The 230,686-nt window shown below is 58.5% G+C and carries 212 protein-coding genes, 1 tRNA gene, 6 pseudogenes and 1 riboswitch (2 of these 220 cut by a window edge); of the genes and pseudogenes, 134 read left to right on the plus strand and 85 right to left on the minus strand.

Going from position 1 to position 230,686, the window contains the following annotated elements; genetic code table 11:
- The 15 genes from N7U68_RS11275 to N7U68_RS11345 form a co-directional block, all read left to right on the plus strand.
- Positions 1 to 1,016: the 3' portion of an aldehyde dehydrogenase family protein gene (locus tag N7U68_RS11275; protein WP_263046858.1), read on the plus strand. Its footprint begins 526 nt before the window's first position; the window shows 1,016 of its 1,542 coding nt (coding positions 527-1,542); its start codon lies beyond the left edge, outside the window; the stop codon is at positions 1,014 to 1,016.
- Positions 1,013 to 1,624, plus strand: coding sequence for a BMC domain-containing protein (locus N7U68_RS11280; protein ID WP_165195459.1), 612 nt, complete (start codon positions 1,013 to 1,015; stop codon positions 1,622 to 1,624). Before N7U68_RS11275 ends, N7U68_RS11280 begins: the two co-directional genes overlap by 4 nt.
- Positions 1,624 to 2,055 (plus strand): hypothetical protein, encoded by a 432-nt coding sequence (locus N7U68_RS11285; RefSeq protein WP_263046859.1) that lies wholly within the window; start codon positions 1,624 to 1,626, stop codon positions 2,053 to 2,055. The genes N7U68_RS11280 and N7U68_RS11285 overlap by 1 nt, the downstream gene beginning before the upstream one ends.
- A complete protein-coding gene (locus N7U68_RS11290; protein ID WP_165195455.1) occupies positions 2,052 to 2,300 on the plus strand; it encodes a EutN/CcmL family microcompartment protein in 249 nt (82 codons plus the stop codon). Before N7U68_RS11285 ends, N7U68_RS11290 begins: the two co-directional genes overlap by 4 nt.
- A 17-nt stretch (positions 2,301 to 2,317) precedes the next feature.
- The gene (locus N7U68_RS11295) at positions 2,318 to 2,602 is read left to right on the plus strand and encodes a BMC domain-containing protein (protein WP_165195453.1); all 285 of its coding nucleotides are present in this window, start codon (positions 2,318 to 2,320) and stop codon (positions 2,600 to 2,602) included.
- Between the two features lie 30 nt (positions 2,603 to 2,632).
- On the plus strand, positions 2,633 to 3,262 hold the full coding sequence (locus N7U68_RS11300; protein ID WP_165195451.1) for a microcompartment protein: 630 nt from the start codon (positions 2,633 to 2,635) through the stop codon (positions 3,260 to 3,262).
- 62 nt (positions 3,263 to 3,324) lie between these two features.
- Complete coding sequence (locus N7U68_RS11305) at positions 3,325 to 4,467, plus strand: ABC transporter substrate-binding protein (RefSeq protein ID WP_165195449.1); 1,143 nt, start codon at positions 3,325 to 3,327, stop codon at positions 4,465 to 4,467.
- A gap of 63 nt (positions 4,468 to 4,530) precedes the next feature.
- Positions 4,531 to 5,604, plus strand: a complete 1,074-nt coding sequence (locus N7U68_RS11310) for an ABC transporter ATP-binding protein (protein ID WP_263046860.1) — start codon at positions 4,531 to 4,533, stop codon at positions 5,602 to 5,604.
- Entirely contained in the window at positions 5,604 to 6,458 is an 855-nt protein-coding gene (locus N7U68_RS11315; RefSeq protein WP_165197880.1) for an ABC transporter permease, read from the plus strand. The genes N7U68_RS11310 and N7U68_RS11315 overlap by 1 nt, the downstream gene beginning before the upstream one ends.
- On the plus strand, positions 6,458 to 7,270 hold the full coding sequence (locus N7U68_RS11320) for an ABC transporter permease (protein ID WP_165195445.1): 813 nt from the start codon (positions 6,458 to 6,460) through the stop codon (positions 7,268 to 7,270). The genes N7U68_RS11315 and N7U68_RS11320 overlap by 1 nt, the downstream gene beginning before the upstream one ends.
- Before the next feature lie 26 nt (positions 7,271 to 7,296).
- Entirely contained in the window at positions 7,297 to 8,067 is a 771-nt protein-coding gene (gene fabG / locus N7U68_RS11325; protein ID WP_165195443.1) for a 3-oxoacyl-ACP reductase FabG, read from the plus strand.
- A gap of 20 nt (positions 8,068 to 8,087) precedes the next feature.
- Positions 8,088 to 9,092, plus strand: coding sequence for a phosphotransferase enzyme family protein (locus tag N7U68_RS11330; RefSeq protein WP_263046861.1), 1,005 nt, complete (start codon positions 8,088 to 8,090; stop codon positions 9,090 to 9,092).
- A gap of 19 nt (positions 9,093 to 9,111) precedes the next feature.
- A complete protein-coding gene (locus N7U68_RS11335) occupies positions 9,112 to 9,783 on the plus strand; it encodes a cysteine hydrolase family protein (protein WP_263046862.1) in 672 nt (223 codons plus the stop codon).
- 28 nt (positions 9,784 to 9,811) lie between these two features.
- Positions 9,812 to 12,076 (plus strand): propanediol/glycerol family dehydratase large subunit, encoded by a 2,265-nt coding sequence (locus N7U68_RS11340; protein ID WP_263046863.1) that lies wholly within the window; start codon positions 9,812 to 9,814, stop codon positions 12,074 to 12,076.
- A gap of 4 nt (positions 12,077 to 12,080) precedes the next feature.
- Positions 12,081 to 12,494 carry a diol dehydratase small subunit gene (locus N7U68_RS11345; protein WP_263046864.1) on the plus strand — a complete coding sequence of 138 codons (414 nt, stop codon included), beginning with the start codon at positions 12,081 to 12,083 and terminating at the stop codon, positions 12,492 to 12,494.
- A gap of 39 nt (positions 12,495 to 12,533) precedes the next feature.
- On the opposite strand, the gene N7U68_RS11350 is transcribed toward N7U68_RS11345, so the two are convergent.
- Complete coding sequence (locus tag N7U68_RS11350) at positions 12,534 to 13,424, minus strand: LysR family transcriptional regulator (protein WP_263046865.1); 891 nt, start codon at positions 13,422 to 13,424, stop codon at positions 12,534 to 12,536.
- Between the two features lie 65 nt (positions 13,425 to 13,489).
- The gene (locus N7U68_RS11355) at positions 13,490 to 15,562 is read right to left on the minus strand and encodes an acetate--CoA ligase family protein (protein ID WP_263046866.1); all 2,073 of its coding nucleotides are present in this window, start codon (positions 15,560 to 15,562) and stop codon (positions 13,490 to 13,492) included.
- Positions 15,563 to 15,725: 163 nt separating this feature from the next.
- Here N7U68_RS11355 and N7U68_RS11360 point away from each other — a divergent pair, with 163 nt between their 5' ends.
- Positions 15,726 to 16,535, plus strand: coding sequence for an enoyl-CoA hydratase/isomerase family protein (locus tag N7U68_RS11360; RefSeq protein ID WP_263046867.1), 810 nt, complete (start codon positions 15,726 to 15,728; stop codon positions 16,533 to 16,535).
- A gap of 10 nt (positions 16,536 to 16,545) precedes the next feature.
- On the opposite strand, the gene N7U68_RS11365 is transcribed toward N7U68_RS11360, so the two are convergent.
- A complete protein-coding gene (locus tag N7U68_RS11365) occupies positions 16,546 to 17,751 on the minus strand; it encodes a mandelate racemase/muconate lactonizing enzyme family protein (RefSeq protein WP_263046868.1) in 1,206 nt (401 codons plus the stop codon).
- Positions 17,748 to 19,346 carry a GMC family oxidoreductase gene (locus N7U68_RS11370; RefSeq protein ID WP_263046869.1) on the minus strand — a complete coding sequence of 533 codons (1,599 nt, stop codon included), beginning with the start codon at positions 19,344 to 19,346 and terminating at the stop codon, positions 17,748 to 17,750. The genes N7U68_RS11365 and N7U68_RS11370 overlap by 4 nt, the downstream gene beginning before the upstream one ends.
- A 231-nt stretch (positions 19,347 to 19,577) precedes the next feature.
- Here N7U68_RS11370 and N7U68_RS11375 point away from each other — a divergent pair, with 231 nt between their 5' ends.
- The 6 genes and pseudogenes from N7U68_RS11375 to N7U68_RS11400 all read left to right on the plus strand — a co-directional run bounded on the left by N7U68_RS11375 (position 19,578) and on the right by N7U68_RS11400 (position 25,564).
- Complete coding sequence (locus tag N7U68_RS11375; RefSeq protein WP_263046870.1) at positions 19,578 to 20,537, plus strand: NAD(P)-dependent oxidoreductase; 960 nt, start codon at positions 19,578 to 19,580, stop codon at positions 20,535 to 20,537.
- A 40-nt stretch (positions 20,538 to 20,577) separates the two neighbouring features.
- Positions 20,578 to 20,793 (plus strand): twin-arginine translocation signal domain-containing protein, encoded by a 216-nt coding sequence (locus N7U68_RS11380; protein WP_263049148.1) that lies wholly within the window; start codon positions 20,578 to 20,580, stop codon positions 20,791 to 20,793.
- The gene (locus N7U68_RS11385; protein WP_263046871.1) at positions 20,754 to 22,109 is read left to right on the plus strand and encodes an ABC transporter substrate-binding protein; all 1,356 of its coding nucleotides are present in this window, start codon (positions 20,754 to 20,756) and stop codon (positions 22,107 to 22,109) included. The genes N7U68_RS11380 and N7U68_RS11385 overlap by 40 nt, the downstream gene beginning before the upstream one ends.
- A 45-nt stretch (positions 22,110 to 22,154) precedes the next feature.
- Positions 22,155 to 23,108, plus strand: coding sequence for an ABC transporter permease (locus N7U68_RS11390; protein WP_263046872.1), 954 nt, complete (start codon positions 22,155 to 22,157; stop codon positions 23,106 to 23,108).
- An 11-nt stretch (positions 23,109 to 23,119) separates the two neighbouring features.
- Positions 23,120 to 23,944 (plus strand): ABC transporter permease, encoded by an 825-nt coding sequence (locus N7U68_RS11395; protein ID WP_241188093.1) that lies wholly within the window; start codon positions 23,120 to 23,122, stop codon positions 23,942 to 23,944.
- A gap of 5 nt (positions 23,945 to 23,949) precedes the next feature.
- Positions 23,950 to 25,564 (plus strand): annotated as a pseudogene (locus N7U68_RS11400) (ABC transporter ATP-binding protein).
- 69 nt (positions 25,565 to 25,633) lie between these two features.
- Here N7U68_RS11400 and N7U68_RS11405 read toward each other — a convergent pair.
- Positions 25,634 to 26,494: a LysR family transcriptional regulator gene (locus tag N7U68_RS11405; RefSeq protein ID WP_263046873.1), complete on the minus strand. Its 861-nt coding sequence runs from the start codon at positions 26,492 to 26,494 to the stop codon at positions 25,634 to 25,636.
- A 105-nt stretch (positions 26,495 to 26,599) separates the two neighbouring features.
- Here N7U68_RS11405 and tmpA point away from each other — a divergent pair, with 105 nt between their 5' ends.
- The 9 genes from tmpA (at position 26,600) to N7U68_RS11450 (ending at position 34,355) form a co-directional block, all read left to right on the plus strand.
- Complete coding sequence (gene tmpA / locus N7U68_RS11410) at positions 26,600 to 27,742, plus strand: 2-trimethylaminoethylphosphonate dioxygenase (protein ID WP_263046874.1); 1,143 nt, start codon at positions 26,600 to 26,602, stop codon at positions 27,740 to 27,742.
- Positions 27,739 to 28,326, plus strand: a complete 588-nt coding sequence (gene tmpB, locus N7U68_RS11415) for a (R)-1-hydroxy-2-trimethylaminoethylphosphonate oxygenase (RefSeq protein ID WP_165195405.1) — start codon at positions 27,739 to 27,741, stop codon at positions 28,324 to 28,326. The genes tmpA and tmpB overlap by 4 nt, the downstream gene beginning before the upstream one ends.
- A gap of 482 nt (positions 28,327 to 28,808) precedes the next feature.
- The gene (locus N7U68_RS11420) at positions 28,809 to 28,985 is read left to right on the plus strand and encodes a hypothetical protein (RefSeq protein ID WP_263046875.1); all 177 of its coding nucleotides are present in this window, start codon (positions 28,809 to 28,811) and stop codon (positions 28,983 to 28,985) included.
- Positions 28,986 to 29,173: 188 nt separating this feature from the next.
- Positions 29,174 to 30,205, plus strand: a complete 1,032-nt coding sequence (locus N7U68_RS11425) for an ABC transporter substrate-binding protein (RefSeq protein ID WP_165195401.1) — start codon at positions 29,174 to 29,176, stop codon at positions 30,203 to 30,205.
- Between the two features lie 105 nt (positions 30,206 to 30,310).
- Positions 30,311 to 31,099 carry an ABC transporter permease gene (locus N7U68_RS11430; protein WP_206295689.1) on the plus strand — a complete coding sequence of 263 codons (789 nt, stop codon included), beginning with the start codon at positions 30,311 to 30,313 and terminating at the stop codon, positions 31,097 to 31,099.
- Positions 31,100 to 31,102: 3 nt separating this feature from the next.
- On the plus strand, positions 31,103 to 31,903 hold the full coding sequence (locus N7U68_RS11435; RefSeq protein ID WP_165195399.1) for an ABC transporter ATP-binding protein: 801 nt from the start codon (positions 31,103 to 31,105) through the stop codon (positions 31,901 to 31,903).
- Between the two features lie 2 nt (positions 31,904 to 31,905).
- Positions 31,906 to 32,679: an SDR family NAD(P)-dependent oxidoreductase gene (locus N7U68_RS11440; RefSeq protein WP_206295688.1), complete on the plus strand. Its 774-nt coding sequence runs from the start codon at positions 31,906 to 31,908 to the stop codon at positions 32,677 to 32,679.
- On the plus strand, positions 32,676 to 33,416 hold the full coding sequence (locus tag N7U68_RS11445; protein ID WP_165195395.1) for an SDR family NAD(P)-dependent oxidoreductase: 741 nt from the start codon (positions 32,676 to 32,678) through the stop codon (positions 33,414 to 33,416). The genes N7U68_RS11440 and N7U68_RS11445 overlap by 4 nt, the downstream gene beginning before the upstream one ends.
- Before the next feature lie 27 nt (positions 33,417 to 33,443).
- A complete protein-coding gene (locus N7U68_RS11450; protein ID WP_165195394.1) occupies positions 33,444 to 34,355 on the plus strand; it encodes a polysaccharide deacetylase family protein in 912 nt (303 codons plus the stop codon).
- Positions 34,356 to 34,688: 333 nt separating this feature from the next.
- On the opposite strand, the gene N7U68_RS11455 is transcribed toward N7U68_RS11450, so the two are convergent.
- The 3 genes and pseudogenes from N7U68_RS11455 to speB all read right to left on the minus strand — a co-directional run bounded on the left by N7U68_RS11455 (position 34,689) and on the right by speB (position 38,008).
- Positions 34,689 to 36,041, minus strand: a complete 1,353-nt coding sequence (locus N7U68_RS11455; protein WP_263046876.1) for an aspartate aminotransferase family protein — start codon at positions 36,039 to 36,041, stop codon at positions 34,689 to 34,691.
- A 4-nt stretch (positions 36,042 to 36,045) separates the two neighbouring features.
- The gene (locus tag N7U68_RS11460; protein WP_263046877.1) at positions 36,046 to 37,116 is read right to left on the minus strand and encodes a phosphotransferase; all 1,071 of its coding nucleotides are present in this window, start codon (positions 37,114 to 37,116) and stop codon (positions 36,046 to 36,048) included.
- A pseudogene (gene speB / locus N7U68_RS21000) lies at positions 37,113 to 38,008 on the minus strand (agmatinase). The gene N7U68_RS11460 and the pseudogene speB overlap by 4 nt, the downstream one beginning before the upstream one ends.
- Before the next feature lie 182 nt (positions 38,009 to 38,190).
- Between speB and N7U68_RS11470 the strand changes: the two are divergent.
- The 3 genes and pseudogenes from N7U68_RS11470 to N7U68_RS21135 all read left to right on the plus strand — a co-directional run.
- Positions 38,191 to 39,108, plus strand: a complete 918-nt coding sequence (locus tag N7U68_RS11470; RefSeq protein ID WP_165195391.1) for a LysR family transcriptional regulator — start codon at positions 38,191 to 38,193, stop codon at positions 39,106 to 39,108.
- Between the two features lie 73 nt (positions 39,109 to 39,181).
- Positions 39,182 to 39,303 (plus strand): annotated as a pseudogene (locus N7U68_RS11475) (transposase); the annotation flags it as partial.
- Positions 39,304 to 39,336: 33 nt separating this feature from the next.
- Positions 39,337 to 39,531, plus strand: a pseudogene (locus N7U68_RS21135) (hypothetical protein); the annotation flags it as partial.
- Positions 39,532 to 39,834: 303 nt separating this feature from the next.
- Here the strand turns inward: N7U68_RS21135 and N7U68_RS11480 are convergent.
- From N7U68_RS11480 to N7U68_RS11495, 4 genes are read right to left on the minus strand one after another with little or no spacing between them, the layout of a single operon-like run.
- Positions 39,835 to 40,629: an alpha/beta fold hydrolase gene (locus N7U68_RS11480; protein ID WP_263046878.1), complete on the minus strand. Its 795-nt coding sequence runs from the start codon at positions 40,627 to 40,629 to the stop codon at positions 39,835 to 39,837.
- A 2-nt stretch (positions 40,630 to 40,631) separates the two neighbouring features.
- Entirely contained in the window at positions 40,632 to 40,829 is a 198-nt protein-coding gene (locus N7U68_RS11485; protein ID WP_165195389.1) for a 4-oxalocrotonate tautomerase, read from the minus strand.
- 54 nt (positions 40,830 to 40,883) lie between these two features.
- Positions 40,884 to 42,032 (minus strand): FAD-dependent oxidoreductase, encoded by a 1,149-nt coding sequence (locus tag N7U68_RS11490; RefSeq protein ID WP_165195388.1) that lies wholly within the window; start codon positions 42,030 to 42,032, stop codon positions 40,884 to 40,886.
- Between the two features lie 40 nt (positions 42,033 to 42,072).
- Entirely contained in the window at positions 42,073 to 42,864 is a 792-nt protein-coding gene (locus tag N7U68_RS11495; protein WP_263046879.1) for an alpha/beta fold hydrolase, read from the minus strand.
- A gap of 418 nt (positions 42,865 to 43,282) precedes the next feature.
- Here N7U68_RS11495 and N7U68_RS11500 point away from each other — a divergent pair, with 418 nt between their 5' ends.
- The 5 genes and pseudogenes from N7U68_RS11500 to N7U68_RS11520 all read left to right on the plus strand — a co-directional run.
- On the plus strand, positions 43,283 to 44,470 hold the full coding sequence (locus tag N7U68_RS11500) for a quaternary amine ABC transporter ATP-binding protein (RefSeq protein WP_263046880.1): 1,188 nt from the start codon (positions 43,283 to 43,285) through the stop codon (positions 44,468 to 44,470).
- Positions 44,467 to 45,366, plus strand: a complete 900-nt coding sequence (locus N7U68_RS11505; RefSeq protein ID WP_165195385.1) for an ABC transporter permease — start codon at positions 44,467 to 44,469, stop codon at positions 45,364 to 45,366. Before N7U68_RS11500 ends, N7U68_RS11505 begins: the two co-directional genes overlap by 4 nt.
- 50 nt (positions 45,367 to 45,416) lie before the next feature.
- Positions 45,417 to 46,457 carry a glycine betaine/L-proline ABC transporter substrate-binding protein ProX gene (proX, locus tag N7U68_RS11510; protein WP_263046881.1) on the plus strand — a complete coding sequence of 347 codons (1,041 nt, stop codon included), beginning with the start codon at positions 45,417 to 45,419 and terminating at the stop codon, positions 46,455 to 46,457.
- A 137-nt stretch (positions 46,458 to 46,594) separates the two neighbouring features.
- Complete coding sequence (locus N7U68_RS11515; protein ID WP_263046882.1) at positions 46,595 to 47,560, plus strand: LysR family transcriptional regulator; 966 nt, start codon at positions 46,595 to 46,597, stop codon at positions 47,558 to 47,560.
- 6 nt (positions 47,561 to 47,566) lie between these two features.
- Positions 47,567 to 47,674: pseudogene (locus N7U68_RS11520) on the plus strand (IS5/IS1182 family transposase); the annotation flags it as partial.
- 454 nt (positions 47,675 to 48,128) lie between these two features.
- On the opposite strand, the gene N7U68_RS11525 reads toward N7U68_RS11520, so the two are convergent.
- Positions 48,129 to 48,962, minus strand: a complete 834-nt coding sequence (locus tag N7U68_RS11525) for a 3-oxoadipate:acetyl-CoA acetyltransferase (protein WP_263046883.1) — start codon at positions 48,960 to 48,962, stop codon at positions 48,129 to 48,131.
- A 500-nt stretch (positions 48,963 to 49,462) separates the two neighbouring features.
- The gene (locus tag N7U68_RS11530; protein WP_263046884.1) at positions 49,463 to 50,368 is read right to left on the minus strand and encodes a LysR substrate-binding domain-containing protein; all 906 of its coding nucleotides are present in this window, start codon (positions 50,366 to 50,368) and stop codon (positions 49,463 to 49,465) included.
- A 96-nt stretch (positions 50,369 to 50,464) separates the two neighbouring features.
- Between N7U68_RS11530 and N7U68_RS11535 the strand changes: the two genes are divergently transcribed.
- Together N7U68_RS11535 and N7U68_RS11540 are read left to right on the plus strand one after the other, a co-directional pair.
- Complete coding sequence (locus tag N7U68_RS11535) at positions 50,465 to 51,823, plus strand: aminotransferase (protein ID WP_263046885.1); 1,359 nt, start codon at positions 50,465 to 50,467, stop codon at positions 51,821 to 51,823.
- Between the two features lie 148 nt (positions 51,824 to 51,971).
- Positions 51,972 to 52,538: a MarR family winged helix-turn-helix transcriptional regulator gene (locus N7U68_RS11540; RefSeq protein ID WP_165195378.1), complete on the plus strand. Its 567-nt coding sequence runs from the start codon at positions 51,972 to 51,974 to the stop codon at positions 52,536 to 52,538.
- Here the strand turns inward: N7U68_RS11540 and N7U68_RS11545 are convergent.
- The 13 genes from N7U68_RS11545 to N7U68_RS11605 form a co-directional block, all read right to left on the minus strand.
- On the minus strand, positions 52,535 to 53,551 hold the full coding sequence (locus N7U68_RS11545; protein WP_263046886.1) for a histone deacetylase family protein: 1,017 nt from the start codon (positions 53,549 to 53,551) through the stop codon (positions 52,535 to 52,537). The genes N7U68_RS11540 and N7U68_RS11545 overlap by 4 nt on opposite strands.
- Positions 53,551 to 54,513 (minus strand): NAD(P)H-dependent flavin oxidoreductase, encoded by a 963-nt coding sequence (locus N7U68_RS11550; RefSeq protein ID WP_263046887.1) that lies wholly within the window; start codon positions 54,511 to 54,513, stop codon positions 53,551 to 53,553. Before N7U68_RS11550 ends, N7U68_RS11545 begins: the two co-directional genes overlap by 1 nt.
- A complete protein-coding gene (locus N7U68_RS11555; protein WP_263046888.1) occupies positions 54,513 to 56,132 on the minus strand; it encodes an AMP-binding protein in 1,620 nt (539 codons plus the stop codon). Before N7U68_RS11555 ends, N7U68_RS11550 begins: the two co-directional genes overlap by 1 nt.
- 8 nt (positions 56,133 to 56,140) lie before the next feature.
- Positions 56,141 to 56,890 carry an enoyl-CoA hydratase/isomerase family protein gene (locus N7U68_RS11560; RefSeq protein WP_263046889.1) on the minus strand — a complete coding sequence of 250 codons (750 nt, stop codon included), beginning with the start codon at positions 56,888 to 56,890 and terminating at the stop codon, positions 56,141 to 56,143.
- Complete coding sequence (locus N7U68_RS11565; protein ID WP_263046890.1) at positions 56,887 to 58,065, minus strand: CaiB/BaiF CoA transferase family protein; 1,179 nt, start codon at positions 58,063 to 58,065, stop codon at positions 56,887 to 56,889. Before N7U68_RS11565 ends, N7U68_RS11560 begins: the two co-directional genes overlap by 4 nt.
- A complete protein-coding gene (locus N7U68_RS11570) occupies positions 58,065 to 58,796 on the minus strand; it encodes an enoyl-CoA hydratase/isomerase family protein (protein WP_263046891.1) in 732 nt (243 codons plus the stop codon). The genes N7U68_RS11565 and N7U68_RS11570 overlap by 1 nt, the downstream gene beginning before the upstream one ends.
- Positions 58,797 to 58,827: 31 nt before the next feature.
- Positions 58,828 to 59,757 (minus strand): hydroxymethylglutaryl-CoA lyase, encoded by a 930-nt coding sequence (locus N7U68_RS11575; RefSeq protein WP_263046892.1) that lies wholly within the window; start codon positions 59,755 to 59,757, stop codon positions 58,828 to 58,830.
- Positions 59,758 to 59,759: 2 nt separating this feature from the next.
- Positions 59,760 to 60,578 carry an ABC transporter permease gene (locus N7U68_RS11580; protein ID WP_263046893.1) on the minus strand — a complete coding sequence of 273 codons (819 nt, stop codon included), beginning with the start codon at positions 60,576 to 60,578 and terminating at the stop codon, positions 59,760 to 59,762.
- Positions 60,578 to 61,477, minus strand: coding sequence for an ABC transporter permease (locus tag N7U68_RS11585; protein WP_165195365.1), 900 nt, complete (start codon positions 61,475 to 61,477; stop codon positions 60,578 to 60,580). Before N7U68_RS11585 ends, N7U68_RS11580 begins: the two co-directional genes overlap by 1 nt.
- Entirely contained in the window at positions 61,474 to 62,472 is a 999-nt protein-coding gene (locus N7U68_RS11590; protein ID WP_373323003.1) for an ABC transporter ATP-binding protein, read from the minus strand. Before N7U68_RS11590 ends, N7U68_RS11585 begins: the two co-directional genes overlap by 4 nt.
- A 167-nt stretch (positions 62,473 to 62,639) precedes the next feature.
- Positions 62,640 to 63,662 carry an ABC transporter substrate-binding protein gene (locus N7U68_RS11595; RefSeq protein ID WP_263046895.1) on the minus strand — a complete coding sequence of 341 codons (1,023 nt, stop codon included), beginning with the start codon at positions 63,660 to 63,662 and terminating at the stop codon, positions 62,640 to 62,642.
- Between the two features lie 29 nt (positions 63,663 to 63,691).
- A complete protein-coding gene (locus N7U68_RS11600) occupies positions 63,692 to 64,825 on the minus strand; it encodes a zinc-binding dehydrogenase (protein ID WP_165195359.1) in 1,134 nt (377 codons plus the stop codon).
- 13 nt (positions 64,826 to 64,838) lie between these two features.
- A complete protein-coding gene (locus tag N7U68_RS11605) occupies positions 64,839 to 66,266 on the minus strand; it encodes an NAD-dependent succinate-semialdehyde dehydrogenase (RefSeq protein WP_263046896.1) in 1,428 nt (475 codons plus the stop codon).
- A 1,309-nt stretch (positions 66,267 to 67,575) separates the two neighbouring features.
- On the opposite strand from N7U68_RS11605, the gene N7U68_RS11615 reads away from it, so the two are divergent.
- The 4 genes from N7U68_RS11615 (at position 67,576) to N7U68_RS11630 (ending at position 70,996) form a co-directional block, all read left to right on the plus strand.
- Complete coding sequence (locus tag N7U68_RS11615) at positions 67,576 to 67,752, plus strand: helix-turn-helix transcriptional regulator (protein ID WP_263046897.1); 177 nt, start codon at positions 67,576 to 67,578, stop codon at positions 67,750 to 67,752.
- 219 nt (positions 67,753 to 67,971) lie between these two features.
- Positions 67,972 to 69,177 (plus strand): DNA adenine methylase, encoded by a 1,206-nt coding sequence (locus N7U68_RS11620; protein ID WP_263046898.1) that lies wholly within the window; start codon positions 67,972 to 67,974, stop codon positions 69,175 to 69,177.
- Positions 69,177 to 70,142, plus strand: a complete 966-nt coding sequence (locus N7U68_RS11625) for a ParB/RepB/Spo0J family partition protein (protein WP_263046899.1) — start codon at positions 69,177 to 69,179, stop codon at positions 70,140 to 70,142. The genes N7U68_RS11620 and N7U68_RS11625 overlap by 1 nt, the downstream gene beginning before the upstream one ends.
- Positions 70,143 to 70,144: 2 nt before the next feature.
- Positions 70,145 to 70,996, plus strand: a complete 852-nt coding sequence (locus N7U68_RS11630; protein ID WP_263046900.1) for a hypothetical protein — start codon at positions 70,145 to 70,147, stop codon at positions 70,994 to 70,996.
- Positions 70,997 to 71,423: 427 nt separating this feature from the next.
- On the opposite strand, the gene istB is transcribed toward N7U68_RS11630, so the two are convergent.
- A complete protein-coding gene (gene istB, locus N7U68_RS11635) occupies positions 71,424 to 72,215 on the minus strand; it encodes an IS21-like element helper ATPase IstB (protein WP_263046774.1) in 792 nt (263 codons plus the stop codon).
- Positions 72,205 to 73,734: an IS21 family transposase gene (gene istA / locus N7U68_RS11640; RefSeq protein ID WP_263046779.1), complete on the minus strand. Its 1,530-nt coding sequence runs from the start codon at positions 73,732 to 73,734 to the stop codon at positions 72,205 to 72,207. Before istA ends, istB begins: the two co-directional genes overlap by 11 nt.
- Before the next feature lie 248 nt (positions 73,735 to 73,982).
- On the opposite strand from istA, the gene N7U68_RS11645 reads away from it, so the two are divergent.
- Positions 73,983 to 74,207: a hypothetical protein gene (locus N7U68_RS11645; RefSeq protein ID WP_308446138.1), complete on the plus strand. Its 225-nt coding sequence runs from the start codon at positions 73,983 to 73,985 to the stop codon at positions 74,205 to 74,207.
- A complete protein-coding gene (locus tag N7U68_RS11650; protein WP_263046901.1) occupies positions 74,200 to 75,435 on the plus strand; it encodes a glycosyltransferase family 2 protein in 1,236 nt (411 codons plus the stop codon). Before N7U68_RS11645 ends, N7U68_RS11650 begins: the two co-directional genes overlap by 8 nt.
- A 290-nt stretch (positions 75,436 to 75,725) precedes the next feature.
- Here N7U68_RS11650 and N7U68_RS11655 read toward each other — a convergent pair whose 3' ends face one another.
- Together N7U68_RS11655 and N7U68_RS11660 are read right to left on the minus strand one after the other, a co-directional pair.
- Positions 75,726 to 76,910: a tyrosine-type recombinase/integrase gene (locus tag N7U68_RS11655; RefSeq protein ID WP_263046902.1), complete on the minus strand. Its 1,185-nt coding sequence runs from the start codon at positions 76,908 to 76,910 to the stop codon at positions 75,726 to 75,728.
- Between the two features lie 165 nt (positions 76,911 to 77,075).
- Positions 77,076 to 77,161: transfer RNA gene (locus tag N7U68_RS11660), tRNA-Leu, on the minus strand.
- A 154-nt stretch (positions 77,162 to 77,315) separates the two neighbouring features.
- Here N7U68_RS11660 and N7U68_RS11665 point away from each other — a divergent pair.
- The 7 genes from N7U68_RS11665 to gltB all read left to right on the plus strand — a co-directional run bounded on the left by N7U68_RS11665 (position 77,316) and on the right by gltB (position 86,881).
- Positions 77,316 to 78,296 (plus strand): complex I NDUFA9 subunit family protein, encoded by a 981-nt coding sequence (locus N7U68_RS11665; RefSeq protein WP_263046903.1) that lies wholly within the window; start codon positions 77,316 to 77,318, stop codon positions 78,294 to 78,296.
- 126 nt (positions 78,297 to 78,422) lie between these two features.
- Positions 78,423 to 79,229 carry an undecaprenyl-diphosphate phosphatase gene (locus tag N7U68_RS11670; protein WP_206295778.1) on the plus strand — a complete coding sequence of 269 codons (807 nt, stop codon included), beginning with the start codon at positions 78,423 to 78,425 and terminating at the stop codon, positions 79,227 to 79,229.
- A 146-nt stretch (positions 79,230 to 79,375) separates the two neighbouring features.
- Positions 79,376 to 80,809, plus strand: a complete 1,434-nt coding sequence (locus tag N7U68_RS11675; protein WP_263046904.1) for an NAD(P)-dependent oxidoreductase — start codon at positions 79,376 to 79,378, stop codon at positions 80,807 to 80,809.
- A 114-nt stretch (positions 80,810 to 80,923) separates the two neighbouring features.
- Positions 80,924 to 81,349 carry a GFA family protein gene (locus N7U68_RS11680; protein WP_165195353.1) on the plus strand — a complete coding sequence of 142 codons (426 nt, stop codon included), beginning with the start codon at positions 80,924 to 80,926 and terminating at the stop codon, positions 81,347 to 81,349.
- Positions 81,349 to 81,924, plus strand: coding sequence for a DUF3916 domain-containing protein (locus tag N7U68_RS11685; protein ID WP_165195351.1), 576 nt, complete (start codon positions 81,349 to 81,351; stop codon positions 81,922 to 81,924). Before N7U68_RS11680 ends, N7U68_RS11685 begins: the two co-directional genes overlap by 1 nt.
- Complete coding sequence (locus N7U68_RS11690) at positions 81,921 to 82,352, plus strand: GFA family protein (RefSeq protein WP_263046905.1); 432 nt, start codon at positions 81,921 to 81,923, stop codon at positions 82,350 to 82,352. Before N7U68_RS11685 ends, N7U68_RS11690 begins: the two co-directional genes overlap by 4 nt.
- Positions 82,349 to 86,881 carry a glutamate synthase large subunit gene (gene gltB, locus N7U68_RS11695; protein WP_263046906.1) on the plus strand — a complete coding sequence of 1,511 codons (4,533 nt, stop codon included), beginning with the start codon at positions 82,349 to 82,351 and terminating at the stop codon, positions 86,879 to 86,881. The genes N7U68_RS11690 and gltB overlap by 4 nt, the downstream gene beginning before the upstream one ends.
- Before the next feature lie 106 nt (positions 86,882 to 86,987).
- Here the strand turns inward: gltB and N7U68_RS11700 are convergent, their stop codons facing one another.
- The 7 genes from N7U68_RS11700 to N7U68_RS11730 all read right to left on the minus strand — a co-directional run bounded on the left by N7U68_RS11700 (position 86,988) and on the right by N7U68_RS11730 (position 94,825).
- Positions 86,988 to 88,133, minus strand: coding sequence for an iron-containing alcohol dehydrogenase (locus N7U68_RS11700; RefSeq protein ID WP_263046907.1), 1,146 nt, complete (start codon positions 88,131 to 88,133; stop codon positions 86,988 to 86,990).
- Positions 88,130 to 89,512, minus strand: coding sequence for an aldehyde dehydrogenase family protein (locus N7U68_RS11705; protein WP_263046908.1), 1,383 nt, complete (start codon positions 89,510 to 89,512; stop codon positions 88,130 to 88,132). Before N7U68_RS11705 ends, N7U68_RS11700 begins: the two co-directional genes overlap by 4 nt.
- Before the next feature lie 62 nt (positions 89,513 to 89,574).
- Positions 89,575 to 90,930 (minus strand): glutamine synthetase family protein, encoded by a 1,356-nt coding sequence (locus tag N7U68_RS11710; RefSeq protein WP_263046909.1) that lies wholly within the window; start codon positions 90,928 to 90,930, stop codon positions 89,575 to 89,577.
- A 110-nt stretch (positions 90,931 to 91,040) separates the two neighbouring features.
- Complete coding sequence (locus tag N7U68_RS11715; protein WP_165195339.1) at positions 91,041 to 92,075, minus strand: TRAP transporter substrate-binding protein; 1,035 nt, start codon at positions 92,073 to 92,075, stop codon at positions 91,041 to 91,043.
- Between the two features lie 50 nt (positions 92,076 to 92,125).
- Positions 92,126 to 93,448: a TRAP transporter large permease gene (locus tag N7U68_RS11720; RefSeq protein ID WP_263046910.1), complete on the minus strand. Its 1,323-nt coding sequence runs from the start codon at positions 93,446 to 93,448 to the stop codon at positions 92,126 to 92,128.
- Positions 93,448 to 94,044 (minus strand): TRAP transporter small permease subunit, encoded by a 597-nt coding sequence (locus tag N7U68_RS11725; RefSeq protein WP_263046911.1) that lies wholly within the window; start codon positions 94,042 to 94,044, stop codon positions 93,448 to 93,450. The genes N7U68_RS11720 and N7U68_RS11725 overlap by 1 nt, the downstream gene beginning before the upstream one ends.
- Positions 94,037 to 94,825 (minus strand): N-formylglutamate amidohydrolase, encoded by a 789-nt coding sequence (locus N7U68_RS11730; RefSeq protein WP_263046912.1) that lies wholly within the window; start codon positions 94,823 to 94,825, stop codon positions 94,037 to 94,039. The genes N7U68_RS11725 and N7U68_RS11730 overlap by 8 nt, the downstream gene beginning before the upstream one ends.
- Positions 94,826 to 94,938: 113 nt before the next feature.
- Here N7U68_RS11730 and N7U68_RS11735 point away from each other — a divergent pair, with 113 nt between their 5' ends.
- Positions 94,939 to 95,859, plus strand: a complete 921-nt coding sequence (locus N7U68_RS11735; RefSeq protein WP_373323004.1) for a MurR/RpiR family transcriptional regulator — start codon at positions 94,939 to 94,941, stop codon at positions 95,857 to 95,859.
- Positions 95,860 to 95,874: 15 nt separating this feature from the next.
- Here N7U68_RS11735 and N7U68_RS11740 read toward each other — a convergent pair whose 3' ends face one another.
- Positions 95,875 to 96,663: an IclR family transcriptional regulator gene (locus tag N7U68_RS11740; RefSeq protein ID WP_165195331.1), complete on the minus strand. Its 789-nt coding sequence runs from the start codon at positions 96,661 to 96,663 to the stop codon at positions 95,875 to 95,877.
- Between the two features lie 363 nt (positions 96,664 to 97,026).
- Here N7U68_RS11740 and N7U68_RS11745 point away from each other — a divergent pair, with 363 nt between their 5' ends.
- Both N7U68_RS11745 and N7U68_RS11750 read left to right on the plus strand, forming a co-directional pair.
- Positions 97,027 to 98,079, plus strand: a complete 1,053-nt coding sequence (locus N7U68_RS11745) for an efflux RND transporter periplasmic adaptor subunit (RefSeq protein WP_263046913.1) — start codon at positions 97,027 to 97,029, stop codon at positions 98,077 to 98,079.
- Between the two features lie 10 nt (positions 98,080 to 98,089).
- Positions 98,090 to 101,131, plus strand: coding sequence for an efflux RND transporter permease subunit (locus N7U68_RS11750; RefSeq protein WP_263046914.1), 3,042 nt, complete (start codon positions 98,090 to 98,092; stop codon positions 101,129 to 101,131).
- A gap of 32 nt (positions 101,132 to 101,163) precedes the next feature.
- On the opposite strand, the gene N7U68_RS11755 is transcribed toward N7U68_RS11750, so the two are convergent.
- The 3 genes from N7U68_RS11755 to N7U68_RS11765 are packed head-to-tail and all read right to left on the minus strand — an operon-like array spanning position 101,164 to position 103,180.
- Positions 101,164 to 101,967 (minus strand): metal ABC transporter permease, encoded by an 804-nt coding sequence (locus N7U68_RS11755; protein WP_263046915.1) that lies wholly within the window; start codon positions 101,965 to 101,967, stop codon positions 101,164 to 101,166.
- Positions 101,964 to 102,701, minus strand: a complete 738-nt coding sequence (locus N7U68_RS11760; protein ID WP_263046916.1) for a metal ABC transporter ATP-binding protein — start codon at positions 102,699 to 102,701, stop codon at positions 101,964 to 101,966. Before N7U68_RS11760 ends, N7U68_RS11755 begins: the two co-directional genes overlap by 4 nt.
- On the minus strand, positions 102,698 to 103,180 hold the full coding sequence (locus N7U68_RS11765; protein WP_263046917.1) for a transcriptional repressor: 483 nt from the start codon (positions 103,178 to 103,180) through the stop codon (positions 102,698 to 102,700). Before N7U68_RS11765 ends, N7U68_RS11760 begins: the two co-directional genes overlap by 4 nt.
- Positions 103,181 to 103,269: 89 nt before the next feature.
- Here N7U68_RS11765 and N7U68_RS11770 point away from each other — a divergent pair, with 89 nt between their 5' ends.
- The 10 genes from N7U68_RS11770 (at position 103,270) to N7U68_RS11815 (ending at position 114,207) form a co-directional block, all read left to right on the plus strand.
- The gene (locus tag N7U68_RS11770) at positions 103,270 to 104,247 is read left to right on the plus strand and encodes a zinc ABC transporter substrate-binding protein (protein WP_263046918.1); all 978 of its coding nucleotides are present in this window, start codon (positions 103,270 to 103,272) and stop codon (positions 104,245 to 104,247) included.
- 110 nt (positions 104,248 to 104,357) lie between these two features.
- A complete protein-coding gene (locus N7U68_RS11775) occupies positions 104,358 to 105,284 on the plus strand; it encodes a branched-chain amino acid ABC transporter permease (RefSeq protein ID WP_165195317.1) in 927 nt (308 codons plus the stop codon).
- Positions 105,281 to 106,225 carry a branched-chain amino acid ABC transporter permease gene (locus N7U68_RS11780; RefSeq protein WP_263046919.1) on the plus strand — a complete coding sequence of 315 codons (945 nt, stop codon included), beginning with the start codon at positions 105,281 to 105,283 and terminating at the stop codon, positions 106,223 to 106,225. Before N7U68_RS11775 ends, N7U68_RS11780 begins: the two co-directional genes overlap by 4 nt.
- Positions 106,222 to 106,929, plus strand: a complete 708-nt coding sequence (locus tag N7U68_RS11785) for an ABC transporter ATP-binding protein (protein ID WP_165195313.1) — start codon at positions 106,222 to 106,224, stop codon at positions 106,927 to 106,929. Before N7U68_RS11780 ends, N7U68_RS11785 begins: the two co-directional genes overlap by 4 nt.
- On the plus strand, positions 106,929 to 107,624 hold the full coding sequence (locus N7U68_RS11790; protein ID WP_165197862.1) for an ABC transporter ATP-binding protein: 696 nt from the start codon (positions 106,929 to 106,931) through the stop codon (positions 107,622 to 107,624). Before N7U68_RS11785 ends, N7U68_RS11790 begins: the two co-directional genes overlap by 1 nt.
- Positions 107,625 to 107,819: 195 nt before the next feature.
- Entirely contained in the window at positions 107,820 to 108,671 is an 852-nt protein-coding gene (locus N7U68_RS11795; protein ID WP_263046920.1) for an FAD binding domain-containing protein, read from the plus strand.
- Positions 108,668 to 111,355 (plus strand): molybdopterin-dependent oxidoreductase, encoded by a 2,688-nt coding sequence (locus N7U68_RS11800; RefSeq protein WP_263046921.1) that lies wholly within the window; start codon positions 108,668 to 108,670, stop codon positions 111,353 to 111,355. The genes N7U68_RS11795 and N7U68_RS11800 overlap by 4 nt, the downstream gene beginning before the upstream one ends.
- Entirely contained in the window at positions 111,352 to 112,797 is a 1,446-nt protein-coding gene (locus N7U68_RS11805; RefSeq protein WP_263046922.1) for a 6-hydroxynicotinate reductase, read from the plus strand. The genes N7U68_RS11800 and N7U68_RS11805 overlap by 4 nt, the downstream gene beginning before the upstream one ends.
- Complete coding sequence (locus N7U68_RS11810) at positions 112,794 to 113,633, plus strand: UPF0280 family protein (RefSeq protein WP_263046923.1); 840 nt, start codon at positions 112,794 to 112,796, stop codon at positions 113,631 to 113,633. Before N7U68_RS11805 ends, N7U68_RS11810 begins: the two co-directional genes overlap by 4 nt.
- Positions 113,626 to 114,207, plus strand: coding sequence for an amino acid synthesis family protein (locus tag N7U68_RS11815; protein ID WP_263046924.1), 582 nt, complete (start codon positions 113,626 to 113,628; stop codon positions 114,205 to 114,207). The genes N7U68_RS11810 and N7U68_RS11815 overlap by 8 nt, the downstream gene beginning before the upstream one ends.
- Before the next feature lie 42 nt (positions 114,208 to 114,249).
- Here N7U68_RS11815 and N7U68_RS11820 read toward each other — a convergent pair whose 3' ends face one another.
- The 3 genes from N7U68_RS11820 to N7U68_RS11830 all read right to left on the minus strand — a co-directional run bounded on the left by N7U68_RS11820 (position 114,250) and on the right by N7U68_RS11830 (position 117,101).
- Entirely contained in the window at positions 114,250 to 115,122 is an 873-nt protein-coding gene (locus N7U68_RS11820) for a DMT family transporter (RefSeq protein ID WP_165195301.1), read from the minus strand.
- An 81-nt stretch (positions 115,123 to 115,203) separates the two neighbouring features.
- Complete coding sequence (locus tag N7U68_RS11825; protein ID WP_165195299.1) at positions 115,204 to 115,491, minus strand: HU family DNA-binding protein; 288 nt, start codon at positions 115,489 to 115,491, stop codon at positions 115,204 to 115,206.
- 131 nt (positions 115,492 to 115,622) lie between these two features.
- Positions 115,623 to 117,101 carry an AMP nucleosidase gene (locus N7U68_RS11830; protein WP_165195297.1) on the minus strand — a complete coding sequence of 493 codons (1,479 nt, stop codon included), beginning with the start codon at positions 117,099 to 117,101 and terminating at the stop codon, positions 115,623 to 115,625.
- 90 nt (positions 117,102 to 117,191) lie between these two features.
- On the opposite strand from N7U68_RS11830, the gene N7U68_RS11835 reads away from it, so the two are divergent.
- Both N7U68_RS11835 and N7U68_RS11840 read left to right on the plus strand, forming a co-directional pair.
- Positions 117,192 to 117,611, plus strand: a complete 420-nt coding sequence (locus N7U68_RS11835) for a VOC family protein (RefSeq protein ID WP_165195295.1) — start codon at positions 117,192 to 117,194, stop codon at positions 117,609 to 117,611.
- 67 nt (positions 117,612 to 117,678) lie between these two features.
- Positions 117,679 to 118,533 carry an SDR family oxidoreductase gene (locus tag N7U68_RS11840; RefSeq protein WP_263046925.1) on the plus strand — a complete coding sequence of 285 codons (855 nt, stop codon included), beginning with the start codon at positions 117,679 to 117,681 and terminating at the stop codon, positions 118,531 to 118,533.
- On the opposite strand, the gene N7U68_RS11845 is transcribed toward N7U68_RS11840, so the two are convergent.
- Complete coding sequence (locus tag N7U68_RS11845; protein ID WP_263046926.1) at positions 118,472 to 119,743, minus strand: glycosyltransferase; 1,272 nt, start codon at positions 119,741 to 119,743, stop codon at positions 118,472 to 118,474. The genes N7U68_RS11840 and N7U68_RS11845 overlap by 62 nt on opposite strands.
- Complete coding sequence (locus N7U68_RS11850; protein WP_263046927.1) at positions 119,740 to 121,044, minus strand: glycosyltransferase; 1,305 nt, start codon at positions 121,042 to 121,044, stop codon at positions 119,740 to 119,742. The genes N7U68_RS11845 and N7U68_RS11850 overlap by 4 nt, the downstream gene beginning before the upstream one ends.
- A gap of 120 nt (positions 121,045 to 121,164) precedes the next feature.
- Between N7U68_RS11850 and N7U68_RS11855 the strand changes: the two genes are divergently transcribed.
- Together N7U68_RS11855 and N7U68_RS11860 are read left to right on the plus strand one after the other, a co-directional pair.
- Positions 121,165 to 122,103: a glycosyltransferase gene (locus tag N7U68_RS11855; RefSeq protein WP_263046928.1), complete on the plus strand. Its 939-nt coding sequence runs from the start codon at positions 121,165 to 121,167 to the stop codon at positions 122,101 to 122,103.
- Between the two features lie 49 nt (positions 122,104 to 122,152).
- A complete protein-coding gene (locus tag N7U68_RS11860; RefSeq protein WP_263046929.1) occupies positions 122,153 to 123,280 on the plus strand; it encodes a glycosyltransferase family 4 protein in 1,128 nt (375 codons plus the stop codon).
- Here the strand turns inward: N7U68_RS11860 and N7U68_RS11865 are convergent.
- Together N7U68_RS11865 and N7U68_RS11870 are read right to left on the minus strand one after the other, a co-directional pair.
- Entirely contained in the window at positions 123,277 to 123,963 is a 687-nt protein-coding gene (locus N7U68_RS11865; RefSeq protein WP_263046930.1) for an ABC transporter ATP-binding protein, read from the minus strand. The two genes, N7U68_RS11860 and N7U68_RS11865, sit on opposite strands and share 4 nt — an antisense overlap.
- A gap of 11 nt (positions 123,964 to 123,974) precedes the next feature.
- Complete coding sequence (locus N7U68_RS11870; RefSeq protein ID WP_263046931.1) at positions 123,975 to 125,150, minus strand: KpsE/RkpR family capsule polysaccharide export protein; 1,176 nt, start codon at positions 125,148 to 125,150, stop codon at positions 123,975 to 123,977.
- 140 nt (positions 125,151 to 125,290) lie between these two features.
- Between N7U68_RS11870 and N7U68_RS11875 the strand changes: the two genes are divergently transcribed.
- Positions 125,291 to 126,085, plus strand: a complete 795-nt coding sequence (locus N7U68_RS11875) for an ABC transporter permease (protein ID WP_263046932.1) — start codon at positions 125,291 to 125,293, stop codon at positions 126,083 to 126,085.
- Between the two features lie 9 nt (positions 126,086 to 126,094).
- Here the strand turns inward: N7U68_RS11875 and N7U68_RS11880 are convergent, their stop codons facing one another.
- The 3 genes from N7U68_RS11880 to N7U68_RS11890 form a co-directional block, all read right to left on the minus strand.
- Positions 126,095 to 126,958, minus strand: a complete 864-nt coding sequence (locus N7U68_RS11880; protein WP_263046933.1) for a sulfotransferase — start codon at positions 126,956 to 126,958, stop codon at positions 126,095 to 126,097.
- Between the two features lie 83 nt (positions 126,959 to 127,041).
- Positions 127,042 to 129,630 carry a calcium-binding protein gene (locus tag N7U68_RS11885; protein ID WP_263046934.1) on the minus strand — a complete coding sequence of 863 codons (2,589 nt, stop codon included), beginning with the start codon at positions 129,628 to 129,630 and terminating at the stop codon, positions 127,042 to 127,044.
- Between the two features lie 157 nt (positions 129,631 to 129,787).
- Positions 129,788 to 131,932, minus strand: coding sequence for an oxidoreductase (locus N7U68_RS11890; protein ID WP_263046935.1), 2,145 nt, complete (start codon positions 131,930 to 131,932; stop codon positions 129,788 to 129,790).
- Positions 131,933 to 131,982: 50 nt separating this feature from the next.
- Between N7U68_RS11890 and pncB the strand changes: the two genes are divergently transcribed.
- Both pncB and N7U68_RS11900 read left to right on the plus strand, forming a co-directional pair.
- Positions 131,983 to 133,275, plus strand: coding sequence for a nicotinate phosphoribosyltransferase (gene pncB / locus N7U68_RS11895; protein ID WP_263046936.1), 1,293 nt, complete (start codon positions 131,983 to 131,985; stop codon positions 133,273 to 133,275).
- A gap of 122 nt (positions 133,276 to 133,397) precedes the next feature.
- Positions 133,398 to 133,631: a hypothetical protein gene (locus N7U68_RS11900; RefSeq protein ID WP_263046937.1), complete on the plus strand. Its 234-nt coding sequence runs from the start codon at positions 133,398 to 133,400 to the stop codon at positions 133,629 to 133,631.
- A 71-nt stretch (positions 133,632 to 133,702) separates the two neighbouring features.
- Here N7U68_RS11900 and N7U68_RS11905 read toward each other — a convergent pair whose 3' ends face one another.
- Positions 133,703 to 134,986 (minus strand): ABC transporter substrate-binding protein, encoded by a 1,284-nt coding sequence (locus tag N7U68_RS11905; protein ID WP_165195273.1) that lies wholly within the window; start codon positions 134,984 to 134,986, stop codon positions 133,703 to 133,705.
- 88 nt (positions 134,987 to 135,074) lie between these two features.
- Positions 135,075 to 136,463 carry a hypothetical protein gene (locus N7U68_RS11910; protein WP_263046938.1) on the minus strand — a complete coding sequence of 463 codons (1,389 nt, stop codon included), beginning with the start codon at positions 136,461 to 136,463 and terminating at the stop codon, positions 135,075 to 135,077.
- Between the two features lie 183 nt (positions 136,464 to 136,646).
- On the opposite strand from N7U68_RS11910, the gene N7U68_RS11915 reads away from it, so the two are divergent.
- Both N7U68_RS11915 and N7U68_RS11920 read left to right on the plus strand, forming a co-directional pair.
- Entirely contained in the window at positions 136,647 to 138,701 is a 2,055-nt protein-coding gene (locus tag N7U68_RS11915; RefSeq protein WP_263046939.1) for a hydantoinase/oxoprolinase family protein, read from the plus strand.
- Positions 138,698 to 140,431 carry a hydantoinase B/oxoprolinase family protein gene (locus tag N7U68_RS11920; protein ID WP_263046940.1) on the plus strand — a complete coding sequence of 578 codons (1,734 nt, stop codon included), beginning with the start codon at positions 138,698 to 138,700 and terminating at the stop codon, positions 140,429 to 140,431. The genes N7U68_RS11915 and N7U68_RS11920 overlap by 4 nt, the downstream gene beginning before the upstream one ends.
- On the opposite strand, the gene N7U68_RS11925 is transcribed toward N7U68_RS11920, so the two are convergent.
- On the minus strand, positions 140,428 to 140,754 hold the full coding sequence (locus tag N7U68_RS11925; RefSeq protein ID WP_165195265.1) for a DUF3775 domain-containing protein: 327 nt from the start codon (positions 140,752 to 140,754) through the stop codon (positions 140,428 to 140,430). The genes N7U68_RS11920 and N7U68_RS11925 overlap by 4 nt on opposite strands.
- Positions 140,755 to 140,945: 191 nt before the next feature.
- Here N7U68_RS11925 and N7U68_RS11930 point away from each other — a divergent pair, with 191 nt between their 5' ends.
- Positions 140,946 to 142,973 (plus strand): NADPH-dependent 2,4-dienoyl-CoA reductase, encoded by a 2,028-nt coding sequence (locus N7U68_RS11930; RefSeq protein WP_263046941.1) that lies wholly within the window; start codon positions 140,946 to 140,948, stop codon positions 142,971 to 142,973.
- Positions 142,974 to 143,102: 129 nt separating this feature from the next.
- On the opposite strand, the gene N7U68_RS11935 is transcribed toward N7U68_RS11930, so the two are convergent.
- Both N7U68_RS11935 and N7U68_RS11940 read right to left on the minus strand, forming a co-directional pair.
- On the minus strand, positions 143,103 to 143,501 hold the full coding sequence (locus N7U68_RS11935) for a hypothetical protein (RefSeq protein ID WP_263046942.1): 399 nt from the start codon (positions 143,499 to 143,501) through the stop codon (positions 143,103 to 143,105).
- 72 nt (positions 143,502 to 143,573) lie between these two features.
- Positions 143,574 to 144,590, minus strand: coding sequence for an alkane 1-monooxygenase (locus N7U68_RS11940; RefSeq protein ID WP_263046943.1), 1,017 nt, complete (start codon positions 144,588 to 144,590; stop codon positions 143,574 to 143,576).
- A 188-nt stretch (positions 144,591 to 144,778) separates the two neighbouring features.
- Between N7U68_RS11940 and N7U68_RS11945 the strand changes: the two genes are divergently transcribed.
- The 3 genes from N7U68_RS11945 to ftsY all read left to right on the plus strand — a co-directional run bounded on the left by N7U68_RS11945 (position 144,779) and on the right by ftsY (position 148,803).
- Positions 144,779 to 146,464, plus strand: coding sequence for an NAD(P)H-dependent oxidoreductase subunit E (locus N7U68_RS11945; protein WP_263046944.1), 1,686 nt, complete (start codon positions 144,779 to 144,781; stop codon positions 146,462 to 146,464).
- Positions 146,465 to 146,647: 183 nt separating this feature from the next.
- On the plus strand, positions 146,648 to 147,208 hold the full coding sequence (locus N7U68_RS11950) for a GNAT family N-acetyltransferase (RefSeq protein ID WP_263046945.1): 561 nt from the start codon (positions 146,648 to 146,650) through the stop codon (positions 147,206 to 147,208).
- 104 nt (positions 147,209 to 147,312) lie between these two features.
- Positions 147,313 to 148,803 (plus strand): signal recognition particle-docking protein FtsY, encoded by a 1,491-nt coding sequence (gene ftsY, locus N7U68_RS11955; protein WP_263046946.1) that lies wholly within the window; start codon positions 147,313 to 147,315, stop codon positions 148,801 to 148,803.
- Here ftsY and N7U68_RS11960 read toward each other — a convergent pair whose 3' ends face one another.
- Positions 148,804 to 149,292, minus strand: coding sequence for an MgtC/SapB family protein (locus N7U68_RS11960; protein WP_165195251.1), 489 nt, complete (start codon positions 149,290 to 149,292; stop codon positions 148,804 to 148,806).
- 89 nt (positions 149,293 to 149,381) lie between these two features.
- Here N7U68_RS11960 and N7U68_RS11965 point away from each other — a divergent pair, with 89 nt between their 5' ends.
- Entirely contained in the window at positions 149,382 to 150,284 is a 903-nt protein-coding gene (locus N7U68_RS11965) for an EamA family transporter (RefSeq protein WP_165195249.1), read from the plus strand.
- A gap of 21 nt (positions 150,285 to 150,305) precedes the next feature.
- The gene (locus tag N7U68_RS11970) at positions 150,306 to 150,923 is read left to right on the plus strand and encodes an inner membrane-spanning protein YciB (RefSeq protein WP_263046947.1); all 618 of its coding nucleotides are present in this window, start codon (positions 150,306 to 150,308) and stop codon (positions 150,921 to 150,923) included.
- 14 nt (positions 150,924 to 150,937) lie between these two features.
- On the opposite strand, the gene N7U68_RS11975 is transcribed toward N7U68_RS11970, so the two are convergent.
- Both N7U68_RS11975 and N7U68_RS11980 read right to left on the minus strand, forming a co-directional pair.
- Complete coding sequence (locus N7U68_RS11975; protein WP_165195245.1) at positions 150,938 to 151,642, minus strand: glutathione S-transferase N-terminal domain-containing protein; 705 nt, start codon at positions 151,640 to 151,642, stop codon at positions 150,938 to 150,940.
- A 29-nt stretch (positions 151,643 to 151,671) separates the two neighbouring features.
- The gene (locus tag N7U68_RS11980) at positions 151,672 to 152,619 is read right to left on the minus strand and encodes an alpha/beta hydrolase (RefSeq protein ID WP_263046948.1); all 948 of its coding nucleotides are present in this window, start codon (positions 152,617 to 152,619) and stop codon (positions 151,672 to 151,674) included.
- 133 nt (positions 152,620 to 152,752) lie between these two features.
- A riboswitch (SAM riboswitch) is annotated at positions 152,753 to 152,829 on the plus strand.
- Positions 152,830 to 152,885: 56 nt separating this feature from the next.
- Between N7U68_RS11980 and metZ the strand changes: the two genes are divergently transcribed.
- The 5 genes from metZ (at position 152,886) to N7U68_RS12005 (ending at position 158,758) form a co-directional block, all read left to right on the plus strand.
- Positions 152,886 to 154,067: an O-succinylhomoserine sulfhydrylase gene (gene metZ, locus N7U68_RS11985; protein WP_263046949.1), complete on the plus strand. Its 1,182-nt coding sequence runs from the start codon at positions 152,886 to 152,888 to the stop codon at positions 154,065 to 154,067.
- Between the two features lie 130 nt (positions 154,068 to 154,197).
- Positions 154,198 to 155,559 carry an MmgE/PrpD family protein gene (locus N7U68_RS11990; protein ID WP_263046950.1) on the plus strand — a complete coding sequence of 454 codons (1,362 nt, stop codon included), beginning with the start codon at positions 154,198 to 154,200 and terminating at the stop codon, positions 155,557 to 155,559.
- Positions 155,556 to 156,527 (plus strand): D-2-hydroxyacid dehydrogenase, encoded by a 972-nt coding sequence (locus tag N7U68_RS11995; protein WP_263046951.1) that lies wholly within the window; start codon positions 155,556 to 155,558, stop codon positions 156,525 to 156,527. The genes N7U68_RS11990 and N7U68_RS11995 overlap by 4 nt, the downstream gene beginning before the upstream one ends.
- A gap of 28 nt (positions 156,528 to 156,555) precedes the next feature.
- Positions 156,556 to 157,455 (plus strand): dihydrodipicolinate synthase family protein, encoded by a 900-nt coding sequence (locus N7U68_RS12000; protein WP_263046952.1) that lies wholly within the window; start codon positions 156,556 to 156,558, stop codon positions 157,453 to 157,455.
- Between the two features lie 136 nt (positions 157,456 to 157,591).
- The gene (locus N7U68_RS12005; RefSeq protein ID WP_263046953.1) at positions 157,592 to 158,758 is read left to right on the plus strand and encodes a GNAT family N-acetyltransferase; all 1,167 of its coding nucleotides are present in this window, start codon (positions 157,592 to 157,594) and stop codon (positions 158,756 to 158,758) included.
- On the opposite strand, the gene N7U68_RS12010 is transcribed toward N7U68_RS12005, so the two are convergent.
- The 3 genes from N7U68_RS12010 to N7U68_RS12020 form a co-directional block, all read right to left on the minus strand.
- Positions 158,755 to 159,123, minus strand: a complete 369-nt coding sequence (locus tag N7U68_RS12010) for a hypothetical protein (protein ID WP_263046954.1) — start codon at positions 159,121 to 159,123, stop codon at positions 158,755 to 158,757. The genes N7U68_RS12005 and N7U68_RS12010 overlap by 4 nt on opposite strands.
- A gap of 228 nt (positions 159,124 to 159,351) precedes the next feature.
- Entirely contained in the window at positions 159,352 to 160,452 is a 1,101-nt protein-coding gene (gene folE2 / locus N7U68_RS12015) for a GTP cyclohydrolase FolE2 (RefSeq protein WP_165195231.1), read from the minus strand.
- 357 nt (positions 160,453 to 160,809) lie between these two features.
- Positions 160,810 to 161,151 (minus strand): DUF2853 family protein, encoded by a 342-nt coding sequence (locus N7U68_RS12020; protein ID WP_263046955.1) that lies wholly within the window; start codon positions 161,149 to 161,151, stop codon positions 160,810 to 160,812.
- A 203-nt stretch (positions 161,152 to 161,354) separates the two neighbouring features.
- Here N7U68_RS12020 and N7U68_RS12025 point away from each other — a divergent pair, with 203 nt between their 5' ends.
- Positions 161,355 to 162,821 carry a hypothetical protein gene (locus tag N7U68_RS12025; RefSeq protein ID WP_263046956.1) on the plus strand — a complete coding sequence of 489 codons (1,467 nt, stop codon included), beginning with the start codon at positions 161,355 to 161,357 and terminating at the stop codon, positions 162,819 to 162,821.
- A gap of 54 nt (positions 162,822 to 162,875) precedes the next feature.
- On the opposite strand, the gene ahcY is transcribed toward N7U68_RS12025, so the two are convergent.
- The gene (gene ahcY, locus N7U68_RS12030; protein WP_165195225.1) at positions 162,876 to 164,267 is read right to left on the minus strand and encodes an adenosylhomocysteinase; all 1,392 of its coding nucleotides are present in this window, start codon (positions 164,265 to 164,267) and stop codon (positions 162,876 to 162,878) included.
- A 204-nt stretch (positions 164,268 to 164,471) separates the two neighbouring features.
- Between ahcY and N7U68_RS12035 the strand changes: the two genes are divergently transcribed.
- From N7U68_RS12035 to N7U68_RS12045, 3 genes are read left to right on the plus strand one after another with little or no spacing between them, the layout of a single operon-like run.
- Complete coding sequence (locus N7U68_RS12035) at positions 164,472 to 165,419, plus strand: FkbM family methyltransferase (protein ID WP_263046957.1); 948 nt, start codon at positions 164,472 to 164,474, stop codon at positions 165,417 to 165,419.
- Between the two features lie 9 nt (positions 165,420 to 165,428).
- Positions 165,429 to 166,022 (plus strand): HD domain-containing protein, encoded by a 594-nt coding sequence (locus N7U68_RS12040; protein ID WP_165195221.1) that lies wholly within the window; start codon positions 165,429 to 165,431, stop codon positions 166,020 to 166,022.
- A complete protein-coding gene (locus tag N7U68_RS12045) occupies positions 166,019 to 166,501 on the plus strand; it encodes a GNAT family N-acetyltransferase (RefSeq protein ID WP_263046958.1) in 483 nt (160 codons plus the stop codon). Before N7U68_RS12040 ends, N7U68_RS12045 begins: the two co-directional genes overlap by 4 nt.
- Before the next feature lie 59 nt (positions 166,502 to 166,560).
- On the opposite strand, the gene N7U68_RS12050 is transcribed toward N7U68_RS12045, so the two are convergent.
- Complete coding sequence (locus N7U68_RS12050) at positions 166,561 to 167,112, minus strand: ActR/PrrA/RegA family redox response regulator transcription factor (RefSeq protein ID WP_165195217.1); 552 nt, start codon at positions 167,110 to 167,112, stop codon at positions 166,561 to 166,563.
- 86 nt (positions 167,113 to 167,198) lie between these two features.
- Positions 167,199 to 167,829 (minus strand): annotated as a pseudogene (locus N7U68_RS12055) (SCO family protein).
- 90 nt (positions 167,830 to 167,919) lie between these two features.
- Here N7U68_RS12055 and regB point away from each other — a divergent pair.
- The 13 genes from regB (at position 167,920) to N7U68_RS12120 (ending at position 184,884) form a co-directional block, all read left to right on the plus strand.
- Positions 167,920 to 169,317 (plus strand): sensor histidine kinase RegB, encoded by a 1,398-nt coding sequence (gene regB, locus N7U68_RS12060; RefSeq protein ID WP_165195213.1) that lies wholly within the window; start codon positions 167,920 to 167,922, stop codon positions 169,315 to 169,317.
- 98 nt (positions 169,318 to 169,415) lie between these two features.
- Positions 169,416 to 170,930: a PAS-domain containing protein gene (locus N7U68_RS12065; RefSeq protein WP_263046959.1), complete on the plus strand. Its 1,515-nt coding sequence runs from the start codon at positions 169,416 to 169,418 to the stop codon at positions 170,928 to 170,930.
- 40 nt (positions 170,931 to 170,970) lie between these two features.
- Entirely contained in the window at positions 170,971 to 171,447 is a 477-nt protein-coding gene (gene tsaE, locus N7U68_RS12070; protein ID WP_165195209.1) for a tRNA (adenosine(37)-N6)-threonylcarbamoyltransferase complex ATPase subunit type 1 TsaE, read from the plus strand.
- Entirely contained in the window at positions 171,440 to 172,465 is a 1,026-nt protein-coding gene (locus N7U68_RS12075; RefSeq protein WP_165195207.1) for an aminoglycoside phosphotransferase family protein, read from the plus strand. Before tsaE ends, N7U68_RS12075 begins: the two co-directional genes overlap by 8 nt.
- Positions 172,441 to 173,133 (plus strand): nucleotidyltransferase family protein, encoded by a 693-nt coding sequence (locus N7U68_RS12080; RefSeq protein ID WP_165195205.1) that lies wholly within the window; start codon positions 172,441 to 172,443, stop codon positions 173,131 to 173,133. The genes N7U68_RS12075 and N7U68_RS12080 overlap by 25 nt, the downstream gene beginning before the upstream one ends.
- A complete protein-coding gene (addB, locus tag N7U68_RS12085) occupies positions 173,126 to 176,065 on the plus strand; it encodes a double-strand break repair protein AddB (RefSeq protein WP_263049150.1) in 2,940 nt (979 codons plus the stop codon). The genes N7U68_RS12080 and addB overlap by 8 nt, the downstream gene beginning before the upstream one ends.
- Positions 176,062 to 179,442: a double-strand break repair helicase AddA gene (gene addA / locus N7U68_RS12090; RefSeq protein WP_263046960.1), complete on the plus strand. Its 3,381-nt coding sequence runs from the start codon at positions 176,062 to 176,064 to the stop codon at positions 179,440 to 179,442. The genes addB and addA overlap by 4 nt, the downstream gene beginning before the upstream one ends.
- A gap of 61 nt (positions 179,443 to 179,503) precedes the next feature.
- Complete coding sequence (trxA, locus tag N7U68_RS12095; RefSeq protein WP_165195201.1) at positions 179,504 to 179,824, plus strand: thioredoxin; 321 nt, start codon at positions 179,504 to 179,506, stop codon at positions 179,822 to 179,824.
- A gap of 130 nt (positions 179,825 to 179,954) precedes the next feature.
- Positions 179,955 to 180,512 (plus strand): ATP-dependent protease subunit HslV, encoded by a 558-nt coding sequence (gene hslV / locus N7U68_RS12100; RefSeq protein WP_263046961.1) that lies wholly within the window; start codon positions 179,955 to 179,957, stop codon positions 180,510 to 180,512.
- Position 180,513: 1 nt separating this feature from the next.
- Complete coding sequence (locus N7U68_RS12105; RefSeq protein ID WP_263046962.1) at positions 180,514 to 180,951, plus strand: hypothetical protein; 438 nt, start codon at positions 180,514 to 180,516, stop codon at positions 180,949 to 180,951.
- Positions 180,952 to 181,023: 72 nt separating this feature from the next.
- Positions 181,024 to 182,085, plus strand: a complete 1,062-nt coding sequence (locus N7U68_RS12110) for a hypothetical protein (protein ID WP_263046963.1) — start codon at positions 181,024 to 181,026, stop codon at positions 182,083 to 182,085.
- A 73-nt stretch (positions 182,086 to 182,158) separates the two neighbouring features.
- Positions 182,159 to 183,466, plus strand: a complete 1,308-nt coding sequence (hslU, locus tag N7U68_RS12115; RefSeq protein WP_165195193.1) for an ATP-dependent protease ATPase subunit HslU — start codon at positions 182,159 to 182,161, stop codon at positions 183,464 to 183,466.
- A gap of 191 nt (positions 183,467 to 183,657) precedes the next feature.
- Complete coding sequence (locus N7U68_RS12120; RefSeq protein ID WP_263046964.1) at positions 183,658 to 184,884, plus strand: MFS transporter; 1,227 nt, start codon at positions 183,658 to 183,660, stop codon at positions 184,882 to 184,884.
- Here the strand turns inward: N7U68_RS12120 and N7U68_RS12125 are convergent.
- From N7U68_RS12125 to N7U68_RS12135, 3 genes are read right to left on the minus strand one after another with little or no spacing between them, the layout of a single operon-like run.
- The gene (locus tag N7U68_RS12125) at positions 184,864 to 185,454 is read right to left on the minus strand and encodes a Smr/MutS family protein (protein ID WP_263046965.1); all 591 of its coding nucleotides are present in this window, start codon (positions 185,452 to 185,454) and stop codon (positions 184,864 to 184,866) included. The two genes, N7U68_RS12120 and N7U68_RS12125, sit on opposite strands and share 21 nt — an antisense overlap.
- Positions 185,451 to 186,488, minus strand: a complete 1,038-nt coding sequence (gene mltA / locus N7U68_RS12130; protein WP_263046966.1) for a murein transglycosylase A — start codon at positions 186,486 to 186,488, stop codon at positions 185,451 to 185,453. The genes N7U68_RS12125 and mltA overlap by 4 nt, the downstream gene beginning before the upstream one ends.
- The gene (locus tag N7U68_RS12135) at positions 186,485 to 187,147 is read right to left on the minus strand and encodes a Tim44/TimA family putative adaptor protein (protein ID WP_165195185.1); all 663 of its coding nucleotides are present in this window, start codon (positions 187,145 to 187,147) and stop codon (positions 186,485 to 186,487) included. The genes mltA and N7U68_RS12135 overlap by 4 nt, the downstream gene beginning before the upstream one ends.
- A 108-nt stretch (positions 187,148 to 187,255) precedes the next feature.
- Between N7U68_RS12135 and N7U68_RS12140 the strand changes: the two genes are divergently transcribed.
- Complete coding sequence (locus N7U68_RS12140; protein ID WP_165195183.1) at positions 187,256 to 187,744, plus strand: FxsA family protein; 489 nt, start codon at positions 187,256 to 187,258, stop codon at positions 187,742 to 187,744.
- A gap of 59 nt (positions 187,745 to 187,803) precedes the next feature.
- The gene (gene secB / locus N7U68_RS12145) at positions 187,804 to 188,313 is read left to right on the plus strand and encodes a protein-export chaperone SecB (RefSeq protein WP_165195181.1); all 510 of its coding nucleotides are present in this window, start codon (positions 187,804 to 187,806) and stop codon (positions 188,311 to 188,313) included.
- Here secB and dnaQ read toward each other — a convergent pair whose 3' ends face one another.
- From dnaQ to N7U68_RS12165, 4 genes are read right to left on the minus strand one after another with little or no spacing between them, the layout of a single operon-like run.
- Positions 188,314 to 189,006 carry a DNA polymerase III subunit epsilon gene (dnaQ, locus tag N7U68_RS12150; protein ID WP_263046967.1) on the minus strand — a complete coding sequence of 231 codons (693 nt, stop codon included), beginning with the start codon at positions 189,004 to 189,006 and terminating at the stop codon, positions 188,314 to 188,316.
- Positions 188,999 to 189,592: a dephospho-CoA kinase gene (coaE, locus tag N7U68_RS12155; RefSeq protein ID WP_263046968.1), complete on the minus strand. Its 594-nt coding sequence runs from the start codon at positions 189,590 to 189,592 to the stop codon at positions 188,999 to 189,001. Before coaE ends, dnaQ begins: the two co-directional genes overlap by 8 nt.
- The gene (locus N7U68_RS12160; protein ID WP_165195175.1) at positions 189,589 to 190,422 is read right to left on the minus strand and encodes a shikimate dehydrogenase; all 834 of its coding nucleotides are present in this window, start codon (positions 190,420 to 190,422) and stop codon (positions 189,589 to 189,591) included. Before N7U68_RS12160 ends, coaE begins: the two co-directional genes overlap by 4 nt.
- Positions 190,419 to 191,018, minus strand: coding sequence for a Maf family protein (locus N7U68_RS12165; protein ID WP_263046969.1), 600 nt, complete (start codon positions 191,016 to 191,018; stop codon positions 190,419 to 190,421). The genes N7U68_RS12160 and N7U68_RS12165 overlap by 4 nt, the downstream gene beginning before the upstream one ends.
- Positions 191,019 to 191,434: 416 nt before the next feature.
- On the opposite strand from N7U68_RS12165, the gene N7U68_RS12170 reads away from it, so the two are divergent.
- The 7 genes from N7U68_RS12170 (at position 191,435) to N7U68_RS12200 (ending at position 198,794) form a co-directional block, all read left to right on the plus strand.
- Positions 191,435 to 191,884: a CopD family protein gene (locus tag N7U68_RS12170; RefSeq protein ID WP_165195171.1), complete on the plus strand. Its 450-nt coding sequence runs from the start codon at positions 191,435 to 191,437 to the stop codon at positions 191,882 to 191,884.
- 120 nt (positions 191,885 to 192,004) lie between these two features.
- On the plus strand, positions 192,005 to 193,276 hold the full coding sequence (gene rho / locus N7U68_RS12175; RefSeq protein ID WP_165195170.1) for a transcription termination factor Rho: 1,272 nt from the start codon (positions 192,005 to 192,007) through the stop codon (positions 193,274 to 193,276).
- A 22-nt stretch (positions 193,277 to 193,298) separates the two neighbouring features.
- Positions 193,299 to 194,585 carry a tRNA uridine-5-carboxymethylaminomethyl(34) synthesis GTPase MnmE gene (mnmE, locus tag N7U68_RS12180; protein ID WP_263046970.1) on the plus strand — a complete coding sequence of 429 codons (1,287 nt, stop codon included), beginning with the start codon at positions 193,299 to 193,301 and terminating at the stop codon, positions 194,583 to 194,585.
- Positions 194,586 to 194,597: 12 nt separating this feature from the next.
- Positions 194,598 to 196,466 (plus strand): tRNA uridine-5-carboxymethylaminomethyl(34) synthesis enzyme MnmG, encoded by a 1,869-nt coding sequence (gene mnmG / locus N7U68_RS12185; protein ID WP_263046971.1) that lies wholly within the window; start codon positions 194,598 to 194,600, stop codon positions 196,464 to 196,466.
- Complete coding sequence (rsmG, locus tag N7U68_RS12190; RefSeq protein WP_263046972.1) at positions 196,463 to 197,074, plus strand: 16S rRNA (guanine(527)-N(7))-methyltransferase RsmG; 612 nt, start codon at positions 196,463 to 196,465, stop codon at positions 197,072 to 197,074. The genes mnmG and rsmG overlap by 4 nt, the downstream gene beginning before the upstream one ends.
- On the plus strand, positions 197,067 to 197,876 hold the full coding sequence (locus N7U68_RS12195; protein ID WP_165195163.1) for a ParA family protein: 810 nt from the start codon (positions 197,067 to 197,069) through the stop codon (positions 197,874 to 197,876). The genes rsmG and N7U68_RS12195 overlap by 8 nt, the downstream gene beginning before the upstream one ends.
- Positions 197,877 to 197,888: 12 nt before the next feature.
- Positions 197,889 to 198,794: a ParB/RepB/Spo0J family partition protein gene (locus N7U68_RS12200; RefSeq protein WP_263046973.1), complete on the plus strand. Its 906-nt coding sequence runs from the start codon at positions 197,889 to 197,891 to the stop codon at positions 198,792 to 198,794.
- A gap of 6 nt (positions 198,795 to 198,800) precedes the next feature.
- Here N7U68_RS12200 and hemW read toward each other — a convergent pair whose 3' ends face one another.
- Genes hemW through rph form a run of 3 tightly spaced genes read right to left on the minus strand, consistent with a single transcriptional unit; the run spans position 198,801 to position 201,268 of the window.
- Positions 198,801 to 199,988, minus strand: a complete 1,188-nt coding sequence (hemW, locus tag N7U68_RS12205; protein WP_263046974.1) for a radical SAM family heme chaperone HemW — start codon at positions 199,986 to 199,988, stop codon at positions 198,801 to 198,803.
- Positions 199,951 to 200,559 (minus strand): RdgB/HAM1 family non-canonical purine NTP pyrophosphatase, encoded by a 609-nt coding sequence (gene rdgB, locus N7U68_RS12210; protein WP_263046975.1) that lies wholly within the window; start codon positions 200,557 to 200,559, stop codon positions 199,951 to 199,953. The genes hemW and rdgB overlap by 38 nt, the downstream gene beginning before the upstream one ends.
- On the minus strand, positions 200,552 to 201,268 hold the full coding sequence (gene rph / locus N7U68_RS12215) for a ribonuclease PH (RefSeq protein ID WP_263046976.1): 717 nt from the start codon (positions 201,266 to 201,268) through the stop codon (positions 200,552 to 200,554). The genes rdgB and rph overlap by 8 nt, the downstream gene beginning before the upstream one ends.
- A 148-nt stretch (positions 201,269 to 201,416) precedes the next feature.
- Between rph and hrcA the strand changes: the two genes are divergently transcribed.
- Both hrcA and N7U68_RS12225 read left to right on the plus strand, forming a co-directional pair.
- A complete protein-coding gene (hrcA, locus tag N7U68_RS12220) occupies positions 201,417 to 202,457 on the plus strand; it encodes a heat-inducible transcriptional repressor HrcA (protein ID WP_373323005.1) in 1,041 nt (346 codons plus the stop codon).
- Positions 202,458 to 202,469: 12 nt separating this feature from the next.
- Entirely contained in the window at positions 202,470 to 203,030 is a 561-nt protein-coding gene (locus N7U68_RS12225; protein ID WP_165195151.1) for a nucleotide exchange factor GrpE, read from the plus strand.
- Between the two features lie 14 nt (positions 203,031 to 203,044).
- Here the strand turns inward: N7U68_RS12225 and N7U68_RS12230 are convergent, their stop codons facing one another.
- Positions 203,045 to 204,976, minus strand: a complete 1,932-nt coding sequence (locus N7U68_RS12230) for a CocE/NonD family hydrolase (RefSeq protein WP_263046977.1) — start codon at positions 204,974 to 204,976, stop codon at positions 203,045 to 203,047.
- A 22-nt stretch (positions 204,977 to 204,998) separates the two neighbouring features.
- Positions 204,999 to 207,638: a DNA mismatch repair protein MutS gene (mutS, locus tag N7U68_RS12235; protein WP_263049151.1), complete on the minus strand. Its 2,640-nt coding sequence runs from the start codon at positions 207,636 to 207,638 to the stop codon at positions 204,999 to 205,001.
- A 164-nt stretch (positions 207,639 to 207,802) separates the two neighbouring features.
- On the opposite strand from mutS, the gene N7U68_RS12240 reads away from it, so the two are divergent.
- Together N7U68_RS12240 and N7U68_RS12245 are read left to right on the plus strand one after the other, a co-directional pair.
- Positions 207,803 to 210,058: an NADP-dependent malic enzyme gene (locus N7U68_RS12240; RefSeq protein ID WP_263046978.1), complete on the plus strand. Its 2,256-nt coding sequence runs from the start codon at positions 207,803 to 207,805 to the stop codon at positions 210,056 to 210,058.
- Entirely contained in the window at positions 210,055 to 210,915 is an 861-nt protein-coding gene (locus N7U68_RS12245; protein ID WP_263046979.1) for a ribokinase, read from the plus strand. Before N7U68_RS12240 ends, N7U68_RS12245 begins: the two co-directional genes overlap by 4 nt.
- On the opposite strand, the gene msrA is transcribed toward N7U68_RS12245, so the two are convergent.
- A complete protein-coding gene (msrA, locus tag N7U68_RS12250) occupies positions 210,909 to 211,565 on the minus strand; it encodes a peptide-methionine (S)-S-oxide reductase MsrA (RefSeq protein ID WP_263046980.1) in 657 nt (218 codons plus the stop codon). The genes N7U68_RS12245 and msrA overlap by 7 nt on opposite strands.
- Positions 211,566 to 211,914: 349 nt before the next feature.
- On the opposite strand from msrA, the gene N7U68_RS12255 reads away from it, so the two are divergent.
- Both N7U68_RS12255 and N7U68_RS12260 read left to right on the plus strand, forming a co-directional pair.
- Positions 211,915 to 212,328: a DUF7282 domain-containing protein gene (locus N7U68_RS12255; RefSeq protein WP_263046981.1), complete on the plus strand. Its 414-nt coding sequence runs from the start codon at positions 211,915 to 211,917 to the stop codon at positions 212,326 to 212,328.
- 184 nt (positions 212,329 to 212,512) lie between these two features.
- Positions 212,513 to 213,043 carry a hypothetical protein gene (locus tag N7U68_RS12260; protein WP_263046982.1) on the plus strand — a complete coding sequence of 177 codons (531 nt, stop codon included), beginning with the start codon at positions 212,513 to 212,515 and terminating at the stop codon, positions 213,041 to 213,043.
- Here N7U68_RS12260 and N7U68_RS12265 read toward each other — a convergent pair.
- Entirely contained in the window at positions 212,979 to 214,205 is a 1,227-nt protein-coding gene (locus tag N7U68_RS12265) for an argininosuccinate synthase (RefSeq protein ID WP_263046983.1), read from the minus strand. The two genes, N7U68_RS12260 and N7U68_RS12265, sit on opposite strands and share 65 nt — an antisense overlap.
- 132 nt (positions 214,206 to 214,337) lie before the next feature.
- Here N7U68_RS12265 and N7U68_RS12270 point away from each other — a divergent pair, with 132 nt between their 5' ends.
- On the plus strand, positions 214,338 to 215,087 hold the full coding sequence (locus N7U68_RS12270) for a hypothetical protein (protein WP_263046984.1): 750 nt from the start codon (positions 214,338 to 214,340) through the stop codon (positions 215,085 to 215,087).
- A gap of 68 nt (positions 215,088 to 215,155) precedes the next feature.
- Complete coding sequence (gene ilvA, locus N7U68_RS12275; RefSeq protein WP_263046985.1) at positions 215,156 to 216,403, plus strand: threonine ammonia-lyase IlvA; 1,248 nt, start codon at positions 215,156 to 215,158, stop codon at positions 216,401 to 216,403.
- Positions 216,404 to 216,412: 9 nt separating this feature from the next.
- On the opposite strand, the gene N7U68_RS12280 is transcribed toward ilvA, so the two are convergent.
- On the minus strand, positions 216,413 to 216,745 hold the full coding sequence (locus tag N7U68_RS12280) for an Hpt domain-containing protein (RefSeq protein ID WP_263046986.1): 333 nt from the start codon (positions 216,743 to 216,745) through the stop codon (positions 216,413 to 216,415).
- Between the two features lie 166 nt (positions 216,746 to 216,911).
- Here N7U68_RS12280 and N7U68_RS12285 point away from each other — a divergent pair, with 166 nt between their 5' ends.
- Positions 216,912 to 218,189, plus strand: a complete 1,278-nt coding sequence (locus N7U68_RS12285; protein ID WP_263046987.1) for a PP2C family protein-serine/threonine phosphatase — start codon at positions 216,912 to 216,914, stop codon at positions 218,187 to 218,189.
- 15 nt (positions 218,190 to 218,204) lie between these two features.
- Here N7U68_RS12285 and N7U68_RS12290 read toward each other — a convergent pair whose 3' ends face one another.
- Positions 218,205 to 218,642: an NUDIX hydrolase gene (locus tag N7U68_RS12290; protein WP_165195129.1), complete on the minus strand. Its 438-nt coding sequence runs from the start codon at positions 218,640 to 218,642 to the stop codon at positions 218,205 to 218,207.
- Between the two features lie 82 nt (positions 218,643 to 218,724).
- Between N7U68_RS12290 and hslO the strand changes: the two genes are divergently transcribed.
- The 5 genes from hslO (at position 218,725) to N7U68_RS12315 (ending at position 223,257) form a co-directional block, all read left to right on the plus strand.
- Positions 218,725 to 219,720 (plus strand): Hsp33 family molecular chaperone HslO, encoded by a 996-nt coding sequence (gene hslO / locus N7U68_RS12295; protein WP_165195127.1) that lies wholly within the window; start codon positions 218,725 to 218,727, stop codon positions 219,718 to 219,720.
- The gene (locus tag N7U68_RS12300; protein ID WP_165195125.1) at positions 219,710 to 220,312 is read left to right on the plus strand and encodes a CoA pyrophosphatase; all 603 of its coding nucleotides are present in this window, start codon (positions 219,710 to 219,712) and stop codon (positions 220,310 to 220,312) included. Before hslO ends, N7U68_RS12300 begins: the two co-directional genes overlap by 11 nt.
- Positions 220,309 to 221,466, plus strand: coding sequence for a CCA tRNA nucleotidyltransferase (locus tag N7U68_RS12305; protein WP_263046988.1), 1,158 nt, complete (start codon positions 220,309 to 220,311; stop codon positions 221,464 to 221,466). Before N7U68_RS12300 ends, N7U68_RS12305 begins: the two co-directional genes overlap by 4 nt.
- Positions 221,463 to 222,686, plus strand: coding sequence for a class I SAM-dependent RNA methyltransferase (locus N7U68_RS12310; RefSeq protein ID WP_263046989.1), 1,224 nt, complete (start codon positions 221,463 to 221,465; stop codon positions 222,684 to 222,686). The genes N7U68_RS12305 and N7U68_RS12310 overlap by 4 nt, the downstream gene beginning before the upstream one ends.
- A gap of 76 nt (positions 222,687 to 222,762) precedes the next feature.
- Positions 222,763 to 223,257 (plus strand): L,D-transpeptidase family protein, encoded by a 495-nt coding sequence (locus N7U68_RS12315; RefSeq protein WP_263046990.1) that lies wholly within the window; start codon positions 222,763 to 222,765, stop codon positions 223,255 to 223,257.
- Between the two features lie 98 nt (positions 223,258 to 223,355).
- Here N7U68_RS12315 and dalA read toward each other — a convergent pair whose 3' ends face one another.
- On the minus strand, positions 223,356 to 223,874 hold the full coding sequence (gene dalA, locus N7U68_RS12320) for a divisome-associated lipoprotein DalA (RefSeq protein ID WP_165195117.1): 519 nt from the start codon (positions 223,872 to 223,874) through the stop codon (positions 223,356 to 223,358).
- A 172-nt stretch (positions 223,875 to 224,046) separates the two neighbouring features.
- Between dalA and N7U68_RS12325 the strand changes: the two genes are divergently transcribed.
- On the plus strand, positions 224,047 to 224,649 hold the full coding sequence (locus N7U68_RS12325; RefSeq protein WP_263046991.1) for a L,D-transpeptidase: 603 nt from the start codon (positions 224,047 to 224,049) through the stop codon (positions 224,647 to 224,649).
- Positions 224,650 to 224,793: 144 nt separating this feature from the next.
- On the plus strand, positions 224,794 to 224,982 hold the full coding sequence (locus N7U68_RS12330; protein WP_165195113.1) for a hypothetical protein: 189 nt from the start codon (positions 224,794 to 224,796) through the stop codon (positions 224,980 to 224,982).
- Between the two features lie 111 nt (positions 224,983 to 225,093).
- On the opposite strand, the gene hemH is transcribed toward N7U68_RS12330, so the two are convergent.
- On the minus strand, positions 225,094 to 226,158 hold the full coding sequence (gene hemH / locus N7U68_RS12335) for a ferrochelatase (protein ID WP_263046992.1): 1,065 nt from the start codon (positions 226,156 to 226,158) through the stop codon (positions 225,094 to 225,096).
- Between the two features lie 66 nt (positions 226,159 to 226,224).
- Entirely contained in the window at positions 226,225 to 227,046 is an 822-nt protein-coding gene (locus tag N7U68_RS12340; RefSeq protein WP_263046993.1) for a class I SAM-dependent methyltransferase, read from the minus strand.
- Between the two features lie 17 nt (positions 227,047 to 227,063).
- Here N7U68_RS12340 and N7U68_RS12345 point away from each other — a divergent pair, with 17 nt between their 5' ends.
- The 5 genes from N7U68_RS12345 to N7U68_RS12365 all read left to right on the plus strand — a co-directional run.
- Positions 227,064 to 227,795 carry a ComF family protein gene (locus tag N7U68_RS12345; RefSeq protein WP_263049152.1) on the plus strand — a complete coding sequence of 244 codons (732 nt, stop codon included), beginning with the start codon at positions 227,064 to 227,066 and terminating at the stop codon, positions 227,793 to 227,795.
- A gap of 35 nt (positions 227,796 to 227,830) precedes the next feature.
- Positions 227,831 to 228,088: a glutaredoxin 3 gene (gene grxC, locus N7U68_RS12350; protein WP_165195105.1), complete on the plus strand. Its 258-nt coding sequence runs from the start codon at positions 227,831 to 227,833 to the stop codon at positions 228,086 to 228,088.
- Positions 228,085 to 228,918 carry a carbon-nitrogen hydrolase family protein gene (locus N7U68_RS12355; protein WP_263046994.1) on the plus strand — a complete coding sequence of 278 codons (834 nt, stop codon included), beginning with the start codon at positions 228,085 to 228,087 and terminating at the stop codon, positions 228,916 to 228,918. The genes grxC and N7U68_RS12355 overlap by 4 nt, the downstream gene beginning before the upstream one ends.
- Positions 228,915 to 229,361, plus strand: a complete 447-nt coding sequence (locus tag N7U68_RS12360; RefSeq protein ID WP_165195101.1) for a MarR family winged helix-turn-helix transcriptional regulator — start codon at positions 228,915 to 228,917, stop codon at positions 229,359 to 229,361. Before N7U68_RS12355 ends, N7U68_RS12360 begins: the two co-directional genes overlap by 4 nt.
- Before the next feature lie 123 nt (positions 229,362 to 229,484).
- Positions 229,485 to 230,686, plus strand: partial view of a SulP family inorganic anion transporter gene (locus N7U68_RS12365; protein ID WP_263046995.1) — the 5' portion only. It continues 61 nt past the right edge of the window; only the first 1,202 of its 1,263 coding nucleotides appear in the window; its start codon is at positions 229,485 to 229,487; its stop codon lies off the right edge, out of view.

A 230,686-nucleotide genomic window follows, 5' to 3' on the forward strand; every position in this document is an offset into this window, starting at 1 on the left:
CCGGACTGATCCAATGTGTCGAAGAACCATCCGTACCGTTGGTGCAGGACATCATGGCGTCGGACAAGATCAACGTCATCATGGCAACCGGCGGCAATGCGATGGTCCGTGCGGCATATTCATCCGGAAATCCGGCGCTGGGTGTCGGATCCGGTAATGCGGTCGCCTATGTGGACCCCAGTGCACGGGTCGATGCGGCAGCAAAATGTCTGGTCGACAGCAACAGTTTCGACAATGCGATCCTGTGCACGAACGAAAGCGTTGTTTTGTGCCTGCAAAGCAATCGCGGCAATCTGGAGCGTGCGCTGCGCAGTGCCGGGGCGCATATCTGCAATGAGCAGGACACTGACAAGCTGCGGGATTATCTATTTCACGATCACGGCTTTAACGTCGATGCCGTTGGCAAAAGCGCGCAGTGGATCGCGGAAAAAGCCGGTATTCGCGTCAGTCCGTCGGCCCGAATACTGGTGCCCGTCGTCGCTGAACCCGGGCAGGATGATCTGCTGTTCCGAGAGAAGCTATGCCCGGTTCTGACATTGACGGCGGCAATCGATTTCCAACAGGCCGTGACCTTTGCAAAACACACTGCCAAGCGCGGCGCAGGCCATTCGGCAGCGTTCCACGGCGAGGATTCGGGCCGCTTAGTCGCCTTTTCGCAGGCGATGCCGGTGTACCGGGTTGTCGTCAATGCCCCCTGCTCGCAAGGGGCCGCCGGATTTGCCACACATCTGCCGCCGTCCTTTATGATTGGCACCGGGTATGCCGGACGGTCCTCTGTCGGCGAAAATGTCGGTCCGCAGCATTTGGTGAACTGGACCCGCATCGCCTATGGCAAGGACGTCCCCGCAAACCTGCACGATCTGGATTTCGCCGCGCTGTCTGCTGATCCGGGGCCGGGTGCGCCCGCGCCTGCCGCAGCAGCGGCTGCCCCTGCCAACACCCGAGCAGTCGGGCGCGACGAATTGCGCCAGCTTATCCTTGAAGAACTCCGCAGCCTGACCGGAAACACACAATGACAGATCTGCGCGCCTCAATCTTTATCGACCAGCTACAGCCGCAAACGCTCGCCTATATCGCGACATGGATGCGTGGTACGCTGCCCCGCCTGCGAATGGCAGCGCAGATTGTCGAAATCGCGCCCGGTCTCGATATCGAGGTTCTGACCGATACCGTCCTGAAAAGCGCGGATGTACATGCTGGCCTGCTGGTGGTCGAACGCCAGTTCGGCACATTGCAGTTTCATTCGCGCTCCACCGCAGAAGTGCAATCTGGCGCTGCGGCGATCCTAGAGGCGCTGGGGCAGACCATGGATGACGTGGCACCGCCAAAAATTCTGGCGTCCAAGCTGGTGACGAATGTCGACGATCAGCACGCGTTCCTAATGAACCGGAACAAGCTGGGCTCGATGGTGATCGGCGGCGACAGCATCTACCTGCTGGAGTGCCAATCGGCCGCCTATGCCATTCTGGCCTGCAACGAGGCGGAAAAGGAGGCCGACGTAAAGGTGATCGACATGCGCATGATCGGCGCAAACGGCCGCCTCTACCTCGCCGGAACCGAGGCGGACGTGCGCAATGCCCGAAACGCTGCCGAAAGTGCCTTGCGTGATGCGGGTGCTGAATAATGTCGGCTCTTCGGGACGAAATTCGCGCCATACTGCGCGAGGAAATCGCTGCGCTGCGATCAGAAGCGGCCTCGCCACCGCCTGCGGTAGAAACCGTTCGGATCACCAGCGGCGCCGATCTGACGCGGTTTGCTCGCGACATCGCGGCGCGGGCGGCAGACCCGGATGTGGCCAACCGGATCGCGAGCGGCGCATTGCGGTTCGAGTTGAGCGGTGGGGCGGCCTATGCACCCACGACGGCAGCTTCGCATGCGGCCCCGGCCCGGAGCGCGGCAGCGCCAATCGACAAACCACTGATTACCGAGCGGGACATTGCAGCATTGGGCCGAGAAACCCGCGCACTGCAGTTAGGGAAACTTACACGGCTGACCCCGCTGGCGCGCGACGAAGCGCGGCGGCGTGGCATTCGGATCGAAAGGACTGAACGATGATCAAGGGAACCGTCAAAGGCAAGGTCTGGTCATCGCGCCGTGTTCCGTCGCTTCCGTCCGGTGCCCTGCTGGATGTCGAAACCGAAAGCGGCGCGAGAATGATCGCGTTTGATCCACTGGGCTGCAATACGGGCGAAACGGTTCTGATCACCCAAGGGTCGGTGGCCGCCGCCTATTTCAACGGCAGGAATGCACCGGTCGATGCGCTCATCATCGGCTCGATCGATGACGACACAAACACTTAACCTTGAAGGAAAATCAAATGGCAAATCATGCAATCGGAATGATCGAAACAAAGGGCTACGTGCCTGCGCTGTCCGCCGCTGACGCGATGGTGAAAGCAGCGAACGTCGAAATCGTGGCGCGTAACGAAGTGGGCGGCGGTCTGGTCTCGGTCGTGGTGCGCGGCGATGTGGGTGCGGTAAAGGCCGCGACAGAAGCCGGCGCAGAAGCCGCCAGCCAAGTGGGCGAAGTGACTGCCGTGCATGTCATTCCGCGTCCGCATGCCGATCTGGGCAAGCATTTTTCCGCCGCGAACGCGAAATAGGCGCGCAATGCGCGTGGAGGGTAACAGAGCATGACGGAACTTCGCGTTTATCTCCCGATCGAAGATCTGCAACCGCAATTTGCGGCGTATCTGTCGTCGCCTACACGCGCGCGCGCCTACCCGCCGTTCAGGGGTCAGCATTCGCTGATCATCGAGGTGGCTCCGGCACTCAGTATCCACAGGATCACCGATCTGGCGCTCAAGGTTGCGCCGGATCTGGAGCCCGGCATCCTGTTTACGGAACGGCAATTCGGCCTGTTGGAACTGCACGCCGACACGACCGAGGAACTGGACGCGGCCGGGCGCGCGATCCTGAAAGGGATCAAGGCCAAACCAACGGATCAACTTGCGCCAAAAGTGCTGTATCATGATATCATCGAGGATCTGTCAGACCAGCACGCGATCATTCTGAACCGGTCGCGTGACGGGTCGATCTTGGTGCCCGGTGTCGCGCTGTTGATTTACGAGATGACGCCCGCGTTGTTTGCATGCGTCGCCGCCAACGAGGCCGAAAAGGTCGCGCCAGCGGCGGTGATCAATGACGTGCAGATGATGGGCGCAACGGGCCGGATATTCATGTCCGGCAGCGTCGCAGACATGACCGCCGCGCGTGATCGCATCACCGAGGTTCTGACAAGCATAAAAGGGCGGACGGCCTGACCGGATCGCCGACAATAATGGGGAGCAACCCCAGTTTCATAACCGACCAGGAGGAACGTACTATGAAATCGACACTATCCAGACGCCAGTTTGTGAGCCGCACTGCGGCACTGACCGGGCTGGCAGCAGCGGGCCCTCTCAGCCCTGCATTTGCCGCACGCAACGATCAGATGAACATATTGTGCTGGGAAGGCTACAACTCTGACGAGGTGCTTGGCCCCTTCCGCGATGCGAACGCTGGTGCCACTGTGCGCGCCGAAAGCGGCACGTCGGACCCCGACATGATCAACAAGCTGCGCGCAGGCGAGACATCCGTATGGGATCTGATCAACGTGAACCAACCGTGGGCACGGGACCAGCTATACCCAGAAGGGCTGATCAAGCCACTGAACAAGGATCGCTTCCTGCCGCATTTCGAGAAGATGCTGCCCGAATTCGCAAATCCGCCCTATGATCTGGCCTTTGCCGAAGATGGCGAGCTGATCGGCATGCCCCAGCGGTATGGCCCGTTCAGCTTTGTTGTGAACACGGACGTCATCAGCCGCGAGATGGCCGAAGATCAGGGCTGGAACCTGTTCCTCGACCCCAAGATGAAGGATCGCTACGGCGTTCTGACCTATGACAACTGGAACGTCATGCACATGTGCCTGACGGCCGGTCTGAACCCGTTCGCACCCGTGGAGGGCGCGGACATCGAGAAGTTCCGCGAGACGGCGGATGCAATCTTTGGCGGCGCCAAGCTTCTGACGGATGATCTGGTGGCGATGAACACCGCACTGATCAATGGCGAAATCGACGCCTACTTTACCGGCGGCACCTACACGGCCTCGCCGGCGCGGTACGACGGTGCCACCCAAGTGCGCGCAATCACCCCGAACAGCGGCCCGGTGGACGGCAAGGGTGGTGTGGTCTGGATCGAACTGACATCCGCTGTCAGCAATCCAGACCCCAGCAATCTGGCCGAGGATTTCCTCGAATTCGTCCAAAAGCCCGAGATTTCCAAGGCTGTGGCGTTCACCGAGGGCACCTACAATCCGGTCAGCCAAATGGGCAACCCTGAGGTCATGGCGCTGTTTGATGCTGACGAACTGGATGCGATCCAGATGGACAGTCTGGCAGAAGAGATGGATCGGTCGCTGGATTACAGCGTGATCACCTCCTACGACACGCTGATTGATATCTATACTCAATCCCGCCGGTCCTGAGTCACATGCTCCGGGGGCGGTTGCCGTCCCCGGAACACTTCTACTATTTTCTGAGGATATATGATGGAATCCAACTCGCTTCTTCGTCTGCGAAACGTGGTCAAGCAATTCGGCTCTTTCACCGCGCTGCACGGTGTCGACCTCGATATCGAAGAAGGTGAGTTCTTTACCATCGTCGGTCCATCGGGCAGTGGCAAATCGACCCTGATCCGCCTGCTGGTGGGCATGGACGAGGTCACCTCCGGTGAAATCTGGCTACGAGACAAACGTATCGACCAGACGCCCGCCAACTTGCGTCCGACGTGCATGGTGTTCCAGTCACTGGCGTTGTTCCCGCATATGACTGTGGGGCAGAACATAGAATTCCCGCTGAAGCTGCGCAAAGAAGCGCCCGGCAAACGGCGCGCGCGCGCGCTGGAATTGCTGGACCTGCTGCGCCTGCCTCGCGACTATTATGACAAGCGCATCTCGCAATGCTCCGGTGGCGAAAGGCAACGTGTCGCGCTGGCTCGCGCGCTGGCCTTTGATCCCGAGATCTTGTTTTTTGACGAACCGCTCTCGGCGCTGGATTACCGGCTACGCAAAACGCTAGAAAAAGAGCTGAAAGATTTGCATGCCCGCACCGGCAAGACGTTCGTTTACATCACCCACAGCCTCGAAGAGGCGATGGTTATGTCGGATCGCATCGCGATTATGAATGCCGGTGTGTTCGAGCAAATCTCTGTCGCGGACGAGATCTACAGCGCGCCCGTCAGCCGCTTTGTGGCTGAGTTCATGGGCGAGGTGAACCTCTTTGACGTCACAGCAGACGCAAACGGCACCCTAAACGGATCGGGGTTGACGACCGGCACCGATACGCCGCCCTCTGATCTGAGTGCGGGGGAAACCGGCCTGCTGATGGTACGGCCAGAGGATGTGCAATTCGCCCGCGAGGATGGCCGCCATCACTATACCATCGCAGGACAGGTGGTCGCGGAATACGCACTGGGATCTCGAATACAATACGAGGTCGAAACCGAGACCGGACAAACCGTATCGGTTGAAAAGCTGCGCGAACACCGCCTGCCGGATGCCGAAGGTCAATCCGTGATACTGGGCTTCAGTTCCGATGCGACCCACATGATCCGGGGGGCATGATGGAACGGACCGACCGCAAACTGGGCCTGCTGTCCTCACTCCCGCTGACGATCGTCCTGCTGTTGGCGTTCCTCGCACCGCTGGTGGTGGTCGCCCTGTTTTCTATCATGCCGCAAAAGGTGTTCAGTCTGGCAAACGTCCCGGATTTTTCGGCCTATTCGGTGTTCTTCAGCCAAGGCTATTACAAATCCCTGTTGTGGTCGCTAGGCATGGCGCTGGCGTCGACTGCAATCCTGTTGGTCATAAGCTGGCCACTGGCCTACGGCATGGCCAAGGTGTTTGGCCGGTTCTCTCTGGTTTTGACCATTGCTGTGGTGATGAGCCTGTTTGTGTCAGAGAACATCCGCCTCTTTGGCTGGGTGCTGACCCTGATGAAGGGCGGGCTGATCGAAGGTCATTTGCGCGCGTGGACCGGCGTTGGGTTTGACAGCCCCCTCTACGGTGTGCCGATCATCATTTTCGGGCTGGTGTATGTCTATCTGCCCTTCATGCTGTTCCCGCTAGCGCAAGGGATCGCGATGGTCCCCGATGATACGCGGCAGGCCGCCGCCGATCTGGGCGCCACAAAATGGCAAATTCTGACCCAGATCGAAATCCCGCTCGCCGCGCCGGGTATTGTTGTCGGTTCACTCCTCAGCTTCGTGCTGGCAGCAGGCGCGTTGGCAGAATCCAAGATCTTGGGCGGGCAGACTGTGATTGCCATTGCCGATGATGTCGAAACCGCGTTCACCTTTGGCCAGAACTGGCCGCTGGGATCTGCGTTGTCGATGATCCTGATCGTGATTATCGGCGGGCTCGCTCTGTTTGGTGTGAGCCGGGTCGATCTGGATGCCATCATGGGAAGGAAACGCTGATGCCGACCAGCCGCTCAACCCGCATTGCCTTGTTCGTATACGGCATTTTCATCATAGCCTTTCTCTATCTGCCGTTGATTTCTGTCGGTTTCGCCTCGATTTCCAAGGCGCGCTACCTCAGCTTTCCGATCAAGCGGTATTCGACCAAATGGTATAGCGACGCAGTAGAGAGCAGCACCGTTCATGACCTTCTGACCACGTCATTGTCCGTGGCTCTGCTGGTCACGGTCATATCTGTGGTGATCGCATTTTTTGGCGCGCTGGCCTTTGCCCGCTACCAGTGGCGGTATCGGACCACGTTCCAGAAACTGATCCTGCTGCCCATCTTCTTTCCGCAGACGGTTCTGGGGCTGGCATTGTTGATGTGGTTCAATTCGATCGGAATCATTCCGTCGTGGAAAACCGCGGTTGTTGCACATCTTGTCTGGATCGCCCCGATTGCGACACTGATCGTTGCCATCCGTGCCTACAGTTTCGATCCCGCGCTGGAAGAGGCGGCGCGCGATATGGGCGCGAACACGTGGACCATCCTGCGAGAGATCACGTTGCCCCTGCTGATGCCGGGGCTGGTATCGGCTGCGCTCTTTGCGTTCCTGCTGAGTTGGGGCAATTTTCCGCTGTCGCTGTTCACGACAGGCGCGGATTCGACGCTGCCTGAATGGCTTTATGCAAAAATGGTCTCGGGCTATTCGCCGCTGGTGCCGACACTGGGGATCATGTCGGTCTGTGGCTCTTTCCTGATCATCATGGTCGCGCTGTCCATCGCTTGGCTCTACCGGACCAACAAGGAAGCGCGCGCCGCTAGAAACTGAACCAACATCAAACGGGAGGAATTTCAATGCTCACATCGCTAAAAGGCAAGAGCGTCATCGTCACAGGCGGATCAAAGGGAATTGGCCGCGGGATCGCCACCGTCTTTGCGCGGCAGGGCGCCAAGGTCACAATTGCTGCCCGCAACGAGGACGATTTGAAAGCCGCCGCAAAAGAGATGGGCGACAACGTGCGCTATGAACTGTGCGATGTATCGGATTGGGAGTCGGTACGTAACATGGTGGACAGCACGGCAGAAGCACAGGGTGGGCTGCATGTGCTATGCGCCAACGCGGGCGCATTTCCACAGACCAAAATGGTAGATATGGACCCGGCCGAGTGGGATCAGGTTATGGCTACCAACCTGAAATCGTCATTCCTGTGCGTCAAGGCCGCGATCCCGCATTTCGACAAGGCCGGAAAGGGCCGTGTCGTCCTGACGTCGTCAATCACCGGTCCGCATACCGGGTTCCCGGGGTGGTCGCATTACGGCGCGTCCAAAGCCGGGCAGCTCGGGTTCCTCAAGACAGCGGCGATGGAGCTGTCGCGCTATGGCACCACGATCAACGCGGTGATGCCCGGCAACATCTATACCGAAGGATTGCAGGATCTCGGCGAAGATTATCTGAAAACCATGGCCAACTCGATTCCGCTCAAGCGGCTGGGTGATGTAGAGGATATCGGCAATGCCGCGCTGTTTTTCGCATCCGACGAGGCAGGGTACATCACCGGCCAGCAAATTGTTGTCGATGGCGGGCAGATCATCCCGGAATCGCTCGAAGCACTCGAGGAAATCTGAGAACTGACGGGGAATAGATCATGTCAGGCACCGACATGCCGCTGGAGCAACTGCTCGGCTATCTTGAGACACTGGCGAACCAATCACTTGCCCTCTGGGATGTCCCGGAGGGCGCAACTGCGCGCCTGATCAACGTCTCGGAAAACGCGACCTATCTGGTACAAGCACCGAACGGGTACAAAGCCATCCTGCGCGTCCACCGCGAAAATTATCACTCGCATCGCGCGATCGAATGCGAGCTGGCGTGGCTAGAGGCATTGGACGAAGAAAAAGTCGTTACCACGCCCGGCTATTTCGTTGGCAAGAACGGGGATCCGATACAGGAGGGCCGCGTCAATGGCCTGGATGATCCGCGCTACATGGTGCTGTTTCATTTCGTCGAAGGGTCGGCCCCGGACGAAAGCGGCGACATGTCCGACGGGTACGAAGAACTGGGCGCCATTGCCGCGCGGTGTCACAACCACGTTCTGAACTGGCAGAAGCCGGATGATTTCGAACGTCTGACATGGGATTCCGATACCGTATTCGGTGCCGCGCCTACATGGGGAAACTGGCGCGACGCGCCCGAAGTGGACGCTACTGTAAAGCCCGTTCTGGAACAGGTGGAACAAACCATCCGTGAGCGGCTCGGCGCATTCGGAAAAGCGCCGGACAGATTCAACCTGATCCATGCCGACATGCGGTTGGCTAATTTGCTGACAGACGGGCATGGCACGCGGCTTATCGACTTTGACGACTGTGGCTGGGGGTGGTTCCTGTACGATTTTGCCGCCGCGATCAGCTTTATCGAGGACGATCCCCGCATTCCCGACCTCAAGGCCGCTTGGGTACGTGGCTATCGCAGCGTACGCACCATGAGCGACACCGAAGAGGCCGAGATCGACACGTTCGTCATGTTGCGCCGCATGGCGTTGCTGGCATGGATCGGCAGCCATATCGAGGCACCCGAACCACAGGAATTGGCCCCGGGTTTTGCCGCCACCACGGCGCGTCTGGGCCAGGCATGGATGGATCGGATCGGCTAATGAACGAGGCGCTTGCACAATGAGTAACTGGAAAACGGCCTATCGTAGCTTTTACTACGAGACCGCCGATGCGCCGGATGACATCGTGCTGGACGCGAAAAAGACGGCTCTGTTGGTGATCGACATCCAGAATACTTATCTGGAGCCCCCGGAGGACACAGGCGAGGCCGCCCGGTGGCAGCCTTTTTTCGATCGGATGAACGGTACAGTCATTCCCAATACCGCGCAGTTGCTAGACTGGGCACGCGGCAAGGGGATCGAGGTGATATTTGCCCGCATCGCGTGTCAGACAGAGGACGGGCGCGACAGATCACTCAGCCAAAAGAAGCCCGGCTTTAACTACCTGCTGCTGCCTAAGGATCGCGAGGACAGTCAGATCGTGCCAGAGCTGACACCTAAGGGCGATGAAATCGTCGTGACCAAAACCACCGATAGCGCGCTGACGGGTACCAACCTACGGCTAACGCTGCGCAATCTTGGGATTACAGATGTGGTCGTCGCGGGCATTTTCACCGATCAATGCGTCAGTTCCACGGTGCGTTCGCTGGCTGACGAAAGCTTTGGCGTGGTGGTGGTGCATGATGCCTGCGCGGCGGCGACAGATGACCTGCACGACCGCGAACTGGAGATCATCAACATGATCTATTGCCATGTCGCATCACTGGAAGAGGTCCAGAGTTTCGTAGCCTGACACGGGCAACCCGACCGGAGGAGTGGTGATGAGCAATGCAACCGATACCAACCGCTGGCGGCGCTTTGCGGAATGGGACGAGAGGATGTTGCGGCATGACCTCTTTGCCGCCGAAGACCCCGAGGCTGGCTTTTCCGTCTTTCGCAGTCCTTATGACCCTGAACCGTCTGTTGCCGCGACAGGTGGGCATATCACCGAAATGGACGGCACCCCCGAGGCCGAGTTCGATATTCTGGACGAATTCATCGCCCGCTATCACCTAGAACCGGATCTGGTGGACGAGGCAATGGCGCTGGAAGATGGTGCCATCGCGCGCATGCTGGTCGATATCAATGTGCCGCGCGCCGATCTGGAGCGACTGGCGCGCGGCATGACCCCGGCCAAACTGGCGCGTGTGGTCGGCCACCTGTCCTCCATCGAGATCGCGTTCGCCTACTACAAGATGCGCCAGCGCAAGACGCCGGGAAATCAGGCCCATGTGACCAATGCAAAGGACGACCCGTTGCAACTGGCCGCAGATGCCGCAACTGCAACCGAGTTGGGGTTTGACGAGATCGAGACGACAATGCGCGTTGCGTCAAATTCCTGGTCCAACGCGCTGGGATGCACGGTGGGGGCGGCTGTCGGGCGCGGCGAGGCCCTGTTTCAATGTTCGATTGAAGAGGCCGAGGAATTACAGATCGGCATGGCGGGCCTCGCCACATATGCCGAGACAATTTCCGTTTATGGAACCGAACGCGCATTTGTCGATGGTGACGATACCCCGTGGTCAAAGGCGTTCCTGACTGCCGCTTACGCCTCTCGTGGGATCAAGGCGCGCTGCACATCGGGGGCCGGGTCAGAACTGTTGATGGGGTTTCACGAAAAGAAATCCGTACTTTATCTAGAGGCGCGGTGTTTATGCCTGCAACGGGCGATGGGCATTCAGGGCACGCAAAATGGTGGTGTGGACGGTGCCGCGCTGACCGCGTCGATGGCTGGCGGTGTAAGAGAACTGATGGCCGAGAACCTGATTGCTGTCTGGCTGGGGCTGGAATGCGCCTCGGGTAATGATCAGCGCACCAGCGAATCCGAAATACGCGTAGGGGCCAAGATCACGCCCTTTTTGCTGACCGGATCAGACCTGATTACCAGCGGTATGGGGTCAATCAAAAAATACGACAATTCGTTCAACCCGTCGCTGTTCAACGGCGAGGAAATCGAAGACTGGATGGCGTTGCAGCGCGATTTCGAAGTCGATGGCGGACTAAGCCCGCTGGACGAAGATCGCACATTGGGCCTGCGTATCCGCGCCGTAGAGGCGATGGCGGCCGTGCTGGAAGAATTGGACCTTGCCCATGTCACCAGCGCGCAGGTGCAATCGGTGGTCTTTGCGTCGGGATCGAATGACACTGACAGCTTTACCGCCGGCACCGTGACGCCGGTCAGCGACGCGATCAAACAGCGCGGACTGACCGCCGTGGATGTGGTCCGCGCACTGGCCAAGCGAGGATTTGCCGAAGAGGCGGATAACCTGCTTTTCATGCTGAAACAGCGCGTGACCGGCGATTATCTGCAAACCTCCGCGATATTCCGCAACCGCCGGGTGATCAGCGCACTCAATGATCCCAATAACTATTCAGGCCCCGGCAGCGCCTATGCAATGAGCGAGGATCGCTGGGCTGCGGTGCAGAATGTGCGCGGAGTTCTGACCCGTGACCGGGTGCTCGCCGCAGAGGCATTGGTGGCCGCGAAGACGCCGCAATGGCTGTTCGACACCGGCCTAGCTGCTAAGGGATCGAACCCGCATGAAGTGGTGATCGGCGTCAGTCCGGCATTTGGTCAGGAAATACACCGCACCACGGCTGGCCATGCCCTGCCTGATGTCATCGCGGCGCTGATGAAGGGCATCGCATCAGGTGGCGGGACCGCCCGGCTGATCCGGGTCAGAAAATCGGCTGACACGTCCTTTATCGGGCTTTCCGCAGCCAAGCTTTCAGGTTCTGGTTATGGAATCGGGATTCAGGCCAAGGGCACCACGGTCCTGCATCATGCGGACCGAATGCCACACATGAACATCGAACTCTTCTCCAACGCGCCCATCGTCACACTGGAACACTACCGCGCATTGGGTCGAAACGCTGCACTGCACACCTTTGGGCAGAACATCGAACCGGTGGTCGTCCCCACAATGGGCGAGGCGATGGCCGCCCGGTTCCATGCGCGTGTGGCCATCCTCTTTGCCATCGAAACGGCATTGACAGATGAGAACGCGCCGCCGGTTGCATTGTCACTAAGCACGTCCGAGGAGTAAGCCCATGTCAGCCAAGGATCTCTATCCTCTTGCCGAGAACGCGCCGGACCTGATCAAGACACCGTCGGGAAAATCCCTGTCAGAATTGACTGTCGACGCCGTTATGAAGGACGAGGTGACGGCAGCCGATTTTGCTATTTCCGCAGAGGCGTTAGGGGTTCAGGCAGAGATCGCAGATGCCCACAACCGCCCCGCCCTGGCGGACAATTTTCGCCGCGCCGCTGAACTGGTCAGCGTTCCGCAGGATGTCCTGATGGAAACTTATGAAATGCTGCGTCCGGGCCGGTCTGATCATTCATCCCTGTGCGAACGCGCAGAAATGCTGCGCTGCAATTACGGTGCGGACCTGATGGCAAAGTTCATCGAAGAGGCCGCAGACGTGTATGAACGCCGGGGCATTTTCGCCAAGCGATACTGAGGCACATATAGCCCTAACATATAGCTCTAAGCGCCGCCCCTACCATCGTTGCGCCAACAGCCATTCCTTGAAAATCAAGACTTCGGTGCCGGGTCGTTTTTGCGACTTGGGCTGCAACAGGTAGTGCGCCCTTTCCATTTTCAGTTCGATATCGCCGGGCATGACCAATCGACCGCTCTCCAAATCGCTATGGGAAAACAGCTTGGACAAGAACGCAAAACCAGCCCCTGCCGCCACCAGTTCTGATGCGGCAATGGTGGTATCCACTCTGATCCCCTTGCCCAGCGCCGGACGTATGTCGGTCTGGACCAACGCACGCCGCCACAAATCATCATAGCCCGCGACATTGATCATCATGCGCTCTGGGATGTTTGCCAGATCTTCGCTTCGTTGCACCATGCTTGCATTTTCCGGACTAGAGACCAGAACAGCTGTGTCGTTCGCAAGCAACGTGGTATCGTAGCCTGTCCAGTCTCCTGCACCGAACCGGATATCAATGTCCGCCTCGTCCGCCTCATCGGAGTTGGCCCAGATTGAGGACCAGAAATTTACCCGGATCTCGGGATGCTGCCGATAGAAATCTTTCATCGCCGGGGCCAGACACCGGGTCATGAAAGAGATTGCCACGCGGACTGTGACGACCTTTTCACCGTGGTTACCGAAAAGACCGGCAGTCGAGGCGAACATTTCGTCAAAGGCACGCCGAATGGGCGGCAGGTAAGCCTGTCCCACCGCCGTCAGACGTAGATTACGCGGCTTGCGCTCGAACAACGGAGCCTTGATCATGCTTTCCAGACACTTGATCTGATAGCTGACCGCCGCCTGCGATAGGCCAAGTTCCTCGGCTGCGGCGGTAAAACTCATATGCCGCGCGGCTGCCTCAAACGACATCAGCCATTTCAGGGGCGGGAATTTGTAACTGTTGGACATCTGCTATGCATCAATGGATTGATCAATCACAGACGCTAGTATCAAATTTTCAGTTAAACAAGCCGCTAGTTGGTACGCCCTACAGCAAGACAATCCACCGCTACGGCACCGTTTTCGCCACAGATCATCGGATTGATATCAATCTCGGCACAGCTGTCGCCCAGCGCGGCAACCAATCGGGAAAAACAGGCGACTTGCCCGGCAAGATCAACCAAGTCAGCGGCAGGCTGCCCCCGCACTCCCTGCAATATTTGATATACGCGCAGGGATGTCAGCAGGCGCATCGCCTCTGCCTCGTCAAAGGGGGCAAGTGCCGCAATACGATCCTCCAAGAGTTCGATAAGCACGCCGCCTGCTGAAATCAGGACGACGGGGCCAAAATTGTCATCCCACATCGCCCCAAGCGCCAGTTCGGTACCCTTGGGTGCCATTTCCATAAAGAGTGCGCGCGACCCCAGCCTTGCGGCCATCTCGGAATAGGCAGCCGACGCTGCCTCCATGTCTGAAATGTTCAGCACGACGCCGCCGACATCGCTCTTGTGGGCGATATCCTCGGCTGATTTCAGCACAAGCGGAAAGCGCAGTTGGTCCAGTGCCGCAGGTAGATCAGTTGCGTCGGACACATGTGCCAGTCGCGGTGACGATATGCCGAACTCTGCCAGCATCGCCAGCCCGTCATGTTCCGACAACCTTGCGCCAGTGCCCAGTGCCTGCCGCCATTTCCCTACAGACGGCAGCGCACCTGACGTTTGTTCGGGTTGTCCCACAAAATCCCGGTACGCCATGACATGCCGCGCGGCGCGTAATGCGTTCTGCGTACCACGCAATAGTGGCACCCCCGCCGCCTTTAACTTTTGCGCCAGTTCTCTTTCATCGGTCATCGAATAATTCGTGACCAGCGCCAGCGGTTTGTCGGTCATGGCAGTGGCGTCAATGACAGCCCGAGTATAATCCTCGGCGTAGCCATATCCGTCACGCGGATCGGACATAAAGAAGCCTAGCGCAACATTCGGATCATTGGCCAGCGACGCCGTGAGATGAGCGAAACGATTGACCAGATCACTCTGAGTACCGAAGGCATCAAGCGGGTTTTCGGGATGCAACCCCGGCTCCAGATGCTGCACCAGGGCCGTGCAGGTCGATGGGTCCAATGCCGCAAACGGCACACCGATATCATCGGCCAGATCGACGATCATTTCGCGCTCGCCGCCGGAATCGCTCACGACGCCAAGCTGCCCTTCTGGCACTGCGCGTGACGTATCAAAGAGCGCCAGCGTTGCCGCCATTTCGTCCATGTCCGATACGCGCGTCACGCCATATTTGCGAAATACTGCTTCGTAGGCGGCGTCATTCCCGGCGATCGCCCCAGTGTGTGACACGGCCATCTGTGCGCTTTTCTCGGTGCGTCCGACTTTCAGTACGACAACGGGAATGCGGGAAGCACGGGCCTTCTCCAACGCTTTGACAAAGGCGGCAGGGTTTCGGACGCTTTCCAGAAACAACCCAATCACCCATGTTTCGGGCTGGCACAGCGCCCAATCCATATAATCCGCGACGGTTGTGACCAATTCCATCCCGGTAGAAACGCACAAGGTAAATCCCAACCGCCGGTCATTATGAGACAGGGCGCCAAAGGTAGAACCGGATTGCGCAATCCATGCAATTCCACCCTGACGCAGACCAGGCGCTGACGACATGCTGGCGATGCGAAGGCCCTGCCCCGGTGTATAAAAGCCCATGCAATTCGCGCCGCAGATCGCCATGCCCGCCGCATGCGCCTTGGCGGTGATCCGTTGTGGCAGAGCCGGTTGTGCGTCATCGCCCAGATAACATGATGCAAATATCGACGCGGATTTCACACCCAGCGCGATCGCCTGATCCAAGATCGCCTCGACAAACCGGCTGGCAACGCCGATCACCACATGTTCGGGCGTTTCCGGCAACGATGACAAATCAGGATAGCAGGGGTTTCCGCCCAACTGGGTCAGGCGCGGATTCACCAGATAGATCGCACCGGCATACCCGTCCAGCGCGCACATCGACGCCATCGCATGGCCGTTGCTGCCCGGCTTGTCCGACGCCCCGACAATCGCGACCGAGCGCGGCTTTAGCAAGGCATCCAATCTGTGGCTTGTCATCACTTTGATCCATCACGCTATCCGACTTCAATGAAGAGTTAATTCGCACCCGGCGTCCACATGAAACCATTCGAAAAACGGCGGGGCTGACTCTTGTTTTTTTGATGGGTCGGGGGCGTTGCGGATTGCTATGGTCTGATCGAGAAATCAAAGAGAGGCCGACATGACCGACGCACCAGTGACAACGCGCATCGAGGGGCGCACGGGCATTCTGACGTTCAATCGCCCTCGGGTTATGAACGCGTTCAATTCCGACCTGATCGACAGCACACACGCGGCAATCGATGCGTTTCAGGCAGATGACCGGGTATTGGCCATCGTCGTTCATGGCGAGGGGCGTTGCTTTTCCGCCGGTTTTGACATGAAGGAAAGCGCTGCCAAGGGCATTTCCGGCGAGGACCAGTGGCGCAAGGCACTGACCACCGATTTCGACTTTATCATGCAGTTCTGGAACAGCCCCAAACCGACAATTGCGGCAGCGCACGGGTTCTGTATCGCCGGCGCGATGGAGATCCTGATGGCCTGTGATCTGGCTGTGGCGGATGAGGGCACATTGTTCGGCGAACCTGAGGTCCGCTTTGGGTCCGGCATTGTGGCGTTGCTGGCGCCCTATGTGACTGGTCCCAAGCAGGCCAAGGAAATCCTGCTGACCGGAAATGACCGGATCACTGCGGCACGGTGTCACGAAATGGGGTTGCTCAACCGGGTGGTGCCTGACGGCAATGCGCTGGAGGCGGCGCTGGCATTGGCCCAGCAAATCACCAGCGCCTCGGCCAAATCGGTACAGATGACCAAGGCAGCGATCAATCGGACATACGCACTGGCCCGAATGCGAGAAGCACTTGCCGAGGCGCTGGAGGTTGGCATTGCGATCGAGGCTGATGAATCGCCGGAACGGATGGAATTCAACCGCATCCGAAAGGAACTCGGGCTGAAGGCCGCGCTTGAATGGCGCGACAGTCAGGTTGGCTGAAGCCCGGACATCAGGCCGGGTCAGGCGACATCTGCAGATGCAGCAATGTCCCGTCATAGGGGTGGGCGCGGGCGACTTCCTCGTTCAGTTCGACCCCTAGACCGGGGGCAGTAGGAGGGATCACATGCCCCTCTTCGAACGGCATTTTTGACGTCAGAATGTCGGCGTGGAAACCACCCCAGTCCTCAATACTCTCCAAGATCAGGAAATTTGGGGTGGCAGTGGCAACCTGAACGTTGGCGGCCCCCACAAGCGGACCACAATATAGGTGGGGCGCGATTTGCGCGTATTTCGTCTCTGCCATGGCTGCGATCTTGCGCGCCTCAAGGATACCGCCGACGCGACCCAGGTTCATTTGCAGGATCGTGGCTGCCTTGGCCTCCAGTACGCGGGCAAACTCGAATTTGGTGCAAAGACGCTCTCCGGTGGCGACCGGAACGGACGTAAACGCTGCCACTTCAGCCATGACTTCGGGCATATCAGGCGGCGTCGGTTCCTCGAACCAGAGCGGGTCATAACGTTCCAGCATGCGCGCTACGCGCTTGGCCCCGGACACGGTGTATTGTCCGTGTGTGCCAAACAACAAGTCCGCGCGACTGCCCACGGCTTCTCGGATCAATTTGCAGAACTGCTCTGACCGATCCAACGATGGCAGATCAGGCTGACGCCCATCGAATACGCTGTAGGGACCGACCGGGTCGAACTTAACCGCGGTGAATCCAGCATCGACATACTGCGCTGCGCGCTCGGCGGCGACATGCGGATCGGTATAAGCCTTGGCCCGTTGACCGGCAGGTGGGATGGCGTCCTGTGCATCGGGATAAATGTAGGTGTACGCACGCAGCCGGTCATGCACGCGCCCGCCGATCAACTCATAGACCGGTTTCCCTGCCGCTTTGCCGATGATGTCCCAACAGGCCATTTCCAGCCCGCTGAAAACCCCCATCATTGACACGTCGGGCCGATGGCTGAAGCCAGAACCATGCGCACGCCTCCAGAGGCGCTCGATATGATGCGGGTCGGTGCCTTCAAAGTAGCGCTGAAACGTATCGTGGATCATGTGTTTGACCACATGCGGGCCAAAGGTGGCCACGTAGCATTCTCCGTAGCCAACAATGCCACACCTGGTCGTCAGCTTGACAAAGATAAAGTAACGCCCGCCGAAATGCGGCGGAGGGTTGCCAACGACAAAGACTTCGAGATCGGTCAGTTTCATGGGCGGTTTCCTTTGGTGGCAGTCAGGATATGTGCGGCCCCCTTGCGGGCGACCATCAGTGTTGGAGCGTTGATGTTTCCCGATGGGATCGAGGGGAAAACCGATGCATCTGCAACGAACAGGCCGCGCATTCCGTGCACGGACATGTCGGAACCAACAACCGATTTTGCCGGATCGGTACCCATGGCGCAGCTGCCGCATGGGTGAAAGACTGATCCGGCGCGGGCACGAAAGTCAGCGATGATCTCATCATCAGTCATGGCGCTCGGACAGCAAGCGGTGGCGGATTCTGTCACTTTTCGCAGCGCATCGGTTCGGACAAACTGAGCGATCAGCCGCCCGCCGGCCCGAACTGCGGCCAGATCGGTGTCGCAACTCAACGCGCCTAGCGAAATCTCGGGCGCGGTGTCGATATTGGGTGCGGTTATACGAACATGACCTCGGCTTGCCGGTCGGGTCGGTTGAAAGGACAGCGTGTAGCCCGGAAAGGGGTCGGGTTGGATCACAGGCCCATTCCGGCCACGGGATTCGGTGTAGGTGGCAGGATTGAAATACAGCTGCTGGTCAGGGGTGGCACAGCTCGGTGTGCTCCGCAGGAAGCCGCCATATTGATTGACGCTGTTGGCCAGCGGGCCCTGTCGCGCCGCGAGATACCGAACCGCCTGCACGGCCTGCGCCATCCGGGAATACAGCTGACTGTTCAGCGTCTTTTCGGACGCACGGTAATAATAGCCTACTGCCAGATGGTCCTGCAAATGCGCACCAACATTGTCGTTGGCCAATTGCACGGGGATATCGAACTGTTGCAACAGCGTCGGATCACCAATCCCGGAAAGCTGCAATATTTGCGGCGTATGAATCGCCCCGGCGGCCATGACGACAGCGCGGCTTGCAGCAGCGTGAAACCTCTTACCATGGCGGACATAACTAACGCCGGTGGCGCGCCCCTCTTTCACCGTGATGCTGGCGACTTGGGCATGCGTCAGCAGCCGCACATTGCCCCGCGCCAGCGCGGGCCGTAGAAACGTATCAGCAGAGGAACGGCGTCGCCCATTGCGCGTGGTGATCCGATAGAACCCCGCCCCCTCGGGCGTGGTTCCGTTGAAATCGGCATCGTCGGGCAGACCCAACTCGCGCGCGGCGCTGGCGAAATGCCGGGTAAAAGGGTGGCGCAACCGCGTTGGATTGGTCACAGACATGCCGGTTGTGGCCTCTTCCAGCGCATCAAAAACAGGTCTAACGCCATCCCATCCCCAGCCCGCTAAACCCTGCGATTCCCAATCGTCGAAATCTGACGGCAGGCCGCGACAATAGACCATCGCATTGATGGACCCAGACCCACCGACAGCTTTGCCACGCGGATAATACAGCTGGCGCCCTCCCAGACCCGGCTCCGGGCAGGTTGCGAGGCGATAGTTACGCGCCGGATCATAAAACAGCAAACCATAGCCCAGCGGCACCTTGACGAATGGATGCCGGTCGGTCGGTCCGTTTTCCAGCACCAGAACACGGTTGCGGCCGCCCTCGCTCAGATCATGGGCCAGAACGCAGCCCGCCGATCCTGCTCCGACGATCACAAAGTCATACTGCTCCATCAGGTTGGCCTTGATGATGCAAAAATTCAGCGTCTTTCACCACGTCGCTGCCCCTTGTTTCCTTTGCTCATAGACGCCGCGCAAGGGCGCACTGTCCAGAACCTATGGATCAAAAAACTTTGGCTTTGAGGGGTAAAACCTTAGTTGGACTGATCCGTCAAACGCCACCTAAGTTCGTTGACGTGGCGATACCCTTGGGGGGTTTGCCCGCCTATCGTTAAAGGAAATTGCATGAAATACGGGGTTATCGGCCTGGGGAATCTGGGCGGAAAAATCGCTTCGAATCTGCTGGATGCCGGATTTGAACTGCAGGTAAATGACCTGAACCCAAAGGCGGCTGAGCAGCTGTTGAACCGTGGCGCGACATGGTGTGACGATCCTGCGGCAGCCGCCCGGAACGTGGACGGGCTGATCACCTGCCTGACCTCACCTAAGATCTCAACCATGGTGATGACCGGCCCGAACGGTGCGCTGTCTGCCATGTCGCCGGGGAGTGTCTGGATCGAGACAAGCACGACCGAAGTGCACGAGCTGATGCGCATTGCCGAGCTCGCCAAAACATGCGGTGTGGGCACCATCGAGGCCCCTGTCACCGGCGGTGTGCATCGCGCGGCACGTGGTGAAATCACGGTGTTGCTGGGCGGCAGTGACGAGGATATTGCACGCCACAAGGGGGCAATCGAAGCGTTTGGCGGAGCGAACTTTCATTTGGGCGGCATTGGGGCCGCATCCACGCTAAAGGTCATCACCAACATGCTGGCCTTTGTGAACCTGATCGGCCTCGGCGAGGGGCTAATGCTGGCCAAGCGGGCCGGGCTGGATCTTGGTGCGGCCTATCGTGGCATTCAGGCCAGCTCGGGCAACAGCGCAGAGTTCGAAAGCGTGGCGCCCGTGGTGCTGAATGGCAGCTTTGACACCTCCTTTACGTTGGGTCTGGCATGCAAGGATCTGGGATTGATGATGGAACTCGGACGCGAACATGACGTGCCACTGAAGTTCACCGGGCTGATGGATCAGATGTTTTTGGAAGCCAAGGCCAAATATGGCGCCGACGCATGGACGCCACATGTGGTCAAGATGATGGAGGATGCCACCGGGGTCGAACTGCGCTGTGGCGGCTTTCCCGACAAGATGATGGATGCGCGGGACGTACTGGATTTTTGCGATCAACAAACAACAGTAAATCAATAAAGCAACAACCAACTCGGAGGAAACACCCATGAACGGACAGATGAACAGACGTGGATTGCTGAAGACGACCGGCGCTGCCGCGCTGGCGCTTGCGGCAGGTCCTTTTGGCGGTTCCATGGCGCAGGCCACACCCCAGAAGGGGGGCACTTTCGTGCTGCGATCCCCGGCGGCCATACCGGAGACAGTTTCGACCCGATCAGCTTCAGCGATTTGTTCATGGCCATTTTGGGGTCAGGTGCCGTCTATAGCCGCCTGACCGAAGTGGATGCCGATGGCAATGTCACCGCCGGTCTGGCCGAAAGCTGGGAAGCCTCGCCAGATGCCGCAGTCTGGACGTTTCAGTTGCGCAAGGGTGTCGAGTTTCACAACGGCAAGCCCTTTACCGCAGAGGATGTGATCGCATCGATTGACCATCACCGCGGTGAAGATTCGAAATCACCGATCAAGCAGATCGTCGATCCGATCCTGACGATGGAAGCCCCCGACCCGCATACGGTCGTGATCACACTGGATGGCGGCAACGCCGATTTCGCGTTCCTGCTGTTTGATTATCACCTGTGCATGATGCCCTCGGATGCCATCGGTCAGGGGATCGGCACCGGTGGTTACATGGTTGACAGCTTCGAACCCGGCGTGCGGGCCGTGGCCAAGCGCAACCCGAACTATTTCAAGGGCGATAGCCGCGCGCATTTCGATTCAATCGAGCTGATCAACATGGTTGATCCGGCGGCGCGGTCGAATGCGTTGTTGTCGGGTGGGGTGGATTTCATCGCACAGGCCGATCTCAAAACGCTCAAGCGCCTATCCGCGGCTCCTGGCGTCGTCATCAACGAGCAGCCCGGCACCAAGCATTTCATGTTCCAGATGATCACCACGCAGGACCCGTTTACGGACAACCACGTGCGCGAGGCGCTGAAATACGCAGTCGACCGGCAGAGCATTCTGGACAAGGTACTGGTGGGTCACGGCCAGATTGGTAACGACCAGCCCATCGGTCCGGCCAATCGGTATCACGACCCCAATCTGGCCCAGCGCCCCTATGATCCCGACAAGGCACGATTCCACCTCAAAAAGGCCGGAATGGAGGATCTGTCAGTTGATCTGGCCACCTCTGATGGTGCCTTTGTCGGGGCCGTGGATATGGCGGTGCTGTTCCGCGAGAGCGCAGCGCCCGCTGGTATCAATGTCGAGGTGGACCGTGTGCCCGGCGATGGCTACTGGAGCGACATCTGGCGCAAGCGGGCATTCTGCGCGAGCTATTCGTCAGGCCGCGCGACCGAGGACTGGATCCTGTCGTCATCCTATCTGTCGGGTGTGCCGTGGAATGCGACCCAATGGGGCAACGAGGCATTCGACAAGCTGCTGGTTGCCGCCCGGACCGAACTGGACGATGCAAAACGGCGCGAAATGTACGGCGAAATGCAGCGCCTGATCAGTCAGGATGGTGGCGTAATCGCCCCGATCTTTACCAATCACGTCGAAGCGCATAACGAGAAACTGGCACATGATGACGTTGGCACTGTCATGGAAATGGACAGCGGCCTGCTGATTGAACGTTGGTGGTTCTCGTAACGCCTGCGATTTAGAAACTGACCAGAAAACCAGATAAGGCCCGGCATGACTCCAGCTGTTAAACTCATACTCCAACGGCTGTTGCTGGGCCTTGTGACTTTGATTGTCGTCTCGATGGTCATTTTTGCGGCTGTCGAGTTTCTGCCCGGCGATCTGGCCGAGGCCACATTGGGACAAGAAGCAACCGAAGAAACCGTAGCCGCCATCCGGCGCGAACTGGGCCTCGACCGCCCCCCGGTCGAACGGTACTTCGTCTGGCTGGGTAACATTCTGCAAGGCGATCTTGGCGTGTCTTACGCCAATGGCCGCGCGATCACCGAGATCATGGGCACACGCGCACAAAACACGCTGTTTCTGGCGGCGATGGTCGCGGTCATCGCGGTGCCCATCGCAGTGGGTCTTGGTATTGTCGCCGCGCTCTATCGCAATTCTTTTGTCGACCGATTCATCAACCTGATCTCCCTGTCCGCCATTTCGATACCGGAGTTCCTGATTGCCTATCTGCTGATCGTCACGCTCAGCCGCAGTGGGCTGTTCCCGTCGTTTGTGGTGATTGATGCAACGACGACGCTGGGAACTCGTATCTATCAAAGCATCCTGCCCGCGCTGGCGCTTACGTTTGTGGTGAGCGCGCACATGATGCGGATGACCCGTGCATCGATCATCAATGTGCTGTCCTCTGCCTATGTCGAGATGGCGCATATCAAGGGCGCCCCGCGTCCAAAGGTGATCATGGCACACGCCCTGCCCAATGCACTGGCACCGATCATCAATGTGATCGCCATCAATCTGGCGTGGCTGGTGGTGGGTGTCGTCGTGGTCGAGGTGATCTTTGTCTATCCCGGCCTCGGTCAATTGATGGTCGACAGCGTGGCCAAGCGCGACATCCCGGTGGTGCAAGCATGCAGCCTGTTCTTCGCCAGCGTTTATATCCTGCTCAACCTGGCCGCCGACATCGGGGCTACGCTCAGCAATCCGCGTCTGCGGCACGCGACATGATGGAGGCGAGCATGGAACGGTTGGCGGTTTTGCGCACAGCACCGGTTTCGGCATGGTTCGGGATCATCGTCATATTGGGCTATATCTTTGTGGCCCTGTTTGCACCTTGGATCGCACCCTTTGGCGAACATGAGATCGTCGGAGATCAGTATCAGCTATGGGATAGCACCCATTTGCTGGGCACGGATAATCTTGGTCGCGATATGCTTTCACGTATTCTGTTCGGCGCGCGCAATACGATTGGCATCGCACTGTCGGCGACAGTCATCACCTTTATCATCGGCGTCGTCTTTGGCCTTCTGGCGGCCACGTTGGGCGGTATTGTCGATCAGGTGCTCAGCCGGATCGTCGACGTGATGATGGCAATCCCACTCTTTATCGCAGCACTGCTGCTGCTGACTATCGTCGGCACGTCGATCTTTAACATGGTCGCGGTCATCGCCATCCTTGAGGCCACCCGCGTTTACCGCCTGACGCGTGCGGTGGCCAAGGATGTGGTCGTGTTGGATTTCATCGAATCCGCGCGCCTGAGGGGGGAGAAGCTACCCTATCTTTTACGCTCTGAGATCCTGCCCAACATCACCGCGCCACTGGCGGCAGAATTCGGACTGCGGTTCTGCTTTGTATTCCTGCTGATTGCGGCGCTTTCGTTCCTTGGGCTGGGCATTCAGCCGCCCACGGCAGATTGGGGATCCATGGTGCGCGAAAATTCATCGCTTATTACCTTTGGCGATATCACACCGCTCTTGCCTGCAGCAGCTATCGGCCTGCTGACGATTGCGGTCAATTTCGTGGTGGACTGGATGCTGTTTCGCGCCAGCGGATTGCAGGATTGAATGGCATGAGTGATCGACCTCTCCCCCTCTTGGATATCAAGGGCCTGACGCTGGAAGCCAAAGTAAACGGCGTCTGGTCGGACATCGTGCATGGCGTTGATCTAAGCCTGAACCGGGGCGAAGTTCTGGGCCTGATCGGCGAGTCCGGCGCCGGTAAATCCACCATAGGACTGGCCGCGATGGGATTCGCGCGAAACGGCTGCCGGATCAGCGGCGGCAGTGTTTTGTTCGATGGGCAGGATCTGGTCAGCATCAGCGACCGCAAACGCCGCCGCCTGCGTGGCAGCCGGATCGCCTATGTCGCCCAATCGGCCGCCGCCGCGTTCAACCCCGCCTATTCCCTGATGCGCCAATACTGCGAATCTCCGGTACGCTTTGGCCTGAGGGGTCGCGACGAGGCCGAAGCGGATGCCAAGGCACTCTATGAAAAAATGCAATTGCCGACGCCGCATGAGATAGGTTTTCGCTATCCGCATCAGGTCTCGGGCGGGCAACTGCAGCGCGCCATGACGGCGATGGCGATGTCGTGCCGACCTGACCTGATCATTTTTGATGAACCGACGACCGCGCTGGACGTGACAACGCAAATTCAGGTGCTTGGTACGATCCGCAACATTGTCCGAGAGTTCAACACCGCCGCGCTCTATATCACTCATGATCTGGCTGTCGTCGCGCAGATGGCCGACCGGATAAAGGTGTTACGTCATGGCAAGGAAGTGGAAGAGGCGGAAACGCACACCATGCTGGCCACCCCCCAAGCCGAATATACAAAGACCCTCTGGGCTGTCCGCGAGTTCCGCAAGGCCGCGCAGCCCGCCCCTGCGCGCGACGCGGTTCCGCTAGCGTCTCTGCGAAATGTGACTGCATCCTACGGGCCTATCGATGTTCTGAGCGACATTAGTTTCGACGTGCATCGCCGCCGAACACTGGCGGTTGTCGGAGAATCCGGTAGCGGAAAATCCACTGCCGCCCGCTGCCTGACAGGCCTGTTGCCACCAAAGCAGGGCGAGGTCTTGTTCGAGGGGCATCCGCTTGCCTCTGATTTCCGCAAACGCAGCCTGTCGGACCTACGGCGAATCCAGATGATCTATCAGATGGCCGAGACCGCGCTGAACCCGCGCAAGCGGATCGGTGACATTATTGGCCGCCCCGTTTCACAGTATCTGGGGCTGAATGCCAAAGCCCGCAAAGAACGGGTGCGTGAACTGTTACGCCTGATCGAAATGGAACCGGATGAGTTCATCAATCGCACGCCGCCCAGCCTGTCGGGGGGCCAGAAACAACGTATCGGTATTGCGCGCGCGCTGGCAGCAGAGCCGGACCTGATCATTTGCGATGAGGTCACATCAGCGCTGGATCAAGTGGTCGCGGAAGGGATGTTGAAACTGCTCGACCGGTTACAGGCCGAGTTAGGCGTTTCCTATATGTTCATCACACATGATATCCAGACCGTTCGCGCAATCGCAGATGATGTGATTGTCATGCAGCACGGGCGAGATCGTCGAAGCCAATGACGTCGACTCGATCCTGACGAACCCGCAGCAGGACTACACACGTAAGCTGCTGAAATCTGTTCCCGAAATGGATGCCGGCTGGTTGGAAAAGCAACTGGCGGACTAGCGGGTAACATCGCGCAATGCGAGGTAATCGCCGCCTCCGCCACCTACCCGTGGGCGACCCGATCTTCCGCTATGTGTCGAGGAAACAATTCGTGACGTTGCTCCACTCAGACTTGGTCAAGCCATCTTTGTTCGCGATCATCCAGTAGGACTCTTGCGGCTCCAGCATATGTTCCGACACGCGGATCAGTTTGCCTTGGTCTAACAACGGGGTGCAAAGCGGCAGAGAGGCAAGCAGCACGCCCGCACCAGATAGCGCCGCCGAAAGCGCGGCAGAGAAGCTGTCAAATCGCAATTTGGGCACAGGCGTTATCGGATCACCTGTATGGCGCGCCCACTCGTGCCAACCGAGCCGCGGCCCCGAGAGCGCAAGCCGCGGCAGTTCCAGCCATGAGCCGTGTCCAGCCATGAGTTCGGGCGCGACAACAGGGCTGATCTGTTCTGCAAAGAGTGGAACCTTGTGGTGATTTCGACCTTCACCAATGCCGTATTGCACACGGATTGTGGTATCCAGAAAATTGTCCTCTGCCTGTAGCACCATCGTGGATAACACGATTTGCGCGCTGTGTTTGCTCTGCCAGTTTCGAAGTCTTGGTGACAACCACAACTCGTTCACAGACGCGCTTGCAGAAATTGTGATCTTGTCGCGCTGAATACCAAACAGCTCTTCATAACTTTCGTCGAGACTACGAAACGCTGCGGTGACATAGGGCAGCCATGCCTCGCCCTCGACGCTGAGGGTGACGCCGCGCGCGTCGCGCACAAACAATCGCGACCCGATGCGTTTCTCTAGATTGGAAATCCGTTGGCTGATCGAGGCCTGAGTGACATTACATTCTTTCGCCGCTGCTGTGAAACTTCCGGTTCGGCCCGCGCGCTCAAACGCACGTACCCAGTCAAGCGGGACGTTGTTCAACGACATATCAGGCATAAGAAAATCCACATCTCAGATTAAAATTATATTGATTGTGTTTATACGTGATGCGTGAATAGTTGCAACGAACCAAGCCACACTGACGCAAAAGGCAGCGCGAAAATGTTAGACTGTATCCTGAACAAAGACGGCACGTATCTGACACTTGACGATGGTAAAACCAAAACCCGGTTTCATGCGATCTGGTTGCGCGACAATGCGTGGGATGCGGCGACACGATCCGCAGATAACGGTCAACGCCTGATCGCACTAGGTGACATCCCGGCAGAGACATCCGTCAGTGCCGCGACGCTCGTCGGAGACACTTTGCGCGTCACGTTTGCGCCCGAAGACAAATCCGTTGACTACGCGCTGAGCTGGTTGCTGGAAAACGCCTATGATCGCCCGGCGAACACGCAGGCCGGATGGACCAAGCCCAGTGTCGAAACTTGGGATAACGACCTGATGTCGCACCTGCCTGTTGCCAGTTTCGACGCTGTTTCCTCTGATCCGGCCGCATTACAACGCTGGCTGGGACAGATCGCGCGCTATGGGTTTGCTAAACTAACGAACGGCCCGATTGAGGAACTGGCGCTGATGCGGGTCGTCAAGCTGTTCGGTTATGTGCGCGAGACCAATTATGGACGCCATTTCGAGGTCCGCACCGAAGTAAACCCGACGAACCTGGCGTATACCGGGCTGGGGTTACAGGCGCATACGGACAATCCATACCGCGATCCTGTGCCGACGGTTCAGGTGCTTTATTGTCTCGAAAGCTCTGCTGCCGGTGGGGAAAATATGGTCGTGGACGGCTTTCGGGTGGCCGAGCGGCTGCGGGCAGAGAACGAAGAATGGTTTAACGTTCTGGCACGTTATTGTGCCAATTTCGAATATGCCGGATCGGATGATGTAATATTGCAGTCCCGACGTCCGATGATTGAACTCGCCCCCGATGGCGAGCTGATCGGAGTCCGGTTCAACAATCGGTCGACCGCGGCCATCACGGATGTGCCGTTCGATGAGATGGCGACCTACTACGCCGCTTACCGCCGGATGGGTGAAATCATTGATGACCCAGCGATGGAGGTCTCGTTTCGGTTGGAGCCCGGCGAATGTTTCTTGGTGGATAACCGACGCGTGCTGCACGCCCGCAAGGGATATTCAGGAGCGGGTAAGCGTTGGTTCCAAGGGTGCTATGCCGATATGGATTCGCTCAATTCGAAATTGGCGGTGTTGGAAACGGAACATCTGGCGGCGGCCGAATGAGCAAGCCAGATTTCAGCACATTGGACCGCAGCAACATTGTCGCGTTTCTGGAGGATATTTTCGAGCGGCGCGGCGGCGAGGAATATCTGGGCGAACCAGTCACTATGGCAGAGCACATGCTGCAAGGCGCAACAATCGCCGAACAAAACGGCCAGCCCGAGGTTATCATCGTGTCCGCCCTGCTGCACGATGTGGGTCATTTCACCAGTGAATTCGGCATGTTCAGCATGGATGACACCGAAGACAAGTTTCACGAGGATGCCGGCGCTGAGGTGCTGCAGGAATTTTTTCCCAGTTTGGTTACAGACTGTGTGCGGTATCACGTTGCCGCAAAAAGATACCTGTGCGCCACGCGACCCTCATATTTTGACCGACTGTCAGAGGCATCCATACATTCGCTCAATCTGCAAGGTGGGCCAATGAGCGCGGACGAAGTTCAGCAGTTCGAAAAGAATCCGAACCTGAAAGAAATCATCGCCGTACGCTTTCTGGATGAGGCGGGCAAACACCCGGATATGGAAACGCCGTCCTTTTCCCACTTCGCACCGATGGTCCAGCGGATTGTCGATCAGCACTGCGGCTGAAACATTGGCGATGTTGTACTTGGCAAACCTAGCCTTGAAAGCTGATCGGTAGATGCCTCTCTATCTATCTACTTGGCAGTCGCTGTTTCGATCCCCGTACGTTTCACCATCAATCTAAGGGGCGTTGGCTTGGCGGGAACGCAGCCACTTGAATCGGAAGCCCGGCGCCAGTCAGTGTCGGGCTTCCGATTCCGGAGCCGATACAAATATTTTGGGAAAAATTCCTAAGATATTGAATTTAAAACAATACTTTCTCCAGGGAGAGAATTATAGGTGGTGGAAGCCCGATTTCCGCCATCCTGAAACTGCTCCCAGTTTCTCGATACTTGGAGCCTGATCGGGTCAGAAGACTATGAAAGGCCCGTGACCCCAGTGATGGCTTTGTCTCTGGCTGCCTGTACTGGGGCGGTGATTTCATTCGCCGCACACAGTTGTTGGTGTGGTTCAATTATCTGTTCTACTTGTTGCCGGAGATAGGCGTCGTGCTCTCGCCGCTGACGGCCGAGGGGATCGGTCTGCACGAAAGCACCTATACCGCTGAGATCTATCGCGCCGGAATCGAAAATGTGGATCGCAGGACGCCATGGTTCGGCGAAAGGTCAGCAGCCTCGATCGAGACCCAATCAACAGACAGAAACATGACGGGGCTCTACACCTGAACCGTCCGTATCAGAGCGTAGGTTCGCTCACCAAAACGCCGATTCTCAAAAACATAAAGCCTCATTACATCTACGCTAGTCGCAGCAATCCTCACGTTTCTGATATTTTATCGGCGCCGACGCGATTTTAGCGTCACAGGTACAACAACGACCGAGCGCAGACTCGGAATCAACAAGGAGACAAGACTATGCTCTATACCTACTCCCAAATCGTCAGCCGTGCTTCGGGCGCTCTGACCGCAGCAGCTCTCGCCGCCGCGCTGAACGTGTTGCCCGATGTTGCGGCAGCGCAGGACAAAATCAACTGCATTTTCCCCTTCTGGTATGGCAACGCGCCGATCTTCGTGGCCCAGGAAGAAGGCTATTTTGAAAGCGAAGGGCTGAAGGTGACGACCTCGTTCGACAATGATCGGGCCAATGTGTTGCCCGCCATGGCAAACGGGTCAATCGATTGCACCATACGCACCATCGGTGAATCCATGTCACGCCCGCGTCAGTCCGACACTACAGGTAGAGTGATCGGTACGATCGACATTTCCGTGGGCGCTGATGGTGTGGTCGCGGCGGGCGACGTCCAGTCGGTGGCAGATCTGATCGGCAAAACGATGGCAGGGGAAATCAATCACCCCGGCACCACGCTGGTGCAACACGCGTTGTCACAGATCGGGCGCAGCATCGAGGATGTGAACATTCAGCTCGTTGCTACCGACGATTCCGCCGCGGTGTTTGAGGACTCCAGTGTATCCGCTGTTGCCACGTGGGAACCGATGATGAGTTCGATCGTGAAAGGCACGTCGCGCGAGGGCGCGCATATTCTGCTCAGCTCCGCTGATTACGAGGGGTTGATCACCGATGTGATCATCGTGCGCACCGAAGATTACGAGGAAAACCCACAGAAATACGCTAAGTTTCTGCGCGGCATTTATCGGGCGATTGATCTCTACGCCGAAGACCCCGACAAATTCATCTCTATTGCTGCACCGTTCTTCGACACGTCTGACGATGAGATGAAAGAGGCGCTTCAAGGGATGAAATACACGTCCTACGAGGAAAGCGTCGCCTACCTTCCCGGCCCCGATGGCGAGGGCAAGCTGAAAGACGTTCTGGAAGCGTTCAACGACATTAACGTGACGCTCGACTTGCAGGACGGCCCGCTACCCTATCAGCCCTATGTCGACGGCAGCCTGTTGCAGGGTCTGTTCGACGGCGCCGAGCGCTGATCCAAGTCAAACCGTTTGCCACTCCGGCGCTGGCTGACAGGCCGGGGTGGCAACCAGCCCAAATTTCTCTGGCCTAATCCGCCGATCCATCTGGGAGATCCCGCTTTGTCCGTTTCACTCTTTGCCTTTCGCAGCACGCTTGGCCGCCGTACTCAGCTTTTGCTTGGCATATTCGGTTTTGCTCTGTTCCTGCTTATCTGGCATCTGACCGCGATATCAGGGGTCATCCGCCCCGAGTTTTTGCCCACGCCCCTGTCGGTGGCCGAGGCCTTTGTCCGTCTGTTCACGGAACGGGATTTTGCCAGCGATGTGCTGATCAGCGTGGGTCGGGTCTGGTTCGCCTTTTTACTGTCGGTGGTGATCGCCTTGCCGCTGGGTCTGCTGATGAGCACCTATCGCGCCGTGGGAGCCGTGCTTGAGCCGTTCATCGACTTCGTGCGCTATCTGCCCGTGCCCGCCTTGGTGCCGCTACTGGTGATCTGGTTCGGCGTCGGAGAGGCGTCAAAGATCGCGGTACTCTGGATGGGAACGTTTTTTCAGCTGATCCTGCTGATTGCAGACGACACAAAGAGGGTCCCGGGCGAATATATCGAATCCGGCCATACGCTGGGCGCCAGCAACGGCCAGATCATGCGCCATATCATCATTCCCGCCGCGCTGCCCAATATGGTGGACAATCTGCGGATCACGTTGGGTTGGTGCTGGACATATCTGATCATCGCCGAAATCGTGGCAGCCAATTCCGGCATCGGCCATGTGATCTGGTCGCTGCGCCGTTTCGTCAAGACACCCGAGGTCATGGCTGGAATCATCGCCATCGGCATCATCGGCCTCCTGACCGATCAGGCCTTCCGATTGGCTCACAAGAAGCTCTTCCCCTTTCTGCGCAGGTGACACATGACCCATTTTCTGGAAATTGAAAACATCGCCAAGACCTATTGGTCCGATGATGGCAAGACCGAAACCAAGGTAGTCCTGCCCCTGACCATGGGCATCCGCGAAGGCGAGATGGTTATGTTCCTCGGGCCCTCAGGCTGTGGCAAAACCACCCTGATGCGGATCGTCGGGGGGCTGGAAACGCGCGATCATGGCATCATCCGGCTGGAGGGAGAGGAACTGGGAGGCCCCAACCGCCGTCGGGGCATGGTGTTTCAATCCTATTCGTCATTTCCATGGCTGAGCGTGCGCGAGAACATCAAGTTCGGCACACGCTACCGCAAGGATATCACTGCGACGGAAAAGAACGAGGTCACTGACCACTACATGCATATGGTTGGCCTGACGAAATACAGGGATTTCTACACCAACAAGATTTCGGGGGGCATGCGCCAACGGGTTGCGATCGCGCGCACACTGGCCTCGTCGCCGCAGGTTCTGCTGATGGATGAACCGTTCGGCGCGCTGGACGCCCAGACACGCGAACATCTTCAACTTCAGCTGATGGATATCAACACCGAGGAAAAGAAGACCACGATTTTCGTCACCCATGACGTCGAGGAGGCGATCCTTCTGGCCAACCGCATTGTCATCTTCTCGGCCCGGCCGGCCCGCGTGGTCAAGGAAATCGACGTCGATGCCATCATTCCCGTCGAAGATCGCCGCAACGGTACTGCCGATATGAAAACCTTTTTCGATCTGCGGTCCGACATTCACAAGATTATCCGCGATCAGTACGCGGAAACACTTCAGGAGGCATGAACATGACAGGTGTACTGGACGGCAAGCGTGCGGTCATAACAGGCGCGAACCGGGGTATTGGCCTTGGCGTGGCCGAAGGGTTTCTGGAGGCAGGCGCCGATCTGACCATCGTGGCACTGGAAGAGGACGTGACGAAGGTGGCTGCCGATCTGTCCGACCAATTCGGACGCGAAGTGCGTGGCCTGCAATGTGATATCTCGAATCTTGGCCAGGTCGACGCCTTGGCTGTTCAATTGGACGGGTTGGACATTCTGATCAACAATGCCGGGTTCGAGTACATCACTCCGATTCAGGATCCGTCGCAACGCGTGGACGACGTGTTCCGGCAAGTGGTGGAAACCAACGTAATCGGAACGTTTTCGGTGACCCGCAAACTGCTGCCCAAACTCGCCGATGGTGGGCGGATCGTGAACACCGCCTCCATGTGGGGCAAGACCGCAGTGGCAGAGTTTTCTGCCTATTGCGCCTCAAAGCACGCGGTGATCGGTCTAACCCGATCCCTGTCGCAGGAGCTGGCGCCGCGCGGAATTTCCGTGAATGCCGTTTGCCCCGGCTGGGTGCGGACCATGGCGTCGATGCGCTCACTCGCCTTCATGGCCGCGCGGCAGGAACGGACCGAAGCGGATCTGCTGGAGGAAATCGTGGCAGGACAGGCTCTGGACGGGCTGATGGAGCCGCGCGACATGGCCGCGATGTATGTGTTCTTGGCCGGTCCCGCAGCGGCCAATATCACCGGGCAATCCTTTACGGTGGATCGCGGGGAATTGATGCAATGAGCGATGAATTGCGCGGGCAGCGAGCGTTGGTGACCGGTGCGGCCCAAGGGATCGGCGCGGGGATCGCCCGGGCGCTGGCGGGGGCCGGGGCCGAGATAATCGCTGCCGACCAACGCGCACCCGACGACACTGTGGCCGCCATCGCCGACGCGGGCGGGCAGGCGATAGGCGTGACCTGTGATGTTTCCGACGCCACGTCGGTCGCCATGCTGTTCGATCAGATCGCAAGGCGCGGGCCGCTGAACGTGGCCGTGAATGCCGCCGGTATCCTGAGCGAAGCGCCGGTGACGGAAATGGATGTGGACGAGTTTGACCGGATCGTTGCGGTTAACCTGCGGGGTGCCTTCCTGATTGCGCAGGGCGCGGCGCGAACGATGCAGGTGGCCGGAACGGGGCGGATCATCCTGATTTCTTCGGAACTAGCTTATCTTGGTCGGGCTGAATTTTCCGCGTACTGCGCTTCAAAGGCGGGTGTTGTGGGGCTCACTCGGTCTTTGGCACGGGAACTGGCGCCCGACATCCTTGTCAACAGCGTGGCGCCGGGGCCAGTGGATACGCCGATGCTGGCGCTGGAAAACATGTCGCAGGCCTGGATCGATAAGGAACTGGACAATCCGCTCGGCCGGGTTGGCAAGGTCAGTGAAATCTCCGGAGTGGTGCGTTTTCTCTGCGGCCCCGAAGCCGGATTTTTCACCGGCCAGACACTCAGCCCCAATGGCGGCGCCGTGATGATCTGAGACACCACAAAGACAGGAGTTCGACCCATGCTGCAAAGACCCGTTCCATGGCCCAACGGCGCCAAGGTGGCTTGTGCCATCACTTTGGATATGGATGCTGACAGCCTTGTGCATATTCACCATGGTGCAGGGGCGGGCGACAAGCTTTCGGCCACCTCGATGCTGCGGTATGGGCCCGAGGTGGCGATTCCGCGTATCCTCGACACCTATCGCCGGTTCGGTCTGACCCAGAGCTTCTTCATGCCTGCCTGGTGCGTCGAGAACCACCCCAAGGCGGTAGAAGCCATCGTGAAGGATGGACACGAGATAGGTCATCACGGTTATATCCATGAGGCGCCCAACAGCCTGAGCGCGGCGCAGGAACATGACTGGATGTGTCGCAGTATCGAGATTATCGAACGTCACACCGGCCAGCGCCCGCGTGGCAACCGGTCACCACTCTATCACATGTCTTCGAAAACACCCGGTTTCTTGGCTCAGGAGGGGTTTGTCTATGACAGCTCGCTCATGGGGGACGAAGTGCCTTATGTGCTGGAGACCGGCAAAGGTCGTATCATGGAACTGCCGGTAAGCTGGGCCACGGATGACTGGCCGCCCTATGTGCATGCGCCGGATCTGGATTACATGTTCGCCGTGCAGGCACCGGAGCGCGCCATGGAGGTGTTCATGGCCGAATTCGAAGCTTTGCGCGCCTGTCCAGGCGGTCTGTGGGTGGGGGTATGGCACCCGTTCGTCAGTGGGCGCTTGTCGCGCTGGCAGCGGGTCGAGAAGATGATCGAATACATGCTGAACACAGGCGATGTGTGGTTCGCAACATTAGAAGAGATCGCAGCCCATGTGGCCATGGTGGAGAAATCGGGCGAGTATGCGCCACGGGTCGACCACCTGCCTTATCACGCCGAAAATCAGGTGCCTGCCGAACTTCAGGGCAAGGTCTGACCGAGCTTCGCGCAAGGGGCGGAGCCCAAACCGGCAAGCGATTGGTTTGGCTCCGCCTTAAAGATATGCGGTATCGGATATGACTGTAGGAGCATGCTCAATTCTGGCCCGAACCGAGGGATCGCCACCGCGCCAGCGCTGACGTGACAGGCGGGTGGCGTATCGCAGCTTCTCTCTTAGGGGCTGCCGCGGGACAGCTCGCTATTTAACGAGACACCCCTGAAGCCGGGAAACCGGGCCGCGTGATCTGAATATGCGTATCGGTGCTGCGGGGACATTAAGGCCCGACAATCCAACAGCCTCCAGCTACATGCTCGCTTCCTCGCCTTAGCATCAGGTTGTTACGCTGGCCAGCGCCCCTTTCAATTCAGTCAAGAACCGGTCGGCGTGATCCGTGCTGAAACATAGCTGTGGGCGGATCTTCAGAACATTCGCATTTGCCGCCGTGGCCGAGATCAATACCCGGCGTGCACGCATTTCGTTGACCAGCGCAAGGGCAAGCGCGCTGTCGGGGTCTCGCGTGGCGCGATCCTTGACCATCTCCACGCCCATATACAGCCCCGTGCCGCGCACGTCGCCGATCCGTGCATCAGCCTTTGCCAGATCGCGCAGCCCCTCCATCAGCACCGCGCCGGTCTTGCGCGCGTTTTCCATCAGGTTTTCATTCTGGATTACTTCGAGCGTGGCGCGTGCCGCAGCCATGGCCACGGTGTTGCCGCCGAAGGTGTTAAAGTAACGCATGTCATGCCCGAAAGCCTCACAAATATGCGACTGCACGGCGATGCCTGCCACTGGATAGCCATTGCCCATCGGCTTGCCCATGGTCACGATCTCGGGCACCACGCGGTGGCGTTGATAGCCCCACATATCACTGCCGGTCCGGGCGAACCCGCACTGTACCTCATCCGCGACAAAAATGCCGCCTGCGTCGCGCACGACCTTCAGGACTGGCGTCAGAAGTTCTGGGTCATTGGCGAATATGCCGTCGGAGGAAAACAGGGAATCTGCGACAAATGCCGCCAGCCCCTGACCGCGGCGTTGAAGATCATGAATTTGCTCGGCCACATGCGCGGCCAGCCATTCGCCCATGTTTTCCGCCGCTACCCGGTAAGTATCAGGCGCGGGTACGCGCCGAACCCAAGTGCCCAGCCGAGAATTCTCGCCCATGGAGGGCGAAAAGCCCGAGGTCAGCTCGGAATTGCCATGATATGCCTCAGAGGTGACGATGATCCCTTCGTTGCCGGTATGGTACTTGGCCATGCGCAGAGCCAGATCGTTCGCTTCCGAGCCGGTGCAGGTGAACATCACATGTGCGATGTCCTTCTCAAACGTATCGAGCAACATTTCGGCATAGTCCAAGATCCCGTCTTGCATATAGCGGGTATGGGTGCAGAGCTTGTCCATCTGAGCCTTGACGGCGGCATTCACATGCGGATGGCAATGGCCCACAGAGACCACGTTGTTATACGCATCCAGATATTCATTGCCGTCGCTGTCGTACATCATCACCCCCTCGGCGTGGGCGAATTCCACCGGGTTGGCGTAGAACAAGCGATAAGCAGGCCCAAGAAGCCGTGCCCGCCGGTCGACCATTTCGCGGGTGCGGGCATCCAGTGCGTCGGCCTGCGCGGGATCAAATCCGTTCACCATCTTGCCACGTTTGGGGCGTTGGAGATTGGTGGTCATATCGTTATCCTTTCGGAGCAGAATATTGGGTCAGCAAGGCGGATATCTCATCCGGGGTATGAGCCAGAAACCAGTCCAACTGGTGCCAGCCCTGCGCGGTGTTGCGCATGATATAGCGTTCATTTTCGGGAAATAGCTTGGCGCGCCACAGGGTCAGTAGGGCACGTACCACCACCCGGGCCATCACCAAGTGCGGGATGAGCGCCAGTTCCTCTTCGGTCAGGTCGGTTCGTTCCAGATAGCCCTCCAGCACATCGCGCCCGCGATAGAACAGATCGTCATGCGGCTGTTCGGGTAGCTGGTTCAGCAGAGCCGTCGCTACGTCGATGGCGATGGCTGTGTTAACGGAATCGCCGAAATCTATGATCCCTTTGACGAAAGCAGGGTCACCATGATCCACCACAATATTGGATTTGCTGAAATCATTGTGCAGAACCTGCCGGCGCAATCCCTTCACGCGCGGGGCGATCGCGCGGTAACGTTCCAGCCCCTGCGCAAGCGCGTCCCGCTGGGTGGGGTCCTCTACCTCATCCAGAAGATGTGCGAACTTTAGCAGATGCTGAACATCCCATGGATAAACGCGGTCCTGCCAAGGGTGGGTGAACCCGGTCATGGCCAGCCGCAGCCGTGCTAGAATGCGACCGATCTGGCGGCGCTGCGCCGGGTCCGAGTTGGTTTCACACAGCGGCGTACCCTCAAGGAAGGTCAGCACGCGCACGTGCCGTGTCTGACCATCCAGATCGGTGATAGTGGTGATGTCGCGCCCGTTGCCTGAGGACACGACGCGGGGCACCGGCAGGTTCTGGTCCCGAGCCTGAACGTGGCGCAGGATGGAGTTCTGAAAATCCAGCTCGGCGTGATCTTCATCCGGGTTGGCGATTTTGAGGACAAAGAGCGCACCCGAGCCGGTCTTCACGCGAAACGTGTCATCCTTTTCCGTATCGAACCGCTTCAGCGTTCCGGACAGGCCAAAATTCTGCTCCAGAACCTTGCGCGCACGGTCCGGCTCTATTGGCGTATAAGACCCGGCCAGTGCACCCTCGCCACCGCTGCAGCTGGGATCGGGTTGCATCATGAGGCTGCTCCGACCCGCGCTTCGGCCAGAAGACATAGCAGTTCGTACATTACCGTCGCGCCAGTCAGCGCCGTCAACCCGCTGGGATCGAGGGGGGGCGAAACCTCGACCATGTCGGCCCCCACATAGTTCAGCTTGCGCAAACCGCGGATCAGCGCCATCGCCTCGGGTGTGGTCAGCCCGGCAATTTCCGGTGTTCCGGTGCCGGGAGCAAAAGCCGGGTCTATACTGTCGATGTCAAAGCTTAGATAAACCGGCATGTCGCCAACGATATCGCGCGTTTCGGCAACCACCGCATCAATGCCACGGGCCTGGACCTCTTCCACGAACATAACCCGCATGCCGGCCTGTTCGGAATAGTCCCACCCTTCCGAGACATTCTGTGCCCCGCGAATGCCGATCTGCACCGTTTTCGTCGGGTCGATCAACCCCTCCTCATGAGCGCGGCGGAATGGGGCGCCGTGATTGAACTTCGATCCCTGAAAGCTGTCCCAGGTGTCGGTATGGGCATCCACATGGATCAGCGCCACGGGGCCTCCCGCAGCCTTGGATACCGAGCGCAGAAGCGGCAGGCTGACCGAATGATCCCCCCACAACTGAGCGGCAGAATGTTCCGCTCGGTCAACTGGCTGACGAACGCCTCAATGTCGCGATGCGTGGCCTCGATGTCAAAGACCCTCTGGAAAGGGACATCGCCCACATCTGCGACCCGGCATAGCTCGTACGGATTTACGCGAGTGGCATGGTTGATCGTTCGCATCAGACTGGATTGGTTGCGCACCTCGCGCGGACCGTGGCGCGCACCGGGGCGGTTGGTCAGAGCGCCATCATACGGGATGCCAAGCAGGCCAATGTCTATATCGTCAAGCGTTTGTGCCACCGGCGCACGCATGAACGTGGGTAGGCCGGTATAGCGCGGCGCAAGATTGTCGGGCTGAGACGGGGAAATGAATTGGGTCACGGCAGGCACACCATCGCTTTTTGATTACTGATTAATCCATACATTTATGCTTTTTTACCCCGAAACAATCTGTATTATCCCATCAATACATTCATGCTAATCGTTGAAAAGATATGCTGAGCGCCTTAACCAATCCTGATCTGCACCTCTTACGTGTATTTCTTGCTGTCGTGGATGCAGGCGGGTTTTCCCGCGCGCAACTGGCGTTGAACGTCAGTCAGTCCACCATCAGCACTCAGATGAACAATCTGGAGACTCGGCTGAGGTTACGCCTGTGTCGGCGGGGACGGGCGGGCTTCGCGCTGACCGAAGACGGCCACCAAGTGTACCGTCTGGCCAAGGAGTTGTTGCAGGATTGCGACCGCTTTGTCAGCCACGTCAGCGAATTGGGTGGTGAAATCACCGGTGAGTTACGGATCGCCACCGCGGATTCGTTGCTGGGCCACGCCGTTTTTCAGCTAGACAAGGTCATCACGGCCGCGCGCGATCAGCTACCTGCAGTGACCTTGCAGCTGAACGTGATGAATCCTTTGGAAATCGAACGGCTGGTGCTGGAGCAAAAGATTCATCTGGGCATTCATACTTTCCCCAACCACGCGCCGGGGCTGCGCTATCTGCCGCTGTTCAATGAAACTCAGGTCCTGTGCTGCGGACGGCAACACCCACTCTACTCCCCAAAGACACCACCAACACCACAGGAAATCGACAGGTTCGACTACGCGGCGCGATCCTATTACGGCGGTATGCTGAAGCCCGGATCAATGAAGCCCGCAATTGATGCAATAAAAAGCGGCAGCATGGAGGGGATCACTGCAGCAATCCTGTCGGGGCGTTTCATAGGCCATCTACCTGAACATTGCGCCCAACAGTGGATTGAGAGGGGCGAAATGAAGGCAGTGCTGCCCGAAAAGACCAATTACGACGCGTTATTCGAATGTGTGTTACCCGCTGGTTCGCGCAGTTCCCGAGCACAGGCTGTCATGGAAGACATCATCACTTCGTTCGCGCGACCGGATGCTATCGAGATCTGAAAAAGCAGAAGCTTGTTTTCTATATGCCTCAGGTGATTGATCGTCACGGTAACAAAACGGATGGGGAGAGGAACTGAGAACGGAGAAGACATCACGGTTTTCGGACCACAGAAGGCGTTCGTTTTAAAGCAGGGCGAGGAAGGCACGCAGGTTGCGGAGATTTGCCGCAAGGCAGGGATCAACCACTTGCCTTTCCGGGAATGAGAGCGAGTAATGTAGGGCTTCTGATCACAGAGTGGCTTGCGGCGCTTCGTCTCCATGCAGTCCGCAACCCGAAATTCCTTCTCCGCCCCAGCCCGCCGTCGTTCCGCTTTTTCCATCCACTACCATCGGCTCAGAGCTTTCGAGGTGTGGAAATCCGCGGCACATGCCGCTTGTTCAAAAATCGACATACCAGCTAGAAAAGTTGGCGAGTTAACTTGAAAATGCCGTCTCGAGGACCCGTCCAAGTTACAGATGGGCGCGTTCATTGTAACGAGACGTAAAGAGCTTCCACAGCCCAATTTTCGCGATTATCCCGAAAAATCTGGTTCCGATTTTTTCCCGACCGAGAGCAATTTGGTTCGCATTGCAACGATTTGAAAAATCGAAAGATTGATGGAAACTGCATTTAGTGCATGCTCCTGAGTAGATGGCCGTTAGGTTCGATCGTCAGCTGCATCCAAAGAATCTAACCTTCGCCTGAATGTGCGGGATCTGTATGGTCGTCCCCAAGTTTCACTGTGCTCAGATTTCCCTGATGCTGGCGGCAAACTCATGCAAACTCTGCGCCACCTTTTCAGGGATCTCAGTGAGGATGCCGTTCTTCATATCGGCGAACACGACCGTGGATGCATCGTGCATCAGTCCTGCCACGTTCGCAGCGACTTCAGCGCCGCAACCACGGGCATGTTCACCGGTCATAATCAACGCTGGCTTGGCGATGTGGGGCAGTGACGCGTCAACATCAACACAGCTGTAAAGCCCATAGAAGCGCAGGAATACCGCCTCATCGATCGCCAAAACCTGATCCAGCCGCTTCTGTAAAGCGCCGGGATGGGAGGCGGTGAAGCTTTCCGTGTACCAAGACGACGACAGTACAGGCATCGTTTGCGCCACACCCATCGTTTTCATCTTTTGCAGTAAATCTGCGGCACTTTCTTTATCGCCCTCTGTGCGCCCTGCAGGCATTGCCATCAAGCTGATCCAGTCAACTCGTCCCGGATGGCGTTCGGCGTAGCGAGCAACGATGAAGGCGCCGAGGGAATGCCCAACCAATGCCACTCGCTGGTGTCCCGTCGCTGCACGGACCTTCTCCAAATCCTCAACCAGTTGGTCTAGACTGAGGGTATCATCTGAGGGACAGCCATCCCCATGACCACGCAAGTCATAGGAAATACAGCAATGATCGTCCTTCAGATGCCCGACGACATCTGTCCAGACCTCTCGGGTCGAGGCATTGCCATGCACGAAGATAATCGGCTGCCCCGTCCCCGTGACGCTGGGGCGAGAGGGTATATTGGACAAGGGATCGTTGACCAAAGTCACGTTCCCTTGCTTCGGTCAACGATCAGTTGTCCCCCGACGCCCCAGTTTTCAGACGTGAAATCGGTGATGACCACCTGCACCGACGCAGGTGTGCCGCCACAGGTCTCGACGAACGCAGTGGTCAACTCTGATACCAGATTGCGTTTTTGCTCTGTCGAGCGGCCTTCGAACATTTCGACACGGATAATAGGCATATTGAACCCTTCATTGGGATGGAGAAACAGATGTAATGGAGGTGACGTAGGTATTCAGATGCTCGGCGTGTGGTCCACAGCGACGCGCAGGCTTCTTTGGAACCGCTTTGTCTTGGCCAAGTACGGCAAGACTAGGCTGCGTAGCCAAAGCAGTTTCCTAGGCCAGCGCGTCCCGACAGCCCCGTAGAGGAACGACATGCGCTGGGTTTTATCAATGTAGGGACGCTCTGCTTTTTCCCAACGTTGCAGGGCGTAGGGAATATCGGCTGCGCCAGTCACGGCCCGGGCCAGGACAACCGCATTGACGATTGCCACGCAGGCACCCTGACCCAGATTCGGTGCCATGCCATGCGCGGCATCGCCTACGATACAGACATTTCCACGCGACCAGGACGAACAGGTGATGTTGTAGAAGGGACGCCACCGCTCCTTTGGGTGGCGGGGCAAGCGTTCAAGATACTCCCGATAATTTGGATGGCTCTTCCTCCAAGCGTCTAGGTTGAAGGGTTTTTGCAGTCGACCTTGTATGTCGTTCTCCGCGCAACACAGGAAGACATAGTGGTAGTCCTTGCTGGCAGCCGCCATTCCGATGCGCCGTCCACCATTCCACATCTCAATGCGGCGATCATTCAGCTTGTCTTCGGGTTTGCGCTCTATCAGGTGTCGTCCGCAACCGTCCCTGAGCTCGATGATCTCGGTCGCCAGATTCAGCGAGTCGCGCACCTGCGAGAATACCCCATCGGCGCCAATCACCAGATCGGCCTTGGGGCCCCAGCCATCCTCAAATTCGAGGCGTCCATCGGGGTCAGCACTGATCACTTTTGACCCGGTCACAATCTCAACCCCGGCCGCCTTTGCGCACTCTGCGAGAATACGGTGCAGCTCGGTGCGCAACATCACGATCAGTTCCGGTGGTTCCTCATCATCCGAGGCCCGCAGATTCACCTCTTTTTGGTGATGATCCTGCAGCAGGCGCGGAACGGTCGACCGCACCCCGATTCTTTCGATCTCGTCGTACACACCCAAATCGCGCAGCGCGTCGAGCACATTTTTCCAAAGATAAAGCCCGGCGCCGATCTCACGCAATTCATTCGAGCGTTCATGTACGCGCACCTTCCAACCCCGCTGTCCCAGCGCGGCGGCGGCAGCCAAGCCCGCCAGACCTGCGCCCGCAATCTCTACCGTTTTCTGTCTCTCGCTCATCATCAAACTCCGTATTTATATGGGCAACCAATGCCGCGAGTTAGCTGCGTAATGTGATGAAGCGGCGCATGTGTTCCGCTACTTGATCAGGCGCTTCCATTAGGATCGAATGTTTCAGCCCTTCGAGAATGACCAATTCACAATCGTCTAGCTGACTTTCGATAAAACGGTTCAGGCGAGGGTTGCAGGCGCCATCATTCTCGCCGGTCAACACCAGCGACGGAGCCTTCACCTCGTTCAACCAAGGGGCCATTTCAGTCGTTGCGTATATGTGAAACACGTTCAGGAAGACGTCTGCGCTCATCCCAGTGATCTGCTTTAGCCGGGCCTGTACGATTTCCGGATTTTTCGCTGCAAAGTCATCGGTGTACCAGCGATCCACGAGAGTCGTCAGAATATTCTCTATGCCGTCCCGCTCCATAGCCGCGACCACACCTTGCACCTTGGCGCTGTCCTCTTCGGTGCGTCCAGCAGCCGTAGAAAGAAGGCCCAAGGTCTTGACCCGATCGGGGAAGTGGCGCGCATAAGCCGGGCCGATCATCCCACCCAGAGAATGCCCCGCAAAATGGGCCTTTTCGATCCCCAGTTTGGCGCGCACTGCTTCAAGGTCAGAAACCAGCGCCTCAAGATCGAACTGTCCATTCGGCAAGGGAGAAATGCCGTGTCCGCGCAAATCATAGGTGATGCAGCGGAAATCGGATTTGAGATTGGCTACGATCCCGTTCCATGTCGCGTGAGACGCTCCGATTCCGTGGATCAGAAACAAAGGTTCGCCTGTTCCTTCTTCCCAAATGGCGCAGTCAATGGCCGGTGGTAGCGATGGCAAACTCATGGTGGCTCCTGTCGTTGATTGATATTTGGGCGCAATCGATGCACCGCGACTCGGCCCTACAAGTGAGACAAATCAATCATCAGTCAAATCGATAATTTTCATCCTTAATTTGCTTTTATCGATAGTTCAGAAAATCGATACACATCAATTAAATCGATTAATGAATGAGTATTATCGATTTGATTTAGCTTTCGCTTTAGCCCTTTGTCGTGAAGAATTCATATCCCGTGCAGATCGATCCGCACCGGGGCACGCCACAAACTGGTCGCAGCCGTGACCACGACAAATGCTACGAGCACGCGCCCGTCAGGCCACGGGGTGCGCGTCGGCTCGCAAAGGGGAGATGCTTTAATTTATGACTTCAAAACTCGAAATAAGCCATCTGTACAAGGTGTACGGAAATCGGCCTGACGAGGCGATGGCCCTTATCGATCAAGACGTTCATCCGTCGGAGATATTGGCAAAGACAGAACAAGTGGCAGCAGTGCTGGACGTGTCCTTTAAGGTGAAGGAAGGCGAGATATTCACCATCATGGGTTTGTCCGGATCCGGTAAATCTACACTGGTGCGCTGCCTCAATAGATTGATCGAGCCAACGCGTGGCAACGTTTTTATTGATGGCGAGGATATCCTAAACAAATCCCGCGCAGAACTCCGCGAAGTTCGACGTACAAAGATATCAATGGTTTTCCAGAACTTTGCGCTCCTGCCCCACAAAACAGTGCTGGATAATGTGCAGTTTGGCCTCAGCGTGCGTGGCGAGAGTGTTGATATTTGCCGGTCAAAAGCACTTGAGGCGCTGGCACAGGTAGGACTGTCAGATTGGGCGGGGCATTACCCGGACAATCTTAGCGGCGGCATGAAGCAGCGCGTGGGCCTTGCCCGTGCTTTGGCCAGTGATCCCGACATCCTGCTTATGGACGAGCCATTTAGCGCGCTCGACCCGCTGATACGCGACGAGTTACAGCGGGAACTTCTGAAGCTGCAGCGCGACATCAAGAAGACGATCGTCTTTATCACTCATGATTTTCTCGAGGCGGTGAAGCTGAGCGATCATCTGGCGGTGATGCGGGATGGTCGTTTCGTGCAGGTAGGCACCCCGCAAGAGATCGTTTTGACGCCAGTCGACGATTATGTGCGCAACTTTGCCAAGGAAATGGACCGCTCACGGATCCTGACTGCGGGCATGCTGGCCGACACTATAGACACCGTGAAAATCCGGTCAGACAGTACAGTGAATCAAGCCGAAGAACTGATGCATATTGCCGGGCGCCGCCACGGCGCGCTGATCGACGACGCTGGACGGATGCAAGCCTTGATTTCGGCAGACGCGCTCTTTGGTGCGCCAAGAGACGACATGGCTGCAGACCATCGGTCTATGCCTTCCTGCGCAAGCCGCTCCATCGACTGTTTGCTGGCAGACCTTTATCCCCTCTTTGCGAATAGACAGCCGGTGGCTGTCTGCGCAGAGGACGGCACCCATATGGCGCTCCTCGAAGCTACCGATGTGCTGCAAATGCTCAGTGGGATTGACGGGGCTGAGGCCTCCGAAACATCGGTCGAAACGACCCTAAACGACATCGAAAAGAAAGCTTTGATCTCATGAACCGATTGCCTGATGAATATATCGTTCCATTGGATCGGTTAATCCAGAATGCAATCCACTGGTTAGTGGATGAGTGGCGCCCCCTTTTTCAGGCGCTGCGCTGGCCTATCGCAAAGGTGCTCGACGGAGTTTCAGACGGTTTTGAATTCCTGCCGTTCTGGTTGGTGATCCTCGGGTTCTTGGCCTTGGGCTGGGTGATCGTCAATTTTCGCACCGGTCTTTTGGCTTCAGGCTCCTTTGCCGCCATCGCATTTCTGGGTCTATGGGACGAAGCGATGATTTCGCTTTCGATCCTTGTAACGGCAGTCGTGTTCTGCGTGCTGATCGGCGTCCCATTGGGTATTCTGTCTGGCCGAAGCGACCGGTTTTGGGCCGTGCTGCGTCCAGTGCTGGACATCATGCAGACAACACCCTCCTTCGTCTATCTCGTGCCTGTGGTCATGCTGTTTGGTATCGGGACGGTGCCCGGCGTCATTGCCACCATTGTATTTTCAATGCCGCCCATCATTCGCCTGACAAATCTGGGGCTACGACAGGTACCTGCTGACGCAATCGAGGCGGGCGAAGCCTTTGGCTCGACCGAATGGCAGGCTCTGATGCGCATTCGCCTTCCACTGGCACTGCCTTCTGTGATGGCGGGTCTGAACCAGACCTTGCTGATGGCCATGGTGATGAGCGTCATCATCGCCATGATCGGTGCCGAAGGGCTGGGCCTGACCGTACTGCGTGGCATCGGGTCACTGGATGTCGGGCTGGCCGGGATCGGCGGAATCGCCATCGTACTGATGGCGATCACGCTGGACCGGATCACCCAAGGGCTAGGTCAACCCGGTCGAATCTCGACGGATTCCTCTTCCTCGCTATGGCGGCGTTTTCGGCAACGCCGACAACCATGACTTTTGCCGAAACGTCTACTCTCTATTCCAAAACCAACAGGAGATACCCAATGAAAATAACCATGAAATCCAGCTCGAAAACACTTGCTGCCTGTCTCGGCGTCCTGATTGCCACGACAGCGCCGAGTTTGGCAGATGAAGTCCTGCCCGGCGAAGGCAAGACAGTGCAGCCTGCGCGTCCAAACTGGGATTCGTTCTGGTTTGGTCAGAAGATCGTCGATATCGGCATGGAGCGGCTGGGATATGAGGTCAAGTCACCCATGACACTGACTTCTGCCGCGATCTTCACTTCAATCGCGCAAAACGACATCCAGTACACCGCCGACACGATCTTGCCGAACCACTCTGCCTACTACGATGAGACAAAGGGCGATGTTATCGCCGTTGGTCCGATCATGGATCCGGGCACTGTGCAGGGGTACATGGTGGATAAGGTAACGGCGGATAAATACAACATCCGCTATCTGGAAGATCTGAGAGATCCCGAAATCGCAAAGCTTTTCGATCAGGATGGCGACGGTATAGCTGACATGATCGGGCCCTCGGTCGGGTGGAAAGGGTCCAACGCTGTTGCCACAAAACACCTCAAGGACCTTGGCTTGGAAGACACGGTTCGCATGGTGCAGGGGGAATACAACACGTTGGCTGCGGACGCGGCTGGCCGGTATGCCTCAGGCGATCCGATCTTTATCTACACGTGGTATCCCAATTCCACCACTATGAAGCTGAAGCCAGGCGTCGATCTGGTGTGGTTGCAACTGCACGACGCAGCCCTGCCCGAGGACCAGATGGAACAATACAAACCCCTGCCAGATGTCGATGGCTGTGCCGACAACCCCTGTCACGTGGGCTGGTTGCCCACAGTCTATTACATTGGGGTAAACAAGGAATGGGCGGCCGAAAACCCTGCTGCCATGTCCTTTTTCAACAGTTTTGAAATGGTTCTGAACGATCGGGCCGAGCAGAACGTCAAGATGCAGAATGGAGAAGGGCGCGAGGAAGATATTGCGCGCCACGCTCAAGCGTGGATCGACGCGCATGAGGAGAAGTTCAACGCTTGGATCGAGACTGCCAAGGCGGCCGCCCAATAGGGGTACTTAACGAGTAACCACAGGCGCATTCCCGGTTTCCGGGATGCGCCTTTTTTCATGCCTGTCAGCAATTGACCCCTACACTCAAAAAGACTGATACTGCAGCCACTAGCATTGATTTTAATTGAGGTCGCGGCATGGCACTTTCGCAGAATATCAACTGGAACTTGCTCCACACCTTTGTCGTCATCGCCGAAAATCAAAGCCTGTCACGGGCATCTAAAATTCTGGGTCGTGGTCAGCCGGCAGTCAGTGCCGCGCTGAAGAATCTCGAAGATCAACTTGGCGTCCCGCTGGCTGAACGCAGTTCGCACACGTTTCGCCTGACGAGTTCTGGACGACTGCTCTATCGCGAGGCCGTCGAAATTTGCGGCTCCATCGACCGCATCACTATGTTTCTGGCCGAAACTGAGGAGACGTTGACCGGTAATCTGCGCATAACCACAGCAAGCCAGATGACCAGCCCCGTCATCGATGCGGCACTCAGCCACTTTCATCGCATGCACCCAAAGGCAACTTTGAGCAGCACTGTCATGAACGGGCCAGAACTCATCTTGTCACTCAGCAACAAAATCATTCACTTTGGGATTTGTCCGGCGGCGACCAAACGCGATGATTTTGACTATTTCCATCTATTCAAAGAGTACTGCGCTTTTTATTGCGGACCATCTCACCCTCTTTTTGGTAAAAAGGGGCTAAAGATTGACGACCTACGCGGACACACTGCCATCGCCTATCAAACCGCTGTACTGTCGGATTCACTGAAATCTATCACTGATCTGTCCGAAGAAGTGGGATTTGCGTCTCCCTTCGTTGGCGTAGCCAACACCCTTGATGAGTTGCGCCGCATGGTGGTGTCTGGCCTCGGAATCGGAGCAATTCCGGTACAGATCGCGGCTCGCGACGTGCGGGACGGTCGTCTGTGGCCGCTGCCTCCTTTCGAGGATGTGATGCCGATCGACGTCTATCTCATCACCAACACCAAGGTCCGGCCCAGCGCAACCGAACAGAGCTTTCTCAGTATAATGCGTGAAGAAGTGAACAAGCTTCCTGAATCTGAGCGGATATTTTCCTCGGCGAATGTTGCTGGCTTCATACCATGAGGTCAGATGTTTGGGCTCAGGGGCTGGCGACGCATTTTAGCGCACAATGACCGATGTCCCATAATATTTCTGTCAGCAATCGCTCGCGCTGCAACCGTCCTGTTCTGGCTTTGAAAATCAACGAGATCTGACTCTAAGGAACATCTGATCAACGCCTTCGGCTGCAACGACGTCACAACTTGAGGGCAGTCTGGGGTGTTATCGGGTCCGTTTCCAGCCAATTTCTCACCGTTTTGGCCGCCTCCTTTACGCCATCCGGTCGGTCAAGGGCATCATGCGAACCGTCGGTCTTCCCGCGCATCGCTGACCTTTATGCATAGTGCAGCATCAACGGAATGGTCAAAGGAGCGGTGAATTGCCGTTTGTTTCTCTCTGACATGAGCCTCTGACAGTTGCGACGAATGGCTGTATCCACCCCGGATTACTGACAGATCACGGCCGATCCGGAGCCGTCACTTGCACAATCCCTTTGGAGCGTCTGCCTCGACAGACAGCCGCTCCTTTGAGAATGGAAATCGAATCCGGGTGTCCGAGAAAGCGTATGGGCTTGAACTGGTGACTCCGGGTCTCACGTCGGCATCGGCAACCCCAGTATCTTGCGGGCCTCGGCGGGAGTGGCGACCGGGCGGTCGTATTTCTCGCAGATCTCGACAGTGCGCCGAACGAGGGCAGCGTTCGAGGGCGCCAGCGTATCGCGGTCGAGGCGCACGTTGTCCTCAAGCCCAGTGCGGGTATGGCCACCCGCCGCGATGGCCCATTCGTTCACGACGATCTGGTTTGGCCCGATCCCAGCGGCGCACCATTGCGCGTCGGGTGCGCGGCTCTTTATCGTTTCAACATAAAAATCAAAAACTTCCCTGTCGGCGGGCATGGCGTTCTTCACGCCCATCACGAACTGGACGTAGAGCGAACCGTAAAGCTTACCCTCGCTGTGGAGCCGGATCGCCTGAAGGATGTGGCTGAGGTCGAAGGCCTCGATTTCCGGGACAACCTCGTATTTGCGCATCTCACCCGCCAACCAGTTAACGAGGTCCGGCGGGTTTTCGTAGACGCGGGTAGGGAAGTTGTTAGAGCCCACCGAGAGCGAAGCCATATCCGGCTTCAGGTGCAGCATGCCGCCCCGCGCCTGCCCCGCGCCCGAACGACCACCGGTGGAGAGCTGGATGATCATGCCGGGGCATCGCTTTTCAATGCCCTCTTTCAGCAAGGCAAAACGTTCGGGGTCGGAGGTCGGCGTGCCGTCTTCCATGCGGACATGGCAATGGGCGATGGAGGCACCGGCCTCGAAGGCCTCGTGGGTCGACTCGACCTGTTCCTCGACGGTAATTGGCACGGCCGGGTTGTCGGATTTCTGCGGCACTGAGCCAGTGATCGCGACACAGATGATGCATGGGTTATTCATAGTCAGTTTCGTCCTCGTTTCTGCAATGTCTGTCGGCACTGGCACAGCCCGAAGCGTCATCCGCACGACGCCGTCATCTGGGCTGAACCGGTTGTCGGTCTCGTCACAATACCTGCGGGCCTGGCGTTCCGCTTTCCATTTCGCGGGCAGCGTGGCGTAATCGAAATACCCAAGGCACGTCTGCCACAAAGAGCACATCGATTCCCACGAAGTCCGCTTTGGTCAGCCAGCCCGGTTGGTATTCGTCGCCCCCTCTCATCCTCGTCCGAAAATGTCACGTTCATCGGCTGCGCGAGCGCCAAACTAAACAGGCAAAACGTAAAGCCCCCTACGCCTCGGGTTCCGATCCTCGCGATAGGGCGCTGGGTTGGAATGGCCGTGACCGGATCGTGATCATGCTCGGAAGCTAGAGTATCTCCAAAGCGCATTCAGTCCTCCTTTTGAGGGCAGAGACCTCAAAACCTAATTCGATATCTAAATCTACTATATCGTTGCTAACATCAACCTTGTTTCATCCGGCGCCGCAGAGTATCGACAAAAACTGATACCCGCCGAACGTTCTTCATGCCTGGGCTGTAATACGCGTAGATCTGGTCCGGCGGCGGCATGTAATCCGTCAGAACCTGTTCCACGGGTGTGACCGTGCGCGCGGCGCGAAACATGTCATCCGTGATATAGCACAGTCCGGCATCCCGCGTCAGAAGACCAATCGCCGTGGCAAAATCCGTCACTGTCAGACCCTCAGGCGGATCAATCCGTATAGACTGATCATTCTGAACGAACTCCCAACGATAATGCCGTTCGCTATCAATCCAGCTACGGCGTATGCAGCGGAAATTCAGAATGTCACGTGGCTCTTGCGGCCGTCCGTACCTTTCAAGGAACGCCGTCGATCCGGCAACCAGCCAAGGCGTCGGGCGCGAGACCGGTACCGCGACCATCTCAGGTGAAATATACTGGCCGATACGAATGCCGATATCCGCACCGTCGTGCATGATGTCGATGGTTCCTTCGCGGCTTTCGACCACAACCTGCACGTCCGGATAACGTTCTCTGAATTCCGCCAGCGCCGGAGCAAGAACCGGTTCCACGGCGAGGCTCTGCACGGAAATGCGCAGCACGCCGGACAACGACGTTTTCAGCGAAGACAGTTCCTGCACCGTATCTTCCAGAAGATCGAGCGATGGATTGAGCCTTCCGAAAAGCAAACGCCCTGCCGGTGTGAACTCCACACTGCGCGTCGTTCGGTGAAACAGTTGTTGATCCAACCGCGACTCGAGTTGTTTGACCGAAGCGCCCACGGCGGCGGGCGAAACCCCGATAATCTCTGCCGCTTTCCGGAAGTTCCGGGTCTGCCCGACCAGAAGGAACTCGTGCATTCCCTTGAAGATATCGCGCGCGCTCATTGTAAACTCCTGCTTTACTCTGAGGAAAAATAAAGTGGAATTGTTATTTAATCAACGCGATGGAATCCTCTGGGCAACTGCAAGGAGAACAGACGCATGCTGTCGAATTCGATCGCCACCCGTGACATTCAAAGTCAGATTCACCCTCAGACGAACCTAGACCAGCACGAAAAGTGCGGGCCCGTGGTCATGGCGTCGGGCGACGGTTCAATCGTCACCGATATCAACGGCAAGAGTTACATCGAGGGCATGTCCGGCCTGTGGTGCACCTCGCTCGGGCTGAAGGATGACCGACTGGCCAAGGCCGCCGCTAGGCAGTTCGATACTCTGCCCTATTATCAGAACTTCGCTCATCGCGGCACCGAGCCAGCGATTGATCTGGCCGCGAAACTGCTCGAGATTTCGCCGGTGCCCATGTCTAAGGTGCTGTTTCAAAGCTCTGGCTCAGAGGCCAACGATACGGCCGTGAAACTGATCTGGTATCACTTCGCGGCACAGGGCCGCCCGGAAAAGCGCAAGATCATCTCGCGCGAGCGTGGCTATCACGGCACCTCTATCGCCTCGGCCAGCATCACCGGCCTGCCCCATCTGCATACGGACTGGCGCCTGCCGCTTGACGGATTCCTGAAAGTTACCTGCCCTCATTTCTATCGCGAAGGGCGTCCGGGTGAGTCCGAGGAGGCATTCTCGACCCGGCTCGCGCAGGAGATCGAAGACCTGATCCTCGCCGAAGGTCCGGACACGGTTGCCGCCTTCTTTGCCGAACCGGCCATGGGAACAGGCGGAGTTGTGCTTCCGCCTGCGGGCTATTTCGAAAAGGTTCAGGCGGTGCTCGACAAGTACGATGTGCTCATGGTCGCCGACGAGGTGATCACCGCGTTCGGAAGAACCGGTGCGTGGTGGGGCAGTCAGACATTCGGGCTCAAACCCGACCTCATCACCTGCGCCAAAGCATTGACCGCGGCTTACGTGCCACTCTCTGCCGTTCTGATTTCGGAACCCATATACCAGACGATGCTAGCGCAAAGTCGCAAAATCGGCGTCTTCGGGCACGGCTACACTTATGGCGCCCATCCCGTTGCCTGTGCCGTGGCAAATGAAACCCTGCGCATCTACGACGAAGACGGCGTGATCGACGGCGTGGCTGCTCTTGGTGAGCGAATGGAGAGCGTGCTCGCCCCGCTTCGCGACCATCCGCTCGTAGGCGAGGTCCGGGGCGTCGGCCTCATGTGGGGGATCGAGATCGTGAGCGATAAAGACAGCCGGGCACCGTTTCTCGCGGAAGAGGGTGTTCCCGCGAAGATACAAGACGCTGCCTTCCGACTTGGCCTCGTCTGCCGCGCCTTGGGAAACGCCATCGCTCTGGCGCCACCCCTGATCGTCACCCCCGAACAAATCGACGAAATCGGGCGCATCATGAACGAGGCGATAAAGGAGGTAAAAGCCGGGCTCTGAAGCGGCAGGGTGAGAATCGCTGTCGGTCATTTCCACCGCCACATATAATACAACCTGCACCCATATAGTTGACAAAGTCTACCAATTGCGCACAATCAGTGTTGCATTCGCAACCCGCAGCCATTCGGCAAAGGACCACGTCATCGACATGAGCAGATCACCCGCCGCAGTAAAGGCCAAGCCTTCCCTTGATGGAATAGGTGACGAATCCTCGGACGTCCGGCACTTGTTTTCCTACAACCTGCAACGGCTGGCCTCTGTTTCATCACGCATCGCAACGCGTTACATGCTGGACGATTTCCAGCTGACCGTGCAGGAATGGCGCGCTTTGGCCGTGCTCGACTTTCTCGGCGACGCGCCGCTCTATATCCTCGCCCAACGGGCCGGGATCCAAAAGAGCCAGACCAGCCGTCTTATCGCGGACCTGTCGAAGCGCGGATACATTCAGAGAAAGCGCCATCCAAGCGACAAGCGAAGCACCCTGCTTTCTCTGACTGAGACGGGCGCAGATCTTGTCCAGCAGGTTCTGGCCCAGTCGCGCATCCGGAACCGAAAGATGCTGGAAGGGCTCACCGATGAGGAACGCGTCCAGCTGATGTCCCTTCTCGGAAAGGCAATCAATTCGTCGTTCCATTACCTCGAAGAACTCAAGCAGGACGTCACGGACACCTACGAGGAGACGACGGAACCAGCAAGTTTCTTCGAAGAGCCTTAACCGACAAGGCCCTCGAGAAAGCGGAGCAGGTTAGCGCCGAGTGCATCTGTTGGATATCCCCCCTCTTGGATGACGACTGTCGGGCAGGCGTACCGGCTCATCTCTCCCAGCCTCGCGAAATCATCTGTTTCAAGCGCCATGCACGCGAAAGGGTCGCCCACGAAAGCGTCCAGCCCGAGGGCAATGACCATCAGGTCCGGCTTGAATGTCCCGATCGCAGAACGCGCGCTGTTCATCGCCGCCTGCCAGACATCAATACCCGACATCAACGGAAGTGGAAGGTTGAGGTTCCTTCCCTCGCCAGCCCCTATACCAGTTTCATCCGCATACCCGCTGTAATACGGGTAGAGATCCTCGGGCGCGCCGTGCAGGGAGACCGTCAGCACGTTTTCGCGGTCATAGAACAAGGCCTGCGTGCCATTTCCGTGGTGCACATCCACGTCGAGTATCGCCACACGCAAACCCTGCGCCACGGCCATCTCTGCCGCAATCGCCGAATTGTTGAGATAGCAAAACCCACCAGCCAGATCACGCGCGGCGTGGTGCCCCGGAGGGCGGCAAAGTCCATAGGCAACCTCTCCTGACTGCATTACGTGTTCTACCGACGCGAGCGCCGTCATGGCCGACGCCCTCGCTGCCTGCCAGGTTCCGACCGTCACCACACAACTTGCATCGGCCTGAAAATACCCGGCCCGGCCAAGGATATCCCGTGGGATACGCGCCTGCGCCCGCACCGGATGCGCACTCGCGCGCATTTCCGGACCATTGCCAGAATGCTTCGACCACTCTTCGAACCCATTGCGTAAGAAGTCGAGATATTCCGCGCTGTGAACCCGCTCGAGGAGATCTTCCGGGTACATGCCCGGCGCGGCGATGTCGACATCAGCCGAGCGCAGCGCCGCGAGGAGGCGTTCCGCGCGTTCGGGCGTTTCGACGGTCGCTCTGAGTTCGCCACCCGCCAAACGCGTCAGGGGACGGTGCAGGAGCTGATCGTGATCAAAGAACGCGCGCATCAGACCACCGCCGACGGAAGCTCTTCCAAGGCCCGGGCATATTCCGACGCGATTTCCGCCACGACGTCTGCCGCCGGCATCACCCGCTCGACAAGGCCCGTGCTTTGGCCGGCTTCCAGCTTACCCTCCTCGACATCCCCGTCGAACGCGGCCATCTTGAGGCTCGATGCCATGAATACGTCTTTCCGGCTTTCTATGTCTGCCCCCTGCCTTTCAAGCTCCAGCATGCGGTCGGAGAACCTGTTTTCGATCACCCGGATCATCCCGAGCTCGCTGCCGACCGTACGCGTATCCGACACCCCGGCGCGCAGCACTGCCTGTTTGTAGCCGTCCGACACGTTCGCCTCGGGCGTTGCCATGAACCGTGTGCCAAAATTGGCAGCCCCTGCGCCCAACGATAGGGCCGCCAGAAGCCCGCGACCATCCGCTAAACCACCTGACGCAATCAAGGGGATACGCCCGCCCGTGACCTTGGAAATCGCACGCACCAAAACAAGGGTCGACACCAGCGACGGCGGCGGATGCCCGCCCGCTTCGCCACCGACAACCACCAAACCGTCGACACCCGCGTTCATGGCCTTGACGGCGTGTTCCTCGCCAGCAACGACATGAATGCATTTCGTGCCGATCGCCTTGAAACGGTCGAGATACTTCTTCGGCCCCCCCTGCGAGGCGATGATCGCCGGAATGCGCTTTGCTTCGAGCAGGTCCAGCACCTCTTCCGCACCCTTGCGGTAGAGCGGCATGTTAACGGCGAACGGCTTGTCGGTCCCGGCCCTGATCTCGTCGATGCACTGGTCGATTGCGTCGAGATACATGGGGCCAACAGCCAGCACGCCCAAGCCGCCTGCGCTGCTGACGGCAAGCGGCAGGGCGCTACAGGATGATGCCCACGACATACCGGCCTGAAGGATTGGCAGATCGATGCCAAAAAGGCGTGTGACGTCCGTCTGGATCTGCATCAGGCTTTCTCCGACAGCAGCCACCGGGCATGCGCGGCCAGCTTGCTTTTCTGGACCTTTGAACTCGCCGTCATGCCGATATCCTCGAAGCCCTCTACGAACCAGACATGGCGTGGGATCTTGAACCCGGCCATGTTCTGCTTTGCCCAGTCACCAAGGGTTTCGGCATCCATCGCGTGGCCCTCGTTGAGAACGATGAACGCCGCACAGACCTCGACGAGGCGCTCATCCGGCACGCCAACGATCTGGGCCAGCCGGATGGCCGGGTGGCGATGGAGAAGGTCCTCGACCTCTTCGGGCGAGACATTTTCGCCGCCCACCCTGACGATATTCTTCAGGCGCCCGAGAAACGCCAGCCGCCCATCGGCAGAGAGCGCCCCCAGATCGCCGGTCGACAACCAGCCCTCATCGCTGAGCGTTTCGGCCGTATTCTCCGGCATGTCAAAATAAGCTTCCATAACCGACCAGCCGCGCACCTGGATCTCTCCGCGTCCGCCAGCCTGCAGCACATCTCCGGTTTGCGGGTCGACGATCCGAACGTCAAGGCCGGGCTGCGGTCGCATCAACCCTGTCGTTCTGATATCCTCCGGTTCCCACCAGCAGGATTGCGCGATATTGGGCGACGCTTCCGACAACCCGTACCCGGAGACACATTGTGTGGCCCCGAGTTCGTGAACGACCCGCTTCAAAACGGCTTGCGAACCGGCGACCCAGCCGCCTCTCAGCGTAAGAGCCCGACATTGTCGATCCGGGTGGTTGAGAAGCATCAGCGCCATCGTGTCATTGCCGGAGAAATGCGTGCATCGCTCCGCTTCCATCAACTCGAGCGCCTCGGCCGCGTCAAACCGCGCCATGGTCACCAGCGTCACAGCATGTTGCAGGCACGCCATGATCGACAGCGAGGTTCCAGCCACGTGAAAGAACGGTCGGGCAGAATGAAACCGGTCGCCGGCCCGAAGTCCCATCCGCAGCGCCGATACGAACCCGTTCGTGAGAAGGCTGTGCTGGCGCAGCATGACCCCCTTCGGAAACCCGGTACTCCCCGAGGTGTACTGAATCAGGATGACGTCGTCCGACGCCGAGGCACCGGGCGGCTCGTCAGACACTTCATCCTCGAATGTCGCCCAGCTTCGCGCCCATGGCGCGTCGGCCGTCCCGTTAAGAACTACGGTTTCCAGATCCGGCAGGTCACTGCAAGGAAGCGGTTCGTTTCCCAGAATCTCGCGCAGTATGGCGGTGAAATCGCTGCTCAACAGGCGGTCCGCGGCAAATAGGAACTTCGCTCGCGACTGACGTAGGCAATACGCGATCTCGGCGGCGCGAAGACGTGTGTTGACCGGAATGGTCACGGCACCGATCGTGGCAAGCGCCAGAAAGATGCCGTGGAACTGAGCCCCGTTGCCGAGGCAGAGCGCCACGTGATCCCCGTGCCGGACACCAAGCGCGTGCAGTGACCGGCGAAGCCGGTCGACGTCTTCGGCCAGTTCGGCATATGTCCTGCGCCCGTCAGGCGCGACAATCGCTTCCACATCAGGGGCCAGGCTGCAGGCGCGCGCCAGTGCCCCGGCGGCTGTCACCGGGCAAAGCAACCCCGCTTGAATGGACGGCACGTCAGCCATTGCCCACCTCATTGTTGAACCGTTCGATCCCCGCACGCCAATTGCTGTTGCTCAGGACCTGACGAGATCGCGCCCAGTTCGATCTCGATGCCCGAAGCCAGATCTGTTTGTCCGCCCTCATCAACCGCCCGTTTCGTCAGTTGCATGGCAAGATGCGGCGCCTCGGCCACCTTGGCGGCAATATCACGGGCGGCATCAAGAAACCCATCCGCAGGTAGGACGCGCGCCACGAGGCCGCGCGCGTGGGCCTCGTTCACGCCCATTTTCCGACTGGTGAAGAGTAACTCCTTCGCGCTCGACACCCCGATCACACGCTGCAGCCTCTGAGTCGCGCCGACGGTGCCCCATTGCGGTTCGGGAAACAGGAAGGTCGCCTTGTCCGAGGCCACGATGAAATCGCTGGCCATGGCAATTTCGCCACCCGAACCCACCACGGGCCCCTGCACTGCGCAGAGCACGGGAAGCGGGCAGGTTTCGATAGACATGTACGCTCTGAACGCGGCTTGGCGACGGGCGATCACCCATGCCTCGTCACGGCCATTCCGCTCTTTCAGATCGGCGCCGGCGCAGAAAACCGGCCCCTCTGAGCGGAGCAGCACCGCGCGAATGTCTTCGCCCATTTCAAAGCCGGAAAAGACCTCGTGCAACTTGTGACAAAGTTCGAGGTTCACGGCATTCCGGGCGGCAACTCGGTCGATGACGACCTCACAGACGGCCCCTCGCCGTTCCACCTTCACGAGGTCGGACTTCTCTGTCATGCCACCACTCCCTTGTCTCTCAATTCCGTCAATCTCGTACCGTCGACGCCGAGCGAGCGCAAAACCGCGTCGGTATCCGCGCCCAGTTTTGGGGGCGCGAGAAATTCGATCGGATCGTAGCCCGAAAACCGGCCCGGCGTCGCAAGGCACTGTGTTTCGCCCCGGTCCGGGTCGTCGAACTCGGCGACCATGCCGCGGAACCGGGTGTGCGGATCGTCGAGGATCTCGGGCACCGTATTGACCTCTCCAGCGGGAACGCCGGCCGCCCGCAGCATATCGGCAAGCTCGCCGCGCGCCCAAGGCAGGATCGCGGCCCGCAGCATCGACATGACCTCGTCCCGGCGCTCCACGCGCATGGCGTTCTTGTCCATCCACTCGGGCGCATCGAGGTCCAGCACGTCACAGACGGCCGGCCAATGCTGGTCGCTCGCAGAAATGAAAACCCATTCTCCGTCGCGGCATTCGAAGGCCGCGCTTGGGACACGACCCAGATGTTCCGTACCAGTCCGGGTCGGCTCGCGCCGCTGTGCGAACCACCACATGGTCGGCAAGCTCAGAAGACTAACCTGAACGTCCATCATCGCCAGATCGACATGGCAGCCGCGCCCCGATGTAGCGCGCCCCAGAAGCCCGGTCATGGCGGCGATCACGATCCAGAGGCCTGAAGTCATGTCAGCAAACGGCACCCCAACTTTGGCAGGCGCGCCATCGGGATGCCCCGTCAGGTCGATGACCCCCGAAAGCGCCTGAAACACCGTGTCATAGCCCTTGCGGTCCTTGTACGGTCCGGTCTGCCCGAACCCGGTGTTCGAAATATAGATGACGGCGGGATTGCGCGCGCTGACGGTATCATAGCCCAACCCCAGCTTTTCCATGCCCCCCGGCAGGAAATTCTCTACGATGACATCGGCCTGAGCGGCAAGATCGAGGGCGATCTGCCGCCCTTCCTCACTCCTGAGGTCGATGGCGACGGATTTCTTGCCTCGGTTAAAGGCACAGAAATAGGCGCTCTGCCCACCGTCGAAGGCAGGCTCGAAGCTGCGGGATTCATCTCCCGTTCCGGGGCGCTCGACCTTTATGACCTCCGCGCCCTGATCGGACATGATCTGCGTTGCCATCGGCCCCGCCAGAACGCGCGAGAAGTCAACGACCTTAATTCCATCCAGCGGTTTCATCAGTTCTCCGTCCGGAATGAGCGCATCAACGCGTTCGTGTCTCGCCCAACGGCCATGGCCGCATCAAAAGGTATCTCTCCCACGCGATAGAAAAGCTGTTTCGTGGCGGCCATGGCCCGCGGGTTAACTTCCGCCCATGCGCTTGCGATCTGCAAGGCCGCGGGCAGCGGGTCGGCATCGACCACGCGGTTAACAAGACCCAACTCCTTCGCCTCGTCCGCGTCGATCAGGCGGCCAAGCGACACCATCTCGAAGGCCGCCTTCCGGCCCAGGGCGCGCTGCAGGCCCGTCATAACCAGCGCCGGAACGATGCCGTGCTTGGTTTCGGGATAGCCGAGTTTCAGACCGCGCGAAGCCACCACCATATCGCACCCGAGCGCGATACCGGCTCCGCCCCCGATAGTCGCGCCGTGCACCGCAGCGACGACCGGAACCGGTGACTGGCTGGCCACCGATTGCAACCGGCACGTCAGCTCCGCCCGCTCGAGAACCCGGTCGGACTGTTCTGGTGTCAGGTTCTTGAATTCGGACAGATCAGCGCCCGCACAGAACCCGCGGCCTTCTCCGCGGATGACGGCCGCGCGCACCGACGGCGCGGACGCAAGGTCTTCCAGCGACTTCAGCAATTGCTGGGTCAGCGCGGTGTTGAGCGCATTCAGCTTGTTAGGCCGGTTCATGGTGATGATCCGGACCCCGTCGCAATCCTCGAGTTCTACCAATCTGTCGGTCATACGCCCTTCCTTTCGTGCATTACTGATGTCGTCACACCGCTCGGCGCGGCAGCAACCCCGCCCGCGCCACCTTGCTGTCAAGCGTTCTGCCCAGCACCTGCTCGCACTGTTCAGAGATCCGCATCATGCGATCCAGATCGATTCCCGTGATGTGGCCTTCGGCCTCGAACATGGAAACCAGATCCTCGGTCGCAACATTTCCCGTCCGCCCGGTCCCGTATTGAATTTCGGAAGGGTGCCCGCCGACCCCGCCAAAGGCACTGTCGAAATGCGTGGCCCCGCCCTCGAGTGCCGCAAAGCAGTTCGCGATACCGGTGCCGCGCGTGTCGTGGAAATGCGCGACGCAGGTTACGTCGGGAACCTCTCTGGCAAACCGTTCCCACATCGCCCTGACCGCCGTCGGCGTGCCCGCCCCGACAGTATCGCCTACCGTCACCAACTCGGCTCCCAAAGAGGCAAAGCGCGCGACGTCCTTGACCACGCGGCCCGGATCGACCGGACCTTCGAACGGGCACCCGAGTGCCACCGAGATAACCCCGACAAGGCGGAACTTTCCTGCCGCGGCCTGCGCCATCTCCTCGACGCGAGCCCACTGTTCTGCGCGCGACGCGCGCAGGTTTCTCTGCGAATGGGTTTCCGTGGCCGAAGACAGAAAGCTAAGCTCGGTCGCCTCGCGGCCAGCCTCCAGATCCGACAGCGCGCGTTCTACAGCCTTCGGATTGGGACAAGTCGCCTTGTAATGAACGCCATCGCGCCGCCGGATACCGGCCAGAACCTCGCTTGCGTCGGAAAATCCTGGCACGCGTTTCGGGTGGCTGTAACTGGTAGCCTCAATGCGCGGAAAGCCGGCGACGGTCATGGCGTCGATCAACGCGACCTTGTCGCTGGTATCAACCTGAACAGGCTCGTGCTGAAGCCCGTCGCGGGCGAAGCATTCACAGATCACAAGTGGGTCCGGCACCATCAATGCTCCTGACTTTCGTCGCGACCGATGAACAGAAAGACAATCATGCCGACGATCACCATCCCGACCAGCAGGGACGAAATGGCGGCGACGGTCGGGTCGACCTGATCGCGGATGTTGGCGAACATCCGACGCGTCAGTGTCTCGTTTTCACCGGAGGACACAAAGAGCGCCACCACCACCTCGTCAAAGGATGTGACGAAGGCGAAGACAGCGCCGGACATGACCGAAATCCTGATCTGCGGGAGGGTGACCGAAAGAAAGGCGCGCAATTCCGATGCTCCAAGGCTGCGGGAGGCTTCGTGCAATGCCATGTCGAAGCTCGACAACCCGCTGCCAACGGCGGTCAGCACGAAAGGAAGGGCCAGCATGGTATGCGCAAGGATAAGCCCGCCGATCGTACCGTTCAGCCCAACCTTGGCGTAGACGAAGAACACACCGACTGCGATCAGGATCAGAGGCACGAGCATGGGCAGAATAAAGATCCCACGGACGCCCGTCGCAAAGATATCCGTACGACGATGCAACCCCCATGCGGCGGCGGTTCCGATGATCGTCGCGATGATCATCGTCGGCACTGCCACGCGTACGGAAACCCAAAGCGCATTCAACCATTCCGGTGAGCCAAGGAAAGCCCTGTACCAACGCAGGCTCAGTTCCTTCGGCGGGAATTCTAGATATTCCCCCGCCGAGAAAGACATCGGCACGACCAGAAGACAGGGCACGACGAGGAAGATCATCACCAAGGCTACGACGATATAGAGCCAAAGACGCTGGCCACGGGTGATTTGGGTTCGGGTAACAGGTTCGGTCAGCATTACTTGGAACCTCCGGCGCGGCGTAGCACAAATTGGACGGCGAGAAGCACCATCGCGGTTGCGATCACAAGCACAACACCAAGCGCAGACGCCGCCCCCCAGTTGCCGTAGAGTGAGATGTTGTCGGCAATCTGCATGGCCCACATGTACGTTCGGCCACCGCCCAGAAGCACCGGTGTCACGAAGAAGCCCAGACACAGCACAAAGATCAGACCGGCACCGGAGCTGAGACCAGAAACCGTCTGCGGGAAATAGATCTGCCAGAACGCCGTTGTGGGCGTGGCCCCGCAGTTGGACGCAGCCAGCATCAAAGAGGGATCAACAGCTTTCATCGACGCGTAAAGCGGCAGGATCATGAACGGCAGCATCACGTGAATCATGCCGATGATCGTGCCGAATTCATTGTGGACCAGAGCAAGGGGCGTATCGATGATGCCCCAGCTCTGCAGCCACGTGTTGATCAGTCCGGTGCGCTGAAGAAGCACAAGCCACGCATAGGTGCGCACAAGCACCGAGGTCCAGAATGGCAACAGGACCGACAGCAAGATCACCAGCGAAAGGCGCCTTCCCGCCTGCGACATAAGGTAAGCGACCGGGTATCCGAGAATGGCACAGCACACCGTCACAATGATCGCGATCCTGAAGGTCGTGGTGAACGTGCGCACATAGATCGACTTGCCCATGCGCTCGTAATTCGCCCAACTGAGATCTCCGGCTGCGTCATATGCCGACAGCCAGAACAACCAAAGTACGGGAACAAGCAGCACGAGAGCGATCAGGAACAGGCCGGGAAATGTCAGGGACGTTGCCCCGAACCGCTCCATCACTTCTTTGCGGCGCAGGGTGTCGGCGTTCAACCTTCCGTTTTTGCCTGATGAAGAGATGGCGATATCGTTCATTGCTCTGCATCCTCGACCAGAATGGTGCTGGACTGTTTGATCCAGAACGAGACCTTTTCGCCGGATTTCGGTATCTCGATACCGGCCGTGTGCGGGTTGCACCGCACTTCCACCGAACAATCCTCTGGCAGCGCGATATCGAGCAGATAGCTGTCCCCTTGATAGATCACTTCTCGCGCGGTGCCGTCGATCCGATTGGCCACGCCCTGTTGCGGCGCATTCCAAGCCAGCTTCTCCGGCCGGATCAGCAGCCACGCATCGTCTTTTCCGTTCCACGGCTCACGGGTGACGATCGGGTTTCCAAATAGACGGGGCGTGCCGTCGGTGACCTTGACCGGCAGGAACGAAGACTCGCCCATGAACTCAGCAACAAAACGGTTCGCCGGGAAATCGTAAAGCTGGCTCGGTGTGTCAAGCTGCATGAGTTTGCCGTGGTTGATTACGGCGATCCGATCGGACATCGTCAGCGCCTCGCGCTGGTCGTGAGTCACGTAAACCGTTGTCGTTCCCAACATCGCATGGAGGCGTTTGAGCTCGATCTGCATGTGCTCGCGCAGGTTTTTGTCCAGCGCCGACAGCGGTTCGTCCATAAGCATCATTCGGGGCTCGAAAACCATGGCCCGCGCCAGCGCGACCCGCTGTCGCTGTCCACCAGACAGCGCCTGGATCGTCCTGCCGGCTAGGTGATCCATCTTGACCGTGGACAGCGCCTGAGTGGCGCGGCGTTCCCGCTCGGACTTGCCGATTTTCCTGAGCTTGAGTGGATAGGCGACGTTCTCGATGACGGTCATGTGAGGGAAAAGCGCGTAGCTCTGGAATACCATGCCGACGTCGCGGCGATGCGGCGGCAGTGTCAGAAATTCCTTGCCGTCAAGCTGCACGCTGCCGCTGCTCGGCCGCGTGAAGCCGGCCAGAACGTTGAGAAGGGTCGTCTTACCCGACCCAGAGGGTCCCAGCAGTGTGATGAACTCGCCGGGTTCGATATCGAAGCTCACTTCGTCAAGCGCGACGAAGGTTCCGTAGTTCTTGCTGACTTCGCGGATTGCGACCTGACCGGGCATGTCTGATTACCTTTTATGGGTCTGGATGGGGCAGGCTCCGTCCTGCCCTTGACCTGCCCGACACCTCTGTGCCGGGCAGTATGTCGAGGATAAGATCGTTCTTACTGGATCATCATCATCTTGTAGTCTTCCTGAACCTCGGCGGCGTTCTTCGCCCACCAGTCCACGTCGAGAATAAGCTGCTTCGCCGCGTTCTCCGGCGCAGTGTTGGACGCCTTCACGACCTCCTCCGGCGCATTGGTGAGTTCGAACGCCTTTTGGTTCGCCGGACCGTAATAGGGCATCTCCTCGGGAATGTGAGCCTGCATTTCCGGCGAGACGACCAGCGAAATCAGTGTCTGTGCGGCCTCGACGTTGTCAGACCCCTTCAGGATCGCCAGACAGCCAGAGCCGAGAATACCATCCTGATAGGTGTAAGCCACCGGCGCACCGTTGTTGATGACCCCGGTCACCCGGCTACCCCAGATCGCCAGCATGTCAACCTCACCATCGGCGATCAACTGCGCCGATTGCGCGCCCGATGCCCACCACACGCCGATATGCGGCTGGATTTTCTCAAGTGAACTGATCGCTTTTTCCATGTCCAGCGGATAGACATCTTCCTTTGCGACGCCCGCGCCGAGAAGACCGATTTCCATCATTTCCTGCGGATAGACACCCAGCGCACGGCGACCGGGGAAATCTTCAACGTTCCAGAAATCGACCCAGTTCTTGGGCGGGTTATCGCCATAGGTATCGGTGCGATACCCCAGAACGACCGAGTAGGAGTTGATTGAAATCCATTCATCCCCGCGCGATGCCTCGTGAACGCCACTTGCGTCGATCACCGAGTAGTCCAGCGGTTCGAAAAGCCCCTCTCGCGCACCCACGGCGCAGTTGTCGGCCCCGAGGTGCACGATATCCCAGCCTGGGTTTCCGGACTGAACCTGTACGCGCACACCGGCGATGCCGTCATGGCTCTCCTGCCGCAGGCCGATGCCGGCCTGCTCTGCCGAGGGGATCCAGAGCGTCGAGGCAAGATCCTCCTGCACCTTGCCGCCGAAGCCGGCGATCGTCAGTTCCTGTGCAGACACACCGCCCGCCACCATCATCGGGATCAGTCCCGTAATCAGTACCTTCTTCATAATTTCCTCCCTCTTGAACATTTGGATGATTAGTCGAATGTGATGACCTGACGCGTCACCGCCCCAGCAGCGAGTTTGTCAAAGCCCTCGTTGATCTGATCGAGCGACAACGTGCCCGACAGCAGTTTCTCGACTGGCAGCCGGCCCTGCCGGAACAGATCGAGATAACGTGGAACGTCGCGCGTCGGGACACTGGACCCAAAGTAGCTGCCCTTGACCGTGCGTTCTCCGGCGACCAGCGAAACCGGCGGCAGGTTCCAGATTGTATCGTTTCTCGCCAGACTTGCGGTAATGGTAGTGCCACCGCGTCGGGTGATGGCATAGGCCATCTCCATCGTCGAAGGCACGCCGGCCATCTCCAGTGCATACTGGACACCACCCTTGGTGTGCTCGAGAACCGCTTCGACGCAGCCTTCATCGCGCGCGTTGAAGGTTGCCGTGGCGCCCAGCTCCTTCGCCTGGGCCAGCTTGTCGTCGTTCACATCGATCCCGATTATCTCGCGCGCTCCGCAGGCCCGCGCCATCATGACCGAGGAAAGCCCGACCCCGCCGAGGCCGACAACAGCAACGGTATCCCCAATGCTCACACCCGCGGAATTTGCAACCGCGCCGCCGCCCGTCAAAACAGCGCACCCGAATAGCGCGGCATGTGTCGGCTCGACGGGGTCATCCACCTTGATCAGGGAATGGCGCGACACCACGACCATTTCCGAGAAGGCCGAAAGACCCGCTTGGTGATGGATATTCTTGCCTTTGTGCTGCATCCGGCGATGTCCGGAAAGCAGCGTGCCCGCGGCGTTGGCCTTAGTGCCCTCTTCGCACAGAACCGGTCGTCCATCGATGCATTCCGGGCAATGGCCACAGCGCGGCATGAAGGAAAAGATCACCTGATCTCCTGCGGACAAGTCGCTGACACGACCGCCGACCTCCAAAACCTCACCACAGGCCTCGTGCCCGAGAACCATCGGCATCTCCTTCGGCCTGTCTCCACTGATAAAGCTCAGGTCGGTGTGGCACAACGCTGCCGCCGTCACCTTGACCAGAACCTCCTCGTCGCCAGGCGGCGCAAGGTCGATCTCGGCAATTTCGATGGGCTTGCTTTGGGCATAAGGGCCTTCGACCCCTTGTTTGAGCAGAAGCGCGGCTTTTGTCTTGAGGCTCATTCGTTCGTCTCCTTCACGCCGCAGCGCTGACGAATTTTGTCGTGACAAAGGCATCCATGCCTTCGACGCCGCCTTCGCTGCCGTAGCCACTTTCCTTCATGCCGCCGAACGGCGTCTCCGGACTCGCGATGCCGAAATGGTTGATTGACACCATGCCCGCCTCAAGCCCACGGCTCAGCTGATCCACCGTGCTGTGGGACGTGCCAAAGGCGAAGGCTGCCAGCGCATATGGCAGCGCGTTGGCCTTTTCGATCGCCGTCTCAAGCGACGAAAACGGAAGGATTGGCGCGATCGGGCCAAACGGCTCGTCGACCATCATCTTTGCATTTTCCGGAATCTCCGTCAGAACGGTAGGCTCGAAGAAATTGCCTTTGTTCCCGATCCGGCGACCGCCGGTCACCAGCGTCGCACCGCGATCGACGGCGTCGGCAACAAACCCCTCCATCGCGTCGAGCCGGCGGCCATTGGCCAGCGGGCCCATCTGCACACCCTCCTCGAACCCGGACCCGACTTTCAGGGCTTTCGACGCGGCCACGAACCCTTCTAGGAACCGCTCATAATGCGCGTCATGAATATAGAAGCGTGAAGGCGCGGCGCAGACCTGGCCCGCGTTGCGGTATTTCAGCACGGCGGCCAACTGTACGGCGGCATCGACATTCGCATCTTCGGCCACGACGAATGGTGAGTGGCCGCCCAATTCCAGCGTACAACGCTTCACATGGCGTGCAGCAATCTCGCCCAGCGTCTTCCCAACCGGAACCGACCCGGTGAATGAGACCATGCGAACCGGAGCTGCAGGAATAAGGTATTCTGAGACCTCGTTCGGCACACCGTATACGAGGTTGACCACGCCCCTTGGAACACCCGCATCCTCGAAGCATCGGACCAGCTCCGCGCAGCTATAGGGCGTTTCTTCAGGACACTTGATAATGATCGTGCAACCCGCGCCGAGCGCGCCGGCGATCTTGCGCACAGCCTGGCTAACCGGGAAATTCCACGGAGAAAAACCGGCGACGACGCCCAGTGGAACTTTGTAGGCGATCTGCTGAATATTGGACGCGCGCGCCGGGATGACCCGGCCATACATGCGTCGTCCCTCTTCGGCCGCCCAGTCGATATGATCGCTGGAGCCGATGACCTCGCCCTTGGCTTCCGCGAACGGCTTGCCCTGTTCGCGCACCATCAGACGGCCAATGTCCTCGGCGCGATCACGCAGCAGGTCCGCCGCCTTGCGTAGCAGGGCCGACCGCTCGTAGGCTGAGGTCTGTGACCACGATTTAAAAGCCGTCTCCGCGGCGTCCAGCGCGCGATCTAGGTCGGAGGCTCCCGAAATGGCTACAGCCCCGATGGCCTCGCCCGTCGCCGGATCCAATACATCTGCCGATCCGTTCTGCCCATCGCACCACTCGCCCGCAATGAACATTTGAGCTGGCTTTACCACGTCTGACCTCCTCCGATTTCAATCTTGTGTTCCACAAATCATCTATATCGTTGCTTTAGTCAACAATATATTTTTCAAACACACACAACAGATTGAATTGGAGTACTAAAACGTGGAGATGTAATCGTTCCCAATAGTCGCTATCGGAACGACCCACCTCTTCCAAAGAACAAAATCGCCGCTGAATAGGGACAATATTCGGGCAAATGATAACTCTCGGCACAGCGACGAATCAGCAGAAAGCTCGACCCGAAGCAGCCATTCAGGCAGTACCAACTCGTTTTCGCGTGATTGGGACGTGCGAATTGCCCGGTTCTCAAGCGGCCATTTCCGCCGCATAGGTTTTCCAGAGATCAAAAGCATCGGCACTGGCGTACCGATAAGTGAGTGCGGAGATCCGATAACGTCGGGGGCGGATGATCGTGCGCGCTTGCGGATAGACCTCAAACAACTACGCTACTCGTTCGTCACGATGATCCGGGGGTCGCCGGAGCGGCGCAGGAAATGTCGGAGCATTCAACCAAGTGGATGTAGGCGGGGTATCAGAATGACTTTCGATCGCCCGCATTAGTCCGCCAGTGGCATGAGGGGCTCCGGGGGTGCGTTTCATAGCCCGGTTAGGATGCTCGCCGCGCTCCAGAGTTCTGGTGAAGTTATGTTAACCTTGATGTGTGAGACGACCGTCTTGGTGTCAACCATGAGGCGCGCGGAGACAATGGCGACCGCAAGCATGAGCCAGCTATCCGAAGCTGAGGCCATATTGTTCGAGTAGGTTGAGAGGGATGGGCTGACAGAGCGCGCGCGTCTATTTTCAATGAGATGGACCGGAGGCACAGCAATCGTCAGAATCTGAGAGGTACTTCCTGCATTGCGAAAAGAACTCCAAAAGGGACACGCGCCCCCCACTGACACAAAGGGGGTAGTATGGCAGGTGGCCTGAAATTTAGTCCACGTTGCAAATTTACATAAAACAACACCTTAGGGATTTTGGTGGTGCCAGGAGAGGACTCACATATTCCATATAATCATTTGATTTCAAAATCTTATGTTCCATGTGGTTTTGCCGGATACCCCCATTGATACCCCCGCACCCAGCTGCATTTAGAGGTTCGAGGGCAGACCGGGGACCATACAATGACCAATGCATCACCCTTCTGAACATGCCAGAACACGGCGATTCACACAATGGGTTTGACGATGGCAGACGCCACTCTTGATCGATCACCCGATGTTGCTACGCTTCCCCCACCTCGGGGTATTGTCGTAACCCTTGGGCATCGCGATGCTCTTCAATCATGGAGACATCGTGATGCGGATACTATCGAAAACCCAACTGAAGGAGCTGGTCTTGTATTCACCTCAACACATTGCACGTCTGGAGAAGGCTGGAGCGTTCCCCAAGCGGGTACAGCTCGGCTCGAACCGCGTGGGATGGGTGGAAGCTGAAGTGCTGGACTGGCTGCAAACAAGGTTGGACAGCCGATAACCACACCGACGCTCCTTTGGGAGCTGGGTGGCCAGATGTGCACTATCTGGCCACCTGACATGGTAGGTCGAACTGGAGCTCCAAAATACTGACGTTGGACAGCGTATCGCCCTAAATAGCGCAGCAAGGCATCCTGTGGTTGTATCGCAAGCCGATTGTAGTTTAGGGTCCAAGAGGTTAGTTTTCGACAGCTGATATGGTCTAAAATGGAATTTCATAGTGACGATCTCAATCAGCTACATGGGAACAAAGAAATCTTTGGCCCCCGTAGTAGCGGAAGTTGTTTCTGCGTCGCCCCCAGGGCCACTTTTAGACGTTTTCTCAGGTCTTTGCGCGGTTGCGAAAAGCGTTGCTCCCGCCCGACAAACATGGACAAACGACCTTCAACACTTTGCACAATCTGTTGCTCAAGCGCACTTTTGCTCACAGAGTCACCCGCCTCAGCGAATAGATGTAGTTGCAAAGCTGAACCAACATTACTCAAAACACTTGTCGAAACAAGAAAAGATTGCTGGGAATAGGATTGCAGCAGAAAGTAAGGCGCTAGCTGACTATGATTCAGTAAGATTAAATGACATTTACGCGGAATGGATTATGTATGGACCACTAGACGGAGGTTTTGAGCAAACAGGTGATGCGACCCTGTTCCGAGATACTTTCGCCGGTGCGTATTTTGGGTTGCTTCAGTGCATAGAGATTGACGCGCTACGGCACTCTCTGGACATCATGCTTGACGAACATCAAATAGATTCTGACCAGCACCGATGGTTGATACTGGCACTTGCTGTCGCGCTGAACCGCTGCGCAAGTAGTACAGGACATTTTGCGCAACCACTGACAGCTAAACCTGCGAACTTGCCGAGGTTTGCGCAGCAAAGGCAACGTTCGGTGAAAGACTGTTTCTTGTCAGCGATTGAGAGTCTTGAACCTGTTGGAAATACTGACTGGCGCTCCCGCAACATTGCAATGCGGGGTGAGGCAAATAGTGCATTATCAAGTTTTATCGGCAACTCAGACGGAGTTCCATCAGTAGTTTATGCTGATCCACCATACACTTCCGACCAGTATTCGAGATATTATCATCTATATGAGACCATTGTCCTTTATGATTATCCGGAAGCTGAGGGAAAAGGGCGATATCGTACCGATAGAGAGGCGTCTGACTTTTGCCTATCATCACGCGTTTCTGAAGCATTCGATAAATTGATTTCGAACTGCGTTGAAATAGGTGCTGATCTGGTGTTGAGTTACCCTACTAACGGCCTATTAGCGAATTCAAGAGATGTGCTGCCTCAAAAAATCAAAGACAAGTATGGCCGTGACCCGCAGATACTAGAGATCGACCATAGACACTCCACAATGGGCGGCTCGAAGGGTCCTGGGAAGATGAATGTGACGGAAATTATCTACAGGGCGTATCCGTGATGGCAAGAAAAGGATCGCGACAAGTTCTCAAGAATCTGTCCCCAGCGCAGGTTCGAGCAAATCCGGAGAACCCACGTCTGGTTTTTCGGCAAGAGGAAATGGAGAGCTTAATGCTCTCTATTGATAAACATGGGATACAAGTCCCAATAACGGTTTTTCAAGATGGCGATCACTTTACTCTTTTGGATGGAGAGCGCCGGTGGAGATGTGCGCAAAAGTTAAACCTTAAATCTATCCCAGCAATTGTTCAAGATAGACCGTCTGAACTAGAGAATCTTGTCCTAATGTACAACATTCATGCTTTGCGCGAGCAGTGGGATTACTTCACTATTGCATCGAAACTTGAACGAGTAATGGCACTTTATGAAAATGAAAATGCACAGGCTCCTAACGAAATTATCCTCTCTGAGCTTACAGGATTGACTCGCGGTGCAATCCGAAGATGCCAGCTACTGATCGATTTGCCTGAACGATTCAAGGTTATGCTGTTGGATGAGCTCGATAAGCCCAAGCTTCAACAGCGACTTTCAGAGGACTTTTTTATAGAAATGGAGCGTTCGCTTAAGACTGTTGTAAACAGACTTCCGGAGTATGCTCCACTGCTAGAGGAAATGAGAGATGTCCTGATTGAAAAGTTCAAGAAAGGAAAGATTGCCGCGGTAACGGATTTTCGGCAGCTATCAAAGATTGCAACTGCCGTTGATGGGCTGGGGATCGCGCAGAGCCAGGCCAAACGTGCACTCGACAAGGTATTTGATTCCACGAAGGGAACCTCCATTCGCGAGGCGTATGTGGAGGCAGTTCAGTTCGAATATGTAGAAAAAAGAGTAGGCCGCTCAGTTCAGTCCTTGATGAGTTTTATTGAAGATGTCGAAAATGAAAACCAGCGGTCGGAGCTTGATGACGATTTGATGAAGTCTTTCAAACAACTTCATAAAGTTCTTGGCAGAATATTGGGGAGGTAGTTATGGTCTCTGGCCTCACCTCGGGAGCTGATTTCCTTAAGGATTCTGCAAAACTATATTTTGCTAACTATTATCAGAATCCACCCATCCGGGTTGATCAAGAATTGGATCGAAATCTAAACTGGACGCCTTCATTACAATTTAAAGTTCAGACGCACCTTACCGTTCTCGCTGAGGTGTCTGAAAACCCGTATCCACAAATTCTTTCGATGCGTCGAATGGATATTCTAGATCTCAGCTTCCCAATTTCAGTTTATTGCGTTTGTCCCGAGGAAGCATATTTAGCGCATCAAGGCCATTCTGAAGCGAAGAAGTTAATTTTACATGGGTTCGGACTATTGACAGTTTCAAGCAATGGGGCGGTCCAGAGAGTAGCTGGTTGCATTCCTTTGATCCAACGAATTTCAGAAATTGATTTCAATAGTGAGATTAAAGGTTTGTCTCCAACAATTCGTCGCCGCTTGCGTGAAGCGTTCGATCGCTACCAAGCCAGCGCACCATCTGGAGCAGCCGATATTGCAGAAGTCTTGGAAGGGTTTATTCTTAAAGCAGGACGCGATGCAGTTAAGAAAGGTTGGTTGCAGCGGAGCGATGCCCAAGCTGGTCAGATGGCAAAGACACTAGATGCGATGGTTGCAGTGCCCCAGTTCGGGAGTGCACTTGCACCTATTGGCGGAGCACGTGCCTATGTTGCAAAATATAGAAACGCAAGTGCACATTTTCCCAAGAGTAAAATTCAAGCCGCAATCAAATACCGAGACTGCCGACACGGATTTCTGGATGGCCTAAAACAAATATCAACTTTTTGCAAAGCTATGAAAGGGCTCGGGTTGACGGGCGGTATAGCAAGTTAATTACTAAGCGACCCGCTTTTTGCAAGGTGAAAATAAACACTTCAAACTCTCTGCACACCCAGAACCCTTTCCAGCGCCGCAAGCCTCGGAAACAGCCTATCAACCGGCGCAGTCAGAAACCGCCGGTCATCGTCTGGAACGAGCCCTCCGAACTGCCGCCTGCGATTGGCACTGCCGAAATGCCAAAGCACTGCCAAGTTGCACTTCAACCCGTAATGCCGTTGGTGCAATTTTTCATCCAAAACACGAACATACTGCGATACCGACCGCTGCAAAGACTTCCTCGCGGCACTCGATTTGACCGGCTCCGTCCCGCGATCCACTTCCAGCGCAAATGCCCGATAGCCGTCTGGGTTGTTGATTGTCACTGAGAACTGACCCGGTATTTTCACCGAGATTTGACCCACCCTCAGTTATGCGTCGTGGTCTATGATGCGGTCAATGTTTTGGCCTCCTTTGCAGTTTTCTTTGCTGCCTCAGAACTGACCTTGAAGCGGTAGCTGTCGTTTCCGGTTTCGAGGATGTGGCAGCGGTGGGTAAGCCGATCCAAGAGAGCGGTGGTCATCTTTGCATCCCCGAAGACCTGCGCCCATTCTGAGAAGCTAAGGTTGGTGGTGATGATCACACTGGTGCGCTCATAGAGCTTACTGAGTAGGTGGAAGAGCAATGCCCCACCAGATGAACTGAACGGCAGGTAGCCAAGCTCGTCTAAGATAACCAAATCGACCTTGGTCAGCATCTCAGCCAGTTTCCCAGCCTTTCCAAGCGCTTTCTCTTGCTCCAGTGCATTAACCAATTCCACGGTCGAGAAGAAGCGGACCTTTCGCCTGTGATGCTCAATCGCCTGCACACCAATTGCTGTAGCAGTATGGCTTTTGCCGGTTCCGGGGCCGCCGATCAGCACGACATTTTCAGTCGCTTCAATGAACTCGCACCGATGCAACTGTCGGACTGTTGCCTCGTTGATCTCACTGGACGCAAAGTCAAAGCCGGTGAGGTCTTTATATGCGGGGAAGCGGGCGACCTTCGTGTGGTAGGCGATAGACCGTACCTCGCGCTCGGCGATCTCGGCCTTGAGCAGCTGTGACAGCATTGGTGTGGCAGCTTCGAACGCTGGCGCGCCCTGGGCGACCAAGTCTTCAATCGCATTTGCCATGCCGTACAGCTTGAGACTGCGTAGCATGATCACGATAGAAGCTCCTGCTGGGTCATGACGCATGGCGCTTCTCCTTAGTCTGTCGCAACCCGTCATAGCGATCGACGTTGGCCTCTGGCGTTGACTGCAATGCCAGTGCGTCCGGCGGATCGACCTCGGGGTGATCTGTCGGTCTGCGGTCGATCAATCGATGCAACAGGTTCAGGATGTGCGTCTTGGTGGGGACGCCCGCTTCAAGTGCCAGCTCCACTGCGCACAAAACGTCATCTTCGTTGTGCTGAAGGACCAGAGACAGAATGTCGACCATCTCTCGGTCACCGCCTTCTTTACGCAGCATGTGATCCTGAAGTTGCCGGAAGGCATCCGGCATCTCCGTGAACGGCGCACCATTGCGTAAGGCACCTGGTTTGCGTTGGATGACAGCGAGATAGTGACGCCAGTCATAGATGACCTTGCCGGGCTTGCGATGAGACCGCTCGATGATCCGCGCATGCTCGCAAACCGTTTGCCCTTCAGCGACCATGACCAGCCGTTCGGGATAGACATGCAAACTGACACGTCGGTTCGCAAAGCTGGCGGGAACGCTGTAGCGATTGCGTTCGAACGTGATCAGGCATGTGGGTGACACACGCTTACTATGTTCGATAAAGCCATCGAATGCCGGCGGCAGTGCCATCAGCGTGGGCTTCTCGGCCTCCCACACGTCAGCGATGGACCCCGGCAAAGCCTTGTGCGGTGTCTCTGCCCAAAGGGCGATACAGCGATCTTCAAGCCATTGGTTCAGCTCTGCCTGATCGGCAAAGACTGGCATGACCTGCCACATGCGGTTGCGCGCATCCTGCACGTTCTTCTCAACCTGGCCTTTCTCCCAACCTGCGGCTGGATTGCAGAACTCGGGCTCAAACACGTAGTGGCTGGCCATAGCCTTGAAGCGTGCATTGACGTCCCGCTGCTTGCCTTTGCCCACACGATCAACGGCGGTCTTCATATTGTCATAGATCCCGCGACCAGGCACGCCGCCGAAGACGCGGAATGCATGCCAGTGGGCGTCAAACAGCATCTCGTGCGTTTGCAGCGGGTAGGCCCGCACCAAGAAAGCCCGGCTGTGTGACAGTTTGATATGCGCGACCTGAAGTTTGACGCGCTCACCACCGATGTTGGCCCTGTCCTCGCTCCAATCGAATTGGAAGGCTTCGCCGGGCGCGAACACCAAAGGCACATAGGTGCCGCGCCCCGTCGTCTGTTCCGCTCGATGCCGATCTTCACGCCATGCCCGGGCGAAAGCTGCCACGCGTTCATAGGAACCATTATATCCCAGCTTCACCAGATCAGCATGCATTTGCTTCACTGTCCGCCGCTCTTTGCGTGACTTCCGCGTCTGGATTAAAAGCCAGGCTGACAGCCGATCCGCGTAGGGGTCCAGCTTGCTTGGACGCTTGGGCGTCTTGAACCTCGGCTCCACCGCACCTTCACGCAGATACTTCTTGATCGTGTTCCGAGACAAACCCGTCCGCCGGGCAATCTCCCTGATTGGCATTTTGTCACGCAATGCCCAGCGTCGAATGACACTCAAAAATCCCATGTCGATCACTCCAAATCCCCCCAACCAAAACCGTCGGGGAAGTGTGTTCACATGGGTCAGTTCTCAGTGACAATTTATGGGGCTACCGGGTCAGTTCTCAGTGACAATCAACAACCCGACGACATTCCGCGAGCTACCATAAGATGTATCGGCGGTACCGAGATAACCTAATTCACCCTGACAAAATTGTCTACTTAAGCGCTTCGTACGAGACTAGATCAAAGAGAGCCCTTGAGCGCGGAATACCTATGGCTGGCTACTTTACCGAGAGGAAGTTCAACGACCTCAACAAACGCTTCTTTGAAGCGCTTTCAGATTTCGTACCGGTCTTGATAATCGAAACAGATGAGATGACGAAAGAGGAAGTTCTGGCAAAAACGCAAGACTTTGCCGCTGAGCCATCATCACGTGTGTCTAGCATCGATTTATTGGACGCATCACTAACAGTTGCAAGCGAGGCATATAATGATTGAATTGATCGTTCTGACAGGGTTGGCGATTGTGTGTTTCGATTTCCTATTCGTTGTACGGAGTTCCGCTTTCCTTGGTGAAAAACAGGAAGAGTCGTTGTCTGAAAATCCTCGTCAAGCTCTAGTAATGATCTTGGCTGTTTATGAAGAAACGGAAACCATTGAGGAAGCAATAAAATTCCTTGAAAGCAATGATCTGCAGGGAATTACCCAGATAATCATTGTTGGTAATGCACGTGAACGAAACGGAGACGGCATAAATCCAACACTGAAACTTGCAAACAAGGTCGTAACCCGGCCTGATTTTATAAAGATTTTAGAATGCAACATAGCTGGGGCCATCAAAGCGCATCAAGTTAACTTTGCAGCTTCGCAAATCGACACAGAAACTGATCACACATGGCTGTATGTTATGGACGTCGACACCCGGTTCACACAGCAGAACGTTAAGTTGCTACGGACAGCGATGTTACAAGAGCATGCGATCATACAGCAGCACACACACTTCCTAGAAGGGTACGACAACAATAGTATTGTTGGAAAGTCATTTGCAGCTCACCAAACTCGCTGGACCTTGGCGCATGAGATGACACGAATCTGGTTGTATAATAAGTTTAGAGTCGGTGTTTATCACCTTGTTGGCCACGGCATGTGCATCAAATGCAGTACATTCAAAGAGTTGGGTGGATTTTCGGAAACCGTCAAGATCGAAGATATTCACTTTGGCTACATGTGCTGTATGAAGGGTTACAAGGTACGGTCGATTGGTCTGCTTGAAGGGTCTGACACACCGGCTGAACTCAAAAGCCTCTGGCAACAACAATATGGCTGGTCCTTAGGCGCATTTCAGATTCAACTTTACTGGCGACTACTATTAGATACGGGCTTTCAACCTTCGCCATACAACCGCATCCAGAATGCATTCTGTGTCTGGAACTACATTCGATGGTTAGGCCAATCAATCTTCATGTGGTTCATGCTGTTCCTTTTATTGTTTGGAGTGCAGGCCTACCTGGTTTCTATTTTCTTTGCTATTTACATCTTATCTTTTTGGATCAGTGGGTTAGCTATGAAGCGGAAGGAAGTTCTCAACGATGCTCTTCTTGTTGCATTTGTGGCACTAGGCTTTCTAAATTCGTTCATACGAAGCTTTCCCGTAATTAACTGCTTCTTTGATCAACTCCGTGGAGTAGAACGGAAAAAGTATAAAACTAGACACAGAAAACTGTAGAATTGACCAACAGCGCATCGGATTTGGAGCCTAAGAGAGTCACTGTTATCCACTAAGGATCTGATTTTAATGGTGCCCCACACGGACTCGAACCGCGGACCTACCGATCACAGATTTGCGAGTCGGTTGGATGTTCATGCGAATTTCTTCGATCCATCGATATCGAGCTTTCTGTGAGACTAAAAAGAGACTATTGCCAAAATTTAAGCGCTCAAATCTACGCTAAACGCTTGATTTTAAATGGAGGCGAGTAGGGGAATCGAACCCCTGTTCACGGATTTGCAATCTGGTTACCCGGCTCGAAGCTTGGTCACTATGTCAGACCACCGTTGCATCAACACCACCCTCTGCTCCCAGTACGTCGCCCGATTATACGTCCGCCGAATCGCATTCTTGTCCTGATGGGCCAACGCCGCCTCAATCACATCCGCATCATGCCCACGCGTGTTCAGAATTGTGCTGGCGGTAGCACGAAACCCGTGAGCCGTCACTTCCTCTTTGGCGTACCCCATACGGCGAATCGCTGAGTTGAAAGCGTTCTCAGACAGCCATTTCCGGTTGGAGTTCAGCGACGGAAAGATCAGCTCAACCCCCTCAACGTCGATCCAATTGCATCTGACCAGTTCGAGTGCCTGGTCAGATAACGGTATTATGTGCTCACGCCGCATCTTCGTTCGCTCAGCCGGGATGCTCCATGCTCTCTCTTCCAGATCGAATTCAGCCTGTTTTGCACCCCGCACTTCGCCGGGGCGGGCCATCGTTAGGATTTGGAACAGGATCGCATCCTTGATCACCCCAGCACCCGTATAGGCCTCAAGGTCGCACAAGAACTGCCCAAACGCTTTTTCATCAGTGATCGCCGCTCGATTGGTCACCTTAACCGGCAACAACGCACCTCGTACCGCCAAGGTCGGATCATTCTCCGCCCGCAACGTCACAATCGCCAACCGGAACACACCAGAGAGCGTACCGCGCAACTTTTTGGCCGTCTCTCGCCGCCCGCTATGCTCGACCTTCTTCAGCAGATGGAGGATTTCGGCAGAAGTGATCTCATTGACTGGACGATGGTGCAACGCTTCAGCCAGTGTGTGGATGTGCCAAACCTTCTTGCGCATCGTGGCGTCAGCCAACTCACGGTCATACGCCTGCTGAATGAACTCTTCAGCCACGAGCAGGAAGGTGGTTCGAGCTTGGGTTTCAGCCTCGATCTGGTTCAGACGTTTTTGGACGGCGGGATCAACTCCACTCTCCAGCTGCGCGCTGATCGCGTCCCGCTTGGCTCTGGCTTCTCGTAGCGATACGTCCGGATAAGAACCGTGGGTCACCAAGCGCTCTTTGCCCAGATGCTTGTATTTTTGTCGCCACAGCTTTGACCCATTAGGTTTTATTAGCACAAACAGACCGTGGGCATCATAGACCTTGTACGGCTTTTCCTTGGACTTTGCCTTACGGATTTTGAGGTCAGTCAGAGCCATGTGGGGTATCACCTCCGCGACTGCTATTTGATACCCCACTTTGATACCCCAAAATGACGGGGTATCGGGTGGGGTACGGTGTTCAGCTATGGTCAGAAGCCTTTCCCCAAAACGCGAAAAAGTCCATGAAAATGGACCTTTATGAGCATCTATGTTGAGGATAATTGGTGCCCAGGAGAGGACTCGAACCTCCACATCCTTGCGAATACTAGCACCTGAAGCTAGCGCGTCTACCATTCCGCCACCTGGGCAGGTGTCGTGAGCCGTGCGTTTAGACCCGAGGCGCGGCAGTGTCAACGGCATTTTGCCGCGCATTTCGAAATGCCATAGCGCCTTGTTCAAAGCGCGCCTTGGGGGTAGGACTGAAACTGATAACTGTTAGTCCATTGGCCCGGAGGCACGTCCATGTCGAAACTCGTCACAATCTACGGCGGATCAGGCTTTGTCGGACGCTATATCACCAGACGCTTGGCCAAAGCCGGCTGGCGTGTTCGCGTCGCGGTTAGACGCCCACACGAGGCCGTACATGTCACGCCCTATGGTGTCGTCGGTCAGGTTGCCCCGGTTCTGTGCAATATCCGTGACGATGACAGTGTGCGCTCTGTCATGCAGGGTACCGATGTGGTGATCAATTGCGTTGGCACATTCGATCGCAAGGGCAAGAATAATTTTGACGCCGTCCAGCATGAGGGTGCCGCGCGCATCGCACGCATCGCCGCCGAAACGGGCATTGCGCGCATGATTCACATCTCGGCCATCGGGGCCGATGTGGATGCCGACAGCGAATATGCCCGATCCAAAGGGATGGGCGAAGATGCGGTGCTGGAGCATTTCCCAAGCGCCGTGATTCTGCGTCCCTCGGTCATATTCGGGGCAGAGGATTCGTTCTTTAACCGGTTTGCCAGTATGACGCGGATGGGTCCGGTTCTGCCAGTGGTCGGGGCGAATACAAAGTTTCAGCCGGTTTATGTCGACGACGTCGCCGCCGCTGCGGAAATGGCGGCATTGGGTCAAGCCGCGCCCGGTATCTACGAGTTGGGCGGCCCGGACGTGAACACGTTCCGCGAGTTGATGCAGCAGATGCTGCATGTGGTTCGCCGCCGCCGCCTGATTATGAACATACCGTTCGGGATCGCACGGCTGATGGCGGGTGTGATGGAACTGGTTCAGACTATATCTTTGGGTCTGGTGCCACCACAGATCACCCGCGATCAGGTTGCCAACCTGCACCACGACAACGTTGTGGGCGATGACGCAAAGGGCTTTGCCGATCTGGGTATCGAGCCGCAGGCCCTTGAGGCCGTTTTGCCGGATTACCTTTGGCGCTTTCGCCCGGCGGGTCAGTACGAGGCGATCAAGGAATCAGCCAGCAATCTGCGCGCCTGAGGCAGTTTGCGTTTGATAGGAGCCGGGGATCGTGCGAAGGGCGTCGCATCACCCCAATGTCGCGTTTGTCTGGCAAGTTCCAGTGACGCGGATTTCTGTCACACGCTATAACACTTCGGGAAATATCTGATGTCTGACACTACTCTGGTCGCGGCCTTTCTAGGGCTGGTCGAAGGGCTGACAGAGTTCATTCCGGTGTCCTCTACCGGGCACTTGCTGTTGTTCGGACATTTTCTGGGATTCGACAGCCCCGGGCGGACGTTCGAGGTGGTGATTCAGCTCGGTGCTGTGCTGGCTATCCTGACGGTCTATTTTACCAGATTGTCTGGCGTACTATGCGCAGCCCCCCATGATCCGGCCGCGCGGCGGTTCCTGTGGTCGATTCTGATCGCGTTCCTCCCTGCTGCGGTCGTCGGTGTGATGGCGCATGGGTTTATTAAGGCGGTTCTGTTTGAAACGCCAGTTCTGGTGGCTGTGATGCTGATCATTGGCGGCGTTATCATGCTATTCGTCGATCGCCATGCACCCGAGCCACAGCATGAGGACGCTATGAACCTGCCGTTGCCGATCGCACTATCCATCGGTCTCTTTCAGTGTCTGGCGATGGTGCCGGGGACCAGCCGTTCTGGCGCGACCATTGTCGGGGCGCTGCTGATGGGGGTTAGCAAACGGGCCGCAGCAGAGTTTTCGTTCTTTCTGTCGATCCCGACCATGGCGGGCGCGTTCGCCTATGACCTGTGGAAGAATCGCGATGTGTTGGACCTCAGCGCGCTGGGCGATATTGCCGTCGGCTTCGCGCTGGCCTTTGTGACGGCGGTTTTTGTGGTCAAGTGGGTTTTGGATTTCATCAGCCGCAATGGCTATGCCTTTTTCGGCTGGTGGCGAATCATCGTGGGCGTCGTGGCGATAGCGCTCATATGGGCAGGACTTTAGATAGGTATTGTTTGTTTACTAATTTTTTTAATGGCGGCCCTTAAATCTGGAATTTTGTGATCTTTATGTGATGTTGGGTCACAAATACTGACTTTTATTTCCGAACCGGACGTATTATGAACGGCGCATAAACAAGAGGTGCGCTCGTGGCCAATGATCCTATGCTAAAATTCGTAACCGTGCCCCGGGATATGCCGGAAAAGCGCGCGCCTGATCTACGCAATCAGGATTTCCACGAGATTTATGCCGAGTACGCAGACGCCAAGGCCCGCGAACAGGCCAGCCGATGCAGCCAGTGCGGTGTGCCCTACTGTCAGACCCACTGCCCTCTGCACAACAACATCCCAGATTGGTTGCGTCTGACCGCCGAAGGGCGGCTGCAAGAAGCCTATGAGCTGAGTCAGGCCACCAACACCTTTCCGGAAATTTGCGGCCGCATTTGCCCACAAGACCGCCTGTGCGAAGGCAACTGCGTGATCGAGCAATCTGGCCACGGTACCGTGACCATCGGATCAGTCGAGAAATACATCACCGACACCGCATGGGAACAAGGCTGGGTCAAACCCGTCGCGCCCATGGCCGACCGGGCCGAAAGCGTCGGGATCATCGGCGCGGGCCCCGGTGGGTTGGCAGCCGCGGATGTGTTGCGGCGCGCGGGCGTTCAGGTGACGGTCTATGACCGCTATGACCGGGGTGGCGGGCTGATGACCTACGGCATTCCCGGATTCAAACTGGAAAAAGACGTGGTCATGCGCCGCATCGACCAGTTGGAGCAGGGCGGCGTGGAAATGAAGCTGGACTGCAACGTGGGTGAGGACATTTCCTTTGGTGCGATCCGGGGCAAGCATGACGCGGTGATTATCGCGACAGGTGTCTATAAATCACGCGAATTGCAGGGTCCGGGTGCCGGTGCGACCGGCATCGTACGAGCGATTGACTATCTGACGGCATCCAACCGGCTATCGTTTGGTGACACAGTGCCAGAGATCGATAGCGGCGAGTTGAACGCAAGCGGCAAGAGGGTCGTCGTCATCGGCGGGGGCGATACGGCGATGGATTGTGTGCGCACCGCCATCCGGCAGGGCGCAACATCGGTCAAATGCCTGTATCGACGCGACCGGGCCAACATGCCGGGCAGCCAGCGCGAAGTGAACAACGCCGAAGAAGAGGGCGTGATCTTTGAATGGTTGAGCGCGCCCAAGGGCTTTCTTGGTGATCCGGTAACGGCAGTGAAAGTGCAGCAGATGCGGCTGGGAGCGCCCGATGCCACGGGCCGCCAAAGCCCAGAAGAGATCGAAGGCGCAGTTTATGATGAGCCTGCGGATCTTGTTATCAAGGCACTGGGGTTTGAAGCCGAAGACCTGCCGGGCCTGTGGGATCAACCCGAACTGGCGGTGACCCGCTGGGGCACGATCAAGGCCGAGTACACCACCGGGCGCACTGAAATGGACAGCGTCTATGCGGTGGGCGATATCGTGCGTGGCGCGTCTCTGGTCGTTTGGGCGATCCGCGATGGCCGTGACACGGCAGCGGCTGTTCTGGAGGATCTGAGCGCCACAGCGGCGATGGCGGCGGAATAGACCGGGTCGGTATGGCGTCGGTTTAACGTCGGTATTTGGTCGGTGCCCAATTCGGCGAACCAGCGGTTACAGGTCAATAAAGCTGACTCATAATAGGTAAGGAACACGGACGTGATGGCGGAGAAGACAGGGAAATGCATGTGCGGCGCGATCAGCTTTACCGCGCGGGGCAGCCTTGACCGTTTTAACATCTGTGCCTGTGATATGTGCCGCCGGATCACCGGATCGCAGTTTTTTAGTGTCTGGCTGAATATGTCAGAGTTGGACCTGAGCGGCGCCGATAACATCCGCACGCTGCAAAGCTCTGATTGGGCCGAACGCGCATTCTGCGGCAATTGCGGGTCGGTCCTGTGGTATCGCCCGACCGATGGCGCCGAGGGCGTCGGGCTGTCGCTGGGCCTGTTTGACGATGTGACCGGGCTGGTTGGGGACAATCATTGGTACACTGACAAGGCGATATGCCAGACCGTAACACTTCCCCCCGCGCACACCCTGACCGAAGCCGAGACAGAGGCGCAATACAATGGTGGGACGGATTGATGCGCCGTCTGGACATGCGCCCGATGAAGAAGCTGCGTGGTCGGGCGCGCTATGAACGTGCGTTCCGTCGCGGAATGGCTGGGATCGCGCAGGATTTTCCGCCCGAAGGTTGCTGGCGTGGCGACTATTACAACTGGAAACTTCCGGTTTATGAAAAGGTCATTTCCCCCGACCACGGAAGTGACGCATTTCGCCGTGAAGCCGTGCAGGTGATGGTCGATACTGCCGCCCAGATGGCGGGGCATAAGCCACGCGGCGCCGAACATGCTCGCGTGGCAGCGATCATCGAATGGCCGCATCTCTTTGGCTCGGAAATCTGCGTATTTTTCGACCGGGACTATGAGTTTCGCTTTGATCCCGAACAGCCGACCAAACATGGCTGCGCCGATTATGACATGGGTTGGATCAAGAGCCGCGCACCCGAGCGCGATCTGCTGGATATGCTGCAAGTGGCGGTGCCGGACGGCTTCTCTCATGCGGGGATCGCCTTCGAGGAATACCAGAGCGAAGACGACCACACCTATGCCCATGAGCGTTGGGTGGTGATGGAACGCAGTGAAAGGATCGCCGCATGAGCATCGAGGGAAAATGTCTGTGCGGTGCGGTTCATATCACAGTGGACGGTCGCCATGAGTCGCAGATCGGTGCCTGTCATTGCCGGATGTGTCAGGCTTGGTCGGGTGGTCTCTTTGTCTGTTTCGAAGCGGATGCCGATGCTGTCCAGATCACCGGTCAAGTTGCGCGGCACATATCATCATCCTTTGCCGAGAGAGCGTTCTGTCCGACCTGTGGATCGCATTTGTGGATGCGCGACACTGACCGCGTTGACGCCCCTTATGATCTGATGCCGGGATTGTTCGATGCGGCACATGACTGGCCGCTCCGATCCGAGATTTACGCCGATCGTGCAATGACCGCGATCTGCCTCGATGGCACGCACCGCCGTACCTCGCGTGCCGAATACGAGACCACCAACACCCATGTCGAGGGAGACACACCATGACCACATACGACGCCGAATGGGCACGCGCCGAAGAAGCCAAGCGTAACTGGCTGGCCGAGAACGGCATGTATGGCCATGACGAGGAACACTCCTCTTGCGGGGTTGGCCTGGTGGTATCGGTCAATGGCAAGCCGAGCCGCAAGGTGGTGCAGGCCGGGATCGACGCGCTAAAGGCGATCTGGCACCGTGGTGCAGTCGATGCCGATGGTATGACCGGCGATGGGGCGGGCATTCATGTGCAGATCCCCGTTCCGTTCTTTTACGACGCAATCCAACGCACCGGCCACGAGCCGCGCGAGGATCAGCTGGTCGCGATTGGTCAGGTGTTTCTGCCGCGCACGGATTTTGGTGCGCAGGAAATGTGCCGGACCATTGTCGAAACCGAAGTGCTGCGCATGGGGCACACAATTTATGGCTGGCGGCATGTACCGGTGGACATCACCTGTCTGGGCGAGAAAGCCAACGCAACGCGGCCCGAGATCGAGCAAATCATGATCTCAAACGCCAAGGGGATCGAAGAAGAGGCGTTCGAGCGCGAGTTGTATGTCATACGTCGCCGGATCGAGAAGGCCGCAACTGCCGCCGGGATTGCCGGGCTTTATATCGCGTCGCTGAGTTGCCGCAGCATCATTTACAAGGGCATGATGCTGGCCGAGCAGGTGGCGGTGTTCTATCCGGACCTGATGGACGAACGGTTCAAATCCGCCTTTGCGATCTATCATCAGCGCTATTCGACCAACACATTCCCGCAGTGGTGGCTGGCGCAGCCGTTCCGCATGTTGGCTCATAACGGCGAGATCAACACGCTCAAGGGCAACAAGAACTGGATGAAGAGCCACGAGATCCGCATGGCGTCATCGGCGTTCGGTGATTTGGCCGAGGATATTAAACCAATCATCGCCGGGGGGTCATCGGATTCAGCTGCGCTGGATGCAGTGTTCGAGGTGCTGGTGCGCGCCGGACGTTCTGCGCCCATGGCCAAGACAATGCTCGTACCGGAAAGCTGGTCCAAGCAAACCGAGGATCTGCCGCAGGCATGGCGCGATATGTATTCGTATTGCAATAGCGTGATGGAACCGTGGGACGGCCCCGCTGCGCTGGCGATGACCGATGGCCGCTGGGTCTGTGCCGGTCTGGACCGGAACGGGTTGCGCCCGATGCGCTATGTGGTGACGGGTGACGGGCTGCTGATCGCGGGCAGCGAGGCTGGCATGGTGCCCATCGACGAGGCAACCGTGCGGGCCAAGGGCGCGCTTGGTCCCGGGCAGATGCTGGCCGTGGACATGAAAAGCGGGCAGTTATTCCGTGACCGCGAGATCAAGGACAAGCTGGCGGCCGCCCTGCCCTTTGGCGAGTGGGTCGGCAAGATCAACGATCTGGACGAGGCGCTGGCCGTGGTCAGCGAAGAGCCGATTCACACCGGGGGCGACCTGCGCCGCCGCCAGATTGCGGCGGGCTATTCCATCGAGGAACTGGAGCAGATTCTGGCGCCGATGGGCGAGGACGGCAAAGAGGCGATTGCGTCAATGGGTGACGACACGCCCAGCGCGGTGCTCAGCGGCACATATCGCCCGCTGAGCCATTTCTTCCGCCAGAACTTTAGCCAGGTGACCAACCCACCGATCGACAGCCTGCGCGAATACCGGGTGATGAGCCTGAAAACGCGCTTCGGCAACCTTAAGAACGTGCTGGACGAGAGCAGTGCGCAGACCGAGATTCTGGTGCTGGAAAGCCCGTTTGTCGGCAATGCGCAATGGAACGTGCTGATGCAGCAGTTCAACGCGGATGTGACCGAGATTGATTGTACGTTCGAGCATGGCAAGGGGACCTTGCAGGCCGGGCTGCAACGTATCCGCGCCGAGGCAGAGGATGCCGTGCGGTCAGGCGCGGGGCATCTGGTGCTGACCGATCAGAACACCGGCCCAGAGCGGATCGGCATGCCGATGATTCTGGCCACCAATGCCGTTCACAGCCACCTGACACGCAAGGGGTTGCGGACCTTCTGTTCGCTCAACGTGCGGTCGGCGGAATGTATTGACCCGCATTATTTTGCCGTGCTGGTGGGCGCTGGCGCAACTGTTGTGAACGCCTATCTGGCCGAGGACAGTCTGGCCGACCGGATCGAACGGGGGCTGCTGGAAGGGACGCTGACCGAGGCCGTCGCGCGTTATCGCAAGGCGATTGACGCGGGCCTGCTGAAAATCATGTCCAAGATGGGGATTTCTGTCATCTCGTCCTATCGGGGTGGTCTGAATTTCGAGGCAATCGGCCTGAGCCGGGCGATGTGCGCCGAGTTTTTCCCCGGCCTTGTCAGCCGGATCAGCGGGATCGGCGTCAGCGGCATCCAGACCAAGCTGGAAGAGGTCCATGCCCGTGCCTATGGCGCAGCCGAGAACGTCCTGCCCATCGGCGGGTTCTACAAGGCGCGCAAATCCGGAGAGAGCCACGCATGGGGCGCGCAGACCATGCATATGATGCAGACGGCCTGTAATACTGCCAGCTATGAGCTGTGGAAGCGGTATTCAGCCGCGATGCAGGCCAACCCGCCGATTCATCTGCGCGATCTGATGGCGATCAAGCCACTGGGCAGCGCGATCCCCCTCGAAGAGGTGGAAAGCGTAACAGCGATCCGCAAGCGGTTCGTGACGCCGGGGATGAGCCTTGGCGCGCTCAGCCCCGAGGCGCACAAGACGTTGAATGTGGCCATGAACCGTATCGGTGCGCGCAGCGACAGTGGCGAGGGCGGCGAAGACCCGGCACATTTCCTGCCCGAGGCGAATGGTGACAACCCGTCGGCCAAGATCAAGCAGGTCGCATCGGGCCGGTTTGGCGTGACGGCAGAGTATCTGAACCAGTGCGAGGAACTGGAAATCAAGGTCGCGCAGGGTGCCAAGCCCGGCGAAGGTGGCCAGCTACCCGGTATGAAAGTGACCGAACTGATCGCGCGTTTGCGCCACGCCACACCGGGCGTCACCCTGATCAGTCCACCGCCGCACCACGATATCTATTCCATCGAGGATCTGGCGCAGCTGATTTACGACCTGAAGCAGATCAACCCGATCGCCAAAGTCACGGTCAAGCTGGTGGCACAATCGGGCGTGGGCACGATTGCCGCCGGTGTGGCCAAGGCCAAGGCGGATGTGATCCTGATCAGCGGCCACAATGGCGGCACCGGAGCCAGCCCGGCAACGTCGATCAAATACGCAGGCCTGCCGTGGGAAATGGGCCTGACCGAGGCGCATCAGGTGCTGAGCATGAACAAGCTGCGTGACCGCGTGACGCTGCGCACGGATGGCGGGCTGCGTACCGGGCGCGACATTGTCATGGCAGCGATGATGGGCGCCGAGGAATACGGCATCGGCACTGCCGCGCTGATCGCAATGGGCTGTATCATGGTACGCCAATGCCAAAGCAACACCTGTCCCGTTGGCGTCTGCACTCAGGACCCTGCGCTGCGCGACAAGTTTACCGGCAATGCGGACAAGGTCGTGAACCTGATCACCTTCTACGCGCAGGAAGTGCGCGAGGTGCTGGCCGGGATTGGCGCGCGCAGTCTGGACGACGTGATCGGACGTGCCGATCTGCTGGCGCAGGTCAGCCGGGGCAGCGCGCATCTGGATGATCTGGATTTGAACCCGATGCTGATCACCGTCGATGGCGCCAAGAACGTGCGCTATGACCGCGCCCGCCCACGCAATGCCGTGCCCGACACGCTGGATGCGGATATCGTCAACGATGCGCGCCGGTTCCTGGAGGACGGTGAAAAGATGCAGCTGCACTATGCCATCCAGAACACCGACCGGACCGTGGGCACCCGCCTGAGCAGCCATATCGTCAAGAAGTTCGGCATGCGCAATTCGCTGCAATCCGACCACCTGACAGTCAAATTGTCGGGCAGTGCGGGCCAATCTCTGGGGGCGTTTGCCGCGCCGGGGCTGAAGCTGGAAGTATCGGGTGATGCCAATGATTATGTGGGCAAGGGCCTGTCGGGTGGCATCATCGTTGTACGCCCGCCAATGTCCAGCGCGCTGGAGGCGTCAGAGAACACGATCATCGGCAATACGGTGCTATACGGGGCCACGGCGGGCTATCTCTTTGCCGCCGGGCGCGCTGGCGAGCGGTTCGCGGTGCGTAACAGTGGCGCGCATGTGGTGATCGAAGGCTGCGGCAACAGTGGATGCGAATACATGACCGGGGGCGTTGCGGTGATTCTGGGACGGATCGGGGCAAATTTCGGGGCCGGCATGACAGGCGGAATGGCCTATCTGTATGATCCTGACCAGAGCGCCGGAAACCTGATGAACATGGAAACGCTGGCCACGTCACCCGTCGCACATCCGCATTGGCAGGCCCAACTGCGTGAACTGGTGGAACGCCACGCCGCAGAGACCGGCAGCCGTAAGGCGCGCGATATCATGCAGCATTGGGAACTGGAGATGCAGCACTTTGTTCAGGTTTGCCCGATCGAGATGCTGGGCAAGCTGCCGCACCCATTGGAATACGCAGACGTGGCTGTTCCGGCGGAGTAGTCGGAACCTTTACCGGCGACGGTGCGTTGTCCAGACACTTACCGTTTCCACAATCTCAGCCCCGACCCACCATGGGTCGGGGTTTTCTTTTGGTGATCTTGTCCGATCAGAAGCTGGCCTCGAAGAGCTGCCGCAGGTTCGTTTCAGTCAACTCCACCGGGTTGCCGCCACAGCTGGGATCCTTCAGCGCCTCTGACACCAGTTCATCCACCCGTGCCGGATCAACACCGAGATCACGCAGCGAACGCGGAATGCCGAGCGCGTCGTTGAAGTCTTGCACAAAGGCGCGGAAGCCGTCAAAGCCGCCCTCGATGTCCAGATAGGCCGCCGCATCGCGGAATCGGTCGGCAATCTTGGGCGCGTTGAGGTCCAGCACAGCCGGCATGCAGACCGCGTTGGTCGTGCCGTGGTGGGTATGGAACACGGCGCCGATCGGGTGACTCATGGCGTGGATCGCGCCTAGCCCCTTTTGGAACGCCGTGGCGCCCATCATCGCCGCGCTCATCATCTGTGCACGGGCCTCGATATCGGTGCCGTCGGCATAGGCGCGAGGCAGATACTCCTTTACCAGCCGCATGCCTTCCAGCGCGATACCTTGGCTCATCGGATGGTAATGCGGGCTGCTATAGGCCTCGACGCAGTGCGCGAACGCATCCAGACCGGTGCCCGCCGTGATGAATTTCGGCATGCCCACGGTCAGTTCGGGATCACAGATCACGACTTGCGGCAGCACTTTTGGGTGAAAGATGATCTTCTTCACATGGGTCACGGAATTGGTGATGACGCTGGCACGCCCCACCTCAGAGCCGGTGCCCGCCGTGGTCGGCACGGCGACGATAGGCGCGATGGCGTCCGCATCCGCGCGTGTCCACCAATCGCCCACATCCTCATAGTCCCAGACCGGGCGGGTCTGGCCGCACATAAAGGCAACCATCTTGCCCAGATCAAGGCCAGAGCCACCGCCGAACGCGATCACGCCATCGTGGCCGCCAGCGTTGTAGACTGCGACACCCGCATCTAGGTTTTGCTCGTTCGGATTGGGGTCAACATCCGAAAAAATACCGCGCCCGAGGCCAGCAGCCTCCATGATATCCAGCGTCGCGGCAGTGATTGGCAGATTGGCCAGCCCCTTGTCCGTTACCAGCAGCGGGCGTTTGACCCCGGCCTGCGCACAGGCGGCGGGCAGTTCGGCAATGCGGCCTGAGCCGAATTTGATCGTGGTCGGATAGGACCAGTTGGCAGTCAGAGTCATGAGGTCACCTTTTTCAGATGGTAGGATTTGGGGCGGGTCAGGTTGTGATAGCCGATCACCGACAATCCTCCGCCGCGCCCGGTGTTCTTGCAGCCCGTCCAGCACAGACCCGGATCCAGATAGTCGGCCCGGTTCATAAACACGGTGCCGGTTTCGATCCGGTCGCCCACCGCCTGCGCGCGTTCGACATCCGCCGTCCAGAGGCTGGCCGTGAGGCCAAATTCGCTGTCGTTCATCAACGCGATCGCCTCGTCGTCGCCGCTGACTTTCATTATGCCGACCACGGGGCCAAAGCTCTCGTCGCGCATTACGCGCATCTCATGGGTCACATCAGTCAGAATTTGTGGTGTCAGATACGCGCCACCATCATCCTCGGCAAACCTGTCGATCTGCGCCACAGCCCCTGCGGCAATCGCCTCGTCGATCTGTGCGCGCACTTCCTGTGCAAACCGGACGTTCGCCATTGGCCCCAATGTCGTCTCGGCCTCCAGCGGGTTGCCCAATTTATAGCCGCTCACGATTTTTACCGCCTTCTCAACAAAAGCATCATAGAGGCTGTCATGGACGTAAATCCGCTCGATCCCGCAGCAGCACTGACCGGAATTGAACATCGCACCGTCGATCAGCGTATCCACCGCCGAGTCCAGATCGGCGTCCTCCATCACATAACCGGGATCCTTGCCCCCCAGTTCGGTGCTGACGGGCGTGAACGTGCCCGCTGCCGCCTGTTCCATCGCGCGACCGCCGCCAACGGAGCCGGTGAAATTGACGAAGTCGAAAGCGCGCGCCGCGATAAGTGCCGAAGTGGTGTCATGGTCCAGAAATACGTTCTGGAACACATCCTCGGGCACGCCTGCGGCATGAAATGCGCGCGCCATCCGTTCGCCCACCAGCAACGTCTGCGTGGCGTGTTTCAGCATGACCGCATTACCCGCGATCAGCGCGGGCGCAACGGTGTTGATCGCGGTCATATAGGGGTAGTTCCACGGCGCTACGACGAACACGACACCATGCGGAATGCGCCGGATGTAGCGTTTGAACGTTGCGTCTTCGCCCACTTCGATATCGGCCAGCGCGTCGGCGGCAATCTGTGCCATGTGGCTGGCACGCTCATCAAAGCCGCCAAACTCGCCACCATAGCGGACAGGCCGCCCCATCATATGGGCCAGTTCCGGCACGACCTCGTCATTCATCGCACCAACGGCGGCAACACCTGCCATGACCAGCGCAATCCGATCCTCCAGTGGTCGTGCGGCCCATGCCGCCTGTGCTGCGCGGGCCTTGTCCGCCACCGCCTGCGCAGCCGCTTGCGTCAGAACCTCGCGCTCGGCAAAGACCGACCCGTCAATTGGCGAGATACATTTCAGAACCTGACCCATTTCACATCTTCCTTGTGTTTCTTCTTGCCCAAAATATCCCCGCCGGAGGCAAGAGATTCTTGTTACGCACGTTCAAACCCGCGCGCGATCTCGTAATCCGTCACAACCCTGTCGAAATCCTCGATTTCGACTTCAGCGGCGCGCGCGTAATGGTCGATCACATCGTCGCCCATCGCCGCACGCAACATCGCCGATCCGGTCAACGTCTCGCGCGCATCACGCAGGGTGCCGGGAATCATGCCCTCGTTGCCGCTATAGGCGTCCCCTTTGAACGGTGGTGACAGTTCGAGCCCTTCTTCGATCCCGGCGATCCCGGCGGCCAGCTGTGCAGCCATCGCCAGATAAGGGTTCAGGTCCGATCCGCCAACGCGGCATTCGACTCGCACAGCCTTGGTGCCGTCACCGCACAGGCGGAAACCGGCCGTACGGTTGTCCACGGACCAGATCGTGCGGGTGGGGGCAAACGTGCCCTTTTGGAACCGCTTGTAGCTGTTGATGTACGGCGCGAGGAAATAGGTATAGTCTGGGGCGTATTTCAACATGCCTGCCATGTAGTTTTTCATCAGTTGCGACATGCCCAGATCGTCCGACGGGTCCTGAAACGCGTTCTTGCCATCCTTCCAAAGCGACTGGTGCACATGGCTGGAGCTGCCGACGCGGTCATGGTGCCATTTCGGCAGGAAGCTGGCCGCATGTCCGTGCTGCCACGAAATCTCCTTGATCGCGTGCTTGGCGATGGTGTGGTAATCGGCCGTGTTCAGAGCCGCATCATATTTGATGTTCAACTCTTCCTGACCGGATTCCGCTTCGCCCTTGGAGTTTTCGATCGGGATACCCGCGTTCCACAGATGGTTGCGGATGGGGCGCATCACATGCTCTTCCTTGGTGGTCTGGAAGATGTGGTAATCCTCGTTATAGCCTGAAATCGGCTCCAGATCGCGAAAGCCGCTCTTGCGGATATCGTCATAGCTCTTCTCGAACAGGAAAAACTCCAGTTCGGTCGCCATCATTGCGTCATATCCCAGCGCTTCCAACCGTTTCAGCTGTTTTTTCAGCATGGCGCGGGGGGAATGGGGAATGTCGGCGTGGGTATGGTGATCCTGAATATCGCAAAGCACCATCGCGGTGCCCTCAAGCCACGGCATCATGCGGATGGTGCCCAGATCGGGCTTCATCACGTAGTCGCCATAGCCCTTTTCCCAAGACGTGCTGGCAAAGCCATCCGGCGTGGCCATCTCTAGGTCGGTGGCCAACAGATAGTTGCAGCAATGGGTTTCGGCGTAGGCGCCATTGATGAAATGACCCGCATGGAACCGCTTGCCCAGCAGGCGGCCCTGCATATCCACGAAACACACAAGAACAGTATCCACCTCTCCGGCGTTTGTCTTGGCTTTCAACTCGTCGAAACTCAGGCTCATATCGGCGTTCCATCTCTGTCAGGCGGTGGCAAAATTCTTCGCGAAGAATTTTTTGACCAGTTTTTCGCGAAAAAACTGTCCCCCGACCGCAGGCCAGGGGACAGGTCGGTTCAGCCGTAGCGGTAGGGCCGCCCGGCTTTCTTCATGTCGGCGTTGTACTTCTTGAATATCTCGACAACTTTGGCCTTGGTTTCGGACTCGGCCGCGATCTCATCCCAGAAAGTCAGGGCCGCGTCTTCGACCTGTTGCCACTCTGCGTCAGGGATCGAGGTCAACTCCATCTTGGTGCCGTCAACGCGCAAGGACGCTTCGCCGCCCCAATACCACCACTGGCGATAGTAGTGCGATTGGTCACAGCACACCCGGAACAATGTCTGCATGTCCTCGGGCAGTTCATTCCAACGATCCATGTTGGCAAAGAACGATCCGGCCCATGCGCCCGAGATGTTGTTGGTCAGGAAGTAATTCGTCACATCCGCCCAACCGACGGTGTAATCCTCGGTAATGCCGGACCATGCGATACCGTCCAGTTCGCCGGTTTGTACAGCAACCTCGATGTCCTCCCATGGCAGCGTGACGGGCACGACGCCGAACTGCGCCATGAACCGGCCCGCCGTGGGGAAGGTAAAGACACGTTTGCCTTCAAGATCTGCAAGGCTGTTGATCGGGTCCTTGGTGGCGAAATGGCAGGGGTCCCATGCGCCGGCGCTGATATGTTTCACACCAACTTTGGAATATTCGGCATCCCAGATTTCATTCAGGCCGTACTGGTTGAACAGCACAGGCACATCGAGCGAGTAGCGCGACGCAAAGGGGAAGTAACCGCCGAATACGGTGACTTCGGTCGGAGATGCCATGCTGTCATCATCCGACTGCACCGCGTCGATTGTGCCGCGCTGCATGGCGCGAAACAGCTCGCCCGTGGGCACCAGCTGATCGGCATAGAACAGCTCGATCTGCATTTTGTCGCCCGCGACCTTGTTGAACATATCAATGGCGGGTTTCACCACATGTTCGGCCAATGCAGTGCCGGCATAGGTCTGCATGCGCCATTTGATCGTGGATTGCGCAATCGCGGGCGTGGCCAGCGGCGCCGCTGCGGCGCCAACCGCCGCGGTAGTCAAAAACTTGCGTCTGGTGGTCATGTCAGTTCTCCTTGCTATTGTTATCGGCCTCTTTACGGGGCTCTTTTCAGTTATTTTCCATAGACATATTCAGGCAGCCACAGGGCGATCTGCGGAAAGATCATGATCAGCGCCAGAGCCACTACCATCACCCCGACGAACGGTATGATCGAAATATAGATGTCCTTTAGCCCGATTTCGGGCGGGGCCATGGCGCGCATCAAAAACAGGTTATAGCCGAATGGCGGGGTCATGTAGGCGATCTGAGTCGTGATGGTATAGAGCACACCATACCAGATCAGATCGAAGCCCAACGCGCCAACCAGCGGCACATAGAGCGGCGCGACAATCACCAGCATCGCCGTATCGTCCAGAAACGTGCCCATCAGGATAAAGCTGAGCTGCATCAGGATGAGGATCATCCACGGGCTGAGGCCCAACTGTGTGGTAAACAGATCCTCGATCGCCTTGACCGCGCCCAGCCCGTCAAAGATGGCACCAAAGCCCAGCGCAGCAAGGATGATCCACATGAACATGCACGAAATCGCCAGCGTATTGCGCACCGAGTTCTCGAACACCTCGCGCGTCATGCGGCGCTTCAGGATCGCGGCGACAAAGGCCGCCATCGCCCCGATGGCAGAGCTTTCGACCAGCGATGTCCAGCCTTTGACAAAGGGCACCATCATCGCGGCAAAGATGATCAGCGGCAGCAATCCGGCACGCAGCAGGCGCAGTTTTTCGGCCAGCGGAATGTTGCGCTCGTTCTCGGGCAGCACCGGGCCAAGCTCTGGCTGCATCCGACACCTAACGTAGATATAGACAACGAAAAGCGTCGCCATCATCAGCCCCGGCAGAACACCTGCCAGCCATAGCTGCCCAACGGGCTGACGCGCGATCATCGCATACAGAACCAGAACGACCGAGGGTGGCACAAGAATACCAAGGGACGATCCGGCCTGAATGACGCCTGTCACCATGATCTTGTCATAGCCACGACGCAGCAATTCAGGCAGCGCGATGGTGGCACCGATGGCCATGCCTGCCACGCTGAGGCCGTTCATCGCGGAAATCAGCACCATCAGGCCAATCGTGCCGATCGCCAGACCGCCGCGCACGGGCCCCATCCAGACATGAAACATCTTGTACAGGTCATCGGCAATCCGGGATTCTGACAGAACGTACCCCATGAAGATGAACATCGGCAGGGTCAGCAGCGGATACCATTTCATCAGCTTCATCGCCGCGGAGAACGGCACATCGACACCGCCCACGCCCCACAGCAACATGCCTGCGGCCGCGCCGACAAAGCCAATCGCGCCAAAGACGCGCTGCCCGGTCAACAGCATCAGCATCATGGTGCTGAACATCAGGATCGCGATCATTTCGTAGGACATCAGATTTCGACCCCGCGAATGCGTCCGATATCGCGGAAGAGTTCTGCCAGTGCCTGAAGCAGCATCAGGATGACCCCGATGCACAGCATGGCCTTGACCGGCCAGAGATAAGGCCGCCACGCGGTCGAGCTGCGTTCAAGAAAGCCAAGTTCGCCTCCTGCTGCTGTCGGTCCCTGTGTGACGAAGGTCACGAACAAGTCCCAGAAAAAGCGGAATGGTTCAGTGCCGAAATAGCCCAGCGCATAGGCGGTGGAGCCGACTGCGCCGTAGAGCAGGACGCCGAGGTAGAACATCAGAAAAAACACGGTGAAGGCATCCATCCACGCCTTTTGCCGGGGCGACCAGCCACCATAGAAAAGGTCCATGCGCACGTTCGATCCCAACTGGATCGAATACGGCCCGCCCAACACATAATAGGCAACCATAACGAATTGCGCCGTCTCCAGCGTCCAGAGCGTCGGGTTAAAGAACGTTTTGGACACGGACGACCAAAGCAGGACGCCCACGAGCGCGAAAATCAGGTACATCGCGATACGCCCAATGAACCGGTTCAACCCGTCGATGGCGTGCACGTAACCGCAAACCAGCCTAGGCATGGGCAGACCCCTGCGCCTCTAGTCCAAGGTGGATCAGCGCGGGCCGAAGCAGGCTGAGCAACTCATCACCGATTTGCGCGACCGCTTCGGGCGTGGTCAGCAGATCATTGCGCACCTCAATCATCACGTTTGGCAATTCATGGGCGATGCCGTGAATTTGCAATGAATGGGTGACGCCATCCTCGGGTCCGTAGGGCTGATTACGTTCGATCAGACGGTGCGGCAGCTTGAGCGACGCGGAGAGCATTGCATCGGCCAGACGCGTGTCTGTGTCATGCAGGATGCCGATTTCTGTCGGGCGCTCCCTGCCGTGATAGAGCGGGGTAAAGCTGTGGATCGTGATCAGTGCAGTTGGCTGCGCGCGCGCTCTGCGGGTGGTGATGACATCGGTCACAGCGTCACAAAACGGGGTATAGACTGTTTCCACACGCTCAGCCCGGTCCGCATCTCTGAGATCGCGATTGCCAGGCACCTCGATTCGTTCGGATTGTGCGGTCATTGCCGATGGTGCCTCTGGCGGGCGGTTGCAGTCATAAACCAGCCGGGACACGGTGCAGGCGACGAGTGGGGCGTCGAGCGCCTCGGCCAGATAGAGGCTGAGGTCGAGTGCGCCGGGGTCCCACGCGGCATGACTGACCATGTCTTCGGGTGACAGGCCCAGATCGCCATACCGTTCGGGAATCACGTTCGAGGCATGCTCGCATACCAACAACGCCGAACTGGTGGTCGGTCCGGTCGTGCCCAGCAACTGGGCTGCGCTGTCAGCTGGTGCAGATGTCATGAATTTCCCCGAGGGTGGCGCTTTTGAATAAATGTTTTCACAATGGCAATTTTCTGTCAATATAATTTCAGAGACATTTCATGTGATTGCCCTGCGCAACATTGCCAGTGCCAATTCAAGAGGAGCTGTGGGGCCGCATTGCCGTGAACACGTCATCCGAGACCCAGACCGCCAAACCGGGCCGCACCGTACGCGAGCAAATTCGCGCGCACTATGGAACGCTGACCCAATCGGAACGCAAATTCGCCAATGCGCTGCTGGCCAACTATCCTGCGGCTGGCCTTGCCTCGATCACGATTGTCGCTGCCAATGCCGATGTGTCCACGCCAACGGTCGCCCGCATGGTGCAAAAGCTGGGCTACAAAGGCTATCCGCAGTTTCACCAAGCCCTGCTGCAAGAATTAGAGGCGACGGTATCCGGCCCGACGCAGCGGCGCGCCAACTGGGCCAGCGAAGTGCCCGAAACCCATCTGCTGAACCGGTTCGTCACCGCGATCGGCCACAACATCGAACAGACGTTGTCCAACATCGACACGGCGCAGTTTGACGAGGCGGTGCAGGCGCTGGCCGACTCCGAACGACGGCTATATCTGGTCGGTGGCCGGATCACGCGTGCGCTGGCGGAATACGCATTTACCCATTTTCAGGCTGTGCGGCAGCGGATCACGCACATGACGTCATCCTCGGCCACATGGCCGCATTACCTGCTGGACATGGAGGCCGGTGACGTCCTGCTGATGTTCGACGTACGCCGGTACGAGAAGAACCTGCTGCGGCTGGCGGAACTGGCGGCAGAGCGCGGCGTGCGGGTCATCCTGATTACCGACCAGTGGGCCAGCCCGGTGGCGGCGGTGGCCGATCAAACGTTTCACTGCTGGGTCGAGATTCCGTCGGCATGGGACAGCAACATCTCGACAATGATGTTGCTGGAGACGCTGATCGCCGCCGTGCAGGAAGAAAACTGGCCGGAAACGCGGGCGAGATATGAGCGGCTGGACGAAATCTTTGACGCGGCACGCTTGTTCGGTAAATAGCCGGTGGCGCGCGCCCTACTCTACCGCGTCGCCATCGTCGATTAGGTTCGACAGCTTTTGCGCCGCATCCTGTAGCTGCGGGACAAATGCGATGGCGTCGGACAGTGACAACCGTTGGGCAGGCGCATGAAATGACAGCGTTGATACAAGTCTGCCATTTGTCTCGACGATGGGCACCGCGACAGCGATCATACCGTCCATGAATTCCGCATTGTCGGTAGCATAGCCGCGTTTGCGAATCGCGCGCACCTCGTCCAGCAATGCATCGGGATGGGTGATCGTGGCATTGGTACGGGCTTCCAGTGCACCAGTGGTCGCGTAGTTGCGCAGATGTTTCTCGTCCAGCTGGCTGAGATACATTTTGCCCGAGGCGGTGCAATAGAACGGCACCATGGTTCCGACCGGCAGCTGGATACGCAGCGGCCATTTCGATTCTACCCGCTCGAGATAGATCATCCCCTCGCGGTCGGGCAGCGCGATGTTGCATGTCTCTCCGACGGCTTGGGCCAGCCGGGTCAGAATCGCGATCCGTGCGGTACGTATACGCAAGGAGGACAGAACATCCGTGGACAGGCGGCGCAGGCGTCCGCCTGGCGCATAGCCGCGACCATCAATCTCGCGCTGGATGAAGCCCTCTTTCTCTAACGTTCCAAAGAGGCGATGTATCGTTGGCTTGGGCAGGCCAAGTGTCTGATTCACCTCGGTCGGAGTGACTGGAACACCGGCGCGCGCCAACTCTTCGAGCACCATGAGCAACCGGAGATTGGTGGGAATAGTGCCTTCTTTTTCGCTGGCTTCGGTCATTGGAGTCCCAGTTTGTTTCCTTCGGTCCGCGACACTACAGTTGCAGGGCCACAATGGGTGATAGCCACGGCCATCACCACGATTATTCAACCACCGCGAGAACGAGGAGGTAAAGCTCTGTCTAGCGTAACTATCAATATTTGGGAACGCCCGGCAGGCCAGTTGCAATACTCGCAACGCTTAACACCTGCACCCCGTCACTTGCACATATCAGAGCCACCGCCATATTGCGTGCGGACAGGGCTAGTCCGCTCAGAAATGCACGGCTCCAAACCTTTGCTTTGCCCGGCTACCAGGATAAGAGGGCGGGCACCGACGGGCTTTCGCCGGCGCAACCACGATTGCAGTAGAAGGAATACGCTTATGACGCGATGGATCTGGCCCGCCCTCATGAGTGCCGCGCTTGCGCTGCCTGCCATGGCACAGGATACGTCAGAGGCGTCAATGACCCTTAAACCGGTCAAGTTGATGACCGTCGAAACGGGATCAAGCGCGACCGTGCGAAAGTTCTTTGGCCATGTGGTTGCCCGGCAAACGGTCGATCTGGCGTTTCAGGTCTCCGGTCAGGTCGAGACCATTCCGGTGGTCGAAGGCGAAACAGTGCCGAAGGGCGCATTGATCGCACAGTTGGATCTGGAGACATTCCAACTGGCGTTCGATCAGGCCAAACTGCAACAGGAGCAGGCGGATCGAACCGTGGAGCGTCTGGCAAAACTGAGCGATGCCTCAGCCAGCCAAGTGCGGCGCGAGGATGCAGATACCGACGCGGCGTTGGCGCGTATCGCTGTTGCCAATGCCAAAAATGCGCTGGAACATGCGACGCTGCATGCCCCGTTCGACGCATTGGTAGCAAACCGTGATGTCGCCAATTTCACCACAGTGAATGCCGGTACACCCGTCGCACGACTGCATGACATGTCCGAGCTGCGCATCGAGATCGACGTGCCCGAAGTGCTGTTTCAGCGTGCTGGCGAGGACCCCGATGTGACCGTGACCGCCAAGTTCCCGATCAGCGATGAAGAGTTTCCGCTGGAGGTCCGTGAATACAATGCCGAAACATCAGAGATCGGGCAGACATTCCGACTGACCTTTGGCATGCCACCCCCTGCGGGAATGCGCATTTTGCCCGGTTCCTCTGCGACCATCACCGCCCGGTTGAACTCTGGTGAAACGGGTATTTTCGTGCCCGCCACTGCCGTCGCCACGGCCGCTGATGGTGCGACGTCGGTTCTGGCGTTTTTACCCGGTGAGGATGATACTGGAACGCTGTCGCGGATCGCTGTCACCATCTCGGCCGGACCGAACGGAAAATTCATGGTCACGGGCGTAGAGCCGGGCACGGAAATCGTCGTTGCTGGCGTCAACACGCTGGACGACGGGATGCGTGTACGCCGCTTCTCCGGTTTCCCGAACTGAGGACCGCACGATGACTGTTGCACGCGCGTCGATTGATAAATCACTGCTGACATGGTTGCTGATGTTGGGCTGCCTTCTGGGCGGCATCTGGGGCTATCTGAACCTCGGGCGGCTGGAGGATCCGGCGTTTACCATCAAGGTCGCGGCCATTTCGACGCAATACCCCGGCGCCTCTGCCGAACAGGTTGCGCGCGAAGTGAGCGAACCATTGGAATCCGCGATTCAGAAAATGGGCGAGGTCGACAAGATCACATCGGTCAACCAGCCCGGCCTGTCGTTGATCGAAGTCGAGATCAAGCCAACGATTGACGGACCCGAATTACCTGCGATCTGGACCAAACTGCGGGCGCGTATTCGCGATGCGGCGCGTAACCTGCCGGATGGGGTCACGGACCCGCTGGTAAATGACAGCTTTGGTGACGTGTTCGGCATCTACTATGCGGTCATCGCCGACGGCTACAGCGATGCGGAACGCTACGAGCTGTCCACCTTCCTGCGTCGCGAATTGCTGGCTGTCGACGGCGTGGCAGATGTGGATGTCAGCGGGCTGGCGGACGAGGCGGTTTTCGTCGAGCCGGATCCGGGTTTGGGCACCAATCAGGGGATTTCGCCACAAGCGTTTGTAAATGCGATTGCCACCGCAGATTCCGTCGTGCCCGCAGGATCACTGGGCGATACGCGCATTCAGGCCCCCGATGGATCGGATAGCGTGACGGCAATTGCCGGTCTAAGCGTGGGCGTCGGCGGCGAGGTGATCAACCTGACCGATGTGGCCGCTGTCAGCCGGGGGCGCAAGGACGACCCCGGTCTGATCGTACGTTTCAACGGGGCCGAGGCGTTCACCCTCGGGATTGCCGGGTTGGCCAGCGAGAACATCGTCGATGTCGGTAATCGTGTGGATGCGAGACTGGCCGCGCTCGATGGGGAAATCCCGGCCGGTGTCAGTCTGCATCCAATCTATCAGCAGCATGTGGTCGTCGATGAGGCATCCAGCGCGTTTCTGGTCAATCTGGCAATGTCCGTGGCCATTGTCGTCGTGGTTCTGGCGCTCTTTATGGGGTGGCGCGCAGCGGTCGTCGTCGGTGGCACGCTGTTGCTGACCGTGGTGGGTACACTGTTTTTCATGGCGATTTTTTCGATCGAGATGGAGCGCATTTCATTGGGTGCGCTGGTTATCGCGATGGGTATGCTGGTGGATAACGCCATCGTTGTGGCCGAGAGCATGCAGATCGCGATGCGGCGCGGCAAGTCTTCTCGGGATGCGGCAGACGAGGTGGCGAGCAAGACGCAGACACCGCTGCTGGGCGCGACGGTGATTGGCATCATGGCGTTTGCTGGTATCGGCCTCAGCCCGGATGCAACGGGCGAGTTTCTGTTCTCGCTCTTTGCGGTGATCGGCATTTCGCTGTTGCTGAGCTGGGTGCTGGCGCTGACGGCAACACCGCTGTTGGGACACTATTTCTTTCGTCAGGGCAAAGGCGGCGAGGATGATGCCTATGGCGGCTGGATGTTCCGCGCCTATGGCAGCGTGCTGCGCGGCGCGCTAAGGGTGCGCTGGCTGGTGGTCGTGGCACTGGTGGCTGTTACTGTTCTCAGCTTCATGGGGTTCGGGCAGATTAAACAACAGTTTTTCCCGAATTCGAACACACCGCTTTTTTATGCGCATTACAAGCTGCCGCAGGGTACAGATATTGACCGCACTTCGGCCGATCTGGCACAGATCGAAGAGTGGCTGCTGGCGCGCGACGATGTTGTGTCTGTCGCCAGTTTCGTCGGACAGGGTGCGACCCGCTTCCTGTTGACCTATTCCGCGGAAAAGCCAAACCCGAGCTATGGCCACCTGATCATCCGAACCGAAACGATCGCCGACATTCCGCCTTTGCGCGCGGCGCTGGATGCCTATGGACGCGGCACCTTTCCCGAGGCGGAGTTCCGCACTGCGCGGCTGGTCTTTGGTCCCGGCGGCGGACAACCGATCGAGGCACGCTTTTCTGGCAGCGACCCCGCTGTGCTACGGCAACTGGGTGAAACGGCAATGGAACGGATGCTCGCTGCGTCAGATAATCTGATAGATATTCGGACGGATTGGCGCGAGCAGGAGTTGGTTCTGAAACCGGTCTATGCGACAGACCGGGCACAGACGGCCGGTATCACCCGCGATGATGTGGCGACCACGTTGCGTTTTGCCACGGACGGAATCAGCGCCGGCGTCTACCGCGAGGACGATCGGCTGATCCCGATCGTCGTGCGCTTGCCCAAGGATAACGGGCTGGGGTTGGGTGATCAGGTCGTATTCTCAACTGTCTCCAACAGTTTTGTTCCCATCGGGCAGGTCACAGATGGTTACGAGGTCGAGGTACAGAATACGCTGGTGCATCGGCGGGACCGGCTGTTGACCTTGACGGTCGGGGCCGACGTGCCTGCGGACAAAACCGCCGCCGAAGTGCATACCGAGATACGCGCCGCCATCGAGGATATGCCGATCCCACTGGGCTACAAGATGGAATGGGGCGGTGAGTTCGAAAGCGCCGGTGATGCTAATGCCAGCCTCGGCAAGCAACTGCCGCTGAGCATTCTGATCATGGTCCTGATTTCGATCCTGCTGTTCAACGCTTTGCGTCAGCCGCTGATTATCTGGCTTCTGGTGCCGATGTCGGTCTGTGGCGTGGTGATCGGGCTGCTCGGGACCGGATTGCCGTTCACCTTTACGGCGCTGTTGGGGTTATTGAGCTTGTCAGGCATGTTGTTGAAGAACGGGATCGTTCTGGTTGAAGAAATCGACATCGTACGTGGTGAGGGGGTTGCGCTATACGAGGCGATTGTGACGGCCTGCACTTCGCGCCTGCGCCCGGTGATGCTGGCGGCGGCGACGACGATCCTGGGTATGGCTCCGCTCTTGTGGGATGCGTTCTTTGTCTCGATGGCGGTGACGATCATGGGCGGACTGGCCTTTGCGTCAATCCTGACATTGATCGCAGCGCCCGTGTTCTACTATCTCTTCTTTGCCCGTTCAGAGCGGGCAGAGAAGGCGGCAGATCCGACCCCGGCCTGAGTGCCCCGGTTCTGTCGTGCAGGCTGACTCCGTCAACTGCGGGCGCCACGCAACAGTCCGGCAACGCTCGACGTGGCAAAGATGGCCGCCGCGACACAGACAATCGTCGGACCTGTCGGCGTGTCATAGCGATAGGCGACCGCCAGACCGCCCAATGCGGACAACCCGCCGATGCCCATCGCCAGCATTGCCATGCGTTCTGGCGTGGCAGCAAAATGCCGTGCGGCGGCGGCAGGGATGATCAGCAAGGAGCTGATCAACAGAGCGCCGACGACCTTGATCGCCACAGCGATGACCAGTGCCAGCGCAACGGTCAGTACCATCTGTTCCCGCTTAGGATCGATTCCGGCGGCATAGGCCAGATCCGAACCCAGCGTTGCCGTCAGCAGGGCCGACCAGCGCCACCAGAGTAACGCCAGAACCAACCCCGCCCCGCCCCAGATCACCACCAGATCGCCACGACCCACGGCCAGAATGTCGCCAAAGAGATAGCTCATCAGGTCGATTCGCACGCCGCCCAGCACCGACACGGCGACAAGCCCGATTGCCAGTGCCGAATGTGCCATGACGCCCAGCAGCGTATCCATCGCGTGGCCACGGTCACTGAGGCCCGACACGACAACAGCCATTGTCAGCGCCACCGCCAGTACGCCGACAAAGATCGACAGGTTAAACCCAAGCGCGAGCGCGACGCCAAGGATCGCTGCATGGGCCGTCGCATCCCCGAAATAGGCCATGCGCCGCCACACCACAAAACAGCCCAAGGGCGCGGCGGCCAACGCCACGCCAAGACCGGCAAGCGCGGCGCGAACCATGAAATCATCCAACCAGTTCATTGCGCCGCCTCGTGTGCATGTGCGTGGTCATGGCCATGATCATGTTCGTGCCGATAGAGGGCCAGCGCGCCATGCGTCCCGGTCCCGAACAGGGCGCGGTATTCAGGGGCCGAGGCGACCTGCTCGGGCGCGCCGTGGCAGCACACATGCCCATTGAGGCAAATCACCCTATCCGACGCGGCCATGACGACATGCAATTCATGGCTGACCATCAGGACAGCGCAGCCCATTTCGGCGCGCAGGCCTGCGATGCGTTCGTAAAAGGCGGCTGATCCCGGTTGGTCGAGCCCTTGGGTGGCCTCGTCAAGGATCAGCAGTTCAGGCTGGGACAACAGCGCCCGCGCCAGCAGCACACGTTGGAACTGCCCGCCCGAAAGCCGCGCCATCTGTCGATCTGCCAGATCGGGCGCACCGGCCCGTTGCAGCGCTTCGTGTATGGCGCTGCGCGATGTCCGGTGCGGCAGAGCCAGAAACCGCGAAACGGTCATTGGCAGGGCGGCGTCCAGTTCCAGACGCTGTGGGACATATCCGATGCGCAGGCCCGACCGGACGGTCAGCGAGCCATGGCTCAGCGGCACCGCCCCGATGATTGCGCGTAGCAGCGTGGATTTACCCGACCCGTTTGGGCCGACAATCGTGACGATCTCTCCCGGTTCGATACTCAGGTCGACGCCGTGCAAAACCTCTGTATTGCCCATCCGCACGGACAGGTGGCTGGCCGTCAACAGCGTCATGTTTGCACCTCTGGCTGGCATTTGGGGCATAGTCCTTCGGCCTCTACGACTGTGCGTTCGATCTGAAACCCGGCGGCACGTGCCGTACGGCCCAGCGCGCCCTTGGCCGGTTCGGACTGTAGCTCGGCCACCGAGGCACAGCTTCGACAGATCAGGAAGGCAGGCACATGTGTATCACCCGGATGCGCGCAGGCCACAAATGCGTTCAGCCGTTCGATCCGATGTACGAAGCCACGGCCCACAAGGAAATCCAGCGCGCGATAGACGACGGGGGGCTGGGACCCCAACCCTTCGTCGCGTAGCACGTCGAGAAGGTCATAAGCGCCCAACGCGCGGTGCCGTTGCAATAATATCTCCAGCACGCGACGGCGCACGGGTGTGAGTTGCAACCCGGCAGCCCGACAATGGACGGCCGCCGCCTCCAATGACGTGGTGATGCAGGCAGCGTGATCGTGGCTGGCAAAACCGACAGGTTCCATGCTAGTTTCCGTTTGTTTCGATCTGCTATTGATATGTTATATGATAACATCTATCAAGCCGCGAAATTCCCTACCTGATTGGAACAGCCATGATCAAATCCCTGCTAGCCGTCACATCATCGCTGGCTATATCGCTGCCCGCCCATGCCGATGCGCCGCGCGTGGCAACCGACATCCTGCCGGTGCAATCACTGGTGGCGATGGTGATGGAGGGTGTCGGCACACCGGATCTGATCGTGCAGCCCGGCGCATCGCCGCACGGGTACGCGTTGCGCCCTTCGGATGCGCGCGCATTGCAAGAAGCCGATCTGGTGTTTTGGATGGGCCCTGCTCTGACACCGTGGATGCTGGATGCCATCAACACCTTGGGCGAGGATGCTCAGGTCACGTCGTTGCTGGACGTGGATGCAACCGAGTTATTCCATTTTCGTGAAGGAGCGTCGCTGGAAATGGAAGACGCCCATGCGGACCATGACGATCACGAGGATCACGAGGATCACGAGGAAGAGCACGGCAATCATGCCGAAGACGATGGCCATGATGACCACGAACATTCGGGTGTTGATCCACATGCCTGGCTCGACCCGCACAACGCGATTGCATGGATCGACTTGATCGCCTTTCGATTGGTGCAGAATGACCCGAAGAACGCCGCGATCTATGTACAGAACGCGAAAACCGCGCAGGCGATGATCGAGACTGTTTCGGCTGAAGTCGCCGCTGAACTCGCCCCGCTGCGGGGCCGACCCTACATCGTTTTTCACGATGCCTACCAATATTTCGAGCGCCATTTTGCTATCCCCGCCGCTGGGTCAATCAGCCTGAGTGATGCCAGCAAGCCTAGCCCGGCACGATTGGCGGAGATTCGGCATATCATCACCGAAACCGGCGCGCTCTGTGTCTTCTCCGAAGCGCAGTTCAATCCCGGTCTGGTTGCGACGGTGATGGAGGGGACCGATGCGCGCACCGCTCTGCTGGATCCCATTGGGGCCGAACAGACGCCGGGGGCTGATCTTTACCCCGCGCTATTGCGCGCAATGGCCGCCCGGATGATGGAATGTCTGTGAATATCCAGAACGCAGCAACAGCCCGTTTCGCGCGCAGAATACCCTAAACCGGGAAACAGGTTGCCATTTCTCTTGCCCTCTGCGCACCAGCCGGGCAATCCTGCACGACAATGGAACTGGGTCCCTATCTCTTGCTCGCGACGCTGGAAGGCGCGGTGACGGCTGCGGTGCTGGCGCTGACGGCTGTGGGCCTCAGTCTGGTCTTTGGCGTGATGCGGGTGGTGAACATCGCGCATGGCGAGTTTTTCATGCTGGGCGCGGTCGTCGCATGGTATGTGGCGCAGACGCTGGGCGGGCACGCCTCTGTCGGGTTTGGTGCGGCATTGATCATCGCGCCCTTGCTGGTGGGGGTGATCGCCGTGGCGGTCGATATGACCATCCTCAAGCGGATCGACTATGACCCCGAGCGCACCATCGTCGCGACTATTGGTGTGCTCTATATCATCCAGCAACTGACCCTGATGGGCTACGGCCCCGAGGCGCGACCCGTGGCACCGCCCTTTAACACCCGCCTCGCGATTCCGTGGTGGGAATTCAAGGATGGTAGCCTGCAAATGTATTGGCCTTGGGGGTTGAGCACGACCAGCTACAAACTGGCCGTGATCTGTGCCGCGCCGGTGGTCCTGCTGGGGGTTTGGCTGCTGATGGCGCGCACCAAGATCGGCCTGCTGATGCGCGCGACGCAACAGGATCGTGACATGGCGCTGGCCTTTGGCATTCCGGTGGAACGGGTCTATGCGCTGGTTTTCGGCATTGGGGCGGCGCTGGCAGCATTGGCGGCTGTACTGATTGTGCCGATCCAGCAGGCGCATTACCTGATGGGGGCTGATCCGCTGCTGCTGTCGTTCATCGTGGTGATCATCGGTGGATTGGGTAGCCTGCCGGGCACGGTGGTGGCGGCCATTCTGATCGGTCTCAGCGACGGGATCATCTCGGTCTTTTTCTCGCCCACGCTGGCCAAGATACTGGCGACACTGCTGGTCGGTCTGGTGCTGGTCTATCGTCCCAATGGCCTGTTCGGAGCGCGCAGCACATGAGCACGGGCACCAAGGTATTGCTGCTGCATGGCGGGTTGCTGATCGCGCTGTTCGCGCTGCAGTTCGTGCTGCCCGCCTATCATCATGGCAATCTGGCGCGGATCATGGTGCTGGCCAGCTACGCGGTAGGGTACAATATCCTCTTTGGCTATACCGGTCTTCTGAGCCTAGGACATGCGCTGTTTTTCGCGGCTGGTATGTACGGGATGGGGCTGACGGTTACCCATCTCGGCTGGACCCCTGCGCCCGCGCTGATTGCCGGTGTTGCGGCAGGTGCCGCAGTGTCTGCGGCGCTGGGGTTGCTGGCACTGCGCACGGTCGGCGTGGCGTTCATGATCGTCACCCTTATGTTTGCGCAGGCGGGTTATTTGACAGTCCTCTATTTCGGAAAATGGACTCGTGGCGACGAAGGGTTCGTGATCCAGCAGGCGCAGCGCATGTTGTGGGGGATCGACCTGAGCGACCCCGGCAACCGATACTTTGCGGCACTCGCCCTCTTTGCCGTGAGCCTGCTGGTGTGTCTATGGCTGGTGCGCCGCCCATTCGGGAAAACGCTAATAGCGATCCGCGAGAACGAGGAACGCGTGCGCATGTTGGGCTATGACACGTTCGCGCATAAACTGGGCGCGATGGTGATTTCCGGCACGATCTCGGCGGCAGCCGGGGCACTCTATGGCCTACTGTTCGGCTATGCTGGGGCTAGTTTCGCGGGCGTGCAATATTCGATCTTTCCGCTTTTGTGGGTACTGTTGGGTGGGGCGGGCACGGTGCTGGGCCCATTCATCGGCACACTGTTTATGTTCTACCTGATTGACCTCAGTTCCGGCGTGACCACGGCCTACATGCTGATCGCGGGTGTGGTGCTGGTGTTGCTGACACTGTTTGCGCCGCAGGGATTGGCAGGCGAGCTACGCCGCCGCCTGTGGGGGTGGTTGCCATGAGCCTGCTGACCACGCGCGGCCTGTCCAAAAGCTTTGAGGGATTGCAGGCCGTCAACGATGTGGATTTCGACCTGCCCCAAGGCGAGGTGCGCGCCCTGATTGGCCCCAATGGCGCCGGCAAGACGACGCTGGTGGGGATGATCTGTGGGCGGATTCCACCAACATCAGGCAGCGTCAGCTTTGACGGGTGCGACATCACCACCCTGCCCGCGCACAAGCGGATCGGGCTGGGCATGGCCTACACGTTTCAGATTACCTCGATCTTTGCCGGGCTGGACGTTGCCGAAAACGTGGCGCTGGCCGCGCGGCGGCGGATGAGTGGCGATGCTGTCGAGGAGGCTGTCATGGCGGCACTGACGCGTGTCGGCCTGTCAGACCGTATCAACCAAGAAGCCGGCGATCTAAGCTATGGACATCAACGCCTGCTGGAAATCGCAATGGGCTTGGTGCAGGCACCGCGATTGCTGATCCTAGACGAGCCAACGCAAGGGTTGGCGGAAGCAGAGATTGCCGCATTCAAAACGCTGATTCGCGAATTGTCCGACAACACAACGATCCTGCTGATCGAACATAACATGAGCGTTGTCATGGAAACCGCCGACCGGGTCAGCGTGCTGAGCTTTGGCGAGATGCTGGCCGAAGGCACACCTGCCGAAATCCACGCCAATGCTGATGTACAGGCAGCCTATCTGGGGACCGGATGATGCTGGAGCTACACGGGATAGGGGCCGGATATGGCCGCGCGCAGGTCCTGCATGACCTGAACCTTCGTGTCGAAGCGGGCGAGATTCTGTGCCTGCTGGGGCGCAACGGCGCGGGTAAGACAACAACGATGCAGGCAATCATGGGTCTGTTGCCGCTGATGTCAGGCCGTATCACGCTGGATGGGACAGAAATCAGTGCGCTGCCAGCATATCATGTGCCGCGCGCCGGGATCGGGTATATCCCGCAGGGGCGACGACTGTTTCCCGGCCTGACCGTGGCGCAAAATCTGGCCGTGGGGATGCAAACCCGGCGCAGCCCGCCCCATGTGCTGAACGAGGTGTTAGAGCTATTCCCGCGTTTGGCAGAACGGATGAACCAACGCGCGCAAACCCTGTCGGGCGGCGAACAACAGATGCTGGCCACTGCCCGCGCACTCTGCCTGCAACCAAAGGCGTTGTTGCTGGACGAGCCGACCGAAGGGTTGCAACCTTCGATGATCGAAGCGATCCGGCAAGTAATCGTGCAGATGCGCAGCAAAGGCGTGGCGATCCTTCTGGTCGAGCAGCGCGTCGATGCAGTGCTGTCAGTTGCGGATCGCGTGGCGTTTATCGAAAACGGTCGCAATGGGGAAACATTGCCCGCAGAAGCCCTGCGCGCCGATCATGCCATCGTGGAACGTTATGTTGGCGTTTGACCGCGACTGCTGACTGGGGCGTTGCCGCAGACCCCAGAGTATTTCCAGAACACTGAAACGGGCATGACCATTTTTCATTGGTCCCAGAATACTTCTGCCGGAGGCGGACGCGCCGGTGCTGTAAAGCACAACAGCCATGTTGACAGCCCGCCGGTGCCGGGCGCACCATCCGTGCCCAGAGCCAAGAGGGTTTAAATGCAGGCAAACGGTTATCATCGGCCCGAAACATTGGACGAAGCACTGCGGGTATTGGCGGGCGGATCGGCAACGATTGCCGCCGGATGTACCGACCTGTTTGCCGCCACGCAGCGGCGCGACTTGGTCGGGTCGGTCGTGGATATCACCGGGGTGCCTGAGCTGCGCAGGATCGAGGTGCGCGACGCGGGTATCCGGATCGGCGCCGCGGCGACGTGGAGCGATCTGGTGCGCGCCGATCTGCCCCCTGCCTTTGACATGTTGCGGCAGGCCGCTGTTGAGGTCGGATCGGTCCAGATTCAGAATGCGGCGACTGTGGTTGGCAATGTCTGCAATGCCTCACCGGCCGCAGACGGGGTTCCGTGTCTGTTGGCGCTGGATACGGAGGTCGAGATAACCTCCGCCACTGGCGGACGGCGTATGCCTTTGGGGCAGTTCGTCACAGGTGTCCGGCAGACAGATCTGCAACCCGGAGAGATGGTGACGGCGCTCTGGGTTCCCGCCTCGGCCATGTCTGGCGCTTCACGATTTCTGAAACTGGGCGCGCGGCGATATCTGGTGATTTCCATCGCCATGGTGGCGGCCCGATTGACCGTCGAGGATGGCCGCATCGCGCAGGCCGCCATCGCCGTAGGGGCCTGCAGCGTCGTTGCGGTACGGCTTGCGCAATTAGAGAGCGCACTGGTCGGCTTGCCTGCGGATGCCGCCCTGTGGCGTGCCGCGCAGGATGATCTGGTCCTGCCTGCGCTTTCGCCGATTGACGACATTCGCGCGGATGGCCCTTACCGCGCCCACGCGGCGGCGGAACTGGTGCGCCGTGCGTTGCGTGACTTGACCGGAGAAGCACGATGAACCGCTCATTCGGGACGCTCTCTTTGCGCGTGAACGGCAGCGCGCATGAGTTACCCGTGTCACCCGGACGGCGACTGTCCGAGGTGCTGCGCGAGGACCTGGCGCTGCGTGGTACCAAGGTCGGCTGCGACGCAGGCGATTGCGGGGCGTGCACGGTGCTGCTGGACGGCGCGCCTGTCTGTTCCTGCCTTACCCCGGTGGCACAGGTAGCCGGGCGCGCTGTAACGACTGTCGAGGGGCTGGCGCATGACCCCCTGCAACAGGCGTTTCTACGGCATGGCGCGGCGCAATGCGGGATCTGCACACCCGGCATGTTGATGGCTGCCACTGCGTTGCTGGCGCGTAACCCGCAGCCCAGTCGAGTAGAGGTCGAATCCGCGCTGGGCGGCGTGCTATGCCGTTGCACCGGCTATACCAAGATCATTGATGCGGTTTGCGATGTGCGCGATACCCCGCCGGAAACCGATTTCACCGGGCCGTCGGTGGGTTCTGCGCTGCCGAGGATTGACGGCGTCGCCAAAGTGGACGGGACAGAGGTCTATGGTGCCGATGCTTGCCCCGAGGGCACGCTGCTGGTGCGGGCGATACGGGCGCCAAAGGCCCCGGCGCGATTCCGGCTTGGTGATCTGAGAGGGTGGCGGGCGGCGCAGGCCGGGCCGGTACAGGTATTCACCGCCCGTGACATTCCCGGCGAGAACTGCTTTGGCACCATCCCGCCGTTTGCCGATCAGCCCGCACTGGCAGAGGGCCATGTCCGGTTGCGCGGCGAGGCGATTGCGCTGGTGGCGGGCGATGCTGCGGTGATCGAGGCACTGGACCTAGATACGTTTCCCGTGACGTGGGAAGAGACGGACGAGACGCTGGTACACGACCACCGACCGGACAACCTGCTGGTCACCGGACGCGTGCGCTGCGGCGATGCGCAGGCGGCGCTGGGCCGTGCGACCTATGTCGCCAGCGGCGACATGACGACGCCCTATATCGAGCACGCCTATATCGAACCCGAGGCCGGTGTCGCATGGATGGATGGCGATACGCTGATCATTCAGGCCTGCACGCAGGCACCGGTGATGGACCGTGATGAGACGGCCAAGGTGCTGGGTTTGGCACAGGACAAGGTCCGCATCATTCCGGCGGCGGCAGGCGGGGGGTTTGGGGCCAAGCTTGACCTATCGTTACAGCCGCTGATCGGGTTGGTGGCGCTGAAAACCGGACGGCCAGCGCGGATGATCTATAGCCGGGCTGAATCGATGGCCTCGACCACCAAGCGGCACCCGGCGCAGATGTCCGCGCGGATCGGGGCGGATGCCCAAGGGCGCATCTGCGGCATGGTCTTTGAGGGTGAGTTCAATACTGGCGCCTATGCCAGCTGGGGTCCGACCGTGGCAGGGCGGGTGCCGGTGCATGCCTCCGGCCCCTACTTTACCCCCGATTACCATGCCGAGGCAGATGCGCGTCACAGTTTTTCGGCCATTTCCGGGGCGTTTCGCGGTTTTGGCGTGCCACAGGCCGCGATCATGCAGGAAACCCTGTATGATGATCTGGCGGGTCAGGCCGGGATCGACCGGCTGGAATTTCGCCGGATCAATGCGCTGCAAAGCGGGCAGCGTACGGTATGTGGGCAGACCTTGCAGGGTGTCGGGATATCGGCCTGTCTTGACGCGCTCGCTAACCCTTGGGCTGCGGCCCTGTCCCGTGCGCAGGTGGCCAATGACGCAGGTGGCCCGCTGCGACACGGTGTCGGGATCGCCTCGTGCTGGTACGGCTGCGGCAATACCGGGCTGCCGAACCCATCAACGGTGCGCGTCGGGATCACCCCCGAAGGCACGCTGCGGCTGCATCAAGGGGCCACGGACATCGGGCAGGGCAGCAATACAGTGATCACGCAAATCTGCGCTGACGCGCTGGGGATGCCGGTTGCACAGTTCACTTTGGTCGGGCCGGACACGGCGCTAACCCCGGATTGCGGCAAGACGTCAGCCTCGCGCCAGACCTATGTCACGGGCAAGGCCGCCTATCTGGCGGGTGCGGCGCTGCGAGCGGCGATCCTGAGCCTGGGAAATATGGGCCCGGATGCGCAGATCACATTGGAAAGCGGGGTGCTGATCCTGCGCGAAGGGGCGGGGGAACGGCGGGTTGATCTGGACGCGATTGCGCCTGATGCCAACGGCTATGCCATCGCTGCCGAGGAAACCTATGACCCGCCCACCACGAGTCTGGATGCCGATGGGCAGGGATCGCCTTATGCGGTCTATGGCTATGGTGCGCAGATTGCCGAAGTATCGGTCGATACAGTTCTGGGGACGGTCAAGGTGAACCGGATCACCGCAGCGCATGACTTGGGCCGGGTGATTAACCCGCAACTGGCCGAGGGGCAGGTACAGGGCGGGATCGCGCAGGGGCTGGGTCTGGCGCTGATGGAAGAGTTCATTCCGGGGCGTACCGAGAACCTGCATGACTACCTGATCCCGACCACCGGCGATATGCCCGAAATAGAGACGATTCTGCTGGAGGTCCCCGATCCCGAGGGACCGCTGGGGGCCAAGGGGCTGGGCGAGCATGTGCTGATCCCCACCGCACCCACAATCCTGAACGCCATACGGCATGCCACGGGCGCGCGGGTGAACTCGCTGCCCGCATTGCCGCACCGGGTGCTGGCCGCGATCCGCGAGGCCGGGAAATGAGCGCGCGCGAGGACAAGATACGCTGCGATGCCTGTCCGGTTATGTGTTACATCGCACCGGGCAAGATCGGGGCTTGCGACCGGTACGGCAACGAGGATGGCAGAATCGTTCGCACCGACCCGCTGACCATCCTAGACCGTCGGATGGCAGCCGGGGACGAGGTCAAGCCGTTTCTGGCCGCCGACTGGGATGGGCAGAATGTCAGCGGCGACGGTGTTTTTGTCAGTGGTGTCGGATCGGGCACCACCTACCCCGATTACAAACCCGCGCCGTTTATCGTCAGTCGAGAGGTGGAGGGCGCGGATTTCATCACCGTCGTGACCGAGGCGATATTTTCCTACTGCGGCGTCAAGGTGAAGATCGACACCGACCGGCATCTGGGCGAAGAGCGCGCCATCGTGCGCGCGGGCGGTGAGGCGATCGGCCATGTCACCACCTCTGAGTATGGCAGTCGAATGCTGTCTCTGGGCGGGGTCGAACACCTGACCGGCGGTACGAAACCCGAAGGGCGCGTGACCTGCGATGCGTTGCTGCGGCTATGCAATGGCGAGGCGGTCGAACTGGTGATCGACGACGGTGCCACCGTCATCGTGCAGGCCGGGCAGCCGCCCATTGTGGACGGACAGCCAGAGGTGCGCATGCGTGTCGGCTGCGGGTCCGCCACCATCGGTATGTTCGCCAGCCAATGGCAGGGACTGGTGGATGAAGTGGTCGTGGTGGACGATCACATCACTGGCGTTGTCAGCGAACATCAGGCGGGCAAGGTTCTGGACTGGCCTGACACCGGTATCCGCATCAAGGGGCGGCGATCCACGCCGGGGCGGTATTTTCAGGTGGCCGGGCCGGGGCGCGGCTGGGGCGGCACGGATATTGAGGACCCGCTGGATATCCTGAATCCGTGGCTGGAAAAGAAAGGCGCGCGGCCGGGCCTGACACTGTTGATGGTGTCGACAACGGGCGAACACTACGGGTATTACGTGCTGGATGATGCTTTGGTACCGCAACCTGCGCCACTGCCCGAGGCGTTACAGCCATCGGTTGACCTGATCGCCGAGAATTGCGAGCCGGCACTTTGTACGGTGATGTTTCAGGCGGGGGCTGGCGGGTCGCTCCGCTCTGGCGTGACGCAGAATCCGGTCAAGCTGACCCATGCGGTACAGGGCGGGCAGTGCCGCGTGACCTGCGGCGGAGTGGCGGCCTATGTCTGGCCCGGAGGCGGCATCACGATCATGGTCGACGTGCGGGATATGCCTGACGGATCGTTCGGTTATGTACCAACGCCCGCGTTGGTCGCGCCGCTGGAATTCACGCTGACGAGGGGTGATTACATCGCGTTGGGCGGGCATGACGCAGCAGTGCGCAGTGTGGCCGATATTGTGGAAAAGGGCGGAGAATACGGCAACGCACTGCGCCGGGTCCGACCCAAACGGGACCCGTTATGAGCGGCGCGCAGGTAACGTGGATATCTGGTGGGCGGCTGCATCTGAATCACGGGCCGATTGATATGATCGTGGGCGCGACGGGCCCCGGACGCGCCGCTGGATTATCTCGCGCAATAGCGCGGTTCGATACGTTGCTGGAAGAATTGGCCGTGGAATTGCCCCGTCTGCGTGCCCCGCAAGGACCGCCGCCGCGTGGCGCCATTGCAACGACGATGGTTGCTGTGACCGCGCCTTTTGCGGAGTTCATCACGCCTATGGCTGCGGTTGCCGGGGCCGGGGCGGATGCGGTGCTGACGGCGCTGTGCGACGGACCGGGCATCGACAAGGGCTATGTGAACAATGGCGGCGATGTCGCCTTTTACCTGACGCCCGGTCATAGCATGACTGCCGCGATTGCCAGCGCGGCAGGCGGGCAGGCGCGCGTTGACCATCGGGATGCGGCGCGCGGCATTGCCACGTCGGGCTGGCGCGGGCGCAGTCAGTCGCTGGGGATTGCCGATAGTGTCACTGTTCTGGCCCAAAACGCCGCAATGGCCGATGCCGCAGCAACACTGATTGCCAATGCCGTTGACCTCCCCGGCCATCCTGCAATTGCGCGTCTGCCCGCCAGTGAGGTCTTTGCCGACAGTGATTTGGGCACGCGCGCCGTGACCGTGGCCGTCGGCCCGCTGACAGATCTTGAGATCGCGCGCGCGCTTGGCAAAGGACTGAGAACTGCGGAAACCTACCGCAAGCGTGGCCTAATCTGTGCCGCCGCGCTTTGCCTCGGCGGGCAGCAGGTTCTGACGCGCACAATGACGCTGTTACACCCCGAACTGGAGCCGATAGATGCCTGAATTCACCCTGCGCAAGACGATGCTGTTCGTCGAGGATATCCACCATGACGGCGGGCCTGCGCCAGACCTGCCGCGCCGTAGGGCGGCCATTGCCGCGCTGGTGCGCAATCCGTTCGCGGGCGGCTATACCGATGACCTGCAATCGGCCATGGACGATCTGAAACCGCTGGGCCTGTCGATGACCGAACGATTGATCGACGCGATGGGTGGTGCCGAGGGGATCGACGGCTATGGCAAGGCCGCGATGTGCGGCGAGGATGGCGAGCTGGAGCACACCGCGCTGTGGCATGTGCCGGGTGGCTATGCGATGCGCGCCCGGTTGGGCGAAGCGAAGGCGATTGTGCCATCCGCGATGAAACAAGGCGGACCCGGCAGCCGGATCGACGTGCCACTCGGCCATATCAACGCCGCCTATGTGCGCAGCCATTTCGACGCGATGGAGGTGGGGCTGCCGGATGGGCCACGCCGTGATGAGTTGCTATTCGTGCTGGCGATGTCGCGCGGCGGACGCATCCACGACCGGATGGGTGGCTTGCGCGTTGAGGATGTGACTGGCGGGGATGGGTTGCGCTAGTGGCGCAGAGCGCGCGGTGGGTTGAAAGCCCACCCTACGCCATCAGGATCGGCCGGGACGCTTGGACAATTGTACCGCTAAGATACCCGCCATGATCACCGCAACCCCGATGATATCATAGAGTTGTAATGGCTCACTGAGGATCAGCGCGGCGATGGCAACGCCAAGGAACGGGTTGAGAAAGTGAAACGTCGCCGCCCGTGTGGCGCCGATCCGCTCGACCAGCATGAACCACACCAGCGTGGCACCGAGGCCGGGAACAATCGTGGTATAGGCAAAGGCCGCGACCAGTTGCCAGCTCCATGCGATTTCGATGGTTTCGGTCGCCACGGCGGCAACGCTGAGTACGGCGCTGCCGATCAGCATTTGCAGGCCCACCACCATCAGGAAATTCCCACCCGACGTGGCCCCACGGACGGCCAGTGTCGCAATGGTCAGCGCGACCACCCCGACCACGCAAAGCGTCAGGCCATAGAGGTCAACGCCATCCGACAATCGGTTGCCCATGATGATGACCACCCCGACGAGGCCCGCCAGCAAACCCAGCACGGCGATAGGTGGCAGCCGGTCACGGAACACAATCCACCCGGCCAGCGCCACCAACAGCGGCATGGTCGAGGCAATGATTGCAGCCAACGATGCCTCAATTGTCTGCATCGCTACAAAGTAAAGGCCAAGGTAGAGCGCATTCTGACAGACCCCGAACACAATGGTCGCGCGCCACTGCGGCGGCGTCAGACGCCACGATTGGCCCAACATCCGCGCGATCAGAATACCCAGAAGGCCGGAGATCAGAAACCGCAGCGCCAGCGCGCTGACCGGTGGCGCGGACAGAACGATGATCCGCGCAGACGTATAAGCACTGGACCACATGACCGCAAAGGCGATGCCCATGATGATTGCGCGAAAATCCATGTTGTGGAATGTCCTGCCTGAAAACTGAAAAGGGCCGCCCGCTATGGGCGACCCTTTCCGAAACTCGGTCGTAATGCAAGATCAGCCGTTCACGCTGTCCTTCAGCGCCTTGGCGATGGTCATCTTCACAACCTTGTCGGCTTCTTTCTTGATCTGCTCGCCGGTGGCAGGGTTGCGCACCATACGCTCGGGGCGCTCGCGGCAGTAGATTTTGCCAACGCCGGGCAGGGTAACGGCGCCACCACCCGATACTTCGCTGGTGATCACGGCGATGATCGCATCAAGAGCCGCGCTTGCGGATTTCTTGTCGCTGTCCATCTCTTCGGCCAGAGCCGCAACGAGCTGGGTTTTGGTCATAGGTTTTGCCATTTTATGGTCTCCTTAAACTGCCCGTTCCTTGGGCCTCATTGGCGTAATTTAACGCTATCTTGTGGGGTAACACAACGAATAGTGGCAGCGAATAAAGCGAAAATATAGGATTTTCGGCGGTTTTTCGTCCTTCAAAGGAACGCTGTTTCCTCAAATGACCGTAATTTCCGACTGTGAATGCGTTCCAGTGGCATTTTCGCCAGCGTTTCCATTGCACGAATTCCGATCATCAGGTGGCGGGCAACCTGCGCATTATAGAAATCAGACGCCATGCCGGGCAGCTTCAACTCGCCATGCAGAGGTTTGTCTGAGACGCACAAAAGCGTGCCATAGGGTACGCGAAAGCGAAACCCGTTGGCGGCGATTGTCGCACTTTCCATATCCAGCGCGATGGCCCGGCTCTGGCTGAGGCGCTGCACCGGGCCAGACTGGTCACGCAATTCCCAGTTGCGGTTATCAAGACTGGCAACAGTGCCGGTGCGCATGATCCGTTTCAGGTCATACCCGGTCAGCTGGGTTTCCTCGGCAACCGCTTCTTGGAGCGCGATCTGGATTTCGGCCAATGCGGGGATCGGCACCCATATGGGGACGTCGGCATCCAGTACGCCATCTTCGCGCAGATAAGCATGCGCCAGAACGAAATCCCCCAAGCTCTGGGAATTGCGCAGACCAGCGCAGTGACCGACCATGATCCAGGCATGTGGACGCAGCACCGCGATGTGATCTGTCGCGGTCTTGGCGTTGGACGGGCCGATGCCGATATTGACCAGCGTGATGCCCGTGCCGCCCGGTCGCTTGAGGTGATAGGCTGGCATCTGCGGCAGTTTCAGTGGCACCTCCAGCGGCGCCTCTGGATCGGTGATCTCTACATTGTCGGTACTGACAAAGCTGGTGTAGCCGCTATCGGGATCAGCGAGTGCGCGGCGGGCGTAGGCTTCGAACTCGGACACGTAGAACTGATAGTTGGTGAACAGGACGTGGTTCTGGAAATGCGCCGGTTCGGTCGCTGTGTAATGCGCCAGCCGAGCCAGCGAATAGTCGACGCGTTGCGCGGTGAAGGGCGCCAGTGGCTCGGTCCCGTCAGGGGCGGCGCGCGCGGTCCCGTTCACGATATCGTCGTTGGTGGTACTGAGGTCGGGAACGTCAAAAACATCGCGCAGGGTGAACCGCGCCGCGCCTGCATGCGGGACAGTCAATTCGGAATCCTGCGCCACGGCAAAATGCACCGGTATCGGCGTATCTGACACACCGATGCTGATCGGCACATTGTGGTTTTCCATCAGCAGTTCGATTTGCTGGGTCAGGTAACTGCGGAACAGGTCGGGCCGGGTGATTGTGGTGGCATGTGTCCCCGGTGCCGATACGTGGCCAAAGCTAAGCCGGCTGTCCACCTTGGCGAACGAGGACGTGGTGATCCGGATCTCTGGATAATAGGCGCGAATACGGCGCGACGGCACCGGTCCTGTCATTGCCGCATCAAAGGATTGGCACAGGAATCGCACCGCCATGTCGTAAAGCGTGCAGAGGTGATCAACCGCCGCGTGCGCGTCCGTGAATTGCGCCGGGGGCGGCGCGTCGGGAATGTCGATGGTCCTGTCCGCCTGCTGCATAGTGGCCTGCCTCGCTTGTTGGCGGGCACGTTGACACGCGGCGGCGCGGGGATCAAGCTGTGCAGGAGCGGGATGGGGATAGATCAGGCCATGGATTACGAGACCATCAGCGCCGAAGCGTTCGGCGCGTCACTCACCGGGATCGGTCTGAATATTCTGGTGCGGGATGTGCGACGGCAGGTGCATTTTTTAACCGAGGTTTTCGGTGTCGAAGCGCATCAGATCACCGATGATTTCGCGATCATCCGCTATCATGGCAGCGTCATGCAGGTACATAGTGATGGGACCTATCATTCAAATCCGCTGCCCAGCCTCATCCCCGAGGCAGGCGCGCGCGGTGGCGGCGCCGAATTCCGTTTCTACCACACCCATCCAGACGCGGCACAGGCCCGCGCAGAGGCGATTGGCGCGCATGTTCTACAGCCCGCTAAAGACAAACCGCACGGCCTGCGAGAAGCCTATATCCTGTGTGAAAACGGCTATGCGTGGGTGGCATCGCTTCCGTTATGAGGCCAGAGTCCTCTGGCACTGAGATGGGACGCTTGCCAATAGAGCGGGGCGCGCGCATATCTGGGGCATGACCCGAACACTGCTTTCTTTTGGCCACGGCTACTGTGCCCGCGCCCTGACACGTCTGCTATCACCCGACGACTGGAAGGTGATCGGCACCACTCGCCGCGAGGACAAGACCGCACAGACGACGGTCGGTAGCGCCGAGATCGTGAGCTTTCCCGGCACGGACCTCGGTCCGGTGCTGGCGCAGGCCACACATCTGCTGATTTCGGCGGGGCCTGATGCGGACGGCGATCCGATGCTGAATGCACTGAGTCATCACATCACACGCCTTGCACCACATCTGGAATGGGTTGGCTACCTGTCGACAACCGGCGTTTACGGCGATCACGCAGGCGGCTGGGTGGATGAGACAACACCGCTGACCCCCAGCACCCGTCGCGGCCAGATGCGTGTCGACGCCGAAGCCGCGTGGCGGGCGATCCCTGATCTGCCGTTGCACATTTTTCGTCTTGCAGGAATTTACGGGCCGGGCCGCGGTCCTTTTGCCAAGGTTCGCGCAGGCACGGCGCGACGGATTGTCAAGCCGGGGCAAGTGTTCAGCCGTATTCATGTCGAAGATATCGCGCAGGTGTTGCTGGCCTCGATCCGCGCGCCGAGACCGGGTGCTGTCTATAACGTCTGCGACGACGACCCCGCGCCGCCCGAAGACGTGATCGGCTATGCCGCCGAGTTACTGCACTTGCCGGTCCCGCCTGCAACGCAGTTTGACGATGCAGACATGACACCTATGGCACGCAGCTTCTATGCCGAGTCGAAACGCGTGCGCAACGATCTGATCAAGCAGGAGTTGGGCATCACGCTGCACTACCCCAACTATCGGGACGGGCTGCTGGCGTTGCTTCAGGCCGACAACTGACGTCACCTAATAGTGGGCGAATGAGGGTCAAAAGTTCTGCCGCCTGATCATCATAAGTTGCCACGTGTACCGGCGCAGTCGGTCCTATCCCGCGATCCATCTGAGCGGCAATTTGCGCGCGCAGCGGCGCAGGGCCCGCGCCAATCGGGATCAGGTCAGCGGCCACGACGCCCGAATGTTCGACCGTGCCGCCGCTGTCGGTCTGGATCACGCGAATGCCGCGCGCCAGCGCCTCGCGAATTGCCAGACCAAAGGTTTCCTTCCATTGCGACGGAAACAGTAGAACGTCGATTTGGGCATAGAAGGTATCCATCTCAGCTTGCGAAAACCTTGGGTGTATCTGCCATTCACCGGGCAGTCCGGTCAGATCAATCCCTGTCCACCATCCGCCATCCAATGCGCCGTCGACCAGATGCATGGTGAAATCGTCGCGCTCCAACCCGGCAAAGGCGGCGTGGATATCTGGCCAACCTTTGATTTGTGCGGGGCCGCCAAGATAACCAAAGGCCAGCCGCGCGTCTGTCGCCCGGCGCGCTGTTTGCGCAACAAAGTACGTGGAATCTGGCAGGCACACGCCATTTCGCCAGACAGTGCCGCGTCCGGGTGCCAGACCGGATGCCTCGCACAAGTCACGGGCAAATTGACTTGGATAGGTCACGATGTCCGCCAGCGCCGCTTGCCGCTTGAGATAGGTATCGCGTGTACGCGCGGCGCTGAAATCCTCGACACAGCCACGACAGCGTGACAGGCACACAGGTGCCTGCCCGCAATATCGCTGATCGGGGGTGATCATAAATTGACGCTCGCATAGCCACCAGAAATCATGCACGCTGAGCACCACAGGCAGACCGCGCGCCTTGGCGACCTCGATCACACCGGCACCGACGTCCTGCACGCAATGCACATGCACCAGATCAGGCACGAGCCTGTCAATCAACCCGCCGATACTCTCTGCCAGATCAGCATTGTTATAGCGTGCGGCATAACTGCGCCCCTCGGGGACATTGACGAGGTAGGACGTCAGGCCATTCACTTCGGATTTGATCACGGCATAGGGGGCCAGCTCTGCCCGGCTGATCAACGAGATCGCCGTGATCAGGCACCCCTTGCGGCGCAGAGCATGGGCCACTTCTTCGGCGACGATGGTCGCACCGCCATAGGCGTTTGGCGCGAAAAACACGTTAACGATCAGAATATGTGGCCCGCTCATGCCAGCACCCAATCCATGAGGTCAGGGTCAACGATATGCGGGGCCGCCTGTGCCGACCAATGCTGTTCCAGATTACGACGGGCCCGGAGGCCCATCGCACGCGCCGCGCCCGGATCACGCGCCAGAGTGTTCAACGAACCGCCCCAGTCGCGCGATGACCGGGCAACAAAACCCGTCTGATCGTGACGCACCACCTGTGGCAAATCCCCGACCGCGCTGCATATGGCAGGTGTGCCGACGGCAGCGGCATCTATGGCGCGCACCGCGCTCTTGCAGCGATTGAACGGATCGCCCACCAGCGGCATCACCACGCAATCGGCCTGCGCCAACGTCCGCAAATACGTGTCATAGTCTGTAAAGCTGTGCCATTCAGTCTGGCGCGCGATGGCGGTTGGCAGATGCCGTCGCTCAAAATGACCCAGCATCATCAACCGCCGGTTTCCGTCAGCAGCCAGAAATGCGGTCAGTTCCGCCTCGATTATCTTAAAATCGGCTTCGTGACCTTGTGATCCGCTGGCAAAAGCAACCCGAAACGCCGCCTCATTGTCGGTGCTGGCCTGCATCGCCTGCTGGCCCGCCCGCAGCGTGGCCTGATCAGCAAAGTTGCGCCGCACGAACACCGGGCGCGACGTATAAAGGCGCGCATGATCTGCCAGCCCCGGCGTCGAGACTGACACCGCATCACAACCATTCATCGTTTCCAGATAGCGCGGCGCCTCTGCCGCGAAATGCGCCTGCAAGCCCGGTTCCAGAACTGTCATATTCGCGTAAGTTTCGTAGGCGGAAATCGAGAACAGCGGATCGTCAATATCATAGAGGATCGGCAGACGAAGACGACGCGCCTCGTACAGCAGCATCGGCACATCGCCGCAACCGGATAGTCGATAACACATCAAATGCGTCGCATCCTGCAAGATCTGTACTGCGCGGGGGACATCCTGATGGTGGGCGTAGCGTAGCTCGACATCGCGCAGCCGCCAGAACTCTTCCAGCTGCTCGACCCGGTATTTACGGCATTGCGGCAGATTCAGATCCCCGATCAACGCGATACTGCGGCGCCGGGTGACGTATGCCGGGGCAGCAATCACATGAAACGCATCCGAGCGCGCCAGACTGCGCCAAATACCGCTGAGATAGTGATCCCCGCCCATATTCGGCGTGCGGGGTACGTCGCTGGGCGCTACGCCCCTGCGCCGGGACATCACATAGGTGCACGCACGCGTTAATGCCGTGCGCACCCCGTCACGGCGGACAACCCATAGGAATTGCCGGACGAGCGATGGGCGTAGGTATCTTATCACCGGGGCTTCCCCTCGTTGCAGTGTGACCGCCTCATCTATTGCGCAAGATAATTAAGTGAGAGTTTACGAGTTCTCTTTACCAAGGGCGGGCAAGAGATTTTGGGCAACCATGGCTGGGACATGAACGGTATAGGCGCAACTGATCCGGTTCGTATTCTGATGGGTGTCCACAACGGTGCGCCCTACCTGCCCGCACAACTAAGGAGCATCGCCGCCCAGAACGGTGTGACTTGGACCCTCACCTGTAATGACGACGCATCAAGCGATGAAAGCCGTTCTGTCATCACCCGGTTTGGTCAAAGCCATCCCGGCCGCGTCATATTGAAATCAGGTCAGAGGCGCGGGTTCTCTCACAATTATTTGAAGTTGATAGCTGGGCTGCCTGAGTGCCCCGGTCTGGTGGCGCTCGCCGATCAGGATGATGTGTGGTGTGCGAACAAACTGCGCCGTGCGGCAATCTGGCTGGCCCGTGTGCCAGCGGAACAGCCGGTGCTTTACTGCGCGCGGCGCTGGATTTGGGATGGCGCGAACGAGGTGCGGTTCGGACCAGACAACCGCGTAAAAGCACCATCTTTCCGAAATGCGCTGGTCGAAAACATCGCACCGGGAAACACCATCGTCCTTAACGCCGCAGCGGCGGCTCTGGCGCGTACTGCAGCGCGGTTGACCGGGCCGGTATTTGCACATGACTGGTGGCTCTACCTTCTGATATCCGGGGCGGGGGGGCGAATTCTAACTGATCCGTCACGCGTATTGTTCTACCGACAACATCGAACCAACGCGATTGGCGCCGGCACAGGCATACGCGGGCTGGTCGCGCGCAAGCATGCCGTCCTGCGCGGGGTATTTCGTGCGCGGATCGCTGGCAACATTGCCGCTATGCAAGACTGCGCCGCGTTTCTTACGCCAGAAAACTACGCAACCCTTGATCGTTTCACCAATGCCCGCAAGAAACCGTTTCCAGCGCGCATCTGGGCGCTGGGACAGGTTGCGCCCTACCGTCAATCGGTGTCCGGCTCGATGGGATTTTGGGGGGCAGCCGCGCTTGGAAAAACCTGATCCTGTTCCGAATATTCTGCTTTTTGGTGGCGATGGAGCGCGTACCGGCGTGCCCCGCCATCTTGAACAGCTGAGCGAGACACTCGTCGGTTCTGCGGCGCTTACCATCGTCAGCGACCGCAATCGCGGCGGCTATGACCGCATCATCGAGGCCGGTACACATCACATCGAGATCGACGGAATGCGCAGCTGTCTGCGCCCCGGAACGATGTGGCGCGGATGGCGCGGCGCATTGCGTGTTGCGCGCAGCCAGAACTGGGACGTGATCTGGCTGCATGCGCGATTACCTGCGTTGATGTTGCGGATGGCGTTGGCGCTGCGGCTGTTGCGCCCTTCGCCGCAGACCCGCATCGCAATGACCTATCACGGCATCCCGTTCGATCCGGGCCACCGTCGGCTCGCAGCAGTCGTTTCCCGGTGGCTGGAGCGGTTCCTGTTGGCGCACTGCCCGCCTATGCATCTGGTGTTTGTGTCCTCGGACATGGCGATCCGGCTGCGCAACGTGGTCGGCGAAACCCGGATGATGCGGCACATCACCCACGTTCTTCCCAACAGTTCCAACTTGGGAAAGCTGCCCTTGCCGCGACACGGCCGCAACCAGCGACAATTGGTGATCACCGGGCGCGCAGGGTATCAAAAAAACTATCCACTGGCGGTGCGTCTGATGGATCATATGCCACCTGAATACAGCCTGACATTGTGCGGGTCGGGCACTGATGATCCAACGTTCCAAGCCCGGATATTGCGGCAAGTGCGGCCAGAAACCCGCGCACGTGTCCATTTTACCGGTTCATTGGCCGATGTGCGCCCGATACTGGCCGAGGCGGACGGGTATTTGCTGACCTCGCGCTACGAGGGGATGCCGATCGGCACGATTGAGGCTTTTGAATGCGGATTGCCGATCATCCTTGGCCCGATCGAGGCCGCACCCGAAATCATCGCGACACACCCAATGGCAATGTGTCTTCCGTTGCGCGATCTGCCGCGGGACGCCGTTCGTATTACCCAACTGATCGAAAGCTATGTCAGTACCCGCAGCGATAGTGCCGCAAGAATCCGCGCAGCGTGGCGGCGCAGCTATCCTTATGATATCTGGCAATTTCGCGCCCGCAGGCTGGTGTCCGAGGTGCTGGGCAGTTTTCGGACCGACGCAGAACGGCAAAAACCTGCACCCTAGATCACCGATGCTGCCAGGTTCAGCTGCGAACCGCCCAAATTACGCTCGTGTAGGGCCAATGCCTCTTCCAGATCGTCAAAGACGCGCAAAACACCGTTTTCCAACACGGCACCCATGTCGCAGATGCGCCGAATCATCGGTAACGAGTGGGATACCACCACCGCGCCCGCATGTTCGCGCCGTGCATCGAACAGGGCGATGCTTTTGCGCCGAAATGCGCCGTCACCCACCGACGTAACCTCGTCTACGAGATAGGTGTCGAACGGGATGCCCATCGACACACCGAATGACAGCCGCGCCTTCATCCCTGCCGAGTAGGATCGCAGTGGCATATGAAAATGCGGGCCAAGCTGCGCGAAATCGTGAACGAAATCCAAGAGCGCAGAAGTATCCACCCCGTAGATACGCGCCACGAACCGCGTGTTCTGCGCGCCTGTTAGATCGGGATGGAACGATCCGGCAAAGCCGACAGGGTAGGAAATGCGCCCGTTCGTGACCACCCGCCCGCGTGACGGCCTGATTGTACCGGCAATAATGTCGAGCAGCGTGCTCTTGCCCGCGCCATTCCGACCCAGCAAGGCAACGCTTCGCCCGGCAGGGAAAACCGCGGTGGCATTTCGGATTACTACCTTGCGCGCGCCGCGCAACGGGAAATCCTTGCTTATGTTTTCCAGCCGGATCATTTTCCGTCGCCTTAGCGCCGGTCGCGCAGGCTGTAGGTGATCAGCACTGCAACACACCACAGAAAAAACGCGAACAAGAGCGCAATCAGCAACAGTTTCAGCCGCTCAGGGTATTCTGCGGCCTCTGCCAGTGTCGGCTCGATATGGGCGGCCAGATAGCGGCTTTGTTTCTGCGCCTCGGCTTGCGCAGCGTCATAATTGGCGAGTGCGGCAGTATAGGCGGTTTCGGCGAACTCACGGTCAACGATCAGACCTTCGTATTCGCCCACAAGATCGGCGAACGCCTCTGTCGCGGCATTCCCCTGGCCCAAGCCCAGCTTTTGCCGTTCGGCGGCAATCCGGTCCTCAATCACCGCCACGCGCCGGGTCGCCTGGACCACACGCGGGTCATTGGCGCGTGTCGAATCTCGCAGGAGGTCCAGCTCGATCAGTGCCTCTGCCAGCTGTCGCTGTAGCGTGGTGACAAGCCCCATGCGCCCCGCAGTGTCCATTGTCGGGTCGACCATCTGGTTGCGGTTCCGGTACGCGGTGAGCGCCTTGCGCGCCTCCTTGAGCCGCACGACCGCGGCATCCAGTTCATCACGCGCGTACTTGATCGCATCCTCACGAGCGACGATCGACAGGTCATTGATCATCGCACTGCACGCAGCAAAGAGTGCCGCCGCGATGCGCTGAGCATCTTGCGGATCAAAGGCCAGAATACGCAGATCAATCATGCCGCTGCCACTGTCATATTCGATACGCACCATGCGTTCCCAATGGGCCTGAAGATCCTCAATCGTCCCCGCAGGATCGACGGTAAAGATGGGGTCACGCCAACGATCCGTGTCACCCCAGACGGCGCGCAGATCCACGCGCTGCTCCATCAGGCGCACGAGTTTCTGACTGGTAAGGTAGGCATAGAGGATATCGGTATCGGACGAGGATGAGCCGGATAGTTCCGTGACGCCACCTAGCAACTCGATCGCCGATCCGCTTTCCTCAGTGCGTACCGAAAACCCCAGATGCGATGCGTATTGATCCGCGACGCGGGTATAGAGGAACCAGCCCACCGTGTAGGCGGGCATTGCCACCAGCAGGAAAAAACTGAAGATCGCAAACCGGTGTCGCAGCCTTAACCGACTGTGTGTGACGGGTGGCGGCAGTGCCGTTGCGCCCTGTCGGTCGATCGCTCGGGTGATGGACATTCGTGCCTGCTTTCTTCTCAGCGTTCTGCCTGGCCCCGGTCCTCATGTGCAGACGGGGTACCGTCCGGTTTATTCGCTTTTGCTAAAAGATTTCTTAAACCCCGCCCGTTACCCTTGATGTGTAATATTAGGGGACGGGCATGGCCGGTTCGAATGTGATGAAATCGGGCGGCGCTACGCAGGCGGCTCGCGCCATTGCGGCGCTGATCCTGCGTGAGATGTCGACCACATATGGCCGCTCTCCGGGGGGATACCTCTGGGCGATCATCGAACCTGCGGCTGGTGTTGCCCTGCTGACGGCGGTGTTTTCCATTGGCTTTCGCGCCCCCCCACTGGGAACAAGTTTTCCGTTGTTCTATGCGGCGGGGGTGCTGCCCTTTTTGATGTTCAACGATCTCTCCGGAAAACTGGGCCAGACAATCCAGTTTTCGCGCGCATTGCTGAAATACCCACGCGTGACCTTTCTTGATGCAATCATCGCGCGGCTGATCCTGAATGGCTTTGCTCAGTTGATGGTAAACGCCATAGTGCTGAGCTTTATCCTCTGGGGCCTAGGCGCGCGTGCCAGCATCGACGCGCAGAGTATTGCAATGGCCTATCTGCTCGTGATCTGTCTGGCGACAGGGATTGGAACGCTGAATGCGTTCCTGACGCTGGCCTATCCGTTATGGGCCACGATCTGGGCAATTGTTACCCGGCCGCTGTTCATCATTTCATGCGTGTTCTTTGTATTTGAATCGGTTCCGGCACCCTATGGCGATCTTTTGTGGTTCAACCCGCTGGTGCATATCGTCGGCATGATGCGCGAGGGGTTCTATCCGTTTTATCATGCCAGCTATGTTTCGGCGCTTTATGTGATGGGGCTATCGGCAGTGACATTCATTACCGGCCTCTTTCTGCTGTGGCGGCATCACCGGGATATTCTGCTAAAGTAGATTGGTGTGTCAGCCCCAGCTGGACGGGATTGCAAAACCTTCCTCACGCACCTCATTGGTGATGCGGGCAATATCGCGGGCAAAGAGGTTACCAAAAAACTCCGGCATCTGGCGGCGCGCTGATTCAGTAAAACGCCGCGCCAACAAAGCATCGGGATAGGTCTGGGCATCGACGCCTAGAAACCCCTCGATCCTAGCGAGCATCGCGCGCTGATCAGCATGAATATCCTCGTAAAAGACCGCGTGCCAGTTGGCGTCATCCAGACCACCACGCAGCGCGCGCAAGGTACGGCCATATTCAGCGTTGTCCCAGATAAAGGGTTTGCGCACAAAGGCATCAAAATCGGCAGGTCCCCAGCAGTCCAACAGATGCATCTGGTCAGTTACCTGTAGGTGGAACTTGGTATGACTCCACAATCGTTTCAGTGGATCGCGCATGGTGTAGAGAACGCGCAGCCGGTTGCACGATGCCTGAATCCGCGGCCAGATCTCTGCCGGGACATGCGCCGTCAGGTTGGAGAAGTCACAGGCATAACGATGATGCGAGCGCAGCTGAAACAGGTTCCGATACCAATGATCGTCTACCGGACCGTTCAGATAGGCACTGACCCAATGCAGGTTCTGGCGGATACGGTCGATATTAGCCGTGGCCGGATCAAAGCGCAGCAGGTAGCGTTCACGCACATTCTCAAGCCGGCGGCGTTCGTTTAGCTGGGTTTTGTCCACGTAGCGATGATAGAAATAATGCACTTCTTTCTCGGGGCAGAAATGCAACTGCGGATGTCGGTCCAGCATCGCATATAGCCATGTTGTGCCAGCCTTCATCGCGCCTATACCGAGGAATAGATCACCGAATATCCTAGGATCTGCCACGCGCCATACCTCCGATGTGTCATACCACCGAGACCTAAGGGAATTTCGTTAACCAAAGATGTGCCACGCCCGGACAGGCACACTCAGAACGCAAAATCGTTCCCATCCAGATCGTCGACCGACACGCCTGCCAGCGTGATCCATCCGCCGCCGGTATCAATCACCGCGTCATTGCCGTTCTGGCTTAGATGGTTTGACAGCAGGTCATTCAGGTCGGTGATCGCAGAGATCGCAGACAGATCCAGACGTTCAAAGTCGTTGAGCGCCTCGAAGTCATCGATACGGTCGGTGCCGTGACCGTCGGTAAAAACAAAGGTGTCGGCGTTGAAGTCCCCCGCCATCCGGTCATTACCGCTGCCGCCTGTGATCGTATCGAACCCGGCACCGCCATAGATCGAATCCGCACCCGAGCCTCCTGACAGAACGTCATCGCCGGTGCCGCCAAAAAACCTGTCATTACCCGCCCCACCCGACATGGTATCATTGCCCTGCTCTCCGAACAGACCATCGTTGCCAGCGCCGCCATCGCCGACATCATTGCCCGCCCCGCCAAAGAGCCGATCCAGACCATCACCGCCCAACAACGTATCATCGCCGCTGCGTCCATAGAGGTTATCAGCCTGCCTGCCGCCATCCAGATAGTCATTTCCGTCACCGCCATCGAGAAAATCGAAGCCGCCGTCGCCCATCAGGCGATCATCGCCATCCTCACCGAACAGGCCATCGACCGTGAGTCCGACATTGACCCCGCCACTCAGGCTGTCATTACCGCTGCCGCCATAGAGCCGGTCGGCGGTATCCCCCCCAAGGAGTGTATCCGACCCTGCGCCGCCATAGAGAACGTCAAACCCGGCCTCACCCAGAATACGGTCATTGCCGTCGTCGCCATAAATTAAGTCCGCCTGACCGCCACCGTTGAGGAAATCACCGCCATCGCCACCATAAATGCTGTCAAAACCCGCATCACCGGTAATCGTATCCTGCCCCGCGCCACCATAGAGCATATCCTCGCCGAACCCGCCTGAAATACGGTCATTGCCGCCATTGCCCATCAACGTGTCATTGCCGCCCTCCCCGCGCATGTCGTCGTGCCCTGCCTGCCCGTCAAAGGAGTCGGCTGTGTCGGCGCCGTGAAACGTATCGTTCGACAGGGTACCGGTGATTTGGCCGGACGCCTTGGACAGTGGCACGCGGTCGATCACGGTCAGGCCGCCATCAATTAAATCTGCCTTGTCCAGCCGACTGCCATCGGCAGTGTGCACCAGTGTCACCTCGCCGCGATAGCGGACCTCGGCACCCCAGCTTTGCGGCAATACTTGTAGGTCCTGCACATCCCAGATGCCGGGCAGGCCGGTAAAATCGAGCCTGTCCTCGCCCAACTGGAAATCGGTGACAGTGTCTTCCTGCGCGTCGACGGTGAAAACAAACGTATCTGCACCCGCTCCACCGGTCAGGATATCCGCGCCCGCGCCATCGACCAGAACATCATCGCCAGCGCCGCCACTGATCTGGTCCGAACCAGCCGCACCGACCAACACATCGTCTGCATTGCTACCATTCAGGGTACTGCCTGTGTCGTCCGCCTGAAGGGTTTGCCCAATGTCCAAACCCGACGTGGTGAACTGCACCAGATAGGGCGCCGCCTGCGTAGATGCCCAGATATGCAGCTCGCCCCCAGCCGACGCGACCGCAATATCAGTGATCCCTCGCAGGGGAGTGTCCAGTGTCGCAGCCATGGTGTCGACGTGGTGCAGCCGTCCGCCGGGCAGCAGTGTGAAAAGGCTGATGCCACTGTCGGACCCTGCCACCGCGACAAAGACGCGGTCCTCCACGGTCAACACCTCCAGATGCGATGCATCGGCAAAACGCGTGTCACGGTTGTCGAGCACCTGATCGGACAGGCTGAGGCTGCCATCCGTCTCGGCCTGAAAAACAGATAATGACCCGGTGTCCGACGCGGCGGCGAGCACATATCCCTTGCCGTCAACCTCCAGCGCGCGGATTGTCTGTGGTCCGGCCAGCGCGCCACCGACAGTGTCGGTGGTCAGCGTGTCCAACGGCGTCGCACGACCACCATCAAGCCGAAAGGACGACAGCGCATCCTCGCGCCCGAAAACAGCAAAGCCATAGCTGATACCGTCCAGTTCCAGTGTCGCAACTCCGCTGGCTTCCGCGCCGTTCACGGCGTCACCGCCAACGACCCCCCGCGCCTGCGGGGCCGGGGCGGCAAAGTCGATCACGCTCAGCCCGCCGCCACGCAACGCAGCAAAACCCACATCGCCAGACACAGAAAGCGCGCGCAGACTGCCCATGTCGAAGCCGGAAATCTGATGGCTGGTAACGCCGCCAAAGCCGTTACCGCCAAGCGACAAACCGGTAAGCGTACCGCCCGCCAGACCAACCAGTAGCAATTGATCCATCCCACCAGTGGTCATCATGGCCAGATCGGTGGATTCCAGTTGCAGCCGCGCTTCGTCGATCCGCCATCTGTCCGTTTCCGACACGTCACCCGCGCCGATGGCAAACGCAGTAACCCAGCCATCGCCACGCGTTGTGGTGATCAGCATTGGACCGTTTGCGCCCGTCACCACAGCGACGTCGGTGACGCCAATCAAAGCCTCAGCTACTGCCGTCTGGACAGAACCGGCAGCGTTCAGGCGCAGCTCGGGCATATGTTTTCCCCTCTCACGCCCACCCGCCGAGGAATATGTCCCAAGTCCGTTAACGGTAACCTTTGTAAATGCGGCGTAAATACGGAGATTAAGGAGAATTTAGCAGATTGCGGTCTGACACATCAGCCTGTGATCGGCGCCGTGTTCCTCCTCGCTTTCACACATTCCCGTTCATATCTTCGCGCAGAACAGTGTCGCCGCCGCCAATCGCCTCTCGGGCGTATTTATGCCCGGCATAGACCGCCGCCGCGATCAGGCCCGGCGCGTAACAGTCACCAATCCGTGTGACCCGTTCCAGCCCGGCATCCTGCCAATCGGTCCGGCGCGCGTTGAGGTCGGTCCATAGCCGATCATTGGGCAAGCGCGAGGTTACGGGTATGAACGTGCCGCAGTCGATCTGCCGCGTCTTGCCGGAATAGGCACATGCAAGGGACAGTTGGGTGCCATCCATGTCTGCAAGCAGAGTGTTCGGCACAATTTCAACGTCGAGAGCGATAAGCCGATTCTGGATGCGATGCTGTTCCAGCGTGAAGGTCGACCACGGCGCGACGATGGGTGACGGTGTTACGAAAACCACCGCACGCCCGGTCGTCGCCGCCATTTCGGCCAAAACGCTGCCAAGGTAGAACCGATCATCGTCAAAGATCACGATTGGCCCGGTTCCGCTGTCTTGTTTCAGCCCGCCGTGCATGGCATCATCCGGGGACATCACCAGATCCGATTGCAAAAAAGGCAGCGGTCTGCGATGCGCACGCCCCGCTCCGTCATTGCGCCAATGCGAACCGGTCGCTATCGCCACGTTGGCAATGCCGTATTCCAGAATGTCATCAGCGCTGAGCGAGCTGTCGAGGTACATTTCTGCATTCTGCACCTGTTGTAGCTGCCACATGCGCCAGTCGCGCACGCGCGCCCATTCCGCCAGACCCGGCAGCTGGCTTTCGACGGTCACCCGCCCGCCCCACTGGCTGCTGGCCTCGGCGATGATGACATCATTGCCTGCCTTGACCAAGGTGCGCGCCGCCTCCAGCCCGGCAGGTCCGCCACCGATGATCAGATACGGCTTGGTCTTTTTCGGCGCTGTTATGATTTCGGGATGCCAGTCACGCCGCCATTCTTCGCCTGCGGTCGGATTCTGGGTACACCGGAACGGCACGCTGGTATTGTCCCCCGACACGCAGATATTGCAACCGATGCATTCGCGGATCTCCTCCAGCCTGCCCTCGCTGATTTTCTTGGGCAGGTATGGATCCGCAATCGATGGGCGCGCTGCACCGATCATGTCCAGCTTGCCCTGCTTGATCAGCCGAACCATCGTGTCGGGCGATGTGTAGCGACCGACACCAACCACCGGTTTAGTAGTGACGGATTTGACGAATTCGGTATAGGGCTCCTGATACCCTTCCTTGGCAAAGCGCGAGGTCTGACTGTCGTTCGACCAGTTCGACATGTTGACATCCCACAGGTCAGGCTCTTCTGCGAGGGCCTCTATCACTTCGCGCGCCTCGACGTCGTGACGGATGCCCTCGGCGCCCAGCAATTCCTCAACAGCAAAGCGCACAGCGATGGCGCATGTATCGCCGACAGCGTCACGAGTGTCCGCGATCACTTCTCGAAAGAGCCGCAGGCGGTTCTGCATCGACCCGCCGTATTCATCCGTACGGTGATTATGCCGCTGCAACAGAAAATGTTGCAGGAGGGTCATGTCATGGCCCGCATAGACATAGATGATATCGAATCCCGCCGCCTTGCCCCGACGGGCAGCGTCAACATGCCAGCGACGGAACGAGGCAATGTCAGATTTGTCCATCGCACGCGCGTTAACGGGGTCGTCGCTGTCCACCACCACCGCTGACGGTGCGAGCGGAATGCGCCGCGAATACCGGTTAGCCGAGTGCAATCCGTTATGGGCCAACTGTATCGCGGCCAAGCTACCGTATTCATGCACCGCGTCGGTCATCAGACGCAACGCAGGAATATCACGATCATCCCACAGCCGGGCCTCGTTCGACGGGGTCAGGTCAGAAGTTTCGTGTATTTCGGTCTCTTGGGTCGATACCACGCCCCAACCACCCGCCGCCTTGACCCCACGGTGCGCCGCCTCGCTCTGGGGATAGCGGTAGCCCATGCCGGTACAATGGGGCACCTGATAGAAACGGTTCGGCGCGGTAACTGGGCCGATCTGTACCGGCTCGAACAGGACATCGTAGATTGGGTTGCGCATGGGGCGGCCTTTGACTGCTATTGGTGCGGCCACTCTGGCACGCCCCGCGTCGAGTTCCCAGTACCCTGCGCCTCTTGCCACCACTGCGCCCCCCTGCTTTAACCGACCGGTATTTTACCGGAGGCCGCAGCATGGTCGATATCGCCACTCGTGTTCACAATCACAAATGGAAGATCGACCCGATTGTTCGATCTCTGATCGATACCGATTTCTATAAGCTATTGATGTGCCAGTCGATCTTTCGAAATCGACCGGACACGCAGGTGACCTTTAGCCTGATCAACCGATCCACGCATGTCCCGCTGGCCGATCTGGTAGACGAGGGTGAATTACGCGAACAGCTGGATCATATCCGCTCGCTCAGCCTCAGCCGGGGCGAAAGCACATGGCTGCGCGGGAATACCTTCTACGGCAAGCGGCAGATGTTCACATCCGAGTTCATGGAATGGTTCGAGGCCCTGCGCCTGCCGCCCTATCATCTGGAACGTGTGGGTGATCAGTACGAGCTGACTTTTGAAGGTTCATGGCCTGAGGTCATGCTCTGGGAAATTCCCGCGCTTGCCGTATTGATGGAACTGCGCAGCCGCGCCGTGCTGAACAAAATGCGCAAATTCGAGCTACAAGTTCTCTATGCCCGCGCGATGACGAAGCTGTGGGAAAAGGTCGAACGCCTGCGTGATGTGCCCGGGCTGCGCGTGGCGGATTTCGGCACGCGACGGCGGCATTCGTTCCTGTGGCAGGACTGGTGCGTGCAGGCGATGACCGAAGGGCTGGGGCAGAAATTCGTCGGCACGTCAAACTGTCTGATCGCCAAGAACCGCGATGTGGCCGCCATCGGCACCAACGCGCACGAGTTGCCAATGGTCTATGCCGCGCTGGCCGACAGTGATGCGGAGTTGGCCCGCGCGCCCTATGATGTGCTGAGCGATTGGCACGAGGAACACGACGGTAACCTGCGCATCATCCTGCCCGACACCTACGGCACCGAAGGGTTCCTGAAAAACGCGCCCGACTGGCTGGCTGGCTGGACGGGCATGCGCATCGATTCCGGTGATCCCGCGACAGGGGCGGAACGCGCAATCAACTGGTGGAAGTCGCGCGGCGAGGACCCGACCGAGAAACTGATCATCTTTTCCGACGGGCTGGACGTGGACAAGATCGCGTCATTGCAGGCGCAGTTTTCAGGCCGCGCGCGGGTGTCGTTCGGTTGGGGGACATTGCTGACCAACGATTTTCGCGGGCTGACCCCGGATGATGCTTTGGCGCCCTTCTCACTGGTGTGCAAAGCCGTGTCCGCCAACGGGCGACCCACGGTGAAGCTGTCGGACAATCCGCGCAAGGCGATGGGGCCGGAGGCAGAAATTGCGCGCTACAAGCGGGTGTTTGGGGTGGGGAAGCAGGAAGCGCTGGAGGTGGTGGTTTGAGGCAGTGCCGGGCTGAAGCCCGGCCTACGGCCAGCACAGTGCCAAGAACTGTCCGCCGCGCGTCTTGCGCCAGCCCGCATACTCTGCGTCACTGAGGCGGCACGGACAAGAGATCGGAGGGAATGGGGAAAAGCAGACCAGAGAGGGTCGGAGAGATACTCGGGTACGCTCTCGTGATCCCGACCCTGATCGCCAAGTTTGCGATTGTTGGCGCAATCTTTCCCGGCTCTCAAATCTGGTTCATGCTCTTTTCGCGATGGATGGAATGGTGGCCCGAGCCCGGCATCATATGGTTCGACTGGATCATCGCACTGATACTACCGGGATACGCGATCTGGCAAACGCTGTTCGGCTGACCGTCCCTCCGCTGGAAAGGGTTGCGGCTTGCCCTGATATGAAAGTAGGCCGGGCTTCAGCCCGGCACCCTCTAGAACGCCTGCGACGTGTAATCCACCTCATCCGGGTAAAGCGTGTCCTCAATGCTGGTGGTATGCACGCGCACCAGTTTGCCGCCTTCGACCTTTGAGATGTACTGATGCCCAAACACTTGGTGCGTCTTGCCGTTGAACCGCTTTGCTCCCTGCGGATGCGCCTGGCTTTCGGGCATGTCGCCCATCGCCTCGACCGCCTCGATCAGTGCGGCGCGATCATCCGGCCCGGCATAGCCAGACGCCTCCATCCCCGCCTTGATGATGTGCATCGTTTCCCAACAGCCGAACATGTGGGCGTAGGTCGACACGTCCGACGCATCGCTGACCGACGCGCCATTGGCATCGACGCCCACGGCGGCACGGTAGAACGCCTCGTGCTCGGTCTGGTCCTCTTGGGCGTAACGCGGCATGCCTTCCCAGAAATAGGTGCCTTCGAGGAATTCCAGACCGGGGCTGGATATATCGACCGCTTCGAGCGAATCGATAAACCCGAACAGCGCCGGACCGCTGGGGCCAAAGAATTCGCCCAGTTCTTTCACAAACGTCAGCACGGCGGGACCGACCATGACGTGATAGAGCACCTCGGTCTCGCGCGGGATCTTGGGGAAATACTTGGTAAACGACGTTTCAGAAGGTGGGATCGCGATATGTTCCAGCACCTCACCGCCCTGCGCCTCGATCGCGGCGGTAAAGAAATCGCGGTGATCATGGCCGAACGCGAAATCAGGAAACACCATCGTGACCTTTTTCCCAAGGTTCTCGGCCACATAAGGGGCCATCGCCTGCACCTGTGATTTCACATCGGTAATACCGGGCTGCAATGTGTAGCGGTTCAGCATGCCGCTGGCCACGTGATGCCCCTCGGAGACCACGAAATAGGGCAGCTTCAATTCGCCCGCACGCGGGGCCGACCCGATCACAACGTGGCTGAACAGCGTGCCGAACCCGACGTCGCAATTATGCTGAGTCGCGAATTTCTCGACCACTTCAGCGCCGCGCTTGGGGTCGGTGCCGTCATCCTCTGCCACGATCTCGACCATGCGGCCATTGATGCCGCCGCCATCGTTGATCACCTTGACTGCCGCCTCGGTGGTGCGTCCGTACCAGCGCCCATAGGCCGCGCCGATGCCGGTGCGGTGGACCTGAAACCCGATTTTGATCGGCTCGGCCGTCTGCGCATGGGTGTAGCGCGCCCATAGTGGCAGGCTTGCGGCACCCGCACCGGCAGCGAGCGTGGTCATCGCGGCCCGGCGCGTCAGGCTCTTGGGGGTCTTGGTCATGGCAAATTCTCCTTTGCTGGGGCGAAGTGGCCCGCCCGTTGCCTGCAATCCTGCGAAGCAAATGATCACTTGTCCAGCAATTTGCGCGTCACATCCCGCGCGGGCTGGCCAACAACCAGAGACCAAAGAGCGTGTAACCGACCATGAAAAGCGCAAGAGGAAGCTGGCTCAGCAGGGCCTGCTTGCGTTGCTGGAACAACCGTATCGCCAGCGCATGAGCCAGCAAGATCGCTATCACATGGCCGATCACCACCGCACCTGCCTGACTGAGCCAGATCACCTTGACCGTGGCGGTCGTATTCAGGAATCCGGTGCTGACACTGTGTGCGCCCAGCCCCAGAATATCCCAGCCACGCCCCAGCGGATCACTGAGGAACGCCAGCACATATTGACCATCCACCAAGAACGATACGAGGTAATGCGCGATATGATAGCCCAGCGCGATTGGCAGAATGGCCGGGCCAAAGGCGCGAAATGCCATACGCATATAAACCTCACCGCCCGCCAGCCGCAGCCCGGCCCACGTACACAAGCCAAAGATCACGATCAGCACCAGATTCGCGCCCAGCAGTCCCGCCAACGTTGGCGAAATCACCGCCGAGCGACCTGGGAATTCCAGCGGGTTGACCCCAAGCTGACCCAACCACCAGAATGTCTCGTTCAGACCATCAAAACTGCCCCCACCCAGCGCCAGCAAAGCCAATAGTCCAGCCCCGAGCGGCAGATGCGGCCCTCGGGCGATCTGCCAGCCGGGCAGGCCAAACGCCAGCCGTCCCCGGCGGCGGCCCAGCATCGCCATCCGACCATATAGCCGCATCAGCATGGTCGCGGCCTCTGCCCTCAACAGCCAGCGCGGACCAAAGAGCGCAAGCCCCGCCAACATGATCAGCCAGTAACCACCCACAATCCCGGCCAGCCGCGCCGGATCAGATGGTGCCGGATCGGCGAGCAGAAATCCGCAAAACGCGATGAATCCGATAATGCCCGGCGCATGGCCCAGTGCTGACGGATAGCGCAGCGGCGCGCGCTCGCCCACGGCCCGCGCCATCAATGCAGCCGGGCCGGTCCAGGGGTTGGTCCAGCGCCAGTGGTTCCAGATCAACCCCTGCACGCTGACCATCGCGATCCACCATACTGTCCAGACTGTCAGCGGTAGCGGATTGCCCAACGGATCGCGAGAGCCATAAAGCCCAGCCAGAACCAGCCAAACCAAAACCACCGCCGACAAGCAACTGGTTACATGCGTCAATGAACTTTTACGCACCCGCCACAAAACCACAGGGCGAAAAACCCCGTGCGTCATCCGGTCCGGCACCAGCGCAAGCACCAGAACCGTCAGTGCCACCACCGCCACCCCCGCTGTGATATACACATCGGTGGGCAGCAACAGGATAAATCCTTGCTCCGCCGCATGGCCCAGCGCCACCGACGCGCTCGACCCCCAAACCAACCACGCTATGAGCACTGCTCTTCTCATGGTCCCATGATGACCGGCCCTGTAGGACAAGAAAAGCGAAACCAACCCCGTCCATCGTTTTAAGAATACTCTGGCGGTTCGGGGGGCAATGCTCCCATCACACCGATCACTCTACGCGCCGCGCGTTGACTTTCGCCGTCCGCTCGCCAACTCTCTGATCAGCAGACCCAAGGGGGGCGAAAAGTGACGGAAAACGCGCGGCTTGTGGCCGGGATCGACGTGGGCGGGACGTTCACGGATCTGGTGCAGCTTGATCAGACCAGCGGTGCCGTTCGGCTGGCAAAGGTCCCCAGCACGCCGGAAAATCAGGCCTTTGGCGTACTAGATTCCCTGCGCAGTGCGGGCAGTGATCTGACCGCGCTTGATCTGATCGTGCATGGGACCACCACCACGACCAACGCGGTGCTGGAACGCAAGCTGAGCCGTACCGGGCTGATCACGACCTCGGGGTTCCGCGACGTGCTGGAGCTGGGCCGCCGAACACGTCCGCAGGCCTATGGCATGACCGGTCAGTTCACACCGATCATCCCCCGCGATCTGCGTATAGAGGTCGCCGAGCGTATGGATGCCGCTGGCGAGGTGGTCACGCCGCTTGATGAGGATGCGGTGCTGGCGGCGGGTCACGCCCTGCTGGCGGCGGGATGCGAGGCGCTTGTCGTGCATTTTCTGCACGCCTACGCCAACCCCGTACACGAGCTGCGGGCGGCGGCGCTGTTACGCGATATCTGGCCGAACACCCATATCACCATGGGCCACGCTATCCTGTCTGAGTCGCGCGAATACGAACGCGGCGTTACAGCGGCAGTCAATGCCAGCGTACAGCCGATTCTGGCCCGTTATTTGGATCGGCTCACCGCAGACCTGGTCGAAGGCGGCTATCGCGGTGACGTTCTGGTGATGAATGGCAATGGCGGAATGGTGTCGGCCCGTCTGGTGGCGCAGGAGGCAGCCAAAACCGTGATGTCCGGTCCTGCCTCTGGTGTGATGGCGGCGGCCTATACAGGCCGCGCAGCAGGTTTGACGAACCTCATTACCTACGACATGGGCGGCACCTCGACCGATGTGGCGCTGATCCGCGATGCGGAACCTGCGGTGTCGAACGAGATTGAAATCGAATATGCGATGCCGATCCATGTTCCGATGGTCGATGTGCGCACCGTGGGCGCTGGGGGCGGATCAATCGCCCGTGTAACCGAAGCGGGCCTGTTGCAGGTCGGCCCGCATAGCGCCGGGTCCGATCCCGGCCCGATCTGCTACGGGCGCGGCGGGACGGACCCGACAATCTCGGACGCCAACCTGCTATTGGGGCGGCTCGACCCAGCCAAGCTGGCGGTCACGGGTGGCGTTGCGCTGGCCGATATCGAGGCGGCCTTCGAGACATCGCTCGCCCGTCCGCTCGGCTTGTCAGTATCCGAAGCCGCAGAGGCGGTCATTCGGGTCGCGAACACGCGCATGGCGGGGGCGATCCGCATGGTGTCGATCTCGCTCGGGGCGGACCCGCGCGATTTCGCGCTTTTCGCCTTTGGCGGGGCCGGGCCATTACATGCCGCCGCATTAGCCCGCGAACTGGGTATACCTCGGGTGCTGGTGCCCTGCCGACCCGGGATCACCAATGCGCTGGGATGCGTTGTGGCAGATCTGCGGCACGATTTCGTAACTACGGTAAACCGTCCACTGGACACGCTTGATCCGGGGATGCTGGACGACGTCTTCGATGCGCAGATCGACCGGGGTGAACGGATGATCGCCAAGGAGCGCATCGACCTGACCGGCCTGCGTCATCTCTATAGCGTCGATATGCAGTTCGTCGGTCAGACCCATCTGCTGCGCGTTCCACTGGAACAACCGAACGTGGACCTCGACACGTTGCAGGCGCTTTTTGAGGAGGCATATTTTGCCCGCTTTCGGGTCAAGCTGGACCGTATCCGCGCCAATCTGGTGAACGTGAACACATCCGTGATCGGCATGCGCGCGCCGCTCGACCTTAGCACGTTGATTGATCCCGCAGGGCGCAAGGATACGGCCGAGGCAGCACGGACCGGTACCCGCGCGGTGCATTTTGGCGGTACTGTCCACGATACGCCTATCTTCTGGCGCGACCACCTGCCGCTGGACGTGACCATCGAGGGCCCCGCGATCATCGAACAGATGGATACAACCATTCTGATCGAACCCGGGGATCTGGCGCGCGGGGATGCCAGCGGCAATATCCTGATCGGCATTGGAGGTGCTGCATGACCCTCGATCCCATCACGCTGTCAGTCATTCAGGCCGGGCTGCAGCAAGTCTGTGACGAAATGGATCTGAGTTTCTCTCGCGCTGCGTTTTCGCCGGTGATCGCGGAGGCGAATGATCGCTCCGACGGTATCTATGACGCGCGCGACGGGTCCCTGATCGCGCAGGGTGTCGGTGGTTTGCCGGTGTTCGTGGGCACGATGCAGTATTCCACCCGCACGCTGATCGAAATGATTGCAGAGGGACGCGTCGCTGCTCCGCAACCGGGTGACATCTATATCGTCAATGATCCCTATCTGGGCGGCACACATCTGATGGATGTGCGGTTCGCCCTGCCATTTTATCGCAATGGCGAGATTTTCTGCTGGCTCAGCAACACGGGCCACTGGCCCGACACCGGGGGTGCGGTGCCCGGTGGATTTTCCGCCTCCGCCACCGCAGCCGAGCAGGAAGGGCTGCGCCTGCCGCCTGTGCGTCTGTTCAAACAGGGCGTGCTGGATTCCGAAATTTACAGCATCATCTGCTCTAACATCCGTGTCGCGGACCAGCGTATCGGCGATGTGCGCGCACAAGCTGCCGCGCTGGAGCTTGGTGCCGAACGGCTGGGCCTCTTGATGGATCGATACGGCGACGACACTGTGACCGAGGCCATCGCAGAACTGCGCCGTCGCGCCGCAGAGCAAATGCGCGTTTTCATCAGCCAGATACCCGAAGGATCGCATCAGAGTGTTGCGTGGATCGACAGCGATGGTGTGGTGAATGAACCGCTGGAAATTCGGCTCTGTATAACCCGAAACGACGACAATCTGACCTTTGATTTCTCTGGCAGCGCCCCGCCCTGCATGGGGCCGATGAATTCGGTTCGCGCCACGACGCTCAGCTCTGTCTATCTGGCGATGCGGCATATTTTCCCCGAGGTGCCGATCAGCGCCGGCGCATTCGAACCGCTGCATGTGACCGGGATCGCGGGCTCGTTCCTAGATGCGCAGTATCCGCGCCCGGTATCGGGCTGTGCCGCAGAGGTAAGCCAGCGCATTGCAGAGGCGGTTTTTGCTGCGTTAGTGTCTGTTTTACCGGATCGAGTGACCGCCGCACCGGCCGGAACCAGCGGTAACTTTGCGTTAGGTGGGCACGATCCGCAACGCGGACGCGATTTCGTGATGTATCAGCTGTCGGGTGGGGGCTATGGTGGCTATGCGGATGGTGACGGCCTGACGAACGGTTGTTCGACCATCGGCATCTCCAAGGCCCCGCCGGTGGAAATCATGGAGCAAGCTTTCCCGGTCCTCTACCGTCGCTATGCCCTGCGCGAAGGCTCGGGGGGGGCCGGCACACAACGCGGCGGTTTTGGCCTCGACTACGAGGTTGAACTGCGGCGTGGCAATGCAACAGCTAGCTTTGTCATGGACCATGGGCGGACCGGGCCGCTGGGCGCATTGGGTGGTGCCGATGGCGCTGTCAATGAGGTGACGGTCTGGCAGGACGGCACGCCGTACACGCCGCTGCACCTGTCCAAAGAACAGAACATTCCGCTGAGGCCCGGCGACCGTGTGCGTGTCAAGACACCGGGCGGTGGCGGCTATGGCGATCCGTTCAAACGCCGACCCGCTTTGGTCGCGGATGACGTACGGTTGGGTCGCTACACTGCTGATCAGGCGCGTGCGCTCTTTGGTGTTGTTCTGACCAAGTGCGGTACCGTTGATGACACCGCCACAGACGCAGCACGATCCTAACCGCCCCGCACCAGATCGTCCTCGTCGTCATAGGCAGACAGGCCCAGCGCCTCTAGCCCGTTTTCGAGATGGTCCGACAGGTGCGGCGAGCCGAGCAAATAGTCAGCCGTGGGCACTGTCGCCTCGTTACGCGCGGTCTCGATCGCCTCGGCCAAATCTTCGGCGTCAAAGCTTTCGCGGCCAATCCACATGACCGCCACGAGGCTGGCTTGTTCATCCTCGCTGAGCCGGTCAATGAATGCGCGCAATTCGCCTTCGGCCCGGTTCAGTTCACGGGACATCAGGACCACCTGCGCAATCTTGTATGTGCTGATTTCGAGCATCCCTGCCCCCTTTCGCGCCATCGATTCGCATCTATGATGTGCCAACGAGGTTAGGTCGTCTTTGATCCGACGCAAATAGGCAGGTGTGCCTCATTCCCGCGCTTTGGTGTGACGCCCGGTAACGCAGCGTTGCGGGGTGACAAAACACGGCGCGCGCGCCATGGTGACCCGCAATCAGTCCGGAGGCCGCCATGACCACATATAGCCACCTTTTGTCCCCGCTTGATCTGGGCCATGTGACGCTGAAGAACCGCGTGCTCATGGGCTCCATGCATACCGGGCTGGAGGAAACCAAGGACTGGCCGCGCGTGGCCGAATTCTATGCCGCGCGCGCCCGAGGCGGTGTGGCGCTGATGGTGACGGGCGGCATGGCCCCCAATCGCGAAGGCGGCGTGTTTCCCGGCGCGGCGGGCCTGTTTACCGAGCAGGATATCGCCAATCACCGGGTCATCACCGATGCCGTGCACGAGGCGGGCGGGCTGATCGCGATGCAAGTGCTGCATGCGGGTCGCTATGCCTACGGACCGGAATGCGTCAGCGCCTCGGCGATCAAATCGCCAATCTCGCCATTCCCCCCCAAAGAGTTGGATGAAGACGGCATCGAGAAACAGATCGCCGATATCGTCACGGCCTGTGCCCGCGCCCGCGAGGCCGGATATGATGGTGCCGAAATCATGGGTTCCGAGGGATATTTCATCAATCAGTTTCTGGTGAAGCACACCAACAAGCGGACCGATCGCTGGGGCGGCAGCTATGAGAACCGGATGCGTTTGCCCGTCGAGATTGTCCGGCGCGCGCGCGAGGCCGTCGGCCCGGATTTCATTTTGATCTACCGGCTTTCGATGATCGATCTCGTGCCCGAAGGGTCAACCCACGAAGAAGTCGTACAACTGGCGCAGGCCGTTGAGGCAGCAGGAGCCACGATCATCAACACTGGCATCGGTTGGCACGAGGCCCGCATTCCCACCATCGCGACATCCGTGCCGCGTGCTGCCTTTGCATGGGTCACGAAGAAGCTGATGGGCAAGGTCGGCATTCCCGTTATCACCTCGAACCGGATCAACACACCCGACGTCGCAGAAGAGGTGCTGAGCACGGGTTGCGCCGATATGGTGTCGATGGCGCGACCTTTCCTGGCCGATGCCGATTTCATCGCCAAGGCAGCTGCGGGTCAGGCCAACCTGATCGCGCCATGCATCGCATGTAATCAGGCCTGTCTGGATCATACCTTCTCGGGCAAGATCAGCACGTGCCTGGTAAACCCGCGCGCCTGCTATGAGACAGAACTGGTGGTCAAACCCGCAGAGACGTACAAAACCGTGGCCGTCGTCGGCGCGGGCCCTGCGGGCCTGTCGGCGGCGATCACAGCGGCAGAACGCGGGCATGCGGTCACGCTGTTTGATCGCGATACGCAGATCGGCGGACAGCTGAACATGGCGCGGGTCATTCCCGGCAAGGAAGAGTTTCACGGGCTGGTCGACTGGTTCGCGGCGATGGTGGATACCTCTGGTGTGACGTTGAAACTCGGCACCGAGGTCGGCGCGGATGATCTGAACGGGTTCGACGAGATCATCATCGCCACAGGCGTGATCCCGCGTGATCCGGCCATCCCCGGTCAGGATGGCCCCAATGTCCTGAGCTATATTGACGTGCTGCGCGGCAAGGCCAAAGTTGGTCCGCGCGCGGCGATCATCGGGGCCGGTGGCATCGGATTCGACGTAGCCGAATATCTGACCCAGAAGGGTGAAAGCCCAACCGAGAATCTGCCGGAATGGATGGCGGAATGGGGTATCGCCGACCCGGCCACCGCACGCGGCGGGCTAGCCCCCGAAGGACCACAGCCAGAAGCGGCCGCACGACAGGTCACCTTACTGCAACGCAAGGCAGAGCGGCCCGGAAAACGTCTGGGCAAAACGACGGGATGGATTCATCGCGCCACCCTGAAGATGAAAAATGTCACGATGGTAAGCGGCGTCAACTACGATGCGATCGACGCAAGCGGCCTGCATGTCAGCCACGGCGAGGCGCGCGAAACACCGACCCTGATCGAGGTGGACACGATCGTGATGTGTGCGGGGCAGCTACCTCAACGCGGCCTTGCCGATGCGCTGGAGGCAGCTGGCCAGTCCGTACATGTAATCGGGGGTGCGGACGTGGCCGCCGAACTGGATGCAAAACGGGCGATCAATCAGGGCACGCGGCTGGCTGCAGAGCTTTGACTCTGCGGCAGCGTTGCTGACGAGTATTCTGGGAGCGTTGAAAGCAGAATGCACTTTTGTTCATCTTCTTGCCCTAAATATCCCCGCCGGAGGCATCTGCACTGACTGCAGGCGCGATCACCCGCGATCTCAGACCCCGACATCCGGGCCAAGACACAAAAGCGGCTCGACGCTTTTTTCGACCTCGTACAGTTCCGTATTCTCGGGGTTGTTTTCAAACCGGGCGATCAGGCCATTATTGCCCTGCTGAAAACTCCAGCACTGCGGATCGGGTTGGTTGTCGTAGACAAAACATATCAGCCCGTCCTCTTCGTACCATTCCCCTTCCTGACATTTTCCATCCAGAAACGACCAGCGCACGCGGCGGTCATCTAGGTACTCCTCAGCCCCATATGGCGCACCGACGCTGCCGTAGTAGAATGTCTTGCCCAGCGTGTAGCTATCGAACTCGCTCGCGCTCATCAGATTTTGCGCGGTGCCGGACGTGGCAGCGCAGATCAAAGCGAGACTGAGACACAGGTGACGCATGGGCCAAGTCTGGCAGAGCGCCTCGTCGGTTTCCACATGTTTTCGCAGACCTCGGGCACATTCTGGTCCGGATCACCCCCAACGCGCAGCGCGTTTATCCATGATCCGTCGCCATAGCGGGGGCACCAGCGCGATTGCGGCCATCACCGGCAGCGGGCGCGGGAGAAATGGCATCCTGTCGGGGTTCAACTGAAGGCCCGGATAGGGCCGCGATGGCGTCACATGATGATCCGAGTGGCGTGGGGCATTCAGCGTAACCGCCGACGAGAACCAGTGCGGCGCGTTCCATGAATGCTGCGGGCCGACCGGCTCCAACGAGCCATTGTCGCGCCGTTTACGGCGCAAGCCGTAGTGCTGGACATAATCTGACAGGTAGATTTGCAATTGCGCGTACAGGCTGATGGCCAGATAGGCCAGCACGCCGGGCAGACCAAGACCCGTTCCTGTCAACAACAAGACAGCAACCGCACCGCCGATATAGAGCAAATAAGGGTGCCGCCACATCGGGCGATCAGCACGGGTCAACATCGCAGTTTCGGCAGTGAGCCCGGCGCGGAAGCTGCGCGGCCCAGCGCGCAGGGCAAACCGATAGAACCCCATCCCCAATGGCGCGCTGTTGGGATCGCCATCACTGCCCACATGTACATGATGCACCCGCAAATGCGCGCTGGCATGATGACCGATCAGCAGGCTGGTATACATCAATCGCCCCATCAGGCGCAGCGCGCGCGCCGGTTTGTGGATCAGTTCATGGGCGGCGGGGTGCGATATCTGGCCAAAGACCAGTGCCGCCGCCAATCCGATCAGCACCCGCTCCATGATGCCCAGCCCACTGTGCCCCGCAACGGCCCAGACCGACAGGCCCAGAAGAACAAAATGAACCGCCCCCAAGCTCGCAAGCAATGCTGTGCTGCCGGGAAACTCGGCCTCTGGATCGGCGTTGACTGTCTCGCGCGCCATCAGTCGGTCCAGAAAAGCCACCAACACTGTCATGTAGATCAGACCCAGCGCCGCCACAGCACCACCATGAATCACGCCCAGCGCGATCAACACAGCGGGCATCAGTGTCGCAATGGCGAACAGCAGCATATTGGTTGGCTCCTTCTGGCGCGATCAATGGCGCGAATATAGGACACACCTGCAGAAATTCTAACGCCAGAGTATGAACAATCTGACCACGATCCCAACGCTTCTGACGCGGTGAGGGTCGCTTTTAGCATCGCCAGCGCGGTGCCGGATAGATAAAATTGCTGCGAACACATGCATGAGGACCCGATATGGCATTGGATGAGCGCAAAGGCGTCTGGAAATCCGGCAAGGGCAAGGGCCGCCACACCCCGAAAGGGCGGCAGCTGGAGGATGGACCGTGGGCAGAAGTAAAGGCGCTATTGGGTGATACACCCCGCCGCCATGACCTGCTGATCGAATATCTGCATCTTATCCAAGACGAATACGGCCATCTGTCTGCTGCGCATCTGCGCGCGCTGGCCGAGGAAATGCGTCTCTCCATGGCCGAAATCTATGAGGTTGCCACGTTCTATGCTCATTTCGACGTGGTCAAGGAAGGCGAGACACCACCGCCCGCGCTAACGATCCGGGTGTGCGATTCGCTATCATGCGAGATGGCCGGCGCGCAGGCGCTTAAATCCGCACTGGAGGACGGGCTTGACCCGTCCGAAGTGCGCGTGTTGCGCGCACCGTGCATGGGCCGCTGCGACACGGCGCCGGTTCTGGAGATCGGGCATAACCACATCGACCACGCTACGCCGGAGAAAGTGCACGCTGCCATCGCCGCGAACGATACACACGCGCACCTGCCAGAGTACGAGACACTGGCCGCCTACCGTGCGGAGGGTGGCTATGCCAAGCTGAGCGAGCTGCGCGAGGGCGGTAATTTCGAGGCAGTGCAAGCCGAGCTACTGGATGCCGGTCTGCGAGGACTAGGCGGGGCCGGGTTTCCGTCAGGTAAAAAATGGGGATTTGTACGCGCCGCCCCCGGACCACGATATCTGGCCGTTAATGGCGACGAGGGCGAGCCGGGCACGTTCAAGGACCGCTATTATCTGGAACGTGTGCCGCATCTTTTCCTTGAGGGTATGCTGATCGCCGCATGGGCGGTCGAGGCTGACACCTGTTTCATCTACATGCGCGATGAATATCCTGCCGTACTGGGCATTCTGGCCACCGAGATCGCCGCACTTGAGGCGGCCGGTATCGTGCAACCCGGATATATCGAACTGCGGCGCGGGGCCGGGGCCTATATCTGTGGCGAAGAGAGCGCGATGATCGAAAGCATCGAGGGAAAGCGCGGAATGCCGCGCCACCGTCCGCCATTCGTCGCGCAGGTCGGCATTTTTGATCGCCCGACGCTGGTGAACAATGTCGAAACGCTGCACTGGGTTACGCGTATTCTGCGCGAAGGTGGCGCAATTCTGTCTGCGATTGAGAAGAATGGGCGCAAAGGGTTGCGGTCCTATTCGGTGTCGGGTCGCGTGGCTAATCCCGGCGTACACCTGTTGCCCGCCGGATCAACCATCACTGATATTATCGAGGCCAGCGGCGGGATGTTGGATGGCCACACGTTCAAGGCGTATCAGCCGGGCGGGCCATCGTCCGGGCTGCTGCCAGCATCAATGGATGATATCCCGCTGGATTTCGACACGTTGCAACCGCATGGCACATTTATCGGTTCTGCCGCTGTGGTGGTTCTGTCGGATCAGGATTCGGCACGCGCTGCCGCGCTCAACATGTTGCGGTTTTTCGAGGATGAAAGCTGTGGTCAGTGTACGCCATGCCGGGTCGGCTGTGAAAAGGCGGTCAAACTGATGCAGGCTGACCGCTGGGATCAGCCCCTGCTGGAGGAATTGTGTGCCGCAATGGGCGATGCGTCGATCTGTGGTTTGGGTCAGGCGGCACCAAACCCCATCCGGTCAGCGATCAAGTATTTCCCTGACGAGGTCTGATACGCAGCCTCAATGGCCTCGCGCTGGGTAGACGGTGAAAATTTGGGCAGCGCGCTGATTGTCGGCATCTTCTGTCCGCTGCCCGGATATTTCTCTGGCAAATGCTGCGTTGCAGCACTATCTGGGTAATGGGAGGATTAGACTGCGGCATACCTCGTTCCTGCCGCAACGGAGTCTCGTCCGATGCAGTGCGAAACCATTATTTCCAACACAACCATCCGTCGTCTCGGACAGAGTGATCTGCCCGACATCATTGATCACTTCCTGCGACTCGATCCAGAAACCAGACGGTTGCGGTTCGGTGTCGCGCTAAAGGACTGTGCGCTACGGCGATATGCCGAACGGGTGGTCGGAATGGATGCCGTTGTTTACGGGGCTTTCGCTGGTGACACCTTGCGCGGCGTTGCTGAACTGCGAGGATTTCTTGGGCATTGGCCCCCAACCGCCGAAGCGGCGCTGTCGGTCGAACGTGAATGGCAGAACGCGGGTATCGGTGATGCGCTCTTCAGCCGTTTGCTTGCTGCCGCGCAAAACCGGTCTATCCGAACACTGCACATGGTTTGTCTACGCGAAAACGCCCGCATGCAGCATCTGGCTCGCAAACACCGCGCGGTGTTGCAATTCAGCTATGGCGATGTCGAGGCCACGCTGGGTACGCCTTGGCCGACATTGCTGTCGCTGACCGAAGAGATCCTTGGCGAGACGCGTCGTTTCGCGCGGTCCGTGTTGCATTTACCCTCCTGAACAGCTCTGCTGCTGTGCCGTTCGGACACAACCAAGACACCTACCCCTTTTCAATCCCTGCACGTCCGCTTAGGTCATAAAGGACCCAATCACGAGGACGCGGCATGGCGTTTTTCAAGAAACTCAAAGATCGGCTGTTTAAATCGTCGTCCAAGATCGAGGACGGGCTGGATGCCATCATCGAGGATGGCGGCACGCAGGACGCATCCGACCCCCCGGCTGAGATCGATCCCAAAGCCGAAGCCCTCGCAACAACGCTGGAGGGCGTCACAGCAAGTGAAGCACAGCAAGCGGTCGATCACTTGATCGCCTCTGGGGCAGCGACCGAAGTGCCAGCAGATGATACTGCGAAACCGGAACCGGAGGAGCAACCCACCCCGGAACCGGACACTGTTCCTGTCCCCAAGCCTGCCACCGTGCCAGAGCCAAAACCTGACACTGTTCCCACGCCGAAACCAGCGACTGTCCCCGCCCCCGAACCCGAAAGGGTGCCTGACCCGAAACCGGACACCATCCCGGTGCCAAAGCCGACCACGCCCCCCGGTCCGCGACCAGCGCCTGCACCACCGGTCGAGGTGCCTGAACCTCCGCAAGAGGTTCCGCCCGCTACCCCGACTGAGGCGCCCGTTCCGTCTGGTGACCCAGCGCCAGCGCCCACACCAGTGGAGATCCCGCTCGACACCCTGCCCAAGGCAGAGGCACCGACCAAAACCGGCCTGCTTGGGCGTCTGCTAGGGCGCGGTGATGGCAAGGGCGTCACGCGGCGCGCGCTGGACGACGACATGCTGGAACAGCTCGAAGAGCTGCTCATCACGGCGGACATGGGTGTGGATACCGCCCTGCGCGTCACCGCGAACCTTGCCGAGGGACGCATGGGCAAACGGCTGTCCACACAAGAGATCAAGGAATTGCTGGCGCAGGAAATTGCCCGCATCATGGAGCCGGTCGCGCGCCCCTTGCCGTTGTATTCCAAAACGCCGCAGGTCGTGCTGGTGGTTGGTGTTAACGGGTCGGGCAAGACAACGACAATCGGCAAGCTGGCCAGCCAGTTCCGCGCGGCGGGCAAGAAAGTGGTGATCGCCGCAGGCGATACGTTCCGCGCCGCTGCGGTCGAACAATTGCAGGTTTGGGGGGATCGCGCAGGTGTGCCCGTTCTGACCGCGCCCGAAGGGTCCGACCCCGCCAGTCTGGCGTTCGATGCGATGGGACAGGCGCAGGCTGATGGAGCCGATTTGCTGATGATTGACACTGCCGGGCGATTGCAGAACCGCGCCGATCTGATGGAAGAACTATCCAAAATTGTGCGTGTCATTCGCAAGAAAGATCCGAGTGCGCCGCACAACACGCTGTTGGTGCTGGATGCCACGACGGGTCAGAACGCGCTAAGTCAGGTGGCCACGTTTCAAAAGCTGGCCGATGTATCCGGTCTGGTGATGACCAAGCTGGACGGGACCGCCAAGGGCGGCGTTTTGGTCGCGTTGGCAGACAAGTTTGGCCTGCCAATCCATGCCATCGGCGTGGGTGAGCAGATTGATGATCTGGCGCCATTCGATCCCGAGGATTTCGCTGCTGCGTTAACCGGGATAGAACGGTAATCAGTTGTCATCATGTGTGCCCATCCAACGCTCTGCCTGCCGTAAAACCATAAGCACGACCAGCACGATCCCCGTCGCCATGGCCGCCAGAGGCATCTGCCCTGATCCACAGGCCAGACCGATCCCCCCGGCCAACCACATCGACGCACCCGTAGTGGTGTTGCGGACCTTGTTGCCCGAGGTAAAGATGATCCCCGCAGCGAGGAAAGCGACCCCAGCCGTTACCGCCTCGATCAGACGCAGCGGATCGACCCGAAGGGCGTCGCTCGCCCCAAACGGCATACTGGCCAATTGCTGGCTAACGATGATGAACAGGCACGCAGCCATCGAGATCAACATATGCGTGCGCAAACCGGCGGGCTTGCCACGATGCTCGCGCTCTATCCCAATCATTCCGCCGAGGAAAACAGCCGCGATCAGGCGCGTCGCTGCAATCAGCGGTGTGACTGCTGCAAAGCCGCCAGATAATTCATCAATGATCGAATTCAATTCAGGCCCCTGTTCAACGACCGCGCCAACACCGCCATCCGGAACACAACGCGCACAGTCGGTCCGCGGTTCCCGGCGAGGGTCAGCAAGTGAGTGAATGGCTGATATCACTGGAGGGTACAGAGGCCGGGCATCAGCTTGCGCTCTATCTGGCGCTCTTGGCGGCGTTGCTTCACGCGATCTTTGGCGCGTTGCAAAAAGGACGGCACGATCCTTGGCTGACGCGGGGTGCTGTCGACATCTCTTATGCGGTTATGGCAGCGCCGTTTGCATTTTTTGTCGTTCCCTTTCCCGAACCGCATATGTGGGGGATTTTTGCCGTCGCGTGGGCGATCCACACGGTTTACAAAATCCTTCAGGCACAGGCCTATACCAAGGGTGCCTATACGGTCGTCTATCCTGTGGTGCGCGGGACCGGGCCGCTCTTTGCCGTTATCGGGGCTTATCTGATTTTCGGCGAGGTGTTCACGGCGGTGCAATGGATGGGTGTCGCCGTCCTGCTGGCGGGAATATTCGGTCTGGCGGTCTATAACCTAATCTTTCTGGTGGCCGCGCGCGACACTTTGCATGTGGCACTGGGTTTGGCGGTACTTACCGGGCTTCTGGTCGCGCTCTATACGACCTATGACGCCTACGGGATCCGGGCCACGGCGAACCCGTTCACCTTTCTGGCGTGGTTCTTCTTTTTCGACGGGCTGGTGATCCCCATATATGCCTATCGACGCTGGCGCAGGATGGATACACCCCCCGCACCGGGGCCGCTGATGTTGCGCGGGGTGATCGGTGGTGTGGTCGCGTTCATGTCGTTCGGGTCGATCATGCTGGCGACACGGTTGGACAAGGTCGGAGAGGCCGCAGTGTTGCGAGAAACGTCGACTGTCTTTGCCGCGCTGATTGGCTGGCTGGTCCTGAAAGAAACCGTAGGACCACGGCGCATTGCGTTGATGACCTTGATTGCGCTTGGCGCGGTAATTGTTGAAATGGGCGGGTAAGCCCCAAAGGAAGAGAGCGAAATGGCAGGTAAAGAAATCAATGGCGGAATGAAATCCGCACTGGAATTCGGCCCGATCCTGGGGTTCTTCCTGGCATACCTGTGGCTCAAAGACCGCGTTTTTGACATCGGAGGCACTGAATATGCAGGCTTTGTCGTGGTTACTGCCGGGTTCATTCCCGTCTTCTTGTTGTCCATCGCATTACTGTGGAAGCTAACCGGCCATATATCGAAGATGCAGATCGTGACGGCAGTGCTGATCGTGGTCTTTGGTGGGCTCAGCGTTTGGTTCAACGACCCGACATTCTTTAAGATGAAACCGACCATCATTTATCTGCTGTTCGGCGGTACGCTTGGTCTGGGGTTGATGCGTGGACAGTCCTACCTGCAATCGTTGATGGAAGGCCTGATGCCCCTGACGGACGAAGGCTGGATGATCCTGACCCGGCGGTTGATGATCTTCTTTCTCGGGCTGGCCGTGCTGAATGAGGCGATCTGGCGCACTCAGTCAGAAGAAACATGGGTCTATTTCAAGACATTCGGCCTGACAGCGGCGATTTTCGTGTTCTTCATCACCCAAGGGAAGGTTTTCAAAGATCACGGTCTTGATGAGGATGACGACACCGCGCCCCGCGCCTGAGCGGGGCTGCGCCATCAGTCACGCCGGAACAGCACCGAATGTGAGGCCTTGTCGTCACGCAAGTCGCCGCGCAGATCGGCATGCAAGGCGCGACCAGTCTTGACCCCTCTGCGTGCCCCGACCGTGTCCAGCCAGCGCGCCAGATGTGGCTTATCCTCTAGGGTCTGTTGCTGACCTTCCCACAGAGATGCCCAAGGCCAGATCGCCATGTCCGCGATGGAATAGAAACCGCCAGCGACGAATTCGTTCTGGCCCAGTTGCGTATTCAATACCCGGTAGAGCCGCGCGGTTTCCGAGCGGTAACGATCCTTGGCGTATGGCAGGTCCTGCGGCGGATCCATTGCCGGGGCGTATTTAAGGAAATGATGCGCCTGCCCCGCCATCGGCCCCAACCCACCCATCTGCCACATCAACCACTGATCAACCGCAATCCGCTCTGCTTCGGTCTGACCGCAGAACTGGCCAGTCTTGCGCGCCAGATATTGCAGGATCGCGCCACTTTCGAACAGGCTGATGGGCGCACCATCCGGGCCATCCGGATCGGTGATCGCGGGCATCTTGTTGTTGGGTGATATGGCCAGAAACGCGGGGTCGAACTGCGCACCTTCTGTGATGTTTATCAGGTGGGTGGTGTAGGGCAGGCCCATCTCTTCCAACGCAATGGATATTTTCCAGCCGTTTGGTGTGGGCCAGAAGTATAGGTCAATCGGACGGGTCATAGGGGCGCACTCCTGAACGGTTTCAACCGTCAGGATGATGCTTTTCGTCCCATTGGCAAGGGCATTTCCGGCATCTCCCACCGGCGCAATCGCGCCCAGCGAGGCTCTGCCTCGTCAGGCGCCAAGCCCTTTAGCCGGATCAACGGCCACACATGGGGTTCGCGCAGAATGGCGCGGTAGAAGTCGAACACGCCGGGTTGGAGATAGGTCGACCAATGACAGATGCGTGCCCGAGCTGCCCCAATGGGAATCCCCGCCCGGCGTAACGCAACACGCGTTTGCAGATTATCCAGTTGCAGGTTCAGTGTGTTTGCGCCCGGCGGCAGGCCGAAACCCAGCGCGCGGTCGCCTTGTCGGGGTGCTCTGATCAACCGTTCCAGCAAGAAATCGAACAGATCGTTTTCGCGACTGGTGATGCTAATGAATTCCGTTTTGCGTCCGGCATCGCTGTTCAGCGCACGGTCAGCTTCGATGCTGAATTCGGCCGCTGACAGCAGAATCACTCGCTGAACCGCTGTCGGCGGCAGGCCCGGTGTCCCTAGTGCCCGTAACACGACCCGCGCGCCCAGTGAATGGGCCAACACATGTACAGGGCGATTCGGGTCGATACGATGAATTGCCTGCAGCAGGTCAGCCAACGCGCGCCCAGCAAGGGCGGCTTGGCTGTACGCTTGCCAGATTGTTCCACGCGCCGACCAGCCGAACGCTATCCCCAGCCCCTCATCCTTGGCACCCTGCCCGATGCCCAGCGCACGGGGCCAGCTGATTGCCTTGCGGCACTGCACGCGGGGATCAAGTGACAGAATATGCCGGTGTGGACAGCAAGTGGGATGATCGGGCTGGAACTTGAATCCATGTATCATAATCATGACCGGGCCGGGCTGTCGCAAAGCATTGCACAATACGGGTACCAGAGGCCAGGATGTGCCGCCCAGACAGGGGCCCTGCGGTGTGGCATTTACCTGAATCAGCGGCATCGCGTTTCTCACACTACATCTGTTGTCCTGGGCGTGATGGAATGATGCGACATGTAAATGAAGCTGTGGTTACACCTGCGTGACAGTGCCCTTTGGTCACAGATTTATTGACGCACCGAGAGGTGGGCGCTAAAGGTGACCTCGTGGCGATTTGTTACCGGATTGCGGGCCACGTTAAATATTCTGCTAAAAGGTCAGGAACGGGGACCCCCTGATGCTTGACCGGCACGGGGGTTTTTTTGTGGACGACAGTCCCGGAGGTCGAAATGGAAAAAGAATGGAACACACGCACCAAATTGGTGCATGGCGGCACCCAACGCAGCCAATGGGGCGAGGTGAGCGAAGCGATCTTTCTCACTCAGGGGTTTGTCTATGACACCGCAGAGGCGGCCGAGGCGAGGTTCATCGAGACCGGACCGGATGAGTATATCTATGCCCGCTACGGCAATCCGACCGTGGCAATGTTCGAAAAACGCATTGCCGCGCTAGAGGGCGCAGAAGATGCCTTTGCCACTGCATCAGGTATGGCCGCAGTCAGCGGCGCGCTGATCTCGATGCTACGCGCAGGCGATCATGTGGTTGCGGCGCGGGCGCTCTTTGGGTCGTGCCTCTATGTGCTTGATGAAATTCTGACGCGGTTCGGTGTCGAGGTCACATTTGTCGACGGCACCGATACTGAACAGTGGCGCGCCGCAATTCGCGAAGGCACGACGGCCGTATTTTTTGAAACTGTTGCCAATCCTACTCTCGAAGTCATCGACATTCGAACGGTGTCCGAGTTGGCCCATGCGGTCGGTGCGACGGTGGTGGTGGATAATGTTTTTGCCACGCCGGTGTTTTCTCGTGCGATAGAGCAGGGCGCGGATGTCGTCATCTATTCCGCGACCAAGCATATCGACGGTCAGGGTCGCGCGCTGGGCGGTGTGATTCTCGGCACTCGTGATTTCATTCGCAAGACGCTAGAGCCGTACATGAAGCATACCGGCGGTTCGATGTCACCATTCACCGCCTGGGTGATGCTAAAGGGGTTGGAGACGATTGATCTGCGCGTGCGTGCTCAGGCGGCATCGGCACTGGCCATGGCCGACGCGTTGCAAGGACATGCCAAGCTGAGCCGCGTGATCTATCCCGGCCATGCCACCCACCCCCAAGCGGCATTGGTACGCGAACAGATGGGCAAGGGTGGTACAGTTGTCTCGCTAGAGATCGCAGGTGGTCAGACCGGGGCATTCCGGTTTCTGAACGCGCTCAATATCGTGCTGATCTCGAACAATCTGGGTGATGCGAAATCCATCATCACCCATCCCGCGACGACCACGCATCAAAGACTGAGCGAAGAACAGCGTGCGGCATTGGGAATTTCGCCCGGCCTCGTACGGTTTTCACTGGGGATCGAGGACGCGGATGATCTGATCGCGGATGTGATGCAGGCGCTCGACGCCGTGTGACACCTGTTCCGGCTGCGACAGCTTAGGTCGTATTTGACGAGGCAATGGTCGCTACCCTATCACAGGGTCAGAGGCAGGCGCTGCTTTGCCTCCGCCGGAAAGGCCTGCCATGAATGAAAGACCTCAATCTATGTCCGCGCCGAATGATGCGCGTTTCGCCGCTATCGCGGATTTCGTGCTGTCACCTACCCTAGTCGTGCCAGAGGACGCGCTGCACCATTGCGCGACTTTGCTGATCGACACGCTGGGTGTCGCGGCAGGCGCTGTGCCGTTGGAGGCCGGGCGCATCGCCCGTGATTTCGCGGTCGATTTCCATGCCGCCAGCCGTGACGAATATGCCGCGACGATGCTGTTCGACGGACGACGGGTCAGTATTCCCGGCGCGGGTTGGGCATTGGCGACGCAGATCGACAATCTGGATGGTCACGACGGATACAACCCGACCAAGGGGCATATCGGTTGTGCCGTGGTGCCTGCGCTGCTGGCCTTTGCCGAACATGCGCCCGGTCTGACCGGGCGTGACGCGCTGACCGCGCTGGCCATGTCCTATGAAGTGGCTGCGCGTGCGGGCATCGCGCTGCATGCAAGCGTCTCGGACTATCATACCTCGGGCGCATGGAATGCGTTGGGGGTGGCCGCATTGGGGTGCCGTCTGTCGGGCGATCGCCCAGAGGTATTGCGACAGGCGCTGGGCATCGCAGAATATCATGGCCCACGCAGCCAGATGATGCGCGAAATCGACAATCCCACGATGTTGCATGATGGATCGGGTATGGGGGCATTGGTCGGATCAACGGCCACGCTGATGGCGCGGCGCGGCTTTACCGGCGCGCCTGCGATTACCGTCGAGGCGCCGGAGGCAGCGCAACACTGGGCCGATCTGGGCGAGGCATGGACGGTGGGCCTGAACTATATCAAACCTTATCCGGTCTGCCGTTGGGCGCATGCCGCCATGGATGCACTGAACCACCTGATCAAGACCGAGGGCGTCACCGCCGAGAACATGCAATCTGTCACCGTGCGAACCTTTGCTGAATCTGCGCGGCTGTTCGACGGTGTGCCCAGATCCACGTCACAGGCGCAATATGGTCTGCGGTTCAATCTGGCCGCGCTGATGGTGCACGGGCGCGTCGGGGCCGAACATATCTCGGGTGCGGGGTTGAGCGACCCTGATGTGATCGCGCTGATGCCGCGTATATCGGTGGTCGAAGACCCACGCCATTCCGACCGCTTTCCTCTCGGGCGTTGGTCTGATCTTGATGTCACGCTCAAGGATGGGCGCGTTATCCAATCCGGCGATGTGCATGCGCGTGGCGGACCAGAGGCATGGATGGAAGATGCCGAAGTTGAGGCGAAATTTCACAGTATGGCGGGCACACTCGATTCGTCGCGCCGCCATGCGATCTGGGCGATGCGAGACCGTCTGCTGGAGCCAGACGTACCGTTTTGCGACCTGACAAACCTGTTACATTCTGCACCGGAAAACCTATGACCGACACACCCCGCATCCTGATCCACAACAGCACCACCGCCACGATGGCAAAACGTCTGGCTGAGGCGGCGCCGGATACCACGGTTGCCACTTGCGAGAGCTACGAAGCGCTTCCCGCCATGATTTCGGACTTCCGACCCGACATCGTCTACGGCATTTGCTTTGCCGGGCGTCAGGGCTTCCCCCGAGAGGCCGTGACCGGACCGGGCGGACCAAAATGGATCGCCGTTGGCGGGTCTGGCGTCGATCATTTGCGCAGTTGGGATACGAACCGCGTGACGGTCACGAACTCATCTGGTGTCGCCTCGGCGATGATGGCGGAATATGTGTTTGGCACGATTTTGCACTTCACCCTGGACATCCCCGGCCTTGCCGCCGATCAGGCCGCATGCCGATGGGATGGCAGCCGCCTGATGCAGCCTTTAGCCGTCAAGACGATGCTGATTGTCGGTTTGGGCCATACCGGGCAGGCAGTAGCAGCCCGCGCCAAAGCGTTTGGTATGCATGTCATCGGCACCCGCGCACGTCCCACGGACATGGAAAATGTCGACGAGGTCCATCCGAGCGATGCCTTGCTGGATCTGATGCCGCGTGCGGACTTTGTGATTGTCTGTGTTCCTTTGCTACCGGCAACGCGTGGCCTGATCGGCGCGCAAACCTTTGCCGCGATGAAACCCAGTGCGATTCTGGTCGATGTTTCGCGCGGCGGGGTGGTAGACGGCGATGCGTTGGTCAACGCGATCCGTGGTGGCGCCATTGCTGCGGCCGCGCTTGATGTATTCGAGCCGGAACCGTTGCCCGCTGACCATCCAATCTGGGGATTGGACAATGTGATCGTGTCACCGCATTGTTCGGCTGTCTATGAGGGCTGGAACGAGGCGTCGTTCGAGCTCTTCCTGAAAAATCTGGAACGTTGGCGCAAAGGCGAGACATTGCACAATATGGTCAGCCCAGAGCGCGGATATTAGTACACATACATTTGGCAAAGGAGCCAGCATGACGGATCGGTTCACGGGGGTCATTACCCCGCTTCTCACACCCTACAACGACGATTTCAGCATCGCCTATGATCTGTATCTCGCCCACGCGGCGGAATGTCTGGCCAAAGGCGCGCACTACCTGTCGCCCTTTGGTACCACCAGCGAAGCCCTGAGCCACGGTGTGAGCGAGCGCATGCACGTACTGGAGCGATTGGTAGAAAGCGGTACTGCGCAGGCCGATCAACTGATGCCCGGCACCGGGCTGTGCAATCTGGAAGAAACCGTTGCGCTGAGCCGTCACGCCGTTGATCTGGGTTGCAAGGCGGTTATGACGCTGCCGCCATTCTTTTTCGTCGCCGCACCGGATGAAGGAATGTATCGGTATTTCAGCACGCTGATCGAAAAGGTCGGCAATGACGCGCTGAAAATTTGCCTGTACAATATCCCGCAGAATACTGGCATCGGCATCTCTCCTGCGCTTTCGGCTCGATTGAATAAGGCGTTCCCCGAAGTTGTGGTCGCCTACAAGGACAGCTCTGGCAACTGGGACAACACGCTTGGCGTGATCGAATCCGCGCCGGGCATCTCTGTCTTTCCCGGCTCCGAAAGCGTGATGTTGCGGGCCATGGCAGTCGGCGGTGGCGGTTGTATTTCGGCCAGTTGCAATTCAAACATGGCGGGCATTCGGGCGCTTTACGACCTCGTCCGCGCCGGTGACGAGGCCGGAGCGGCCTCTTTGGCCCCAAAAATCGATGCCCACCGCGCCGCGGTGCAAGCAGGCGGGTTGATCCCCGGCCTAAAATCGCTGAAGGCACAGCAAACTGGTGATGCACGCTGGCTGAACCTGCGGCCTCCACTCCTGCCTGCTGACCCCAGCGCAGCAAAACCGCTGGCCGAAACGATCGCCGTGCTCTGACTCTGCCTTTGACGCGGCCTAAAATTGCCGGATTTGTCGCGTAACCCTTGCGCGTATGAAACATCGCCGCGTTAAACTAACCCTCGCGGATGGGCCATTCCGGCCCATCTCTGCTGTGGCTCAAATGCAGGTCAACGTGATCGACACGCTCACCGCATTTGACCGGCTAGAGCGTGATTGGCGCGCACTAGAGGTGCTTGACCCTGAAGGCACGGTGTTTCTGTCATGGGCATGGCTGCGGCAGGCATTCGCGGCAAACCCGGATCGTTGGCGTGTGCTGGGTGTGAAAGCCAGCGGCAATTACGTCGGTTTTTTCCCACTGAAGTACCGCGTGCACTGGAGCAGGGCCAACAACGAGTTACACTCGGAAATCGAAGCCGGCGGGCGACTGTTATGGAGCGAATACACCGGATTCCTTTGTGACCCGGCGCATGAAGCCCAGACGATTGCGTTGATCGCACATACACTGCAAGGCATGCCGTGGTCGCGGCTTTCTCTGCGCTATGAGGCATCAATGAGGCGTGCGCGGCGCTTTGCCGATGCGTTCGGCACTGATCTGTTTGATGTCCAGTGGCCGGAATATCGCATCAATCGCGGTGAGACGGATAACCTGCTATGTCCGCAGGTATCCTTGCCGCAGGAATTCGAAACCTACATGCAGGAATCGCTGAGCAGAAACACCCGTCAGAAGCTGCGGCGCCTCATGCGCAATCACCTCGACACGGGCGAGGTAGAGATCACCAACGCCGGGTCGGACGATTTTGAAGACGCGCTGCACCACCTGCTGGAGTTCTGGGTCAGCAAATGGGTGCCGTCAAAGGGGGCTGCAACCGCACAAAAAGTGGCGGCCAATTACGCCCAGATCCTCCGGGCTGCGCAGTCGCTCGGGTTGCTTTACATGCCGATATTGTGGCGGGGTGAAACTCCGCTCGGAGTGTTGGGGCATATTCTGGACCCCCAGATGCGCCGGGTGCATTTTATCGTGGCAGGGCGTAGCGAAGATGCCGATGCGCCGTATGTCGGTCATCTGCTTCACGCCCATTCGATCCGTTGGGCGATCGAGAATGGCTACGAGATCTACGATTTCTGTCATGGCAACGAGGCATACAAATACAGCTTTGGCGCGACAGACAATCGAGTGAATTACCTGACGATCCGACCCCGCGACACAGCTGCACTGGATCAATCATTCGATCCTATTTGCAACGCCGAAGCATTACGGCGAGCCCTGCAATATGTCGAAGCCGGACAGAACGGACGCGCAAGGACAATCTGTGCCCGCCTCGCCGATCTGCTGGGTTAAGTTATCTGGCCGTCTGTATGTTTGACAGGGTCGGTGCCACTGCCAATCGCTTTACTGGCACGGGCGGGCATCGCGGGTGGCTTTGACGGGGCACGCGACCGCGATGCAGGCGCTGCTGTTTTACTTTTGGATTCGGGTTGTTGCGTGCCTGCTTTGGGTGCCGTTCTGACATCCGCGTTCGTCGCCGCCGGCTGAGGTTTTGAAATCTCACGCAACGGTGCGTCAGCTTTGGCTTTTGGTGTCGAGGCGGAGGTTTCCACCGGCCTCACGATTTGTTTGCGCAGATTCGCGGGTGCTGCAAACGGATTTGATGTGATCGCGGCGGTCGCCAGCACATGCGCCATACGTAACTGGCTCTCGACCATGTAACTCGTCATTCGAAGGCTGGCGACGGACATCTGCGCGGCTGTGTGCATGGGTATCATCGGGCTTTCCTCATTCGCTGTGCTTGTTGATGGTTTAACGCATCTCCGTAACAAGTATCCGACAGAACCTATGCCCGGCCAGACAATCGCCACTTTGCAGGCGCGAGGGGCAGCAATACGCCCAACATTCGGGCGCAGTGATCGGTTTCTGATCAACTCAGGGCGGCGTCAGCCCACATGAAAAAGCGTGGTGAACAGCTTTGGGTCAATGCTCTGGGCGGCAAACGTGCCGCCCTCAGTCAGGATGCTGACGGCGTCATGGCTGTGCAGACTTTCCTGATGGCTGGCAACGACACGAAAATCACCAATGCGCGCATCGCTCAGCAGTCGTTCGCAAAACAGGCGGGCCGCGTCCTCGACAAAGATCGGGTTCGCGGCGTTCAGTTCTGCAAAGGCCTGCTCGTCCTCGCGTTTTACCATTACTTGCGTTTCGGTCGGCACCGCGGCACGGGCGTGTTCGATCAGATCCTCGAACCACAGGCAGTCCTTGCAGGCCATTTCGACCGATATACGTGCGACAGATCGCTGCGAATGCGGTGTGGCCAGTTGCCCGCGCATCTGGCGGGCATGTTCGCTCAGTTCCAGCGAGCAGGGGCAGGTAGAGGAATAAACATAGTCAAGATGCATGAATTTGCGCCGCACGCCGTCCTTTTCGACCAGCTCGAGGGCAAAATCATAGTATTGAAAGCCCTCAAGCCCCGAACGCAGCGACGTCACCTTCATCGGATAGGAAAATCGCATCTGGATACGCGCATCCAGACTGCCCAGATCGCTGATGTAGTCGTCCAGTGCCGCTTCGATCACCTCAAAGCTAAAGGTTTTCTCGGCGTGTTTGTAGAAGCTGCGCATGATCCGGGACATGTTGATGCCCTTCTTGCCGGCCTCAAGGCTGACCGTACCAGTCACTGAGGTTTCAAGCGACAGATCACCCCCATGGCGCGTGTGAAAGCGGATTGGCAGCCGGAAATTGGATATGCCGACATGCTGAAGATGCTGTCTGGCCCCCCGGATTAACGACGTTGGCCCGTTCTGAAGGTCCGGCAAGGTAGCACGATAGGTATCGTCTGCTGTGAACCCTTCGGGATAGTCTCGTGACAAGACAGGGTAATTCATCACAGCGCCAGCAGGCAGCAACCTTGCAATCGCGGGGTCGAGATCAGCCACCTCTTCGGGGCTTGCGCTCGCCGCCCAACGGCGCAGCAGCCTAAGAGCATCTTCCGCTTCTTCGCGCTCTGGCGTCGTGTGCAAATCAGAATTGAGGTGGTTCATACCCGTTCTTTCCCAGAGGGTTTGCCAGCTTCCTACATAGTCGGTTATGGCGAAAATTGCCATGTTCGCCTTGGGCCGGGTCGAAATACCCAATTCAGATCACACCAGCCCTCGGTGCAGACCACTCACTTTTAGCTGAGCAGCCTCTTCTTACAAACGGTATGATAGATCACACAGAACGCGACAGGATGTATAACGACACTGGATGCGTCGAAAGCGGAAAAGCATTGGAAAATATCCGTGTGAACGCGGCACATCCGCGCTCAGATCAGCTGAATTGCGGGCCAAACGCACCCGCCAAACTGCAAACGCCCGCCGGATCAGGGCGGGCGCTGGCATTCATTGAGGTAGGCGTGATCAGCCGTAAACCGATTCCTTGCCGAAGTGTTTGGTCAGCATGTAGTAAATCACCGCACGATACTTGTTACGCTCCGAACGACCATATGTCTCAATCACCTGATTGATTGCGTCCATCAACGCAGGACTATCGGCGAGGCCCAACTTCTTGACCAGAAAGTTGTCTTTGACGGTTTCTAGCTCATGAGCCTGACCACCAGCCACTGTTGAAGCATCGGCATTGTAAATCGCCGGACCGCATCCGATTGTTACTTTGGTCAGCAGGTCCATATCCGGCTGCATCCCGCATTTGTTGCGCAGGTCGTCAGCATACTTGGCAATCAGATCGTCACGCTTTCCCATTAGTCCATTCTCCCTCAAGGCGGCTAAACCCGCAAATAATAGTCCATAGCCCTCGTGGCTTGTCCCAAAGGTTACTGATTTGACGAGGTTTCACAAAGAGAAAAACCCCGGGAATTTCCCCTGTGAGCAGAAGCGGCGGATTTGACAATACCGGCGGCTTTTCCCTAGGGTTCGAGTGTATTGTAAACATAGAGATTTCTTGAATGACCTCCAGCGTTCTCACTCGTCGTTTCGTCACATGGATCCTTATTCTGACTGGCGGTGGGCTTGCCGGAACCAGCCACGCGGCAGAGGTAAATTCATATGATGACCCGGCAATGTCATGCTACCTGCGCCTCGACGGACCACTCGAGACCGGCGATGCGGCAGCGTTAGGCAATTTGCTGGAGCATTTCGCCAGCAATACCGACCGGCGCGATTATCCCTCTTCTCCGCGTATTTGTCTGAACAGTGAGGGTGGCGAGTATGCGGCGGCCATTGAAATCATCGAACAGCTTGGGGGGCAGTTTTCCACAGCCGTTGCTGCCAACGACACTTGCGCCGGTCCTTGTGCGCTGGTGTTCATGGCGGGTCGCGAGGGCGCGGGCGGCACATTGGACAGCAATCACGGGGGGCGGATCGTACATCCAAAGGGCACTCTGCGCTTTGGCGAGGCTCACACACCCCAACTCAACATCGGACAGGTCAGGCGGCTGCTGGAATTGCAAACATCGCTCGACCTGCATGGCGATGTGATCGCCGCAATGATCGAAGACACGCCGGTGCCCCGTACCCTTTACACGGTGGGCGAGGCTGCGCTGTGGCAAATCCGGATCGGCCCGTCGGTAATGCCGGACCGGCTAAGCCCGCTGGCCGTGCTCAATGCGTGCACTAATTCCAGCACGCCGCTGATTGATAGGCTACGATTTGCAGATGAGGATTTCCACACTCCCGATTGGCCCGAGCGGCAAACGCCGAAACTAAGCACCAGTGGCTCGGGGACTCAGTACGGTGAGCTTGCGATCAAGCTAAACCGTCTGAACTCTGAATGCGATGTTAGCTTTGGTGGCGCAAACAGCCTCCCCACCGGACCAATCGGCACGGCCCGTTTCGCCCTCGGAGGCGGGGATGGAGACGAACTGTATCGCCCGCTCTATGGCGCGATGATGTTCACGTCTTCCACCCCATTGCGCACACTGGCGCGCAAGTCCGATGTAACACCACAAAAGATATCAGTCGCCGCGTTGAGTGCGCCGGACAGATCAGATGATAACGGGCTGTGCGGTGTCGTCTCAAATGGCGCGTTGACGACGCATTTCCGCTGCGCCCGCACCATTTCTGTCGCGCCGGATGATGCGCTAAATTCCATGACCCGCACGACATTCGACAACGGCAACGGCGTTTTGATCACAGCGACCGCGACCGGTGAATATGGCCGTAGCTGGCCGCAGGATATGGAGCCGGAATATACATTCGAAAGGGCAAACGCCGAGTACTGGCGCGATGGAATGCCCGATGAGGGGGAAGATGGGAACGATCCGGGGGCTGACACAGCCTGCCGCATCGTGACGGACGGGCAAAGCCAATGGTGTCCGACCAGCTTCTGGCGGCACATGGGCACCGGCGACATGTTTCTGTTCATTGCCGATAAAGACGTCGAAGCAGGACTGGAATACGCCGGGTGGGATTGACCAGCGCCGGGGCATCGAACCCTGCCCCCGGAACCGGGAACAGGGTCTTTTGTCTTAGTAGCGGTAATGCTCGGGCTTGAATGGCCCGTTCTGGGGCACGCCGATATAATCAGCCTGCTCTTTGCTCATTTCGGTCAGCTTGACGCCGATACGATCCAGATGCAGCCGGGCAACCTTTTCGTCCAGATGCTTGGGTAGGATATAGACGCCGGGCTGATAGTCATCGCCGTTCTTCCACAGCTCAATCTGGGCCAGAACTTGGTTTGTGAACGATGCAGACATCACAAACGACGGATGACCCGTGGCATTGCCGAGATTCAGCAAACGACCTTCGGACAGCAGGATCAAACGATTGCCCGAAGGCATTTCGATCATGTCTACCTGTTCCTTGATGTTGGTCCATTTGTGGTTTTTCAGGCTGGCCACCTGAATTTCGTTGTCGAAATGGCCAATGTTGCCGACGATGGCCATATCCTTCATCTCGCGCATGTGCTCGATGCGGATCACGTCCTTGTTGCCAGTGGTGGTGATAAAGATGTCTGCGCTTGACAGCACATCCTCGAGCAGCACCACCTCGAACCCGTCCATCGCCGCCTGAAGCGCACAGATCGGATCGACTTCGGTGACTTTCACGCGGGCACCAGCACCACGAAGCGACGCAGCAGACCCTTTGCCCACATCGCCGTAGCCCATGACGACGGCAACCTTGCCCGCCATCATCGTATCAGTGGCACGGCGAATACCGTCAACCAGCGACTCCTTGCAGCCGTATTTATTATCGAACTTCGACTTGGTCACGGAATCGTTCACGTTGATCGCAGGGAACGGCAGTTGGCCCTTCTTGTGCAGATCATAAAGACGGTGAACGCCAGTGGTGGTTTCTTCCGACACGCCTTGGATCGCATCGCGGGTCTTGGTGAACCAGCCGGGAGTTTCGGCCATGCGCTTTTTGATCTGAGCGAAAATCGCTTCTTCTTCTTCGGATGTGGGCGTTTCAATCAGGCCTGTCTCGCCGGCCTCAACACGCGCGCCCAGTAGGACATAGAGGGTCGCATCGCCGCCGTCGTCGAGGATCATGTTCGCGCCTTCAGGGAACATGAAAGACTTGTCGAGGTAATCCCAATGCTCGACCAACGTCTGACCCTTGACCGCAAAGACCGGCGTTCCGCCTTCGGCGATGGCGGCAGCCGCATGGTCCTGAGTCGAGAAGATATTGCACGATGCCCAGCGCACATCGGCACCCAACGCGTTCAGCGTCTCGATCAGCACTGCTGTCTGGATGGTCATGTGCAGGCTGCCAACGATGCGCGCGCCCTTGAGCGGTTTGCTCTCACCGAATTCCTCGCGCAGGGACATCAGCCCCGGCATTTCGGTTTCGGCGATATCCAGCTCCTTACGACCATATGCTGCAAGCGCAATGTCCTTGACGACGTAATCTTTTGCCATGTGGCAACTCCTTGAATGTCGGTTTGCAGCGCAAATAGCACTCGGACAGCGTTTCGGCAATGCAGGGATGTTTCTACCTCTTTATCCGGACGTTGGTCCGCGCACACCGCGTCCCTGATACCTATCGAAACCAAGTTGTGTTTCAACTTGTTCTAGAAACAGATTAGGCAGGGAAAACTGTTCTTAACCAACTCAGGCCCTTCCATGCCCAATGATCGCAATCTGCGCTATTCCGACCCGCTGGCACGCCTGCAATTCACCTTACTGATGGTCCTGTTTCGGTTGGTAAAACTAATGGGCTGGCGTGCTGGATACGGTGTATTTGCGCGGGGTCTGGGCCGACTTTTTGGCGCGCGGCGGGCCGTTTGGTTAACTGTTCCGGGCGGTGCCCCCTACAAGATTTATCTGAATGATGGTTACTGGACGCGCTTCGGCCTCTTTCATACCCATTACGAACCCGAAGTCGCGGTGATCATGCACGCCGCGCGCGGGCATACACCGCTCTTTTGTGATCTGGGTGCCAATGGTGGATATTGGACTGTGCGCGCCGCCGGACATTTCGATGCCGTGATCGCGGTCGAAGCGTCAGCACAGACCTTTGACCGATTAAAGGAGAACGCAGGCAAACTGCCGGGCGTTACCCTGCACCACGCGGCCATCGACGACCGCTCCGGCCGGACACTGACCTTTCTCAATACGCACAACAGCCACGCCTCCGCCCGCTTGTTGCGCGATGACAAACCCAGCGCTGCGGACCGGACCGAAAGCGTTAAAACACTGACTATCGACGATCTGGTGCCACCCGGCACCCCAGCACTGATCAAGCTGGACGTCGAAGGCGCAGAAATCGCCGCACTGACCGGCGCTGCGCGTGCCATCGCCGATGGTGCCGTTCTGATCTACGAGGATCACGGCGGCGATATATCCTGCGCGCCCAGCGCGAATTTGCTGTCCAATCCTGACATGCGCCTATTTGCACTGGAAGACGGGTTCACCGAGGTTAAGGATTTGGATCAAATCCGCGCCATCAAGTCCGACCGGTACAAGGGCTATAATTTTGTCGCGGCACATCACGCCTCTTCGCTTTTGGCGGCACTTCGGCAGGCTTTGCAATCGCATGAACGCACCGATACGACAGGCCCGACCCTGTAGGAGACAACCATGCCCCAACCTCGCGCCTGGCAAAAGATGCTCTCTGGCCGCCGCCTCGACCTGCTTGACCCGACGCCCGTGGATATCGAGATCGAGGATATCGCCCACGGCCTCAGCTTTGTCGCGCGCTGGAATGGCCAGACGCTGGGCGACTACGCCTATTCCGTCGCCGAGCATTCGCTGCTCGTCGAAACGCTCTATACCCGGCTCAACCCCAGAACCCCTGCCAAGTGGCAGCTGGCCGCGTTGCTACACGACGCGCCGGAATATGTGATCGGCGATATGATTTCACCGGTCAAGGCAGCAGTAGGTTCGGGATATGATGCCCTCGACACCAGATTGACTGCAGCGATCCATATCCGCTTTGGACTGCCTGCCGCCATACCCGCCACCGTCAAGAAACAGATCAAGAAAGCAGACAAGATAAGTGCATGGATGGAAGCCACACAAATCGCCGGATTTGACATGGTAGAGGCCGACCGCTTCTTTGGTCGACCGAACCCGGCCCTCATCGATGGGCTGACAATCCTCCTGCGCCCCCCGTTGGAAGCGCGCGCCGCCTATACCGCCCGCACTGAAGCCTTGCTTGAGGTTACTAGATGATCACAATTCGCCGCGCGACGACGCTGGATGCAGGCCCGCTGGCCGAATTGCTGAACGACATCATCGCAGCCGGTGGCACCACCGCGATGACCCTTCCGGTCACTGCCGCCTATATCCGAGAAATGATGGATTACGCACCAGATCAATCCGCATGGCACGTCGCGTTGGAGGGCGGCACGCTTTGCGGTTTTCAGTTCATCGAACCCCAGGACAACCTTCCGCCCGAAGCCTGCAGTATCGCCACATTTGTTCGGATCGGGCGCACCGGGCTTGGCATTGGGTCCACACTGTTCAATGCGACCGCCGAGGCGGCCAAAGAGCTGAGATATGACTGGATCAACGCCGAAATTCGCGCCGATAATGAAGGCGGGGTAATCTATTATCAAAGCCGGGGATTTCGCGATTATGGCCGGATCAACCGCGTCAAGCTCGGCTCGGGCCTGATCGTCGACAAAGTGCTCAAACGCTACGATATTTGAGCGCTCAAACCCTTTTCCTTGTAAAAATACCCGCGCCGCAGGCACGCCCGCAAGGGCGTCTATCGCGGTGAGCGTTTCGCCAGTATCCGCTGTAGCGTTCTGCGATGCATATTCAGCCGTCGGGCAGTTTCACTGACGTTTCGATCACACAGTTCATACACCCGCTGGATATGCTCCCAACGCACACGATCTGCACTCATCGGGTTTTCCGGCGGCGGTGGCAGTTCATCACCAGTGGCCAGCAGCGCATTGGTTATGTCACGCGCATCGGCAGGTTTCGACAGATAATCCGTAGCGCCGATTTTGACCGCAGCCACGGCCGTGGCAATGGCACCGTAACCGGTCAGCACAACCACCCGACTGTCAGGGCGTTTTTCGCGGATCACTTCGACCACGTCTAGCCCATTGCCATCCTCGAGCCGCAAGTCGCAGACCGCATAGGCGGGCGGGCGGGCCGTGGCGATGGCACGACCGGCGGCGACGGACAGGGCAGTTTCCACTTCAAAGCCGCGCTTTTCCATGGCTTTGGCCAACCGTCTCAGGAACGGCTCATCGTCATCCACCAGCAACAGCGACCTGTCTTCGCCGATCTCTTGTGCGCTATCCGCCATTCGGCCCGTTCCCTGATTTCATGTCTTTGGTAGTGAACTTTAGAACGCACTGTCAGACGCGTCAAACACTGCAACGGCGTTTTGGGTCAGTCTGCGGCGTCGACGAAGCAACCCACTTTGCGCGCCATGTCCTCGGCGCTAAGCTCGCGACGGAAAAACTCGACAAATCCGACTTCGGGTAATGTCAGATACGTCAGGGTGGTGTGGTCGACGAGGTAGTAATCCTCTTCACCTGCCAGCGGCTCTTGGGCCTGATAATAGGTACGGTACGCTTTGCTTGCCGCCCGGACCTGTTCGGGGCTGCCTGTCAGACCCAGCATCCGGGGGGTGCATCGCTTCGGTATAATCGGCGACCACCTCGGGTGTGTCACGCTGCGGGTCAACGGTGATGAAAACCGGCTTGACGATATGCCCCTGCTCTTCGAGCAGTTCAACCGCAGCAGCGTTGCGCGCCACATCGAAGGGACAGATATCGGGGCAAAAGGTATAGCCGAAATAAATCAGCGCGGGCTGGTCGATTACCTGCGCCGCTGTCACGGTCTGGCCCGTTCCATCCACCAGCGTGAAATCACCCCCAATAGCACCAGCGCCGCCAGCAACCTGCGACGCGCGGCATTGCGCGAACTGATCATCGCTGCGACCGATCGTCAGATAGTACATCGCGCCCAGCAGGCCGATCGCCGCCAACGCGGATGCTATGGCAAAAGTGCGGGTCATATGCTTTCCTTTCGTCGGTTTAGCAGGCTTGCCCTGTTGCGGGACATCTATCAGGCTGTCACAGACAGGCAACAGGGCGAAACAGCACAGATGACAAACATTTCATCGCCACCTATTCATGGCCGCAGCAGTGGTAACTGGATTCGCCTTCGCACCCTGATTTACCTGCGTTGGTGGGCCGTTTGCGGTCAGGTCGCGGCACTGGTGATCGCACAGCGGTTCTATGGTCTCGATTTCGAGATCGGCCTTTGCTATCTGGTGATCGGCGCGTCGGTGATTACCAATCTGGTCGCCGCTTTTGTCTTTCCTGCCACCAAGCGTCTGTCAGAAACCGAAAACCTTCTGGTTGTCCTCTTTGACATGCTGCAATTGGGGTTGATGCTGTATCTCACAGGGGGGCTGAACAATCCGTTCGCGATGCTGATTGTCGGGCCAGTGATCGTGTCGGCCTCTTCCTTGTCCACCCGGTCGACAATATTTCTAGGGCTCACCGCAATCGCCATCGTGTCGGTCCTGACAACCTATCATCTGCCACTGCACACGGCGTCACAGGTGGTGATCAGCATGCCGGACCTCTTTTTGTTCGGCAACTGGGCAGCAATCGTGATCGCGGTTATCTTTCTGGGGGTGTATTCACGCTGGGTGGTGGCCGAAATGGAGGCAATGTCAGACGCCGTGCAAGCAACGCAGATGGCGCTGGCACGGGAGCAAAAGCTGACCGATCTGGGGGGTGTGGTCGCCGCCGCTGCGCATGAGCTAGGCACACCGCTGGCCACGATCAAGCTGACCTCGTCTGAATTGGCGGATGAGTTGCCAGAGGGCAGCGAAGCGCGCGAAGATGCCTTGCTGATCCGCGAGCAAGCGGATCGATGCCGCGATATCCTGCGGTCGATGGGGCGTGCGGGCAAGGATGATTTGCACCTGCGGTCGGCACCTTTGACAGCCGTGATCGAAGAGGCGGCAGAGCCTCATACCGAGCGCGGCAAGACAGTACTCTTTGACCACGGCGCGACCAACCGCGCCATATTGTCTGACCAGCCCATAATTCTGCGCCGTCCCGAGATGATTCACGGGCTGCGCAATCTGATCCAGAACGCTGTCGATTTTTCGCAAGACACGGTCTGGATCGAGAGCGACTGGAGTGCGGACACTGTCACCATCCGCATCATGGACAACGGCAAGGGTTATCCACCGCATCTTCTGGGGCGTATTGGCGATCCCTTGATGCGTCGACGGGGTCGCGGGTTTGACCCCCGTCGCCCAGAATACGAGGGGATGGGCCTTGGCCTCTTTATCGCCAAGACTTTGCTAGAGCGGTCAGGTGCGGTCCTGAGTTTTGCAAACGGCTCTGACTCGTTTCGGACCGATCCGGCCTTTGCCCCACGAACCGGCGCGTTTGTCGAGGTTGCATGGCCGCGGGCGCAGCTGATGGCACCCTCGGACGCAGGACATATCGGTACGGGTGAAAATATCCCGTTCACATCCTGAGCATTGATACGCCGACAACCCCCTGACGGTTAACTGCCAGTTAACCAAAATTGACGAAACTTAACCCTACCGCTGCAACGAGGAGAGGGGCACCTGGCGTGTTTCCAAATACCGTGATCGAATGGTTTGGGTTTGCCCTGATGGCAGTGGCGCTGTCCTATGCGATGCTGTGGCTCATCGGTACTCTGATTGCGCCACCCGCGCACGACCAATCACGATCTGACGTCGGTTTCAACCGCGCGCATTATCTGTTCGAAGGCGAACTGATGATAGATCATGATGCCGGACACCTGCCGAGCAGTGAAACTGACCTGCCCGAATGGGGAGACCTGCGGCGCTGGCTGATGGGTCGGTTTGCCAATCTGCCCGCACGTCTGGACGATCTAAAGGACGGCGTGCCAGTGATTGCCCTTAGCCGAGACAGCCATGACACCGCCCAATTGGAAATTTGTCGTGATGGCGTGACAAGTCGGGTCACACTCAGTGACCCGCCCCATGTCTGCCCCGCCGGGCGGCATGCAATCCTCGCCGAACACGCCCGGCTGAGCGAGCTACGTGAAGCACTGGAAGCAGCCCCCTACCCTGCTTGGAAAACCACTCTGGATGGGGTGATCCTGTGGCGGAACACCGCCTGCGCCGAAACGTTCGAGCCGCGCGCGTTGCGCATGAATGTACCGTTGCCCGATCCGGGCCACAGCAGCAGCACGCGATTCTCTGTGCCTGCCGGACCACCCAGTGGGCCGCTATGGTTCGAGGTCCATTCGACGGCGCATGAAAGCCACGTCATGCACCACGCCACTGAGATCACCAAAGTGGTCCGCGCCGAAACTGTGCAGCGCGATTTCGTGCAAACCCTGACCAAGACATTCGCCTACCTGACGATCGGCCTCGCCGTATTCGATAAAAACCGCCAACTGGCACTGTTTAATCCCGCGCTGGTCGATTTAACCTCGCTGCCGGTCGACTTTCTCAGTGGACAGCCAGAGCTGATGGGATTCTTTGATAATCTGCGCAACCGGCAGGTTATGCCCGAACCGCGCAGCTACGCATCCTGGCGGGCACAGATCACCGCGATCATTGAATCCGCACAGGGCGGTCTCTATCAGGAAACATGGTCTCTGCCGAACGATGTGACCTACCGCGTGACAGGACGACCACACCCCGATGGCGCAGTGGCGTTTCTGTTTGAAGACATCACCGCCGAGGTCATGCTGGCCCGTCGCTATCGATCTCAGCTGGACCTGCGGCAGTCTGCCCTCGATAGCCTGCCAGAGGCTGTGATGATCATCGGCCCGAACAACGTTCTGTCATTCTGCAATAGGGCGTGTAGTCAGCTACTGAAAATCGACCCTGACAGCTGCTTTTCTGACATGAGCGTACGCGATCTGATCGCGGTGTGTGAGGTAACCTTGCCTGATCCTGTGATTTGGTCAAAGGTCGAACGCGCATTACGGCAAAGAACGCTGGATGCCCCATTGCGCAAGTCTGCCGATCTTTCAGATCGAGGCATGCTATCTTATCGCGTCGAATTGTTGCCCGCCGGCGCGCGTATGTTGATCCTGAACCTGACGTCACCAGCCAAAGAAGCACCTGTTCGGGCTGTAGCGGGCTGATCCCGGTTGCAGGGCGCGGCGGCGCGTGTAGTGTCGGCACATGCATTCGACCAACCTGATCTGCCACGCAAACGACCCTGATGTGACCAGCGCCATCGCCAGGCGTCTGGGCCCGCGTCTGGGTGCGGGTGATGTGATCCTGCTGTCCGGCGATGTCGGCGCAGGCAAGACGCATTTTGCACGCAGCATGATCCTGTCGCTGCTTGACCAGCCCGAAGACGTACCGTCCCCGACCTATACGCTGGTACAGACCTATCCCGGCAAACAGGCGGAAATCTGGCACGCTGATCTCTATCGTTTGAGCTCTGCGGGCGAAGTCATCGAACTGGGTTTGACGCAGGCAATGGAAGAGGCAATCTGCCTGATCGAATGGCCGGACCGGTTGGCCGATCTTGCGCCGGAGTCCGCATTGCACCTGACATTGTCCGCACCCGGCGCGCCACAAGAGCGATCTCTGAGTTTTTCATGGTCCGATCCGCGCTGGGCCGCTCTGACGGCGGGACTTTGTGATGACTGATCGCGACGCGGCGGCGCGCAGTTTTATCGCACAAACAGATTGGGCTGACGCGCGGATAGCACCGCTGGCCGGTGATGCATCGAACCGGCGCTACCTGCGACTGACGCATGCCGCGACGGGCGATACCGCGGTGCTGATGGATGCTCCACCCGAACGCGGAGAGGACACTGGCCCCTTTGTTGCGATTGCACGGTATCTGACCGATCTAGGGCTTAGCGCACCGCGTATATTGAATATCGATTCAGACACGGGGTTCTTGCTGATCGAAGATCTGGGCGATGCGTTATTCGCGCGTATTGTCCGCACGGAACCAACGCTGGAGCCAACGCTATACGCAGCTGCAACAGACGTGCTGATCGCACTGCATCAACACCCCCCACCTATGACGTTGGCGACATACGATGCACGGCTGATGGCTGATATGGCCGCTCTTGCCTATGATTGGTATCTCGGCCACGCAGGCAATGCAGATGCCGCCGCGCGGGCCGCCTTTCACGACGCGATTATGCGCACGCTGCGCACTGAGGTCGGCGAAACAAACGTGTTGATCCAGCGCGATTATCACGCCGAGAATCTGCTCTGGCTGCCGGAGCGGACCGGACTTGCGCGGGTCGGCCTGTTGGATTTTCAAGACGCCATGTGTGGCCATCCGGCCTATGATCTGGTGTCCTTGTTACAAGACGCGCGCCGCGACGTCCCACGCAGGATCGCCGCGCAGATGATCCGGCGCTACATTGACTATGCAGAGGCGGACCCGACTGCATTTGATCGCGCCTATCACGTTCTCGGCGCACAACGGAATTTGCGGATACTCGGCGTATTTGCACGACTGTGTCTGCGGGATGGAAAACCACATTATCTGGATCTCATGCCGCGCGTATGGGACCATCTGATGCACGACCTCGAACACCCTGCCCTGACCGAAATCGCACCCTTAGTACGGGCTGCGTTGCCCGCTCTTACCCCCGAAATCCTTAGCCTTCTGAGAGAAAAATGCGCCAGCGTCCCGACACTGTAATGCTATTTGCTGCGGGCTTTGGTACGCGAATGGGGGCGCTTACCCATGACCTGCCCAAACCACTGATCAAGGTGGCAGGCAAGGCGTTGATCGATCATGCGCTGGCCCAAGTGCGGGCAGCCGATCTGGATCGGATCGTGGTGAATGCCCATTACAAAGCGGATCAGATCCGCGCGCATGTCGCAGAGTCTGACATTCTGGTATCGCACGAATCGCCCGATCTGTTGGACACTGGCGGCGGCCTGCGCGCGGCGTTGCCGCTGACCGGACCGGGGCCGCTCTTTACCATGAACACAGATGCCGTCTGGGCTGGACCTAATCCGCTCGTTGCATTGGCGTCAAAGTGGGACCCTGACAGGATGGATGCCCTTCTGCTGTGTGTGTCTCCGACCCGCGCCATCGGCCACGCAGGAGCGGGTGATTTCGAACTGGATAATCAGGGCCGCGCGACCCGTGGGCCGGGTCTGGTTTATACTGGCGCGCAAATCCTTAAATCCGATCTGTTGGCACACATCCCAGATGACGTGTTCTCGCTGAACCTGCTATGGGATCGGATGATCAAAGCTGGCCGCCTTTATGGCCTGCCATATGATGGACACTGGTGTGACGTGGGTCACCCGGCGGGCATCGCGCTGGCCGAAGATATGCTACGCAATGCAGATGTTTGAGCCGCAGTCTCATCCGCGCCTCTATGCGCTGCCGCCCGGCGTCGATTTTCCAACCGAGCTGATCAAAGGGATCGATCAGCGGTTGGCGGGCCAGCCGCCCGAAGCGTTGGCGCAAGTTCTGCTGATCGTGAACACACGGCGCATGGCACGACGCGTTCGTGCAATCTGGGACGCCGGGCCGCCACGTCTGCTGCCGCGTATATCGCTTGTCACCGATATTGGGATGAACGCGGCGCTGACCGACCTGCCGCCGCCGGTCCCTGACCTACGCCGACGGCTAGAACTGATCCAGTTGATCGCTCGACTGTTGGACCAACAGCCCGATCTGGCGCCACGGAGTGCGCTCTATGATCTGGCTGACAGCCTCGCTGCGCTGATGGACGAGATGCAGGGCGAAGGTGTCGCGCCCGAGGTGATTGATGCGCTCGATGTCAGCGACCAGTCCGGTCATTGGGAACGTATCCGCAGCTTTCTTAATATCGTGCGCGAGTTTACCGGTGCGGACGCGCAGCCCGATGCCGCCTCGCGCCAGCGACGCGCCGTCGAGACGGTAATCGCACAATGGCAGATGAACCCGCCCGCGCATCCTGTGTTGGTCGCGGGCTCCACCGGGTCGCGCGGCACCACGCAACTATTGATGCAGGCGGTGGCGCATCTACCACAAGGGGCGTTGATCCTGCCGGGGTATGATTACGATATGCCCGATGCGGCGTGGGGTGGATTGACGGATCCGTTGCTGTCCGAAGACCATCCCCAGTATCGTTATCACGCGCTGCGCAGCGCCTTGGGCTTGCAGCCGGATCAAGTGGCCCGATGGACTGACACGCCTCCGGCCAACATTGCCCGCAATCGTGCCATATCACTGGCTTTACGTCCTGCCCCGATGACAGATGCGTGGCGCGAGGATGGGCCAGAACTGCGCGATCTGGCCGGAGCAATGCAGGACGTGACACTTGTTGAGGCCCCATCGCAGCGACAAGAGGCGCTGGCGATTGCGATGCGGTTGCGACAGGCTGCCGAGGACGGGCAAACTGCGGCGCTGATCACGCCGGACCGGACGCTGACACGGCAGGTCACGGCAGCGATGGATCGATGGGGCATCCTGCCGGATGACAGCGCCGGCCTGCCATTACATCGAACACCACCGGGACGGCTTTTGCGGCATGTGGCGGCGCTCTTTGAGACCCGGCTAACCGCCGAGGCGCTGCTGACGATCCTCAAGCACCCGATGACACATTCGGGCAGTGATCGCGGGGCGCATCTGCTTCTGACTCGCGAACTCGAACTGCGTCTACGCCGTCATGGGCCGCCCTACCCAGAGGCCGAAGACGTCATGGCGTGGGCCGCGACGCAAGATCACGAGATGGCGCCGGAATGGGGCAACTGGCTGGCCACGCATCTGTGTGGCAGAGACAGCGCCGCAGCAGAAAGCCCCCTGACCAGCCATATTGCGGAGCATTTGTCGACCGCCGAGGCGATCGCCGGGGGATGTCGTAACGCACCACCCGGTGCGCTCTGGTCAGAAGAAGATGGGCGCAAGGCACGTGAGACGATGCACGAACTGCGTGACGAGGCGGAACATGGCGGCAACATGCGCGCCACTGATTATGCCGCATTGGTGCAGGCGCTTCTATCGCGCGAGGAGGTGCGTAATCCTGACAATGCGCATCCAGATATTCTGATCTGGGGCACGTTGGAGGCACGCGTTCAAGGGGCAGAGCTGCTGATCCTCGCGGGCCTGAACGAAGGCAGCTGGCCTGAAGCACCCAAACCTGATCCTTGGCTGAACCGCGCGTTACGCAATCAGGCGGGTCTGTTGCTGCCCGAACGGCGCATCGGGCTGGCCGCACATGATTTTCAGCAGGCCGTTGCCGCACGCGAAGTCTGGCTGACACGATCCGTGCGCAGCGCCGAGGCTGAAACCGTTGTATCGCGTTGGATGAACCGGCTTCAGAACTTGCTGAACGGGTTGCCGGATCAAGGGGGGCAAGCGGCCCTTGCCGGCATGCGCGAGCGCGGTGCGATCTGGCTACGACGTGCCGCGATGTTGGAAGACGCACCCAAAACCGAGTCAGCCCCGCGCCCCGCGCCCTGCCCGCCCTTGGCTCAGCGGCCAAACCGCCTGTCAGTGACCGAGATAAAGCGCCTGATACGCGACCCCTATGCGATCTATGCGCGCCACGTACTTCGGCTTCGGCCCTTGGATCCGCTGATGAAGGTGCCCGATGCATTGTTGCGCGGGATTGTCCTGCACAAAGTGCTGGAGGATTTCATTCGTGAAACCCGCGATGATGACCACCTGTGCACCGCTGCCCGCCTGATGCAGATCGCCGAAGCGCATCTGATCGAAAACGTGCCGTGGGCCGAGGCACGCGCGATGTGGCTGGCGCGATTGGGGCGGGTTGCACATTGGTTTGTTCAGTCGGAGCTTGATCGTCGTAAATCCGCATACCCGGCCGCGTTCGAAGAGCGCAGCGAGGCGCGCATTGAAGTATTGGATTTTTCTCTGGTGGCGGCAGCAGACCGGATCGACATCGACCCATCTGGCAACCTGCATATCTATGATTACAAGACCGGCGCACCGCCGGGGCCAAAAGAGCAGAAATTTTTCGACAAACAACTTCTGCTCGAAGCGGCGATGGCCGAAATTGCCGGATTTGGCAAAATTGCGCCTGCTCGGGTCACCAATGCGGCCTATATCGGGCTCGGCAGTGGTGGCAGGATCGAACCCGCGCCATTGGACGACACCCCGACGAGCGAAGTATGGGCAGAGCTGACCGCGCTGATCGCAGCCTACCAGAATGTGGATATGGGATATACCTCGCGGCGGGCAATGCAGCGCACCCGCGATCCCGGCGATTATGATCAGCTCGCCCGGTTTGGCGAATGGGACATTACCGACGAGGCACAGCCGACAAAGGTGGGAAAATGACACGCGACGCCGCTACACAGCGCCAGATCGCTGCCGCCCGGCCCGACCGATCTACTTGGTTGGCGGCCAACGCTGGATCGGGCAAAACCAAGGTACTGACCGACCGCGTGGCGCGGCTATTGCTGGATGGTGTCGATCCGCAGCATATTCTGTGTCTGACCTACACCAAGGCCGCCGCAAGCGAGATGCAAAACCGACTGTTTCGGCGTTTGGGGAAATGGGCGATGCTGGGGGATGCCCAGCTGACCACAGAGCTGAATGACCTCGGGTTGGACGGGCCACTGCCAGACGAGGCGCTGCGCAATGCGCGGCGTCTGTTCGCCATGGCAGTCGAAACGCCGGGCGGGTTGAAAATCCAGACCATCCACTCGTTCTGTGCGGGTCTTTTGCGTCGTTTTCCACTGGAGGCCGGTGTCAGCCCGAATTTCTCCGAGATGGAAGATCGCGCGGCAGCCTTGTTGCGGGCGGAAATCGTTGAAGGGATCGCCGCCGGGCCGGAGGCCGACAAGCTGGCAGCCGTGGCGCGACACTATAGCGGTGATAGTATCGCCGATCTGGCACAAGAGATTGCTGGAAAACAGAGCCTGATCCAGCATGAATGGACCGACGCGGGGCTTCGTCGTGTTCTGGGTTTGCGCGACCACCAAACCCGAGACTGGCTGCGCGATTCTGTCTATCTGGGTGGCGAACAGGAAATTCTGGCCACTCTGCTGCCTGCATTGCGGGCCGGTACGTCTACCGATCAGAAAAATGCCGAAAAACTGGCGGCGATCAACACGCTTGATTTGGCGGCACTGTCGACCCTCGAGGGGGTTTTTCTGTCAGGCAAGGGAACCGACCCGCCCTTTGCCGCCAAGATTGGCACGCGTCAGGACTTCCCGACCAAGAAAACCACACAGGCGCTTGGCGATACTGCTGCACCACTACATGAGTGGATGCGCCGGGTCGAAACAGCAAGGGAGACGCGCGTCGCGCTCGACGCGCTCGACGCAGCCCACGCGCTGCACGATTTTGCTCATGTGTTTCTGGCCGCCTATGCGGAGGCCAAACAGCGACGCAGTTGGCTAGATTTTGATGATCTGATCCTGAAGGCGGTCAACCTGCTGACACGTCGAGATGTCACCGCATGGGTATTATTCCGTTTGGATGGAGGCATAGACCATATCCTGCTGGATGAGGCACAGGATACCAGCCCGGAACAATGGCAAGTCATTGCGCGTCTGGCGCAGGAGTTTACCAGCGGCATCGGATCGCGCCCTAACGACCGGCGAACGATCTTTGTCGTAGGGGACAAGAAACAGTCGATCTATTCCTTTCAGGGGGCCGACCCGCGCGAGTTTGACCGGATGCAAGCCGAGTTTGCCGAACGGTTGGGGGCCACGCCGGATCCGCTGCAATCGCATCGGCTGGAACATTCATTCCGCTCTTCACAGGTGATCCTCGATCTGGTTGATCAGGTATTCGCAAAGGTCGTTCAACCCGAAGGATTATCGCTTGATGCACACCATCTGGCGTTCAAGACCGATTTGCCCGGTCGCGTTGATCTATGGCCCGTGCCCGAACCAGAACAGGCCATCGACGATCCTGCATGGCATGATCCGGTCGATGTGGTCGCTGGCAACGATCCGGCTGTATCTCTGGCGGCCCAAATAGCACAAAGCATTTCAGATATGATCGACACGGGGCAGCCCATCCCGACCGGCGAGGGCACGACGATGCGCCCGGTCCGGGCAGGTGATGTGCTGATCCTTGTTCAGGGACGTTCACAGCTATTTCACGAGATTATTCGCGCCTGCAAGGCCCGCAACCTGCCCATCGCCGGCGCGGACAGACTGCGGGTAGCGGGTGAACTGGCCGTACGCGATTTGGCGGCATTGCTATCGTTTCTTGCTACACCCGAGGACAGTCTGGCGCTCGCCACCGCATTGCGCTCGCCACTCTTTGGCTGGAGCGAGACGCAATTGCACGCATTGGCGCAGCCGCGCACACAGCCCTATTTATGGCCAGCATTGCGCCTGCGCGCAGATGAATTCCCCGAAACGATGACAATCCTCAATGATCTGCGCGCCCAAGTGGATTATCTGCGCCCCTATGACCTGATCGAACGTATCCTGACACGCCATTCGGGCCGACGCAGGCTGTTGTCACGCCTCGGACCCGAGGCCGAGGATGGCATCGACGCGCTGCTCAGTCAGGCACTCGCCTACGAACAAAAGGCGGTGGACAGCTTGACGGGCTTTCTGGTCTGGCTGGAAACCGATGATCTTGAAATAAAACGTCAGATGGACAGCGCAGGAAACCGCATTCGGGTGATGACGGTCCATGGCGCAAAAGGGCTGGAGTCACCGATTGTTATCCTGCCGGATACGGGCGAACGCAACACGCCGATGCGCGGCCAGATCACGGTATCTGACGACATCCCCCTCTGGCGTATGACAGCCGATAACGTCCCCGCCCGGATACGCGACGCTGTTGATCTGGCAAAATCAGCAGAAGAAGCCGAGCGTGATCGCCTGCTCTATGTGGCCATGACACGGGCAGAAACCTGGCTGATTGTCGCCTGCGCCAAGCCACCGGGCAAGAACGGCAAGAGCTGGTACGAGAAGATTGCCGCTGGAATGACCGCAAGCGGAGCGTTTACCTACAGCTTTGATGATGCGGATGGATTGCGGATGGAAACAGGGAATTGGGCTGCAACAGAGACTGTTGTTGAACCTGAAACGATAATTGTCACCGCCGAGTTGTCTGCATTTTTCGGCGATCCTGTTTCCGAGATTCCGTCGCGACCCACCGCCCTTAGCCCATCTGATCTGGGCGGGGCCAAAGCTCTGCCCGGCGAGGCTGGGCTGGACGAGGACGCCGCCAAACGCTGGGGCCGCCAGGTACATCTGTTGCTAGAGGTTCTGCCAGACGTGCCGCATGATATATGGCCCGCAATTGTGGCGCAAATGCTGAGCACCGGACCGGACCGGGCTGATGCCACCACGCAAGCGGCCCTCCTGTCGGAAGTGGAAAACGTGCTGACAGCCACGGATTTGACCGTGCTATTTCAGCCTGCCGCGCTGGTCGAAGTGCCGATTACCGCATCGCTGCCGGAGTTGGGCGGCAGAAGGCTGCATGGTATTATTGACCGGATGATTCTGGGCACCGATCGCATTCTGATCGTCGATTTCAAAACAAACCGCGTTGTGCCTGACAGCCCGGCGGCCTGCCCCATTGGTCTGCTGCGGCAAATGGGGGCCTATGCCGCAGCGGTACGGCAGATCTATCCCGGTAAGCCCGTCGATACCGCATTATTGTGGACGCGCACAGCACAGATGATGATGCTCCCACACGATCTAGTAACAGAAGCCGTCACGACCACTTCAATACCTTGACCTTCGCCATGGCGATACCTACGTTCTGTCCGAACCCAAGATCCCCCAAAGGAGACATCCCATGGCCACCGTTGCCGTCACCGACGATACCTTCGACGCCGAAGTAAAGAATTCAGACATCCCCGTTGTGGTGGATTTCTGGGCAGAGTGGTGCGGCCCCTGCAAACAGATCGGTCCAGCACTGGAAGAGATCGCAGCGGAAATGGGCGGCAAGGTGAAAATCGCCAAGGTCGATGTAGACAGCAACCCGAATTCGGCCGTTGCAATGGGCGTTCGCGGTATTCCCGCACTCTTCATCTTCAAGAACGGTGAAGTGGTCTCGAACCGTTCTGGTGCTGCGCCCAAGGCTGCGCTGCAAAGCTGGATCAACGACGCTATCTGAATCGTCCCTCCAGACGACAAGACGGATCAGGGCACCCCGCGTGGTGCCCTTTTTCGTGCTTAATGGTTGCTGCCCTTGTGACATGCCCGTGCGGATTGCATATAAGCTGCAACAAAACGGAGGACGCACAATGGCCAAAGAGCAGTTTCCCGGTTGGCACGGCACCACGATTATCGGGGTGAAAAAAGACGGCAAGGTTGTGATCGCCGGTGATGGTCAGGTCAGTCTGGGCCAGACCGTGATCAAGGGCACCGCGCGCAAGGTTCGGCGGCTCAACCCCGGAGGGTTTGACGTGGTCGCGGGCTTTGCCGGATCGACCGCCGATGCCTTCACGCTGCTGGAACGGCTCGAGGCCAAACTTGAAGCGCATCCCGGTCAGTTACAACGCGCCAGCGTCGATCTGGCCAAGGACTGGCGCACTGACAAATATCTGCAAAAGCTGGAGGCGATGCTGATTGTCACTGATGGCAGTGATCTGTTGGTCATCACCGGTGCGGGTGACGTGCTGGAACCCGAGCACAATGTCGCTGCAATCGGATCGGGCGGCAACTATGCGCTGGCCGCCGCGCGCGGCATGATGGACACCGACCGCAGCGCCCAAGAGATCGCCCGCGCGGCGATGGCCATCGCCTCTGATATCTGCGTCTACACCAACGGCAATCTGACAGTCGAAACCATCGAGGGCTGAAATGACATTCCTAAAAATAGCAATTTTCCTTTTATTAACTCTAACCACCAGCGCTGCCATTTCGCAGTCCCGCGACCCGGAATGTCAGCGTTATGTAAACGACGCGATCCGGACGAACGAAGCCTCGGAAATTTACGATCGACAATTAAGAAATGCCCTCAGCGATAATGAATCCGCAATGATGGGAGATCCCGAAAAATCACTGGAGAGCTATTGCACCGCTTGGACTAACGTTCATCGTTCTATTGTCAGAGCCCTCAATGGTTACGATGCGGAGTTGGGTGCGTATAGAAATTTAAAAAAAACGTGCTTTCGTACGGATGACCTTCGGGTTGCCCGAGAGCGGATAGTCGCCATCGAACAACGGAAAGAAACGATTAATTCTTTGTTTAGTGCATCGCTCAAACAAATTGCCAACGAACCATGTAGCCTATTCTGAGCTATCCAGCTAAACCCAAAGCCGTTCGTTGATACACGCAGCCCAGTCAACCACAAGAAAGAGATAATAAGCGTGACCGAAGACGATCTACGCGCCGCCGCCGCCGCCGGTATCATCACCGAAGCACAAGCTGCGCGCCTGACGCACCTAGCGCACGAACGTGCCGGTCGGGTCGCACGAGCTTTGCCCGATGACGAACCATTTGAACTCTTTCGTGGTTTTGCAGAAATCTTCGTATCACTCGGCCTGATCCTATTGCTCAGCGGTGCGATGGCGCTGGTCGTAGTAGTGGGCAGTGCGTTGGTTATCGCAGTTGTTTTCGGCGGGTTGTGCTGGCTCTTCTCGCTCTATTTCACCAAGAAACGCCGCATGGCGTTACCGTCTATCGTGTTAACGATCGGATACGCCTGTGCCGCCGGAACGGTCCTCGGCTGGCTGCTGGACAAAACCGGCATCCTGAGTGGGGACACATCCGTGGTCGTCATCTTTGGCCTGCTGGGAATTGCCGCTATGGCGCTGCATTACCGCGTTTTCAAAGTCCCCTTTTCGATGTTCATCGCCGGGTTGTTTGGCCTCATGGTGGTATTCGGAACCACCGGTGTGCTGGCCGATATCGACCAGCCGTTCAAGGACTGGAACAACCTTTTTGACCTGCGGCGCGGTGGCGGTCTGGCGATTGGCACGCTGATCTTTGGCCTGCTATCGCTGGCAGTGGGGTTGTGGTTCGATATGCGCGACCCGCACCGGATCGGACGCATGGCGCGCTCGGCGTTCTGGCTGCATCTGCTGGCCGCACCTGCGCTGGTCAATACCGTGGCGCTGACAGCCTACAACACTGGCGGCACGCAAGGGATGGTTCTGACCCTCATCGCTCTCGTGTTGATCACCATGCTGGCGCTGATTATCGACCGCCGGTCTTTCCTGACTGCTGGCTTAGGGTATCTGGCCTTTGTCGTAGCCTGGGCGATGCAATTGGGCGAGGCTGAACTGTCATGGCCGCTGCTGTTGCTGGTGCTGGGCGTAATTGTCACGACCTTGGGGACGTTCTGGACGCAGTTACGCGTCGTCCTGATGCAGGCGCTGCCCAATTTTCCGGGAAAACACCGCCTGCCACCCTATGCGATCGACGAATAGCCGCCGGGCTTTGACTTGTGTTTTCCGCATCCATGCTTAGGTTCCGGCCAAACCCGACCTCAGGAGTGACTGAATGACCGACCTGACCCCGCGCGAAATCGTCAGCGAATTGGACCGTTTTATCATCGGCCAGAAGGACGCCAAACGCGCCGTCGCTGTCGCGCTGCGCAGTCGTTGGCGGCGCAAGCATCTCAGTGATGACCTGCGCGACGAGGTTTTTCCCAAGAACATCCTGATGATCGGGCCCACCGGCGTCGGTAAAACCGAGATAAGCCGCCGACTGGCCAAGCTGGCGCGCGCGCCATTCATCAAGGTAGAGGCAACCAAATTCACCGAAGTCGGTTACGTCGGACGTGATGTCGAACAGATCATCCGTGATCTGGTGGACAGCGCCATTGCGATGATCCGCGAGCAGATGCGCGATGAAGTCAAGGCAAACGCCCATGCCGCCGCCGAAGAACGTGTGGTCTCCGCCATTGCAGGCGAGGATGCCCGCGAAGGTACCCGCGACATGTTCCGCAAGAAGCTGAAGACTGGCGAACTGGACCAAACAGAAATTGAACTGGAGATCGCTGACAACACGAACCCGATGGGCATGATGGACATTCCCGGTCAGCCCGGTGGCCAGATGGGTATGATGAATCTCGGTGATCTTTTTGGCAAAGCGTTCAGTGGCCGAACCAAGCGCGTCCGCATGACTGTCGCCGAAAGCTATGAAATCCTGATCGGCGAAGAGGCCGACAAGCTGCTGGACGATGAAACCGTCAACCGCGCCGCGCTGGAAGCCGTGGAACAGAACGGTATCGTGTTCCTCGACGAGATCGACAAGGTCGCAGCCCGCAATGACGCGCGCGGCGGCGAGGTTAGCCGAGAGGGCGTGCAACGTGATCTGCTCCCTTTGATCGAGGGTACAACCGTCAGCACCAAGCACGGCACGGTGAAAACTGACCATATCCTCTTTATCGCCTCTGGCGCGTTCCACATCGCCAAACCATCTGACCTCTTGCCGGAGCTTCAGGGCCGTTTGCCCATCCGGGTTGAACTGCGCGCGCTGACAGAGGCCGATTTCATCCGCATCCTGACCGAAACCGACAACGCCCTGACCCGGCAATACACCGCGCTTATGGGCACAGAGAACGTGACCGTCGAATTTACCGAGGACGGCATCGCGGCGCTGGCCCATATTGCCGCCGAAGTGAACCAAAGCGTCGAGAATATCGGTGCCCGACGGCTCTATACGGTGATGGAGCGCGTGTTCGAAGAGCTCAGCTTTAACGCACCGGACCGGGATGGCGAATCGGTGACAGTGGACAAGGCGTTTGTTGATGCCAACTTGGGCGAGTTGATGAAATCGACCGATCTCAGCCGGTACGTTCTCTAGGCGCGGCGCAACCCCTTCGTTTTTGTAAAGATACTCAATCGTCCGTCGACCTCCTGAACCGTCGCCAGTGTGGTGCTGCACGGCCCGCGCGGCCCGAGCGCAAATGATGAAACTGCGCGCCGAAGGCGCACCATCATATCAAGCCTGCTTTTGCCACTTCCCTTTGTTGCTGTTTCAGGCGACGAAAGGGCATGAACACGCTCACCTTTCTACGACAGAACGCTCGTTGGTTGACGGCTGGTATGTTGCTGACCTTTCTCAGCAGCTTTGGGCAGACGTTTTTCATCTCTATTTTTGCGGGCGAGATTCGCGAGACCTTCCAGCTTAGCCACGGGGAATGGGGCGGCATCTATACATTGGGCACGACTGCCTCTGCCGCTGTCATGGTTTGGGCTGGGGGGCTGACGGATCGGTTTCGCGTTCGGGCGTTGGGCGCGATCATCCTTGCAATGCTCATGCTGGCCTGTCTTTCGATGGCATTGAATCCAGTTTGGTGGTTGCTGCCGCTGGTCATTTTTGCGCTGCGGTTCACTGGTCAGGGCATGACCAGCCATATCGCCGTAGTCGCCATGTCGCGTTGGTTCATTGCCACGCGTGGCAAGGCGTTGTCGATCGCGACACTGGGCTTTGCAGCGGGCGAGGCAGTTCTGCCGTTGATCTTTGTCACCCTGATGTTGACCGTGGACTGGCGCATCCTGTGGATAGTGTCCGGGCTTATCGCCATTGCTGGCATACCAATCCTGCTGATGCTGCTCCGTCAGGAACGCACGCCGCAATCGCTGGCCAAATCTGACCAAGGTACAGGAATGGAGGCGCGGTCCTGGACCCGGAATCAGACAATCCAGCACTGGCTGTTCTGGTTCATGGTACCCGCGTTGCTGGGGCCGTCGGCCTTTAACACCGCGTTCTTTTTCCATCAGGTCCATTTCGCAGACGTCAAGTCCGTCAGCCATATTGAACTGGTCGCATTCTTTCCGTTCTACACTGGCATCAGTATCCTTGCGATGGTGGCCAGCGGCTGGGCACTGGATAAGGTTGGGACCGCCCGTCTGATCCCGTTCATGCAGCTGCCAATGGTCGTGGCTTTTATGATCTTTGCCTATGCAGACGGGCCACTTGGCCTTTGGTTGGGGTTTCTCTTTCTCGGTTTGAATACGGGCGTCAACACCACCCTACCCGCGGCGTTTTGGGCCGAATTCTACGGCACACGCTTTATCGGCTCGATCAAGGCGATGGCAGCAGCGGTTATGGTCCTTGGTTCTGCCATCGGTCCCGGCGTGACAGGGCTCGGGATTGATCTCGGCGTGGGAATAGAGACACAGTATGTCGGCGTCGCGCTCTATTTCGTCTTTACCACCGTGATGATGGCCATCGGCATCGCTCGGGCGCGACCATTGCTACCCCCGCGTGCGGCGTAAATAGACGTAATAGGCGCCACCGCCACCGTGTCGACCATGCGCCTCGCTCACCTGCATCACGCTTTGCGCCAGTGGCGGAATCGATAGCCAATGAGGCACGTTATGGCGCAATACCCCCTGTCGCACGGGGATTGGCCCGTCGTCATCGGCGCGCTTACCCTTGCCAGTGATCACCAGAACCAGACGTTTGCCTTGGGAATGCGCCCGCAGAATAAAACCCGTCAGCGCCCCATGCGCGCGGTCCACGGTCATCCCATGCAAATCGATCCGCGCCTCGGGCCGTATCTTACCGCGTTTCAATTTCGCATGAGAGCGTTTGTCCATCGTGACCGGCAGCGCCTTCATCCTGTCGGTCAGACCAGGCAGCACATCATGTCCCGGTGTGTTAGCGCGGGCTTTCTGCCCGATTTCAAAGGGCTCGACAGGCTGCGCTGTCGGTTTATCCTTGGAGGGCGCGGGCGTTAACAAGGATCTGACTGGTGTAGTACGATTGGGATGCAGCGGATCAGTCGTACCGGCAACCTGCCGCCAGAGCGCCAGTTCCTCCGCGCGTAGTTTTCGGCGGCTCATTGCAATGTCTCGGTAGCCATCGCGAACGCCCGTTGGATCGGCATCAGAACGACCATCCGCCCCGGATCACGCAACCGCCCGGCGGCACGACCTGCCTTGTCCCCGGTCCCGAAAAATATGTCAGCCCGTTGCGCCCCCTTGATCGCCGAGCCGGTATCCTGAGCGATCATCAATCGTCGGATGGGGCCGCCACCGCCCTTTTCGATCCAAACTGGCGATCCCAGCCGTACGAAGGACGGGTCGACGGCGATCGAGCGCCCGTCCGTCACAGGACGGTTCATCGCACCCAGTGGTCCCAAGTCGTCAGAATGGCCTGAAAGCTTGCGAAAAAAGACGTATGACGGATTATGACGGAGCAACTCCAACCCATCCACCGGATTGCGGCGCACCCAGTTTTTGATCACCTGAGCAGAAACCTGATGTACCGAGTAGACACCACGCCGCACCAGTTCTGCTCCAATAGAGCGATAGTTATGCCCGTTTGAACCGCCATACCCCACGCGGATCATTTTTCCATTGGGCAGCTTGATACGGCCAGACCCTTGGATTTGCAGAAAAAACAGCTCAACCGGATCATCGACCCAAGCGATTTCTAACCCGCGCCCGTGCATGATGGTTCCGGTCTCGATCTCGCGACGGGTCAGCCAAGGGTTGCTGATCTTTGCCTCGGGCGGCTCACGGTAGATCGGGTACTTGTACGGCCCACCCGGACGCAACGCGCCGTGCAACTCTGGCTCGAAGTAACCTGTAAAGAGGGCAGGTTTGCCCTCGCTGATCAGGATGGGGCGAAAAAATAGTTCGAAAAATCCCTTGGCGTTCGGCTTTTGTTGCGCCAACGCGCACAGCGATTGCCAATCTGGATCTTTCATATCGGGGCAGGTCACCAAAAACGCATCAAGCGCCTGTTGATGATTGTCCCGCTCCCATCCGTTCAATTCGTCGAAACTAAGGACAGTATAGGTCGTCTCTTCGGCCACCGCGACCATGGGCAGCGGCAGCACCAGAAATAGTGCAGCTATGATTCCCCGGATCATTCGCCCGTGGCGACGAGCCGCCAATTGGGATCGTCTGCGCCCATAGTGCGTTCAAAGGTCCAGACATCCTTTTGACGTTTGGCCTTGCCGACTTCGCCTTCGACGATTTCGCCATCCTTGCCACGAACGACAGAAATCAGCTCTCCAACGAAACGAACAGTCACATCGCCCTTTTTCGTGGTGGCATCATAGCTGGCATCTACGAGTTCTATCTCGCGCACCCCGACAAACTCCGCCTCGATGGTCAGGCCTTTTTCCTGACGCATATCCACAACCTCAGAGAACGTGTTGTAAACATCCTCGTCCAGAAATGGCACCAGATCGTCCAATTGCCCTCGCTCAAATCCCATCAGGATCATTTCATAGGCGCCGCGCGCACCTTGCAGAAAGGGACCGACCTCAAAGGACGGCTCGGCACGCTTCATTTCCGCCAGCGCGGCGGCAGCTTCGCTGTCCTCGGGGACGTGGTCGATAATGTCATGATCCGGGCCACCATCGATCACCTCGAAACCACGGCGCCGAGAGGCATCCCCCGGCAATGATTGCGGGCGTTCTGTTGGCTCGAATCCATCGCGGGTGCCCAGCACATTTTTAAGCCGCAGGATCAGGAAAACAGCGATACCGGCAAGAACCAGAAGCTGTATGATGGGCGAATTCATGGGCACCTCTTTCAGGCAAAACGTGGAAAGCACGAATGTTCGCTCTTATGTAGGTGACAGGCGCGCCCAAGTCCACCTTGCGCCCCGCAAAACAAAGGAGAATAGCCCATGTGGCTGCTGTTGGCATTTTTGACTGTACCACTGATCGAGATTGGCCTGTTCATTCAGGTCGGCGGATTGATCGGACTATGGCCAACGCTGGCCATCGTTATCATCACCGCTGTTCTTGGCACATGGTTGGTGCGGACGCAGGGTGCGATGGCAATGAACGATCTGCGTGGCTCATTCTCGACACAGCGCGACCCGACCGAACCACTGGCACATGGCGCAATGATCCTGATTGCAGGGGTGTTGCTGCTGACACCGGGATTTTTTACCGATGCGGTCGGATTTGCGCTGCTGATGCCGCCATTTCGCCGGGCCGCATTCCAATATCTGCGCAAGCGGGTCAAAGTGGCACGCTTTGATATGGGCGGCGGTCAGGAACCGCATCGCCACTATCCGCACGATCCCGGTACAATCGAAGGTGATTTTCAGGAGGTCGATACAGACCCACATCACAAAAGCGACAAACCGTCCGGCTGGACAAAGCATTGAGGCAGCCGGGCTGAAATGCTAGTGCTGCGCGCAAATGTCAGATTCACTCGGAGATAGAGATGCAAGATCAGGAAAATGGTGCCGTGGATGAAGCCGCGGGCGCCGAGGCTGCACCACAGGTAAAAATGAACGTTCTGACACAGTTCGTTCGTGATCTGTCGTTCGAAAACGTGCTGGCACAGCGCGGTGTCGGTGGCGAGGTGACACCCGACATCACCATCAATGTGAACCTTGACGCAAAAAAGCGCAAACCCGAGCACCAGTTCGAGGTGACAATCAATCTGAAGGTTGAATCTAAGAACAAGGCAGATGCTGCCACGCTGTTCGTTCTGGAAATGGAATACACAGGTGTTTTCCATGTCGAAGGTGTACCAGAAGATCAGATACATCCCTTCCTGCTGATTGAATGTCCGCGCATGTTGTTTCCGTTCCTGCGCCGCATCGTCCATGACGTAACGCGCGACGGTGGTTTCCCTGCATTGAACATGGAAAACATTGATTTCATGCAGATTTACCGTCAAGAGATCATGCGCCGTCAGGCCGAAACTGCGCCCAAGAACGTCTCGTGATCAGTTGAACTTGCGCCAGAGGGCACCATCGCCCAACTGGCCGACAAACGCCTCGTGTGCGGCGCGTTCCTCTGCGGTCAATCTAGACGGCAGAGGCGTCGGGCGCGGGGTAGGGCGCCACGCCGATGTGGTATCCCCTGAACCGGTGTTATCGCTCTGCCTGCTCAGTGCGAAATCTGGCTGGCGGCCGCCGATCAGCTCTAGATAAACTTCTGCCAGAATTTCCGAGTCGAGGAGCGCCCCATGCAAGGTGCGCGCTGCGTTATCGATACCGAACCGTCGACACAGCGCATCAAGAGAGGCAGGCGAGCCCGGAAATTTCTTGCGCGCGATGGCGAGGGTGTCGATCGCCTGATCCATGGGCAGCCCGGGGCGGTTTAGCCATTTCAGCTCTGCATTCAAGAATTTCATATCGAATGATGCGTTGTGTATCACAAGCTTGGAATCACCGATAAAATCCACAAACGCCTGCGCGATATCGGCAAACACCGGTTTGTCCCGCAGAAACTCGTCTCCCAGCCCATGAACCTGAAACGCCTCGTCGGGCATCGCGCGCTCGGGATTGATGTACTGGTGATATGTCCGACCGGTGGGCACATGACCCATCAATTCAACCGCACCGATTTCAACGATGCGGTCACCTTGTTCAGGTTCAAACCCGGTGGTTTCAGTATCCAGAACGATTTCACGCATTGAGACGGTTTTCCCTGATGTCCCGGACCACATCCTGTACTTGCGCACGGGCATGTTCCAGCGTGTCGGTTTCGATCACATAATCAGAACGGGCGCGTTTTTCCGCATCCGGCATCTGTTTGGCAAGAATCATTTGAAATTGTTCCTCAGACATAGTGCCCCGCGCCATCACCCGATCGCGCTGTATGTCTGGCGTGGCAGTCACACATACCGTTGCATCCATCTGTGACTCTCCTCGGTTTTCGAACAACAGGGGAATGTCATAGACTGCTATATCAGAGACTGTTTCGGCTGAAAACGCTTTGCGATCCGCTGCAACAAGCGGATGTACGATCTGCTCGATCCGGCTCAGAACCAGCGGATCGGCGGCAATTAAATCCTTTATTGCAGCCCGAGAAACAGCACCGTTGACTACCACCCCCGGAAACGCGGCGGTCATCGCTGGAACAGCCGCGCCGCCCACAGCATAGAGGCGATGCACGGCCGCATCGGCATCCCACAGCGCACAACCTTCATCGACAAACATGCGCGCAGTCGTGGACTTGCCCATTCCGATCGATCCGGTCAGCCCTAGGCGAAATGTCATCTGAGGGCAGCGGCGCGGGTCGCGCTGTCCACGGTCGGGCGTGCACCGAACCACCGTTCGAAACCCGGCACCGCCTGATGTAGTAACATGCCAAGCCCATCAACGGTGCGACATCCGGCCTCTTCCGCCACCTCCAGCAACTTTGTCTTGAGCGGCGCATAAACAATGTCCGTTACCATCGCACCCTTTTGCAAACCATCAAGCGGCACGCGCAATGGCGGCTGCCCGATCATTCCCAGCGACGTCGTGTTCACGACCGTTGCCGCATGGTCGAGCATGTTCCCGGCCTGCACCCAGTCAAAAACCCGTAGCCTTTTACCGAAATCCGAGCGCAGCGCCTCCGCCCGCACGCGGGTACGGTTGGCAATCAGAACTTCCGGCACACCCGCGTCGAGCAGTGCTGCGATCACTGCGCGTGCAGCACCGCCCGCACCAAACAGAGCCGCCGGACCGGCCTGAGCATCCCATCCACCCGGCGCATTTTGCAGGTTTTTAATGAATCCATAACCGTCGGTATTGTCTGCATGAATCTTGCCATCCTGACGGAAAATCAGCGTGTTGGCAGCGCCGATCAGGATCGCCCGGTCGGTGACAAGATCAGCAAGTTCCAGAACCGCGACCTTGTGCGGTATCGTAATATTAACCCCGACAAAGCCAGCCTTTGGTAGGGTTTGCAGAACCGTTTTCAGATCGTCTTGGCTCACGTTCATCGGGACGTAATGGCCTTTCAGCCCCATCGTGCTCAGCCAGTGACGATGGATCTGAGGTGATTTGGAATGTGCGACAGGCGACCCGATGACGCCCGCGAGGGGAATGTTTTGCTCGCTCATGTCTCCAACTCTCCGCGCAGTGATAGATATGATAACAGGTCCAATAATGGCAGACCAAGCACGGTGAAGTAATCCCCATCAACCCGAGAAAACAACCGCGCGCCCTCTTCTTCTAGTTTGTAGCACCCGACAGAGTGGCGGATGCTGTCCCAGTTCCGGGCAACGTATCCGGTTAGATAGTCGTCAGACAGATCATGCATCGTCATTCTGACTTGTCCGACGTGGCGCCACTGCGGCTCTCCAGCTTCATAAATGACGACTGCCGAAAACAGATGATGGGTGTCCCCGCGCATGGCCCTCAATTGTTCCAATGCATCATCCGGCGTCGCTGGTTTTGATAACAGCTGGGCGCGATGGGCCAGCACCTGATCGCAGCCTATCACCAACGCCTGCGGGTTCTTGGCGCTCAGTTTCCTTGCTTTGGCGTCTGCAAGTGCATCGGCAATATCGCGGGCGGACACCCCTTCCGCCAAGAGCGCGTCGCGGATACCATCCTCATCGACATTCGCAGGATTTGCAGTGTGTTCGACGCCTGCGTTCGACAACAGCTTTTGGCGAATCTCAGACTTCGAGGCGAGGATGATACGAGGATGCATGTGGACAACCGGGTGAGTGAATTGCGAACGACACTGGGTAGAAAACCCCAAAAACCGCTAATCGGGCGCGGCTCGTGCATGTATCAGCGATTTCTACGTCGATGTCCAAATTCCATACAGTTGTGGATGGGATAAATCTGCTAGTGTGCGCAAACCGTAACGCTGAGAATTATCCCTATTTTATCCCCAGAAGAGATTACGATAGGGCACATCTATCTATTTGTTATCGAAAGAGTAAATTGGCGCTGATTTTCTTCGATGCAAAGAATCACGATTTTACCCACAATACGATGATCTGTGGATAGATGACCGAATAACTCGATAATCCACAGTCATGGGTGCTTCCTACTTAATCATCATCCTTTCTTATCTTTCTTTATTATTTAAAAGGGCAGGCCTGTGATAAGAGGCAATGAATGACCGATCTCCTGACCCACGCCTACCCTTGGATCAAGTCACTGCATATCATGGCAGTGATATCGTGGATGGCCGGGCTGTTCTATCTGCCACGGCTCTTTGTCTATCATGTGGAACAGTCGGAACCGGGTGATAGTAAGGATCTGGTGTTTCAGGAAATGGAGCGCAAACTTCTGGGCGTCATCATGTCACCGGCAATGATCGCGACATGGGTGTTTGGTCTGTGCCTCGTGGCGACGCCGGGGATCGTCGACTGGGGTTCGGTGTGGCCTTGGACCAAAGCAGCGGCCGTTCTGGGCATGTCATGGTTCCATGGCTGGCTGGGACAGCGCCGAAGGGAATTGACCACGTCTGACAGGCCTGTGAGCGGGCGTCAGTTCCGTATGATGAATGAAGTCCCAACAGTCCTGATGATCGTGATTGTTCTATCTGTCGTCGTCCGGTTCTGAGCCACGTTGACTTTGACCGGCAAGCGGGGTATTTCCCGCCGCAGCCTCCCGTCCGGGAACAGCACTTTCCATCTATATATGATTTTCCCGCCACATCATGTGCGGGCTACAGGTGATCCCATGTCCGACGACCGTCTGAACCTATCCGATCTCAAGGCACACAGTGCCAAAGACCTTTTGGCGATGGCCGAAGAGCTGGAGATCGAAAACGCCTCGACCATGCGCAAGGGCGAGATGATGTTCTCGATCCTCAAGGAACGCGCCGAAGAAGGCTGGACCGTGTTCGGTGATGGCGTTCTGGAAGTGTTGCAAGATGGGTTTGGCTTTCTACGTTCCCCCGAGGCAAACTATCTGCCGGGGCCAGATGATATCTATGTATCGCCCGAAGTCATCCGCCGGTTTTCTCTGCGGACCGGGGATACGGTCGAAGGTGAAATCAAACAGCCGGAAGAACAGGAACGGTATTTCGCTGTTACCAGCGTAAGCCAGATCAACTTTGAAGACCCGGAAAAGGCCAATCACAAGGTCGCATTCGATAACCTGACACCGCTATATCCTGACGAGCGTTTTAAGCTGGAGATCGAGGATCCTACGATCAAGGACCGCTCGGCGCGGATTATTGATCTGGTTGCACCCATAGGTAAGGGGCAGCGGTCGCTGATCGTGGCACCGCCGCGGACAGGTAAGACCGTAATCCTGCAAAACATTGCGAACAGCATCGAGAAAAACCATCCTGAGTGCTACCTGATCGTCTTGCTGATTGATGAACGTCCCGAAGAAGTGACTGACATGCAGCGTTCGGTTAAAGGTGAGGTCGTTAGCTCGACCTTTGATGAGCCCGCCACGCGCCACGTTGCAGTTGCTGAGATGGTGATCGAGAAAGCCAAGAGATTGGTTGAGCATAAACGAGATGTTGTGATCCTACTCGATTCGATCACAAGACTTGGTAGAGCTTACAATACAGTCGTGCCATCATCAGGTAAGGTTTTGACCGGCGGTGTGGATGCGAATGCGTTGCAACGGCCCAAGCGGTTCTTTGGTGCTGCGCGCAATATCGAAGAGGGTGGATCGCTGACGATCATTTCGACCGCTCTTATTGACACAGGTAGCCGGATGGACGAGGTGATCTTTGAAGAATTCAAAGGTACCGGCAACTCTGAACTGGTTCTGGATCGCAAGATTGCAGATAAACGCGTATTCCCGGCCATCGACATTCTGAAATCCGGAACCCGGAAAGAAGAGCTGTTGGTAGACAAGATTGATCTGCAAAAGACATTTGTTCTGCGTCGGATTCTAAATCCTATGGGCACGACGGATGCGATCGAGTTCCTGATTTCAAAGCTGAAACAGACCAAGACAAATTCGGAATTCTTCGATTCAATGAATACCTGAGACCCGCGATGGGGGCCTCGTGATGGACACGATCTATGCGGTATCCACTGCGACCGGCAAGGCTGGCGTTGCTGTCATCCGGGTATCCGGTGACCGCGCGTTTGATGCGTGCCTTGCGCTTTGTGGGGATGTGCCTGTCGCGCGTATGGCTACGCTGCGCGTGCTGCGTGATCAATATGGGATGCGTTTGGATCAGGCCATTGTCCTGTGTTTTGACGCGAGCAAAAGCTTTACCGGGGAAAAAAGTGTAGAATTTCAGGTTCATGGCAGCGTTGCGGTGATCTCTGCTGTTCTCGCTGCGCTGTCCGATGTTGAAGGGTTGCGCCTTGCTTTGCCGGGGGAGTTTACACGGCGGGCATTGGAAAACGGACAACTGGACGCGGCGCAGGTCGAGGGCCTGGCGGATCTGATCGATGCAGAAACAGAAGCACAGCGAAAACAGGCGTTGCGTGTGCTGTCAGGTGATCTTGGCCGCCGAGCAGAATCGTGGCGCATTGATTTGATCCGTGCCGCTGCTCTACTGGAGGCGACGATAGATTTCGCCGATGAGGAGGTGCCAGTTGATGTCTCTCCCGAAGTTACGGAGCTAGTCGAGCGGGTTCGCGTCGCGCTAGAGAAGGAAATAGACGGTGTTGGTGTCGCAGAGCGAATTCGCTCTGGTTTCGAGGTCGCGATTGTCGGCGCGCCAAATGTTGGAAAGTCCACGTTGCTGAATGCGCTGGCAGGGCGTGATGCCGCAATTACATCAGAGATCGCTGGTACAACGCGGGATGTGATCGAAGTGCGCATGGACCTTGGCGGTTTGCCTGTGACTATGCTGGACACCGCAGGGTTGCGCGAGACCGATGATACGATCGAGGCGATCGGCGTCAGCCGGGCGATGGATCGCGCCGAGCGTGCAGATTTAAGAGTTTTTTTGATTGAATCCGATGAGGCGCCGCTAATATCTCCGAAAGATGATGATATCGTTCTGCGGGCCAAGGGTGACGAAACAACGAATGCTTGTGCTTCCGTTTCGGGTAAAACCGGGCAGGGGATCCCGGAACTGATTGCTCGGATGACAGCAATCTTGTCTCAGCAATCCGCGCGGGCAGGAATTGCGACGCGAGAACGGCATCGCGATGCGATGCAGCGCGGGGACAGAGCGCTAGCCGCAGCACAGGGTTTTCTGCCTGATGGAGAGGAATCTGCTGATTTAGCCGCTGAAGAGCTGCGTGCAGCGATTCGAGCCCTTGATAGTCTGGTCGGTCGGGTCGATATCGAGAACGTGCTAGACGAGATCTTTGCAAGTTTTTGCCTCGGCAAGTGAGGAGTGTTTCACGTGAAACATCTAGACTTTGATGTTATTGTGATTGGCGGTGGCCATGCTGGCGCTGACGCGGCGCATGCCGCTGCCAGAATGGGTGCCCGCACTGCGCTGGTCACACTTACGCGCGCCGGAATTGGTGTAATGTCCTGTAATCCGGCTATTGGCGGCCTTGGTAAAGGGCATCTGGTGCGCGAGATAGATGCACTGGATGGCGTCATGGGTCGGGTTGCAGATCAGGCCGGTATCCAGTTTCGACTGCTGAATCGTCGTAAAGGACCTGCAGTACAAGGCCCACGGGCACAAGCAGATCGAAAGATATACCGCGAGGCAATGCAGCGTGAGGTGGATCAACAACCGAACCTTGACGTGATTGAGGGTGAGGTCTGTGACTATATCATGGATGATCGGCGGGTGCGTGGTGTGGTTCTGGCTGATGGTTCAGAAATTCGATCAGCTGCGGTCGTTTTGACCACTGGGACGTTTCTACGCGGCGTCATTCATATCGGTGACGTCTCCCGACCCGGAGGGCGCATGGGGGATGCGCCGTCGATTAAACTTGCCGAGCGCATGGATGGGTTTAGCCTCGATCTTGGTCGGCTCAAAACCGGGACACCGCCACGCCTGAACGGGAAAACCATCGACTGGCCCATTCTCGAACAGCAGCCGGGCGATGATGATCCGGTTATGTTCTCATTCCTGTCAAAGACGCCGAGTGCACGGCAGGTGGCGTGTGGAATCACACATACGAATGAACAAACACATGATGTCATTCGACAAAATTTAGAACGATCCGCCATGTATGGGGGTCATATTGACGGGGTTGGGCCCCGGTATTGTCCGTCGATAGAGGACAAGATCGTGAGGTTTGCCGACAAGACATCGCATCAGATATTTCTGGAACCCGAGAGCTTATCCGACAATGTGATCTACCCGAATGGGATTTCTACGTCTTTGCCACGCGACGTACAGATTGATTATGTTCGCTCTATTCGTGGTCTTGAAAACGCTGAAATTCTGCAACCGGGTTATGCGATCGAATATGACTACGTTGATCCCCGCGCCCTGAATGCCAGTCTTGAAGTGAAAAATGTGCCCGGGCTGTACCTGGCCGGGCAGATCAATGGCACAACCGGATACGAAGAGGCGGCGGCCCAAGGTCTTGTTGCCGGGTTGAATGCCGCAAATGCCGCGCTTGGCCGGGAGCCGATCACATTTAGCCGGGCAGAATGCTATATCGGGGTAATGATAGATGATCTGATTACGCGCGGTGTCTCCGAGCCCTATAGAATGTTCACTTCTCGCGCGGAGTTTCGACTGTCTTTGCGCGCCGATAACGCAGATCAGCGACTGACCCCACTTGGTATCGAAATCGGATGTGTGGGGTCAAAACGGAAAGAGGTGTTTGAGCGCAAGATGGAGCGTCTTGAGGATGCGCGCATGCGCATTGAGGATCAATTTTTCACCCCCAAAGATTTGATTTCTTGTGGTATCGAGGCCAATCAGGATGGCGCGCGGCGCAGCGGCTTTCAGTTGTTGTCGTTTCCAAATATCGACTTTGAGAACCTGATTGAACTGGAACCGGCGTGGGAGGATATTGACCTTCAATCGCGCTCGCAATTGGAGAAGGATGCGTTATACGCTAACTATATCGAACGGCAGAATAAGGACGTCGCGCTGGTTAAACGCGATGAAGCATATGTTATTCCTGCTGATTTTGATTATCTGGCGCTCAACGGGCTTTCCAATGAGCTAAAATCGAAGCTTGGGCAGGTTCGCCCCGCGACGCTCGCCCATGCGGCACGGATCGACGGAATGACACCTGCGGCGCTGACGCTTCTTTTAACTCGTCTTCGCCAGCACACTCGCGAAAAATCTGCATGACCGATCAGACTTTGCCAGATGTTTCACGTGAAACAAATGAACGCCTGCAAGTTTATGCTGAACTGTTGCGCAAGTGGAATTCAAAAATCAACCTGGTTTCAAGAGCCAGTCTGCACGATCTTTGGGCGCGCCATATTGTCGATTCAGCCCAGATAGCGCAATTAGCGCCGGAGAGGGTAGAGCATTGGGCCGATCTCGGTTCTGGTGGCGGGTTTCCTGGAATCGTGGCGGCGATTCTCTTGCAGGAAACGCGCCCTACGGCGCAGATTACCCTAGTCGAAAGCGATCAGCGAAAATGTGCGTTCCTTCGCACGGTGCTTCGCGAAACAGAATGCGTGGGAACGGTTATCGCGGAGCGAATCGAAAAGCTGCCGCCCCTGAGCGCCGACGTGCTGTCAGCGCGCGCGTTGGCTGACCTTTCATCGTTATTGGGCTATGCTGACCACCATCTGAGTTCCGATGGTGTCGCTCTGTTTCCAAAGGGAACGACGTGGAAAGAGGAGGTAAAGGAAGCGCAATCGAAGTGGCATTTCGATCTGGAAGTTGCTACTAGTTTGACTGACCCCGCTGCCGCGATTTTGAAGATTTCAGGAGTGTCCCGTGTCTGACCCGACCCGCCCGCGTGGCCCGCGGATTATAGCTATTGCAAACCAAAAGGGTGGTGTTGGAAAAACCACCACTACGATTAACCTTGGCGCGGCCTTGGCGCAGGCAGGTATGCGTGTTCTTATCGTCGATCTTGATCCTCAGGGAAACGCATCGACTGGTCTGGGCATTGAGGCCGAAGACCGCGAGTTCACCACATATGAGTTGTTGTTGGAGGAGATCGCACTTGGCGATGTCATTCAGCCAACAAGTGATGAGAATCTAATGATCATCCCTGCGACGGTTGATCTTAGCTCTGCCGATATCGAACTGATTTCAAATGAAAAGCGCAGCTTCCTTCTGCATGATGCATTGCGCCAAACCGCGATGGATGGGTATGCGCTGGACTATATCCTGATTGATTGCCCGCCATCGCTCAACTTGTTGACAGTTAATGCTATGGTGGCGGCGCATTCCGTACTTGTTCCGCTTCAAAGCGAATTTTTCGCGCTGGAAGGGCTGTCTCAGCTCATGCTGACAATCCGCGAAGTACGCCAAACCGCAAACCCGAACTTGCGGATCGAAGGAGTCGTGCTGACCATGTTTGATGCGCGCAATAATCTGTCTGGTCAGGTCGAGAAAGATGCGCGGGAAAATTTGGGTGATCTGGTGTTTCGTACGCTGATTCCGCGCAATGTGCGCGTCAGCGAAGCGCCATCCTATGCAGTATCCGTGCTGGACTATGATCCAAATTCGCGCGGGGCACAGGCGTACAAGGCTCTGGCCGAAGAGTTAATGCACAAACAGACCGCAGTAGCGGCATAAGGGGGCGGTGTGATGTCAGATAAAAAAGCCAAGCAACGTGGATTGGGTCGAGGTCTGTCGGCGCTGATGTCTGACGTTACCGATCAACAAACCAGCAGCGATAGCGCGCCGAAAGTACCAGATATGATGGTGCCGATCGAACGGATCAGTGCCAATCCAGATCAGCCACGGCGGCAGTTTGACAAGGATCTGCTGGATGATCTGACGGCCTCCATCCGCGAAAAAGGCATCATTCAGCCGCTCATCGTGCGTCCGATGCCGGGAAAAGCAGGTGATTACCAGATCGTAGCTGGCGAGAGACGTTGGCGGGCCGCGCAACAGGCGCAGTTGCATCGCATTCCTGTCCTGATCCGTGAATTTGACGATACCGAAGTTCTGGAAATCGCGATCATTGAAAACATCCAGCGTGCAGACCTGAACCCTGTCGAAGAGGCGGCAGGTTATCAGCAGTTGATGCAGAAGTTTGGGCACACGCAGGAAAAACTGGCTGAAGCTCTAGGCAAAAGCCGTAGTCATATCGCCAACACAATGCGGCTCATGCAGTTACCGGAACCTGTTCAGGCATATGTCCGCAACGGTCAGCTAACGGCCGGCCACGCGCGGGCGTTGATTACGTCAGATGATCCCGTCGCATTGGCGCAGCGGGTCGTCAAGAAAGCCCTGTCTGTGCGCGAAACCGAAAAACTGGCCAAAACCGGTATCGACAATGTCTTCAGCCCAACAGGCAAAACCAAGCGAGGCAAAGCGTCGAACGAAAAAGACGCCGACACCCGTGCGCTGGAAGCGGATCTGTCGGCGGCGATGGGTATGAAGGTCGTGGTTGACCATACCACGGGAGAAGAGGGTGGTCGCGTCTCTATCAGTTACGGATCGCTTGACGATCTGGATACCATCTGCCGCATTCTTAGCAATGGATGAGTGGCACTAGCCCGTCAACAACCGCTCGATAACCGCGTTCAGAACCATCCGGCCACGAAGCGTCGTGCGCAGTCGAGAGGAAGAGGCCTCTACCAGACCCATCTCAAACAGCTCTGAGATAGTTTCTTTGCAAACTGGCACACCCCGCAAAGCGGCATATCGGTCCAGATCGATTCCGTCTGTCAGGCGAAGACCCATCATAAGGTATTCATCGGCCTGTTCATCAGAACCGAGAAGTGAGTTCACCTTGTCCGGTGTGCCGGTCTCCACTTGTTGTAGCCACTTGTCCGGTTGTGAGAACGCAGCAGTAGCATGTCGGTGGCCATCCAAAGTAAGTCTGCCATGCGCACCTGGTCCGATGCCGGCGTAATCTCCGGCCTGCCAATAGATCAGGTTATGCCGAGATTCTGATCCCGGTTTGGCATGATTAGAGACTTCATAGGCGAGCATTCCAGCGGCGTTGCAGATATCTTGCGTCGCCTCGAACATATCTGCCGCAGTGTCCTCGATAGGTAGCCCGCGCAATGTCCCACGGGCGAACCGATCACCGAATGCGGTTCCGGGTTCGATGGTCAGTTGATAGAGCGAGAGGTGATCAATCGCCATCGACAGCGCTTCGTTCAACTCACCTTTCCAAGCCTCGAGTGTCTGATCCTGTCGGGCATAGATCAGATCAAAGCTGACCCGATCGAAGCAATTTCGCGCGATGTCAAAGGCCGCGCGCGCCTCGGAAACAGTGTGGGTGCGTCCAAGCCGCCGAAGATCGGCGTCATTCAGCGCCTGAATCCCCATAGAAACGCGGTTCACCCCAGCCTGCGCATAGGCTCGGAATCGATCCGCTTCGACCGAGCCGGGGTTTGCCTCTAGTGTGATTTCGATATCGTTTGCAGGAGTCCAGAGTTGCGCGACCCGTTCAAGAATTGCTGCGACAGTTTCGGGGGCCATCAGGCTGGGCGTTCCGCCGCCAAAGAATACGGACCGCATGACCCGCCCGGATGTCAGCGCCGCGATCCGGTCAAGTTCGGATAAATAGGCTCTGCACCACCTTGATTGGTCGATTTTCCGCGCAACGTGGCTGTTGAAATCGCAGTAGGGACACTTGGCCTCGCAAAAGGGCCAATGGATGTAGAGGCCGAAGCCACCCTGTTGCCAATCTTCAGTCAAAGCAGCCTTGCACCAGTTTGGCGAACGCATCCGCTCGGTGGCTCATCTGGTTTTTCTCCCAGCGATCCATTTCACCGAATGTGATGTCATGGCCGTTGGGTTGAAAAATGGGATCATACCCGTGTCCCTGTGCCCCGCGCATTGGCCAGACGATCTGACCTTCTACTGTGCCGGGGAACACTTCGTCGTGACCGTCCGGCCATGCAAGAACCAGCGTACAGCAAAACCGGGCTTCCCAAGGCTTCGGAGCGTTCCGCGCCAACAGCAAATCATGCGTCTTGGTCATGGCCAAAACAAAGTTGCGGCCATTTGGCGTCTCAGACCAATCGGCGGTGTACACTCCGGGTGCGCCATCAAGCCCGTCGATCTCTAGCCCTGAATCATCGGATAGCGCGGGTAGGCCAGTGGCCTTGGCTGCGGCGTGTGCCTTGATTCGGGCATTCCCGACAAAGGTGGTTTCAGTCTCGTCCGGCTCTGGCAGGTTTTTGGCCGCCGCGCCAATCACCGACACAGCGTAAGGCTCTAGCAAATGTGCAATCTCTTCGAGCTTGCCCGCGTTATGCGTGGCAACCAGCAGAGTATCGCCCGAAAACTTACGCATTAACGGCCGCCAGTTGCGCAGCCACCAACTGAGCCACGCCGGCCTCTGCCAGATCAAGCAATTGGTTCATCTGGTCGCGCGAGTATGTAGAGCCTTCTGCAGACATCTGTACTTCGATCAGACGTTTGGAACCTGTCATGATGAAGTTACCATCAACACCGGCCTCGCTGTCCTCGGGGTAATCAAGGTCAAGAACAGGCTGCCCGGCGTAGATACCGCAGGATACCGCGGCCACAGGATCGGTCAGGGGATCACTGATCACTTCGCCGGCCTTCATCAGTTTTTGCACGGCCAGTTTAAGCGCAACCCAGCCACCCGTGATTGACGCACAGCGCGTACCGCCATCGGCCTGAATCACATCGCAGTCGATGGTGATCTGGCGCTCGCCCAATGCGACACGATCAACACCGGCGCGCAATGAGCGGCCAATAAGACGCTGGATTTCAACGGTGCGCCCGCCCTGTTTGCCGGCTGACGCCTCGCGACGCATACGTGAGGTAGTAGAACGTGGCAGCATGCCGTATTCGGCAGTGACCCAACCCAGACCCGAACCTTTGATAAACGGCGGAACGCGATCCTCAATCGTGGCTGTACACAGCACATGAGTATCGCCGATCCGGATCATACAGGATCCTTCAGCATGTTTCGTAACACCGGTTTCGATTGAAACGCTGCGCATTTCACCTAGATTTCTTCCCGAAGGCCGCATTGCGTTGTCCTTTCTCGCTTTGCGCAGGGGATAGCGCGGGCGCGTCCAAGTGCCAACCCCGATTGACCTTTCCAACCCTACGGATTTAATGGCAGACCAGCAAAGGACCGGTGCCCAGATGATCGACGGCAAACAACTGCTGGAAGAAATGAATGAACGCTCGCGCGAGGTGTTCCGTCGCGTTGTCGAGGGCTATCTCGCCACGGGGACGCCGGTTGGGTCGCGGACATTGACTCGCGACATGAGCGAGAAGGTCAGTGCGGCAACGATCCGTAACGTGATGCAGGATCTTGAATATATGGGTCTGTTGGGCAGCACGCATGTCAGTTCAGGCCGCGTGCCGACCGAGGGCGGCCTACGCATGTTTGTTGACGGCCTGTTAGAGGTAGGCGATCTGCAAACATCGGATCGGCAGCTGATGGATGCGACCATGTCCAGCAATAGTCAGGATGTCAGCGGTGTGTTGGACCGTATCGGCGCAGCGTTGTCGGGCGTTACCCAAGGTGCATCGCTGGTGCTGGCCCCAAAACACGAAGCACCGATCAAACATATAGAGTTTGTCAGCCTCGGCCACGACCGGGCGCTGGTGGTGCTGGTGTTTGGCGATGGCCATGTCGAGAACCGGATTTTTACGCCGCCTCCGGGGCAGACGCCCAGTTCTATGCGCGAAGCAGCAAATTTTCTAAATGCGCTGATCGAGGGGCGCACCCTGTCTGACCTTCAGACGGTCATCTCCCGACAGATCACGGACCGGCGGCAGGAAATTGATCAGCTCGCGCATGCGATGGTCGAAAGCGGACTGGCCGTATGGTCGGGAGAAGGCGAAGGCGATGGCCCTGATCGGCTCATCGTTCGTGGGCGGTCAAATTTGCTGGCTGGTGACGAGTCAGAGGACAACCTGAGCCGCATTAAAACGCTCTTTGACGATCTGGAACGCAAACGTGATATTGCAAATTTCCTAGAGCTGGCGGATGAGGGCGAAGGTGTGCGCATTTTTATCGGCTCAGAGAACAAACTTTTCTCACTTTCGGGTTCCTCTTTGGTCGTCTCTCCTTATATGAACGCTGATCGAAAGATTGTCGGTGCGGTTGGGGTCATCGGACCCACGCGGCTCAACTATGGGCGGATCGTTCCGATTGTGGATTACACGGCGCAGCTGGTAGGCAAGCTGATCGCCGACAGAAGTTAGAGGGCAGAAATGATGGCCGAGCCAAAAAACGACGACTTTCTCGACGATCTAGAGCAGGTGGAAGCCGAGGAATACGAGGCCGCCAACGCGGAAATTTCAGATGCTGATGTCGAGCTGGACACATTGCGTGCAGAGCGGGATTCGTTTCAGGACAAATTTATGCGCGCGCTGGCGGATGCCGAGAACGTGCGCAAACGTGCCGATCGCGACCGGCGCGAGGCCGAAAATTATGGCGGGTCAAAGCTGGCTCGCGATCTGTTGCCGGTATACGACAACATGAAGCGCGCGCTGGAAACTGTTAAAGAGGATCAAAAGGCTGCGGCCCCCGGTCTGATCGAGGGTATTGAGCTGACCATGCGCGAATTGCTGAATGTTTTTCGTCGTCACGGTATGCAGATCGTCTCGCCCGAGATTGGCGATCGGTTCGATCCGCAGCAACACGAGGCGATGTTCGAGGCGCCGTTGCCCGGAACCAAGGCAGGTGAAATTATTCAGGTTTCTGCCGAAGGTTTCATGCTGCATGACCGTATCTTGCGTCCGGCGCAGGTCGGTGTCTCGTCAATGCAGGGATAGTTCGGGCGCGCCGCTTAACGCGGCGCGGACCCACGCATCTCGCGTTCAAAAATCAGCAGGTCGTCTTCATAAGCGCGCAGGGTGTGACCGAATTCGAATCGGTCACAATGACCGCGCATGTGTGTTTCGACCTCGGTGCGCACCATCCACTCCGCTCGACCAAAGCTGCGGCACCACAGTATATCTACCTCGGCAGAAGCCGGGTCGTCGCGAAGGATCTGCCAAGTCTCCAAGATACTGCTTCCTGTGATTAGCCCGGTTTCGACATCCTCGACTAACCCGTGGTCGACGGAAATCTGCACACGCGATCCTGCGTCTGTGTCGGTGGTTTTTGATCCATGTCGTTCTCGCAGGACGCGATATGGGCGCACCTCCATAGGGCTTGGCGGGTCAAACTCTGCGTTGGAAACGGCACCACGCAGTTCCGGCAGGCTAAGCGAGCCTCCTGTAACGGTTAGGGTGAATGGCACAGCTTCAGGCCAGCAATACGGCCAATAGCTGTTCGAAATTGCCAGCCGAAGCCGATGGCCAGCGGGGAGACGATAAGCAGATTGATCCAGTGGTACGTGAATGTCATAGACTTGATCGACCACCAGATCGCGGCCCTCGTCAAAACCATCACGATGGCGCAGGTTCAACATGCCGAGGGAGATCAAGGCAGACGTACCATCGGGACGCAAATCACAGAGCCGCACGATCATTTGTGCGCGTGGCTGATCGGATACGACCCGTAGTGTAACCTGTGGCCCCCCGAGCAGCGTCATGTCTGCCGACAAAGGCGCGGAGTCAAAGCAGGTGGAAGCGTTGTCATCCAACGTTTGATCATCCGGTAGCTCGCGCGTCCCGGTGCCAAAGGGAAAATACTCACCACATGCCACACCGCACATAAGATCAGTCTCGATCTGTGCGGAAAACGGCGCAGCTTGACCTAATGTCCCGTCGCCAAAATGAAAAACAGTCTCTGTTATTGCAGAACTGGGCCACTCCGCCACGCTAACCCAACGACCGGGCCGGTGGTTTAGCGCGGGATCGGGCGCGACGCTGTCCATGATGTAGGCGCGCATCGCAGGATCATGGGCCACACCGGTGTCTGTGTCCTTCAGCCAGTGATCCCACCAACGCAACGCCTCTGCCAGATAGTCGATCGCAGGGGCTATATTACTGATATTGGGGTATTTATGATCCCAAGGTCCAAAAATGGCTTTGACCGGAGAGGACAGGTTCGCGGCCATGTGGGCCATTGCGTTGCGGTATCCGTCATGTTGCCCGCCCATGACCAGCACAGGGGCTTTGATCGCCGCATAATCCTCGCAAATAGAGCCATGCTGCCAGTAGGAATCACGATCTGGGTGATCCATCCATGTTTGGGCTAGGAACGGCGCGGAGTTTAACCGCTCCAACCAGGTTTCACGCCACGCGTCACCGACGATCTGGGGGTCAGGCGGAGTCGAGAACCATGAAAGGACAGTTGCGGCCCATCCGATGTTTTCGCCCAGTTGTATACCGCCTTTGTAATGAATGTCGTCCGAATACCGATCAACGGTTGTACCGATGCTGATCACCGCCTTGAGCGGTTCGGGCGCGCGCGCGGCGATCTGCACAGCGTTGAAGCCACCCCATGATATACCCTGCATCCCGATCCGGCCGTTGCACCACTGTTGTTCGGCAATCCAGTGCAGCAGATCGACGCCGTCCTGTAATTCCTGCTCGGAATATTCATCGTCGAACAGGCTATTGCTGTCGCCGCAGCCCCGCCGGTCCACGCGCAAGCAGACATAACCCGCCTTGGCAAAATGCAGATGCATTCCGTGGTCGCGGGCGGCAGTGCCGTCCGATTTCCGATATGGCAGGTACTCGACGATTGCGGGAAGCGGTGATTTTAGGGCATCTACGGGCATCCAGACTTTGGCAGATAGTCGTGTGCCGTCCGGCAGCGGAATACCCATATCGGGTTGAATTTCAACGTTCCTATTTGGCGCGTTTGTCACCATTACGACTCTCCAACAACGTCTTAAGATCATAGACCAGATCCAAGGCCTCACGCGGGGTTAATGTATCTGGCAATACATCGGCCAAGCGCGATTCGACTTCAGACGCTGAGGTCTGCGCAGGTGCCGGCGTGGCAGGGCGTGCAGAAAACAGCGGCAGATCGTCAATCAGTGTCGATCGGGTCGCACCGCCCTCGCGTTCACCGCGTTCCAACGCGTCCAGCACGATACGGGCGCGATCAACCACAGCCGCTGGCAACCCGGCCAGTTTGGCAACCTGAACACCATAGGATCGATCCGCAGCACCCCGCCGTACTTCATGCAGAAAGATGACGTCGCCATCGTGTTCCTTGACGTTTACCGTAGCGTTTTCGACACGATCCAGTTTGTCAGTCAGATTGGTCAATTCGTGGTAATGCGTCGCAAAGAGCGCGCGACAGGCGTTTACATCATGCAAATGTTCCAAGGTGGCCCAAGCGATGGAAAGCCCATCATACGTAGCTGTGCCGCGCCCGATCTCATCCAGAATCACCAGTGCTGCATCGTCCGCTTGATTAAGAATCGCGGCAGTCTCGACCATTTCGACCATGAACGTGGATCGTCCGCGTGCCAGATCATCGGATGCACCCACGCGGCTGAACAATTGGCTGACAATACCGATATGGGCCGACTTGGCCGGAACGTAACTACCCATCTGAGCGAGCAGCGCGATGAGGGCGTTCTGACGCAGGAAAGTCGATTTACCTGCCATGTTGGGACCAGTCAGCAACCAGATATCATTATCTTCGCCCAGATCGCACCCGTTGGCGATAAACGGTCCACCGCCCTGACTACGCAGAGCGGCCTCCACTACGGGATGCCGTCCGCCCTCAATCACCAATGCGCGACTATCGTCGACGTGCGGACTGCACCAATCCTGTTCGGTGGCAAGATCGGCCAAGGCAGTGGTCAGGTCCAGTTCAGACAGCGCACGAGCGGTCTGGGAAATTTGTGCGGAGTTGTCCAAAACGACACGAGTCAGGCTGTGATAGAGCCGCTTTTCTATCTCTAACGCGCGCCCGCCCGCGTTCAGTATGCGCGTTTCCATCTCTGACAATGGGACGGTTGTGAACCGGACCTGATTGGCTGTTGTCTGCCGATGTTTGAACACCTCGCTCAAAGGCTCTGAAAGCATTTTTTCGGCGTGGGTTGCGGTGACTTCGACGAAGTATCCCAGAACGTTGTTATGTTTGATCTTTAGTGCTGCGATACCGGTTTGCTTGGCATAATCTGCCTGCATCCCTGCAATCACGCTGCGCCCCTCGTCACGCAACTGGCGGGCTTCATCCAATTCAGGATCGTGACCAGACGCAATGAATCCACCGTCACGCGCCAGCAGAGGCGGTTCAGCAACCAGAGCCTGTTCCAGTAATGCAATGATTTCGTCATGTCCGGTCAACGCGGTGGCCGCGTCTGCGGTCAATTTAGGCAAAGTGCCACCCGCAAACATGCCAGCGATGGCTTTGGCTTGTACCAGAGCATTCCGAATTGCGGCCAGATCACGCGGACCACCCCGATCCAGGCCGAGCCGGGACAAAGCCCGGTCGAGATCGGGGACCTTGCGCAACGTGGCGCGCAGATCAGCCGATAATCGACCCTGTTCCTGCGCAAACGCAAGTGTCTCCAGACGATCACGGATAACGTTCAGATTGCGGGATGGGCTGGATAATCGCCGCTCAAGCAGGCGTCCGCCCCCGGCCGTTACGGTTCTGTCAATCGTGGCGAGGAGCGAGCCAGCTCTGCCGCCGGATAGCGCTTGAGTTAGCTCCAGATTGCGCCGCGTTGCTGCATCTATCTGCATCGCGCCTGCACGGTCTTCTCGCTGCGGTGCGCGCAGCAGGGGAAGTTTGCCCTTTTGCGTCAGGTCGAGATATTCGACAAGCGCGCCCATTGCGGCCATCTCAGGTCGGGTGAAACTGCCAAAAGCATCAAGCGTGCTGACACCGAAAAGCGAACAGAGACGTTTTTCAGCACCCGTGCTGTCAAATGCTGCGCGTCCAAGTGGGGTCAGAGACGCGCCGATTTCAGAGACTGTTTCAGCCCAATCAAGGTTTGCTTGATCTACCGCAATCACTTCGCTGGGCCGCAACTGTGCCAATTCGGGGGGGATGTGCGCTGCTGTAAGAGGCATCACATGAAACGCACCCGTCGAAATATCGGTCCATGCCAGCGCGTGATCGCCGCGTACTTCGGCGATCGCCGCGAGGTAATTGTGCCGCCGCGCTTCCAGCAGGCTTTCTTCGGTCAGCGTACCGGGCGTGACCAGCCGCACAACACCGCGTTTGACCACGGACTTTCCGCCACGCTTCTTGGCCTCTGCCGGGCTTTCCAGTTGCTCGCATACCGCCACGCGAAAGCCCTTGCGGATGAGCGTCAACAGATACCCTTCGGCTGCATGGAAAGGAACGCCGCACATCGCAATGTCCTCTCCCAGATGCTTGCCCCTTTTGGTTAGCGCGATATCCAGCGCCTCGGCAGCAAGCGCCGCATCGTCAAAGAACAATTCGTAAAAGTCGCCCATCCGATAAAACAGCAGTGCATTGGGATACTCTGCCTTTATCTCAAGGTATTGTGCCATCATGGGCGTTGCGGTTGGTCCTGCAGCAGTCACGAAATCCCCCAATCGCGTTTGCCGGACCCTACAAAGCGACGCGGCGCTGCGAAAGCCAAAAGCGCGTTCCAGTTGAGGCTGTGCAAAAGGGCGGTTATGGATGTGCAACCGTTTTGCAAGGATGAACATCGCCAATGGCCAAACCAAAATTCACCGATGAAGAGGCGCTGGCTTTTCATTTGGAGCCGACACCCGGAAAATTCGAGATTAGCGCAACGGTCCCGATGACCACGCAGCGCGATCTGAGCCTAGCCTATTCACCGGGTGTGGCTGTGCCGTGCCTCGCGATCGCCGAGAATCCCGAGACGGTGTATGACTATACCAACAAGGGTAATCTGGTGGCTGTCATCTCGAATGGGACGGCAGTTCTGGGGTTGGGAAACCTTGGCGCACTGGGGTCAAAACCGGTGATGGAGGGCAAGGCGGTCCTGTTTAAAAGGTTCGCAGATGTAAACAGCATCGATATCGAACTGGATACCGAAGATCCGGATGCGTTCTGTAACGCCGTGCGGCTGATGGGGCCGACATTTGGCGGAATCAACCTAGAGGACATCAAGGCACCGGAGTGTTTCATCATCGAGCAGCGGCTCAAAGAAGAGATGGACATCCCGGTTTTCCACGATGATCAGCATGGAACGGCGGTGATCTGTGCAGCGGGGCTGATCAATGCGCTGCATCTGTCCGGCAAGAAGATCGAGGATGTGCGGATCGTTTTGAACGGCGCGGGGGCCGCAGGGATCGCCTGTCTGGAGTTGCTGAAATCCATGGGCGCGCGCAATGAAAACTGCATCATGTGCGACACCAAGGGCGTGATCTATCAGGGCCGCTCCGAAGGAATGAACCAGTGGAAATCGGCCCACGCGGTGCGAACAGAATTACGCACGCTGGAAGAGGCGATGAAAGACTGTGATGTTTTTCTCGGCGTGTCGGCCAAGGGCGCGGTGACACAGGACATGGTGGCATCAATGGCCCCCGATCCGGTTATTTTTGCCATGGCAAACCCGGACCCCGAGATCACGCCAGAAGAAGCGCATGCCGTGCGCGAGGATGCCATTGTGGCAACGGGCCGAAGCGATTACCCCAATCAGGTGAACAATGTTCTGGGTTTCCCCTACCTCTTTCGCGGGGCGTTGGACGTGCATGCCCGTGCGATCAATGACGAGATGAAAATCGCCTGCGCCGAAGCATTGGCCAAGCTGGCGCGCGAGGATGTCCCCGACGAAGTTGGCATGGCATATGGTCGCAAGTTGGCCTTTGGGCGCGACTACATCATTCCAGCGCCGTTTGACCCGCGTCTGATCCACACGATCCCGCCGGCCGTGGCGCGCGCCTGTATGAATACCGGCGCTGCACGGCGTCCGATCGTGGATATGGAAGCGTATGAGGTTACGCTCAAGACGCGGATGGATCCGACCGCTGCGATCATGCGGTCGATCAATGCGCGGGCGCGTAATGCGCAGGCACGCATGATCTTTGCCGAGGGTGACGACCCGCGTGTGTTGCGCGCCGCTGTACAATATCAGCGTGCGGGCATGGGTCAGGCGCTGGTCGTCGGGCGCGAGTCCGATGTTCAGGCTAAGCTGGAAGCGGCTGGTCTGGGCGATGCATTTACTGAACTGAAAATTGTGAACGCCGCCAACACTGAATATCTGGATGACTATCGGTCATTTTTGTATACCCGCTTGCAGCGTAAAGGACACGATCGGCAGGATGCCCACCTGCTGGCTGCTCGGGACCGGCATGTGTTCGGTGCATTGATGCTGGCGCATGGTCATGGGGATGGTCTCGTGACGGGTGCCACCCGGAAATCGGCGCATGTTCTGGAATTGGTCAACCATGTGTTTGACGCCGACGCTGACAATGGGGCGGTTGGTGTCACGGCGCTGATGCTAAAAGGACGGATCGTGCTGGTGGCGGATACGCTGGTGCACGAATGGCCGGACGAGAACGATTTGGCCAATATTGCAGAGGGATCAGTGCGCGTCGCGCGGCATCTGGGGCTGGAACCACGGGTGGCTTTTGTCAGCTTTTCAACATTTGGGTACCCCCGCTCTGAGCGCGCGGAAAAGATGCATCTGGCCCCTCAGGTACTGGAGGCACGTGGTGTCGATTTCGAATTCGAAGGTGAGATGACAGTCGATGTGGCGCTGAACACTGCCGCACAGGAAAATTACCCGTTCCAACGGCTAACCGGTCCAGCGAACATTCTGGTCGTGCCTGCGCGGCATTCTGCATCTATCTCGGTCAAGCTGATGCAGGAAATGGCGGGCGCAACGGTGATCGGGCCGATCCTGTCGGGCGTCGATCAATCGATTCAGATCTGTTCTACCTCGTCGACTGCGAACGACATTCTGAACATGGCTGTACTGGCCGCGTGCAAGGTCGGATGACAGTCTATAACCTTGGCTCGATAAATGCGGACCGGTTTTACCGGGTACCGCATTTACCGCAACCGGGAGAGACGCTGGCCGCCGCTGCGCATTTTTCCGGTCTGGGCGGTAAGGGGGCCAACCAGTCCGTCGCGGCAGCACTGGCGGGAGCAGAAGTGGTGCATATCGGTGCGGTCGGTGCCGATGGCGGCTGGATGGTTGACCTGTTGAATGGGTATGGCGTGGGAACACGGCATATCGCAGTCAAACCCGCGCCATCGGGGCATGCGATCATCACTGTGGACGATCAAGGCGAAAATGCCATTGTGCTCTATCCGGGTGCCAACCGGACGGTAGAAGAGGAGCAGGTCACAAAGGCATTGGCAGAGGCTGGGCGGGGTGACTGGCTGATGATGCAGAACGAGACAAATTGTCAGGTCGAAGCGGCATTGTCGGCGCGAGAAAGAGGGGCAAAAGTGGCCTATTCGGCCGCGCCGTTTGATCCCGAGGCTGTGCGCGCGGTTACCCCCTTGATTGATTTGCTGATCCTCAACGAGGTTGAAGCGGCGCAATTGGAAACAGGTGCGCAGGGCATGTCGACGCTACGAACCATCATCACCAAAGGGGCAGCAGGCGCTGTTTTTCTGGAGCAGGGCAAAGCGCCGGTAGAGGTGCCTGCCTTTGCGGTTCCTGTTGTCGATACGACGGGCGCGGGGGATACGTTTGCTGGCTATACCGTCGCGGCGCTTGCTCAGGGGATGGACGTGCCCCAGGCGTTGCGTCAGGCATCTGCTGCTGCGGCGCTGATGGTACAGAGAAAAGGAACCGCCGAAGCGATCCCCACTCTGCCAGAGGTCCATCGGTTTCTTGGTCAGTGACCTTTGACAAAGGGCGCGGCACTGCCCCAGAGCGCTTTTACCCGCTCGTCACGACCACACGCGCTTCGATAGCGTTTATAGGCTTCTGACTGGCGCTTGGGCCCGAACCGGGTCACGACGAGGCTACGACTCTTGTAGTAATCCTGGTGATAATCTTCGGCCTTGTAGAAAGTCTGGAGGGGGAGCACCGGCGTTACGATCTTTTGGCCCAGTGCGTCTTGGGCGTTGGCAATGGCGGCATTTGCGCCGGCTTTTTCCGCTGCACCATTCACAAAGATCGCTGTACGATAGCTGTCCCCACGGTCACAGAACTGGCCGCCCGCATCGGTGGGGTCGACCGAGCGCAGAAACATTGACAGCAGAGTATCACGACTGACACGGGCCGGATCATACATGATTTGCACCGCCTCATAGTGGCCGGTGCCGCCGCGGGTGACATCCTTGTAGCTGGGGTTTTTGGTCGTGCCGCCTGTATAACCCGACACTGCTTCGCTGACGCCGGGGACAGCTTCGAAATCTGCCTCGACGCACCAGAAACACCCGCCTGCAACGGTCAGCACCTCGGTGCCTGCTGCATGGACGTGTTTGCCTTGGGCGAAAAAGCCGACCACGATCAACCCGCCCAGAAGTAGTGTTTTCAATTTTGTCATTGCACGCGTCATGGTGCTGATCCTCCTTGACTTGGGCTCAGCATGACCGAAGTGGACGGCGCCGCCAATACGGCGAAACACGATGTCACGCGCAGGTGACTGCAGTTTACCGGGTAGAGGGAATGTAGCCAAAATAGGGCCACGATCTGTAACAATCGCAGTGGGGAGTGTTGATTGATCTCTAGTTTCGATCAATTATAATTACGAAAAATCAATATCTTATAAAAAATATGAAATTTAATCTTATGGAACTGAAACTCTGCATGCCTGATCTACGTGACTGTTGGTAATCGCGGCGCAATATCGGGTGATCCCATCCATGCGCTGTGAAGCAATGGAGGAGATCGAAATGAAAGTTTTTTACAGTATCGCTGCCCTTACCCTGAGCGCCGGTATCGCTAATGCCGCGGCGCATGCAATGGCGCCAAAGGTTGAGGCATCTGATCAGGATGTGTCGAACGGGGTTGTCAGCGCAGAAAGTGTCGCCGCAGCCGAGAATGGTTGGCTGGTTGTGCACCGCACCGGCGAAGACATGAAGCCGGGTCCGGTGGTCGGGTACGCGCCATTGCGTGCGGGTGAAAACATGGACGTTGCCGCGATCCTGACCGAAGAGGTCAAGTCGGGCGATATGTTGATGCTGATGGTGCATTCCGAAGCAGGCGGCATGAAAACCGGCATCTTTGAATACACCTTGGGCGCCAAGGAAGATGGACCAGTCAAACCAGACGGCAAACTGGTCATGCAGGTCATCACCGCGCAGTAACGCGCGCGTGAAGAGATCGCCCCAGTTGAGGGCGAGCGTACGAGTACAGTTACGAGTGCTGCCAATATGAGTGAAGGCGACCCATCTGTTCGGGTCGCCTTTTTCGCGTGAATTGGTCGTAATCTGAACCACTCGGACCAAAATTCCCCGTGAATAGTCACGATGTCCTTTCCACATCGAACTCATGAACAGACGCGAATTTACCCAAGCTCTCTTTGGTTCTGGCGTGGCCGCTGTCGCTCCGTTACCGGCGCTGGGCAAGGCGGCAGTACCGGTTGCACGTAGCCGCTACATATTTGCCGTGGCGCTGGCACATGCGAGAACGGGCATATCGGTAGATATGATCGCGGATCAGGTCGGTGTGCGGAATCACACGGCACGGCGGCTATTTGCTCAGTTGATCCGACGCGGTGTGGTTGAGACGCCAAATGCCACGGGCATGGCACGGCTGTCGGCCCCACTATTGCGGATCACCTCGCAAGAGATGGTCATGGGTCCGGGCGGCACTGCGGTTGTGCGTGGATCAGTGCAGGATACGCTGGTCCGGGCGCTGGATCAGTCTAACACGTCGCAGCAGCGCCGCGCGCTGCCGGTTGAGGATAACCCCGAAGACAGCGCGCAAGATGTGGATGAGGTGCCTGCCGAAGACCTCAGCCTTTCAAACGACGATTCCGAGCCGCCAGAAGCTTTAGTCGCAGAGCGTTCAGCTGAATGAAGCCCGCCGCATCTTTCTGATCGTAAGCACCGGCGTCATCCTCGAACGTCACATGCGCCTCGGAATAGAGCGAATGATCCGACCAGCGACCGACGCAGGTGGCAGCACCTTTGTAGAGTTTCAGTCGCACGGTACCGGTCACATGCTCCTGACTCTTGTCGATGGCGGCTTGTAGCATCTCGCGTTCTGGGCTGAACCAAAAGCCGTTATAGATCAACTCGGCATAGCGAGGCATCAGGCTGTCCTTTAAGTGACCTGCGCCGCTATCCAGCGTGATCTGCTCGATGCCGCGATGCGCCTCTAGCAGGACTGTGCCGCCGGGGGTTTCGTAGATGCCGCGTGACTTCATCCCGACAAAGCGGTTTTCGACGAAATCCAGACGTCCGATACCGTGTTTGCCACCCAACTCGTTCAGACGTGTCAGGATTGTCGCGGGGCTGAGCGTCTCGCCATTGATGCTGACCGCATCGCCGCGTTCAAAGCCGACTTCGATGAATTCGGGTGTATCTGGTGCATCTTCTGGCGCGACGGTACGCTGATACACGTAATCGGGTGCGGCCTCTGCCGGATCTTCCAGCACTTTGCCCTCTGACGAGGTGTGCAACAGGTTGGCATCGACGCTGAATGGTGCTTCGCCGCGTTTGTCCTTGGCGATCGGGATCTGGTTTTTCTCGGCAAAATCCAGCAGGCGTGTGCGAGAGGTCAGGTCCCATTCCCGCCATGGTGCGATCACCTTGATATCGGGGTTCAGGGCATAGGCGGCCAATTCGAACCGAACCTGATCGTTGCCCTTGCCGGTGGCGCCGTGGGCGACCGCATCGGCACCGGTCATTGCGGCGATCTCAACCAACCGTTTGGAAATCAGCGGTCGGGCGATGGAGGTGCCGAGCAGATACAGCCCCTCGTACAGTGCGTTGGCGCGGAACATCGGAAAGACGAAATCGCGCACGAATTCCTCGCGCACGTCCTCAATATAGATGTTGTCGGGGTTGATCCCCAGCATCACCGCCTTTTCGCGAGCGGGTTCCAGTTCTTCGCCTTGACCGAGATCGGCAGTGAACGTCACCACCTCGCAACCATATTCGGTCTGAAGCCATTTGAGGATGATCGAGGTATCGAGGCCGCCGGAATAGGCCAGCACAACTTTCTTGGGCGCGGACATCAGTCTTTCCTTTGTCAGGGTCGCGCTGGGAGTTAGCTGTTTTTTTACATAGGGGCAAGGGAAGCCATACTTGCCCTGTGTGGGCATCTATGGTCGAGATATGAGAAATATCTGCGCGGAGACATGGCGAGAATGACAGGACTGAAAGTGATCATTCATGCGCTGCGCATGGTTTGGGGCAATCGGCGCGAGGCTGTGCAGATCGGACTGGCCCCTGTGATGCTGATGATTGTCGCGACGGTGATTCTGCGGATACATGATGGACCGATCTGGTCGATGGCGCATGCCCTATCATTCGAGCAGGTGGTGCTGAATGCCTTTGCCAGTGAAGAGGCGTTCTTGCTGATGCTGCTCTGGGTATTTGCCACAATCTGGTTCTTTGTGAGCTGGCATCGGTTCATTCTGTTGGAGGAGTATCCCAAAGGCTGGCTGCCACCACTGCACCGCGAAGAGTCCATCGCATATCTGCGCGCGGCGACGTGGCTGTTCGGCATAGGGATAGTTGCCCTGTTTGTGATGGTTTTCGTGACGGCGATTCTGGGCGAGGTTATGTTCAACATCTTCGTACTCGGCGTCGCCTTGCTGGCATTTGTGATTTACCGGATCAGCCCGATCCTGCCTGCCGCGGCGGTGGGGAGAAAGATGGGATTTTCCGAGGTTCTGGTGGCCACGCAAGGGGCGAGCCTGACGATCCTCATGGTGATGGTGTTTCGCTATGCGGCCAGCCGCGTGCTGGATGCCACCGTCGCCGGTGCGGCGGATATTAATGGTGCGCTGGGGCTGATCGTTTTCGGAGTACTGACCTTCGTTCTGAGCCTGATCAACGTTAGTATTCTGACCACAATCTATGGTCATTGGGTCGAGGGGCGGCCGCTCGACTAACGGTATTCTTGGGTATGCTTTGCACGTCCCCACTTGCGTGGTTGCGAGGGATCGGGCAGGCAGGGCGCATGAGCGATTTTCAAGACAGAGCCCGCACTGCCGAGGCAGCGATGCGACCGGTTTTCGATGCGACACCGTTGCAGCGCAATGAACATCTGAGCGAGCGGTATGACGCCAACATCCTGTTGAAGCGCGAGGACCTGACCCCGGTTCGATCCTACAAGCTGCGCGGCGCATTCAATGCGATGCGCAAGGTGCTGGATGCAGTTCCCGAAGGAGGTGCTGCGCCGATTTTTGTCTGCGCCAGTGCGGGAAATCATGCGCAGGGCGTTGCCTTTATGTGCCGTCATTTTGGTGTCGAAGGTGTGATTTACATGCCCGTGACCACACCACAGCAGAAAATTGGCAAGACCCAGACATTTGGCGGGGACGCGATCCGGATCGAACTGACGGGGGACTATTTCGACATTACGCTCACCGCTGCACAAGCCTATTGCGCTAAAATTGGTGGGCATTTTCTATCGCCTTTTGACGATGAAGACGTGATCGAGGGCCAAGCCTCGGTAGCGGTCGAGATCGAGCGCGAATTGGGCGGGTTGCCCGATCATATTGTCATGCCGGTGGGCGGTGGCGGTCTGTCGGCGGGGGTTTGCAGCTATGTCGGTGATGGCTCGGATGTAACGCTGGTCGAACCAGAGGGTGGCGCATGTCTAAACGCTGCCTTGCGGGCGGGTACGCCGGTCCGACTGAACCACGTGAATAGTTTTGCCGACGGCGCGGCGGTGGCGCAGGTGGGCGCGCGGACATTCGCCCGATTGCAGCACCTTGATCCGGGACAGGCAATCACGATTGCCGAGGATCGGCTATGCACAACCATGATCGAGATGTTGAACATCGAAGGGATTGTGCTGGAACCTGCCGGGGCGCTGGCGGTGGACGCTTTGAAGGATATGCGCAACCGTATCAAGGGCAAGACGGTCGTGTGCGTCACGTCGGGCGGCAATTTCGATTTCGAGCGGCTGCCCGAGGTAAAGGAACGCGCTCAGCGATACTCCGGCGTTAAGAAATATTTTATTTTACGGATGCCGCAGCGGCCCGGAGCGCTAAAGGATTTTCTGTCACTGCTGGGACCCGATGACGATATTGCCCGGTTTGAGTATCTCAAGAAGTCCGCACGCAATTTTGGATCGGTTTTAATCGGGATCGAAACTGCGCATGAGGAGAATTTCGCACGTTTGCAGGCCACCCTGCGCGCGCAGGATTTCGAATTTCGTGATATAACCAACGACGAAGTGCTGGCAGAATTCCTGATTTGACGGCACCCGTCAGGTAGAGTGCAGACGGTCCAGCCCAGCGAGAAATTCGACACAGGACGCATCGAAGGACTCTAGGATATTGGCGATGTTGATTTGTTCAAACTCAGCATGGGCTGCGGCAGTTTCACCTGTCTGGCACAAGTCTGAGAAATGTAGAAATCCTAGGTTCAGCGCACTGCCCTTGAGAAAGTGAAGCATTGCTTCCCATTCTTTGGGTGGCTCACTGGCGCGTAGTTTTCCGATTTCTTCTTGAACCTCTTCGAGGAACAGCTCGACCACATCGCCGAAATCCTCTGCGCCGATTTCGTCGTGCAATTCCGCAACCCTTGACCAGTCAATCATGGCGCACCCGAACGCTTACCAAAACGTTAGTCTGCGGGGGTCGGCGTTAACATGATGTTACGATTCATGTGGCAAGGGGCCCGGATTGCAGCGAATTTTAGCATTCACACCTCGTTAACGCGCGTTGGGATATCTATTCGTGCGGGGGCAGAATAAGGGGTGAAAGGTGTCATGTGCGCTACCATTTTCTGACGAACCCGCATCGGACCGCCCCGCGATCCGGCATGTGCTTGTTGTCGATGACAGTCGATTACAACGCCGAATTCTGACAGCATCCCTGCGCAAATGGGGATTCGAGATTTCGGAGGCTGCATCGGGGCGCGAGGCGCTGGGTATTTGCCAGGCGAACCCGCCTGATCTGGTCCTAAGTGACTGGATGATGCCGGGAATGACCGGTCTGGAATTCTGTCGGGAATTCCGCGCGATGACGCGCGATTCCTATGGTTATTTTATCCTTCTCACGTCGAAATCCGAAAAGGGCGAGGTTGCCTATGGACTGGATGCCGGTGCCGATGATTTTCTGACAAAACCCGTCAATGCGGGCGAGTTGCGCGCGCGTATTGCTGCGGGCGAACGTATCCTGAGAATAGAGCGTGAGCTGGTGGAAAAAAACCGTCTGGTCGAGTCAACGCTGCTGGAATTGCAGGGCGTTTATGACCTGCTGGACAGCGATCTGATCGAGGCCAAGAAACTGCAACAATCGCTGGTAGCCGAGCGACATCGTGATTTTGGCGCTGCCGAGGTGTCTTTGCTGCTGCGGTCCAGCGGGCATGTGGGCGGCGATCTGGTCGGCATGTTTCCGATCAACGAAATGCGGGTTGGGCTATACGGGATCGACGTGTCGGGTCATGGCATCAGTTCTGCGCTGATGACGGCGCGTTTGGCGGGGTACTTGTCCGCCACCAACCCGTCACAGAATATCGCCCTGCGTCGCAACGCCAAAGGAGAGTATGAGCCGCGACCGCCGAGCGAGACAGTTGCCGCCCTAAATCATCTGATCCTGAGCGAGATGGAAACGGAACATTATTTTACCCTGCTTTTGGCTGACGTTGATCTTGGTACGGGGCGGGCGAGGATGTGTCAGGCCGGGCATCCCTGCCCGGTGATCCAACGCGCTGATGGCAAGGTGGAGTTTGTCGGCGATGGCGGGTTGCCCGTAGGACTGATTGTGGGTGCAGAATATTCCTGTTTCGAGGCCCAGCTGAATGGTGGCGACCGATTGATGATCTATTCCGATGGTGTGTCCGAGTGCCATGATCCACAGGGTGCGCTGCTGGATGACGAGGGGCTGGCCCGGTTGATGGGTGAGTTACGTCAGACGCGCGGCATGGCTATGCTGGAGTCGTTGGTATGGAAGCTGACAGGGTTCGCTGATAGCGACAGTTTTAAAGACGATGTGTCTGCCGTTCTGCTGGAAATCAAGGCGCCGCCATCGGGGAAATAGGCTTGGACGATCACGCTAGAGGCAATGCTTTGTCACAAAGAGCCTATCGCCGGAATTGCCCAGTTCGGTAGCGGCATGCGCCGCACTGATCACCATCGGTGTATGATCCGGCTCGGATGGGGGGCCGATCTGCCTGACGGGACGTGCACGATAGATGGTGCAGATTTTTTCGGCCCACATATCGTATTCGGGCATATAGATGAACCGCCGGAACGCGCCCAACCGCCGCGGTGCTGAGATATGCCAGCCGGTTTCTTCGAAAACTTCGCGATGTAGCGCGCGCAGGGGCGATTCGCCGGGATCAATGCCACCGCCGGGCAGTTGCAGTTCTGGCCCCGGATCTGTCTGGAGGGTAACCAGCAGCCCGCCCCGCATTGGTAAGATCGCATAAACCCCCGGACGCAGACGATAACGGATGTTTGGATCGGGTGATGGGCCGACGCGTCTTATCATGGTTTTCCGCCCCCCTTGGACCGTGGCTTGAACCTGCCTATATCTTCGCGATATGCCAAGCCTTGGCAAAGAAGGAAACCCCATGACTTTTGCGGAAAAACTCGCCTGGGACGATACGGTATTGCCGTTCCAACTGGATAAATCGGATATTCGAGGTCGCGTTGCGCGGCTCGACGGTGTGCTCGAGGGCATTTTACGCCAACACGATTATCCACCTCAGGTCGAGGCGCTGGTGGCAGAGATGGCGCTGTTGACGGCGCTGATCGGGCAGGCGATCGACCTGCGCTGGAAACTACAGTTGCAGGTGCAGTCCAACGGACCGGTACGGATGATCACCACCGATTACTACGGACCGACGGCAGAAGGTGAATCTGCGCGCATCCGTGCCTACGCCAGCTATGACGCTGAGCGCCTGACCGATGGTGCGCCCTTTGATCAAGTGGGCGAGGGGTATTTCGCGATCATGCTGGATCAGGGCAAGGGCACTGAACCCTATAAGGGGATAACACCGTTGGCGGGGGGCAGCCTGCGTGCCTGTGCCGAGGCGTATTTTGCCCAATCCGAACAGTTGCCGACGCGGTTCTCGCTCAGCTTTGGCCGCTCGACCGAGGTGGGAGGAGCCGAACATTGGCGTGCAGGTGGCGTGATGTTGCAGCATATGCCACCGGCGTCGCCGTTTGCGACGGATGGCGGCTCGGGCGAGGGGGGCCTGCTGGATGCCAGCGACATCCTGAACAACGATGAGGGTGAAAACTGGAACCGGGCGAATATCCTGCTCGACACTGTGGAAGAGCTGGAGCTGATCGGGCCGTCAGTACCGCCCACGGACCTGCTGGTGCGATTGTTCCACGAAGAAGGGCCGCGCGTGTTTGACGCGCAGCCGGTGCGATTCGGTTGTACCTGTTCGGAGGATCGTGTGCGCCAAAGCCTGTCGATATATTCGGCCAGCGACATCGAGAAAATGACCACGGATGAGGGGCGCGTGACAGCCGATTGCCAGTTCTGCGGTGCGCACTACGATCTGGATCCGACGACGCTGGGGTTTGAGGCGCAGAGCGGTACGGGCGATGGCAAATGACCCGCTGGACCGGGTTCGGGCGGCACTGAAGAATCCGCCGGGGGCATCGTCAGATTTCGATCTGAATCCCGAAACTGTGCTGCCCGAGGGGCGTCGTCTGCGCCCCGCCGGGGTTCTGGTGCCGATCCTGTTGGATGCCTCCGGGCCGCGCGTGATCCTGACAAAGCGATCATCGGCGCTAAAACATCATCCAGGGCAGATCGCCTTTCCGGGGGGCAAGCAGGATCCAGGTGATGCCGATGTGATCGCTGCGGCGTTGCGTGAAGCGCATGAGGAAATCGGCCTAGATCCCGCCTCGGTCGAGGTGATGGGCACGATGTCGATGCACGAGACGGTGACCGGTTTCTCTGTTACGCCGGTGATTGGTTATGTAACGCACCCGTTCACGCCGACCCCCGAGCTGGGCGAGGTTGATGAGGTTTTTGATGTGCCGCTGGCGTATTTGACCCAACGTTCCAATTATAGGGTCGAGGCGCGGTATTGGCGTGGCAGTTTGCGGCGTTACTACACCGTGCCTTTCGGTCCCTATTATATATGGGGCGCAACTGCCCGCATTTTGCGCGGCATTGCCGAGGTGGCGGACCAGCCATGAAGATCACTGGCGACTGGCTACATGCGCCGCACCTGCAATCGGTGTTCAAATTGATCGCTGCAGGCGGATTTTCTGCCTATCTGGTCGGCGGTTCCGTGCGTGACGCGGTGTTGGGCCGGTCTGTGGGTGATCTGGATCTGGCCACGGATGCGCGCCCGGATCAGGTGATCGCTTTGGCCAAGGCCGCAGATGTGCGCTGTGTGCCGACGGGGCTGGATCATGGAACTGTGACACTGGTGGTGCAGGGTGTTCCGCACGAAATTACCAGCTTTCGCCGTGATGTAGAAACAGATGGGCGGCACGCGCGGGTCGCGTTTACCGATGACATAGCCGAGGATGCACGCCGCCGCGATTTCACGATGAACGCGCTTTATGCCGGTGCCGATGGTACAGTGATCGACCCTCTGGGTGGGTTAGCGGACGCATTGGCGGGCCGGGTGCGGTTCGTAGAGGACGCCGAACGCCGGATTTGCGAGGATTATTTGCGCATCCTGCGGTTTTTCCGATTCTATGCGTGGTTCGGTGGGCAGGACGGAATCGATGCCGAAGGGCTGGCAGCCGCGGCACGGCATCAGGATGGGTTGGACGGCATCGCCCGCGAGAGGGTCGGGCAGGAAATGCGCAAATTGCTGTTGGCATCCGATCCCACGCCCGCCATCGCTGCTATGCAGAGCAGTGGTATTCTGGCCCGCATTTTGCCGGGCAGCGACAATAGCGCGCTGGGCCTGCTTGTGCATCTTGAAGGGGAATACGATGTGCCCCCCTGCGCGATGCGGCGACTTGCGACATTGGGCGGCACATCTGTGCCGGACCAACTGCGCCTGAGCAATGCCGAGGCGGCGCGACTGGCCATGCTGCGTGATGCAGTGAGTGGCGAGGGCGGGCCGGGCGTTTTCGGTTACAGGCATGGCTATGATATGGCGCGTGATGTTTTGCTCTTGCGGGCGGCATTGCTAGAGACACCTGTGCCCGACGGGGCGCTGGCAGCGGCAAAAGAGGGAGCAGAAGCCAGCTTTCCGATCAAGGCCGCAGATTTGATGCCGACATTCAACGGCCCCGCGCTGGGCGCCGAACTGAAAGAACTGGAAAGCCGATGGGTCGCCTCGGGCTTCACATTAAGCAAGAACGACCTGCTGAAGGACGTGCAAAGATGAGCCATTACATAATCCAACGCCTTGGCCATCAGGGTGACGGCATTGCCGATGGGCCGGTCTATGCGCCGCTGACATTGCCGGGCGAGGTGGTTACGGGGGTTCTGAACGGGACGCGGCTGACCGATGTTCGGATCGAGGAGCCGTCGGATACACGGGTTAAACCACCCTGTCGCCACTTTAAGTCCTGTGGTGGTTGTCAGCTTCAACATGCGTCGGATGTATTTCTGGCAAAATGGAAAACCGAAATTGTGGGCAGTGCTTTGGCGGCCCATGACCTGAACGCCGAATTTGCGCCCATCGCCACATCTCCTGCGCATGCGCGTCGTCGTGCAACGCTGACAGCCCGGCGGACGAAAAAGGGCGCGATGGCAGGATTTCATGCCAAAGGGTCGGACGTGATCGTGGAAATCCCCGATTGCCAACTCTTGCACCCTGATCTGATGCGGGCGATCCCCGTGGCCGAGGCGCTGGCGCTGCACAGTGCCAGTCGCAAGGGTACGCTAAGCGTTGCCGCGTGTCTGTCGACCGGCGGTCTGGATCTGCATGTGACAGGTGGCAAGCCGCTGGACGGCCCTTTGCGCATCCAGTTGGCGCAACTGGCCGAGGCACATGATCTGGCACGCCTTAGCTGGGAGGATGAAACCGTGACGCAGCGACAGGCACCAGAACAGGTGTTCGGTGCGGCGCGTGTGACGCCGCCGCCCGGCGCGTTTCTACAAGCCACCGCAGAAGGCGAGGCGGCATTGTTGGCTGACGTTATCGCCGCGACAGCAGGCGCGCAGCGCATCGTCGATCTTTTTGCCGGATGCGGTACATTCTCTCTGCCGCTCGCGACCGGTGCGCAGGTCCATGCTGTCGAAGGCGACGCAGCCATGATCGCCGCGATCGAAGCGGGATGGCGTAAAACGTCGGGCCTGAAACAGGTGTCGAGCGAGGCGCGCGACCTTTTTCGTCGTCCGTTGTTGCCAGATGAATTGGCTCGTTTTGATGCTGCCGTGCTTGACCCGCCGCGTGCGGGTGCCGAGGCACAGGTGGCCGAACTGACCCGTGCACAGGTGCCGCGGATCGCCTATGTTTCGTGCAACCCTGTGACATTCGCACGGGATGCGGCGACGCTGGTAGCGGCCGGGTATGGGCTGGGTCAGATCCGGGTGGTCGATCAGTTCCGCTGGTCCGCGCATATCGAACTGGTGGCAGATTTCAGGCTGAATTCCGCGTGAAAAGGTAAAAATCCCCTATCTGCGCGCCCTGCATCCAAGCTATGCTGCGGATGAGGCAAAAAACAGGTAGTAAGCCATGCGAATTTTTAAATTCATCGCGATTGCGCTGATCGTGATCGGCCTGTCCGGCTGCTCTTCAAAGTTCAAGACGTATAACGGGCCCGAAGTGACCCATGTCGTTGTGAACAAAGGTGCGCGCAAGATGTATCTGTTGCACCATGAAAAGGTGCTGGAGAGCTATAAGGTGGAATTGGGTTTCGCGCCCGTGGGACACAAGACCCAGCGCGGCGATGGCAAGACGCCGGAAGGAACCTACGTCATTGACCGGCGCAATCCTAACAGTGACTTCCACCTGTCGATCGGTATTTCCTACCCCAATCAGGCGGATCGCATGCAGGCCCGTGCGCGCGGGAAAAGCCCGGGTGGCGACATTTTCATCCACGGGCAGCCGAACAAGAAAACAGGCACAGGCCCGGACTGGACCGCCGGGTGCATTTCGGTGAAGAATCGCGAGATTGAATGGGTCTATGCCATGGTGCGCAACGGGACGCCGATTACGATCAATCCCTAGCGTCGGATATGCAAGCCGCGCGATCTGAAGCTCGCGCGGCGCTTTGACAATATGTTCTGTGTGGTTTGGTTCTAGGTGGGCGTTTCTGGCGAACAGCCTTAGTTGCCCATCACCATCGTCCACCAAATTTTCCCGTTATCCTCCTGAAGCCAGGAAAAGCCCATGTTGCGGGCGTCCGGCGACAGAATCACGTTGCGGGTGTTTTGCTGGTCCATCCATGCGGCGAGTGTTTCTAGCTCAGTCTCGTAGGTTTCCGAGATATTCTCGCCAACAAGATTGCCCGCATAACCGACGCGACGCACACGGTCGATGGGCGAAGACCCGTCAGATCCGAAATGCCACGGGCGGTTTTGTACCGACATATCCCGCGAATGGGTAGCGGCGGCCGCATTCAACTGCGCATTCAGCTGAACCGCTGGTTGTCCGGCGGCCTCGCGCAGGGCGTTGACTGAATCGAGCATCCGAAACTGAATGCGCGACGAATCACCAGCCCGGATGCGGTAAAGTTTCGGTAGCGGTTTGCCATCAGCGCCGAGTGTCGGTTGCTGTGGCGGCGGTGCCGCGCAGGCCCCGAGTGCCAGAACAGCCGACAGAAGAAGTACGAGAATACGCGCCATATGGTGGATCCACCCCGTTGGATTGTTTCGAGAAGCTCTACAATGCCCGTCGTTGCGTTTCAAACCCACATGGTCGGAACTTTGCCGACACATGATGGTTTGAATTGCGACTGCGACATTCGCGCCATATATTCCGGCCAAGAGTTAGATCCGTGACCTCTGGGAGGCAAGTATGCCGATGAAATTCTCCAACAAATTGAATAGGCGCAATTTTCTGGCAGGTACTGCCGCCATGATCGGTGCACCGGCATTGGCCCAGAGCGTAGACGGCGCAGGCACGGTCGAGATCGAACGTGACGTGACAGAAACCGTGCGGCGCAATATTTCGAGTTTCCGTGCACTGGACTGGCAACCATACTTCTCGAGTCTGAACAAAGGGGCGATTCTGGTCGATGTCGATAGCCGGGCACTGCACTATTGGGGTGAAGACGGTAGTACCTACAAGTTGTACCCATCCTCAGTGCCGCTGTCAGAAGACCTGACCCGCCGCGGGCGGACCCAAGTGGTGCGCAAGGTCGAAGGCCCCGAATGGCGCCCAACGCCTAATATGCTAAAGCGCAATCCCGACTGGCCAAAGTTTGTCCCTGCTGGCCCGGATAACCCGTTGGGGACCCATGCGCTTTACCTTAGCTGGACGTACTATCGCATCCACGGCACCCACGATACGCGCAAGATCGGGCGGCGGTCATCGAACGGGTGTATCGGACTTTATAACCAACACATCGCCGAACTCTTTGGAATGGCCAAAGTTGGGACTCAGGTGTTGCTTATTTGACGAAAACGAGGCGATTTGTAGTGTGAGCGCCGCAAGTTGGGTTTGCATTCACCCAAGATTGCTGATTAGAAAAATACTACGAGGTTAAGTCTTGGGTGCTTGTCGTCGCAAAATGCGACGTCGAGCCAATATCTGGAGGATACTATGAAAAAACTCGTTCTCGCTGCTGCTCTGTCCGCTGCTGCTTCGACCGGTTTCGCCGGCAACTACGAAGAGCCCGTTATGGAAGCGCCAGTCATCGTTGAAGAAACACAAGCAAGCTCTTCGGCTGCGGGCATCTGGGTTCCCCTGATCCTGCTGGCGATTGTTGCTGCTGTTGTTGCAGCTGACTAAGTCAGTCTACGATACTACAAGGAAAAAGGCGGTGGGTTTCCACCGCCTTTTTCTGTATTAAAGCAAGTGCTTACCTGATCTGGCGCGCATCCGTGGTCTGCGCCGTACTGGTCAGTCTACCCAGCCTTTGAGGTTCGTGCGGATCACGGAACAGAGGGCCGAGATATGTGACGGGGCATCATTGAGGCAGGGTATGTAGGTAAACGCCTCGCCGCCTGCCTCTTCAAAGCTTTCGCGGATTTCCTCGTTGATCTCTTCGAGCGTCTCGATGCAGTCGGCAGAGAATGCAGGCGCAATGACCGCGATACGTTTCTTGCCGTCTTCGCGAGCAAGGCGCGCGACCTCTTCGACAGTGTAGGGTTTCAGCCATTCTTCGGGGCCAAATACGGATTGGAAAGTCGTGGTGATGCGACCCTTGTCCCAGCCCAGCCTTTCACGCAGCAACCGCGTCGTTTTCTGGCACTGACAATGATACGGATCACCCTGCATCAGATACCGCTTGGGCATGCCGTGATAGGACACCACCAACATTTCTGGCAGCTCGTCCGCGTTGGCATAGGCTGTCTCGATTGACTGGGCTAGTGCTTCGATATAGTCGGGCTGCTCGAAATATGCCTCGACTGTGCGTGCCGCTGGTTGCTGCGTTTCATCCATCAGCGCGCGAAAGAATGCGTCGTTGGCAGTGGCAGACGTCGCACCGGCGTATTGCGGATAGAGGGGGAAGAACAGGATGCGGGTGCACCCGGCCTGAACCATAGCGCGCAGTTTGGATTTGGTCGACGGGTTGCCATACCGCATGCAGAAATCAACCATCACCTGATCGCCATAATCGGCATGCAGGACGTCCGCGATGGCCGATGTCTGGTCGCGGGTGATGGTCATTAGGGGACTTTCGTCCTTCTCCACGTTCCAGATTGATTTATAGGCGGCACCGCTTGTGAAGGGGCGCTTGCTAAGGATGATCAGCTGCAGCAGCGGTTGCCATTTCCATGGGGCATAGTCGATCACGCGTCGGTCCGAGAGGAATTCACTCAGATAGCGCCGCATCGACCAGTAATCGTAATTGTCCGGTGTCCCCAGATTGGCCAACAGGATACCAGTTTTGGCTGGCGGCACAGCTGGATGGCCCGAGGGAGCATGGGAGGGGCATCTGGCTGTCGGGCTGGAATCGCGCATCTGGGGTCCTGTCTTTGTCAATTTGCCGACTGTTTGGGCCACGACATAAGCGGTTTGCGCAGGGCGTCAATCACTGAGGTCGGTCTCTTGTGTCCCAAGCGCCTCGGCAAGCCGCGCGGCGGCTGATCCGGGGCGCAACGGCTTGGGTTGCGAGGCATCGGGTGCCCACCCGGTCAGAAACACCATGTCGAACGTTGCCGGTATGCGCCCGTCGGCGGTACCAAAGCTCTGTCGGTAGTAGTGTTCGGCGCGCTCCAGCACTGTCCGACGGGTAAAGTGGCGCGGGCGGGCAGATAGTGCGCTGGTTTCACCCATCGCGCGCAGATCGTGCATCAGCGCGCTGGTGTTTGCGTACGAGACGGTAAACGGCACCGTATCGGCCACCGGCAGAGCCAGCCCGCCGCGTTGCAGTAGGGCACCGAGGTCACGGATCTCGCCCATCGGGGCGACACGGGGTGACAGACCGCCGGTGATGTCGGATTCAGCCTGTGCCAGCGCCGCGCGCAGTTGGTGCAGGGTTTCGCCACCAAAGAGGGCTACCAGCAGCAGTCCATCGGGGCGCAAGGCGCGACGGCACTGGATGATTTGCCCGACTGGATCGTTGGCCCAATGCAGCGACATTGCATGGATCACCAGATCATGCGCGCCGGGCGTGAGGTCGAGCGTTTCATCATCCGTCATGCATAGGGCGTCGGGAAAGGCCGCCTGCCAGAAGGTCGGAAATCCACTGACGATCGCAGGCGCGGTAAAGGACTTGTTAACCATTGCCAGCCGATCATTGATTTCGTCCACGGCCGCCAAATGCAGGAAATCTGCAGGCGCGCGGGCCGCACGGGTGCGGTTGCGTATAAGGGCGGCGCGGTCAGTCAGGGGCGGTGGTGCAGTCATGGGGGGCACATAACGATATGGGCGCGCCATTACAATCTGCGCTGCGGCTGATCTATCCACCGCGTTGCACTGTGTGCGGCTGTCAGGTGGACAGCGATTTTGGGCTCTGCGGTCCCTGCTGGCGCGATACGCCCTTTGTCGCGGGGATGGTCTGTGATGACTGCGGCATTCCGTTGATGGCAGGCGGCGATACCGAGGATGTTGTGCGGTGTGATGAATGCATGGTTCTGGCCCGCCCATGGGCACAGGGCCGGGCGGCACTGCAATATGAGGGCAATGGGCGCAAGCTGACTCTGGCGTTAAAGCATGGCGATCGCCAGGATGTCGTGCGTCCGGCGGCATTGTGGATGGCGCGGGCGGCGGGGCCGCTGATCTGCGAACGCATGCTGGTGGCACCTGTTCCGTTGCATTGGCTGCGCATGTTGAAACGCCGGTACAACCAGTCGGCCCTACTGGCGCAGGCCGTCGCGCAGGAGCTGGGCCTGGCCTATTGTCCCGATCTGTTGGTGCGCCCGCGCGCCACACCCAGTTTGGGCGGGTTGGGGCGGGAGGCACGATTTGCTGCCATGCGCGACGCGATCGCCGTGCACAAACGACGGCGGCACCGATTGGCGGGTCGGCATGTGCTGTTGGTCGACGACGTGATGACATCGGGCGCAACACTAGCGGCCGCGAGCGAGGCATGCCTGACCGCTGGCGCGCGGGAGGTGCGGATACTGGTACTGGCGCGGGCGGGCAAGGCACCTTAGATATGAAGGGAACCCTTGCAAATGTGAGATCCCGAATGAAACCTGTCGAAATCTATACCTCTCCGCTCTGCGGTTTTTGTCATGCCGCCAAACGGTTGTTGAGCCAGAAAGGCGTCAATTTCTCAGAGATCAACATCGCGGCCCAACCCGCCAAGCGCGCAGAGATGATGCAGCGCGCAAATGGTGGGCGGACCGTGCCGCAGATTTTCGTCGGCGAAACCCATGTCGGCGGCTGTGATGAGCTTTATGCGTTGGACCGCGCTGGCAAGCTAGACGCGTTGCTGGCGACGTGAAAGCGGCGCTCCTTCAGCTCAATAGCGGTGATGACCCGGCAGCCAATCTGCCGGAGACTGTCGCATTGATCCGCAATGCGGTGAAGGAGGGTGCCAAATTTGTCCTGACGCCGGAGGTGACGAACTGCGTATCGGCCAGCCGTGCGCGGCAGGACGAAGTGTTGCAACACGAAACAGACGATCAAACGTTGGCCACGTTGCGTGATGTCGCGCGCGCGTGTGAAATCTGGCTGCTTATAGGCTCTTTGGCGTTAAAGACCGGGGATGCAGATGGGCGTTTCGCCAACCGGTCGTTCCTGATCACGCCGAAGGGCGAGATCGCGGCGCGATATGACAAAATCCACATGTTTGATGTCACGATCTCGGAAACCGAATCGTATCGCGAATCAGCCGGCTATCGCCCCGGAGAGACGGCAGTATTGGCGCCAATGCCGTTTGGCGGTCTGGGGATGACGATCTGCTACGACCTGCGGTTTCCGCATCTGTACCGGCAGTTGGCACTTGCGGGCGCGCAGGTTTTGACCGTCCCATCAGCGTTTTCGCCCGTCACCGGTGCGGCACATTGGGAGGCATTGCTGCGCGCGCGCGCGATTGAGACGGGGTGCTATGTGTTGGCCCCGGCGCAGACCGGCACCCACGCGGCAACACAGGGCAAGCCGCGCCAGACCTACGGTCATGCAATGGCTATCGCCCCGTGGGGGGAGGTGATCGCAGAGGCCGGAACAGACCCCGGCTATATCATCGCCGATCTTGATATGGACATGGTCGCCAATGCCCGGCAACGCATACCAGCCCTGACTCATGACCGTGATTTTCAGGGCCCGGCATGACGGACCGGAGCAGTACATCGCTCGCCGTGGCGCTCTTTAGCGAGGTGCTGACCAATGATCAGCTGATTCGAAATCAGCTGACCCGTGTCCTGCCAAAGGGTATGGAAGTGTCGCACTTTTCGGTGCTGAACCATCTGGCGCGTGCCGGAAGCGAGCGCAGTCCGGCGCAACTGGCCAAAAGCTTTCACGTGACGCGTGGGGCGATGACCAACACGCTGAGCAAGCTGGAATGGGCTGGCTATGTGCATATCCGCCCCGATTGGGACGATGCACGGCGCAAGCAGGTCGCGATCAGTCCTGCCGGGCGCAAGGCCCGCGAAGAGGCGCTGACCGCCATCGCCCCGCTGATCAGCGATGTGGTCGAAGAGCTGGGCGAAGAGCGTGTGCGCGCGATCCTGCCGGTATTGCGCGGATTGCGGGCGCGGCTGGAGCCGGAGGGGTAACGAGGGTTGTCATGGCGCACGGGCCGGAGGTCGGTTTTGCGGGACTTTTCGACCGTTTGCGCCACCAATTCGACTGACTGCTTTTGATATGACCACGATCTAACATCATTCTAACGTTTGAGTATGAAACCCAAAATTCTCACAACCCTACCCGGATACACGCGGGCCCAGTTGGTCCAAGATGCGGTTGCCGGCGTGACGGTAGCCATGGTGGCGTTGCCGCTCAGTCTTGCTATTGCCATAGCATCGGGCGCTGACCCGTCAAAAGGTCTGATAACGGCAATTGTTGCGGGTTTCCTGATCTCCCTTCTAGGCGGAAGTCGCGTGCAGATCGGAGGCCCGACAGGAGCCTTTATTGTTGTTGTGTTCGGCGTGGTTGCGGAACATGGATACGATGGCTTGGTCCTTGCCACGTTCATGGCGGGTCTCATTCTGCTTGTCGCAGGCTATTTTCGTGCCGGGAATCTCATTCGTCTGATACCAGAGCCGGTCATAAATGGTTTTACGATCGGGATTGCCGTCATCATCGCGACAAGTCAGCTCAGTGACCTTTTTGGGCTTACGGTCGAAGCGATCCCAGCGGAATTTATCGCAAAAATTGGAGCGCTGTGGGCGGCGCGACCGACCTTATCGCCAGCGTCGGCGCTGATCGGCCTTGCTACAATGTTCTTGATCGTGCTGTTCCGCCGCGCTGCGCCAAAACTTCCGGGACTTATCGTTGCGGTCGCCATCACGTCAGCCATCGTGTCATTGGCCGATCTGCCGGTTGATACGATTCAATCTCGGTTTGGCGATCTTCCCAACACCCTGCCTTGGCCTGCGATGCCTGAAATAGGTTTCGACAGGATCGTTGAATTGCTGCCGTCCGCGATGATTATCGCGTTTCTTGCTGGTGTCGAATCTTTGCTGTCTGCCATGGTGGCTGACCGAATGATCAAAGGCAGCCACCGCCCAAATGCCGAGCTATTGGCACAAGGTGCCGCAAATATCGGATCATCATTTTTCGGCGGAATACCCGCAACGGGGGCGATTGCCCGAACGGCTACCAACGTCCGAGCTGGTGGCAAGACCCCGGTGGCTGGATTGATTCATGCCCTGACTATTCTGATCATCATGCATTTTGCATCAAGGCTCGTTGGATACATGGCCATGCCAGCCTTGGCAGGGCTGCTGATCTTGACCGCTTGGAACATGAGTGAGCCGAACAAGTGGAAAAACTATGCGGCGGAGCGCAAATCTGATGTGTTTCTTTTGATGCTAACTCTGATTCTGACAGTTCTGGCTGATCTGACCGTCGCAATCGGAACAGGTGTGGCATTGGGTCT

Origin of the sequence: Roseovarius pelagicus (assembly GCF_025639885.1) — a bacterium.
GTDB classification, from domain to species: domain Bacteria; phylum Pseudomonadota; class Alphaproteobacteria; order Rhodobacterales; family Rhodobacteraceae; genus Roseovarius; species Roseovarius pelagicus.

Coding starts and splice junctions, on each gene's coding strand:
- N7U68_RS12200 (WP_263046973.1), top strand. CDS start 197,889: ATGTCAGATAAAAAAGCCAAGCAACGTGGATTGGGTCGAGGTCTGTCG.
- N7U68_RS11450 (WP_165195394.1), top strand. CDS start 33,444: ATGCTGCAAAGACCCGTTCCATGGCCCAACGGCGCCAAGGTGGCTTGT.
- hslV (WP_263046961.1), top strand. CDS start 179,955: ATGGCCAAAGAGCAGTTTCCCGGTTGGCACGGCACCACGATTATCGGG.
- N7U68_RS11840 (WP_263046925.1), top strand. CDS start 117,679: ATGACCCGAACACTGCTTTCTTTTGGCCACGGCTACTGTGCCCGCGCC.
- N7U68_RS11470 (WP_165195391.1), top strand. CDS start 38,191: ATGCTGAGCGCCTTAACCAATCCTGATCTGCACCTCTTACGTGTATTT.
- N7U68_RS12265 (WP_263046983.1), bottom strand. CDS start 214,205: ATGTCCGCGCCCAAGAAAGTTGTGCTGGCCTATTCCGGCGGCCTCGAT.
- mnmE (WP_263046970.1), top strand. CDS start 193,299: ATGGACACGATCTATGCGGTATCCACTGCGACCGGCAAGGCTGGCGTT.
- N7U68_RS11785 (WP_165195313.1), top strand. CDS start 106,222: ATGAGCCTGCTGACCACGCGCGGCCTGTCCAAAAGCTTTGAGGGATTG.
- istB (WP_263046774.1), bottom strand. CDS start 72,215: ATGCGTCATGACCCAGCAGGAGCTTCTATCGTGATCATGCTACGCAGT.
- N7U68_RS11555 (WP_263046888.1), bottom strand. CDS start 56,132: ATGGCTGACGTGCCGTCCATTCAAGCGGGGTTGCTTTGCCCGGTGACA.
- N7U68_RS11995 (WP_263046951.1), top strand. CDS start 155,556: ATGACCGACACACCCCGCATCCTGATCCACAACAGCACCACCGCCACG.
- N7U68_RS12170 (WP_165195171.1), top strand. CDS start 191,435: ATGACCGATCTCCTGACCCACGCCTACCCTTGGATCAAGTCACTGCAT.
- N7U68_RS11825 (WP_165195299.1), bottom strand. CDS start 115,491: ATGGCAAAACCTATGACCAAAACCCAGCTCGTTGCGGCTCTGGCCGAA.
- N7U68_RS11350 (WP_263046865.1), bottom strand. CDS start 13,424: ATGTCCAACAGTTACAAATTCCCGCCCCTGAAATGGCTGATGTCGTTT.
- N7U68_RS11650 (WP_263046901.1), top strand. CDS start 74,200: ATGATTGAATTGATCGTTCTGACAGGGTTGGCGATTGTGTGTTTCGAT.
- regB (WP_165195213.1), top strand. CDS start 167,920: ATGACAAACATTTCATCGCCACCTATTCATGGCCGCAGCAGTGGTAAC.
- gltB (WP_263046906.1), top strand. CDS start 82,349: ATGACCACATACGACGCCGAATGGGCACGCGCCGAAGAAGCCAAGCGT.
- N7U68_RS11730 (WP_263046912.1), bottom strand. CDS start 94,825: ATGACATCTGCACCAGCTGACAGCGCAGCCCAGTTGCTGGGCACGACC.
- rdgB (WP_263046975.1), bottom strand. CDS start 200,559: ATGCGTAAGTTTTCGGGCGATACTCTGCTGGTTGCCACGCATAACGCG.
- N7U68_RS11760 (WP_263046916.1), bottom strand. CDS start 102,701: ATGACGCTGTTGACGGCCAGCCACCTGTCCGTGCGGATGGGCAATACA.
- N7U68_RS11440 (WP_206295688.1), top strand. CDS start 31,906: ATGACAGGTGTACTGGACGGCAAGCGTGCGGTCATAACAGGCGCGAAC.
- hrcA (WP_373323005.1), top strand. CDS start 201,417: ATGAATGAACGCTCGCGCGAGGTGTTCCGTCGCGTTGTCGAGGGCTAT.
- N7U68_RS11500 (WP_263046880.1), top strand. CDS start 43,283: ATGGCCCTTATCGATCAAGACGTTCATCCGTCGGAGATATTGGCAAAG.
- N7U68_RS11460 (WP_263046877.1), bottom strand. CDS start 37,116: ATGATGCAACCCGATCCCAGCTGCAGCGGTGGCGAGGGTGCACTGGCC.
- N7U68_RS12325 (WP_263046991.1), top strand. CDS start 224,047: ATGCCGATGAAATTCTCCAACAAATTGAATAGGCGCAATTTTCTGGCA.
- N7U68_RS11710 (WP_263046909.1), bottom strand. CDS start 90,930: ATGAGCCTGAGTTTCGACGAGTTGAAAGCCAAGACAAACGCCGGAGAG.
- tsaE (WP_165195209.1), top strand. CDS start 170,971: ATGCATTCGACCAACCTGATCTGCCACGCAAACGACCCTGATGTGACC.
- N7U68_RS12360 (WP_165195101.1), top strand. CDS start 228,915: ATGACGGACCGGAGCAGTACATCGCTCGCCGTGGCGCTCTTTAGCGAG.
- N7U68_RS11645 (WP_308446138.1), top strand. CDS start 73,983: ATGGCTGGCTACTTTACCGAGAGGAAGTTCAACGACCTCAACAAACGC.
- N7U68_RS11630 (WP_263046900.1), top strand. CDS start 70,145: ATGGTCTCTGGCCTCACCTCGGGAGCTGATTTCCTTAAGGATTCTGCA.
- N7U68_RS11870 (WP_263046931.1), bottom strand. CDS start 125,150: ATGTCCATCACCCGAGCGATCGACCGACAGGGCGCAACGGCACTGCCG.
- N7U68_RS11370 (WP_263046869.1), bottom strand. CDS start 19,346: ATGGAGCAGTATGACTTTGTGATCGTCGGAGCAGGATCGGCGGGCTGC.
- N7U68_RS12120 (WP_263046964.1), top strand. CDS start 183,658: ATGAACACGCTCACCTTTCTACGACAGAACGCTCGTTGGTTGACGGCT.
- N7U68_RS11925 (WP_165195265.1), bottom strand. CDS start 140,754: ATGCTCGAAATCAGCACATACAAGATTGCGCAGGTGGTCCTGATGTCC.
- N7U68_RS11330 (WP_263046861.1), top strand. CDS start 8,088: ATGTCAGGCACCGACATGCCGCTGGAGCAACTGCTCGGCTATCTTGAG.
- fabG (WP_165195443.1), top strand. CDS start 7,297: ATGCTCACATCGCTAAAAGGCAAGAGCGTCATCGTCACAGGCGGATCA.
- N7U68_RS11390 (WP_263046872.1), top strand. CDS start 22,155: ATGACTCCAGCTGTTAAACTCATACTCCAACGGCTGTTGCTGGGCCTT.
- N7U68_RS11485 (WP_165195389.1), bottom strand. CDS start 40,829: ATGCCTATTATCCGTGTCGAAATGTTCGAAGGCCGCTCGACAGAGCAA.
- addA (WP_263046960.1), top strand. CDS start 176,062: ATGACACGCGACGCCGCTACACAGCGCCAGATCGCTGCCGCCCGGCCC.
- mltA (WP_263046966.1), bottom strand. CDS start 186,488: ATGATCCGGGGAATCATAGCTGCACTATTTCTGGTGCTGCCGCTGCCC.
- N7U68_RS11725 (WP_263046911.1), bottom strand. CDS start 94,044: ATGCCTAGGCTGGTTTGCGGTTACGTGCACGCCATCGACGGGTTGAAC.
- N7U68_RS11685 (WP_165195351.1), top strand. CDS start 81,349: ATGCGCCGTCTGGACATGCGCCCGATGAAGAAGCTGCGTGGTCGGGCG.
- N7U68_RS11600 (WP_165195359.1), bottom strand. CDS start 64,825: ATGAGCCTCAAGACAAAAGCCGCGCTTCTGCTCAAACAAGGGGTCGAA.
- N7U68_RS11655 (WP_263046902.1), bottom strand. CDS start 76,910: ATGGCTCTGACTGACCTCAAAATCCGTAAGGCAAAGTCCAAGGAAAAG.
- N7U68_RS11445 (WP_165195395.1), top strand. CDS start 32,676: ATGAGCGATGAATTGCGCGGGCAGCGAGCGTTGGTGACCGGTGCGGCC.
- N7U68_RS12255 (WP_263046981.1), top strand. CDS start 211,915: ATGAAAGTTTTTTACAGTATCGCTGCCCTTACCCTGAGCGCCGGTATC.
- N7U68_RS12240 (WP_263046978.1), top strand. CDS start 207,803: ATGGCCAAACCAAAATTCACCGATGAAGAGGCGCTGGCTTTTCATTTG.
- N7U68_RS11745 (WP_263046913.1), top strand. CDS start 97,027: ATGACGCGATGGATCTGGCCCGCCCTCATGAGTGCCGCGCTTGCGCTG.
- N7U68_RS12135 (WP_165195185.1), bottom strand. CDS start 187,147: ATGAATTCGCCCATCATACAGCTTCTGGTTCTTGCCGGTATCGCTGTT.
- hemH (WP_263046992.1), bottom strand. CDS start 226,158: ATGCGCGATTCCAGCCCGACAGCCAGATGCCCCTCCCATGCTCCCTCG.
- N7U68_RS11755 (WP_263046915.1), bottom strand. CDS start 101,967: ATGAACTGGTTGGATGATTTCATGGTTCGCGCCGCGCTTGCCGGTCTT.
- msrA (WP_263046980.1), bottom strand. CDS start 211,565: ATGACAAAATTGAAAACACTACTTCTGGGCGGGTTGATCGTGGTCGGC.
- proX (WP_263046881.1), top strand. CDS start 45,417: ATGAAAATAACCATGAAATCCAGCTCGAAAACACTTGCTGCCTGTCTC.
- N7U68_RS11950 (WP_263046945.1), top strand. CDS start 146,648: ATGCAGTGCGAAACCATTATTTCCAACACAACCATCCGTCGTCTCGGA.
- N7U68_RS11990 (WP_263046950.1), top strand. CDS start 154,198: ATGTCCGCGCCGAATGATGCGCGTTTCGCCGCTATCGCGGATTTCGTG.
- N7U68_RS11800 (WP_263046921.1), top strand. CDS start 108,668: ATGAACCGCTCATTCGGGACGCTCTCTTTGCGCGTGAACGGCAGCGCG.
- N7U68_RS11565 (WP_263046890.1), bottom strand. CDS start 58,065: ATGAAACCGCTGGATGGAATTAAGGTCGTTGACTTCTCGCGCGTTCTG.
- N7U68_RS11875 (WP_263046932.1), top strand. CDS start 125,291: ATGGCCGGTTCGAATGTGATGAAATCGGGCGGCGCTACGCAGGCGGCT.
- N7U68_RS12010 (WP_263046954.1), bottom strand. CDS start 159,123: ATGGTCGAGAGCCAGTTACGTATGGCGCATGTGCTGGCGACCGCCGCG.
- N7U68_RS12270 (WP_263046984.1), top strand. CDS start 214,338: ATGACAGGACTGAAAGTGATCATTCATGCGCTGCGCATGGTTTGGGGC.
- N7U68_RS11905 (WP_165195273.1), bottom strand. CDS start 134,986: ATGACCAAGACCCCCAAGAGCCTGACGCGCCGGGCCGCGATGACCACG.
- N7U68_RS11740 (WP_165195331.1), bottom strand. CDS start 96,663: ATGACCGAAGCCAGCGAAAAAGAAGGCACTATTCCCACCAATCTCCGG.
- N7U68_RS11595 (WP_263046895.1), bottom strand. CDS start 63,662: ATGAAGAAGGTACTGATTACGGGACTGATCCCGATGATGGTGGCGGGC.
- N7U68_RS11715 (WP_165195339.1), bottom strand. CDS start 92,075: ATGACCACCAGACGCAAGTTTTTGACTACCGCGGCGGTTGGCGCCGCA.
- rho (WP_165195170.1), top strand. CDS start 192,005: ATGTCCGACGACCGTCTGAACCTATCCGATCTCAAGGCACACAGTGCC.
- N7U68_RS11345 (WP_263046864.1), top strand. CDS start 12,081: ATGTCAGCCAAGGATCTCTATCCTCTTGCCGAGAACGCGCCGGACCTG.
- N7U68_RS11435 (WP_165195399.1), top strand. CDS start 31,103: ATGACCCATTTTCTGGAAATTGAAAACATCGCCAAGACCTATTGGTCC.
- N7U68_RS11580 (WP_263046893.1), bottom strand. CDS start 60,578: ATGCTGACCGAACCTGTTACCCGAACCCAAATCACCCGTGGCCAGCGT.
- N7U68_RS11535 (WP_263046885.1), top strand. CDS start 50,465: ATGCTGTCGAATTCGATCGCCACCCGTGACATTCAAAGTCAGATTCAC.
- N7U68_RS11405 (WP_263046873.1), bottom strand. CDS start 26,494: ATGCCTGATATGTCGTTGAACAACGTCCCGCTTGACTGGGTACGTGCG.
- N7U68_RS11970 (WP_263046947.1), top strand. CDS start 150,306: ATGGCAGGTAAAGAAATCAATGGCGGAATGAAATCCGCACTGGAATTC.
- N7U68_RS11550 (WP_263046887.1), bottom strand. CDS start 54,513: ATGCAGATCCAGACGGACGTCACACGCCTTTTTGGCATCGATCTGCCA.
- N7U68_RS11335 (WP_263046862.1), top strand. CDS start 9,112: ATGAGTAACTGGAAAACGGCCTATCGTAGCTTTTACTACGAGACCGCC.
- N7U68_RS11380 (WP_263049148.1), top strand. CDS start 20,578: ATGAACAGACGTGGATTGCTGAAGACGACCGGCGCTGCCGCGCTGGCG.
- N7U68_RS12045 (WP_263046958.1), top strand. CDS start 166,019: ATGATCACAATTCGCCGCGCGACGACGCTGGATGCAGGCCCGCTGGCC.
- N7U68_RS12040 (WP_165195221.1), top strand. CDS start 165,429: ATGCCCCAACCTCGCGCCTGGCAAAAGATGCTCTCTGGCCGCCGCCTC.
- coaE (WP_263046968.1), bottom strand. CDS start 189,592: ATGACATTTCGCCTAGGGCTGACCGGATCGATCGGAATGGGCAAGTCC.
- N7U68_RS11820 (WP_165195301.1), bottom strand. CDS start 115,122: ATGGATTTTCGCGCAATCATCATGGGCATCGCCTTTGCGGTCATGTGG.
- metZ (WP_263046949.1), top strand. CDS start 152,886: ATGGAAAAAGAATGGAACACACGCACCAAATTGGTGCATGGCGGCACC.
- N7U68_RS11585 (WP_165195365.1), bottom strand. CDS start 61,477: ATGAACGATATCGCCATCTCTTCATCAGGCAAAAACGGAAGGTTGAAC.
- N7U68_RS11315 (WP_165197880.1), top strand. CDS start 5,604: ATGGAACGGACCGACCGCAAACTGGGCCTGCTGTCCTCACTCCCGCTG.
- N7U68_RS11425 (WP_165195401.1), top strand. CDS start 29,174: ATGCTCTATACCTACTCCCAAATCGTCAGCCGTGCTTCGGGCGCTCTG.
- N7U68_RS12125 (WP_263046965.1), bottom strand. CDS start 185,454: ATGAGCCGCCGAAAACTACGCGCGGAGGAACTGGCGCTCTGGCGGCAG.
- N7U68_RS12300 (WP_165195125.1), top strand. CDS start 219,710: ATGGCAAATGACCCGCTGGACCGGGTTCGGGCGGCACTGAAGAATCCG.
- N7U68_RS11295 (WP_165195453.1), top strand. CDS start 2,318: ATGGCAAATCATGCAATCGGAATGATCGAAACAAAGGGCTACGTGCCT.
- N7U68_RS11805 (WP_263046922.1), top strand. CDS start 111,352: ATGAGCGCGCGCGAGGACAAGATACGCTGCGATGCCTGTCCGGTTATG.
- N7U68_RS11980 (WP_263046948.1), bottom strand. CDS start 152,619: ATGCCGCTGATTCAGGTAAATGCCACACCGCAGGGCCCCTGTCTGGGC.
- secB (WP_165195181.1), top strand. CDS start 187,804: ATGCAAGATCAGGAAAATGGTGCCGTGGATGAAGCCGCGGGCGCCGAG.
- N7U68_RS11975 (WP_165195245.1), bottom strand. CDS start 151,642: ATGACCCGTCCGATTGACCTATACTTCTGGCCCACACCAAACGGCTGG.
- N7U68_RS11920 (WP_263046940.1), top strand. CDS start 138,698: ATGACCCTCGATCCCATCACGCTGTCAGTCATTCAGGCCGGGCTGCAG.
- tmpB (WP_165195405.1), top strand. CDS start 27,739: ATGAGCAAGCCAGATTTCAGCACATTGGACCGCAGCAACATTGTCGCG.
- pncB (WP_263046936.1), top strand. CDS start 131,983: ATGGTCGATATCGCCACTCGTGTTCACAATCACAAATGGAAGATCGAC.
- N7U68_RS12305 (WP_263046988.1), top strand. CDS start 220,309: ATGAAGATCACTGGCGACTGGCTACATGCGCCGCACCTGCAATCGGTG.
- N7U68_RS11530 (WP_263046884.1), bottom strand. CDS start 50,368: ATGAGCGCGCGCGATATCTTCAAGGGAATGCACGAGTTCCTTCTGGTC.
- N7U68_RS12000 (WP_263046952.1), top strand. CDS start 156,556: ATGACGGATCGGTTCACGGGGGTCATTACCCCGCTTCTCACACCCTAC.
- N7U68_RS11770 (WP_263046918.1), top strand. CDS start 103,270: ATGATCAAATCCCTGCTAGCCGTCACATCATCGCTGGCTATATCGCTG.
- N7U68_RS11790 (WP_165197862.1), top strand. CDS start 106,929: ATGCTGGAGCTACACGGGATAGGGGCCGGATATGGCCGCGCGCAGGTC.
- N7U68_RS12245 (WP_263046979.1), top strand. CDS start 210,055: ATGACAGTCTATAACCTTGGCTCGATAAATGCGGACCGGTTTTACCGG.
- N7U68_RS11285 (WP_263046859.1), top strand. CDS start 1,624: ATGTCGGCTCTTCGGGACGAAATTCGCGCCATACTGCGCGAGGAAATC.
- ilvA (WP_263046985.1), top strand. CDS start 215,156: ATGAGCGATTTTCAAGACAGAGCCCGCACTGCCGAGGCAGCGATGCGA.
- N7U68_RS11765 (WP_263046917.1), bottom strand. CDS start 103,180: ATGGAACCTGTCGGTTTTGCCAGCCACGATCACGCTGCCTGCATCACC.
- N7U68_RS11865 (WP_263046930.1), bottom strand. CDS start 123,963: ATGATCCGGCTGGAAAACATAAGCAAGGATTTCCCGTTGCGCGGCGCG.
- N7U68_RS11845 (WP_263046926.1), bottom strand. CDS start 119,743: ATGAGCGGGCCACATATTCTGATCGTTAACGTGTTTTTCGCGCCAAAC.
- N7U68_RS11690 (WP_263046905.1), top strand. CDS start 81,921: ATGAGCATCGAGGGAAAATGTCTGTGCGGTGCGGTTCATATCACAGTG.
- N7U68_RS11360 (WP_263046867.1), top strand. CDS start 15,726: ATGACCGACGCACCAGTGACAACGCGCATCGAGGGGCGCACGGGCATT.
- N7U68_RS11900 (WP_263046937.1), top strand. CDS start 133,398: ATGGGGAAAAGCAGACCAGAGAGGGTCGGAGAGATACTCGGGTACGCT.
- N7U68_RS11310 (WP_263046860.1), top strand. CDS start 4,531: ATGGAATCCAACTCGCTTCTTCGTCTGCGAAACGTGGTCAAGCAATTC.
- N7U68_RS11885 (WP_263046934.1), bottom strand. CDS start 129,630: ATGCCCGAGCTGCGCCTGAACGCTGCCGGTTCTGTCCAGACGGCAGTA.
- N7U68_RS11835 (WP_165195295.1), top strand. CDS start 117,192: ATGGATTACGAGACCATCAGCGCCGAAGCGTTCGGCGCGTCACTCACC.
- N7U68_RS11355 (WP_263046866.1), bottom strand. CDS start 15,562: ATGACAAGCCACAGATTGGATGCCTTGCTAAAGCCGCGCTCGGTCGCG.
- N7U68_RS12050 (WP_165195217.1), bottom strand. CDS start 167,112: ATGGCGGATAGCGCACAAGAGATCGGCGAAGACAGGTCGCTGTTGCTG.
- N7U68_RS12330 (WP_165195113.1), top strand. CDS start 224,794: ATGAAAAAACTCGTTCTCGCTGCTGCTCTGTCCGCTGCTGCTTCGACC.
- N7U68_RS11300 (WP_165195451.1), top strand. CDS start 2,633: ATGACGGAACTTCGCGTTTATCTCCCGATCGAAGATCTGCAACCGCAA.
- N7U68_RS11935 (WP_263046942.1), bottom strand. CDS start 143,501: ATGCGTCACCTGTGTCTCAGTCTCGCTTTGATCTGCGCTGCCACGTCC.
- N7U68_RS12230 (WP_263046977.1), bottom strand. CDS start 204,976: ATGGGTATTCCGCTGCCGGACGGCACACGACTATCTGCCAAAGTCTGG.
- N7U68_RS12020 (WP_263046955.1), bottom strand. CDS start 161,151: ATGGGAAAGCGTGACGATCTGATTGCCAAGTATGCTGACGACCTGCGC.
- hemW (WP_263046974.1), bottom strand. CDS start 199,988: ATGCGTTCGCCAAACTGGTGCAAGGCTGCTTTGACTGAAGATTGGCAA.
- hslO (WP_165195127.1), top strand. CDS start 218,725: ATGACTTTTGCGGAAAAACTCGCCTGGGACGATACGGTATTGCCGTTC.
- N7U68_RS11930 (WP_263046941.1), top strand. CDS start 140,946: ATGACCACATATAGCCACCTTTTGTCCCCGCTTGATCTGGGCCATGTG.
- N7U68_RS11625 (WP_263046899.1), top strand. CDS start 69,177: ATGGCAAGAAAAGGATCGCGACAAGTTCTCAAGAATCTGTCCCCAGCG.
- N7U68_RS11340 (WP_263046863.1), top strand. CDS start 9,812: ATGAGCAATGCAACCGATACCAACCGCTGGCGGCGCTTTGCGGAATGG.
- N7U68_RS12160 (WP_165195175.1), bottom strand. CDS start 190,422: ATGAGCGAGCAAAACATTCCCCTCGCGGGCGTCATCGGGTCGCCTGTC.
- N7U68_RS11320 (WP_165195445.1), top strand. CDS start 6,458: ATGCCGACCAGCCGCTCAACCCGCATTGCCTTGTTCGTATACGGCATT.
- N7U68_RS11700 (WP_263046907.1), bottom strand. CDS start 88,133: ATGACTCTGACTGCCAACTGGTCCTATCCGACCACGATCAAATTCGGC.
- N7U68_RS11940 (WP_263046943.1), bottom strand. CDS start 144,590: ATGCTGCTGTTCGCCATTGCGACACTGATGCCCGCTGTGTTGATCGCG.
- ahcY (WP_165195225.1), bottom strand. CDS start 164,267: ATGGCAAAAGATTACGTCGTCAAGGACATTGCGCTTGCAGCATATGGT.
- N7U68_RS11395 (WP_241188093.1), top strand. CDS start 23,120: ATGGAACGGTTGGCGGTTTTGCGCACAGCACCGGTTTCGGCATGGTTC.
- N7U68_RS11815 (WP_263046924.1), top strand. CDS start 113,626: ATGCCTGAATTCACCCTGCGCAAGACGATGCTGTTCGTCGAGGATATC.
- N7U68_RS11720 (WP_263046910.1), bottom strand. CDS start 93,448: ATGTCCTACGAAATGATCGCGATCCTGATGTTCAGCACCATGATGCTG.
- N7U68_RS12260 (WP_263046982.1), top strand. CDS start 212,513: ATGAACAGACGCGAATTTACCCAAGCTCTCTTTGGTTCTGGCGTGGCC.
- N7U68_RS11515 (WP_263046882.1), top strand. CDS start 46,595: ATGGCACTTTCGCAGAATATCAACTGGAACTTGCTCCACACCTTTGTC.
- N7U68_RS12345 (WP_263049152.1), top strand. CDS start 227,064: ATGGGCGCGCCATTACAATCTGCGCTGCGGCTGATCTATCCACCGCGT.
- N7U68_RS11665 (WP_263046903.1), top strand. CDS start 77,316: ATGTCGAAACTCGTCACAATCTACGGCGGATCAGGCTTTGTCGGACGC.
- N7U68_RS11505 (WP_165195385.1), top strand. CDS start 44,467: ATGAACCGATTGCCTGATGAATATATCGTTCCATTGGATCGGTTAATC.
- N7U68_RS12025 (WP_263046956.1), top strand. CDS start 161,355: ATGACCTCCAGCGTTCTCACTCGTCGTTTCGTCACATGGATCCTTATT.
- dalA (WP_165195117.1), bottom strand. CDS start 223,874: ATGGCGCGTATTCTCGTACTTCTTCTGTCGGCTGTTCTGGCACTCGGG.
- N7U68_RS12105 (WP_263046962.1), top strand. CDS start 180,514: ATGACATTCCTAAAAATAGCAATTTTCCTTTTATTAACTCTAACCACC.
- N7U68_RS11680 (WP_165195353.1), top strand. CDS start 80,924: ATGGCGGAGAAGACAGGGAAATGCATGTGCGGCGCGATCAGCTTTACC.
- ftsY (WP_263046946.1), top strand. CDS start 147,313: ATGGCGTTTTTCAAGAAACTCAAAGATCGGCTGTTTAAATCGTCGTCC.
- N7U68_RS11945 (WP_263046944.1), top strand. CDS start 144,779: ATGGCATTGGATGAGCGCAAAGGCGTCTGGAAATCCGGCAAGGGCAAG.
- N7U68_RS11705 (WP_263046908.1), bottom strand. CDS start 89,512: ATGGGTCAGGTTCTGAAATGTATCTCGCCAATTGACGGGTCGGTCTTT.
- N7U68_RS11385 (WP_263046871.1), top strand. CDS start 20,754: ATGGCCATTTTGGGGTCAGGTGCCGTCTATAGCCGCCTGACCGAAGTG.
- addB (WP_263049150.1), top strand. CDS start 173,126: ATGTTTGAGCCGCAGTCTCATCCGCGCCTCTATGCGCTGCCGCCCGGC.
- rsmG (WP_263046972.1), top strand. CDS start 196,463: ATGACCGATCAGACTTTGCCAGATGTTTCACGTGAAACAAATGAACGC.
- N7U68_RS11365 (WP_263046868.1), bottom strand. CDS start 17,751: ATGAAACTGACCGATCTCGAAGTCTTTGTCGTTGGCAACCCTCCGCCG.
- rph (WP_263046976.1), bottom strand. CDS start 201,268: ATGCGGCCTTCGGGAAGAAATCTAGGTGAAATGCGCAGCGTTTCAATC.
- N7U68_RS11855 (WP_263046928.1), top strand. CDS start 121,165: ATGAACGGTATAGGCGCAACTGATCCGGTTCGTATTCTGATGGGTGTC.
- N7U68_RS11910 (WP_263046938.1), bottom strand. CDS start 136,463: ATGAGAAGAGCAGTGCTCATAGCGTGGTTGGTTTGGGGGTCGAGCGCG.
- dnaQ (WP_263046967.1), bottom strand. CDS start 189,006: ATGCGTGAAATCGTTCTGGATACTGAAACCACCGGGTTTGAACCTGAA.
- N7U68_RS12075 (WP_165195207.1), top strand. CDS start 171,440: ATGACTGATCGCGACGCGGCGGCGCGCAGTTTTATCGCACAAACAGAT.
- N7U68_RS12290 (WP_165195129.1), bottom strand. CDS start 218,642: ATGATAAGACGCGTCGGCCCATCACCCGATCCAAACATCCGTTATCGT.
- N7U68_RS12035 (WP_263046957.1), top strand. CDS start 164,472: ATGCCCAATGATCGCAATCTGCGCTATTCCGACCCGCTGGCACGCCTG.
- mutS (WP_263049151.1), bottom strand. CDS start 207,638: ATGATGGCACAATACCTTGAGATAAAGGCAGAGTATCCCAATGCACTG.
- N7U68_RS12340 (WP_263046993.1), bottom strand. CDS start 227,046: ATGACTGCACCACCGCCCCTGACTGACCGCGCCGCCCTTATACGCAAC.
- N7U68_RS11455 (WP_263046876.1), bottom strand. CDS start 36,041: ATGACCACCAATCTCCAACGCCCCAAACGTGGCAAGATGGTGAACGGA.
- N7U68_RS11375 (WP_263046870.1), top strand. CDS start 19,578: ATGAAATACGGGGTTATCGGCCTGGGGAATCTGGGCGGAAAAATCGCT.
- N7U68_RS11780 (WP_263046919.1), top strand. CDS start 105,281: ATGAGCACGGGCACCAAGGTATTGCTGCTGCATGGCGGGTTGCTGATC.
- N7U68_RS11305 (WP_165195449.1), top strand. CDS start 3,325: ATGAAATCGACACTATCCAGACGCCAGTTTGTGAGCCGCACTGCGGCA.
- N7U68_RS12315 (WP_263046990.1), top strand. CDS start 222,763: ATGCGAATTTTTAAATTCATCGCGATTGCGCTGATCGTGATCGGCCTG.
- N7U68_RS11540 (WP_165195378.1), top strand. CDS start 51,972: ATGAGCAGATCACCCGCCGCAGTAAAGGCCAAGCCTTCCCTTGATGGA.
- N7U68_RS12280 (WP_263046986.1), bottom strand. CDS start 216,745: ATGATTGACTGGTCAAGGGTTGCGGAATTGCACGACGAAATCGGCGCA.
- N7U68_RS11750 (WP_263046914.1), top strand. CDS start 98,090: ATGACTGTTGCACGCGCGTCGATTGATAAATCACTGCTGACATGGTTG.
- N7U68_RS12140 (WP_165195183.1), top strand. CDS start 187,256: ATGTGGCTGCTGTTGGCATTTTTGACTGTACCACTGATCGAGATTGGC.
- N7U68_RS11495 (WP_263046879.1), bottom strand. CDS start 42,864: ATGAGTTTGCCATCGCTACCACCGGCCATTGACTGCGCCATTTGGGAA.
- grxC (WP_165195105.1), top strand. CDS start 227,831: ATGAAACCTGTCGAAATCTATACCTCTCCGCTCTGCGGTTTTTGTCAT.
- istA (WP_263046779.1), bottom strand. CDS start 73,734: ATGGGATTTTTGAGTGTCATTCGACGCTGGGCATTGCGTGACAAAATG.
- N7U68_RS11560 (WP_263046889.1), bottom strand. CDS start 56,890: ATGACAGAGAAGTCCGACCTCGTGAAGGTGGAACGGCGAGGGGCCGTC.
- N7U68_RS11280 (WP_165195459.1), top strand. CDS start 1,013: ATGACAGATCTGCGCGCCTCAATCTTTATCGACCAGCTACAGCCGCAA.
- N7U68_RS12225 (WP_165195151.1), top strand. CDS start 202,470: ATGGCCGAGCCAAAAAACGACGACTTTCTCGACGATCTAGAGCAGGTG.
- N7U68_RS11545 (WP_263046886.1), bottom strand. CDS start 53,551: ATGCGCGCGTTCTTTGATCACGATCAGCTCCTGCACCGTCCCCTGACG.
- trxA (WP_165195201.1), top strand. CDS start 179,504: ATGGCCACCGTTGCCGTCACCGACGATACCTTCGACGCCGAAGTAAAG.
- N7U68_RS11775 (WP_165195317.1), top strand. CDS start 104,358: ATGGAACTGGGTCCCTATCTCTTGCTCGCGACGCTGGAAGGCGCGGTG.
- tmpA (WP_263046874.1), top strand. CDS start 26,600: ATGTTAGACTGTATCCTGAACAAAGACGGCACGTATCTGACACTTGAC.
- N7U68_RS12165 (WP_263046969.1), bottom strand. CDS start 191,018: ATGCATCCTCGTATCATCCTCGCCTCGAAGTCTGAGATTCGCCAAAAG.
- N7U68_RS11570 (WP_263046891.1), bottom strand. CDS start 58,796: ATGACCGACAGATTGGTAGAACTCGAGGATTGCGACGGGGTCCGGATC.
- hslU (WP_165195193.1), top strand. CDS start 182,159: ATGACCGACCTGACCCCGCGCGAAATCGTCAGCGAATTGGACCGTTTT.
- N7U68_RS11810 (WP_263046923.1), top strand. CDS start 112,794: ATGAGCGGCGCGCAGGTAACGTGGATATCTGGTGGGCGGCTGCATCTG.
- N7U68_RS11490 (WP_165195388.1), bottom strand. CDS start 42,032: ATGAGCGAGAGACAGAAAACGGTAGAGATTGCGGGCGCAGGTCTGGCG.
- N7U68_RS11830 (WP_165195297.1), bottom strand. CDS start 117,101: ATGCAGCAGGCGGACAGGACCATCGACATTCCCGACGCGCCGCCCCCG.
- N7U68_RS12080 (WP_165195205.1), top strand. CDS start 172,441: ATGCGCCAGCGTCCCGACACTGTAATGCTATTTGCTGCGGGCTTTGGT.
- folE2 (WP_165195231.1), bottom strand. CDS start 160,452: ATGAACCACCTCAATTCTGATTTGCACACGACGCCAGAGCGCGAAGAA.
- N7U68_RS12310 (WP_263046989.1), top strand. CDS start 221,463: ATGAGCCATTACATAATCCAACGCCTTGGCCATCAGGGTGACGGCATT.
- N7U68_RS11795 (WP_263046920.1), top strand. CDS start 107,820: ATGCAGGCAAACGGTTATCATCGGCCCGAAACATTGGACGAAGCACTG.
- N7U68_RS11290 (WP_165195455.1), top strand. CDS start 2,052: ATGATCAAGGGAACCGTCAAAGGCAAGGTCTGGTCATCGCGCCGTGTT.
- N7U68_RS11615 (WP_263046897.1), top strand. CDS start 67,576: ATGCGGATACTATCGAAAACCCAACTGAAGGAGCTGGTCTTGTATTCA.
- N7U68_RS11525 (WP_263046883.1), bottom strand. CDS start 48,962: ATGAATAACCCATGCATCATCTGTGTCGCGATCACTGGCTCAGTGCCG.